The organism is Parafrankia sp. BMG5.11 (genome assembly GCF_004337455.1).
The window spans coordinates 225951-452474 of record NZ_SJXI01000014.1 but is presented as its reverse complement, the minus strand read 5'-3'; the positions used below and the strand labels follow the sequence as shown (position 1 = coordinate 452474).

The following is a 226524-nucleotide window of genomic DNA, read 5'->3' as shown; positions in this document are numbered from 1 at the left end:
GCGCTGCGCGGGCAACCTTGCCGCGGGCGGTGCAGTCGTCGTCGCCAGCGACGGCCAGCCAAGCCTTGGCGGCCACCGAATGGTTGAACAGCGTGCTGGTCCAGGGCGTATTTTCGTGTGTAGGGGTATTGGCAGCCATGATCGTCTCCTTGCAGACGGTTGCTTGGTTAGAGCCGGTGCAGGGGTTGCCGCCCCTGCCCGGTTCGTTGCTACTATTTAATGATAGCGGGAATTGGTTCAATAGCTGATAGCGAAAAAAAACGAGGTAGGGGCCGACCGGAGACCGGGATTGGGCGGAGCATCGGCTTGCGGCTGTATCCTGACCTCGACGCGGATTTGGATCGCTGGATCGCCGAGCAGCCTGAACCCAGACCGTCGAAGCCGGAAGCTATTCGCCGATTGCTGCGCGAAGCGCTGAGAACGAGCAAAACTGGGCGGACCTGATCGAGGTCCGCCCAGCTTGGGTTTTCTAAGTAGTCAGGCGCTCCGGAGTTCCTGAGGGAGCGGCTGGAGTCCGACCGCCCAAGGGTCCATTTCCCAGTGAACCAGCTGCCCATCCACCAAGTTACCCGGATACGTGGTACAATCTCCGTCAGTCAGCAGGCGAAGGCCAGGCACCAGCCGATTTCCCGGCAGAACCGCAGACGGCACAACGTATTCGAAGAGATAGAAACGTGCTGCGGGCGTCCAAAACCGCGGCGTATCGTGCAGATCGAGGTTCTCGACCAATTCCTGGCCTGGCGCGCTGGATACCTCCAGAACCGTGACTCGGTTGATCAAGCCAACCGGGAACCCAACCAAAGCGTCGCTCTCATCAAGGTCAGCAATTGTCTCATTGTCGGAGAGTCCGTCACAAATATCCTCGAGATTAGGATTGTGGCCGATGCAGCCTCCGGGGCAAACGACGATCACCTTGTGTCCACTGTTTCCGACAGCTTCCGTGAACCGATGTCGATGCAGATACGGGAGGGAGAGGGGCGTTGCGTTTGATATTAACGCACGCGCGGTCCGGACCCTGGCTCTGCAGATGCGACGTCTGGGCGGCAAGCTGATCCACCTCTCGTCCGATTTCGTGTTCGACGGCATGCAAAGCCGCGCCTACCGGCCGGATGACGAGTGCCGCCCGCTGTCGGTCTACGGCCACAGCAAGCTCGCCGGCGAACAGATGGCCGGCAGCGATGCGCTCATCGTTCGCACTTCCTGGGTCTATGCCGCCGCCGGGACCAATTTCTTGGATACAATGCTGCGGCTGATGGCGCAGCAGCGAAAGGTGCGCGTGGTAGCCGATCAGATCGGCGCGCCGACGTGGGCGGGCCGCCTGGCGGAGGTGATCTGGCGCCTGGCCGATACGGCTGCGCCGGGCATTTATCATTATGTCGATGCGGGAGCGGCGAGTTGGTACGATTTTGCCGTCGCCATCGCCGAGGAAGCCGGTGCGCTGCGATTGCTGCCGCATCCGGTCAGCGTTGTGCCAATCAGCTCCGCCGATTTCGCGCCGGCGGCAACCAGGCCGCGGTTCTCGTTGCTGGACTCGTCGGGCACCTTGCGGGCGACGCAGCTGGAGCCGGTGCATTGGCGCACGAACCTGCGGGCGGCGTTGCGAGAGCTGGTGGCGATGCGGCGTGTAAACCCTACCGACTGACCAAGGAAGTGTCAGGAAACCGCGGGAGCGGGTAGGGCGGGGCGGCAGGCAGGGCCTTCCTGTCCTTCGCGCCAAGTGGCGTTATCGGGCGAGGCGACGGACAAAATGGGTTCGTTTCGTCAAATTTAGCACCCAGGGCCTCTGAGCTAAAGTCCTGAGTCAGAACAGAGATTTAGACCAATTCAATAGGATGATATAACATCCTATTGTGGATAAATGCTTTATGGGCGGCTTGTACCTGACTAGAATGTCATGACTTGTTCGCCGGATGACCAGCGAGAAACAGACCGAAGCGAATCGTCGCAATGCTCAGCGCAGCACAGGACCCCGTACAGCCAAGGGCAAAGCCGCTAGTTCGCGCAACTCGCTCACTCATGGTGTGCTCAGCGCCAACGCTGTCTCGATCTATGAGAAGCGTGAGATCTACCAGGAATTGCTCGATCAACTTATCGACGAGCACGATGCGCAAACCGCACATGAAATAGCCTTGGTGGAGCGCCTGGCTAACCTGTTCTGGCGCGAACGGCGTTTGGCTGAGGCAGAAAAACACATGCTCACACGCTACTTCGACCAAGCCCACGACGACAAGTCGTACGGGTCGACACAGCGATACATTCCTTTGCAGGACCAGTTTCTTATCGGCCGCTACCAAGGCATGTTGGGGCGGCAGGTTCGCGACACGCTGCGCGATCTTCGCGAGGAGCAGGATCGGCGCATGAAGACAATCGAGCAGGCGGTGGTGGTCACTCGCGACGCAGAGAGATAAGAACCTGATGTGGTTGTGCTGTCGTTCGGGACCGCTAGCCGTGAACTCCGACACCCTATAGCATCACCCGAGTTGCAGATGACCGCCGATTTTTCACGCTATGCGAATTCCTACTCGAGCGCGAAGAGTGGTCTCGGCCAAGTCCTTGGGCTCAGCGATGATCTGCTCCACGTCCACCTTGGCCTTGCAATATTCGTTGCGGCGGCGCTCCTTACCCGCCGCCGGATGCGATCGTGGATCCCCCTTGCTATCGTGACGATACTTGCGGTGGCGAACGAAGTGATCGACTACTATGGTCCCGACCCGTGGAACGATGGGCTATCAGCGCTCGACCTTGCGAATACCATGGTGTGGCCGCTGGTACTGTTTCTCCTAGCTCGTCGCGGCAAGACCGGACCGGTGAAGGTCTGAACTCCTAAGGGTCGTGGATCGTTGATACGGCGATCGCGGCCACTCCGCGTGTGGGGCAAAGACGCGGGGCGAGGCACCCGGCGAGTTTCGGCGGTATCAGGCAAGTGTCGTTGCCGGCTGCTTGGCAGCGCGCTTAAATCGGGTGCGCCGGTCTGTAATCTCAACGTGCGCAAGAGCAGGCTGTACACGCTTGAGATTATCGGAAGCGGCGCGTGCTCAGCCGGCTGACGGCCTCGAGGATACGTCGCAAGAGCTGTCGGAAGACTAGGAACGCCGGAGACGGACGCCGGGCGAGGTGATCGGATCTCCGATGAACTCGATGCCGGCGGCTTCGAGGGCGGCTTTGACCTTGGTAAGAGTGCCACTGCGGGAAGGCGGGATGCCTTCTTCTTCCTCAAACCGTTTAATTGTTGCCCAGCTCACGTGTGCAAATTGCGCGAGTTCTCTTGAGCTCAGGGCAAGCAAAGCTCTTCCGCTCCTGATCTGAGCTCCTGAGATCTCTTGATGTTTCACCTTAGTGAGCTCATAAGCGCAGTATGGACCAGATTGACCACCATAGTTTGAAAATTCTCGAAGAGCTTCTGAGCCGCTGCAAAGGCGCATATTCCGACGTGACACTTCGTGGATACCGGAATGACCTCGTGGTGTTCAAGTCGTGGTGCGCTGAACGGGGCGCCAGCTGGTTGCCCGCAGATCCGGAAACTATCGCTCGGTTTGTGGATGACGAAGCCCCTACGAAGGCTATCGCAACGGTAAAACGGCGCATCTGCGCAATTCAATTTGCTCACCGGATCTTGGACCTGCCGTCGCCGATCAGCCATAGCGAGGTTCACCTGGCGCTCCGCAGGGCATCGCGCGCAAAGCGGCGCCGTCCGCGACAGGCGCTCGGGCTTACCGCCGACATGCTGTCAAAAATTGTCGCAAAATGCCCGGATACCCTGGCTGGCGCGCGCGACGCCGCGCTGTTCAGCGCCGGCTATGACACGCTATGCCGAAGCTCAGAGCTGGTTGCGATGCGGGTCGAGCATCTCTCGCCGGACCTGAGCTCGATCGAAGTGCCTCGCTCGAAGTCGGACCCGTTTGGAAACGGGCGTATCGCCTATTTGTCTCCGGCGACCATCGGTCGACTGGAACACTGGCTCGATCGATCCGGGCTTCACCACGGCCCGCTCTTTCGAGGATTGCATACGGGCAAGGTACCCCAGGGTGCGATGGACACTTCGTCCGTGCGTCGCTTGATCAAGGTCGCGGCTAAGCGAGCGGGGATTCAAAAAGAGGAAATCTCGGCGTTATCGGGACATTCCATGCGGGTCGGTGCCGCGCAAGACATGCTAGTCGCTGGTATTGATTTCCTCGGAATTATGCAGGCGGGCGGCTGGCGGAGCCAGGGTGTCCTTGCGCGCTACGTCGAGCACGCGTCGACGGCGCAGATGCATCATCGCCGGTGGCAGCAGCTTGCCCAGCGGAGAGCCTCAACGGTGTAAGCGGCGGGGGCGTCCCTTGGCTCGGCGTGGCTAAGCGGTGACATTGGTAGTAGCTGTCAGCAATCCAGGACTGCCGTTCGGCGGTATTGCCGGCAAGAATGGTGAGCCGATCTCTGAATTGCTGAACTCCCGCGCAACAGTTCCCACGCAGGTGTCGCTACCCTTAAAAGGGTGACATCTAGATAAGAAAAGCGTCGCGCCTGCGTCGGCTACACGAGCCTAGGTCCGCAGCTGATCTTCGTGGTCGAGATACCACCGATATGTCTTGGCAATACCGTCTTCTAGGCCGATCGTTGCGGTCCAGCCCATACCGGCGAGCCGCGAGACGTCGAGGAGCTTCCGAGCGGTCCCGTCCGGCCGGGACGCGTCAGTCGCGATCTGGCCTTGGTACCCGATAATCCTTGCCACAAGCCGCGCGAGCTCAAGGATCGCAACATCGTCTCCGGTCCCCACGTTGATGTGGCTTTGCATCGGGCGCGTGTTCGCCTCGTAAGTAGCGCGGTCTAGGCCGAGCACGAACAGCGAGGCCGCCGCCATGTCATCGACGTGCAGAAACTCGCGGCGCGGGTTTCCGGTACCCCAGATTACCACTTGCTCGCTTCCCTCAATCTTTGCTTCGTGGAAACGGCGGATAAGGGCAGGGAGGACGTGGCTGTTCTCCGGGTGAAAGTTGTCTCCCGGCCCGTAGAGGTTGGTTGGCATGACCGAGCGGTAGTCGGTGCCGTGTTGGCGGTTGTAGCTCTCGCAGAGTTTGATCCCGGTAATCTTGGCAATCGCGTAGGGCTCGTTGGTCGGTTCGAGCGTTCCAGTCAGCAGCGCGTCTTCACCCATCGGCTGGGCTGCATCCTTGGGATAGATGCACGACGAGCCGAGAAAGAGCAGGCGCGTGACCCCGGCAGCGAACGCCTGGTGGATGACGTTCGCTTCCACCATCAGATTTTGGTAGATGAAGTCGGCCGGAAATGTGTTGTTTGCGTGGATGCCGCCGACCTTGGCAGCTGCGAGGATGACCGCGTCAGGCCGTTCGGTTCGGAAGAAATCACGGACCTCGGACTGGTTCGTGAGGTCGAGTTCCGAGCGGCTCCGCACCACCGTCTCGACGGCCCCGTCGTTCAGGGTTAGATTCTCTAGCTGGCGCATGATGGCGCTGCCGACCATGCCCTGGTGGCCTGCGACGTAGATCTTCACCAGCTAGTTCCTAGTTCTCAATGCTTACGGGGACGTTGAACCCGTTCGCTTTCAAGAATGCGTGCCGCCGCGCGTCTTCGAGGTCTGCGGCGACCATCTCGGCACACATCTCGCGTGCGGTAATTTCCGGCTCCCACCCGAGGCGCTCCCGAGCCTTTGTTGGATCACCCCAAAGTGTTTCGACTTCTGCCGGTCGGAAATAACGTGGGTCTACCCTCACTATGGTATCACCGGGCTGTACGGCCATGGGGATTTCGGAACTCACCTCGTCGACGATGCCGACCTCATCCAAGCCTACCCCCTCGAAGCGCAGCGAGATGCCAAGCTCCTCCGCGGACCACTTGATAAACTCGCGGACCGAGTACTGCTTACCCGTGGCGATCACGAAATCCTCTGGGGCGTCCTGCTGGAGCATCATCCACTGCATCCGGACGTAGTCCTTCGCATGCCCCCAGTCTCTCAGAGCGTCGATGTTGCCCATGAACAGGCAGGGCTCGAGGCCTTGGGTAATATTGGCCAACCCGCGCGTGATCTTCCGGGTCACGAAGGTTTCGCCCCTCCGAGGGCTTTCGTGATTGAAGAGGATGCCATTGCAGGCATAGAGACCGTATGCCTCGCGGTAGTTAATCGTGATCCAGTAGGAATACAGCTTGGCCACGGCATAAGGCGAGCGCGGGTAGAAGGGCGTTGTTTCCTTTTGCTGTGGTTCTTGGACGAGACCGTACAGCTCGGACGTCGACGCTTGATAGAAGCGCGTGGTTTTCTCCAGGCCGAGGAGGCGAATAGCCTCTAGCAGCCTAAGCGTTCCCATCGCGTCAACATCGGCAGTGTACTCAGGAGATTCGAAGCTCACCGCGACGTGAGACTGGGCTCCCAAGTTGTAGATCTCATCCGGGCGAACTTCCTGAATGATGCGCGTGAGATTTGAGCTATCGGTTAGATCACCATAGTGCAGGATGAGCTGAGGGTTTGGCTCGTGCGGATCCTCGTAGATGTGATCGATCCGCTGGGTGTTGAAAGCGGATGCACGACGCTTAATTCCATGCACCTCGTAGCCCTTCTTTAGGAGAAGCTCTGCGAGGTACGAGCCGTCTTGGCCGGTGATACCTGTAACCAGCGCGCGCTTAGTCATTTATGTAAATTCCTTCACAAAGAATTGGCTGATCTTGCTGAGGTTCTTCGCTGCCAGGGTGCCGAAGCCGCCAACTCCATTACGCTTGATAGCACGGTAGTCTTCAAGGCTCTTCCGAATGATTCGCCCCACCGAACGATTGCTCTCGCCTCCAAGACGCATCTTCACCATCACTTCCGGTAGATAGGCCAGCTTGATCCGGCCCTTGGCTAGATAACGGAGCATCGCGTCATAATCAGCTGCGATGCTGAAGGTGGTATCGTAGGTTCCAAGACGTTCAAATATCTCACGCCGGAGGTAGAGTGTTGGATGAGGTGGCATCCAACCGCGGGCGAGCATCTTCGGCATGTAATAGCCGGAATGCCAATGGCGCACGATTTTGTCCGTGTCAGCGCCCGAGACATATTGCAAATCTCCGTATACCCCGTCGACGGTCGAATCCGCGAAAAGAGCTGTTACCCTCTCGAGAATGTGATCATCGGCGAAGTAGTCGTCGGAGTGCATGAGACCGATGACATCGCCGGATGCCCTTGCGATCCCTCTATTGATTGCGTCGTAAATGCCGTTGTCGTGTTCTGAAACTAGGGAAAAGCCAGAACCCATCGACACGATCCGCTCCAGCGTCCCATCTGATGAGCCACCGTCCTGGATGATGTGCTCCACGTCAGGGTAAGTTTGGCCTCGGACACTTTCCATCGCCTGCACAATTGTATTTGCGCGGTTATAAACAGCGGTTACGACAGAGATTCGCAATGAGTCCCCTCCCTAAAAGATACAGTAACCTTCACCGCGGACGTCACAACGACCATGCGCTCGCCACGCCCATCCTTTGCTTGCCGAAATGCACAGGAGGCTTCGAAAGCCGTCATCAGTCTCTGAATACGCGTGCCGTGGCCTTAGCCGCCGCAAATCCTACGCTGAAGTCGGAGCTTTGGGACATTCCATAGTGCTAGACCGACTCGGGATCGGCCCTAGGACGAAGCCTTCTGGCGGCTGCACGGGCTGCAGAGCTACGTTGAACCAGCCTGACAGTAGGTCGTTCACAAGCGACGTAAAAGATGACGCCCCCAACAACACTCGCCGTCAACATTGAGATAAAAGCTAGCTCCTTCAGACCGCCGACCGTCACCTTCGCTACCAACGATATGATAACGAAATGGACTAAATATATCGAATAAGACGCGTCTCCCAGGAACTTCAGCCAGTTCGGCGTCGAAACTCGTCCCGACCGTTCTAGCTCCGCGGCGCCCAGTATTAGCAGCATCGCTCCCGCGCCGCAGATCAAAGACCGAAGGTACCCGACCGGAAGTATCGCAGCAGAAACACCAAAGACCATTAGGCCTGCCGCGAAAATACTTATAGGCCAGGGTACCGATCTACGATCGAGTGTCCACGCCGCCGCCATCCCCATCATAAATAACAAGTTCAATGGAGAGAATACATAATATTCCCAAGGAGAAACAAAGATTAGGAGTGCCCAAGCTACAAGAAGTGCAACTCCCCATCTTTTACTGACGATCGTCACGCCAAAGCACGCATAAAACAGCATCTCATGAAACAAGGTCCAGCCCACAGCTAATATTGAGCTATGCGGGTCGCCGAAAAGAGCAAAAGATTCAATCAAAGATGCTATTTCAGGCACCCCCCCCGATGCTGCCTGCGGGATATAGGTCATTGCGAGAATGACGAAAATCGACGCGATCCAGTAAGGAGGATAAACGCGAGCCATTCTCCGGTAGGCGTAACGGACAAGCGCTTGGGGATGGCCAATATCGTCGCGATGCGCCCATAGTATTATAAATCCACTAAGCACAAAGAAAAACTCGACACCTAAGCTTCCAAACTCAAACACGTTGTTGAATACTGGTTGCCCCCAATACTTAGGGTGAGAAATGGATACCGTGCAGTGGAACAGAACGACTAGAAGCGCGGCAATCGCTCGCCCCGCCTGTAAGGTTGAGAAGCTTCTACGATTTTGGGGAAAGGCTACGTCCATCAATAATTCCGACCAAAGCTAATCATCTCGGCTCATAAACGCGCCCGGACCATAAAAAAGGCGGTTCGACCGCTTGGAGCGGCGTGCCCAAGAAACTCTTGCTCGGATGAAGGCTCGCTCCTAGGAGAGTATTGAATCGCCATGAGACGTCACTAGCGAAACCATAAGGTAGCGAAGCGCACCAGGGCCTTACGCCACGTGCGTCATGCGGGACCCATCCTTTGGAGGTCGCGGATATAGCAAGTTACAATCAAAGATCCTTTTAGTCTAGGCAGCTTAGGCTGCCCGCTTGGCTACATCGAAACCTGTCACACGCTTCAGCGCGTCCTCCGGGGTAACGCCCTCTCTCTGTATTAGACGTCGGACCTCAAGTAGTTTGGCATCAACGAGGAACCTGTACCATAGGCCTTGAAGGAAGTGGAACGCAAGTCCTTCTCGGCCGTCTAAAAACCCCCCGCGCAAGACGTACCGGAAGACAAAGTATATAAAGGCGCGAGCTCCGCCTGGCAGATGTGTATAAATGTTCTCCTTCAGCCATCGCTTTAGACCAGCTTCTCCCCCGGAAAGGCTCGCAACAGTGTCGTGGGGTCGAAACTTGTACTGAAGATTAAGAAGATCGATGACCTCTCTGCTAGCATAGCTGTTGTGCTTATTTGTCCACCAGGTCAGGGAGTTCAGGTTGTCGTCGAGAAGTTCGCCCTTTAGGTGGCGCACCCCCCCTTTAACAATTACGTGCTCGTCCATCCAGCGATCCTCGCAACGGCCCTCATTTCGACGGAAAATGCGAAGTACCTGAACAGGAAATAAGCCTCCGTGGCGGATGACTCGGCCCATGAAGCTCATCCGTCGATTGACGGTGAGCCCGGCAATTTCCGGGCCGAGCTCGGGCAAGGTGGCAACAATTTCAGCCAATAGCTGTTCCGAGACAATCTCGTCGGCGTCCAGACGCAAGATCCATTCGGGAGAAGAGTCTAGCTGATCCAGCGCCCAATTAAATTGAGTTGCGTAGTTCGTCCACTCATTGCGCAGAACTTCCGCGCCATTCTCGACTGCTATTTCGACCGTGCGGTCAGTAGAGCCGGAGTCGACGACAATTATTTTATCAGCGCAAGCCTTAACTGACTCAATGGCACGGGCTATGTGTCGCTCTTCGTCACGCGTAAGGATCAATGCGGTGAGCATTCAATCCACTTTCTTAGCGATCGCGATCATGGATTTAGCCAAGGGAGGGACACGCCCTACGTTGACGAATCGGATCTTTGTGAAACCAGCTTCGCTCAAGAGTTGCCCAAGTGTTCGATGGGACCAGAACTTAATGTGCCCACTATCCCAAAGCGCCGTGAAGTGTGCGTCCATTCTTCCCGAAAGTGCGAGCGCCAGATTCTTGAAATAGCCGTGAAAGGGAGTGGAAATATATGCCTTACCGCCGGGTTCGACGAGATCAAACAACGTAGAAGCGTAGGCCCGTGGGGCATATACGTGCTCGACCACCTCTAAACTTATGACAACGGGGAAGCCCCCGTACTCGGAGGCTAAGTCGTCGTAAGCTGACCCTTGATGGACGTCAATCTGAGGGAACACGCTCCGTGCCGCCGCTATCCCCTCGGGCGACGGGTCGACGCCAGTTACGCTCCATCCGTCATCTGCTAAGATCGCTCCAACACTACCGTTGCCACAGCCCAGGTCGAAGAGCCTCGGCGACAGCGAAGATTGGCACGCCCGCCAAGCATTTAGCTCCCTCCGTAGAACAGGTAAGAGGTAGTCATGGGAGCAGTTGTGAGATCCGTCGGCATAGCGATAGGCTGGCATCGTCTTCGAGTGAGTCATGCATTTATCGTCCTAATTTGACGAGCTGGATTACCGGCAACGATTGTGTGTGCCGGGACATTCTTCATTGCCACGGCACGAGCCCCGACGATCGCACCATCTCCCACATCCACCCCGGGGCCGACGAATGCGTCTGCACATACCCACACATCACTTCCGATCTTCACGGGTGCTTTTACGAGCGGTCGGCTCGGATGAGCTATGTCGTGGGTCCCGGCGCAGAGGTGCGCACCCTGGGAAATGGTAGAGCGCGATCCGATACTGATCTGACCTAACGCATAAAGGATGACTCGGTCGCCAATCGCTGCGTCTTCTGCAATGTCGAGATTCCAAGGAATGGTTATTCGTACCGTAGGAAATACATGAACGCCCCGCGCCACGTTAGCGCCAAAAAGGCGAAGCAGAACTCGCCGCCAGCACCAAAGTGGCCGTGGGCTGAGGCGAAAGAGGGGGGCCACCAATCCCCATAGTACGCGGCCACACTGCTCGCCTAGCGTCCATTTCGTTGCTGCTCGGTTGGCGTGGATATCAAGTAATTTCACTGTGCTTGGTGTCTTCGCTGCCGTTGTAAACTTTGATATTGAGCCTGTTGACTGCCTTAGGCGCTCGGCTTTAGCTAAATTTTGCGATAACATCTCGATAAAGCTGCAGCGTCTTATCGGCGACGGCGCCCCAAGAGTAGTCTCTCAACATCCATGCGCGGCCTCTCTCGCCAAACGCCATGAGTTCGCCGTCAGTTAGGTGCATCGCCTCCTCGAGCGTTTTAACCAAAGGCTCAACTCCGTGCTCGATCCACCAACCGCAATTTTCTCGTGCCAGCCCCGACCATGGGGCTCCATGCGTGCTAATGACGGGAGTTTTCATCATTAAGCTTTCAGCCACAGTCAACGCAAAGTTCTCACCTCGTGATGGAAGTACGAAGAGTCTAGCGGAAGATAGGCACACATCCTTCTCTAAATCAAACACAGCTGGCCTAATTGTAACCCGCTTTATACCCAATTTTGTGGCAAGCGCCTCTAACTCTCTTTTATGATTATTCTCGTCAGGGCCGACTAGATCGAGCGCCCACTCTGGATGCGTGGCTTCTAACTGAGACCATGCATTGATAAGGCGATCGAGACCCTTTTGGGGATGCATCCTGCCAAGTGACAAGACGCGCTTAATGGGTTCTGGCGGGGATACTGGAACTGGCGTTTCATCTACCCCTAAAGGTATGACGACGGTCTCATTAGGTAGCCCGGCCGTTCTGATATCCTGCATCTCGGTCTCGCTCGTAGCGTGAATGGCTGCAGCATTGGCCAAGCTTGCGCTTTGAAAAATTCTCCACGCGGTGCGTTTCTTCCAAGCGCTGAATTTAAGGGCCGCCGGTGCAAGCATGCCGTGCGGTGAGACAACATAAGGCTTGTGAGTTGCTCTATGCCAATTACAAATCGCTAGATTTGGGTACATCCACAGACCGTGTACGTGGACGATATCTGGCTCGAAGGTCGTTAGGCTGGCTGCTAATTCGGGGGAATATCCGAACGATCGTGGTCGTCCGTACACCGGATAAGCCTCTGCAGGGGCGCCCTCCCAAATGTCTTTGTCTCTCTGAATCCACTGGCAAGATTCGGGGCCGAAGACGCGTACTTCGTAGCCACGAGACTGCTGCTCTCGAGACATTCTAGAAACAACGACGCCGACGCCGGCAGCGGATCGGTCCAAGCCCGAGGTGACATGAGCAATTCGGATCACGTTCGAGAGCTCGATGTGCCGTCATATTCAGAAGCCACCCGCGGATCGACCCATGGGGGGGAGGGGGGGGGTGATGTTCCTCGATTGCTAATGATTGCCTCGAGATATGCCGCTCCAGCTCGCGCGCCGAGACACATTGCCCACGTTTGCATGGCTAGCCGGTCCTCGGACCTGATTTTTCCCCTGGCCACTGCGGCACGCAATAGCCCACAGAATCGCGGGAAGTCCGCGACTTGGAAAACGCCTCCTGAACCGCTAGCCAGGACTACCGAACATGATCCACATGCCGAGCTGCAGACTACAGGTGTACCGGCCATAAGAGACTCAGAGACGACGGCTCCCCAGCCATCGTGGCTACTCGGCAGAACAACACAATCAGCTTGTTCCATTTGCGTCCGAATCTGGCTTATAGGCAACACCCCGTGAAACTTTGTGCGCGACGGGAGAAGTCGGTGCGCTAGTTCTCCGAGCTCGCCTCGTAAGGGACCATCGCCGATTATGTGCAACTCGAAGGCGTGATCCGAGAGGCTGCCGAGTGCACGCATAAGAAGATCGACACGCTTCAGAGGAATGAGGGACCCCACATACAGAAAGCGGAAAATCGTACTCCGAGCAGCGTATTTTGAGGCGCTTTGCTCGCCGAGAAAATAGGCAAAAGGAAATATGCTAAGATTGCTTGGCGCTAGTCGACGCAACCATGAGGGTGTCCCGCTCCCAATAGCAAGAACTCCATCTAAGTTGCGGCCTACTCGGCGAATACTGGAGAAATAAAGTAGTTTTCGCAATATTCCCGCTGGCCCGCGTCTATCCACACCCTCCATGATTACGTACTGGCGCTGTAGCGCGCTACTAACCGCAGTCTGCGCATGCCGAATGAGCCCGTTGGACCGTAAGCCCTGCATCAGGTGCACGACACCCTCCGGTGCCTTGCCCACCAGATTCTCAGCATCGCCACGATGCTTAATGAAATGAGTCGAAACATTGCTCAGCGCCGGCGATTCCCAACCCAACGCCATCCGCTCGACGGAGAGCTCCTCTTCAGCCACATAGGTGATACGGTGTCCTCGTTCCGCCAATGCAGCTGCCAGGCATGCCATGTGCGGCGTAATCATCCTCTGCCAAAACCACACGTCTAATGGCATTATTTGTCCGCCGAGTCAGACCGGAGAAATTTGGAGAGCTCGGTGCCGACTGCATTTGATGAGAAGTTGGCTTCTGAGCGTGCCCGGCCCAAGTCTGCGCGGCGGCGTACTTCATCGGGGTTTTCAGACATTTCTTCTAAGATTTCGCACAGCGCTTCGCCACTAAAATGAGTCAAGAACCAAACCATATTTTCGTCGAAAATGTGGACGACATCACTGATCCGGGTCGCAACCAAGGACAGGCCGCGCGATGTTATCTCTACGACTTTGGACGGAAAGGTTGTGCGCGAAATTTCCGAACTAGGACTTTTTAGGGATAGGCTTCCATGACAACTGTCGAGCAAGTCGAGGTACTGAGCTCTTGAAACGGCTGGGTAAACTTCAATACGCACCCTGGGGGACCTTACGTACTCAGACAAGTGCTTAATTCTGTCTAGATCGCCCACTCCAGTAACAACGAAAACAATCTCTCGCAGCGAACTATTTTTCACGCTCATGCTCAGCTGCAGTATTGCGTCGCAAAACACATCAGTGCCCGTTGCCGGACTTAACGTCCCACCGAAATGTACGCGAAGAGCGCCCCCTCGTTGAAGCTGCTGCCATTTATCTAGCCTGCTACTTCGAAGAGCTTCAGTAGTAAAAATACCCTGAACGGCTTTAAAGTTCTTCAATCTGAGCTCTCTGGCGATTTGATTCGAAGCAGTGACTTTGCGAACCGAAGTTAGTCTGTATACAAATTCGAATGAAGCTTTATTTATAGCTCCCCGCAGGCCGCGCTCGTGCATAGTCGGAACATCTTCTATGTCATGGTAAACGGGGACCCGCAGCGCTCGTAAGAGGAGAAGGGCTGGGGCATATTCGATCGCGTGGTTGTACAGCAACACGCGATCGCCGGGGCGCACCGCCCTCCAAACGAAGAAAAAGAGAGATACGCACGTGATCAGTTTTCGCACAAACGGATTGCCGTGGGACGCGAGAAAACAAGCTGGGAAACCATCTTGGCGGCTCACAAATGCGGCCTGATAATTGCTTCGTCGTTTTGGCACTGGCAATGAGATCAATGCCGCGCGGTCACCGCACCTGCGAAGTGCTGACACGACCGCGCTCATTTTGCTGGCCGCCGCTCCGACAAACAGGTCTTGGCCGATCGCGCGCGAATACGCAGGGGTGCAGACCATTCCAACGTATAGGATCCGTCCTCCGCGGCCCCTCATTCTGAAGCGCCACAATCATCAGGGTGGTCAAGGATGCGTACAGTCTTAGCAGGGACACCGGCAAGGAGAGCGTTGGGAGGATAAGTGCCGGCAAGGACGACAGCTCCTGCGGCAACTATGGAGCCGGGTCCGAGCTCGGCGCCTCCTAGTATAAGTGCCCTGGCGCCAACCCAGGTCCCTTCACCGACCGATATCGAGGAGGAATAGCCCTTACCAGCGCGCCGAGAAGAGCTCCCGACCCTGTGAGAGCCGCACTCGAACATCACACCGGGCGCGACATCGCATCGAGCGCCAAGGCGAATAGTACTACCATGCGGGACTATCAACCTGCATCCAATACCGATCCAGGTGTCAGCGCCCACAACAACGTGCCCGCCTCCGAAAATTCTTGCTCCGAGATTAACGCTAACACGCGCGCCAACCTCAGCGCCACAGGTGCGCCACAGAAGGCGCTTTACCGCAAATAGCCGGGTGGGAGGCAGGAGAGACATTAAGAGGTTAGCCAAGTGATTCAAAGATGGACGCATCCGGGCTTCCTCTTACTAAACACTACATACGCGCTCTGTAGAAAGCTGTAAGATGCCTTTCGACAGCCAGCGCTATCATCGACGCGACCATGAACGCACACTCGACAAACTAACACTTCAGAACACACCTGATTGACTTTGAGCTAAACAATAAATCGGACGTTGGATAAACCTAGCTAATAAAATGCTTGGACGAGCGCCATCTATCGAGACCTACTACGCATGAAGTCGCTTCATCCGCCCGTTTAGAAGTTATCGGACCCGAACATGGAGCTCTTTATAGAGCTTTTCACTAAATAACGTAGCTTATCATTCCTACGTTGTCACATGCTCAGCCTGTTTCCGCCTGAACGAGCATCTAACGAGCCCAAACGCCTTGCTCGGCCGACATTGAAGAAAAAGAGGATCACTAACAGCGAGTAACCGAATGCAAACACAACTGGTCGCTGAAGCAGTATCGCCACGACCCCGAGCGAGATAAGATGGCCTTGGGACCGATAAAACCCGCGCCGCGCAATCGAAAAAACTATTACATAATAAGGGAATGCAATAAAGATACCGAGGAAGACAAGTACAGTGAACGGATTCTCTCCCATGCCCCCATACATCTCGATACATTTTCCTGCGATCTTCGAGCACTGCCCGTAAACTCCCCACAAGATCGTGTCTTTATCCAAGTTAGCAAGAGCGTTCATCGTGATTTGCGTCCGGCTGTCCCCTCTTAGTGACCCGTCGACGATCTCAAATCGAGAGAAGAACCTTTCGGAGAAAGCCATAGAGACGCTGTCAACGAAATAGAGGGGTAATGCCATGAAGGCCACCGCCAGCCCGACCCACCCGACTTTCCGACCAACTGCGACCAAATACACTAAACCAAAAACGACGTGAGCTAGAGACTGGGTCACCAGTCCGCCGGCGATCAGAAAAGCGTCGATCTTAGAGGCGCCGAACGTTACATGGCGTAGCGCCACGACCATGCAAATGACGAAGGAGAGAGTACCCGGCTCATCGAAGAGACCCGAAGGCCTGATAAAATTGCCTACAACGGAATTGGTCGCCGTGCCGAGGTATAGATAGGCAGGCCGCCCGGCGGGCCCTTCAAAAGTGTAAAGAGGTCCTAGGCCTGCGGATGCACTTACGAAACCGATCCAAGCCCCAACTACGTTAACTATGCAAAAAATCGTTGCGACGCGGAGAAAAAGCTTGGTGTCTCGATGACGCGCAGCTGTGGCGAGGATCAGAGAGAGCCATAGGTAAATCGGATAAAGCGCTAATGTCATATCTCCCCAGTAAAAGGCAGAGATAACCGCACCTAAAACTGAAGCCACTAGGATCGCCAAAACCTTCTCGGAGAGGGCAACGCGGCGCCAATTTACCAAGACAAAGGCAAGGCACACCAGCAGAAAGAGCACATTTGGCTTAATCGCGATATAGTATGTCGGGAGAGATGTGCACACAATCGAACCGACGAAAAGCAGAATTCCGTTCGTGATGTCGCGCCCTTGCAAAGGTGCCTCATGCAAAGTGTCGTCCATTGCAGCGTCCATTGCACTATTGTATTTCATACGACGGGCTGCGCACCAATTTCTTTAACAAGCGCTTTAAGGTGGTGGGTAGAAATCTGCTAGCAGTATCCTTAGATTGCGCGCACAGTAGGACGAAGCCGTACGACGCTAAGAGACTCAATCTGTCCTCAGAGGCTGGCGAATACCGATACAAATGCCGTTGCAAGGAGCGAAATAGATTCCAGTACGGCATTCCGCTGAGATAGCTGTCGGAAATGCGGGGGCCGTCATGTAGGCGATACTTGAAGTGTACCTGAGGGATGTAAGCCCATGTCCTCACTAACGCGAAATAGCGCATCATAAAATCGACATCCTGCATCCGATCCAAGGCAGTGTTGAACCGCAACGTGGGCGGTAGCGACGATCGTCGGATCAGGACGGCCGAAATTGACGGGCTCTTGAGCCGCGTGATGAATTTCCTGGGACTTAGATCATTTCGATAAACCGCCAGAGGTTTACCAAGCGCATCAACTGTCTGGTAATCGCTAATGCAGCAGTCGGCTCCCGTTCGTTCGAGGCAGGCTATTTCGGCGCGGAGTTTGTTGCGTGAGATGAGATCATCAGAATCAAGGAAAAGCAGGTACGCTCCGGTAGCTAAGTCTAAGCCACGATTTCTCGCCGCACACGCCCCGGCGTTGGTCTGGTGCACAACCCGGATCGTCTTACCCTCGTCCAACGTCTTACCTGCGAGATCTTGGCAAACAACAAGACTGCTGTCTGTGGAGCCATCATCGACCAGTATAATCTCAACATTAGGATAATCCTGATTGAGGCAGCTGGTCACTGTCTCCCGGATCGTCGCTTCCCGGTTGAAGACCGGGATTACAATTGAGCATAACCGCGCGAAGGTAGCTTCGGAGCTGCTATCGGTCTTCATGATCGCGCTATCTGTTCTGTAGTCGGCCTGACGGAAAATACGAAGAACCGGTGATAGGCATTCTCGAAGGGTCGAAACGTACGATCTAACCTCAGCGAACCAGACTTGAGAAATGAATCAATTACGGTGTCCAAGTCGTATCCACGCTTGTTAAGTTCCCAGTAATGTTCACCGTCGAAGTGATGATCAAGTGGCCTTACTTGCGGCCGGCGAAGCAGAACCCTTCGCTCTCCCAACTTTGGCAAGTGCCAGAGATAGCGCCACGTGCGGCTCGCATCCGGTAAGCTTATAACCACATGTTGGCGCGCGACACGCGTTAACTCGCTCAGTGCCGTTAGCGCCACCTCGAAAGGCAAGTGTTCCAAAACCTGAAATGCGCAGGTAAGATCAAAGCTGCAATCTAGAAACGGAAGATCCGTGACGCTTGCCACATGATCGGGCCGCAGTTCCGGATCAAGATCCACAGTTTCGACCGGGATCCCGAGGCAACTTGCCGCTGCCTTGAAGTATCCGGCCCCAGGTCCAACCTCCATTACCTTATTGGGCTTGAGGGCAGCCACCTCATTCAGTTGGTGCCAGACACTGGTCCAGCGCGGTAGCCCCATATATCTCTGAAATTCGTAATGCTCCGCGCCAACCTGTTTTTTCACTTACTTTTCCTTTCGATAGCGCAGTTGGATAGGTACACCCAGAGCACTAGTAGAACGTAGGCTACTGCGCCCGCTGCAGAGAATAAGCCCACCGTCCACCGAGCGCTTCCTATAACCCAAAGGCCGACGTACACTGCGGCAATCTTTGCTGCCGTCCCAAGGATCTCGTAAATCAAAAGGCCACCTTGTAGATTGATGGCGGGAATCAACGCGACAGCAGGCCGGTTGGCTAAGCCCGTCCAAAGCACAGGAACGAGTAGCGCGGCATAAACCCCGGCCTCGGTCCATTCCGGCCCAAGTAAAAGGGCAAAGAACCATGGCCCGAATGCTGCGATTGGTACAAAGAAGGCTGCGCCCAGAGCAAGTAATACAAGGGTTGATCGTAGCAAAAGCCGTGAGGTATTGTCCCCGTCTTGTGCGGCTTGCGTTAGTTTCGGGTAAAGAACAGACTGCACTGCGTTGCCCAACAACATCACGGGCGCGCCGGTGAGCGATAATGCTACAGCGTAATGACCCGCGGCGGCGGGTCCGAAGCTTGACGTCAACGCAATAACGGGCACGGCTTGCGAGACAGCCGAGATGAAGTTCTGAGGGGCGCGGAGAAGCGGGAAGTCTCGGTAGCTCCACACTACATTCTTCAGCTCTCCGACTGTCAACCGAGTTGCCTGTCCTGAACGACGCGTAGTGCGCATGAGAGTGATTGGAGCTACTAGGTAGCTTAGGGCATTGCCTGCGATAAGCGACAGGGTTCCAGGAGCGAGGAATCCTAGAGCAAGCTTAGCTGCCGTTCCTACTCCAGAGGCGACTACTTGAGCGCGAGCATAAACGCCGAATTGCTCCCCTCTTACAAACATATATCCTGCGGACATGTTCATGGTGGTCAGAATGACGAGAGCGGGGATCAACAGCACGAGGGCCTGGAGTTCGGCCAGTCCGAGTTTTCGCATCAGCCACATGTCCTCAACAAACAGCAGCGCCGTTCCGAGGATTGAAAAAGCTATGCTCCCCAAAAGAGCCAACCGAGCGAAGGCTGCCGCGTCACGATCAGTACGCGCGATCACAATCGCGACCGGATATGCCATTGTCGTTAGGGCTGCCATGGGCCCGACAATCGATAATAGTGCACTCTGCTGACCGAAGCTGTCTGGTCCGTACAGTCTAGCTAAAAGCGGAGTGGCTAAGAAGGTCACTATCTGAGCTAGACCAGTTCCGAACATCATCTTTGCGATGTTTCTGACGGACGGTAACCCACTTAGCCTTACGATCATACTGATGCAACTTCGTCACATTGTCGCAAATGGACAACAACGTTGCGCGCCGCGGCTCCGACGCCCATTCCTCGCAAACTCGTCGCTGCTCGGCACAAAAAGACGCGGCGCGCGGTCCCGCGTGAGTTTTACTCGCTCAATCTTATCGAGCGTCATGCAAGCACGACGTTGGTCAACTCTGCCTCGGCAGTGGCGCACGCATTCCGGGTATCTACGATCAAACGCGCATGCTTTGTAATCAAGTTAAAGTTGATGCCGTCATGGTCGGTAGCGATAAGAACGGCGTCGCATGATGTTAATCGATCCGGAGTAAGCTCGATTGACTGACGTCCCGCCAATGAGGGGTGCTCCCTAGTAATAGGGATAGTAGGCACGTGCGGGTCGTGAAATTCCACAGTGCCACCACGACATTCAATTAATTCGATCAACTTGAGAGCGGGGCTCTCACGAATGTCGCTTACATTCTTCTTGTACGCGACTCCGACCAACAAAACCTTCGCCCCATTCAGCCCTTTGCTGAAACGTTCATCCAGCGCGCGTTGAACCTCAGATACCACGCGGAGGGGCATCGAGGTGTTGATCTCGCCTGCGAGCTGGATGAACCGGGTTGATAATCCGAACTCTCTGGCTTTCCAGGTAAGATAAAATGGATCGATGGGAATGCAGTGCCCACCAAGACCGGGACCAGGATAAAATGGCATATAGCCGAAGGGTTTAGTCTTGGCGGCTTCGATGACTTCCCAGATGTTGACGCCCATCTCAGAATAAACGATCTTAAGCTCGTTTACGAGCGCGATATTCACCGCTCGGAAGATGTTTTCGGTGATCTTAACCGCCTCGGCGGTTGCGCTTGAGGAAACGGGTACGACCTGCGTCCCGAAAATTGCATAGGTAGCGGCGGCCAGGTCGCGACTGCTCGGATCATCAGCTCCAACCACCTTCGGAATTGACACCGTCGTATGGCTGGTGTTGCCCGGGTCCTCGCGTTCCGGCGAGAAGGCCAGCCAGAAGTCCTGGCCAGCGCGCCGACCGGCTTTTTCAAGAATGGGTTGAACGAGCTCCCCGGTAGTCCCCGGGTAAGTGGTACTCTCTAGAATAATAAGTTGACCGTCGCGGAGCGATCGCGCGATCGCCTCCGTAGTGCGCTCAACGTAGCTAAGGTCGGGCTCTAGGTGCTTGGTGAGCGGAGTGGGCACACAGATAAGCAGGATATCAGGTTCGCATAGCCGCGCCATGTCACTGGTCGCCGAAAACAGGCCTGGTTCGACAAGGGCGGCAATTCTTTCGGACGGAAACTGCTCGAGGTAGCTGCGGCCATCATTGATCGCACTGATCTTCTCAGCGTCGAGGTCAAAGCCCAGCACTCTTGCCCCTGCCTCACCAAAGGCAAGGCACAGCGGCAAGCCGACATAGCCTAGACCGATGACGCCGATCAGTGCCTGTTTGGCGTCAATTCGGGCTTTGAGATCTTCTGCGCTCAACTTTCAGCTTCCTATATTCCATCGAGCATGCCCGATAACACCGACTGCCGTGCGGCCGCCGATTGCACGAGGCGCGGCAGGGCAGGGGGCACCATCTTGTCCACCACGGCTACCGCACTCCGAGAGAAGCGTGTCTCCCGGAGCGCTGTATACCCCCCAAACCCCGCGTCTTCGCTGAGACGCGTTCTATCCTGCTCTTGCCGCCCGAGAGCTATGCAGCTCTGGCCAGAATCGAGCGGCTCATCTCCACCCGGGTCCCGCGCGCCATCACATCGAGCAGGACCGTAACCCGCTCTTGCGGGCCGGCTGCCTCGAGCACCCCGCACAGGTCAGCGAACGGTCCGGTCATGACCCGCACAGCATCGCCTGCGGTGAGGCCGTCGTCGAAGCTGAGCTCACCGCCGGTATCGCATAGCTGCGCCAGCTGCTCGACTAGCCCCGCCGGCAGCGGAGCAGGGCGCGCTTGCGATCCGAACGATACCAGCCGCGATACGCCGACCGTGCCGTTGATCGAGCGCCACGGATCGCGGTCGAGGTCGAGCCTGGTGAACAGATAGCCGCGGAAAAACGGATCAAGCCGATCCACCGTGTGCCGGCCGATCTTGCGGCGCACCCGCGCGCGCGGGCAAAACGTGACAAAGCGCTGGTTGGCGAGGTGCCGCAGCGCGATGTCCTCGCACTGCGCGCGCGTCTGAACCGCGAACCAGCGGCTTGAGCCGGGCTCCGTCTGGGTGCTGGTAGGCATGCAACGCGACCTCGCTCGCGATCCCACGCAAAACCACTCAGCTTGCGAGAAATCAGAGATGGACCGGCGCCTTACCCGCGAGCTACTTTGGGTGCAAGTAAAGTGCCGCTTAACCGTGCTGCTGGCGGGTATATTACGATGCGACCGCCGTAGCCCGCTGCAAGTTGCACCCTCACCGCGGGTGGCGCGCACTCGCGACACGCGGCATAGGGCATCAGGCGTCGGGTGCAGCGGTAGGAGCGTGGGTGGTCAGAATCAGCAACACTGGCGTCCCTCCCGACCGGCCTCAGCGGCTGCCGAGCAATCCGCTGGGCAGTTCCACAGGCGAAGGAGAGTTACCGGTCCTGGCGTTGTTTGCTGGCGCCATGGTCCTCGGCGGGGCGAGTAACCCGACCTCGTGGGGCGGGATTACCCTGCAGCTGCTCTCGCTTGCTGTCCTCCTAGTTACGGTTATGCGGCGGCCGCGCTCCGTCGGCGAGGTCGGCTTGCCGCTGGCCTGGGCCTGGTTGGGGTCGGGGGTGCTAGCCCTCATCCTCATGCAACTGCTGCCGCTGCCGGCATCGCTGTGGTCAACGCTGCCGGGCCGCGCGATCGCCGTTGAGTCGCTCAAGCTGGCTGATCTGCCGTTGCCCATAATGCCGCTGAGCCTCGTGCCCGCCTCGACGATCGCCGCCGCACTTGCGGGTTTGCCGGTTGCGGTACTTGCGATCCTGCTGACCAGAACGAGCGCGTTCCCGACGAGCAAAATCGCCAAGATGCTGGTGGGGTTTGCGCTCCTTTCGTGGGCTGTAGGTGTCCTTCAGGTCGTCGGCGGGCAGGACTCGGTGCTGTATTTTCATGCCAAGACCGCCCGCGGTCTTGCCGTGGGGTTCTTTGCCAATCCCAATCACCTCGCCACCTTGCTCGTGATGGCGGTGCCGCTCGTCGCTGCGCTGGTGGTCACAGAAGGCGAGAAGCGTGGGCTTGCACGCAAGTCCATGTTCGCAATTGTTATCGCCTATGGCGCGCTGGCGGCTCTGGGCGTCCCGCTCACCGCCTCGGTGGCGGGTATCATCCTGCTCGGCGTGGCGGTCCTTGCCAGCCTGGTCATCATTCCTGCCAGCGGTGGCGCCCGTTCGGGAGCCATGGCTCTCGCGGTGCTGCTGGCAGCGGTCGCGGTGGCGTTCAGCATCGGCGTACTTGGCACGAGTTTTGAGGATGCCCAAGGCAGCCGCCCAGACATCTGGCGCACCACGCTACGGGGAATCGGCCAGTTCTGGCCCGCGGGCAGTGGGCTCGGCACGTTCACGGCAGTGTATCGCACCTTCGAAGATCCCGACGCGCTCGGTACCAAGTTCATCAATCATGCGCACAACGACTACCTGGAGGTGCTGTTCGAAGCTGGCCTCGCAGGAGCGGTTCTCATGGTAGCTGTAGTGGGGTGGTGGGCGGCTCGCTCAGTTCAAGTTTGGCGCGGCGGCACTGAACCAAGCATTTGGCACCGTGCAGCCTCAATCGTCGTGGGCGTGGGGTTGTTGCATAGCCTCGTCGATTATCCTTTGCGCACCCCAGCGGTTCTGATGATCGCATGTTTTTTTGCTGCTGTGCTCGCTGCTCCTCGGCGATCCTAAAACAAAAACCGCTGTGGGACTGCGCGAAAGCTGAACAACCGGCTTCTGCTGTTGGCCGCGGCTACGAGTGTCACTGCAGGAAGGCAGATGCGTCGATCAGCCTCTTCCCGGGCACTCGCATCGAGGCGGAGCTTCTCATTATTGGCTGGACCACCCGCACAAGTCGTCCGGAACGGGGCAAGACTTTTAAAAGGCATCCACTTCGATGCAGTGATTGGTCCGGGACGTACCCAGATGCACGTGAGTAAAAGATACCGCGCGCTACCTGCGACCGAGCTTCATCTTAGGGTGGCTTGACTGTCGCTTCCTTGCAATGCCAACGGACAAGGATCCGTTAGGTTGAGTGATGCGCCGATACTCGGGCGCCCACATTTGCGCAGAGGCTCGATGCGTTTCCTAGCCAATATCTTGTGCTCCGCCGGCTTTCACCGCCCGCGGCGATCGTCGGCGCGCTGGTACGGCGATCAGCTGGGCACAACGTGCAGGCGCTGCAAGACCCCGCTGAGGCGCATTCGACACAACGTGTGGAAACCGGTGTCTGATTTGGTGGACTGAACCGGCCACACATCCGAAATGCTGGTCCCTGCATCCGATCAACTCCATCGACAACTCTTATGACACATCAGCCGTGTAGGAATGGCAGCTCCAGAGTGGTGGAATAGCAGCTTCATGCCAGCGACCTCCGGGCGAACGCATCGAGCGGCTGTCATCGATGCGCTACGCTAAAGGAGACCCCGAACTAGTGGTGAGCCGAACGGCGTGATCCTAACCGGAGCAGGATGTAGCACTCCTGAGCGAATTTCGGACTCATTTGCTCTCGAGTGCCGTTTCGGAATGTGTCGCCAATTGGCCGCATGTCCCCGGCGAGCAATGATAATGCAATTCCCGCGGCAATCTAGGTTTGGCGCCGGACGTCCCGGCGCAGAGGCCAGCAGCGGAAGCGCTGTTGCACGATCAAGCGCGGCTACTCTCGAGCCGCGCCATCAAGGACTTACCTCAATCCTTTTAACCATCAGCGAACGTTCCTGATCGTTAGGCGTCCGGAGCTTCATCAGGCGCAAAACCTGCGTGTCGCAACTGGACGATGGTACAGCAAACGAGCTCTGTGCGACAGCCCACGCCGACCCAGTCCCTTTTGCCGGAAGTTCTATGAGCAGCTGTCCGGAGGAGCAGGTGATCCGCCACGCGAAGACATCGGCTCGTTTGCCCTCACCATGTGCTGACGCTTCGAACGTCAGCACATGGTTGCCGGGAGAAAGCACCAAGGTCTGCTCTGCAGCAACTACAGGCAAGCTGCCAAAGGAGGTAACCTTCAGTGCCCCCAGGCCTGAGTCCCCCTTTTGCAACGTACTTTCGACGTTGGCATCATTTCGAAAGGTCCAGCCAAACGGGGGAGCTCCTGCAAGACCCTGGAAGTCGCCGTCAAACACTGCACGTGTTGGAGATTGGCCGCCTAACAGGTACCAAGCGCGACGCGCTTGGACAAACTGCTCCGCGCGCACGAAGCTCTTTGCGACCAGCGACTGGGCGGTGGCGATGCCGTTAGGTAAGCGGGCGAGATCGGAAGGTGCGAGCAGTTCGAGAATATCCTCACCGCTTAGCCCCGCCTTGGCGGCCTGAGCCGCGGCTGCAAGCACCAAGGGTTGATTTTTGAGATGTTCGCCAAGTTGCTTTCGGGCAAGTTGATCCTGCATCAGATCGACCAGTATTGTGCTTACCGCAGGCACCACATCCGGGCTGAGCTCCGCCAGTATACGTGCGTGCCGCGCAGCATCCTTCACGCGGCGAGTGCGAACTGCGTCCGACAAGAGCCAAAGGCGCGGAGCACGCAATCGAGGATCGAGTGCGAGCGACCGCACCATCATCGCGCGTGCGCGGGCTGGTTCACCGCTTTCCTGTGCGGCCACGCCGAGCGCAAAGAAGCTAGGGGCATTTAACGGCTTGTTTTTCAACTCGACCTGCGCCGCTTCAGCGATGATCGAGAGGTTGGTTGCCGACCGAAGCGGCCAGATACCGGTAACGTCCGCGAAGCTTCGCATGCTCGCGAGGGCCAGCGTGAGCGCAGCCGCTAGCCACAACAGCCTAAGCACGATCAAATAGCTTCTTCCTCCCGAGGCCCCGGACCAATCAACGCGCGCTTCTCCGATTTCAGATCATACTTATACGAATAGCCATAGCCGTAGCCATATCCGTACCCGTGCGTGGTGCCGGCAAACTTCGTCAAAATCGCGCCGACGAGCGACCCACCCCCCGCCACAAGCCGATTTACCGCGTTAGCCGCAGCACGGCGATGTGTCTTACCGGCCTCGACCACCAACACCGTCGCCTGCGAGCAAGCGGAGATTAGCGGAGCATCGGCAAGGCCCAGCACTGGCGGACCATCGATAATTACGACGTCGTAGAGAAGTTCGAGACGCTCAACGATCGACGCAAGCGCCCGGTTCGCAAGAAGGACAGTCGGGTCTGGTGGGGGAGTCCCGGCGTGCAGCAGAAATAGCCCAGGTGTGTCCGTAGGGTTCACTTCTCCAGTCAGCTGCCGGCGTTCGGATAGGACTGCCGTCAGGCCACCATCCGATTTTTTCCCCCTGATGGACGGATTCCGTAAATCTGCATCGATCACGACCACCCGTTTACCGATGCTGATGAAATCAGCGGCAAGAGCGATAACGCTGGTGGTCTTTCCTTCCCCTGGCCGCGCGCTCGTGAAGAGTATGCTCTTCGGGGTCTCGCCCCCAGAAGCAATGAACTGCAACGCGGCTCGCGCCGAGTGGTAAGCCTCCGCTACTGGCGAACGTGGATCGTGGAGCTCCTCGTCGACCTTTTGGCCCTTCTCCAGCTTTGGAATTATTCCCACAGCTGTCAGCCCAAGTGCGCTCCGCACATCATCCGGAGTATTGATTGTGTCGCGCCAGCGGTCGAGACCTATGGCTGCAGCAGTGCCGAGGATGATCCCACCAAGTAGCGCCAGGATCAACGTGCGAGGGATGTTTGGAGCGAACGGGCTGCCCGGAGCTTGCGCGCTGTCGATCAGTGCTAGGCTACTCGACTTCGTGCCTGATGAGTTCTCTTCGCCGAGTTTCGCCAGTAGAGCGTTATAAAGTGACCGGTTTGCCTCCACCGCACGACGCAAGATCGTGTACTTAACTCCTCGATCGTTAAGATTGAGCAACTGCGATTCCAGCTGCTTGATCTTGCTTTGAAGAGCCCGCTCCCGGTTCTGCGCAGAGATAAAATCCGCCCTCAGCGACCCAGATACCGATGACGAGCTGCGGCTGGTCGCCTGGGCAATTTGCCTCTGCAAGCCGGCCAGTTGAGCGCTCAAGGCAACCATCTCCGGTGCGTTAGGCAAATAGCGTTGCAGTTTTTGGTCGTACTCAGCTTGGACCTGCGCTCGCTGCTGTTGTAGAGTTTGAACAGTAGGATCAGCTACTGCTGCCGCATTGGCACTGGCGGAGGACTGTTGGTACCGCTGTTCCGCGACAATCCGCGCGTTTTGAGCATCCGCAAGCTGTTCATTCAACGCGACTAAGTTGGAAGCAACGAGCGTGCCGCCGGCGCTGTCTCCGCTGCTCGCGCCTTCTTCGCTGACGACGTTCACGATGTTAGCTGCGCGGGCGTAGGCGATCAGCTCGCGTTCAGACCTCTCTAGTTCCTGCCGAGTGGTCTCGAGTTGCCGCTGGAGAAACGCGCGAGATCGTGCGGTGCTTTCATACGCCCGCTCGAACGTCGATTCGACTGCTTCGTTGGCGAACGCATTTACGACTTGGGCCGCGACTGCAGGGTTGGGATGAACGTAGGAAATTTCGACGATACGATCGCTCGTCGTGCCCGTCGCCGAAAAGTTTTGCATAAGAGTGCCAGCAACGTCGGACGAGGTAGTCGCCTTGTCGGGTTCGCGCCGCAGAAATGCCTCGCTTCGAGCCAGATTGAGTGCGCGTGCAACCCGCTCCGCCAAGCTGCGGCTTTCCATTAGCCCAATTTGAAGAGCGAGGTAGTCGCGGTCAGGCTGGACGGCTTCCTCTTGTGCGCTTCCCAGATCAACGACACGGGTAGTAGAAGGATTAAGTTCCAGGGTGGCTTGGGCGCGATACAGAGGTGTCTGAGTCGCAACCCACGCTACAGCTGCAATGAAAAGGCTCGCTATGATGCCAAGGAACACCCACCGATGGCGCACAATGGCGTTGAAGACAGACGGGATATCGAGAAGCGATGGCTCGGTGGAATATTCCTGACGATTCCACGCACTGATCGCGTTCGCGTCGGCATACGTGTCCAGTTCGCGCTCATCTGCTGATGAGTTCGCCAAAGCTCTGCCGTACATGTGCGACCCGGTCCATTAACTAAAGAATGGCGCCCCTGTATCAGAAAGCGACCAAGGTCCTAGCAAAAAACCCCGCGTTCACCACAGGTTCGATGTTCCTCGAGTGGCAATCACAGGCGCCCGTGCCCGCTAGAAACCTATGCAAATGCACCGAAATCGGGCACGACAAAGTCGTTGGCGAAGGAGGAAGGTATGTGGGGTACACTCGCGCATCCCTTCTTCCTCAATGCCTCGGGCCGCTTCGGCCCCACGTGGAGCCCACATGTCGAACACAGCGACTCTGCTGACAGGGATGGCCTTCGCCGGTCTGTGGGTTGTGCCATGGCTATCGAAGCTGAAGAGGCCTGTTGGCTCGGATCTTTCGAAATTTAGAGCAGGAGTGCTGGCGATTTACGGTACCCTGTTTCTGGCAGCAGCTTGGAACTGGCGAGTTCCACTTCAGGCGCAAAAAAGCGTCACTCAATTAACTAACGTGTCAGATCCGTCGACGGCGGGGATCGGCTGTCCCGAGATAACTGGTCAGGCTGAGAAGTTCGAAAAAGCCAGCGATGGTACACTCGAGTTCGTCGACGACGGCTCAGTTCTGATTCGGGCTAGCCTCTGGCAGAGCTTAGACACGCAGCAACGGGAACTGTTTACAATACTTGCGGAAAAGCTCGCCGATTGTGCTGGAGCGAAGCCGGGCCAATCCATTGTGAAGGATATCCTCTCCGGTGAGGTGCTGAATGATCAGGCCTCTTAGTCTCGGCGAGTTAGCGAGCACCGTTGCCCACAATGACAGTCTTGAGAGTGCGCAGGACGATAAGCGCGTCTAGCCACCAAGATAAGTATTTGATGTAGTAGAAGTCGTACTGGAGCTTCTCGGTTACTCCTGAGAGGTCATGGACGTGTCCCTGATGGACCTGAGCCCAGCCGGTGATGCCAGGACGTACCATATGTCGGTAGCCGTAAAACGGGATTTCGCCTTCATACCAGTGAGATAGCTCAACTGCCTCGGGTCGAGGGCCAATCCAGCTCATCTCCCCCTTCAGAACATTGAAAATCTGAGGCAACTCATCCACTCGGTAGCGGCGCAGGACAGCGCCCACTCTCGTGATGCGAGGGTCGTTATCGATTGTCTTCGCCGCTTCCCGCGAGCCTTCCAGGTCTTGACCGTGAAACATCGATCGAAATTTGATGACATTGAAAGCTGCACCACGGCGCCCCACTCGCCGCTGTACGAAGAAAACCGGTCCGCGACTGTCGATCTTGATGGCAAGAGCTACGGCACCGAAGAGGATAAGCAAGGGGAATAAGGCGATCAGAGCAGCTAAAAAGTCTACGAATCGCTTAACCTTTGAGTAAATATGGTTTGGATTGACAGAGCCGAAGATGTTTTCGGATAGGTGTTCGACCTCTACCTTGCCTAACAAGGATTCTTGTACTTGCTTTGAGTGAAATACCGGGATGCCTGATAATGCTGCGCGAAGGAGGTATTCCTGCCACGATGCGTCAAGGTCTCGGCGCAAGTCGGCAACCAATACAGGATTGCGGGCGAGATGTTCGAGGGGCGAATGAAGGTCTGCGGACCAGGTCTGCACACGTCCTGCATTGAGCTCGACGTCTGGAAGAGTGTAGATAGCAGGTTGGCAGCGATGACGTCGATAGTACCAGAGGCAAAGCAACAGAGCGACCATAGACGCGAAGCTAAGTGCGAGTAGGGGGCGGCTGTACTCGGCTCGTAAAACTACGATGGCGATAAGGCCGCTGACGTACGGCGCTGCGACTGCCGAGCCAACTTGCCCCATGGATGTGATGCCCGGAAAGGCCCCGAGACGGCGGAAAAGAGCTAACGAGACGAGGCTACACGCTAGTGCGCCGTAGAAAGCGTTCGAAGTAGCTGTAAACTTGGTCGCGTCCCAAAAGCTGTCGTCACCGATGGCAGCTGCCGGCAATAGGGCGCCAAACCCGACGGCCAGACACACTTGAAAACGCAACCGGGCCAGAGGGGGCAATGTAGCGAAGGCGCGCGGGCGCCGAGCCTTCAAAGGCGAGTCGTTTAACGCATTCACGGCGGCGCAACCTCTGAGACAACCTAGGAGGTTGTGAGTATCCTGATGGCAATTTAGCGGTGCCCGTTGCCGCGCATCACCAAAATGCCATCAAGAGCGAGGGCGATTAGCAGATGTGCGAGTTCTCGCAAGCCGCAGCACGCTGGCACGTTGCCGATTTTTTTCATGGGGTTGCGGCGGCGACGCGCATCATCAGGCCATTACGTGGAACGGGCGGTTGGCGCGGCGTTCTTGCCATGGTAATGGATGACGCATGAACTCTAAACTCGCTCTCTGCTGCTTAACGTTAGCTTCAGCCTTCATAATCTCCGGGTGTGCTACGCGGGATTCGTCCGTCCCTTATTCATCAGCCGGATTCGGAGCGCCGGATCAAGTGACAGTCGATACGTCGACTGCTGCTGAAGGACTTGTGCCTTCGGATAAGGTTCGGGTTACGGTCTTTCAGGAGCCCGACGTGTCCGGGGAGTTTGAGGTCAGTTCGGCAGGGACAATCGATTTTCCCATCCTCGGATTGCTAGAGGTGCAGGGGCTCTCGTCCACTCAGGTGTCCGAGCTCATTCGCAGTGGTCTGGCGGCGAGCTATCTGCGCGACCCCAAAGTTCAGGTTGCGATCACCGAAGCTGCTGTGCGGAAAGTCACAGTCGAAGGCGCGGTCGGTCAATCCGGGGTTTACAGCATCGACGGCCCGATCACGTTGATCCAGGCAGTTGCGCTTGCTCGGGGCACAACAACAGAAGCTCAAGACTCCAGGGTTGTAGTTTTTCGTGTAATCGACGGGCAGCGACAAGCCGCAGCATTCGATCTCGATGCTATCCGACGCGCGGAAGCTGATGATCCGCGAATTTATGGCAATGACGTTGTGGTTGTACCAGGATCTAAATCGGCAGCGTTCTGGACTAATTTCCTCCGGGCCGTACCAATCCTTGGTATCTTCCGACCATTCTAAGCCCGCCGTCAAGATCGCCGGGCCGTGTTAGAGTCTTTGTCAAAACATCGCTCTAGCGCGACCTAAGCTGGGCTACGCCTTTTTTTATCAAAGGCGCGCCGCGGTACGTCTGCCAGATCAAAGCCATGCGCTTGTCTCGGCCCGCTCGTTTTCTCAGGAAAAAGAGTCGCAGGAGCGCAAGGAGCAGTTTGCGCTGCAGCGGGATCGGCTCCATCCTTGGTAGCGTAAATCTGGGATAGCGCATCGCCCTAAGCCGGCGGTCGTACTCGGCCCGGCGTGATCGATCGCTGAGGATTTGATATGCTGCATTGGCCTCGCTTGGCGAAGTTCGGCTGCGTCGAGCTAAGCCGTTTCGCGAGCAATCGGGATGAATCTCTCGCATCAACTGCAGATAGGCAGATCTTATGATCTGCTGAGCTGCGCTCTCTTCAACGCCCAACGTTTGATAATGCGTCGCCACCCTCATCGCCCCCTTGGCTAATGCTGACCACTCGTTGTTGGAGATAAACCTCGACGGGGCTCCCTGTCTACCAACCGATTGGAGTGACGGCTGCGCACGTGGTCGAGCAGCGATAATCCGACGAGGTGATAAGAGCCAGCATAAGATCCTAGAGCATCAAGGGTGCCAGAGTGGGGGAAGTGAGAGTGGACTAACTTGTTATGGTTTGTCGACCTGAGGCACCCATAGCCTGGCCGTGTTCAGGTCGGATCATCACAGCGCTTCGACTTAAGCTCAGTAAACCTAAGGCCTGAGCTTGACACCGCCCGCTAATAGCGTCGGCTTAGGCGTCCACATGATCAAGGGGCGCGACTAACCCAGATAGGAGATCGGCAAACGTGCTTTTGCCGGATCCAGAGGGACCAGAAACTCCGACCACCGTTCCAGCTGCGATCCGGCACTGGAAATCGTCAAGCACCGGTCGCTTGCGGTTTGCAAAGGAAATGCCGACGTTTTCGAACGTGAGTTCGCGATCAAAATCGATGGCAGGTGAATTCGCGATCGCTGGCTCGGCCGCTGCAAGAGCCTCCGCCACGGTGGCTCGCAGATTGTCCAGCGCGGGCCGGCAAAAGCGCCAGGCGCGCCAACCCTGCTGCATGTTGCCGATCAGGGGCACGATCCGCGCGAAAATCGCCAGCACCGGGACGAAGACAGCCAGCGGTAGCGACAGGGCTCGCAGTCCAAACCACACGAGTATGGCCAGCAGGGCCGCGGAAATAACCTGCAGGCCAAGGTGCGCCCGGTGGCCCGTAGCAATATAACGCAGCTCGATCTCCTCGATCGAGCGCGCCGTGGCTACGAAATCGCGCGCGAGCGTGTCTTCCGCGCCCGCAATCCGGGCGGCGCGCAGATGCGTCAGGCCGTCAACGACATGGCCCTGCAGCGCCTGATAAGCCGTTGCGAACGGGACACCAAGCGCGTCTGTCCTTCGGCGGAGGGTGAACCACACCCCTGCAGCGACCGCCCCAAACCCCAGAGTGGCTAAGGTGAGCGGCCACGCGAGCCACATCGCCCCTACGAGCAATCCTAGGAGGGTGACCAGCGATGATGCCAGATCAACGGCGCGATTGGCTTCGCGCCCCACCTGCTCGGCCTGGGTCACGATGACCGCGGCATGATCAGCACTGCGCTGGCCGCTAAGCCACCGCCAGTCCGCGGCAATCAGAGCCGCTTGGGCCGTTATACGCAACTGGCGTACCAGGCAGCGACAGCGTGGCCCGGCGCATCAGCAGTGCGTGCGTCAGTACTGCCCGTAAAGCGACGAGCGCGACAAAACCGCCTAGTAGGAGCGCGAGCGGCATGCTTGCGAGCGATGCGCCCCAGTCCCCGGCCCACTCATTGACGAGACCTTGCGAACCTTCTTCGGCGACGATCTGCGTGATCGGGACAAGCATCAGCAGACCGATCCCCTCGGTAAAGCTCGCCAAGATCATCAGAGCACCGATCGAGGCAATGGCTGGCCAGCCCACCGTGCCGATGAGGTACGAAAGCGCATCGGCGTCTCTCGATCGTGTCCCGCTATCCCGCATGCAGTTTGCGGCATAGCGGATGACGTGCGCCAGCGGAACGCCGTCCGAGACAGGATTGATCTGATAGCGCGAACGGGCGGCAACGGCGCCACCCCAGTCACCCCCAATCCCGCGATATGTGTTCCAAACTGAAGATCGCGGTTAGCGCTTATGGCGCTATACCAGTCCCGTATCGCCGGGCAGGTTCGCGCGATTGAGGTTGAACCGCTGTGGCCGGTGTTCATCAGCGGATCTTCTGCACTCGGATGCTGCACGATAAACTGGGATTTGGATAAGGCGCGTAGCAGTCATGCAACTGCCAATTTGGCCGTGAGAGTTTAGCTAGCGGCAGTTTGCTTAATTAGGGTCAAGCTTAGGGCTACCACGAGCGTTGAATTTAAAATGCTTACATTATAAGCATTTACGATGGGGGTTCGAATCCCTCCCGCTCCGCCACGCACCCCCAGCACTAGTCTCTGTTATCAGGGCGTCCGCGCAAAGCCGCGGAAGAGGCGGGTCTGCACAGCGCATTTCGTCAAGCGGGTCAGCGCTGGAGCCGTTCTCCGCAGGCAATTGCGCCGTTCAACTCGCCGCGTCTCTCCTCTGATCGCCAACGGTTCAGTTTCCCTGCAGAACAGGCAAGAACAGGGAAAAAAACGCACGGAAGCGCTCCGTTCTAGACTCAAGAGCCTTGAAAATGGGCCGACGCGACTGCAGTTTAGATGCTGTTTTCAGACACTAAGACGCGGCAGATGCCGTTTCCTGTTTAGAGTGAGGCCAGTCGTAACCTGCTTAAACAAATAAGCCGCTGACTAAATCAGAGGCTTTTGTTCAGCCGTCCCGTAGACTTAGGTGGACTGAAAGTGGCTTATCTGAGAAATCACTATTTCATACGAGTTTCGGGCGGAAAGGCTGCTTTGAGAAAATGAACGCGCTGGATTTTGCGAAGGACGTCTCGAAAATATGTCCGAGGCACCTTTCTTGGACTATAAGCAGTTTAAGCTGTTCGACGGACAAGGCAGCACTGGCTCTCAATGGCATGCCGGAGCTTCAACTGGTGGGCTAAAAGCACTGGGAATGCATGCCAGAATAAAACTGTCCGGGATTCGGCCGCCTGAGAGCGGATAAATCGCAGCGCAATGTGCTCAAAGGCGCCCATTTCTGAACAACTCAAAGCACGGCCTGGGAGCTCTCTATCTTTGTCAGTGCGGCTTTATACCCGCGAGCAGGGCAAGACGAACCGCATCAGCGACCGATTTAGCGCCCAGACTGCGCATGAGGCTACTGCGGTGAATTTCTACGGTTCGAATGCTGATGCCCATTGATTGAGCAGCGCCCTTGTTTGAAAGACCGGCTACAATCCCTTCCAGCAATTCACGTTCGCGACGCGTTAGAGAAGCCACCAATTGCGCCGCCTCAGCTTCTTCCGTATCCGCTGCGGCCATCGCTGGGAGGTTCTGGAACAGCGGTGTCAGCGCACCAATCAGCGCGTCATCGGTGAACGGCTTCTCAAGGAAGTCGGTAGCGCCCATTTTCATAGCGCGTACTGCAACGTCAATCTCCCCGTGTCCGGTAATCATCACGACCGGAAAACGCCGAATCCGGGTACCGATCAGTTCCATCACTTCCAACCCATCATTGCCTGGCATTCTAAGGTCGAGTAGAACACAACCGGGGACGAGATGGTCTAATTCAGCTAAAAAATCCTCGCCGGATGCAAAAGAGCGCGCGGCAAAACCGGCCGATGTCAGAAGAAAATACAGTGCGCGTCGCACCATGCTGTCATCATCAACGATGTAAACTTGTTGGACTGTTAATGAGTCCGCAGACTCTATGTCGTCAGTGACGTGAGCTTCTGTCACCGTCCTGCTAACGCTCGTCATCTAGGCAACCCTTTGTCTTATGCGGTAATGAAAACCGAAACTCAGATCCTGATTGGTCACTTTGCTCCAGCCAAATCCGCCCACCGTGGCTCTCGACGATGGTTCGGCAGATCGCAAGTCCCAGTCCCGTGCCGCCTTCCTTGGTGGAGTCCGTCCAGGTAAAAACGTTTTGAGCGGCTTCGACTGAGAGTCCTTGCCCCTGATCACTCACGGAAACAATCACCGCGTCCACGTCCACCTGGGCGTTGAGCGTAACGGTATTTGCCCGCGCGCCTTTTGCAGCACACGCATTCCTCAACAGGTTGATGACAACCTGCTGGATCTGCACACGATCAGCGATCACGCGGATTTCGTCCGAAATCGCCAACACGATGCTGGATGAATTACATTCACCACGTCTCACGAGACGCGCGGACTCGGCTAGGGCTTCAGTTAGATTGAAACACGTTTGAGAGGTCTCACCGCGCCGGGTCAAATCCCTGATGCTTCGAATAACGTCACCCGCGCGCTGGGCGGCGCCTTCTACCTCACTTAGCACATCTTTGAGATGCTCGAGCGGTGCAGTGCCGGCTTGCAATGATCTAAGACCCGCGCTTGCAAACATGGAGATAGCAGCAAGGGGCTGGTTGAGTTCATGAGCCAGCGTGGCCGCCATCATTCCCATGGTGTTTACACGAGAGACGTGTGCGATTTCTGATCGCAACAGCGCGAGTTGCTGTTCGGCAGTTTTCTCGGCAGTCACGTCTGAGCCTTCGGCAAAGAGACCCGTGACCTTCCCGGTATCATCCCTCACGGGCTGGTATACAAAGTCGATATAGCGGGTTTCGTAGGTTTCCTCACCACCATCAGGAGAAAGGCGAATTGGCATCGCCTCGCCAACGAACGGTTCCCCCGTCCGGTAGACGGTGTCTAGGATAGCTATGAAGCCTTGATCTCGAACTTCCGGAAGTACGTCCGCTACCGTTTGCCCGACGAAGTCAGAGCGCCCGACTAGCCGCTCGTAGGCGGGGTTTGCGAACGTGAAACGGTGTTCCGGCCCCTCGGTCGCCGCGATGAAACCAGGGGCCCGGGCATACAGCTCTTGAAGTTGATTACGCTGTTTAATCAGACGGTCGACCCGTCCGCTTACTTCTATAAACGCTAGCGTGTGATAGCGAACGTCGGCCAACTTATCCCCGATTGGGCTGAAAAACACAGAGGCCAGGTATTCTTCACCATTCGCGCGGCAGCATATCGCTTCGAGGGCTCCGTGCGCATTGCTGTCAAGCCCGGCTGAGATTGCCGACACGTCGCTCGCCCTTCCGCTGTTTCGGAGCAGAATGGAAAGGGGGTGACCCGCCAGTTCGCTAAAGCGATGCCCTGTTAAAGCCAGCAAGCTCTCGTTGGCGAACAGGATTGGGTGGCCGGGGCCCCGATCGGTCAGAACCATCGGCATCTTCATTGACTGAACTGCAGAGGCGAACGGGCCTAAAGTATGACGAAGCTCCTCAAGGCGCTGTCTGGAGGATCCGGGTAGAGCCATCACTTTGGGTGCTTCGTCGTCGATTGCGACATATCCTGCGCACCCCCTGGCAGCAAAGGCGCCCCCTGAGGGCTGTCGTTGGAGCTGGTGTATACTCGCCTTTGATGAAGTGCGCCACCTCGGGGGCGTCCTGACTCAGCGGCGGGACGTGGGAGTTTGACTATCGATTTGGGGCGCCCGCGAGAGTTCAGCCTCGATCAGCCCTCTAGTCATCTTGGCCCTGACGATCGCCGCGATCGGCGTGTCATTGTTGCCGTTCCGATGGCTTGCCTGGTTCGCGCACGGCCCGGAGCGGGTCGCGTCGCGGCTGGACCGGACCAGGCCAACAAGATCGCGCGGGTAATCGAAAGCTGTGCCGCTCGCTCCCCGTTGTGCGCAAAATGCTTCGAACAGGGGCTTGCCGCGGTCTGGCTACTGCGGCGTGCGAAGTATTCGGCGACCGTGCATTACGGTGTGGCCAGAATGGACGACAAGGTCGTTGCCCATGTCTGGGTTCTTTCGGGGGATCAGCCGGTCGTTGGGTGTACCAACCGCCACGCATTCGCGGAACTCGCGCGCTTCCCGACGACGTAATTCCAGACTTCGCCCGGCAGCCTGTCTCAATCGCGCGGTCGCGCTAACCTTGGTGTGGCTTGAAGTTCCCATCAGGCGGGAGCAGTTATTCGCGGTGCTTTCCCAGAAAACCCGTTACGCCATCCGGGCGATGCAGCATCTGACCGATCGGCACGGCCAGGGTCCGGTGCGGCTCAGCGAGATCGCGCAAGCACAAAACATCCCCGCTAATTTCCTGACCACGATCCTGTCAGAACTCTCCCGCCTGGGCATCGTCGCTTCGCAGCGCGGCAAAGACGGGGGCTATTGGCTCGCTGTGTCGCCGATCGACATCACGTATGGCGACTTGATCCGGGTCATGCGCGGTTCGCTCGCGCTGGTCCCTTGCGCCAGCCGGTTCGCGCACGAGAAGTGCCGCAACTGCGTCGAGGAGGGTGACTGCCGCACCCGGGCACTGATGCTCAAGGTGCGCGACCAGACCGCTGAAATTCTCGATGCCATCAGGCTGTCCGACAGGATCGAACCGGTGCCGGCGACCCTGGTGGACGAAGATTAGCTTGCTCCGGCTCATGCCGAATTTCTGCACGTATCGTCGCAAGATTATTGTCAACTAATTCGGTTGAGAATACGGGAGTTGCTTACGCGGCGTACCGCAATCCACGGAGAGACAGCATGGCTGCAGTTCCCGAGCGCTTCGATCCCGCCCTTCTTCCAGAGCATCTGCGCGTCGTGGCCGAGGCGCTCGAGCGGCTCAGCTATGGCGTGGTTCAACTCACCGTGCACGACGGCAAGCTCATGCAAGTGGACGTCACCGAGCGTCGCCGCTTCTTCTGAATCCTGTGCCGCCGACGGGCGGCGATAGACAATCGCACAGGCCAGACCGGACCTCCGGATGCGCCCTAGACAAGAACACCTCGCCGCTTTCGGTGAGGCATCGTTCGGGCCATCATGAGGAACACGATCTTGACAATTCGCAGCCTGTTGCTCGCCGGCGTTGCCGTGAGCATGCTTTCCACTCCGGCATTGGGGCAACAAACAGATGCCGTTGCAGCGACCGATCCGCAGCACGACCTTGCTGCCGCCTCAGGCGACGTCGGAGAGCCGCCATCCTCGGCCGGCACCGGCGCGCGTGACGAAGACGCGATCGTAGTGACCGCGACCCGCCGTTCGCAGCAGGCGCAGGACGTGCCGATTGCCGTTTCCGTCGTGGGCGGGGAGCACATCGACAGCACGGGCAGCTTCAACGTCGGCCGTCTGCAACAACTAACGCCGACCTTGCAATTCTACAGTTCCAATCCGCGCAACACGGCTGTCAACATCCGCGGCATCGGGGTGCCGTTCGGGCTGACCAACGACGGGATCGAGCAGGGCGTCGGCATCTATATCGACGACGTGTACAACTCGCGGGTCGCCTCGGCGACGTTCGACTTTCTCGATGTCGCGCAGATCGAGGTGCTGCGCGGCCCGCAAGGCACGCTCTACGGAAAGAACACCACTGCGGGCGCGATCAACATCACCACGCGCCAGCCCACGTTTGAATTCGAAGGACGCGCCGAGGTGTCGATCGGCAACCGCGGATTCCGGCAGGCGAAGGCAGCGGTCTCCGGTCCGTTGAGTGATACGGTCGCCGCGCGGCTGGCGATCTCGAGCACCGGGCGCGACGGAACAATCTATAACGTGACCTCGCAGCGACCGATCAACGAACAGGACAATCTGGGCCTGCGCGGGCAAATCCTCTGGCAGCCTTCGAGCTCGGTCGACGTGACGCTGGCCGGCGATTACAGCGAGCAGGATCCCGAATGCTGCGGCACGGTGTTCGTGCGGACCGGCGCAACCCAGCGGCCACTCGCGCGGCAGTTTGCCACACTGGCCGCGGCGCAGAACTATGCCCCCGTCAGCACCGATCCGTTTGACCGGCTGACCGACCTCGACGCCAGTCTGAATGCGGGCAACAAGCTTGGCGGCGTGTCGCTCCGCGCAAATTGGGACGTGGGTCCGGGTACGATAACCTCGGTTACGGCCTGGCGGTTCTGGGACTGGAAGCCTGAGAATGATCGGGACTTCACCGGGTTGCCGGTGACGACCGAATCGAACAATCCTTCCCAGCAGGATCAGTGGACGCAGGAATTCCGCTTTGCCGGGACTGTGGGCGATCTTGACTTCGTGCTCGGTGCGTTTGGCTTCAAGCAGAAGGTGCGCACCCAGGGCTTGCAGGAACAGGGCCCGGCGGCCAGCCGCTGGCTATTATCGGGAGCGCTGGCCAATGACCCGACCGTCCTTGATGGCCTGCGGGCGGAAAACGACATCCGGCTCGACAACGTCAGTGCGGCTCTGTTCGGGCGGGCCAGTTGGCATGTCACCGATTCACTGACGATCACGCCCGGCGTTCGGCTGAATTACGACAAGAAGGACGGACTTTACGATTCGGTCGTGACCAACGGCGCTGGCCAACTCGTGACTTTCGCCAGCAATGATCCACGGATCGTGGCGCAGCGCGGCGTGCTCGCGCCGCAGCGGTTCGAAGTTGCTTATCGCGACTGGAACGTTGGTTACGATCTGTCGGTTGCCTACGAACTCAACCCGGATGTGCTGGCGTATGCGACCTATGCGAAAACCTTCAAGTCGGGCGGCGTCAACCTGAACGGCGTTCCAGCGGACGCACAGGGGAACCCCATCCTGGCCGCCGGGACCGTCGATCCCGAAGCGGTCCGCCATTATGAGGCGGGGCTGAAAAGCCAGTTCTGGGACCGGCGGATTACCGCCAACCTTGCCGCGTTCCGCACCGACATCGGCAATTACCAGGCGCTCGTCACCAACGGACAGCTCGGCGTGCTGCGCGGCTATCTTGCCAGCGCGGAGGCGGTGCGCACCCAAGGCGCTGAAATCGACCTGTCGCTGCGGCCCAGCGAGCGGTTCAACCTGTACGTCAACGGCGCTTACACCGACGCGAAGTATCGTAAGTTCATCGATGCGCCTTGTCCGCCGGAGCTGTCCGGCGGCACGGTCGCCGGACCCGGACAGACACTCAGCCAACCCGGCACGCCCGGGGGCATCAGTCCGGCCAACTGCGATATCTCCGGTCAGCGCTTGCCGGGTGTTTCGAAATGGTCCTTCTCATTCGGGGGCGAGGCCAATCTGCCCGCCACGGTGCTGGGTCTGCCGGGCCAGGCTTACCTCGGTTATGACGGGAGCTTTCGAAGCGACTTCTCGTCCAACCCGACGCCGTCCGCCTACACCTGGGTCGACGGATATTCTCTGCACAACTTCCGCTTGGGCTTTCGCAGCGAGGAAGGGTTCAACCTGTTTGGATGGGTCCGCAACGCCTTTGGCGAACGCTATTTCGAACAGCTCCAGGTACCGAGCGGGAACACCGGGCTGATCGTCGGCAACCTGGGCGATCCGCGCACCTACGGCCTTACGATACAGACGCAGTTTTGACCTCTCGAGAGGAGATACGCACGTGCTTGAGTTATCCACCTGGACGCTTGCGGGGCTCTTGCCGTTCATCGCGATCGGCTTTGTCGCCCAGCTCATCGACGGCGCTCTCGGCATGGCGTTCGGGGTCATTTCCCAAACCCTGCTGGTGACGATCGGGGTACCGCCGGCGGCTGCTTCGGCCAGCGTCCATCTGGTCGAGGTGTTCACCACCGGCGCGTCCGGCGCGAGCCATATCTGGCATCGCAATGTGGATTGGGGATTGTTCAAGCGGCTGGTGCCGTTTGGCGTCGCCGGCGGGGTGCTGGGGGCATATCTGTTGTCGAACGTCGACGCGTCTGCGGCCCGGCCGTTCGTGATGGCGTACCTCGCCGCGATCGGGTTTTACCTGCTGTATCGCGCTTTCAGGATGAACCTTGAGCCCGTGTTCGCGGATCCCAAGACGACGCGCCCGCTTGCCTTGGTCGGCGGGTTCCTCGACGCGGCCGGAGGTGGTGGCTGGGGACCCGTGGTGACATCCAACCTGCTGATCCAGGGAGGCGAGCCGCGCCGGATCATCGGCACGGTTAACTCTGCCGAGTTCCTGCTCGCGCTGACGGTATCGATCACCTTCCTGCTGACGATCGGATTGGAAGCGTTCACCATCGCGGCGGTGGGACTGATCCTGGGCGGGGTCGCAGCGGCCCCCTTCGGAGCAATCTTCGCCAAGCGGATCAGGCCGCAGTTGCTGCTGTTCGCGGTGTCGATCGTGCTTATCGCCACCAGTGTCTACAGCATCGCAAAGGCATGGCCCATTTTCTGATGGGGCGGCCACGAATGTCTTTTGACGGCGCAGGCGCAAGTCCGTATCTGCATCGGACCGGGACCAAGCAACCTCCCGGACAGGCCCTGGGCCCAAGCGTTGCCTTCACGTCCCTGCACATGCGGGGTCAGAAGGTATGACGAGCATGGGCACGATAGCGCCGAACCATCCCACCCTGAGAGAGCTTACCCGCGTGTCCGCGCGCATCGGTTGCCTGTCCTTTGGCGGACCAGCGGGACAAATCGCCCTGATGCACCGCGAGATCGTGGAAGAGCGGCAGTGGGTCGACGAGGAAGAGTATCTGCAGGCGCTCAACCTGTGTCACCTGCTCCCCGGGCCGGAAGCGCAGCAACTCGCCACCTGGATCGGCTGGAAGTTCCACGGGTGGAAGGGCGGGGCGATCGCGGGCATCCTGTTCGTGATCCCAGGCGCGCTGGTCATGCTTGCGCTGTCGATCCTCTATGCGCTTGCTGCCGACCTCGATTGGTTCGCCGCGATCTTCCTGGGCATCAAGGCGGCGGTTTTGGCGATCATCGCCCAGGCCCTTCTGCGCATTGCCGGGCGGGCTCTCAAGACGAGGGCGCAGCGTGTCCTCGCGGTGTCTGCGTTCACCGCCCTGTTCCTGTTCAATGCACCGTTCCCCGCAGTGGTGCTGGGCGCCCTGGCGGTGGGTGCGCTGATTGGGCGCTCACGTCCGGATCTTCTGGCGCTCAAGCCCGCACCGTGTTCCGAAACGCCTGAGGCCGCTCCCTGGGGGGCGACGATCAAGGCGGTGCTGGTATGGCTGGCGATCTGGGCGGCGCCCATGGCCGCCGTGTTGGCGTACCTTGGTCCGGACCACGTGATGTGGGACATCGGGGTGTTCTTCTCCAAACTGGCGGTGGTCACGTTCGGCGGCGCTTACGCGGTGTTGGCCTACATGGCGCAGGAGGCGGTGACCGGTCTCGGCTGGCTGAGCGGGGGCGAGATGGCCGACGGGCTGGGGCTTGCCGAGACGACGCCCGGTCCCCTGATCATGGTCACGCAGTTCGTGGGTTTCCTCGCAGCGTTCCGCGCACCCGAACCCTTCAGCCCGATCATGGCGGGAACACTCGCAGCAGGTCTGACCACGTGGGTCACTTTTGCGCCATGCTTCCTGTGGATTTTCGCCATGGCGCCCTGGATGGACCGAATGCAGCGGGCACCGGCGCTGAAAGGAGGGCTTGCCGCGGTCACGGCTGCCGTGGTGGGCGTCATCGCGAACCTTGGCGTGTGGTTCGCCTTGCACGTCATCTTCGCCCGTGTGTTCAGGGTTACCGAGGGACCGCTTCGGATCAACGTTCCGGACCTCACGACGTTCGACTGGCGCGCCTCCCTGCTTGCCATCGGAGCGCTTGTGGTCGTCTTCAGATTCAACTGGAGTATCCCCCAAACCCTGCTCGCAGCGGCGCTGGGCGGAATGTTGCTGTCGGGCACAGTTTTCTAAACACCGGGGACGAAGGGGCAGCGTTGGCGGTCGGGTTAGTCCGAGCATTTCTCTGGCTGGGAGCTGAAAATCCGGGTGCCGCTTCACGCGGGCGCTTTGCTTCCGGCGGAGCCAGAATGGCCTTGATCGGACCGACTGTGTTGTCGATATATAACACATGGAACAGGTTCTTCCCGACGTTCGCGGCCAAAACGATCAAGATGTCGCGGCCGATGGCTCGCTTACCGCGCTGCACACCCATCACCTGAAGGTCCTCCGTCTCCAGACTGCGCTTGCGGTAGCGCCGGCCATCGTCGGAGCAATCGTGCTGGAGACAACGGGTCTATTGCCGCGCGGGGTAGGTCTGATTGGAGTGCTCATGGTGGCGACCGTGCTGATTGCGCGGGTGCCACTCCGACGGTTCCGTGCGACCGGCTACTCGGTCGAGGGCAATCGCCTGCGGATCGTGCGCGGGCTCTGGGTGCGGAGCGACACCACCGTCCCGTTTGGCCGGGTTCAGCATATCGACGTCCGGCAAGGCCCGCTCGAGCGCCTTTTTGGCCTTGCCACGCTGACGGTCCACACCGCGGGGACCCACAACGCCTCGGTCCACCTGCCGGGCCTCGGTCACGACGACGCGGCTGCCATGCGCCAGGCGATCCGCGCGAATATCGAGCGCGAGACGCGGTGACCGGCACAGCCGCCGGATTCGCTGCGCCCCGAAGAACCGCGCCGGTCGGGATCGTACTGTCGGCGATTTCCGGGTTGCGGAATTCGCTCGCCGGCCTCGCGGCGCTCCTGTTCGTCATGCGGGACGAGACGACGATCCTATGGATCGGCATCGCCGCCATTCTCGCGTTGCTGGCTCTGACCATCGGAACAGCCGCTCTCAAATGGCGGCGCCTGACCTTCACGGTCGGGGACGATGACCTGCGGGTGGATAGCGGGCTGCTGTCACGCGCATCCCGGGCAGTTCCTTACACCCGCATTCACGACATCAATCTCGAACAAGGGCCATTGGCGCGGGTGTTGGGCCTGGTGAAGGTCACGTTCGACACGGGCACCGGCGGCCATGAGGATGTGTCGCTTGCCTACCTCAAGGCCGGTGACGGAGAGGCTCTTCGCAAGGTCATCCGCGCGCGCAAGGATCCGCAAGCGCCACCTGGTCCCGTCGGCGGGGCAGCTCCCGCAGCGCCGCCCGAGCATTCCACGGTCCTTTTCACGATGGGCCCGCGCCGGATTCTGATCTTCGGCCTGTTTGAATTCTCGCTGGCGGCCATCGCGGTGCTGTTCGGCGTCACGCAACAGTTCGATTTCCTGCTGCCGTTCGACATGTGGGACTGGCGCGGTTGGCAAGAGCGGGTGGCCGAGGAAAGCGCTTGGTTATCGGGGTTGGGCCGAACGCTTCAGGTGGTCGCCGCGATGCTCGCCCTCCTGTCGCTCGTCATCGTCGGTTTCATGACCGGCCTCACGCGCACGTTGCTGCGTGAGTGGGGTTTTCTACTCGAACACACCGAGCGCGGCTTGCGGCGACGGCGCGGGCTGCTGACGCGGACCGATGTGGTCATGCCAACACACCGGGTGCAGGCCATGCGGCTCAGCACCGGCATCCTGCGCCGCCGGTTCGGGTGGCATGCGCTGACGTTCCTCAGCCTGGCGCAAGATGCTGGCTCCGAGAGCCACGTCGTGGCCCCGTTCGGACGGCTCGAGGAGCTTTGGCGCATCGCCCGGATTGCCGGTTTTACTAAGCCTGATGAAGCGACACGCTGGGAGCATCAGTCTCCACTTTATCGGCGCGACGGCATGGTGCTGGCAGCCGCGCTAGCCCCCGCCGGCATGGCGTGGGCGCTCGCGGTGGGCATCCCGCTTCTGGGTGTGGCAGCGGTCGCCCTTAGCACAGCTCTCTTAGGAGAACGCTGGTTAAGCTGGCGGCACAGCGGTTATGCCATGGACCGGCGCCAGATAATGGCGCGACGAGGCTGGCTCGCGCCCCGACTAACGATCGCACCACGTGCAAAGCTGCAATCGTTTGAATTTCGCCAGGGACCGCTAGGGCGCCTGCACGGTTATGGCACCGTTCACCTGGGTGTAGCCGGGGGGACCATGTCTATCGCGGGCGTCTCCAGGGATCGCGTCGACACTCTGCGACGCGCGGTTCTGGAGAGCGCCGGCGAGAGCGATTTCTCTCAGCTCAATCAAGCATAGCCAACACGGGAGCTCTCACGTCCCACGCGTAGCCGCTCGTTCGTTCCCGATCGAAGACGGGACGCGCGTGTAATGAACCGCGTTTAGCGCGTGCGGCCGTACGATCATCTGACGATACGAGGGACGCCTTTCTGGCCAAGTGCGCAGGTCAGGTTCTCGTTCCACCCGGCCAGCTTCGCAGCCGCATCATACGTCGAGTGCAGAAAATCCAGCAATGCGGCCCCGGGGTTCGGCGCGGAACAAACCACTTCGTAAGGCAAGATGAACTCGCCCAGATCCTGATCGTATCGTGCGCCTCCAGGTTTCACCGGCTGGCCCGAAAAGCCGGCGGGCGAGGGGTAGGCGTAGGAATAGAAGCACGGTTCGTCGATACCTCCCCCGCCGGGCCAGAAGCCGGCGGAGCTGACCTCGTGGCTGTAGGCTTCCTGCGTCACCGTATCGGGTAGGTTGGGTATGCCGCCGGGGTGCAACGGCGCGGCCCGGCCGGAAAAGCGTGTCACGGCCAGATCAAAGCTTCCCCAGAACAAGTGGACCGGGCTGACCTTGCCGAGAAAACCCGTGCGGAATTCGCTGAAGACCGCATCGATCCGCACCAGCGCGCGGTGGAACCTGGAGACCGCCTCGGCATCCCATGGCCTAGCGGCGGTGTCATCGGCGAACGGAATGACCTCCGGCAGTTCATTCGGGCAGCCGTGATACCCGGGCGAGCCGCCAAGTGTGCTGATGGCCGTTTTGAACCTTGAATCGAACTCGGCGACCGTCATGGGCTCCAGCGTAAATGCCCTGCTTTTTCCGGTCGCACAGGAGGCGATGAGCCGCTGGCGCTGAAGATCGAACTGGACGGTAACGCCCGGACCGTCAGCGATCAGCCCGGTCGTCAATCCGTCAGCATTGACGTAGAGGGTCGCGTGCCAGGAATGATTGACCCACGGCGTGTGAGCGAGCCGATACTTGCCGACGATCTGCGCATAAAAGTGCAAAGCTGCACAGGTGTCCTTCCAGGGTTCGAAGGGGAGGGAGGGCCACTCATCGGAGTCGGTCAATGTGCTGCTCTTCGGCTCTTTCCGGTGAATGCGACCACCTTGGCAGCGCTCGCATGAGACGGTGGCCTTCTGGCCGGTAACTTAATGATAGTCCCGGTGCTCGTTCTAACGCGTGCATTCGTGACACACAAAGTCCCGATCAATCCCGCGTCCAGCCAGACAGGAGGGATGCCGCTTGACTTCGTTCTCTCAATAGCATGAATTCGCGACAACGGTGTCCGCGGTTACGTGAGAACGCCGGTAAATGGGAGAGATCGATGACCAAATGGACTCTACGTCACTCGTGCGCCTGTGCGGGGATTTGCATCGCTACGTTGGCGCAGCCGGTACTGGCCCAGGTCGGCACTCAGGACAGCGGTGAAACCCGCCCGGCTGCCACTCCCGAGATTTCGCAGTCCACTCCGGCAAACGATCCGATCACCGAAGAGCAGACGGGTCGCGAGATTGTCGTCACCGGCACGCTGATCCGTGGGTCCAGTGAACAGGCGCCGGTGCCGATCGATGTCATCAGCAGCGAAGAGCTTGCCAAGCAAGGTTCGCCGAGCGTGATCGATCTGCTCAAGAATCTGCCCACATCCAACGGCATCATCGGCGACGCCAACCAGTTCGACGCGCGCGCGCAGGGCAACGAGGGCGTGGCTTCGGTCAACCTGCGCGGCCTCGGTCCGCAGCGCACCCTGGTCCTGTTGAACGGCAAGCGCATCGTCCAGTCGGGCGGCAGCGGCATTCCCATCGTCGACGTCAATCTGATCCCGGCCGCGGCGATTGGCCGGATCGAGGTACTGAAGGACGGCGCTGCCGCTACCTACGGGTCCGATGCAATCGGCGGCGTGGTCAACTTCATCACAAAGACCAATCAGGACGGGTTCCTGGTGTCGGGCGACTATCGTTATATCAAGGGGTCGAAGGGCGACTATGGCGGCGCCATCAGCTACGGCACGGAAGTCGATGGCCTGCGTCTGTTCCTGTCGGCGGGCTACCAGCGCCGTTCGGAGCTGGAGACCAACGACCGCGATTTCGTGATCCAGCCGTACCCGGTGAATCCGCAAGGCGGTTACACCGGCGGTGGCAATCCCGGCAACTTTGACTTCAACAGCACCGGGGTGCCGTTCATCGATCCGGTCAGCGGCCGAAACTTCGGCAATGCGAACTTCATCCGCGACCTGGGTTGCGAGGATCTGGGCGGCTTCCGGAGCCTGCCCGGCTCGTTCACGCCGACGGCAACCCCGACAGGGGTGGTAAATGTACCCACCGACCGCTGCTTCAACCAGTACGGACTGTTCGGCAATCTGGTCGAGCCGGAAGAGCGCTTCCAGATCTTCGCCGATCTGGAATTCGATGTCGGTGAAAGCAGCACGCTGCGCTTCAACGCGCTGTGGGGCCACTCCGAAACCCAGATCACCACTTCGCCGACGTATCTCCCCACGCTGCCGCCATCGGCTTATGCCGCCAACGGCCTGACTGCCGTGCCGGCCGGCACTCTGACGCCTGCCCAGGCCGCCGGTCTCGGTGTATTCGTGATCCCGACCTATGCCCCCGCGTTGCGCGATTATTGCGCCACTTACGGAGCGGCGGCCGGCTGCTTGACCAGTGCCACGGGTGCGCCGCTCGCACCGGCGATCGCGTTTCCGGTGCTGTTCCGCCCGGCGCTGCTCGGCGGAAATCCTCTGGGCCAGAATGATCGCGGCTCCGCAATCTCGCCGCGCAGGTCGGATCAGGTGATGGTCAGCGCGGAATTCCGCACCCGGCTGAGCGATCGCTTCGACCTGACCACCACTGCCACCTACAGCGAATATGACCGCTTCTTCGGCGGTACCGACACCTTCGGCGACCTCTTGCAGAACGCGCTGGCAGGCTTCGGCGGGCCCAATTGCGCCTATGCGTCCGCTCAGTCGCGGGTCGGTCTGACCGCGGCGCAGCAGGCGGCGCTCGCCGGCACTAACGGGTGTACGTTCTTCAATCCGTTCTCGACCGCGGTGCAGGGCAACCCGGTCACCGGGGACGTCAATCCCAACTACGCCGGCGCTCGCCCGACCAACGGGTTGTCCACGACTCCGGGCGCGGGCCTGATCAATGACGTCGCCACGTTCGACAACTTCTTCCAGAGCACCGGCACGCGCGCGGTGACCCGTCTGTTCGTGGCAGATGCGGTTCTGTCGGGGCAGAGCGGCATCACGCTGCCCGGCGGCGAGATCGGGTTCGCGATCGGCGCGCAGTACCGGAAAAACTGGTACAGCCGCGACTACAACGCGGTCAGCAACCTCGACTTTTTCCCTTGCCCGGGCTCGCCGCTCGATCCCAACGCGGTGTGCGCGCAGGAGACCGGAGCCTTGGGCTTCCTTGGCACCAACCGGCCCGGCCGTTCGACCGGCGACGTCAAGGCAGCCTTTGCCGAACTTCAGCTGCCGATCTTCGACCGGCTGCAGCTGCAGTTGGCCGCCCGGTTCGAGGATTACGGCGGCAACGTCGGATCGACCTTCGATCCGCAGGCGCGCGCCAAGTTTGAGCTGACCGATTGGCTGGCCATTCGCGGCGGCATTGGTACCACGTTCCGTGGACCGCCGGCGCAGCAGCTGGGCGGCAACCTCACCTCGCTGCAGATCATCGGTTCGTCGTTCCGCGCGGTCGACGTGGGCGGCAATCCGAACCTGACCCCCGAATCCGCAACCACCTACAACGCAGGCGTGCTGATCGACACTGATCGGTTCAACGCCAGCGTCGATTATTTCCGTTACGATGTGAAGGATCAGATCGAAGGCGAGCCGGTGCAGGGTATCCTTAGTGCCCTGTTCGGAACGACGGGTGCCGACAACTGCAACAACCCTGCCTACGCGGCGTTGCGCGATCGTTTCACCTTCACCGGCCAAGGTTGTGGAATTGGCTTCGTGCAGCGCCTGCGGACGCAGATCGTCAACAGCGCGGGTCTGCGGACCTCGGGCATCGATTTCCAGGCGTCCTACAACCTTCCCTTCGGCGGTGACGGGGCCGTTACCGCGGGCGTCGCAGGCACCTATGTGATCGAATACAAGACCAACGACGTGTTTGTTGAAGGCATCTTGGTGCAGCCAGCTTTCGACGCGGTGGGTCTGCTGAATTATCAAACGACTGCCTATCCCCTGCCTGAGTGGAAGGGCAACGCCTACCTCCAGGGCGACTTCGGCAATCACTCGCTGCGGCTGCAGGTGAACTACATCGACGGTTACACCGACCAACGCGGCGCTTCGATCTTCGGTCCGAATACCGGCGCACTTGCGGGAGCTTCGGTCACCACCGGCAAGGAGATCGGCGCGTTCACCACGGTCGATGCGACATACCGGCTCGTCCTGCCCACTCGGACGACTATCGCGGTGGCCCTGCAGAACATTCTGGACGAGGAACCGCCGTTCGCTCGCCTTGATCAGAACTACGACCCGTTCACCGCGAGCCCGCTCGGCTTCACTGCCAAGATCTCGGTGTCTCAAGGGTTCTAGGTCGTATCCAGTCTGCCTGGTCTCGGCCGATTGGCCAAAGGGGCCAGGTGGTAGGATCCATTGCATACGGAGGGCTCTGCCAATGGCGGGGCCCTCTGCATTTCTGGGGCACCATGGAAACGTAATAGGCGGGTCCGGTTCGGCGAGGCCGGCCACCAGTGAGTGGAATGCGTTAGCCCCGTCCTGTTGGCAAAGCACGTATTGCGACAGATGGGCTTTACCTCTGATGCGAATTCTCAGAGGATGCCGCCAACGACATAAATCTGCGATGCCGGGGCAGGGTCCAATTCACGATCGGCATCGACGGAACTGCTTGGGAAGATAGATGGCCGAAACGACCATAAACGCGCCGGCGAATGCGGTTCCCGCGTCTGAAGGTTTCGGCTCGGCAAGCTATCGCGCTTACGTGCTCAGCGCGTTGCTCATCGTCTACATTTTCAACTTCATCGATCGCACGATCGTCAACATCCTGACTGAACCGATCAAGCTCACCTTCGGTCTGGAAGACTGGCAGATGGGTTTGCTCGGCGGTCCGGCTTTCGCGGTGTTGTACACCTTCATCGGCATCCCGATCGCGCGCGGCGCGGAGCGGTACAATCGCGTGGTCATCATCGCGCTCGCGACCGCCGTCTGGAGCCTGTTCACCGCGCTGTGCGGCTTTGCCATGTCGTTCACGATGTTGTTCCTGTTCAGGGTCGGGGTCAGCATCGGTGAAGCAGGATGCACGCCGCCCGCTCAATCGCTGATCGCGGATTACTTCAAGCCGTCCAGCCGCGCGACCGCCGTGTCGGTCTATGCCCTCGGTGTGCCGCTGGGGGGCATGCTCGCATCCATCTTCGGCGGTCAGCTGGCAGGCCTCGAAGGCGCGCAGTTTGGCGCCTGGATCAATTCGGTCGGCTTGGGATTTCTGTTCGGCGATCTCGATTGGTCGCAGGTGGAAGGCTGGCGCATCGCATTCGTGGTGGTCGGCCTGCCGGGGCTGCTCATATCGCTGATCGTCTGGCGCACCATCAAGGAGCCGCCCCGAGGCTATACCGATCCGGCCGCGCTACAGGGTCTGGAAAAAAGCAGCTTCAAGGACGCCCTGGCCGTTCTCAGCAAGAAGCCTGCTTACCGCCATGTGGTGTTCGGCGCGACGCTCGCCTCGTTCGTGGGGTATGGCGTCGGGCAGTTCACCACGTCGTTCCTGCTCCGCACGCATGGCTTGTCGATCCAGGAAGCGTCTCTGCTCTACGGCATCGTTCTGGGCATCATGGCTGCGATTGGCGTGTTCGCGTCCGGCTGGCTGGCTGACAAAATGGCCAAACGGCATCCCAATTCGCTGTCGTGGCTACCGGCCGTTGGCATGGCTGCTTCGGTCCCGCTTTATGCTTTCGGCTTCCTGATGGAGAACCTGTGGCTGGCGGTCCCGGCGTTGATGATCGCCGCCATGATCCACTATTTCTACCTGGGGCCGATGTATGCGGTATCGGGCGGGGTGGTCGACAGCCGAATGCGCGCCACCTCGGTCGCGATCACGTTGTTCGTGGTGAATTTGCTCGGCTATGGTCTGGGACCGCCGTTGATCGGCGTGTTGTCCACTTTCCTGAAGACGGTGTTCCTCGATGGCGCGGGCCTTGGCCTGACCCTGGAGGCGTGCAAGCCGCTACTTTCCATGTCGGCGGACGCCAAGGCACTGCTCGGCGGGGCGGAGCTGCAAGCGGCCAATGCCTGCGCCAGCGCCGAGGCGCGCGGTTTGCAGTGGTCGATCGTCATCTTCTGTGGCGGTTATGGCTGGGCTGCGCTGCATTACCTCCTCGCGGGTCGCACATTGCAGCGTGACATGGTTGCCTATTCCGCGAGCTGACGTCCTCTAGCGGTACGGCCTTCGGTGGCGAGTTCTCGCCCAGCAGCTGGGGGGTGGGCGAGCGTGGCCGAGGCTGTCCGCTGGTCCTCGTGACGGGGCCAATTCAGCTCACGGCTAGCCGCTCGTTATTGGTGCAAGTACGATCGCGCTGATCTCGATCGCGTCATCGGTGTCCCCGAGTGGCAGAAGGTCCCCCACCTCGGCCCCCAGGATCGCTTGCGCCAACGGTGCCTTGAACGAAATCGTCCCCGACGCCGGGTCGGCTTCATCGTCGCCCACGATCCCGAAGTGTTTTGACCTTCCGTGGATCAGCAGGTGCGCGGTGACGCCGAATTCGACTTTATCACCGCTAGCCGGAGGCTGCACTTCAGCGGTGATTTGCCGCGCTTGCCAATAGCGCAGGTCGCGCTTGATCGCGGCAATCTTCGCGTCTTCGGTCGCGAGCGCGAGCTCTTGCTGAAGACGCCTGACGGTCTCCCCGATCAGCTCAAGACCGCGCGCCGTCACCCAGTTTGGACCGGCCGGGACGGGCAGCTCAAACTTGGGCTCCAGGTGCTCTTCGTCGCTATCCCGGCGGAATGCGACGCTCATGGGACACCGCTTTCCTCGGGTATCCAGGGCGCTGAGCGGACCATGACCGTCTGAAAGAGGGGCGAGGCGATGTGCTCCTCCAACCAGGCGTGCAGATGGTGAAGCGGCTGGCCCAAGAACCACTCGCGGTCGACCGCCGCGAACTGCCGGACGAAGGGCGTGATGGCTGCATCCGCAAGGCCGGGCTCCGGTCCGCACAACTGCCCTGCGGGGGCTAGCCGAGCGTCGAGTTCAAACAGGATATCCATCGCCCAATCACGATGGGGGAGCGGATCGGAATCGTAGCGGTCGGGATATTTGTAGCGATCGAGCGCATGCTTGAACTGGCCGTCGATGCGCGCAATCAGCGCGGCATCGTCGCGTGCAAGCCAACCGGCGGGATCATGTCGCGCCAGCGCCCAGTGCATGATCGACAGGCTCTCGTCGATGACGGTGCCGTCTTCGAGCACGAGCACCGGGACTGTCCCTTTGGGTGATGCAGCCAACATGGCGTCCGGCTTGTGAGCGAGCTTCACTTCGCGGAGTGTGTAGGGCGTCTCGCTGATGGCGAGCGCGAGCCGTGCCCGGATGGCGTAGGGACACCGGCGAAAGCTGTAGAGGATCGGCTCAACCATCGGGGCCTTCGCCCGATTTCCGCAAGACAGCGCCGACGTGGGCCCGTCCCTGTAGGGCCGCCTGCTGTTCCTGCCGATGTCGCTCCCGATAGGACGCCCTTTGCTGCTCGTCCCGTTCATCGTGGCACGCCGGGCAACTCGCTCCCGCTTCGTACAAGGGGGAAGCCAGGTCTTCAGGAGCGACCGGCCGGCGACAGGCGAAGCACAAGCTGTGCGTGCCCGGCGCAAGTCCGTGTCCCACCGCCACTCGCTGATCGAAAACGAAACATTCGCCGTGCCAGCGACTATCCGTTGCCGGGACATGCTCCAGATAGGCGAGGACGCCGCCCTTGAGATGGAAGACCTCGTCGACCCCCTCTCGCTTGAGGAATGCTGACGCCTTTTCGCAGCGGATTCCCCCGGTGCAGAACATGGCCACCCGGGGCCGCTTCCCGGAACCGAGCAGGCGATGCCGTTCATTGCGGAACCACTCGGGGAATTCGCGGAAGGACGAAGTGCCAGGATCGACAGCGCCGGCAAAGGAGCCCACCGCAACTTCGTATGCATTGCGCGTGTCGATGACGATCGTATCGGGATCGTCAATCAGGTCGTTCCAGTCGCCAGGCGCCACATAGGTTCCGGCGCCCCTCACCGGATCGATCCCGGGCTGTCCCATCGTGACGATTTCTGCCTTCAGACGGACCTTCAGACGGTGGAACGGCATGATCGACGCGGCGGAGAATTTGACCTCCATTTCCGCAAAGCCGGGCCAGCTGCGGATGCGACCCAGCACGTGGTCGACGCCTTCCATAGGTCCGGCGATCGTGCCGTTGATTCCCTCGGAAGCCAGGAGCAGCGTGCCCTTTACGCCTTGCGCGCGGCACAGCGTTTCCAGCTCTTCCCGCAGCGCGCTGGACGCATCGAGCCGGGCAAAGCAGTAGAGGGCGGCAACGCGGATCGTGGGGAAGGGCTGTTTCGTATGCACGGCAGTCGGCCCGCTCAACGCTGCTTCTTGGATGGGCTGGCGTTGAAATCCGGATCCTTCTTGTCCACCCAGTCCACGAATTTGCGCATGTTGGGGGCGGCGAGGATCGCGTCCACATCAAGGGCGTGGCGCTGCAGCTCCGAATTGGTGAAGTTGGCGATCAGCGTCTGCTGGCAGATCGGATGCATAGGCACGACTTCGCGCCCGCCCCGGCTCTTGGGCACGGGATGGTGCCAGACGATCGCCTTGCCCAGCGTGCGCCCGCACAGCCAGCACGGTGCGACCGAGGGTACCTGGTCATCCTCCTGTGCGGGGTCCTCATAAGGGCCATGTTTGGGATGCTTGCGGGCCATCTGGGTCGTTCACCGGTCATATTCTGAGGCTTCACCTCGAAGTGAGTTCGAAGCAGCGCGGCTCCTTTATGTACCTGCGGCCCGAAAGTCTGCTTCTAAGGTGGCGTTTCTTACACAAGGCGACATGTCCAAGACGCGTCGCGCGTGGTCCCGGCCCAGTTGGTCACGATAGCAGGGCGGGCAAACCCTGATAGGCGATGGCCACGATTGCGAGCGCCTGCCCCATCCCGGCGATACCGGACACCCAGGTGTCGAACGCGTCGGCGTCCGCTCGCCGTTGTCTGAGCACGTTGATCAAGAGCAACCCGGCCGCTGCGCCACAGGCAATCGTCAGCAACCCGACCAGCCATCGCGCGATTTCGGTCCCGGGGAACACGCTGGCGATGATATACGCGCCGGAGAACTGCGCCGCCCAAAAGAGCGGACCACTCAGCATTCTCACCCACGCTCTCACGCCGCACCGAGCGGGACGATGCGCATCAGAATGGCAGTCGCGGCGCCTTGTGCCGCTGTGTATCCGAGAAAGAGACACACGACATCGAAGGTAGTGTTGGCGGGACGGCTCACCAGGTTGCGGCTCGTGCGTGCCGCGAGGTAACCGGCCATGAGCAGACCGACCGCGATCAGGAACCCCTGGAGGGCCAGGAACGCATGTGAGAACGCACCTTGCGAGGTGAGTTCGGGGTCAAACCCCTGCGCCTGCCAGGTGAACCAGTCGACCGCGAACGCGCCCGTCAGGAACACGGCAGCGAACAGGACGGCGGCGGTGGGGCTCCACAAGGTCGATTTTTCGCGCGGCAGCAACCAGCGCGCAAGGATCAGCAGCAATCCGCCCGCAGCGTACAACGCCGCGATCGGGACTGCCCACCAGCGTTCGGTCGGTGGGGCCCAGAAGCTGGGATGTACGCCGTACACGAACAGGTAGCCGAACACCGCCATCAGGAAGACCATCGCTGCGACCACCAGCACGCAGACGATGGCCCACCAGCCGTGGCTGCTAGGGCCGGTGCGATACGTCGGCAGCATGATACCGGCACCGACATCGACTTCCTTGGTTTCGACCGGCCGATCGGTGTCCCACAGCCAGCGCAGGATCGCGAACGTCGCCAACGGAAGGCAGATGATCGACGGCACGTAGGCCTGAACGGTCAGCAGCAGGAAGAAGCCGGCCGTGAACGCGGCCGCGGCGAGCGGCCAGACCGATGGGCCCATCATGATCTGGAGGTATTGCGGCTCGGCCCGCACGGGGCTCGTGATCAGCGTTTCCCGCAAGCCCGTGACGGAATTGGGGAGGAAGTATCGCCCCTGTTCGACATCGTCGGCGAGGTCGGGATCGTCCCACAGCGGTGTGCGGCTTTTCACCACCGGGATGCTGCGGCTGGAGTAAAGACCCGTCGGCAACCATTCCAGCGTGCCCCCGCCGTACACGTTGCCCACGTCATCTTCGACCGTGAAGCGAAAGTTGCGCGCCAGATCCACCAGGAAGACAGCCACGCCCGCACCCAGGACGAATGCCCCTGCGGTGGAGATGAGGTTGGTCCATTCCCACTCCATGCCCGGCAGATACGTGTAGACGCGGCGCGGCATTCCCATAAGTCCGGTCAGGTGCATCGGCAGAAAAGTGATTTGCATTCCGGCGAACATCAGCCAGAACACCCACTTGCCCAGCCGCTCCGACAGCGCGCGCCGGCTGGTCATCCCGAACCAGTAATAGAATGCCGCGAAGACCGGGAACACCGCCCCGCCGATCAGCACGTAATGCAGGTGCGCGACGATGAAGTGCGTGTCGTGCGCCTGCCAGTCGAAGGGCACCATCGCCACCATCACGCCGGTCAGCCCGCCCATGACGAACGTCACGATCCCGCCCACCAGGAACAGGGTCGGCGTGTTGTGGACGGCCCGGCCGATCGCGAGCGTCGCGATCCAGCTGAATACCTGAATACCGGCCGGCAGGCTGACGGCCATGCTAGCCGCCGAAAAGAAGCCCACGGACAGGCTCGGCATGCCGGTCGCGAACATGTGGTGGGCCCAGACGCCAAAGCTGATGAAGCCCGTGGCCAGCAAGGCGAGCACGATGAGCTGGTATCCCACCAGTTCGGTCTTCGCGAGATTGGCGACCATCATCGAAACCAGCCCCGCCGCAGGCAGGAAGATGATGTACACTTCCGGATGCCCGAAGAACCAGAACAGGTGCTGCCACAGCATCGGATCGCCGCCGCGCGCGGCGTCGAAAAACGGCCAGTTGAGCGCCCGTTCCATTTCCAGCAGCAAGGTGGCCAGGATCACCGCTGGGAAGGCGATCAGGATCATGCCCGCGAACACCAGCATCGCCCAGGCGAACAGCGGCATGCGCGCCAACGTCATCCCCGGCGCCCGGGTCTTGAGCACCCCCACAAGAATCTCGATCGCACCCGCGATCGCCGAGATTTCGATGAAGCCGATGCCCAGCAACCAGAAATCGGCATTGATGCCGGGCGAGTACGTCATGCTGGTGAGCGGGGGGTACATGAACCAGCCGCCGTTCGGCGCCAGTCCGACGAAGATCGAGGCAAAGAAGCACAGCCCGCCGATCAGGTATGCCCAGAAAGCATATGCCGAGAGGCGCGGAAATGGCAGGTCCCGTGCGGCCAGCATCTGCGGCAGCAGCATCACCCCGATCGCTTCCATGATAGGGACAGCGAACAGGAACATCATCACCGTGCCGTGCATGGTGAAGAACTGGTTGTAGGTTTCCTGTGGCAGAATTCCCAGCATCGGCAGCGCGAGTTGTGCGCGCATGACCAGCGCAAGAACGCCGGCCAGCAGAAAGAACAGGAACGCGGCGGCCACATACCACACGCCGACGTAGTTGTTGTTGACGATCGTCAGCCGCGCCCAACCGGTGGGCGCGGCCCAGACTTTTTCCAGCTGCTCCAGCTCGCCTGCGGGACGCGGCCCCGTGGTTGGGAAGCGATCGTACAGCGCCGGGTCGAAGCCAGTTTCGGACTTCACTTCTGCGCTTCCAGATACTGGGCCAGCTCGGTCAGCTGATCGCTCGACAGCATCGTGTAGGGCGGCATGCGGTTGTTAGGCTTGATCGCCTGGCTGTTGCCGATCCAGCCCATCAAGGTTCCGCGGTGGTTTTGCAGGATTCCGGCCCCCACCGATCCCCGCGCGCCCATGTAGGTGAGGTCCGGTCCCGCCAGACCGTTCGCCGCGGTTCCGGCGATCCGATGGCACGCGGCACAACCTGCGTCCTGAAACAGCCTGGCCCCCGGTATTGTCGCGGTTTGTGGCGCGGTCTCGCGCATCCTGCGCGCCTGCATCATCTGCGCGAACCGTTCGGGCGGGTGCGCGATCACGGTGAAGCCCATGAGGGCGTGTGGACCACCGCAGAACTCGGCACATTGTCCGCCGAACGTGCCGGGAGCGTCCGCTTGAATGCGCATCAGGTTGCGCCGGCCGGGGATCATGTCGAGCTTGCCCGACAGTCGCGGCACCCAGAAGCTGTGGATCACGTCGCCGGATTCCAGTTCCAGCACCACCGGTTCCCCGGCGGGGATGTGAAGCTCGTTGGCATCGTGAATGACGGCGTTGCCGCCTTCGTCGAGATAGGCGACCCGCCACCACCACATCTCGCCGGTGATGCGTACGCGCAGCTCATCCCCCCTGATGTCGTCCGACAGATGGCTCGTCAGCGACAAGCCATAGACCAGCAATGCTGTCAGGACGACCAGCGGGAAGGCAATCCCGCCGACCCAGATGACCGACTTGCCGCCCAGTTTTTCCTGGAGGGAGCGGCGACCGAACAACGCCACGTAGAGCGCGGCCAGCACCACGAGCAGGACGACAGCGCCCATGGCGAACAGGATCCAGCTGAGCAGCGTGACCGATCCTGCATACGGACCGGCAGGGTCGAGAATCGGAGGAGGCCAGCCTTCGAACATTCAGCGTTGCCCCTTTTCGTAAAGATACGCAGCCACGTCGCGCGCATCGTCGGCGCTGACGGGCATCGCCGGCATGCCTGATCCTGGTACAAGCGCCGGCGCGTTCTGGATATATGCTGCCAGGAGATCGGGCCGATTGGGGAGCTGTCCCGCGATCAACGCCCGGTTGGCAAGGCCGCCCAATGCGGGTCCGACAGTTCCCTTGGGCCAGTCGACGCCGGGGATCACGTGGCAACTGCCGCAGCCCACGCGCTCTATGACCTGCAAGCCTGCTTGCGCATGGGCGCCTGGCATGGCCTGGCGATCATCTGGCGGAGGTTTGCAACTGACAATCGTCAACGACAGCAGCGCCAGCCGGAACCCCCTGTTGGGCCGGCTGGTTGAGCGGTTGAAATGCTGCGACGCTCGCTGACCCTTTGCCTGACGACCGCGTCGCTGACTGGCTGCACGGCTGCGGATATCACTTCGCTCGATCGATTTGCCGCGACTGGCGAGTTGGTGGCGTTGAGCGGGGCCGGCGCGGGTGCTGCCAATGCGTGCGTCACCTGTCACGGCCTCCAGGGGCAGGGCGACGGGGCGGGCGCTCCCCGACTGGCAGGGCTCGATGCCGGATATCTTGAACGACAATTGGGCGCTTACGCGGAAGGGCAGCGGTACCATCCGCAGATGGCCTGGATCGCCGGGCGGTTGAGCGAGCGCGAACGCGTCTCGGTCTCCATCCATTACGCGAACCTTCCGTTCAATGTGCCCGCGACTGGCACCGCTGGCCCCGAAGGCGCTGCGCTTTATCACCGCGGCGATCCAGCGCGCGGGCTGCCATCGTGCGCCAGCTGCCATGGGTCCGGCGGGGCGGGGATCGGCCCTGCCAACCCGCCACTCGCAGGCCAAAGCGAAGCTTACCTGGGCGAGCAGATGGACCAGTGGCGCACGGGACGTCGGCGCACTGATCCCGGCGCGGTGATGATGCGGATCAGCCAGCTTCTGACTCCCGCCGAGGCCCGGGCGGTGACGGCGTATGCCGCGCGCCTTGACGGTCGTCCTGCCAATCCGGAATCTCCGGCAGCATCCCGCGCAGCACATCGTGCCGATCCCAGAAGTGATGCTTCAGGGCCGCCCCTACATGTGCCGGAATCAGCAAGAGCAGCAGAATGACCGACGCGGTGTGAACGTCTTCCGCAAGGTCGAGGATCACGAACGCGATCCGCGGGTCAAGCGATGCGAACGGGAGCTGCGGCCACGGCACGACGCCGGCGAGATACAGCGGACCGGGCGGGGCGATCGCGGACCACATCATCCAGCCCGACAGCGGCAAGGTAAAAAACGTCAAATAGAACAGCATCGCCGTCACATGCGCGATCTGGGTCTGTACGCCTTGCGTGTCGGCATCGTTGTAGGGATCAGTGATCAGTATGCGCCATCCGATCCTGCCGACAGCAAGCAGCAAAACCGGTAAGCCCGCCGCGCTGTGCACCTGATATGCCGCGACCTTGTCGCCTCCCGGCATCATCCAGTCGGTCCAGAAGCCCCAACCGATCTGGAACAGCACCAGTGCAGCCATGATCCAGTGAAACGCGATCCCGACGGGTGAGTATCGCCCGCGCCGGGTGTAGCTGTTACCCCAGGCGCGAAGGCGATCGATCACGCGGCGATCTCGCGATCTTCGCGCGCCATCCAGCGTCCCGCCACCCACAGCGCGGCCGCAAGATACAGAGCGGCCGAGGGGGCCCACATGATCAGCCCGGCCAATTGCTGATCCTGCAGCGGCGTGTACCCCCAAGACGCGGTGGTGAAATAGTGCGGCGCAAAAAGCGGTCCGCGTGCAAAGGTGATGAGCGCCCCGAGCAGGCCCATCTGCACCGTGCTGACCAGCAACGCCGCGACCGCCGACAGCCCGCCCGCGCGGCGCACTGCACTCCAGAACCCGACAGCCGTGCCCAGCAGGGTCAACTGCATCGCCCAGTATGTCGCGTCACTCGACAACGCCGCTTCATACATCGGCGGAGCGTGCCACAGCCAGAAGGTGAGGGCGTGAACGCCAGTCCAGAACGCCAGGCTGCCGCGCCAGCGCTTGATGCGCACTGGCAAGGCGTACACCAGTAAAGGCGCAACGAGTGCGGTCAGGACCACATGGTGCGTCACGCGAGCAGAGAACAGCGCGGAACTCAGCGCGCAGAACGGCGAGACGAACAGTATCATGGAGAGCGCAATAGCCGTTCCAGCGTGGGCACGCCGGTCGCTCCATCGCCATGTGACGAATGCCGCAAGTGACAAGCCTGCAAGCAGGATCGGATCGAAATTCCAGCGCGCCAGCAACTCGGCCGGCACCGGCGCGGCGCCGCAGTAAGGTGCCCACGCCGGCGCCGCTGAGGCGTTCACAGGTCCGCTGGCGCCGGACGCGCTCCCGATGGACTGGTAGGGGTGACCCGCCACAACGTGTTGGACAGGTCGTCGGCGACGATCAGTGCCCCGCGCGGATCGACGGTAACCCCGACCGGACGCCCGAACGTTTTCCCATCCGCCTGGAAACCGGTCACTACGTCGACTGGCTTTCCGGCTGGGTGTCCGCCGCGAAAGGGAACGAATACGACCTTGTATCCGACCGGGACCTCGCGGTTCCAGCTACCGTGCATCCCGACGAAAGCACCTTCGGCGAAGGGCCCGCCCATCGCTGCGGTCGAGAATGCAAGGCCCAGCGGCGCGGTATGTGACCCCAGACTGTAGTCCGGCCGTACCGTCTTGCCGACCATCTCTTCCTTGAAGGGCTGCACACGCCGATCGGGGTTGCTGCCCCAGTAAGCATAAGGCCACCCGTAAAATGCGCCTTGCCGCACCGACGTAAGGTAGTCGGGCACCAGATTTGCGCCCAGCTCGTCACGTTCGTTCACCACGGCCCACAATTCGCCGATCCCTGGCTGCACCGCCAGCGCGGTCGGGTTCCTGAGGCCGGTCGCAAATCGGCGCGAGGCACCGGTCTCGACGTCCACTTCCCACACCATGGCGCGTTCTTCCTCAACCGCCATGCCACGCTCGCCGATGTTGCTGTTCGACCCGATGCCGACATACAGGAAGCGGCCATCGGCGCTGGCGGCTAGCGCCTTGGTCCAGTGATGGTTGATTTCGGCCGGCAGCTTTGTGAGCAGGACCGGCGCCCGGTCCGCGCGCGTCTGGCCGGGTTGGTAATCGAAATAGACCAGCGCGTCCTGATTGGCGACGAACAACCGGTTGCCGATCAGCGCGAGGCCATATGGGGCATTGAGCTTTTCGGCAAAGACAGTCCGCCCCTCATACACGCCGTCGCCGTCTGCATCGCGCAACAACGTGAGCCGGTCGCCGCCTTTGACCGAACTGGTGCCCTTCTTCTTGATGAAGCCGGCGATCATATCCTTCGGCCGCATGACGGGTGCGTCGCCGCCGCCTTTCCCCTCGGCCACCAGGATGTCGCCATTGGGAAGGACCAGCGACTGACGCGGGATCTTGAGGTCGGTGGCGATTGCAGCGATCTGATACCCTGAAGGCACCACTGGCCTTCGATCGCCCCACCCGGCGGGATCGGCGATGGTCATGCTGGGGAGCAGGCCACGGTTTGCTTCGGGCAGGGTAGGGGTCGCGCCGTACTGGTCGACCTCCTCCTCGCGTCCGCATCCGGACATCAGGGCGAGCGCGGCTGCCGCCAGAAGGATCTTACCGGTCATCGTGCAACCTCCCTTTTCCGCGCGCTGAAGCCAAGCCAAACTGCCGCGCAGGCCAGCAGGAATACCAGAACGGACAGGATCAACCCGGCTGGCATCGTAGCCCAGGCATCCTTCGCGTGAACCAGCGCGTTGATGAACCCAAGGACGAACACACCAACTACCACCGCGACAAAGATCCACGGCCTGCGTCCGGACGAGGCAGGCAGGAGAGCCGAGACGAGCGACCAGGCGAGCGCAAGACCGACGATCACCAGCGCGCCCGCGTTCAGCCAGGAGGCGAAGTTGCTCCATTGGATGTTGAAGGTGTTCGAATAGGCCCAGTCGCTCAGCCATGTCCCCAGAAACAGGGGCAAGCTCGTCGCAAACAGGACCGCAGGTCCCCGGCGGGGCACCCCGTGGCTCAATCGCGTCGTCATGGCAGATCCCCTGTTTATTGGCCCGGACTAAATGTTCGCGTAAGCCTGAGATTGCGCGCATTGGCCTGATAGCGAAGAACGACTGGCGAAAGTCTTCAACGCGCGCGAGCTTGTATGACTAATGCACAAACATCAGTTTTGTTCTCAAACACTGGAGGCCGGCCCGTGGGAGAAGATTAGGGACGGATGATCTGGCGCGATCCAATCCTCGATGGCAGGGATGAATTAGACCCTGGCCGGACCGGTCTTCGTCCCGCTATCGTCAACCGCCTTCTTGCGCTCCGAATATTTCTTAAGCGCGTATCCGCCGGCTGCTGCCGCGATCATTCCCGGGATGCCAAAACGGCGGGCAAGCGCGACGGATGCGATCCCGACCAGCGCCCCGCCGGATTCGTTGGCACCGCGCGTGTGTTTAGCGGCCTTCGCGCCAAGGACGCCGCCAATGATCTTGCCCAACATCAAGTAATCTCCTTTTTCAGAAAGACGCAGACCCGACATGGTTGTTCCGCGCCTGGGGTCGTTGTCGGTGGCTCGCCAAGCCGCTACACCGTCAGCTTCGCGAGTGTCTGGCGGTCGATCTTGCCGGACAGCCCTGGCACCTCATTCAGCTGTCGCAGGCTATCGAAGTGCCCGCGTTCATCGCGATAGCGGACGATCTCAAAGCCGTGCCCCTTCAAGCCGTCGAGACTGTCCAGTTCCTCGCAACTGGCGTGATTGACGTTGAGCATTGTTGCTATTCCTCCGCATCCTCATCCGCATCTTCCACCAGGTCCTCCAGCGACTCGTCGTCGTCCTCCGGGCTCACATACTCAAGCGGGTTGAGGCCGAGTTCGGCGGCGACCTCCAGCTGGGTAGCGACGACGATCACTTCGCTGCCGTCCTCCAGCTCGATCACGGTGGTGCCTTCTTCCTCCCCGGGTGTCAGCTGGACGACTTCGTCGGAATCGATATCGACGTCATCGGCATCGGGTGTTTCAAAGCTTGCTGTCGGCATGGTGACCTCCTGTGATCAAATCTCTGCAACGCAATTCCGGATGTGCGGGGAGGTTCCGCGGTTGTGCCAAGCCGCATAATCCGGGCCCGCGAGGGCGTTTGCCTCGGGTCGGGAGCGACCGCTCTCATCGCATCTTGCGATGCGTCCCCAAGCGCATAGATGGTATGCAAGACCTCTCGGCTGCCCCGCAGTCGCCAACGGCAAGGATTGATCATGCGCGAATATCTGCAGTTCTACATCGGCGGACAGTGGGTCGATCCGGTCTCTCCCAAGACACTCGACGTGATCAACCCGGCGACCGAAGAGGTATGCGGCCATATCTCGATGGGTTCTGCGGAAGATGTCGATCGCGCGGTGAAGGCCGCCCGCAAGGCATCCGAAACCTGGTCGTGCACTTCGCGTGAAGAACGCATCGAGGTGATGGAGCGGATTGTCGCCGAATATAAGAAGCGATACGACGACATGGCCAAGGCGATCACCGAGGAGATGGGCGCGCCATCCTGGCTCGCCCAGCGCGCGCAGGCGGCAATGGGCGTGGGCCATTTGCAGACCGCTATCGAGATCCTGAAGACCTACAAGTTCGAAGAAGATCGCGGCGCTACCCGGCTGGCCAAGGAGCCGATCGGCGTGTGTGGCTTCATCACCCCGTGGAACTGGCCGGTCAACCAGATCGCGACCAAGGTCGCGCCGGCACTGGCGACGGGCTGCACGATGGTGCTCAAACCATCGGAAGTGGCGCCTTACAGCGGCTACATCTGGACCGAGATCCTCGATGCGGCAGGCGTTCCGGCAGGGGTGTTCAACATGGTCAACGGCGATGGCCCTACGGTAGGCGCGGCGATCAGTTCGCATCCCGGGGTCGACATGGTGTCGTTCACCGGTTCCACCCGCGCCGGCATCGAAGTCGCCAAGAACGCTGCGGCGACGGTCAAGCGGGTCCATCAGGAATTGGGCGGCAAGAGCCCGAACATCATTCTTGAGAATGCAGACTATCAGAAGGCAGTGGGCGGCGGCATCGCATCGGTGATGGTCAACTCCGGCCAGTCGTGCAACGCACCCACCCGCATGCTCGTCCCGCACGGCAAGATGGACGAGGCGATCGCGATCGCCAAGGCTACCGTCGAGGCGCATGATGTCGGCGACCCCAATGGCAATGCGAAGATGGGGCCGGTCGTCTCCGAGGTGCAGTTCAACAAGATCCAGAGCCTGATCCAAAAAGGGATCGAGGAGGGCGCGACCCTGGTTGCTGGTGGGCCCGGCCGTCCGGAGAGCCTGGACAAGGGGTATTACGTCAAGCCGACGGTATTCGCCAACGTGACCAACGATATGACCATCGCGCGCGAGGAAATCTTCGGGCCGGTAGTATCGATCGTGGGCTACGAGACCGTGGAGGAAGCCATTCAGGTCGGCAACGATACCGAGTACGGGCTGGCTGCGTACGTGTCCGGCAACGACCCGGACGAAGTGCGGCGGGTGGCGTCCAAGTTGCGGGCGGGTCAGGTGAGCCTGAACGGTGCATCACCAGGCATGATGGACCCCTTTGGCGGCTACAAGATGAGCGGCAACGGACGCGAATGGGGTGATCACGCGTTTGCCGAGTTCCTCGAGACCAAGGCGATCATCGGCTACACCCATCAATAATCGCTTCCAGCCGGGGGCGCGGGTCCTCGCAGAGCCGGAACGGGGTAGCCCGCGCAAGCTTGCCCGCGCGGGCTGCGGCGTTGACGGGGCGGGCGCGTTGTTGCCAAGGCCATCGGCGGACCCGCCCGATCAAGGATACGCTACATGAAAACCCGCGCCGCCGTCGCTTTCGAGGCCAAGCAGCCGCTCGAGATCGTTGAACTCGACCTCGAAGGGCCGAAGGCGGGTGAGGTGCTGGTAGAGATTATGGCGACCGGCATCTGCCACACCGACGCCTACACCCTGGACGGCCTCGACAGCGAAGGGCTGTTCCCGAGCGTGCTGGGGCATGAAGGCGCCGGGATCGTGCGAGAAGTGGGCGCGGGCGTGACCAGCGTGAAGCCCGGCGATCACGTCATTCCGCTCTACACGCCAGAATGCGGCCAGTGCAAAAGCTGCCTCAGCGGCAAGACCAATCTATGCACGGCAATCCGTGCCACCCAGGGCAAGGGGGTGATGCCCGATGGGACCAGCCGGTTCAGCTACAAGGGCGAGACGATCTACCACTACATGGGCTGTTCGACCTTTTCGAACTTCACCGTGCTGCCGGAGATCGCGGTCGCTAAAATCCGTCAGGACGCCCCGTTTCAGTCCAGTTGCTACATCGGATGCGGAGTGACGACCGGCGTGGGCGCAGTAATTAATACGGCAAAGGTTCAGCCGGGTGACAACGTTGCGGTGTTTGGGCTGGGCGGCATCGGGCTCAACGTGATCCAGGGCGCGAAGCTGGCCGGGGCAGGCAGGATCGTCGGCATCGACATCAACCCGGATCGCGAGGAATGGGGCCGCCGGTTCGGGATGACTGACTTCCTGAACACTGCGGGCCTGAGCCGCGATGAGACCATCGCGCAGGTTGCCGCACTGACCGACGGCGGGGCAGACTACAGCTTCGACTGCACCGGCAATACTGAAGTCATGCGCACCGCGCTGGAATGCTGCCACCGCGGCTGGGGCACCAGCATCATCATCGGCGTGGCGGAAGCGGGGAAGGAAATTGCCACCCGGCCGTTCCAGTTGGTCACCGGGCGCAACTGGCGCGGCACGGCTTTCGGCGGTGCCAAGGGCCGCACCGACGTGCCCAATATCGTCGACATGTACATGGACGGCCAGATCGCCATCGACCCGATGATTACCCACGTGCTGACCTTGGATGAGATCAACAAGGGCTTCGACCTGATGCATGCCGGGGAAAGCATCCGCAGCGTGGTGGTGTACTGATGGAGCAGGTGAGCGCCGTTCGCAGCCACGGCGGCACCCAGGGCGTTTACACCCACCATTCACGGGTTACCGGCACACCGATGACGTTCGCCGTGTTCGTGCCCGATCACGCGCCGGGTGAGCGCCTGCCGGTGCTGTGGTACCTGTCGGGGCTTACCTGCACCCACGCCAATGTGATGGAGAAGGGCGAATACCGCGCGGCATGTGCGGAACACAAAGTCATCTTCATCGCGCCCGACACCTCGCCGCGAGGCGAGGATGTGCCCAACGTCGACGAATACGACTTAGGGCAGGGGGCGGGGTTTTATGTCGATGCGACACAGGCGCCATGGTCGGCCAATTTCCGGATGCGCAGCTATATCGAAAACGAGCTGCCAGACCTGATTGCGCGAGAGTTTCCTGCCGCCGACATGACGCGCCAGGGAATCACCGGACATTCAATGGGCGGGCACGGAGCGCTGACAATCGCGCTGCGCAACCCGGGACGATTTCGCTCGGTCAGTGCGTTCGCACCGATCGCTAGCACCCTCAATTGTCCATGGGGCGAAAAGGCGCTGTCCGGCTACCTCGGCCCTGACAGGGATGGATGGCGGGAATACGTTGCCTGCGCCTTGATCGAGGACGGAGGGCGCTTGCCCAGGCTGCTTGTGGACCAGGGCACGGCCGATCCCTTTCTGGCAGAGCAGCTCAGGACCGATCTGCTGCAAAATGCTTGCGATGCGGCGGGAATGACTGCGACCATTCGCCTGCAAGAGGGTTACGATCATTCGTACTTCTTCATCTCGACCTTCATGGCCGAGCATGTGGTCTGGCACGCGGCTAGCCTCCACGGGGCGCCCTAGACACCATCGCGGGGAATTTCGGCTGGCGCTCGCGCCGCTCAGGGAGTCAGCCGGCGATGGGCCCCGTGCTCCGATAGACCCCGGCAAACCGATCGATGGCCGACTGGAGCGACGGCATCGTGCGTCCGCGGTGGCTGGTAAGAGGGCAGAAGCCGGGCCGTTCGGCAATCCACCCGGCTTGCGCAGCCGGAATGGCGGTGATCAGATCCTCGGCGGAGCCCGTCGCCGCAGCCAGGCGCCGCGCGAACTGATACCAGCTGACGCCTTCGTCGTTGGTGAGGTGCCAGATCCCATCTTCGCCATCGATCAGCAGGTCGATCGTCTCGCGGCACAAGTCGGGGACGTAGGTCGGTGATACCACGCAATCGTCGACCGCCTTGAAGCGCTCCCCCCGGCGAAGCATGTCGATGCAATGCACGGCGAAGTTGTAGCGGTCGTGCGGCGAGAAGAAGGCTGCCGTGCGGACAATCAAGGCGCCATCGACCTTGGCCAAGGCGCCTTCCAGCGCAACCTTGCTGGCTCCGTACACGTTGCGCGGCGCCGTCGCGGCGTCTTCCGCATAGGGGGCGCTGGCCGTTCCGTCGAACACCAGGTCGCTGGAGAAGCTGACGCTGGCGATGCCTTCCTTCGCACAGGCTTCCGCCAGCGCGATCGCTCCGGTTGCATTGGCGGCATGGCACGCCTCGCGCTCGGCTTCCGCGTCATCGACCCGCACCCACCCTGCCGCGTTGATGACCGCCCAGGGCTGGTGCCGCTCAATCGCGGAGGCGACGGAGCCCGCGTCGAGCAGATCGAGCTCGTCGCGCGCGGTAATCACCGCGGGCAGGTCGCGGTGATGACACTCGCTCGCAAATGCCCGGCCGAGCGTGCCGGTGGCCCCGGCGATCAAGATCGGCCGGATGGCCGCTTCGCTTGTCTTACGGTGAACCGCCATCGGAGCAGGAGCGGCCGCGCGGGGGAAGGCGAGCCGGATGTCACGCCGCCACCATCCGTTACCGGCGCACTTTGCGGGCAAAGCCCCGCGGGCGCGAATGACATTCGCCAAAGCGGTCTCGCGCGGATGGCCGGAACTGACGTCGAAGGCGCCCGGCTCGTACCGGCCTTGCTTCGTAAGGAGCGTGTCCCAGCCCCGGCTGCCGAACAGCGCCCAGGCGGTCACCGCACGCACATCGACCCCGCGGGCGCGGGCCGCGCGCGCAGCCGCCCAAGCTTCGGCGAGCCACCTGATCTGTTCCTCCCGCGTGCAACCGTTATGCACTTCGGTAAGTGCAAGAGGGCGGCCATAGCGGCTCCACGCCTCGTCGATCGCACCCCGCAACCCCTGCGGGCCGGGGTCGAGCGCGCGGACTGCTTCGACGTCGGCGAACCGGGTCCGGTCGCTCCCGCCGACGGTTTCAGGAGGATAATTATCGGTCCGATGATCAAGCAGGCGGTCACTGGTCAAATAGTGGTTGATGCCGATCACGTCGGGCGGACAGGGATCGGCGTGGATGGCTTCGAGCCGGGCCTGCAGGCCATATCCGCACAGGCGGGGCCACAGCGGGTGATGCGCATCGACCATCCCGCACAGCAGGTCCCAGCTCATCCAGCGCCGCTGGTTGTCGAACGCCGCCTGGTCTCGCACAGCGACGGTCGCGTACGTTCGGCCAAGATCTTCGGTCTGGATCAGACGAGCCGCCGGATTGACCCTTCGGATGGCACGCATAGCCAGGCGGGTGGCATCAATCTGATTGAGCAGAGCTTCCCAGAACGATCGCTCGTCGGTTAGGTGGGGGTACCAGAAGCCGTAAAGGGCTGAGAAGCGCGCGGTGGTGAGCGGCTCATTCACCGGCGTCCAGTCGTCGATCCAGGGGTATCGCTCCACCGTCCGGGCAGCATGATCCGCAAGGCCGGCCGCAAAGGCGGGGTCGAGCAGTGACGTATGCCGTGGGCCGCTGCCATGATGGATAAGCCCGGCGATAATGCCGATGCCGGAGGCGCGGAGCGTGCTTACACCCCGGTCGGTCCAGGTCCAGTCAGGAGGTCGATCCGGCGCAGGAGACACTCGCTCCCACAGGATCGGGAAGCGGACGGCGGACAAGCCCAGCGTGGCCATTAAACCGAAGTCACCATCGCGCGAACCATGCTTGGTCGCGCACAACTGGTCGCCGAAGGCATCGTTAACCCGGTTAACCGTGCACTCGGCGCCGCCCCAGGCTTCGATAATTTCCGTCAGGTTCTCGCTCCGATCGCGTTCCTGAATAACAAATATCAAGTATCTGATTTCGCTGGCATAACCACGGAACCTTGCAGGGAGATAACGGTTCCCTTCACTCAACAGCAAGGATTCGACATGACGGACAAGGCCATGGTTCCGGGTGAGCGGGACGTAATGGGTGGGACGCTGATCTGCTTCAGCCATCTTCGCTGGAATTTCGTTTTCCAACGCCCGCAGCACCTCATGACCCGTCTCGCTCAATTCAACCGGGTGTTTTTCTGGGAAGAGCCGATCGAACGCCACGATGGCGGTGCGCCGGAACTGTCGGTCCAGCTTGATGCTGCGAGCGGCGTTACCGTGATCACGCCGCAATTGCCGGCAGGGTTGAGCGGCGAAGACGCCAACCGGATCCTCGCTGAGCTGCTGGACAATCTCGCCACCGGTCTGACCGGCCGCATGGTCCTGTGGTATTATACTCCCATGATGCTGCCGATCTCGCGGCAGCTCAACGCGGATTGCGTCGTATACGATTGCATGGACGAGCTGGCCAACTTCCGGTTCGCTCCGCCAGAGTTGCTGCCGCTGGAAAGCGAACTGATCGGGCGTGCCGATCTGGTCTTCACCGGCGGATACAGCCTGTACGAGGCCAAGCGGGACCGCCATGCACGGGTGCATCCGTTCCCCTCGAGTGTCGATGGCCCGCATTTCGCGGCTGCGCGTGAGGGCGCGGACGATCCCGCGGATCAGGCCGGCTTCCCGCGGCCGCGCCTCGGCTTCTATGGCGTCATCGACGAGCGGCTCGATCTGGAGCTGCTCTCGACCGTGGCCGATGCACGTCCGGACTGGTCGCTGGTGATGGTCGGGCCGGTGGTAAAGATCAGCGAAGACGACCTGCCGCGCCGCCCCAACATCAATTACCTGGGCGGCAAGGACTACACCGATCTGCCTGCGTATCTCAGCGGCTGGGATGCCGCATTGATGCCGTTTGCCATCAACGACGCCACCAAGTTCATCAGTCCCACCAAGACCCCCGAATACCTCGCTGCGGGCCGTCCGGTGGTGTCCACCCCGATCACCGATGTCGTGCGCCACTATGGCGAGTTGGAAGGCGTGTTCATCGCCGGCGAGGCAGATGCCTTCATCGATGGTTGCGAGAAGGCCCTCGCACTCGGCAAGCAGGGGACCTGGCTCGACGAAGCCGACCGTGCGCTGGCGACGATGGACTGGGATCGCACGGTGACTGCAATGTGGCGCCTCGTGGACGAGCGGGTCGCCGAGAATGCAAAGCAGAGCTCGATCGTTTCGCCCAGGGGACTCGGCCCAGGCGAGGACGGTTACGACGTGCTGATCGTCGGCGCTGGATTCGCTGGCGCGGTGATGGCTGAACGGTTCGCAAGCCAGGAAGGCAAGCGAGTGCTGGTGGTCGACCGGCGACCTCACATCGCGGGCAATGCATACGACAAGCTCGATGATGCCGGGGTGCTGATCCATCAGTACGGGCCGCACATCTTCCACACCAACAGCGCTGAAATCTTCGACTACCTGTCGCAGTTCACCAGCTGGCGGCCGTATGAGCATCGCGTTCTGGCGCAAGTCGATGATCAGCTGGTGCCCATGCCGATCAACCGCACGACGCTCAACATGCTCTACGGGCTCGACCTGAAGAGCGATGTCGATGTCGAGCAGTTCCTCGCTGCCCGCGCGGAGCCGCTCGAGACCATCGAGACCTCGGAAGATGTCGTGGTCGCGGCGGTCGGCCGCGAATTGTATGAGACGTTTTTTCGCGGGTACACACGCAAGCAGTGGGGCCTCGATCCGTCAGAGCTGGACCGCAGCGTGACCGCGCGGGTCCCGACCCGCACCAACACCGATGATCGCTATTTCACCGATCGCTATCAGTTCATGCCCGCGAACGGATATACCGCGATGTTCGAACGGATGCTCGATCATCCCAATATCGATGTGCTGCTGGGGACGGATTACCGCGACATCCGTGACGTTTATCCGCATGCGCACCTCGTCTACACCGGGCCGATCGACGAATTCTTCGACCACCGCTTCGGCAAGCTGCCGTATCGTTCGCTGCGCTTCGAACACCAGACGTTGGAGCAGGAGTGGTACCAGGAGACCGGCACGGTCAACTATCCCGACGAAGCGGTGCCGTTTACCCGCATTTCCGAATACAAGTACCTGACCGGTCAGGATCATCCCTGCACCAGCGTGACCCGCGAATATCCTACGGCAGAGGGCGATCCGTATTACCCGATCCCTCGCCCGGAGAACCAGGAACTGTTCAAGCGTTACGAAGCGTTGGCGCGCGCGCGAACCGATGTGACGTTCGTGGGACGGCTGGCGACGTACCGCTATTACAATATGGACCAGATCGTCGGGCAGGCGCTCGCATCCTTCCGTCGCTGGCAAGCCGCGCACGCGGCGGGCGAACAGCGCGAGTTGATCGCCACCGCCGCCTGATCGTTCCGCTCTCCCGCGTAAATCGCTTGCCATGCCCACCTCCGAACGGCAGGTTGACGCAAACGTAAAGCTGCACGGGAGAGCGGACGATGGCCTTCAAGACGCGGATCACCGAAATGTTCGGGGTCGAAACTCCGATCCTGATGGGCGGCATGACTGGCGTCGGGTACGGAGAGTTGGTCGCGGCGGTTGCCGAGGCGGGTGCGCTGGGTTTCATCACCGCGCACATGTTCCCCTCCGGGACCGCGCTGAAGGAAGAGATCGACAAGGTCCGCGGGCTTACCAGCAAGCCGTTTGGGGTGAACCTCACGCTGCTGCCGTCGATCAACCCAATCCCTTACGATGAGTATCGCGAAGCGATCATCGAAAGCGGCCTGACGATCGTCGAAACCGCGGGCCGGGCGCCCACCGACCACCTTCCTGCCTTCAAGGAGGCCGGCGTGCGCGTCATCCACAAATGCACCAGCGTGCGCCATTCGGAAAGCGCGGTGCGCAAGGGCGTCGACGTGATCAGCATCGACGGTTTCGAATGCGCCGGCCATCCCGGTGAAGATGACGTTGGCCTGGTGGTCCTGCTGCCCGCGACCGTGGATGCACTGCCAGATACGCCCATCGTCGCCAGCGGCGGCATGGCCGATGGGCGGGGCTTGGTCGCCGCGCTCGCGCTGGGGGCGGACGCGGTCAACATGGGCACCCGATTCTGCGCCACGCAGGAAGCCGCGATCCATTCACACGTAAAGCGCAAGATCGTGGAGAACACGGAACTTGATACCGTGCTGGTCGGACGACCTTTCCGCAACACGGCGCGAGTGGCGCGCAACGCAGTTTCGGAAGAAGTGGCCACTATCCAGCGCAACCCCAACACCACGTTCGATGAGGTCAAGCACCTGATGGCCGGCGCGCGGGGCCGCGACCTCGTCTACGGGCAGGGCGACATGGATGGCGGTATCTGGAGCGCTGGACAAAGCCAGGCGCTGATCCACGACGTCCCGACGTGCAAGGAACTGGTCGCCAACATCATGGCCGAGGCCGAAGCGGTGCGCAGCCGGATCGACCGGATCGCTGGCTGACGCACCCGCACGAGGGGCAAGACGGGCACCAGGAGCCTTTCCTTAAGGAATTCGCACGCTATAGGGGCGCCGGTCTGCTGGGGCGTCGCCAAGTGGTAAGGCACCGGTTTTTGGTACCGGCATTCGCAGGTTCGAATCCTGCCGCCCCAGCCATGTTTCTCTCAAGTCCTTGATTTATCAAGATGCGCGTTGAGCGCAAAGGGCTTGGGATGGGGTTTTGATACACAGACCTGATACACAGAGCCCTCCGAGCCGTAGGGCGCCATCGTCGTGAGCGGCGTCCCCAACACGATACGGAAGGCCGGCATCTACCATTTTCGCAGGCGCATCCCTATGTGTCTTGCGGGTACCTTTGGTCGCGCCGAACTTGTGAGAAGTTTGCGCACCAATGACACCCAGCTCGCCCGGAGCAGGTCGCGGCGGCTCTATCTCCAGTCAGAGGCTATTTTCAGCCTTGCACGAGGTGTGCCGATGCTCGACGACCAACAAATCTCGTCTTTGCTCCAGCAGTTTTTCGCTAGCGAACTGAACGCGGAAAACCAGATTCGAATCTCCACTGGCGTTCAGTTCGACGAAACCAATCGCCAAGCGGCGCTTGCCTATTTCGATCGTCTCGGCGTCGAAGTAAGTGGCGCGCTTGCCCGCAATGAGCTCGCGCGCGCTGACCCTTGGGTGGATACGCTGCTTAGTCGGGAATTGTCCGGTCTCACCTTAGACCCGGTCAGCCGCTCCAAACTCCGACAAGGCGTCCTCCGGGCCAGTCTCGAGATCGCCAAAGCGATGCGGAAACGGTTCGAGGGTCAGTTCCATCACGAGCCTGCCGATCCGCTTCTGCAACACACATCCTATTCTGCAACGACCTTGGAAATTGTGCGCCCCAGCACGTCCACATCTGAGGCCGTCAGTCCGCTATTTTCCGAGCGCGCCGAGCAGTATCGCGCCAAGCGCCTGCGCCTTGCCACGTGGGACCCGCAAACGGCGCTTCAAGCGCGCAAGACCTTCGCGTTGTTTGCTGAAGTGTGCGGGGACCGGCCGATCGGCGGATATGTTCGAACCGACGCGGTCAAGTTCAAGGACACCTTGATCGAGTTGCCAGCCGACTACGGTAAGGCGGCAGAGTACCGCGGTTTGCCGCTCGCCGAAATTGTCAAGCGTACCAAAGCGACTTCCAACAAGCGCCTGGCGCCTAGAACGGTCCAACGGCACCTGTCCGCGTTGGCTTCGCTGTGGGGCGACCTCGTAGAAGCAGGTCAGTGCGACACAACGATCTTCGGTAACTTCAAGCTGCCAACAACCAAGCGGGCCAAGGACCAGCGCGATATGTGGTCGAGCGAACAACTTACCCGTCTCTTCGACACACCAGTGTGGCGGGGTTGCGCATCTGCCACCCGGCGGTCGAGGCCTGGGGATGTGATCGTGTGCGACGAGAAATTTTGGCTGCCGTTGATCGCGCTATTCTCCGGAATGCGGCAGGAAGAAATTTGCCAGCTTCATCTAGAGGACATTCGGCAGGTGGACGACGTCTGGGTGTTTGACGTGAACGACACCCCGCCACGCCAGCTTAAGAACCGAAATGCCCGCCGGATCGTGCCGATCCACCAGCGCCTCATTGAGCTGGGCTTGCTCTCATATGTCGAGGAAATGCGGTCGACCTGCACCGCGCGGTTATTCCCGCACCTGGAGCCCGGCGGCGCGGATCGACGTTTCGGCCACAATTTCTCGAAGTGGTTCGCCCGCTATCGCCGTGATGTGGGACTTTACCAAGTCGGCCTCGACTTCCATTCGCTACGCCATAGCGCGACGACTTTCCTGTTTCATGCGGGTGTCGACGCTGTTCTAGTCGATGCGCTTACCGGGCACGAAACAGCGGGCGAAACAGCACGCTACACGAAGAATTTCCAGACAAGCCAGCTGAAGCAAGCCATCGACAGGCTGACCCCGCACGTAGACCTGGGGCATCTGGCAAGGCGAACGTCCGACTGCCCTTCAAGTTAAGCGCCATCGAGCCTCGCTCGCTTCACCACCAAGAGGGCCAAGATCGATGCCGGTCATGTGGGTCGATGGGCCAAGTTGCGCGCTCAGCAGCTACCGCAGCATTGTGGGCAGTATGCTCAAGCAAGAGGCCATCGGCTGGGAAAGCCCGCTCGATTTCTGCCAGGCGCTGAGCGCGACGGTGCAGTTCGTCAGACCTGGCCGCATGTTCTTTCAACTCCCAGGCCGTGAAAAGCCTGGACCATTTACGGTCAGCCCAGGCCGACAGGTGCCCCATCCGATCCGCGGCAGCCGTTCGCTGTTGGCCCTCGTTGATCGATGCTGAAATAGCATACCGTCGAGCCTCCACATGGCCGAGCGGCCCTCGGCGTGACGGCGGAACCTTCAACAGGTCGAGCACGCTCATACCATCAACCCTGACAATCGGGTCGATGCCCCGCCAAAGCTCTCGCATTAGCGTCCAGTGGAGCGGTAGATTTGTGGTCCCTACCACCGCGCTGAGTTGGCGTTCGAGGCGGGCCTTGGGGCCATTGCGCATCTCCCACCGGTCTAGGAAGCTTGTCAGATCGGACAGCAGAGAAGGAGGCAGCGCGAAGACAATCTGCGAAGAGAGCTGCCCACCAAGATTTCTTTCGTGCAGGACAATTCGGTGAAAGTCTGCCCGCGGACCGGCGATCTCGGCATGTCGCTCAAATAGCCGTGCGCGGATCTGGCGAGTGAGACCGGATATAAGTTCGACCGACGCCCGGTCATCACTAGTCAGATGGTCGACGACAAGAGCGGAGTTGAAACCGACCCCGTAAGCTTGGACCATGAACGTCGCCGCTTCGTAAAATTCCTGCGCCTGAGGCAGCGTAAGCCACTCGCCTCGTCGCGAGACGATGCCTTTGTTGTCGCGTGCCCTCCACAAGAGGCGCTTGCTCTTGGTCGGCTGATTAATCGGTCGCTGAGCTGCAGGTGCCAGATCAGCATCAGCTGGCGCACTCGAATATTTAAGCAACAAGCAAAAGCGGATAACGTGTGCCTCGAGCTTGGTGCTCGTCTGCCCAGACCCAACGGTGCTCCAAAACTCGAGACTTTCGTCCAGCAATCCGTCAAGCGTGCGCCCGAGCTCAGCCGCACGGTCGGCAAACTGGGACATAACGAAACGGCACGCATCATCATCAAGAAGATAAGTGAGTTTGTGGCTACCCCGTTGCCCGCGCCCGGTTGCCGTGAATCGCACCGTCAGGTGAGTCAAAACCTGCAGAACTGCGTCTATGGTTTCGGCTGGACCTAGGGTCATTCGCTCCAAGGCAGCGAGCGCCTTTTCGGGCCTCGCGCCAAGGCAGTGTCCGAGAAGAGCGAGAATTCCAGAAGACCGATCGCGCAGCAGTGTATTGCGCACGGTGACAAGAGAAACCCGGTTTGTCGGATCGGCAATTCGCGCTTGGTCGAACCAGCCGGCAAGCGAGCGGTAGCCGCGAGAAAAGGTGGCGATCAGATCGATTGCTTCGGGCTCCGCAGCAACATCCTCCAATTTCGCCAAGTGAGCCAGATAGGCCCGGGCTTGAGCAAAATCGGGCACGGCCAAGGGGAGGTGCCGGGTACGATCGAGAAGCGGACGACTAAGGTCTCGCTCGTCTATTAAGGTGAAGATGCACACCAGCGGCCAGTCGCGTTCTTCGAGAACATCCAATAGCAGATCTTGTGCCGGCGGGGTGAGCGCTTGCGCCTCATCGAACAGCACCACACGGTTCCGTCCGTCAAAGACCACCCCGGTCAGGTAGTCGCGAACCAGATCGTCGATGAAATCTTTTCTGCCGCGCGATGGGCATCTGATGCGTTCAAAGTCGGCTAGCTTGTTGGCGCGAAAAGCTAAACACGCCGAACACGCGTTGCAGGCTGATCCGGCGTCGGTGGGATTATGGCAGACACTGCCTTGCGCATAAATCAGGCCAAGGGTCGACTTGCCGGTGCCACTTTCTCCACTGAGTGTAATATGGCCAGGCCGTTTCGACAGCACGTCCTTTCGAAGTTGGGACGTGATGAGGTCGACGCCAAATGCCTGATCGAAGGTCAACGGGCGCGCGCGGTTGCTTAGCTGATCGGTCATGTTGCGATTCCATCGCGCCCGGAAGCCACTCCTGTGTGCGCGGGCTCAATTGGCATTGGCATCATTTCTGCTCGGCCAACCAGGTCAACGGGCCCGCGCGCTGGCGTTGGCGGCGAGGCGTTCTGGCGTACCCTTGACTGAACGGTTCGCGCTAATGAAGTGGGTGATCTGACAGCAGTCACGCTCGACCGAAAGTGTAATGCCAGCCGGCAGGAATTTGAGGTAAGCAGTTGCAGCGTTGCTCGCGCAGGCGAGCCGCAACACGCTGCTGCTAACTGCCAAGGGCGTTACCTCCGACGGCACTTCGTCAATACGGTTGAGGGCGACGGCTGCTCGCCCGTGGTCGCCGCCGGGGGCCATTGCGAAGATGTCCAAATGCATCCCTTCATCCTGCTCCACCAGGCCAAGGTAGATATGATTGGGACTTTCCTTTTTTTCCCTCGGATGCACGACACTCACGAAGTTGACTGCTGTGTGCAAATCGAAAAGGGACACCGTGCAGTCCGCAGTCACAGGGGGCAGCTGATCCAGCGCGGCCTTCGTCACCGGAAACGGCTGGCTTGCCAGGCGCGTGCTGGCAGTGAGCAGCCCGTCGTTGACGAAGAGTTTGTCGTCCGCACACCAGGCTGTGAAATCGTCGATACGCCGGAGCAAGGCGATGATCGCGCGTACATCCCCGACCGGCAGATCGAAATTGAGGCCGTCAAGAAGGCCGGATTCGTGAAAGCTAAACGCGCCAGCATTGCCCCCGCCGCATGCGTGACCGTTGGCGATACTAATGACCGACCAACGGTCATCTCCTCGCGCCAAGCCCGAATAGGTGCTGGCAGAGACGATCGCCTCGCCCACCTCGCTGGCGATAACCGAAGAGAGATGCTGTGCCGCTTCGGGCGGTGCTGGCATCACCTCAGGGGTTGGCTGCAGCTTACTCGGCAATTCAGCGAGATACGTGTCGAACGCGATGCGAAAACTAGTTCCGTCTGGGGCCAGAGATAGCGTTACGGGCCGGTCGACGCGGTCAAACTTGGGTGCCCGCGGTAGCGCCCACTTCTCCTTTCCGGCGTCGTCACGACGCGGACGAACCGAGAACGTCTTTGTTGCCGTGGCGTAAGGCTCATGAGAGAACATGCCGTAAGATTGGCGGTTGAACAGCGCTTCTAGCTGCGCCGAGGCGACCGCGATGGTACGCGGCACCTCGAGTTCAGCCAAGGCAGCCACGGGCAGCTTCAACTCGCATGCTGTTCCTCCCTTGATATTGCTGAAGCGCATTCCGCCCCGTTCGAAGGTGATGAGAATTTTATGCAACTCAGACCCGCCGTTTCCGCTGGTTAGCGTCGGCCGATCGGAAGGCGGCAAGAATGTGGCCGCCACTGCGCCCACTAAGTCTCCAGCCCGCACCGTGAAGCAAAGCGAATGGTTATCGCTGTCGTCGGTGCTGGTTGTTGCATAGGGCAAGGGCATGTCGCAGGCGCCCTGGACGCCGGCATCAGGTTGGGTTGCGTGCGCGGCGTTGATTTGATCGAGCCCAGCGCGCGCCCGCGCGACTGCCGCCAGGTCGTCTTCGCTCAGGGCAGCAACGTTTGGGATGATATCATCTTGTGGTGTAAACTCGTTCGGATCGAGGTCCATATTTCTGCTCCTTCAGATTACCGCACCCGAGATAATGCAGGGTTACCTCGCTTTGAAGGGAGCGTAGACGATTGAGCAATTCGTCGATCATTTTGTCGCTCAGACCGCGCTACCGCGATGCGTTGCGCAGCTACGCCGCGAAGGCAAAAATGGGAGAGGCAGAAGCAGCGTCGCAGTTGCTGGCCGCCAGCCTGGAACCGCTTCTGACTAGCGCGCAGATGTCGCAATCGCAGGCCGAACGGGAGCTCTTAAAAATTGCCGCCCGCCTTGCCGAGGCAAAGGCCGCGACGCCGCCGTGGGATGAGCACCTGACCCTTAACGTTTTCGCCCGCATCGAACGCGATCACCTAGATCTCTACCGAGCCGCGGCCGGTGACGGTGATCGTAGCGCGCTAAACCGCCGGCTTGGGCGACGGATCAAGGATGCAGCTGGCGCCCAAGTGAAGAGGGAACGGGGTCGAACAATCACGAAGCACGCACCTGTAGGCAGCCAATCGCTGGTGAAGGTTTACACGTTACTCGCGCAACCAAACCAACTTTCCTAAACTTCGTCATCAAGTTTTCTGCGAGGCGCGCTCGCCATTCGCACAAGTGCGGGGCGGCAAGCCCGGCAGCATGGTGTTGGCCCGCACGTCATATCGAGTGCTCGATGAGGTGCGGGAATTAACTTTCCTGCATCGAGGCCCCAACTTTCACGACTAGCCGCCGATTTGGCGAGCCAAAACGCTCTGGAAGTTACATGCTGGTAGACGATCGTGTGGCGTATTTACGCTCACAACTGGTGCGCCAGATTGTTTATATGGGCCTGGGCCTATCCCCCTCCATCCTCCTACACCTTACCTTACCTTACCTTATCCCTTATCCCTTATCCCATCCTTCCCTAATCTCTGACCATTATTCTCTATTCCCTATCTCCTATTTTCCTTTCCCTAATTCCTACTTCCTCCGATTACCTTCAACACGACCTCACTCACCCTTTGATCTCCGACCTATCAGATTGTGATTGGTACTCTTCTCCCCAATTCGAACGAATTCTCGAGACCGGCTCTCACCTGAGAGCGCAGCATCGAGGATTTCTTCATGGCCCCCGACGGCAACAGCCCTCTCACGCAGCTTCCTCTCATTCCCGCCGCGGTGCTTCGTCAGCACCGCGTCCTGGAACGCAATGATACTCGCTTCCGCGCCTGCGCGCGGCTGCTCCAGGCGCTGTGGCGCGAGACGCAAGAACTGCCGATCGGCCAGTTCGAGCCACCCAGCCGTCGCCCCCGCCGAATCGGCTCGCTCATCAACAATGCCGCCGCCGAGGCCGGTCGCAATTTCCTGAGCCCAGCCGTAGCCCATCTCGCTCATCGCGAGGTGGCTTGGCAGGAGCGAGGGGCGCTGATCGACCGCCGCCGCCTCTTCAGCAATCTGCTTTCAAGCCAGCCGCTGTGCTTCAATTTATTTGCGCCGCTGAGATTGAACTCTGACCTCGCCGGGAAGGTCGTGCGCAGCGTCATTCCTGGCATCGACCTCGCCCGCGTCCTTCATGTTTGGTTCGAGCACAGCCCCGGGCGACGCGACCAAGCCTATACCGACGATCGCACGGCGTTCGACGTTGCCATCATCTACGAGCGCGGCGACGGCGGCCGCTGCTTCCTCGGCATCGAAATGAAGTACTCGGAAACGGGCACCGAGGCCGCGCCCGGCGACCTGGCCGCGCGTTACGGCGAACTCGCCGACGCCTCGGGGCTGTTCAAGACACCCTCCTCACCGAGCCTGCGCCGCCCGCCATTTCAGCAGCTGTTCCGCGAGCACCTGCTCGCCTTCGCCGCATTGCAGACCGGCGAATACGCCGAGGCTCGGTTCATCCAAATCGCCCCGCGGCACAATCATCAGGTTCAGCAGAATGCTGCCCGTTACGCTGCACAGCTGAGCGACCCCGCCGGCGGCTCGGTTCCTTTCATCGTGCTCGAGCTAGAGCAGGTCATCGAAGCGATCGGCTGGGCGGGTGAGCTCGACTACGCTTACGCTCTCCACGACCGCTACGTGAATTTCTGGAAGCTTGAACCTCTCGTCGACGAAGCTCTGCGGGCGAAGGCCGGCACTTGGACTATTCGTCCGCCGCGCCCCGTCCAGCCGCTCAGCCTGCTCGCCAAAGCCGCCTAGCCGCAGTTCGTCGGGAGAGGCGCATCATGCGCAGCAATGATTTGTTCGAGCGCATCACGCGCCAGATCGCCGACGCCATCGCCGCCGGTGCCGGGGCATTTGAAATGCCCTGGCATCGGTGGAGCGAAGGGTTGGCCGAGCCCGTCAACGCCATCACCGGCCGGCCTTATCGCGGGGTCAACACGATCCTGTTGTGGGCAGCTGCGGAGCACGCAGGCTATTCGTCCGGCCGCTGGGCGACCTATCGTCAGTGGAGTGAAGCCGGAGCTCAGGTGCGCAAGGGCGAGAAGTCGACTGCCATCTTGTTCTGGAAGCCCGCCCACGCCGGCGATCTCGGCCACGAAGATGATGATCAAGGTGGTCCCGATGATCGGCATCACCGCAGCTTCATCGCCAAGGTCTACTGCGTGTTCAATGCCGATCAGGTTGATGGCGCACCGCAAGCGCCGTTGCCGACGCCGTTATCAGATGACGAGCGCATTGCTGCAGCCGAATCCTTCTTCGCCAATGTCGGCGCCACCGTTCATCATCTGGGGGACCGGGCGTTCTATCGCCCGAGCACTGATGAGATCCACATGCCTCGGTTCGAGCAGTTTCGCGATGCGGCGGCGTACTACTCAACCTTAGGACACGAGCACGTTCATTGGACGGGAGCCAATCATCGCCTCGATCGAGATCTCAAGAACCGATTTGGCAGCGAGGCTTATGCGTTCGAAGAACTGATTGCTGAACTTGGGGCCGCCTTCCTCGCAGCTCGGCTTGGGCTGTCCGTAGAGCGGCGGCCCGATCATGCAGCCTACATCGCCGGCTGGCTAAAAGTGCTTGGGCAGGACCCGCGCGCGATCCTCACTGCTTCCTCCAAAGCGCATCAGGCACTCGACTACCTAGAGAGCCTTCAGCCGGCCGAAGGCGACGGCGTGATCCCCCAGGCTGTCGACCACGCCGCTGCCAAAGCCCCGCGAGTTTCCGATGTCGCACACGCCTAAGCCGATCCGCACTACCGCCAAGATTCATGCGCTTACGCACGTGGGCGAGGTCCGCACTCGCAACGAAGATGCGATTGCCCTCTCGGTGGCCGAGGACTTGGTCACCGCCTGGACCGGTGAGATCCCCTTAAACGGCGGCTGGGCCTTGCTTGCTGATGGTATGGGCGGCCATGTAGCTGGCGAGGTCGCAAGCACGCTTGCGATTGCTGTGCTTCGTCCGTTGGTCTCTGAACTGCAATCCGACGACCAGGTCCTTCGTGCGATCGAGGAGGCGAACAGGGGCCTCTACATGGCCATGGAGCTGAAGCGTGAACTGCGCGGCATGGGCACGACCATCGTGGGCGTAGTCCTTCAGGATACGCACGCGCTTGTCTTCAATGTGGGCGACAGCCGCGCCTACCTTTACGCTGATGGCGAGCTTCGTCAGCTCACCATTGACCACGCCATTGAAGGCCAGCTGATCCAGTGCTTGGGGGGCTCGCAGGAGCGGCAGCCTTTGGAGCCGCACGTTACCCGAGTTCAGATACCGACGAGCGGAATTCTCTTACTATGCACTGATGGTCTGTCCGATATGCTCGACGATGTAGCCGTAGCCGCCCTTCTGTCCCCTAAGCCGGCTAACCCCGCCACGATCCTAGTCCGCGCGGCGATCGAGGCCGGCGGCTTTGACAACGTTTCCGTCGTCGCAATCTCGATTTGACCATGCGTCGTCGTCAGCAAAAGACCGCTACTGCGCCGATAGCGGAATGGCCGTTGCGGTCCCTTTACGCTGCGCCCGTGATATGCGAGCAAGCGCAAACCAGAAGACTGGCGGGTCGTCCTATCTCAAGAGAGGACGTAGTCATGAAGTATGCACTCTGGAGCGCCGCACTGGTGCTGGCGGCATCCGGCACTCCGGTAAGGGCCGACGTTGTCAGCGATTGGGCCGAATTGCAGACGATTGCCGCTGAAGCTGAGTCTGATTCTACGGCCCCGTTCGATCCGTCGAAGATTTCGGCATATGGACGCCTGGCCCTGGCCATGTTCGAGGCGGCCAACGCAGCTGATCCGGCTTATAGATCCTACCTCGGCCTCAAACCCGCTTCCCAAAGCGCTTCGGTTGACGCCGCTGTTGCGACGGCCGCGCACGCCGTGCTGACGACGACCTATGCGGGTCAGAAGAAGTCCCTCGACGACGCGCTCATCCTTGCGCTGGCAGGTATCGCCGATGGTAAGCGCAAGACCGATGGCGTTGCCCTCGGCAAGCAGGCCGCAAAAGCTGCACTGGCACGAGGCGGGTGGGACGAAAAGGCGACGATGTCGCACTATCGCCCAACCGGACCGGCGGGGAAGTGGGCGCCAAGCAATGTGCCTTTTCCGCCCGAGATGTCAGCCGCTAAGCCTTGGTTCCTAACACGACCCGACCAGTTTCGCATCGCCGAACCGCCTGCGCTGACGAGCGTCGAGTGGGCGGCATCATTCAACGAGGTCAAGAAGCTGGGCGCGCGGGAAAGCAAGGCACGAAGCCCAGCCGAGACTCTCAAGGCCAAGTTCTGGGCGTTTTACGAGCTCGACCCGGTGCTGCGGCAAATCGCCAGCCAACCAGGCCGCAGCGTGGTGCGCAATGCGCGTATGTATGCATTGTTGGCAATGGCGGCCGAGGACATGGACATTGTCATGACCGAGGGAAAGCTCCACCACATGTTCTGGCGCCCGATCAATGCGATCCGCACCGCTGATAGCGATGGCAATGACGCGACGGAAGTAGATGCGGGCTGGGTGCCGCTGCTCAACACTCCTAACCAGCCCGAGTATCCGTGCGGTCACTGCATGTTCGCCAACGTCGCCGCAACAGTGCTAGCCGCCGAGGGTCCGCCCCCGTCGGGCGGCTATGCCTTCACCTCCGAGCGGATGCCCGGCATCCGCGTCACCGTGCCCGACATGGAGACATATGCCCGCGAGGTGTCACAGTCACGCATCCTAGCGGGAGTACACTTCCGTATGACGAACGATATCAGCGACGATCTTGGCCAACGGCTCGCCGAGAATGCCCTGACCAGCTTTGCTCCGCCATTGTAGTGGACGGTAGGATTATCAGACGCACTCTGAACAGATAAGGGCGCACGAGACTGTCGATTGTCCGCTTTCCGCCCATTCAGACCGTCGCGCAGCTTGTGGCCAAGCTTAGAAGCAGACTGCCAGCAAACGACCCCATTGCGGACTAGCGCTCAGTACATCCAGACAGGACAGATCGACGCAAGACGCGCAACGGCTTCCTTCACGAACACCCAATAATCACACGTTGCAGGGTTCGGGTTGCCCCAGATGCACAGGCTGGAAGTGAAACCACTTCCTGATCCAGGCCGGATGGAGCCACTCTTCTATGTCTTGCGCAAGGGTTTCTGAATCTTGGTTGTGATATGTCTTACCATTCATTTCGAAAGTCACCGACGCTTCGGGGTTCTGCTCGAGCCATGACAGCAGGTCGTAATAGACAATTCCCAGCTTCGAGCCCTCGATAACAGCCACGTCGTCAAGATAGCGAAACGGCCGGTAATCTGACGTGAAAACTAGGTGATTGCTGTCACCTGCCTCTAGCCGGAGGTTGGCGAACATGTTGACGGTCTGAGCCGTTTTGAGACCCGCGTAGGGCAGGCTGCAGTTGATGAAGAACAGGACGCCCACGACCATCCCGATTGAGAGCGTCTGCCATCTGGCGACATAGACTTCCGGCGTGCCACCATAGCGCAGGGTCGCCCAGCAGAACGGCAGTACGAGCGGAAATGCCATCAGCGAGGCAACAGTGTAGTTTCCGACGAAGGCGAAGGCTGCCAGCCAGAGAATAAAACTTAGGGCCAGCAACTTATAAATGGGCTCCGCCAGCTTCCGCCTGACGAGCAAAATGAATCGCGATCCGATAATCGCGCGAGCCGCTTTTTCATTGAGAAAGAGTGTATGGAGGGACAGCGCCAGCATCGTGAACGAAATGTACATGGCATATCCGCTGAGGCTCAGCAGTAGGTGGAACGCAATGCCGGCGGATATGCCTACATGGCGGAAGCGCCGGATCAGCAGGGCAAGGACGATCACGCCTTCGACGACAAAGGTGCCATAAACCGCCAAATTTTCGATCACCGGGCCCTCGATCAGCGATAGAGGGCGCGGCAGCAACTGCCACAAGGCTGTGGCGCAACTGGTTGTTGGGTTCAGAAAGTCGGTGTTGATCTTGTGGAAGATGCCAAAGAAATACATCACAAGCAGGGCCGCGCATCCAGCCGGAGCGAACCGTTCGAAGATCAGCGATATGCGGTCGTTGCGGGCCATCGCCATGAAGAACGACAGCCAGTAGCCAGCAATGCTGCCGAGCGCACGATGGTGTGGTTAGAGTGCGAGGGAGCCTGCACGATCGTACTGATCGTGCTGACCAGCATCAGGGCGAAAAGCACGCGCGCAGATGAAGGCCGGAAAAACATGAGCAGCGCTGCGCCCAGCACTAGGATCATGTCCCAAGAAGGAGGGAAGCGCTGGTACTCGAAGGCGTAATTGAAGAAATGGAAAACGGAAAAAAGGCCGAAGAAGGTCGCGAATATCTCGCGTCTCGCTAGTGATGGGTCAATCCCGTCCTCGATCATCCGGCGGTTCATCAGGAACAGCACCAGCCAGCGCCCGGACCGGAGAAGCGGATAGAGAATGCGCGCTACTGAGGGTTTGGAGAACGCAGCGCGATTGATCCTGTTGAGTGCGTCGGACGGCGTGCTGAGTGGGGCGAGATAGGCAACCGCGTCACTCCCCGCGTATCTCCGGCCCCCGTCCTCCACGACCATTCCCTCATCAAGCTCGAAACCAAGCTCCTCGAGCTCTGCCCTGGCTGCCTCGTCTTTTCGCAGGTCAACAAGTTGCACTTGGCCAGTTTTGCTCAGGCGCAGCATCTTCACATATCTCGAGCAGAACGGGCATTCGCCGTCATAGAATATCCGAAGCATCGCGGACTTATTCTAGCATTCGGTCGGGTTTGCAATTGCCCCCGCCCTCATGTTGCAGTCTGGAACGTCCTGCCGGGTAAGGCACGAGGGGGCTGATCGCGTAGCGGCAGCTTTCCACCCAATATCAGACGTAGACGACCGGCGCTGCCGCGCCTGCTAACGGACCGACCGCTTCGCACCCGCGCTCTCGAAAACCGGACCAGCCGCATACGACTCCAATGCGACGTTGCGATGCACTAAGCCTCATAGCCTTCCCCGGGCTGCCCAGGTTGCATGTGATGATGCGCCCAGCAAAACGCCGCCAGTCTTAGGACTAGCGGCGCCGTGCTTCTCGGTAGAGGATAGGCTAGGCGAAGCGAACCCGGGTTTGGCCCTGCTTCTGACCGCGGCGACGCCGCATGCCGAAGCCAACCGCGCCGAATCCGAACAGCATCATGGCCCAAGTGGCGGGCTCCGGAACAGCCCCAACAGCTGTCTCCTCAAAACCGGGGCGAATCTGCCGGATGTCCGTAGCTGAACCAGTGAAGCTGATCGATGCGATCGACTGAGCCGCATCGGTCGACGCGAACACGAAGTTCGAGCCCGATTTACCGTCAGAAGAGTATGAGAAAGAGCAATCGCCGAAGTTATCGCAGGCGTTGATCGTAAAGGGTGAGTCAGCACCGTTCAGGTTGAACTCGATGAAGTCAAAGTACTGTCCCACTGTCGACGGCTTAATGACCACTGAAGTGAGATCGCCCCCCTCTGCCTCCACACGGGCCTGACCCTTTGCCGGGGCAAAGAGCGTCTGCCCCGTGGTAGAGGAGAAGAGAAGCGAGTACCCGTCCTGAGTTTCCCCAGTCACGGTCCCGGCCGGCCCGGTTTGCTCAACGTCTTGGAACAAGACGTTGTCACCTTGGCCATCCTGCTGGTTGGCTGTAATCGTGATCGTAGCAGAAGCAGGCGAGCTGGCTACAGCGAGGGCCGCAGCGATAGGCAGCGCGGCAAGATAGAACTTGATCATGATCGGGAAGCTCCGAGTCGGATTACGTAATCCCTATCCTTACGGAAAAGTTAACGGTAGCTAGAGTCCTTTCTCGGCACAATTATCAGAGTGTCCCAAGTTAGGGCAATTTCATAGGAAAGGCACCCGCCGCGATGGGTCACGAGGCCCAGATCGCGGCTTTTCCAGAAGCGGCAGTTAGTCCGAGGTTAGTTGAGGTAGAGAATCGCCCCCAATGTCCGCCTTCCACCCACTCTGAGCCATTCCCGCCGCTATTAACGCAGCCTAGAAGTAGACCAGCCGCAAACGACCCCGCAGCGGACATTGCGATTGTGAAGGCGCTCTGATGTGAGTTACCACCCTTTAGGGTGAAGCACTGGTCTTTCGGAGGGCTTGCTATGCAGATCGGGCGGGGGTCGGGCTCAAAGGCGATCGAAATTCCTTTGCTTTTAATTGTACCCATGCTTGTCGCGTATGTCGTGGCCCTGGAGCTGAGCCGGGACACTCTCGATATCGTGGTCGAAGACAAGAACGTCGTCATGGGAAGCGAGGATTCGTCTGACCCAACGAGCAAATGGCTAGTCTACACATCCAACGAGGTTTTCTCAGTCGCTGGGGACTGGACCCGAGGTGAGTTCTACGCAGGAGAGCGCTTCGCTGAGCTTAAGCCTGGTAATGGTTATCGCGTGCAGGTGGCAGGCTGGCGAGTTCCGCCGATCAACTGGTATCGAAAGATTGTGCGCATCGAACCGCACGCAAGTGGTGGAAACTAGAACCCTCGATGGAGATCCGACTCAAAGGTCCTGTCACAGCTGCTCTCGTGATGCTTACCGCCCATGAGGTCGCTTACCTTACGACATACGAGACCGTCACGATCGCGGTTGCCGGAAAGAGCACGATATTCAAAGACGGCAATCCAAAGCTTTTGGATGGCTTCAACCCCATCAATTGGCAGGTTCACACGGCAAACGAGACGTTTCGTGTTAGCCCGGACTGGCGGCGCGGCGAATTCGCTGCTGCCGAGCGCTACCATGCCCTGAGGCCCGGCCAAACCTATCGCGTGAACGTGGCCGGATGGTCGCTCCCGTTCATCAACTGGCACAGAAACATAGTTCATATCGAAAGCTGAAAAGGCGGCGTCGGACACGATTATCGTTTATTCGGAATCCAACCCTCGAAAGCGGAACAGCCGGTTTCCACTAAAAATAGGATGTAGAAGGTGATCTTGCTCACTCTAGACGCCGACATCAGCTGAGCCCGCACACATACCGTCCGGCTCATAACCGGAAGTGTTTCGGACGTAGGGAAAAGGCATAGCGGGCGCGACAGACTCTTCGACCTGGCCTCTCGCGTCTCCTCAATCCGACACGAGGTAGGGGCTCGAATAGAGGTTGGTTACTGTACGAGAGGGCCATCGATGGGATAGACAGGAAACCCGGACAAAACGTTTCGAATGGCCGCGTACCCTTCGTTGACCATGCGACGGTGATCGCAGCTTGAAAAACTCCCGCCGGAGCGGGAGCAAAGTGCTTCGAGGAAAATTATCAGGATGGAGGGATCGCCATCTGACATGCAGTTAACGAAGGTTAACTATATGCGTTCCGGCCCTCCACAAGGGTGGTCGCGTGCCATGCAGTTCACGCTGGATCGTCGGCTCTAAACACCACCTCGCAACCGTCATCCATCGACATCGTCATTGCGAACACAATCTGATTGTCGCGCTTGAGAGCGTATCCTCTCCGCACCGGACGATGGCTCCCCGCTACCTCGCTTCCATTGCTGTCGAGCACGACGAAGTAGCCGGGCTCGTCCCGCCGGTAAGATATCACAGCCAATCCCCTTCGCCGGGTTGGAGCTTCGAACGTACAGCGACACGTAGCCAAAAGGTAAACCCTAATCGACGTTAATGTGGCACCCGGCAGCAAAGGGGAGGGTTGATGGAAATCAGAGCAACGCTGATACCCAGGGCTGGTGACGGCGATACTCCCCACGAAGCCATAGCAACAGAATCTAATCGCCGTCGGAATGGCCGGCGCACGCTTACCTTCGCTGCGGATCTTTCTACCTTATCAGGCAACGAAACTCGGGTCACGATCCGCGACATCTCGTCCGGTGGCCTGCTTATCGAGGCTGACAATGGCGCGCTGGCGACAGATGACCTTATCACGTTGGACCTGCCTGGGGCAGGCCTTGTCGCGGCGCGAGTGATTTGGCGAAGCGGGGAGGTTCTATGGATGTGAATTCTGAGAAACAGTGCCCGTTATCGCCGTGAGCGCGTCCCTGCTGAAGGCCCCACCTTCACTCCCTGTCAATGTGGACGTGCGGATCGAGGTGCCTCCTGTAAGTGGAAGAAGCGGCTTCGAACCAGAGCTGACCCTCTTTACCATCACCTAGCCTCATGCCGCTGCAAACTTCGCGTTGCGACTTGAACAGGCTCGTGGCTCACAGAGCTAGAAGTTCTTTATATCGACCGGCGCTGATCTGGTACTTGTGTCGCTTTCTTTTCAAGCGCGCTGCCTTAGACCAAGCAGTGTAAGCTACTCAGCCGCGAATGCCCCACCTTCAACGGATTACTATCGGTCGTCACCCAACGCCGTGCTACCTACCTTGGGTGCGGTATAGCTCGAACCAGCCGCCACGACAGGTTCAGTACAGCCCAGAGTCTGCCGCTGATTCTACCCATCCATCAACGCACGAGAAGAAGCGCCGTCCGGCCTTTCTCGGTGAGCGTACGCTTGTTCTCGCTTCGCTCGACAAGGCCCTTACAATGAAGGTCTTGCCACATGTTGACGTCAATGTCCGAGCCCTTGGACAAGCGCCCCAAGGCGTTCTGTTCGGCTTGAGTTAGATCGCTGGTACCCATAACCGCAGCATGACACCTTTCGTCCCGGCACACCACGGGCGCCCGAAATCAGGAACGACGCATGAGCCACGCCGAAATCGACCAAACTGCGGTCGAAGACCCGTTCTCGTTTACCCTTGACCAGTATGGGCGCATTTGGCTCCACACCAAGCTCGAAGGCATCGAGGTGGCCATTGACTTGGCCGAGAAGGACGTCGCCTTCGACATCATGGCGGATAAGAGTGCGGCTTCGAGTATCGTGGCCGGCAGGAACACGGAGAAGCGGACAACGACGATCAGCTACGCTCTTGAGGAGAGGCTGAATGGTTGATCTGGTTCGATTACCATCCGAAAGAGGCACCAGTCCTTCAGACTTGTTCATGGAGCTTTGTGGCGGATGACGCTTTTTGTCGCACCGCAGATCGCGCACTCACCGAGTTTCTGTTCGAATTCGGAACTTCCGGCTAACTCCCGCGACTTGCGGTTCGCTTGCTGTCGGCTGCTCAGCTCTAGCTTGTTCGCTATGCAGTCATCGCAGATTGCGTTCGGTCGGAGCCGCTCAACTAGAGAGCGCACTCGTTCAAAGATTACGCGGTCCATTCTAGGTGCTGCTGTTCATCGGCTATGCGTTTGGATGGTTGAGCAAAGTGCCTCGCGATAAGCTTCTGCAACTTTTTGCGCGCTGCGAGTGGGCGCTGGGAGGCGTGCAGCTTTTACGATGCGCCGCTCTTTGCTAGACCTTGGCAAGCCAAGCGCATCCATCAACTGCTGCAGCTCACCAGAACAAGAGTTTCGCATTCGGCCTAAACTGGGGATGAGCTTCAAATCCTGATGCGACAAGCCGAAGGCCAGTAGCTCACGATAGGCTACACGCTCGGTCAAGCCTTCTATCAGGCGATATCCCAGGTGCCTCTCCATGGTGTTGAGGTCTCGTTCTGCAGACGCAATCAGCCGCTGTTCGCAGCGACGCACGCGGTTCTTTGCGATCACCCAGTCGAAAGCGTTGAGGCCCCTAACTAGCCGTTCAGCCCGAAGTGCAACCACGACCTGAGCGAAGGGGCTCGCTTGGCGTAGCTCGCCGGTGACTGGGTTGATGGAGCCAAGCGCATCGCGGTCTGCCGGCGAGCAGTTGGTAGGGGTGATCACGGTATGCGCCAAAGCGATTGTCCGACGTGCTATCGGCGAATCATGGCCGGGGAGGTCGATCAAGACGAAGTCGCAGTCGCGACCGAGACGGTCAATTTCCTGAAGCAGAAGCGATACGCTCTGTTTCTCCAGCACAACGTGCTCAGGACGCGGCAGATCGACTTTGAGCGTTCTCGTCGTCCCGTCGCGAGCTTCTAGGATTCGATGCAGGGTCTGCTGACGCCGATCGCAATCGATTGTGAGTACCCGGAAGCCCTGATGAGTTAGTGCAACGGCGCAATGGAATGCCAGCGTAGACTTGCCTACTCCGCCTTTCTCATTGGCGAATGCAATAACGTGTGCATTCGGCAGGCGCCGATTGAGCAAGTCGTGCACAACCACCGAAGGGTGTTCGTCGCGAACGAATTCTGCAATCCGGGAAGGTTCTGCGCCCGAACTCACGAGGGGATGCAGATCGTTGTCGATGTCCGACTCGCCTCATTGCAGATGCCTCTCAATGCAGAGTAACCTAAATATAGATGTCGTCCAATCCTGCGCTCATCCGAACCTGCGATCTGGAGCCGCGGTAGAGCCCCAAGCCACTTAGCTAGCGAAAGTGGTAAAGCCCGGCGCTGCTGAACCGGCACTCTGGGATGCAATCTCGTCTAAATCGAGCCGTACCACGTAGGAGGGCGACTGGCGGGCAGCGCACCCAGCAGCGCAGAACGCTAGCGCGGTGAGTAGCAAGGTGCGGAACACGGACACGAGCTTGTCGTAGCAGCGCCCCGCAAACAAAATGTGAAGAACCCGACTATCAAGGGAAGCCGCTTAGAGCCCGCTCGTCAGGGAGTTAACTCAGCCCTTGTCGCCCAAGTTGACAGCTGATTCCGCCATCGAGCTGCTCGAATTTCGTCGTATCCAGTCGAGCGCTACTTAGCCTCAGAGTGATGAACCTTACAGCCGGCTTGGCAAACTGCCGCTTCGAGTTGAGCCGTAAGCCTCGGCGCTTCGATCCAAATCTTGCGATGCAGGTCGCGAGCTTTAGCTCCCGGGATGGCTCGGGAGCTTAGCAGCTCCTCGATAGTTCGCTGCGGCCCAGTGATCTGAACGTTCATCGGCAGGTGTCGATGGCGGAGATGATCGGAGGATTAAGTGGCGTGCCGTCAACTAAGACATCCGCACAAATTGCCTTTCCCGACATGTTAGCACTGGCATTGTTCCAGGCCGTGCAGCGCTGACCAGAAGCTTCGTCCACAACAGAACGTAATTCTAACTCGATCACTTCCACCGCAAACCTCCAGCGCCAGCAACGCGGCAAGGATAGATGTGAACGATGTGATAGATTAAGCGAAGCTTGTGCTCTCAGCGTCCTGTAAGCGGTGCCAGTCCTCAGCTGGCTAATCGATAGGTGCATCGGCTTAGATCTGTCAGCTGGATGAAGGTCGTGCTCAGAAAGCATTAGCAATAGGGCTGCTAATTGGCTCTGGCTGGCTTTTACATCATTAGGAGCCAGCCGGCCGCTCTTGCGAGTTGAGGAAGCCCGGCAAGGGCGGCCGTAATCACTGCACAAACCGGCCGGGCGCAGGGGACTCGGAACCCGCGCACCGGCCGGGAGCCAGACCGCTGTGAGGAAGCCCGAACTCCCATCCCATATAGTATGATAGTCTGAAACTTCTATGGCCGTGAGGATGCCGCCGGAGTCGTCCGGCGGCATCTTCATTGATAAAGTGCCATCAGGCGAAGTTGTAGCGCACCCGGACCTTTTCCTTGCTCCGACGACGGCGCATTCCGAAGCCGACGGCACCGAAGCCAAATAGCATCATAGCCCAGGTTGCAGGCTCAGGAACAGCGCCGGGAGTGGCGGCCGAGACACCACCGACCCTAACTTGGCTGATTGAGCTGATACGGGTGCCCGGAGCAGCAGTAATCTGTATCGAGCTGATCGGCGTTGAAGCATCGGCCAAGAAGCCAAAAAAGTTCTGACCTGAGATGCCGACCGTAGGCATGATGCTCTCAATGATCATGTTCGCCGAGTCGAGTGCTGACAGCGTCACCAGGCCGCCTACACTTGCCAGGATGTTAAACTCAGCCGACGTGAACGTCCCGCCATTCTCCAAGCTGAAGGTGAGCTCGCCCAGCCCATCTTCAGCCCCGGCGCCAGTGGGTTCAATACGGGCCTGACCCTGAGGAGGGGCGGCAAGATTGTCGGTCGAGCTATCGAACAACACCTTGCTGTCTGTCTGATTGGTAGTGCCGCGAAGCACATTATCTCCAGGGGCGAGATCTGTGTCGAGCTGCACGTTTTCCTCTGGTTGTACGAAGCTTGGATCTGCCTTGATCTCAACAGCGGCATTTGCCGCGTTGGCAAAGCACAGGGATGCCACGCTCGCGGCTAATAATGATAGCTTTTGCATATGTTGGACTCTCACAGCTGATAGCCGCATGAAGGAGAACGCGGCACGATGGTTAACTAGAGGCTAACCCTTAGGTTCCATTGGTAATCAACATAATGCGCTGCAGCCCGAGGGTGCTCGGACCCGCGGTCGAAGCTTTGATACTCGCTGTGAATTAGGGCTTCGCTCTGCAGAGGGTCCAGTCCCACCTGATCGCCACCATCAAGTTGCCGACGGATGCTCCTGAAGACAGATTTCAAGCTCTGCGATCAGCCGCTCTAACTGGGCTAGATCGCGGACCCTGCCTCTGCGGAGTACCACCCGGGCATGGGTCAGGAGGGCTCCCCAGAACTGAATAGTTTCCCGGTGCACCGGGTGGCCCCGCAATCGGGTGGCTCTCGCGATCGCCGCGTGCAGGTTTTTAGCCAGACTGCCATCCAGGATCATTAGCTCTGCCTGCTCCATCTCAGATCAAATCAGCCCTCAAGCTGTAGCCGTGACACAACCGCGGTCTTCCCTGCTCGGTCATCAGGTGACGCTTGAGCGATCTCTGTTTCTTGCTGTCTTCGAGGCGAACGAGATGGTTGCTTTTGTCCGAAGCGCAGATGCTCACCGCCGGCTGCGGAGTTGGGGGGCACTTGAGAGACGTCCTGTCCCAAAGCCGTCAGAGTGTTGAAGATGCTTTTAATAAGCTCCGGTACTCAGCCGAGGCCTACCCGGTTGTTGGTGGCAGTACTGAAGTGACTTCCGCCGTCCGGTAATCAACTCGGCACGGCTTCCCTGTTCTACCGATCCATGATTCAACGTTCAGACCTGTACCATCAGCTGAGGTGAACAGAGTTCAAACCCCCGCGCGGTTTCAACCACTGCCCCAGTTTGCGAACTACCTCGAAACAACGAAAAGACGACTAGAAAAAGTCACTGAGAAATGGCTCAACACCCCGGGCTTGCAGGTGAATTCATCAGGAAATCTGCGGAGCTGGCCATGTCTGACCTATCTGAACACGTTGACGCCCATCGGTCGATCCGCCTTTCCAAATCGAAGATCGCGGCCTTTCAGCACTGTCCGCGAAGGTTGTGGCTCCAAGTTCATCGACGTCACCTTGCTCAGTTCGATGAGCAAACGCTCGCGCTATTCACCTGCGGCCACCAGGTGGGCGAACTTGCTCGGCTGCGTTACCGCAACGGCATTCTTGTAACTGAAGATCATCGAAACGTGGTTGGCGCCTTGGTCCGTACCAAGCAGTTGCTCGATGCTCAAAATCATCGTCCTATTTTCGAAGCGGCTTTCGAGCGGGATGGTGTCATCGTTCGCGCGGATGTCCTTGAGCCTGACGGGTGGGGCGGGTGGCGGCTGATCGAAGTGAAGAACGCCGACCGGGTGAAGCCGTACCAGCTTCACGACCTGGCAACGCAAGCATGGGTGATCCGCGGTTCGGATGTTTGTATTTCGACGCTGACGCTGCGCCATTTAGCGCGGCGTATGCGTGCAGCCTCGCTCGTACGATCGCCGGTGCGGTTCGTGGACGCCGATGTGACCGCCGAGGTCGCGGCCATTGTTCCGAGACGAGAAGAGCTGGTTTCGCGCGCTCGCGCGGTGCTCGCTCAGCCCGAGCCTGCTGTTGCACCCGGCGGGCATTGCGACCGCCCCACCTGCGAGTTTCGCACACACTGCTTATCAGTGGCTGCAGCTCAATCGAACACCGAGCCCCGCTAACGACCCAGCCGGCTCCCGATGGGGCCGCGCACGTCGCCGTTGACTATCTTCCAAATACTCGAGGGATACGCGCCCCTTAGCGCAGGCCTGGAGACGCTAATCGATCGAAACGCTTTCGCGAAGGTCGAGTGCCAATACCCGCACAATGGTGGTGGCGAGGTCAGCTACGAAGCTGCCGACGTAGATATCGACCAAGCATTGGGAAGCTACAACCTAGACCCGCCACAGGTCGTTCTCGTCTTTAGTAAGCGCTTCTGATGATACGGGAGGACCGGCTATCATAGACGGCGTTCGATTCCAAAGAGGTCTCGACAAGAGGCTCGCGGCCTTAAGGCGAGCAGCAGATGGCAAAGTGCGCGCCCTAGAGCGTCGGCAAGGGCGACCTGAGACACCCGCGAAGTTACAGATGTAGCTTGCTTAGCAATCAGCCTAGCTCCCGCTCAGACAAAGCTGCTTCTTTTGAAGCCGGCGCTCGACCTGCCAGCCTACTTGCTCATCTTCACAGCAGCACCCTTGACGAGGCCGCGTTCCTCAAGCTCCCCCGCTTCCGCCTGAGATGGCGGTCAACGGGGCGCGCATGTGGAGAGTGTGCTGCGGGGTCAGTGCCCCTTCGACATCTAAACAGATTCTTTATAAATTCGCCTATAAGGCAGGTCTCATAGAACTTTCTGGTCGCATCCAATCGCTGATAGGAACCGGGATGCTAGACAGCAGAAACCGCAAAGAGAGGCGGCGCTCGCCTCGGCTGGACACCAGCATTGATGCTGTAGCTAAGACCAGCCAAGGCGCCCGTCACGCTGTCCGTCTGATGGATCTGTCGGCCGGAGGTTGCGCCGTCACAGCATTGCACCAGCCGCTCAAGATTGGGCTGACGTACGGGTTGAAGATCGACGGTCTTGAAACGCTCGGTGCCGTTGCGTCGTGGTCGGCCGGTCAAGTATCAGGCCTTGAGTTCGTTCAGTCACTACATCCAGCTGTCGCCGACCATCTCGTGCGACTTAATCCTCCGTTAGAAGAGGACTGAGACCACTAAGCGTCTTCTGCTCATCAAACGTCCCTGCAGAGTCCGGCGCCGCTCGTCCTATGGCAGTCGGCATTTGGCTATGAAGAGCGCCGTGGTTGTTCCAACCCATTGTCGGACGCTGCTTCTTGTAACTTCTACCCGCAAGCGATCAACTCGTTTTCTCTACAGGCGAGGCGCCGTTGATCCGCAGCTGCCTCCCTGAGGGGTTAGACCAGAAGCTCTGGCAGATTATGATTCTGATGGCTCCGCCCACCAGGGGGCACTGTGACGTTTTTATTTGGGACACCGCTCACCACAAAAGACTCCACCGTTAGCTTCAGATGGTTTACATATCCTTACGCAGCCCGAGTCGTTCGAAAGTTATGTTCGTCGACCCCCAGGCGAGACCGCAGCATAAGCGGCGCAAACTTGGTCGCACCCGAGTTGAACATAAAACGTCAGGATCTGTGATATGAGGTACGCGACTTTGGCGCTGGCATGCGGCGCATCTGCTATATTCTGCACTCCCGCTCAGGCGGCTGTCACTTTGGAACCCTACACCATCGAGGAAGGGTCTTTCGGCACCGGACTTGGGGTCCACTCCACGGGCGACCAGGAAGACACGACTGTCAACGGTGTTGTCAACCAGGAGGGCTCCGCAGTTACATTTGTTTCTGCAGATGTCCTGGAGATCACGGGCAAGGGACAGGCCGTTATCAGCCCCCTCGATGGTACAATGAATGATCTAACGGTTATTTTTGCGAACCCTTGGGATAAGATCACTTTTAGTTTCGACGCAGATACTGACGGGACGTTTGAGCTGTTCGTAAACGAAGGCCTGACTAATTCCTTTGATTTCGGCACCTGTAGCATCTGCAACATCACTGCATCGGGCCAAAATAAGTTCACCGTCAGCGGTGGTGGTATCACCACGCTCGGTTTCACCTTTGCGCCTGGTGTGGGCACCGCCAGGCAGTTCCGGGTGGATGAAGTCAGCGCCGGACCGGGCGCCGTTCCCGAGCCTGCGACTTGGGCAATGATGCTTTTTGGCTTTGGCGCTGTCGGTTTTGGCATGCGTCGTCGCCGCAGCAGAGATTACTCTCAGGCGCGCGTGCGTTACGCTTTCTGAAGTTAAGCGATGGATGCAAGGCGCCGCTCGTCAAAACACGGGCGGCGTTTTGCTGTGCGGCTTCTTGCCGACTGCTTTGCTTTGGACCAATTGTCGCGAGCAAGAGACGCGCGATCGACGATGCCCTGAGCTTCAATTGCTGAGTGTTAAAGCCCTCAATCGCGGCAGGGCGATCATGGTGGAGCGCATATGATGACTGAGCAAGATTACCTCGGCTCGAAGCTCTATCTGCTCCGTCGCGAGAGCAAGCTCACTCTCGCCGAATTAGGGAAACGGGTTGGTGTGAGTAAGCCTACAATTTGGGCATGGGAGAACTGCAAGGCTTACCCCCGCAAAGAGCGTATACCGGCCATAGCCCAAGCTCTCGGCATTTCTGAGAATGAACTGATCTTGCCCCGCGTTAGAGCCGAACCGTTCGCGCTATCCGAAGCGCTTTCTGATGAGATCGCCCGCAGCAGAGCAAGAATCGCGGCACTAGCAGGCATCACCAGCCAGAAGGTGCTTATCGCGATCACGTTCTAGATCTTGCATCAGACAGCGCTCGAGAACCTGGAACCAACGTCTACTTCCACCCGCTTGCAGACCCTCGCTCATCTCCACGCAGGCGCGAACGGCCGGAATGATAACCGCGCCTTGCACGTGACACTTTAGCTCATGCCGCTCGATGACGACGATAGGGGCGCTTGGGCTTACGTCCATCCTCGCGAGATGGAGAGATACGTCGAAAGCCGGATCTGCAGTTCCCATGCTAGGCTGCGGCCGCAGATGACCGACGCGTATCGATCATTACGGGCTTTCTGCTCATCAGATCAGAAGGCCGGAACTCCGCGGCCCGCGCCGTCCCTGCCTGCCTGTCACTGGCCAGGGACGTAGTGTCAGTTCATAGATTGCGACAGATTCAAGTGCACGTGAGCAGGCGCCGTTATCAGAAATTAGCAAGGCGATACGAGGGCAGAGGTTCGACTTCCCATGCATCAGCTAGCAGTACAAGGTCACCTGGCGCTAAGCATCTGGTGCACTCACATCAGAGCGAGCGCAATTCCGCCAAAGCCGATCGCAATCCCATACGGAAGCGAGTCCGTTTTCTTGGTAGAGTCTTTTGAGAGTCGACGGCCTGCTAATCTGCGGTAGGTGAACCAGACAACTACCAAGACTAAGCCGCTAAGGGTTACCGCCACTAACAGTTGAATTGCCTCACCCATAGCAAACCAAGCTGCAACAGCGGCATAAAATTTGGCGTCGCCTCCGCCGAACACCCGTAAGCTGAAGAGTATCATGCCTCCAATTAATGCGATCACCATGTGCATCGCATGACTGACAAAGTTATCTGGAATTATCCAGAACGACATCGCGAGACCTGTGACTGCTGTCACTATACACAGCCAGTTCGGTATTGTTCTATAGCGATAATCGCACCAGGCGGCTACGCAGGCGAATATACCGAGCACAGCAAATGGCACCAGAGATTCCGGTGACGCTAATGGCGGTACCTGATCAAACATCTTGAGCACCCCTCCCGCATTAGACGTAAGCGTTGTCTGCAACGCTCATTGAAGCGCCCTAGTTGCGAACGCGCTGACGAAAGGTGATGTTGACGCGCTCTGATAGTACCAAGTAGGGAATCCACACAAAAGCGCTAATCGCCACTTTTTGAAGATTGCCTTCAATCAGTGTCTGCAAAGCGGACGCGACTTCTGGCGGGGTGCCTGGCAGCGCGGCGAACTGCTGCGCTATAGCTAGCTGCATGACTACGTCAGCAATCCACGCAAACAGGAGCATCCGCGGGAAAAGCGGCACCGAACGGATCGCCATGACAAAACAGATCATGTAGAAAAAGTTCATCACGACAACGTCAGCTGTCATCGCCCACATCAGGACGTGAGCCCAGTCAGGAGCCCCAGGCGCGATGGCAGGAACGGCAAGCATGAATTCCAGGCTGCGGAACGGCACGTTCAGCAACAGGCCGACCAGCAGAGAGGCCATGAAGCCAACCGGACCGAACGCAGGGTTCTGCCTCGCAGAAAGCGTGTCGAGCTGGCGCCAAGAGCCGTAGCGGCACAGGCGGACGATTGGCTGCGCGGACAGCAATCCCTTAGGGAAGCTGCCTGCGGCAACACGGTACCCCGCAACGGGCGAGAAGGCGATCAGTAGGTACGGCAGCAACGGGACTAGACCAGCGGCGAAGCTTGTGACCGGTACCGGTGCAATCGCCACCTTGGCCAAACCAAGCATGAGGATGAGTGCGATCCAGGCGACAATCAGCCCCTCCATCCGGGTATCGAGGAACACAACCAATGAGCGGCTGCGTTCTCGAAGCTGGCAAGAAGCCATGCTGAATAGCTCTTTGAGCCTGTGGTCGCTGGGGAATGGAAGGGTAGAGGACTTCATGTCCCTCTTAATCCGCGCTTTTGGTTAAGTTTCCCTAAACTAGGAAACACACCCGGCCGAACAGCACGTCATCGAGGTCTGAGACAGCTAGATCTTAGGGTAGCAGGCCTCCGAAGATATCGGAACGGATGTAAATTCCAATCCGCTGATCAACTCGTAAGTGCCAGCTCCTTGCACGCGATTTCCGCACGCTACGCCCGAGGTTGGGGTAAAGCTCATCCCCGTCAGCGCCGGGCCATTGTAAAAACCTTTCGCGTAAGCATCAATACCGCCAGGCGTACAGGCGCCCCCGACGTCTACAGATAAGCAGCGTGCTGCCCGCTCTGCCGCGTAATGCATCTGTGTAACGGCGGACATCATGATAGAGCCGTTGATAGTTGCGAAAATCAGACCCAAAAAGATCGGGACCACCAGAGCAAATTCAGCTGCCGCCGCTGCTGTCTCGTCACAGCAAAAACGCGCGAATGAGGAAATGTCATGAGGCATCATGCAAGTCGAAGCCAAGCTGTTCGGGTAATTCTCTTAGGCAAGAATGCCGCGACCGAAGCACCAGGGAAGACAGGGCTGAACGGGTAGCTTGCCTCAACAGCGATATAGTTGCCGGGGCTAGCCGTGCTGCCGGTGACTACCGCTGAACAATTCGCCGGAACCGTCGCGCCAATCGCCGCGACTTGAGTGAGTACCCCCCCAGATGTAGTGCAGTAAAATGCCTCAGCGGGTGTGCCAAGAGACACGTTGGAGCCAAGCGAGGTAGATTGTGCTGCAGCGAGCATAGTTGCAGTGAGCGCCGGACAGTTCGCGCCCTGTGTCGCGGGAAGCTCCGCGTCGGTGTCGCACAAAACGCGCGCCGCTCCGACGGCCTCCTGAGCGGCAAGATCCACTTGCATCTTGCTATACAAATACACGCTCAAATCTACCACGTTGAGCAGGATAAAAGCGAACGCAGGCAAGATCAGCGCCAATTCAGCAGCTGCGGCGCCGCTTTTGTCGCGCAGGAACTTTAGCAAGGTCACAGGACTAGTTTCTCGCGCACCGCAAGCGCAGGGCCGACTGGTACAGTCGGCGGGGTGATACCCGCCGCGGCACAGCCAGTGACGTCACCAATGATCTTCCCAGTTCCGTCAATCCGTACAGTATCCGCAACGAGTATCTGACAATAAGAACCATCATCAGCCTTGTCGACGATCCCGCTGAATGTCACGTTTGCGTTGGGAAGGTAAATGGCTCCAGTAATTTTCCAAGCAGGTTTGTTGCCTGTGTAAGTGAAGCCAACATTGGTGTTCCCGAGACGGGGGTCCTGATAGACCGCGACACCCTTGAATGGGTCGGCGCTGCCCGTTGGGGCCTCGATCTCCATCACGCCGGAACCCGAACCCGTCCCGAAGTCAACAGGATAGTGATGATAGGTGCTATCGGTTGTGCCAGAAAAAATGACAGTAGCCGTCGCCCCTGCGGCCGTCTTCACAGTGTGTCGATTAAGATCGAGGCGGCCATTGTATATCACTAGCTTGGTAGCGTTTCCTGTCAGCGTCACATCGCCTTTGAGCTGGATATCGCCACAAAGCTTGATTTCTCCGCTCATCTCGCCGTCAATTTGGACCACGTCCTCTTCGCCTAGTCGTGGATAATTTCTGCAGGTGTTCGGCGGGATGCTGGAAACCATTCCAGCATAGGGGTCAGCGGGTAATCCTGTCTGTCCCGAGAGGTTTATACCTCCCTGAGGGTTGGCGCATGGACCAGTCACAGTCCCACCTGCGACGGCGTAATCGGCGAGCAGCCCATTGCCCGCGCAAACCATATTTCCATTCGAAAGCGCTGCGCAACCATCAAGGTTTGCCTGGGGGGTGCCGTTCGTATCGAGAAGATTGAACGTCCACACACACACCGCGTTAGTCGGCGCGCCGCCGCCGCCACTTGAGCCTGCAGCGATAGCCACAGCGCGGGCCACAATTGATTGACTCGTCTGCCCCGGCGCGCCGAATCCGATAACGCGAGAAAACGAGAGTGGGAATGTCGTACCCACAATGGCTTCATAGCAGATCGATCCGGCAGCTACCCCGGGAGGGCACGAGGTGAGCGCCGAAGTGACGGATGCGCTGTTTACACCATCGACGAAGCCGAATTGCCTGGCCGCTGCTCTTGCTTCGTTCGAGGACAGACTCCCAGTTGTGGCGGTACCGCTGTTAACGGTTGCCGCCGCGAGAGCGGCGCTGTCTGCCGCATTCTGCGCAGAGCGCTGCAGATACTGCCAACTACCAAGCTCGATTGCGTAAGCGATGCTGCCTACCACAGGCACCATCAGGATCGCCGTCATCGGAGCGATCGCAGCACGGTTGCAATAGAACCATGACAAAAGCATGCGTAGCAAGCCACTGGCTGCTGCGGACTTGGCCCCGTCAATTGTCAGGTAATTTTGCACACTAAGCCCCCGCATTATTTGTCAGCTGAACCCTGCCTCTAATATCCAGGCCCTCACTAAAACTTTGATGCAAGGTTGCAGCAAGGCTGGCAAGCTGGGTCGGGATGTATAATGCGACTCGACCTAATCTCGTTCTGGCTAGAAAAGCATTCGGTTCATCAGATTGCAACCATTTGTCTGATGCCCGGGAGATGTGTGCCGTTATGAGAAGGGTCACCGGCATTGTTTGCTCTGTTGGCGATAAGCCGCGACATCGCTGTTGTGGGGGCAACGAGCGCAGAAGCTTTTTTGGGGCCGGCCAGGCGACAGAGGTACACAGTTCGAGCAATAAGGGATTGATAGGCCTACATTAGTCTACCCTAGACACTTATAAGTTGACCGTTAGGCTGTTCTGACCGATCTTGAATCAGCCTTGTTCTGGCGTCTGCGCATCCAGCCGCGCCAGTCGAGTCGAGCTACGAGAGTATATTTTCGATCCGACCAGTTCGGACGTGAGCTTGGTGGCCGAAGTGGCCGCCACAATTGCCGGGGGGCACATGCGGGGGCAAAAACTAATCTTACTTGGTGTCGCGCTGGCGATCGGCTTGGTGGCTGTGATCCTGGCTAATGCTTACTTCGGCGGCGTCCAAGATCAGCAGGAGCGCGTTGCAGAGCAGCAGCGATTGTCACCCATCGTTGTAGCCAGCCAAGAATTGGCGTTCGGCACTCCGCTGGGTGAGCAGAATCTACGGATAGTGAACTGGCCGGCAAGCTCCGTTCCAGCTGGGTCTTTTGCTTCCGTCGCAGAGGCCGCGCGTGGTGGGCGAGTAGCCCTACGTCCGATCGTCGTTGGAGAGCCTGTGCTTGCCTCCAAGATTTCCGGTGCTGATGGTCGCGCAACTCTCTCCGCCAATCTTCCCGTGGGTAAGCTGGCCTACTCGGTACCGATTACTGATGTCGCCGGCGTAGGTGGATTTATTCGTCCAGGCGACGTGGTCGATGTGCTGCTGACCCGGCAGATTCCGGGTGAGGGTGCTACAGCCAACGACAAGATGACGGATGTCATTATGGAGGCTGCGCCGGTGCTTGGCATCGACCAGGTTGCCGATGAGAAAAACACAAACCCGACAGTGGGCAAGACCGCCACATTGCAGGTGGACGCTTATGGTGCGCAAAAGCTGGCGCTGGGTATTCAGCTCGGCACCATCAGCCTGGCCTTGCGCAACGTCGCCGATCCTGCGGTCGGAGCCAATGCGACGGTGCTGCCGCAAAACTTGTCTGCGAGTGGCCGGTCTCTGCGCATCGGAGCGCGTACTGCCGCGCAGCCCCCAGCAGCGCCTGCTCCCAACGTGGTCCCGCAGCGCTCGGCCGCAATGACAGCTCCGCGTGCTACGCCGCAGCCCCGTCCCAGTGGTCCGACGATGACGGTCGTCCGTGGCAGCCAGCCGAGTGAATATGAGGTGCAACGTGGCTTTTAACTTGTTCCGAAGCACCGCTCTGGCGCTCGCGCTCGTCGCGGGCTCCTTCGAATCGGCGGTCTTAGCACAGGCTCCCGCGCTGCATGCCGGCTCGTTGGACGTGCCGCTCAACAAGAGCCAAGTCGTCACCGCTGACCGGCCGATTGCCAGAGCAATGGTTGGAAATGCAGACGTTGCCGATGTGTTGCCGATCACGGATCGCTCGATTTACGTACTTGGCAAGAAGATGGGCACTACAAGCCTCACGCTCTATGACAGTGCTGGCCGAGTGATGAGCATCATGGATATTGCGGTGGGCCCTGATGTGATCGCTTTGGAGGACCAGCTTCGGCGCGTAGTGCCGAATGAGCTGATCGAAGCGCGCATCTCGAACAAATCCATTGTGCTGACTGGTATGGTCAACAGCGCCGGCGCCGCCGACCGGGCCAACCAACTCGCGCGCGCCTTCATCGACGAGGAAAGCGGCGGGAGTGTCATCAATCTGATCTCGATGGGCTCGAGCCAGCAGGTTATGCTAGAGGTGCGCTTTGCCGAGGTGAGCCGGGACAGCGGGAAAGATTTAGGTGTTCGTCTCTCCGGACGCTCGCGTAACGGAACCTTCGACGGAATAACCGGAACGGGATCAGGTTTTCAGCCTACGATACCCGGGACCGTCGAAACCACGGTCGACAGCAACGGCAACGTATCCGTTAAGGAGAGTGGGGCGGTCCCCGCGTTCTTGTCGACGACACCCATTGCCAACATGTTTGGCATCCTGCGCAAGACCTTCGGACTCGGAAGTCTAGATATAACGGCGCAAATCAATGCGCTCGAGTCGCGCGGCTTAGCTAAAACATTGGCGCAGCCTACCCTGGTGGCACTGTCAGGCGAGCGAGCCTCGTTCTTAGCGGGGGGAGAGTTCCCTGTGCCCGTAAACCAGACGAGCGGCGAGGGCGGAGCGATCACTGTAGAGTTCAAGCCATTCGGCGTGAGCCTTGCGTTCACGCCGACGGTGCTTGGCGACAAGACTATCAGTTTGATCGTGGAGCCTGAGGTAAGTGCGATCGACCAGAACGCATCGCTGCGCATCGGCGATCTGGTCATTCCGGGGCTGCGCACGCGGCGCGCTAATACAACGCTGGAGCTACGCGACGGAGAGAGCTTCGCAATCGCCGGGCTGTTGTCGAAAGACTTCGAAACGACGGTCGAGCAAGTCCCTCTGTTGGGATCACTTCCCATCATAGGTGCGCTGTTCCGTTCCAGTAGTTTTCGCAAGGGCGAGACCGAATTGCTGATTGTCGTGACGCCGCACCTCGTTCAGCCGCTCCGACCTGAGCAAGTTCGCCTGCCGACTGACCGCGTCCAAGACCCACGTGAAAGTGACACATTCCTGTTTGGACAGCCTTACCGACCAGTTCCCGTCGAACCGGCGCAACCTGCGGCAACGAGCCTGACACCGGAGGAACTGATGATGGCTGAGCCCGCGGCCACGCAGCCCACAACAACTAGCGAGGATGGCTATGCCTACTAAGATCTTTGCGGCGGCCAGCTTCGCACTTGCGCTGTCTGCCTGCACGCACGGGCAGTCTGATGGACTGCCGTACCTGGGCGGCCAAGATAATTTTGGTGAAGCCAATCGCCAGACCATGGCGGCGCAGATTATCGATCCGGCGCCGGTCTATACCTCGGCTATACCCGAGACCCACGCAGAGCACGCTGCACAAGCGGTAGAGCGTTATCGCACTGACCAGGTTAAGCAGCCCGACAGAGTGCGGACCAGCGATGCTGGCGTGCCTGAGAGCAGCCGGGAGCCTGGCTGAGTCCGCGTGATGGGCAGCTATGAGATCTTGACGAACGCTATGGACATCCGGCCTCTGCATAATACCGACCGCATCCTCGTTGTGGCCTCGCCAGCTTACATCGAGGGGTTATCTAACGAATCAAGCATGCAGTTGTTACCTGGCCTGAAGCTTGCTCCACATGCGCCCGGCGAGGAGATCTCGGCTGACTTGTTCGTGGATGCCACGTTGCTAGTGATCGAGGTGGACCCATACGATCGCACTTCGGTTGCTCGCATCGGTGTCATCAGAGAACAACGTCCGGAGCTTCCTTTGGTGGCAGCGATTCAAGGGGCCAGCGTTCCACTTGTCCGAACTCTGGTGCGCCAAGGCGTTACCGACGTCGTATCCCTCCCGTTCGATCTTACGGAACTACTGCAAGTTTCGGTTGATGCGGCTACCGCACTCAGTTCAGCACCCGCGGCAAGCACAGAGCTGGCGCCCCTGATTGTGGTCGCTCGATCGATCGGTGGCTGCGGTGCGACTTCGATCGCTACGCACCTCGCTGCTGACCTCAACACCAATGACGCGCGTGGTCGCGGAACAATCATCGTGGATCTTGACCTGCAGTTCGGCAGCGTCGCAGACTATCTAGGCGTCGCCCCGCGCGGGAATGTGGCCGACCTCCTCGGAGTTCACGAGCGACTTGACGACGAGTTACTTCGCTCCGTCACTGCAGAAACCGCCAGGGGACTATCAGTCATTGCGGCGCCGGACTCGATCATGCCTCTGGAGTCGGTTGATACAGATGACCTGCTGCGCGTGATCCGCCTGCTGCGGCAACAGTACGCCAATGTTGTCTTGGATCTGCCGGCCAACTGGACGAGTTGGACCTTATCAGCCTCGCTCGCTGCCGACACGGTCGTGTTGGTCGTTGAACTCAGCATCGCGAGCCTGCGGCAAGCTAAGCGACGCCTCGAACTGTTCCGCTCAGTCGGAATCGACGATAGCAAAGTAGCGATCGTCGTGAACCGAGTGGAGAAGCGCCTGTTTCGAACGATCAGTTTAACTGACGTGGCGGAGACACTAGGGCACCCGGTGCTGGGCAGCATCGCGCTCGAGACACCAGTAGTGAATACTGCGCAGAACCAGGGCATGTTGGTCGGTGAAGTACAACGAAAGAGCCGGTTCGTTAGCGACATCGAGCATATTGGCGCGCAGCTTCGCAGCGGCTGGCGCGCTGGAGGACGATAGCGATGTGGCAGGTCCGCCGAACACAGCCAGAACCCGCGTCGGTTGAGAAAGCCACGCCCCATTCTGAGGCGGCGCCTGTTGTGGCAGCGCCGCAGTCGCCTGGGCAATTTGAAGTTTCAGACAAGATACTGTCTCTCAAGGTCCTTATTCACCAGCAGTTGCTCGATCGGATCAACTTGTCCTTGCTTGAGAAAATGCCTCGCGAGCAAATTTTCAAGGAAGTCACCGACATCGTCGGCGAGTTGCTCGAGCAGCGCGGCGAACTGCTGAACAGGAGCGAACGCTCTGCGTTGTCCAATGATGTACTCGATGAGCTGCTCGGACTGGGGCCACTCGAGCCTCTGCTGAAAGACGAGACGATCAACGACATTCTGGTGAATGGTTTCCAGACGGTGTTCGTCGAACGTTTCGGAGTGCTCGAGCGAGTGGGCACACGGTTCCAGGATGAGAAGCATCTGCTGCGGATTATTCAGAAGATCGTGAGTGCTGTCGGCCGCCGAGTAGACGAGTCATCCCCCTTTGTTGACGCCCGGCTTGCTGACGGCTCTCGTGTAAACGCGATCGTTGCGCCACTGGCGATCGACGGGTCGCTGCTGTCGATCCGCAAGTTTTCAAAAAAACCCATCAGCATGGACCGAATGATCGAGCTCGGCTCCATGCCGCCGGAGATGTCTGAGGTTCTACAAGGCATAGTAGGCGGCAGGCGCAACTTGATCATCTCGGGCGGCACCGGTTCGGGCAAGACCACCATGCTCAACGCGCTTTCAACCTTCATCGATCATCGCGAACGCATAGTAACGATCGAAGACTCAGCTGAACTTCAACTTCAGCAGGAGCACGTTGCCCGGTTGGAAACCCGGCCGATGAACATGGAGGGCAAAGGGGAAGTTACTCAGCGCGAACTGGTCAAGAACGCCCTTCGCATGCGGCCTGACCGTATCATCCTGGGAGAGTGCCGAGGCGGCGAAGCGTTCGACATGCTGCAGGCTATGAACACCGGCCACGACGGTTCCATGACGACTGTCCACGCCAATACTCCGCGTGATGCTTTGTCTCGCATTGAACAGATGGTCGGGATGAGTGGGCTTGACGTGTCTGCCCGTTCCGCCCGCTCGCAAATTGCTTCAGCTATCAACGTCGTTGTTCAGATTGGCCGCCTCAGCGACGGTAAACGAAAAGTGCTGTCTCTTAGTGAGCTGACCGGCATGGAAGGCGAAACGATCACCATGCAGGAGATCTTCCGCTTCAAGATGACTGGACGGAACGATGCTGGCGATGTTCTCGGCCACTTCGAGGCGACTGGTATTCGTCCTAAGTTTGCAGCTGAGCTCGCTGCGTATGGGATCAATTTAGACCCGGCGCTATTTCGGCCACAATCTCGGTTCGACACGCAGTGACCGAATTGCTGGTCAGACTTACCGTCTTAGTTGCGATTTTCGCGTCTGTCTTTCTTTTGTCGCAGCTGGTTCTTAGCACCGTCCTGAATCGCAGATCAGAACGCACCGCCGTTAACAGGCGGCTGACATTGCTACGGTCCGGTCTTGGCCGAGAAGAGGTCTCCAGCAGCTTGCTGAAGAACCTTCCGCCTGAACTGCCGAATGACGCGGGTTTACTGACGCGGGCACGCATTGCGTTCATCCGCATGGTCATGATGTCCGCCTTGCCAGTTCAAGCGCGCAGGCTTTCCGTCGGCATGGTCGTGGCAACGGGTACCGTCGCCACATTGATCCTGTTGCTAGCTTGGGGGGCTGGATACACGATCACAGTCGGCGCAATTCTGCTGGTCGTCGTGACTTCAGTTGCCCTGTCCATTGGACTGCCGATCATGATCATCAGTCGCATTGCGCGGCGCCGGCGAAAGAAGATGGAAGAGCAGTTTCCGGTTGCGTTGGACATCTTCACTCGTTCTCTGCGCGCCGGGCATCCAGTCGCTTCAGCGATTTTTCTCATCACTGAAGAAATGGAAGATCCGATCGGGAGCGAGTTTGGCCTAGTGTCAGACGAAGTTTCCTATGGTGCTGAGCTGACCGATGCGCTGGCCGACATGGCTGAACGCTGGGACTTGGACGACATGCGCATGTTCGTCGTTTCTATTTCCGTACAAAGTGAGACTGGCGGCAATCTAGCAGAGATTCTCCAAAACTTATCTTCGGTTATTAGGGCTCGGGCTAGCATGTACATGAAAGTTCGTGCGCTCAGTTCCGAAGGCAGGATGAGCGCGTGGATGCTGACAGCCTTGCCAGTATTGACCTTGCTGAGCATGCTGGCAGTCAACCCCGGCTTCTACTTCGATGTCGCGCAAGATCGAATCTTTGTCATCGGTTTTAGTTCGCTCATCGTCCTTTACGCAATCGGCGTTGTGATCATACGCAAGATCGTGGACCTGAAGGTCTGACATGGTCGAGTTTCTAGCTTCGAATTCTCTCGCTCGCATTCTTGTGCTCGCGACCCTCTTCGCCTTGATCGTAGGGGTCGCCATGCTGCTGATGGGCGCTATATCCAGGCGAGCCGTGGTCAAGTCTGACTTGCGAACTCTCGTCGAAGCGCGTGGACCCAGCGGTACCGCTGGGTTGCGTAAGCGGCAGGATGACGCTTGGAGCCGGCTCGTCGATAGGATTGAGCGCGCAGGGCTCACGCTGGAGGATACAAAGTCCGATCGCCTGCGCGACAAGCTAGTCGCAGCCGGGTACGACTCCCCGGCAGCCCCGCGGGTTTACACCCTGATCCGCCTCGTCCTCGTCATAGCGTTACCTACCGCTTACGTCGGTCTTAGCCTGTTGGGTGGAGCAGAGCTATCGTTCTTCAAGCTCTACCTGTTCGGGTCCATCGCCGCACTGGTGGGGCTTTACGCACCGGCACTCTGGTTGCGAGCTAAAGCTGATAGGCGCACAGAAGCGATTATAAATGGGTTTCCGGATAGCTTGGATCTCATGCTGGTGTGTGTCGAAGCGGGTCTGGGCCTTGAGGCTGCACTAGACAGAGTAGGCCGCGAAATGGCCTCGTCGCACCCGCTTATCTCAAAGCTGCTCACTACTGTCACGCTACAACTGCGGGCTGGGGCTTCGCGTGAAACCGCACTGCGCAAGATGGCTGCGGCCGCCAGGGTTGAAGAGATCAGCTCGTTTGCGACCTTACTGATCCAATCGGATAAACTGGGGACCAGCATCGCCCAGACCTTGCGGGTTTATTCGGCTGAAATGCGAGAGCGTCGTCGCATGCGAGCCGAAGAGAAGGCTCATCGCATTCCGGTACTCATCTCGATCCCGCTCGTCACCTGTATGTTACCTGTGATGATCGGTGTGCTGATGCTGCCGGCAGCCATCCGCGTGGTTCGCCAATTGCTTCCTGCTATGGGTGGAGAATAGATCATGCTGAAGCCGGCTTTGCTAATGGTATCAGTCCCCGCGCTTGCCTTAGCCTTGAGTGGATGTGCTTCGCTGTTCGGAAGCGGCAGAGTGGGACCGATCGCACAATCGCCTGAGAAGATGGCAGTCACACTAGCGCTCGAAAGCACGGAAAATACTGATGTTGGCCGCGCGCACCTAGCCGCAGGAAATCCCGGCCTCGCGATAGAGGCGTTTCAAAAAGCAATGGGGAACGGCGAGCCCGTCGCCGCCGCCACTAACGGCATGGCAGTAGCTTACGCGCGTATCGGAAGACCTGATCTGGCGCTGCGGTTTTTTCGGCAGGCAAGCGCCGCGGAGCCCGAGAATCCCAAGTATGCAGCGAATATGATGAAACTGCTCAGCTCTCCTGCAGCACCCGTCCAAGCGTTGCCATTGGATCGGCCAGCAGCCGTCGCAGCTGAGGGGCAGCAGGGTTCACTTGCTCAGAGCTCGGCGAACCTAGAGGGGAGGTCAGGCGCGCTGCAACGTGTCTCGCGAGTTGAGGTGAAGATTGTTACCCTGCCTCCGCAGCCAGCTCCGGTGGTCCAAAGAGCAGCGGTTGATATGCGCGCGTTTCGCCCCCTAGTGCGTCTGTCCATCGGGAAGGGTGATGTCCCTGCTGCGAAATCGTTCGTGAGGATAACTCTTCCCCCGCCAACACCGTCTGATGGACCTATCCTGAAGCCAGGGCCAAGGGCTGGGGCGTAAGCGCGCCGCTCGTCGCGACAAGGTCAGCGCAAAACCACCGTTCGAATGATCCGCTATGGAATGCCTGTGCAGTTCGACCAGGCAAGCACTATGCACTTGGCTACTGGAGGCCAAAATGCGCCGAAGGATCGATCGCTCTTCCGTCTCTGCGGATTTCGTAGTGCAAATGAGGGCCGGTAGAGTTCCCGGTTGATCCGACGTAGCCGATCACTTCGCCCCGACGGACTTGTTGGCCTTGCGCCACGTTAAGCCGGGACAGATGAGCATAGCGCGTTTGCAGCCCGCCTGTATGGCTAACTGCAACGAGCAGGCCGTACCCGCCGCTCCATCCAGATGCGTCCACAATACCGTCAGACGTCGCGAATACGGGGGTCCCGGAAGGGGCCGCAAGATCCATGCCGCTGTGTGGCATCATTGCGCCCGACAGGGGGTGGCGCCTCCATCCGAATGAGCTGGTCACCGTCATCCCGGCAAGCGGCCGTTGCTGAGACATGCTCGAGGCAATGCCTGACGCGCCACGCGAGCTTGTAAAACGGGGCTGCGGGAGAGCACGGGAGAAAACCGCATCAGCCGGGAGCTTACGAGACGACACCACTAATGTGCTGCCGCTGCCCGCTGCTTCAGACCGGACAAAGTAGACCGCAGTTCCAACATGATCGGCAGCACGGCTCACGCTGATGCGAGCGCCTCCGTCTCGATCGCTTTCTTTCGCCGGATCGAATATCGGCACAAGCCCGCTTGACGATTTCGGCATAGTGCTGGCTTCGTCGGCCAGTGCCGGAGCGGCCGCGACGCTCAACAGCAATGCTGAAAGGGCATCGGCCCAACGACTCTTAAGCATGACACCCCCCCTAGGCGTATGTACCGGCAGATCTGGCTGAACGCCAATGGTTTTGCGGATCAGTGCTAGGCGACGAGAAGCGATCTCAAGTTCAGAGGAGGGGCTGGTGACCTAAGCTCAGCGCCGCACCTCCTCAGGCTGGAATACTCGTGCTTAGAACCTGTCCTGCTGCTTCGCTCCGATCGATTGCGGCACACAGCCACTAATTCGCCGGTCGGTGTCGGAGCATTACAATCGGCTAAGGCAAGTTTAGTGAATTCTCCGTAGTGGATTATCACGTCAGCAGATCGGCGACGAAAGGACGTTCTGATGGGAACAGGAGAGGGCTCTTCGATATGCTTTGTCGTTAAGGCTGAAGATGTCCAAGCCTTGAACTGGATTGACCCTGGCTATCCGCGGCCAGTCAAGCTGGAGTGGATCAACCGAGCTACCGACCAGCTGCTTCGGCCGACAACAGTGAACATGTTGCTGAGGACCCTGTTCCACAACGTTGACACTCCCAGCGTCGTGAGGCTGCATCGATCATCAGGTCTACGTGTTCTGTTCCGCTCGGAGAGGGACCGAAACAGATTCGCCAAGATGTTTTCCGCGGCGTTGGCCGAAGATCTCGCAGGACGCTGCCACCGCGTGGTGGCCACATTCAAAGATTCGCGAGTGGCCCAGCAGGCCGTGTTAGCCCTGAAAGCGGCCGGAGTTCCCAATGAAGCGATCTCATTTTTGGGACGGCTCAATGCTTTCACAAATCTCGAACACGACCGGCCCGCGGGCCACACTAGTGCGGAAGTCGCAGGGCGAACGCTCGGTGGAGGCTTGCTGGGTGCATTCGTAGGAGCCGCTGTGTTATCGATACCAGGCATCGGCCCACTCGCAATTGGCGGCGCCATCGCCGCATCCACATTGTCAACGGCAGCCACGATCGGCGGCGTCGTGGGGGCCACAGCTGGTGCAATCACCAAGATGCTGAAAGATCATGACGTAGACGGCGTCACTGCGAAGTATTATGAAAATCAAATTAAGCAAGGAGACGTATTACTGTTGGTCGACACTCATGCGATCCAAGGTAGTGGGACTGATATCCTGCAGATCCTTCGCTCACTTGGAGCTCATGCTCAGTTTATCAATCAAGGCCGTGCTATTGGTTCACTCGTAGCGCCTCAACCTGCGCCTTCATGAAGTTCGATCATTCTCAGCAACGACGAGACCGCCAGCCACCAGTGATGGGCGACACGCAATTCCCGTCGCTGGCAGCAACAGCGGGTTAAGCGGCGGGTACTGAGGAGTAAGTCGGTCGCGCAGCAACGACGCTACACGCGGTGACACGCGAGAAAAGCTCACTCAACCGACGCTGATCAGACCGGTCCAGGTTCGGATCGAGTGATCCTAAGCTTCTCTGCCATAGTCTCGCCAGAGGTCGCTATCACATGATCGATCCCTTGTATGGTGATCGCCATGGTCCCCTGCTCCGTAGTTTCCACGAAGCCCTTCGCTTTGAGATACCAAAGATGGAACGCGAAAAGCTCTTCGGTGCAGTTCAACGGTTCTTGTAAGGACAATGGTGCGACGCCGGGATCATTCGCGCGCTCTCTTCGCCGCTTGTACAGGTGACGAAGAATAGTTTCGTGCGCTTGCCGATCTTCCAGGGGAGCTTCCTGATCCTGCTGCGCCCCACGATTATGTTCGTAGCGATAACGCGCGCCGCTGGCAGTCTTTGTCGCGTGGAGGAAATCGTACTCGGCTCGCCTGTCGTGATCCCGAAGAGCACGATAAGCTGATATCACCTCGTTCAACTTCTCGACGTCTGCCGTCTCAGCATGATCTGGATGAAACTGTTTCGCTAGGTCGCGGTAAGCGCGTTCTAAGTCCCGCGCGTCGCAGTCAGGGGTGACCTGAAGAATGTGATAATAGTCGATGAAAGTTCCGTCATTCACCAGCATTGCTTTGCCCCAATTGAGCCTGACGATCGCAGCGCGACCACGTTCTGCCCTACGTACGCTTCGTCTGTGAGTTCAATCCAGCCCTCGAAGTCGCTAGCAAACTCCGTCACGCCAAACGTAAGGGTACTGCGCCCTTTGTATGTCGCTTCCGTTCAGGTGCACCTTGGGGCTATCTCCAGCCTAGACCCCAGCGGGACAAAGTCAGAGCAACTCTGTTCAAAACAAGTTAGGAGAGAAGGCCACAACGCTTAAAAGCGCATACATCCTGGATCATTTGAAAATGTATCAGCAGAGGTGACACGCGCCGATCACTCCGCTTCCCACAGACGTTGTATGCTCAAGGGAACAGGGCAATCAGAAGAATAGGGTTTCGATCTGACCTGAACAGGAACTTCTGAGTCAAATACTGCACCTTACCCGACTGCCGTCCAAAAGGACGAAGACAGAAGAGACTCTCCTGTGCAATCATGTAACCGCGTGCAGGTAGAAGCCAACGAGAACGCCTGCCGAGGTGACGCTTACACAAAGCCAGTGCCACGAGAGCGGATACGCTGCGTCAGTGTGTTGAAGGATTGGTCTCATCTTTCACGCTTGAAGGAAACCCCGCAGTGCACCTAAGCACACTGCGGGGCTTCCGTTACTTAGACGTCAATGCTGGATTAGGTAGTCTTCGGCTGGCCCTTGGCGATCTCAGTGGTCGCGTTAGTAATCGCCCCGGTAATTGCAGTACCAAGGGCAATAGCAGCGACGGCAATGCCAGCACCGACAACGGCGAGGATCAGGGCGTACTCGGCAGCAGCAGCGCCGGACTCGTCACGAATGAAGCTGTTCAGAAACTTGGTCATGGTCAATTCCTACAAAGTGATGCGCCTAATGAGGCGCTAGTTATACATGGCCGTTAGGCCCCGGTATCTATTCCCGGTTTAGCACCACCTGATGCGGGACTTGGCGTTACCTGAGTAACGACTTTCACCCCCCTGTTGGCGATGAGCAATAATCGTATTTTAACTCCTCGCGGTCAATGAGCAGCATTCCCAAACTAACTAACTCGAAAAAACAATAAGTTAGGCGTGAGAAATATTGCTGGGAATGGTTAATTGCCACGGATGTTGGGTGTGTTGCCGGAACTCGACCCTAGTCAAACGACGATTCGAGTCGCCGTGCCGGAGCTAGCTGGCCATTGATATGGTCACTTTCGCGGTCGGATTATAATAGGCTTCGAATTAGACCCCTCGTGCCCGACATGTGAGTGGGAGGCGTGAGATCGAGCTCCCCGCATAGCTGATATCTATGGTTGGTCAGCCCACGGTAATGAGTAGTTAACCATTCGCCGTCAGCTTGAGCGAGCTTTGGGGGGAACTTGGCGATGCGTGTGCTGCTGATCGAAGACGAACCGACCACGGCCAGGGCAATTGAATTGATGCTGATGGCGGAAGGACTCAACGTCTATCAAACTGACTTGGGCGAGGAGGGTTTGGACCTCGGCAAGCTTTATGACTACGATCTGATCCTGCTAGATCTCAACCTTCCCGACATGCACGGATATGAAGTGCTCAAGAAGCTGCGCGTCGCAAAAGTGCAAACGCCGGTTCTGATCCTTTCGGGGAATGCTGACATGGACTCGAAGATCCTCAGCTTCGGCTTCGGAGCTGACGACTACGTGACCAAGCCGTTCCACCGGGAAGAGCTGGTCGCCCGCATCCGGGCAGTTGTGCGTCGCTCGAAAGGACATTCGCAATCGGTCATTCGCACCGGCAGACTTGCGGTGAACCTGGACGCTAAAGCGGTTGAGGTCGACGGCGCGCGGGTTCACCTCACAGCTAAGGAATACGCCATCATCGAGCTGCTCTCGCTAAGGAAGGGCGCCACGCTGACCAAAGAGATGTTTCTCAATCACCTCTATGGCGGAATGGACGAGCCTGAGGCGAAAATCATCGATGTTTTCATTTGCAAGCTGCGCAAGAAGCTCACCCACGCATGCAGCGGCGTCAGCTACATCGAGACGGTTTGGGGGCGGGGTTACGTGCTTCGGGAACCGGACGCGATGGCAACTGCCGCTTAGCTCGCCTTTCGGTCAGCGAAGCCGTTGGCAGGATAGAAACGGCCCACTGAAAGCCGGCTAGTTGACTTCAGGCCGGTTCGCCGAGTTGCAAGGGGTCTCGTGAGGCTTCTACAATCGGTATGGATCAGTGACGCGTTCGGACGAGTGTCGGGACTCTGTCGGCCCGCTTTCGCAAGTTGGCCGTCTTTTCGTGCGTCCTGCATACAGCCTTCAACTAGCGCGGCGCTGACCTCATTCGTCTTCTGCGCGTCCATCGTGAAAACGAATTGCCCGCTCAGGGGCGTTTGCGCCTCGTTCGCTTCCAGGCTTCGCAACCAGAAGTCTGACGATTGGTGAGCAACGGCCATCGACAGGCTGTCGGTGAGACGCGCAAGCTAGAGCAGCAACCTCCATGCTGCGAAAACAAGAGCGATCCAGATTGATGCGCTCAGGATGATAGCGATCAACAGACTCTGACCTATTGTTAGATCCCTTTGCATCTTGCCCTCCCAAGCAACGACCCAGGATGATGCTACTCGAACTTCCGATCCAGCCAAGAAGATTTGCATGATCCGGTAGCGATCGCTGCGCAGCCCATCAATCGACCGCAACCCTCTTCATCAGGGCAGTCAGTGTACAGCGGGGGGAAGTGTCCCCGAAGAACGGGCTCGTTCGCACGATCGAAAGCTAGGTTATTGCTACAACAATTGTCCAATACGGTGCCCCGCGACCAACCGGCACGAGGTCCGCATTCGAGTCCTTCGGCGAGTGACAGCTAGGCGCGTTCCAAGGACCGCAAGCACCAATTGTCACAAGCCGAAAAGCGACCCTCCGCCGCTCACCTTTTCGACACAGCGGTTTGATACACAGAAATGTATCAAAAGCCCGGGCGGTCTGGCATAAGGTGTTGAATTGGCTTGGGACGTGAAACTGGGAAGGGGCTCCTGCCGCCCCAGCCAGTCAGACCTAATCGCCGGCTTACCCGCCTGCGGATCGCTCGCTCTGGCAACGCGCGGGTTTTGCGCCGCGTGGCCCGACCTCGCGCAGGCGTTACTCCTTGCGGTCGGTTTTCCAGATAATCCGGTCCAGCAGCGACGGTTCGAGGGCATCAAAATCGCTCGCCGCGTGCCGTTCGGGCATCGCCGCGGTGTTCACCAGACGGCCCCGCCGGGCGGCGGGGCGGGCGTCGATGGCGCGCACCCAGCGCGCGACGTTGGCGTATTCGTGCATCGACAGGAAGGTCGCGGCGTCATTGTAGGCATCGCCGCGAATGATGGCGCCCATCCAGCCCCAGGCCGCCACATCGGCGATCGAATAGTCCTTGCCGCCCAGATACTCCGCCTCGCCCAACCGGTTGTCGGCGACCGAGAAAATGCGCTTGGCCTCCATTGCATAGCGGTTGATCGCGTATTCGAACTTGGCCGGGGCGTAGGCATAGAAATGACCGAAGCCGCCGCCGAGGAAAGGCGCCGTGCCCATTTGCCACATCAGCCAACTCAGCACTTCTGCGCGCGCGGGGTTCGCGCGGGGCAGCAGGAAATCGAACTTTTCCGCCAGATGCACCAGGATCGCGCCGCTTTCGAACACACGGAACGGCTCCGGCCCGCTCCGATCCTCAAGTGCCGGAATCTTGCTGTTGGGGTTGAGCGCGGTGAAGCCGCTGCCGAACTGGTCGCCGTCACGAATGTTGACCATCCACGCATCGTATTCCGCATCGCTGAAGCCGGCGGCTAGCAACTCCTCCAGCATGACGGTGACCTTCTGCCCGTTGGGCGTGCCAAGCGAATAAAGCTGGAACGGATGCTCGCCGACCGGCAGTTCCCGGTCGTGGCGCGGCCCCGCGGTCGGTCGGTTGATGCCCGCGAACACCCCGCCGTTTTCACTATCGTAAGTCCACACTGCAGGCGGGGTGTAGGTATCGTGGGCCATCGCGCGCTCCTGTTGGTAACGCGCCGAAGATGCGTACTCGTTCACATAAGCGCAAGAACGCGGAACCGGTCAGCCACGGTGCACGTTGGGCGGAGCAATGGCGTCTTCCCTGCAATATGTCGAAGACTCCGGCGCGGGGATTACCCGGAAGAAGGTCGCGCATGGATGGGCGTACTACGATCCGGATGGCTCCCGCATCACTGACCGCGACGAGATCGAGCGACTTAATAAGATCGCTCTGCCACCGGCATACACCGATGCCTGGTACTGCCCTGACGACTGCGGTCACCTGCTGGCTACCGGCATCGACGCCAGGGGGCGCAAGCAGTACCGCTACAACCCGGAATTCCGCGCGCAGCAGGAAGCCGAGAAGTTCGACGGCACTGCACAGTTCGGCCGTCTGCTGCCCAAGGTGCGCAGGCGCGTGGACAAGGATCTCGCCCGGCGAAAGTTGACCCGCGACCGCGCGGTGGCCAGCGTGGTCCGTCTGCTTGACCTGGGCGCGATCCGCGTCGGTAATGCGAGTTACGCCAAGGCGAACAAGAGCTTCGGCGCGACCACGCTGCTGCGCCGCCACGCAAAGCTGTCGGGCGCGAACCTGAAGCTCCGCTTCAAGGCCAAGAGCGGGGTGCTGCGCGAAACGAGCGTGTCGGACAAAAGCCTCGCCCGGTTCGTCCGCGCGGTTCAGGATTTGCCGGGGCAGCACCTGTTCCAGTGGGTCGATGATGAGGGTGAGGCGCACAACGTCGGGTCGACCGATGTGAATGCGTATCTGTGCGATGCGATGGGCGAACACTTCACCGCCAAGAACTTCCGCACCTGGCACGCCAGCGTGCTGGCCTTCCGGCTGCTGGCAGAAGCGGAGCGCCCGTTGACGATCAAGCAGTTGACCACCGAGGTGGCCGAACACCTTGGCAATACCCCTGCGATGGCGCGCAAGAGCTACATCCATCCCGCGGTCATCGCGTTGGTGGACAAGCAGCTCAAATGGCGCGCCAGGCTCAAGCTGCCGCGCTCCACCAAGTGGCTGAGCGGCGAAGAGCGCGGCCTGATCAAGTTGCTTGAGAGTGGTCCCAAGGCGGCCAAGCTGCTGTCCGCAACTTGATCTGCATTCAGTTTGGAACGGGCGGTTCGCGCAGACGGTTTAGCGACGATGACAGGAACAAAGACCGCCGAAACGCTGGAGGGCGCTCTACCCGAAGCGCTGGACCGCCATGCCTGCAAGCTGCTCGACAAGGCACATGAGCGCGAAAAAATGCTCGCAACGGCGGAAAGCTGTACCGGAGGGCTGCTTGCCGCCTTGCTGACCGATGTGCGCGGGCGGGGGCACGTGTTCGAGCGCGGCTTCGTCACGTATTCGGAAGAAGCGAAAAGCGACTTGCTCGGCATTCCGCTGGAAACGATCAAGCAGCACAATGCCGTCAGCCGCACCGTGGCCCTCGCCATGGCGAAAGGCGCGCTCGATCGCTCCCGAGCCGACATGGCGCTGTCGATCACCGGCTTCGCCGGTCCGGGCGGGGACGACGACGAGGAGGGGCTGGTACACTTCGCCTGCGCCCGCCGCGATGGGACCACCTGTCACCGGGAGGAGCACTTCGGGGCGATCGGCCGTGCCGGCGTGCGGCTCGCTGCGCTTGAAGTCGCGCTCCAGATGCTGGAAGAAGCACTCGACACATGACCGAGACCCGCGACCACCCGTTCTATTCACTTCATTCGCACGGGCTGGTCCGCGTCGCTGCCAGCACGCCCAAGGTGCGCACTGCGGACGTGGCCTTCAACTGCCAGGCGATCCTGGATGAGGCGCGGCGGGCGCATGATGCGCATGTCGACCTGCTGATCTACCCGGAACTGTGCCTGTCGTCCTACGCGCTGGACGATTTGCACATGCAGCTCGCGCTGCTCGATGCGGTCGAGGTACGGGTGGCGGAGGTGGTCGCCGCCAGCGTCGATCTGGTCCCCGTGCTGGTGATCGGTGCGCCGCTGCGCCACAACGGCCGCATCTACAACTGCGCACTGGCGATCCACCGCGGTCGGCTGCTGGGCGTGGTGCCCAAAAGCTATCTGCCCAACTATCGCGAATTCTACGAAAAGCGCTGGTTCGCCAACGGACGCCAGATCGCCGGCCTGGAGATCGCGGTGAACGGTGAGAGCGTGCCCTTCGGCACCGACCTCATCTTCGCGGCGGACAATCTGCCGGGTTTCAAGCTGGCCATCGAGATCTGCGAGGATTTCTGGGCGCCGATCCCGCCATCCACCTATGCCGCGATGGCTGGCGCAACCATCCTGGCCAACCTTTCCGCCTCCAACATCGTCATCGGCAAAAGTGACGAGCGCCACATGCTGTGCCGTTCGCAAAGCGCGCGCGCCGTTTCGGCCTATATCTACTCCGCCACGGGTCACGGGGAGAGCACGACCGACATGGCGTGGGATGGCCAGGGCATGATCTATGAACTGGGCGACTTGATGGGCGAGAGCGAGCGCTTTTCGCTCGAGCCTGAACTCTGCATCGCCGACATCGATTGCGAGCGCATCCTGGCGGACCGGATGCGGATGCAGACCTGGAACGACGCATGCGAGGCTGAGGGGCGTCCGGAGGACATCTACCGCACGGTGCTGTTCGAACACCAGCCGGCGGGCGGCGATCTCGACTTGATCCGACCGGTCCGGCGCTTTCCGTTCGTGCCCAACCGGATCGAGAGCCTCGACGCGGATTGCTTCGAAGCGTTCAACATCCAGGTCGATGGCCTGATGCGCCGCTTCCAGTCGACCCGCGGGGATTCGATGGTCATCGGCGTATCGGGCGGGCTTGATTCCACCCATGCGCTGATCGTCGCCGCCAAGGTGTGCGACCGGCTGGGTCTGCCGCGCACGACGATCCGTGGTTACACCATGCCGGGCTTCGGCACTTCAGAGGGCACAAAGACCAACGCCTGGAAGCTGATGAACGCGCTTGGCATCACTGCCGAGGAGATCGACATCAAACCGGCCGCGCAAGAGATGCTCGCCGCTATCGGCCACCCCTTCGGACGCGGCGAGCCGGTTTACGACGTCACGTTCGAAAACGTGCAGGCGGGTCTGAGGACCGACTATCTGTTCCGCCTGGCGGGTCATCACAACGGGTTCGTCATCGGCACCGGCGACATGAGCGAGCTGGCGCTGGGCTGGTGCACTTACGGCGTGGGCGACCAGATGAGTCACTACGGCGTGAACTCCGGCGTGCCCAAGACCTTGATCCAATACCTCATCCGCTGGGCCGCGCGCACCAATCAGTTCGATCCCGCGACCGACGCGGTGCTCGACGCGATCGTGGGGCAGGAGATCAGCCCCGAACTCATCCCAGCCGGCGAAGACGGCGAGATGCAGAGCACCGAGGACAAGATCGGTCCGTACGAGCTCAACGACTTCTTCATGCATCACATCATCCGCTTTGGGCAGCGGCCCAGCAAGGTCGCATTCCTTGCCTGGCACGCCTGGCGCGATGCGCAGAGCGGTCGCTGGCCGGCCGAGTTTCCCGAACACCTGAAGAATGCCTATGACCTCGCGACGATCGCGCGCTGGTTGGAGAGCTTCTGCAAGCGCTTCTTCGGCTTCGCCCAGTTCAAGCGCAGCGCCATGCCCAATGGCCCGAAGGTCAGTGCTGGCGGAGCGCTCAGCCCGCGCGGTGATTGGCGGGCGCCGTCCGATGCGGTTGCCGACGTGTGGGTGGAAGAACTGCGAGCAGGCCTGCCGCCACTTGGATGACCGGCACAAAGCGCAGCGCGCCGCGTTTAAGTTTCAACTAGCGACGGACACCTGCACTTCATGGCCACGATCACGGGACTTGCGACCGCAGTCCCTCACCTCGATTTCGAGCAGGATTATCGCCGCTGGGCGTTGGCGCGCTTGGGAGACAGCCGTGAGGCGAAGCTGTACGACCGGATGGCGGCACGGTCCGGCATCGAACATCGCTGGTCAGTGCTGACGGAGGACGATGCGCGGCTCGATCAGGGCGTCGGCTTTTATGGCGGAGCGTCTCCGTCGACCTCTGCCCGGATGGAGATTTATGCGCGCGAAGCGCCGGAGCTGGCCTTGAAAGCGATAGCCGCGCTGCCGGACCTCGGCGAACCGACGCACATCGTGGTTGCCAGTTGCACCGGCTTCGTCGCGCCTGGCATCGATCAGATCATCGCGCGCCGGCTGGGCCTGACCGATCAGGTGGAACGGGTGCTGATCGGTTTCATGGGCTGCTATGCCGCGGTCACCGCGCTGCGAACCGCGCGGCACATCGTCCGCTCCCAACCCGAAGCGCGCGTGCTGGTGGTGACGGTGGAGTTGTCGAGCCTGCACCACCAGGAAGAGATGGATCTCGAACCCCTGCTGATGGGCGCCCAGTTCGGTGACGGCGCCGCCGCGGCGATCGTCACGCGCGACGGGGCCGGGCTGGGACTGGGCGAAGGCATCTCGGCAGCGCTGGAGGACAGCGAGGAACTGATCACCTGGCGCATCGGCGACACGGGCTTCCACATGCGACTGTCGGGGGAAGTGCCCGGGCGGATCGCCGCCGCGCTCGCCAACCCTGAGGTGCAAGAGCGGATCACCGGCGGTGCCGTGCCGCACGAGATCGAGGGCTGGGCGGTTCACGCGGGCGGCCGGTCGATCCTGGACGCGGTGGAAAAGGGCCTGCACCTGCCCGCCACCGCGCTCGACGAATCCCGCGAAGTGCTGCGGATGTGCGGCAATATGAGTTCCTCCACCCTGATGTTCGCGCTCGGCAAGATCATGCGCCGCCGCCCTGTGAGCGGAGTGGCGCTGGCCTTCGGCCCCGGTCTCGCGATGGAGGGCTTCCGCTTCGGCTGGCGCGATGCTGGCTCTGCTTGAGTGCTGAGCGAACGGTCCTCTCGCGAAGAGCTGATGGACGACCCCGCCCTGGACGCGGGCACCTACACCCGGGTGTTGCATGATCTGGCGCGCGTCAACACGGTCACCCTTGCGCGGCGTCCGACGCTGGCCTTCCTGAAGCGCGCCATCGGCACGCACAAAAGGTTCAACCTGCTCGATGTCGGCTTCGGTGATGGCGACATGCTGCGCAGGATCGCGAAATGGGCGAAACGGCGCGGCATCGAAGCGCGGTTGACCGGGGTCGATCTCAATTCCCGCAGCGTCGCCGCGGCGCGCGACGTTACCCCGGCCGAGCTTGGAATCGATTATCGCACCGGCGATTTTGCCGAGCTGGCGGACGAAGGGTGGGATTGCGTTATCTCCAGCCTGGTCGCCCATCACATGACCCGCGAGCAACTGATCGCGTTCCTGCGGTTCATGGAGCGGGAAGCGCGGGCCGGGTGGCTGGTCAACGACCTGCACCGCCACGGCTTTGCCTATGCCGGCTGGCCGCTGCTCGCGGGCGTGATGCGGTGGCACCCGATCGTGCGGCATGACGGCCATCTGTCGATCGCCCGGTCTTACCGGCCTGCCGAGTGGACCCCGCTTCTGGCGGAAGCCGGCGTGCAAGGGGCGCGGGTGTTCCGCCAGTTTCCGTTTCGCCTGTGCGTGGAGAAAGTGCGCTGATGCCGCCGCTGGTCTTGGGTGCGGGGCCCGCCGGCAGCATCGCGGCAATCGTGTTGGCGAGGGCTGGCGCGGAGCCGGTGCTGATGGACCGCGACGCACAGGTGGGGGACGCGCTGTGCGGCGGGTTCCTGTCGTGGCGGAGTGCCGCCCGGCTGCGGGCGATCGGGGCCGATCCGGCGGAGCTTGGCGGCCACGCGGTCGACGCCTTGGCGCTGATCGTCGGGAGGCACGAGGCTGTCGCGCGTCTCCCGGCGGCCGGGTTCGGGTTGTCGCGCCGGGCGCTCGATACGGCTCTGCGCGCTCGGGCGGTGGCAGATGGGGCGCGGCTGGTGATCGAGCGGGCGCGCGCGGTCCGGCCCGGCGCGATCGAGGGCGACAGCCGCGAGTGGCCATCCGAGGCGATTTTCCTGGCGACCGGCAAGCACGACGTGCGCGGCGAACCGCGACCACGCACCGCGAGCGACCCCGCGCTCGGGCTGCGCATACGCCTGCCGGCCCAGGCTGGGCTGCACGCCATGTTGCGCGGGCGGATCGAGCTGCACCTGTTCGATGGCGGCTATGCCGGGATCGTTCTGCAGGAGGATGGCTCCGCGAACGTGTGCCTCGCCCTGCGCAAATCGCGGCTGGCGGCGGCGGGCGGCGATCCCCGCGCGCTGCTTGATCACCTCGCCGGCGCGCACCCGCGCTTCGCTGAGCGGATGGCGTTTGCCGGCACGGACTTGCCCATCGATACCGTCGGCTCGGTGCCTTACGGGTGGATTGCGCGGGATTCGGAGCGCGGTCTGTTTCGCCTGGGAGATCAGGCGGCGGTAATCCCGTCGCTGGCGGGAGAGGGCATGGCGATTGCGATGACCAGCGGCGAGCTGGCCGCGAAGGCATGGCTGGCGGGACACAGCGCGCCCGGCTTCCAGCGGCGCTTCGCCCGCCGAGCGTGGCGCCCGGTCAGGACCGCCCAGCTCGTATGGGAAACCGCCGAACGCCCGCGCGGTGCGCGGCTGCTGGCGGCGCTGGCAGGCAGGGCGCCAGTGCTGGCGCGCGCCGCCATGGCGCTGACCCGGATCTAGAGCGCGACCACCCAGCCGTGCGGATCGGGTTGCTCGCCGCGCTGGATGCCGACCAGCCGCTCACGCAGCCGCGTCGTCAGCTGGCCGGGACCGCCTGACCCGATGGTGAATTCAAAGTCCGGCGCGGCGACCTTGCCGACCGGGGTCACCACCGCCGCGGTGCCGCACGCCATCGTCTCCACCAGACGGCCGGATGCCGCGTCGGCCCGCCACTGGTCAATCGCATAGCGTTCCTCGCGGATAGTCAGCCCCTCGTCGCGCAGCAGCTGGATCAGGCTGTCGCGGGTGACGCCGGGCAGGATCGTGCCGCCGAGCGGGGGGGTGATCACGCTGCCATCGTCGAACACGAAGAACAGGTTCATGCCGCCCAGTTCCTCGATCCAGCGGCGTTCCACCGCGTCGAGGAACACCACCTGGTCGTGCCCCTTGGCAATCGCCTCCGCCTGCGGAACCAGGCTCGCCGCATAATTGCCGCCGGTCTTGGCCGCGCCGGTGCCGCCGGGGGCGGCGCGGACATAGTCCTGGCTGACCCAGATCGACACCGCCGGCGCGCCCGACTTGAAGTAATTGCCGACCGGGCTGGCGATCACCAGAAACTTGTATTCGCGCGCGGGCCGCACACCCAGGAATGCCTCCGACGCGAACATGAAGGGGCGCAAGTAGAGCGAGCCGCCGTCGACGGTGGGAAACCAGTCGCGATCCTTCAGCACCAATTCGCGGCAGGCGGCGATGAACAGGTCTTCGGGCAAGCGCGGCATCGCCAGCCGATCCGCCGACTGGTTGAGCCGGGCGGCGTTCACCTCGGGACGGAACATCGCCAGGCTGCCATCGGGGTGGCGGTAGGCTTTCAACCCTTCGAAGATTTCCTGTGCGTAATGCAGCACCGCGCACGCGGGATCGATGATCAGCGGCTCGCGCGGGCCGATCCGCGGCGAGTGCCAGCCTTTCTCGGCATGGTAATCGATCGTGACCATGTGGTCGGTGAACACCGAGCCGAAGCCGGGGTCGGCAATGGCCTGGGCGCGAGTTTCGCCGGGGACGGGAGCGGGGTGGGGCAGGTGCGCGAAATCCATGCGCGGCGGTTAGTAGCGCAGCAGCATGGGCGCAAGATCAGCCGTCCCGGCGCGCCCCGTATGGTACAAATGAGAAGGGCGGCTCCTGCCAAGCAAGAACCGCCCTTCGCATGGTCAGCGGCCAGTGCGGCCGCCCACGAAGCCTCTATCGGCGAAGAAGACTACCGATAATGCTCCGCGAGGGTCGACACCGACCTCCCTGCTGAACCATGAGACATCGGTCACCTCCTTTCGCGCTGGATAGCCAGACCCCTGTTTCACCTGGGGCCGAGAGCCGCGTGTATCGCTGGCCTCAAGGCGCAATGTGAGTCGAACAGCCGGCGAACACAAGACTTGTAATGGAGTTTTTCACTGTCAGGATCGGTGGTTCGCGCTCCGGTCCCGCACAACGCGCTGGCGCCTGGCTGATCGGCCGGGTTGCACGGCGCACGGAAGCTTGCGAGACCTTCGGCAATGAGCAGGGAAGAACGCTTTTTCGCGGCGGTGGCCGCGCGCCAGGTGGTGCGAGCTTCCGTGCGCGCCATCGTCATTTCCGATCGCGGATATCTCGTCCAGCGTCTAACCGATGGGCCGAACGCGCACTATGCCTTCATCGGCGGTGAGTACGAACTGGGGGACAGCTTCCAGGCGCGCTTGCGGGCCGAGTTCGAGGAAGAGACGAGCGCGCGGGTCGTTTCCGCGCACTATCGGTTCGTCGTCGAAAACCGCTTCCGGTCCGGGTCTCACGAGGTGCAGACGCTCGAACACTATTTCGAAGTCACGCTCGATCGGGAACAGGTCTCCAGCCGGGAGGAGCACCTTGAACAGGTGTGGCTCTCGCCCGGCCAATTCTTCACGGCAGACGTGAAACCCGCCATCGTTCGCGATGCGCTGCGAACCGCGACGTGGCGCGATGTGCGCCATCTGGCGGTCACCGGCTAGCGCGGCGTCCCGCCAGGGGTCCAGTGTCGCGCGGTTAGCGGCAGTCTTCGATCACTCGCGTGACTTCCGGCCAGCTCGGCAGATAGAGCGGGGGTGCGCCGGCCACCTCGATCGCGAACCGGCCTTTCGAGAGCGCCATCGAATCGAGCAGCGGATCGCTGGCGGCCAGCACCACGCGCATCGCGCCGTTCACGGGGGAACCGGCCAGCGCGCGGTTGTCGAATTCGGTGCGCACGGTGACTGGCGCTGATGCAGCGAAGTTGCCGGCGCGGATCAGTTCCACCGATCGGGACGCAGGCACGCAGCGCATCGCGAAGCGCGGCTCGCTGGCGGCTTCGCCGAAGCGCGCCTCGCTGCCGCCGCTGACGGGACTGTAGCGCCAGTCGCCCGGGGTCTGCGGCGCGTCGATCCAGTTGGTGAACGCGGGCGCGGGCAACGGGGCCGGTGTAGGCCGGGCGACGGGCTGCTGCACCGGAGGCGTGGGCGTGGGCGCGGGCCTGGGCGCCACGCACGCCGCGGTGCCCAGAAGTAGCGCAATGGTGATCGAGCGGCGAAACTGCATGATTTCTCCCTGTTCCCGCGGAGTTCAACGCACGCTAGGCGATGCGGTGCCAATGGGAAAGAAGCGCCTCGACCAGTTGCTCGTGGACCGCGGGCTGGCGGAAAGCCGCACGCGCGCGCAGGCGCTGGTCATGGCGAGCCTCGTGTTCTCGGGCGAAACCAAGCTGTCCAAGAGCGGTCAATCGCTGGCGGAGGACGCCGCGATCGAGGTGCGCGGGCGCGACCACCCGTGGGTTTCGCGCGGCGGGATCAAGCTGGCCCACGCGCTGGACGTGTTCGCGCTCGATCCGGCTGGGGCCACCGCGATGGATATCGGCAGCTCGACCGGCGGATTCACCGACGTTCTGCTGCAACGCGGGGCGGTGCGGGTGTTCGCGGTCGATTCGGGCACCAACCAGCTCGCCTGGAAACTGCGGCAGGACCCCCGCGTGGCGGTGCTGGAACAGACCAGTGCGCGCATCCTGACGGCCGAGCAGATCGACGCGCAGTGCGGCTGGGTGGTGTGCGACGCCTCGTTCATCGGTCTCGCGAAGGTGCTCGAGCGGCCGCTGTCGCTCGCCGCGCCCGACTGCCGGCTGGTCGCGCTGATCAAGCCGCAGTTCGAGGTGGGGCGCGAGGAAGTGGGCAAGGGCGGGGTGGTGCGCGCGGCTGAACTGCATGCGCGGGTGTGCGGCGAGGTCCGCGAATGGCTCACCGCCGGCGGCTGGACGGTGGACGGTCTCACCACCAGCCCGATCACCGGGCCCGAAGGCAACGTCGAGTTCCTGGTGGCCGCGCGCCGGGGCCACGTTGCGCCCGCCGCCGCGCTCGGCCAAGACGAAGCAAGCGTCGCGACCCAGGGCGAATCAGGGGAAGTGGAATGACCGGACTGGCATCGAGGCGACAACTGCGCGCGAGCCTGATGCGTTGGGCGCTGTTCACCGTGCCGCTGGTGCTGCTGCTCGGGTTCCTGTCCGGCCGCGTCGGCAGCAGCGCCGACAGCCCGTGGTTCCAGGCGCTCGCCAAGCCTGACATCTTCCCGCCGCCGATGTGGTTCGGGATCGTGTGGACGATCCTGTACGTCATGATGGGGCTGGCGCTGGCGATCGTCTGCGCCGCGTGGGGCGCGCGCGGGCGGACAGCCGCGATCATCGCATTCGCGGTGCAGTTGGCGGTGAACCTCGCGTGGTCGCCGGTGTTCTTCGGGATGCAGCAGATCAGCACGGCGCTGATCGTGATCGCGGTGCTCGATGTGCTGGTGATCGTCACCATCGTGCTGTTCTGGCGCGTGCGGCGAAGCGCGGCGCTGCTGCTGCTGCCGTATCTGGCGTGGATCGCGTTCGCGACCTTGCTCAATTACGAGTTCCTGCGCACCAATCCCGAAGGCGGGCCGGGGCAGGAGAGCGGGGCGGCGCAGCGGTACGAGATCTGACGCGCCGGAATCCCACTTGCGGGGCGCCGGGGCAGCGACCACATAGCGCCTTATGCAAAGCGAAAACCATCTGATCTCCGACTTCGTCAAGCTGGCCAACGCTGCCGCCGGGACCGCCGCGGGCATGGCGCGCGAAGCGCGCGAAGGCGCGCGGGAACGGGTGCGCGAGGCGGTCGGCGGACTGGACTTCGTGTCCCGCGAGGAATTCGACGCGGTCAAGGACATGGCCGCCCGCGCGCGCGAGGAAAACGAACGGCTGTCGGACCGGATCGCCGCACTCGAAGCCAGGCTGGCGGCGGGCGGGAACGCTGGTTCCTGATCAAGGTTTAGGTGGAAAGGATCGTTCCACCATCTTCACTCAGCTTAACCCGCCGCTCCCCTTGCACGTCCTCGACAAGGGCGACGGCCTCGCCATCGGTCTGATCGACTACGGTCCTGAGCATAATCTGCTGTGGATCACCGCGATCGACGCGACCGGCGAAATCTGGTGCGCACCCAATCCGCAAGTTCGCGTGCAGGCCAACTGGAGCATGGGCCGCGCCCGCAGCGGCACCGTCGCCGCTTCCCGCGAGCGGATCGCGGCGAAGGCCGGATCCGGAGTGGCATGCGAAGATTGCGCCGACATGGTGGCGCCGGTCGCCGCCTAGCTCTCCCGCCGCACCCCGCCGCTCGCCACGCGCCAGATGGCGGCCTGGTCGATGATCGGGTCGAAGGGCGCGGTTTCGGTCCCGGTGAACCACACTTGCGTGCCGCTTCCCGCCAGCCGATCGAACAGCGCCGCGCGCCGGACGGGATCGAGATGCGCGGCCACTTCATCGAGCAGCAGCACCCCCGTGCGGCCGCGCGCCGCCAGTTCCGCGTGCGCCAGCGTGATCGCTATCAGCATCGCCTTCTGCTCGCCGGTCGAGCAGCGCTCCGCCGGTTGCTCCTTGCCGGCCATCGTGATGTCCAGATCGTCACGGTGCGGACCTTCGAGCGTCCGCCCCGCCGCCCGGTCGCGCGCGCGCGCGGCACGCCAGGCTTCGGCACTCGCGGCTCCGCCTGACCGGTAGGCGAGCTCGGGCAGCGCGAACGGCGCGCGGGGCAGGGTGGCCAGCGCGGCGGTGAGGGCCTCTACCAGCGCGGCCCGTCCGGTTGCCAGAGCCGAGCCGGCTTCCGCCATCTGGCCCTCGATCCCGTCGAGCCACAGCGGGTCGGGAGTCGCCTCGCCCGCCAGCAGCCGGTTGCGTTCGCGTAACGCGGCTTCAAAGCGCGCGGCGTTGCGGGCGTGACTGGCGTCGAGCGCCACCGCCAGCCGATCGAGCCACCGCCGCCGGCCCCCCGCGCTGCCGGTGAACAGCCCGTCCATCGACGGTGTGAGCCATGACAGCGCGAGCCATTCGCCCAGCGCGACCGCGCTCGCCTCCGCGCCGTTGATCCGCACCAGCCGGCGGGTGGGCCGGACCGGATCGATCAGGGTGCCAAGGCGCACTTCGTCCGTGCCCAGCGACGCGCCGACCGCAAATCCACCGTCCTCTGCGGCGGAGGCTATCTCGGTGAGAGCCGCGCGGCGCAAGCCCCGTCCGGGGGCGAGCAGCGAGAGCGCTTCGAGCACGTTGGTCTTGCCGGCGCCGTTTTCGCCCACCAGCAGATTGAAGCCGCGCGCACCCTCAAGCGTGGTTTCGCGATGGTTGCGAAAGCGGGACAGGGAGATGCGGTCAAGGGCCATCGTAAGTGCCTCGGTTAGCGGTGCGGCACCGCTGCCGCCAGCCGCCATTTCGCCGATACCAACTGTTGGTAAAATTTCCCGATGATGAGCGCGACGTTAATCGCGCAGACATCGGACCGAGACCGAAAATGGCGGAATTCTGCGGTTTCGCGAATTGGCACGCTGCTTGCGAAGTATGCGGCATCCACCGGATGATCCGATGGAACGCTTGGACAAGGAAATCAGGAAATGCCCGTACTCAACAACAAGCTCGGTGCCGCTCTCATGTCAGCCGCTTTCACCCTCGTGATGCTGTCGATGGCAATCGCTCCCGCAAACGGTGGTGCGCTGCTCCCGGGCGTCATGGCATGAGCGCCATCGACCGCCAGCGCCCCGCTGTGACCCCCGTGCCATCGGGGTTCGGCCTCGACCGCGCCAATGGCAAGATCTTCGGAGTGTGTTCCGGGATCGGCCGCCACTTCGGGATCGATCCCATGATCGTCCGCGCCGTGTTCGCCATCGGCACGATCATCGGTCTTGGATCGTTTGTCCTGATCTATCTGGCGATCGCATTGATCGCTGACTGAGGAGGGCGCGGGGGTATTCCGCGCCCTTTCTCATGCCGCCTCACATCGCGCTGATGCCGCCGTCGAGCTTTAGCTCCGCCCCGGTCATGAAGCTGCTTTCGTCGCTGGCGAGGAACAGCACGCCATCGGCGATCTCCCGGGGTTCCCCGACCCGCTTGAGCGGAATCTGGCGAGCCAGCTTGTCCATGATAACGCTTTTCTCGCGGCCCGAGTTCGCGACCATCCCGTCGAGGATCGGCGTGTCGACGAACGTCGGGTGGACCGAGTTGCAGCGGATATTCCACCCCATCTTGCCGCAATAGAGCGCGACCGATTTCGACAGCATCCACACCGCCGCCTTGCTGGCGTTGTAGCCCGGCATCGTGTCGCTCGCGATCAGGCCGGCGATCGAACTGATGTTGATGATCGACCCGGGCTGGTTGTCCTTCATCAGCGGCAGGGCCTTCTGGCAGCCCAGGAACACGCTTTCGACGTTGATCGCGAAACCGCGGCGCCATTCTTCGAGCGTGCAGGTCTCGATGTTGCCGCGCACGCCGACACCCGCATTGTTCACCAGCACCGACAGTCCGCCGAGCTTGTCCCGCGCCATCTCGATCGCGGCGTTCCACTGATCTTCGCTCGTGACATCGTGCTGCATGGCGAAGGCGGTGCCCGCGCCGTGCGCATCGTTGATCGCGGCGGCGGTCGCTTCCGCCCCGGCGCCGTTGACGTCGGTGCACAGCACCCGCGCGCCTTCGCGTGCGAGCACCTGGCAGTGCGCCGCGCCCAATCCTTGCGCCGCGCCCGTCACCAGCGCCAGCTTGCCCGCTACCCGTCCACTCATAGTCACCCTCTCCCGATGATCGATGCTCCCAAGAGGAGCAGCAGCTTGGCGTCGATCCCGACACCCGCCTGGCGCCGTTCTTCGACGAACGCGGGCACTTCGTCCAGCGGCACGCGGTAGACGGTGATGTCCTCGCTGTCCGTCCCGCCGCCGTCGCCGACTTTCGTAAGGCCGGTGGCGCGGAACAGGTGGAAGCTTTCTGACAACATCCCGGGCGAGGAAAAGAACTGGCCGCAGTCGTCCATGCGGCCGGCGCGGTAGCCGGTTTCCTCCTCCAGTTCCCGGCGCGCGGCGGTTTCGGCCTCCTCGTCCGCATCGTCGGCGTCGCCGACAAGGCCGGCCGGCAGCTCGAGCGAACGGATGCCCATCGGCACACGGAACTGCTCGACCAGCAGCACGTGCCCCTGATCGATCGCCACAATCAGCGCCGCACGAATGCCGCGCGCCCGGCTGACGTACTCCCACCGCCCGCGCTTTCGCGCGACGATGAAGCGGCCTTCCCACACGACCTCCTCCGGCGCCTCCGCATCGGGCGGCAGGTTGGGCTGGTCGCTGGACATCACACCTCGATCAGGCGGTCGGGAAGCTCGTTGCTATCATCCTCGGCGCGCGGGAAGTGCTCGGACAGAACGGCGCCGACATCGGCGATGCCTGCGCTGAGCCCGTCCGCGATGCGGCCTTCACGGATGTGCACCAGCATGTCGGCCATCGCCTCGCCCCAGACCTCCGCCGAAACCTGCGTGGCGATCGCGGCGTCCGCGACGATCTCGGCCCGGTGTTCGCGCATGGACAGGTAGATCAGCACGCCCGTGCGGCCGTGCGTGCGCCGCTCCGCCCCGACCTTGAAGTGACGCACCGCCGCGTCGCGCACCCGCCCCTGCTTGATGGGGGCGGGGATCAGCGCGAACTTGAGCGGCCGCCACAGCTGGATCAGCCAGGTGCCCGCGAACTTCACGACGAACCCGGCGAGCGCCAATGAGAGAATTTCGCGCGTGGTCCATTCGTGGTTCCACCCGCCGAATAGCCATTCGACAAGGCGCAAGTAGAAGTCGGGCATCAGCGTGAATGCGGCCAACGCGAGCGTGCCGACCAGCACGGACCAGGCGAGCTGGATGTCGCTGTAGCCATCGGACTGATCGGCCAGCACGGTGACGATCTCGCCTGCACTCTCCAGTTCAGCCGCGGCGACTGCGGCCGAGACTTGCGCATGCTCGGCATCGTTCAGATAAGCCATCGTCAGCCCCCGCTACCAGCCACCGGATGCGCCGCCGCCGCCGAAGCTGCCGCCGCCACCCCCGAAACCGCCGCCGCCGAAACCGCCGCCGCCAAAGCCGCCGCCTCCACCACCGCCTGAGCGAGCGGCCGCGCTGAGCGCTTCCCACAGGATGATATTGCCCACTGCGCCGCCCATGCCGCCACGCTCGCGATAGCGCCGGCCTTTACGCCCGCCGCGCATCATCGGCAGGATGACGAAGAACAGCAGGAACCCGCCCCAGATCAGCAGGCCGAACGGGAACCCGCCTTCGCCACCCGATCGCACGCGTGTCTCTGCGGCCTGCGCCACCTTGGCCGCTTCTTCGGCCGGCAGCTCGAGCTGTTGGATGATCTGGTCGGTACCCGCGACGACACCGCCGGGCATGTCTCCCGCCCGGAACTTTGGCAGGATGGTGTTCTGCACGATCAGCGTGGAATAGCCGTCGGTCAGGACAGGCTCCAGGCCATAGCCGACCTCGATCCGCACCTTGCGGTCGTTCGGGGCGACCAGCAGGATCACCCCATCGTTGCGCTGTTCGTCGCCGATGCCCCACTTGCGCCCGAGCTGGTAACCGTAATCGGCGATGTCATAGCCCTGCAGACTCGGCACCGTGGCGACGACGAACTGGCGCTGGTTGCGCTGTTCGAAGGCGGTCAGCTTGCTGTCGAGCTGCGCCTCGACCGCGGGCGGGAGGATGTTGGCCGCATCGACCACCCGCCCGGTGAGAGCGGGAAACTCCTGCGCCGCGACTGGCGACGCGAGGAGCGCCGCCAGCCAGGCGAAGACCAGCGCGAGTGAGCGCGCCAAGGCTTACTGGTTCGCGGCCGAAGCGGTCGGCGCCGGCGCGTTGTCATTGGCGCCGGTCGCCCGCGTGGCCGAACCGGAGGGCGTCATGTCGAGCGTGGGCGCCACTTCGGCACCAGCGGTGACCGCCTTGTACGGCACGATCGGCTTCGCGCCGTAGATCACGTTGGCGCCGATCGCGCTGGGGAACGTGCGGATCTCGGTGTTATAGTCGCGCACCGCCTCGTTGTAGTCGCGGATCGAGATGCGGACCTTGTTCTCGACCCCTTCGAGCTGGCCCTGCAGCATCTGGTAATTGGTGATGGACTTGAGGTCGGGATACGCTTCGAAGTTCGCGAGCAGGCGGCCAAGGCCCGAGCTCAGCTGGTTCTGCGCCGCCTGGTATTCCGCCATCTTGGCGGGATCGGTCAGGTCGTCGGCGTTGATCTGGACGCTCGTCGCCTTCGCGCGGGCCTCGATCACGTCGGTGAGGATGCCGCGCTCCTGCTCTGCCGCGCCCTTGGCGACTTCGGCGAGATTGGGAACGAGATTGGCACGTTCCTGGAACGCTGCCTCGACATCGGCCCAGCGCGCCTTCGCGGTTTCTTCCTTGGTGGGGATCGAGTTGATGCCGCAGGCGGAAAGGCCGATCGCGGCCATCGCGACCACGACGGTGCGGCGGAGAGTGGTGAAGGTCATTGCGTCGAGCATCCTATGCAAGCAGCTGTCAACACGGCGCGAAAGGCGCGCCCGGCCTGTATTGCGGTTCTAGCACACCGGCCGGCGCGTTCAAGCGGCCCACCGCTTGCTACTCAAGAAAATCGGGGGCACATCTCACGCTGACATAACCGGGCAGGAGGTGGATTGTGTTCACAGAGTTCAAGGAATTCATCAACCGCGGCAACGTGCTTGATCTGGCGGTGGCGGTGATCATCGGCGCGGCCTTCGGCAAGATCGTCACGTCGCTCACCGACAGCGTCATCATGCCGGTGATCGGCTGGCTGTTCGGCAACACCGATTTTTCAAGCTATTTCATTCGTCTGGGGCCGATACCTGAGACGTACAATGGTTCGCTGACGAACTATGCCGCGCTCAAGGAAGCGGGCGTGCCGATGATCGGTTATGGCGACCTCGTGACCCAGGTGGTCAACTTCCTGATCGTGGCCTGGGTCATCTTCCTGGTCGTGAAGGCCGCCAACAAGGTCAATCGCCGTCCGGACGAAACGCCAGCGGGGCCGAGCGAGATCGAGCTGCTGGCGGAAATCCGCGATGAGCTGCGGCGGCGCGTCTAGTCACTTCACATTCAGCGAAGGGCGACTATATCCGTCGGTGCCGGTCCAAGGGAAACCGAAGGCCGGATATGGCGATAAATTGCGGTGTGCAATAGATACAGCGGACCCGGGGGCAGTACCCGGCGGCTCCACCACCTCCTCTGGCGTTGCAGGGGAAATGACGGGGCCGAACTAGGATCGACGTGTATTGAAAAGCATCGTTTTTGCTCGGGCTGAGTAACCCGTTCAAGGCTCAAAACCCACAAGTGCCAACGACAACGAAGCACTTGCTCTCGCTGCGTAATTCTAGGGGCTAACGCCCTGAAGTTACAAGGCTTTGAGCACGGTTCGGACCGAACCGGGTAACAGAATCGGAAACCGGGGGCCCGGGGCGGGCCTAGCAACAGAACCGCCCCACCTTCTCTACATCGCTGGCGCCTTAGAAGGGTGGCCGATCCAACGGCCTGAGTTCGCGTACTCCGCCTTGATCCCGCTCGTCTGCGGCAGGTTTTCCGCTTTGAATGCGGCGTCCCCGCCGCGCGCCTGCACGGCCGCGCTGTAAGCGGGGGGCGGGGGCGGGACATACGCTGCCGACTGCGCCGCCGCCTTGCGTTTCGCCGCCTCGTACGCCTGCGCCAGCAGGACGGGATCGGGCGCGGAGTCGGGGGTCAAGGCCTCGCTGCGCGGGTGCGGCGCAGCCATTGGCTCCCCGCCGCGGTAGCGCGCGGCGAAGGCTTCGGAGCGTCCGGCGAGCCCGCGCCACTTGTAGAACGTATGCAGCCCGATCGTCCCGACGTTCTGCAGGCTGGAGGCCCAGTATGGCAGCACGTACGTCGCGTGATAATGCGTGGCCAGGCCGATCGGCCGGTACACGTATCCCGCCAGCGATGCAGCGGCGACCGAGCGGGCGCGCGCCCATGTCGTCCGGGACGGAACCCGTGCCAGCGAGCCATCGCAGGTGAAGCTGAACTGGCACCCGGTGCGCCGCTCGCTGCCCTGGAATACCACCCCGCATACGCTGTTGGGATAGCTGGGATGCGCCACGCGGTTGAGGATCACTTGCGCCACCGCGCGCTGCCCCTCGGTCGGCTCGTTTGCCGCTTCGTAGTACAGCGCCAGCGTCATGCACTGTAGCGCGCGCGCCTTGTCGAGCCCGCTGCCGATCGCGGTGAACGCGCGGGCCGGGGCACCGGCTAGTGGCTCGTCCGCGTCGGAGTGCGCCCCGGTGTCGAGCGGCGGCGGCAAGTCGTCAGTGAGCGCCAGATCGTCCGACGGGGCCGCCGGCACATCCATCAGGTAGAAGAACGCCGACCCGGGAAAGCTTTCGCCCGGTGTCTCGAACGGCATCACGCGCGCCGCCGCCGGGCTGCCGGCATCGTCGAAAGCGCCCCATTCACCGGGCGCGGCCATCGCCGGCACGGCGATCGCCGCGGCGAGCGTGAGCAGCCGCCGCCCCCGGTGTGGACCGTCCAGCGTCAGCAGCGCACGCAGCCGGTCGATCGGCCGGGGAGGCCGCGGGCGGCGGGGCAGGCGAGGTGATGCGGGCAACATGGCTCCTTGGACAGCAAGTGCGCCTACGTCCGCACACCGGTTGGCGCGAGCGCGGTGACTGGCAGTGTCCCTTGGCGGAACAGCCCGCAGGGAATGGTTACCTCGCATGCCTCACCACCGGTTAACTTGCCTCAGGCCGCGCTGCCGCCTATGGGCGCCGCGACGTCATGGGTGCTCGCGAAAGCGGGCCTAAGAGGGAAGGGGGTGCGATGCCCCCGCTGCCCCCGCAACTGTGACCGGGGAGGCTGCCCCCAGATGCCACTGGGACACCGGGAAGGCGGGGGCAAGCTGGTAATCCGGGAGCCAGGAGACCTGCCGGTGATGGTCGTTCGAGCCGGCGGGCGGGGTGTACCGAAGGCAAGCGCAGGGGGGGCAGTTGCGGCCCGGCCTTCGTCATGAGCGACTTCGCACATGACAGGAGGATCAATGCCCAAGTATCTGTTTTTGCTTAGTGTCGCGGCGTGCGCTTCGTCTGCCGCGGCGCAGATTCCCGACACCGGGATCACCGTCACCGCGACCGGTACCCGCAGCGAGGTGGAAGTGTCCGGCCAGCCGGTCACCGTGATCGGGGAGGCGGAGATCGACGCGGTCCAGGGGGCCGACATCGCCCGGGTCCTGCGCCGCGCGCCGGGCGTCACCATCACCCGCAACGGCCCGCCGGGCGCCTTCACCGGCGTGCGCGTGCGCGGCGCGGCGGCCGAGCAGTTGCTGGTGCTTATCGACGGGGTCCGGGTCGCCGATCCGGCCGCGCCCGGCGGCGGGTTCGACTTCGGAAACCTGGCGGCGGGCGAGGTCGAGAAGCTTGACCTGCTGCGCGGCTCCAATTCCACCATCTGGGGATCGGATGCGATCGGCGGGGTGCTGCTCGTCACGACCCGCAACCGCCGCGGATTGACCGCCAGTGGCGAATACGGCGCGGACGACAGTAGCTATCTCACCGCCAGCGGCGGCGTGGGGAGCGACGCGTTCTTCCTCGGCGGATCGGCCGGGTGGCAGCGGACCGATGGCTTCTCGGCAGCGGCATCCGGCAGCGAGGCCGATGGGTCCGAACAGTGGTCCGGCAACCTGCGCGCCCGCGCCTACCTGTCGCCCGCGCTCGAACTGTTCGCGCTGGGGCGATATGTCGAAGGCGATCTCGATCTCGACGGATATCCGGCGCCCAGCTTCACCTTTGCCGACACCGACGAGCGCCAGCACACCCGGCAGTACACCGGTGCGGGCGGCGCGATCTACGACAGCGGGCCGCTGTACCTGCGCGGGGCTTACTCGTTCGCCGACACCGAGCGCGCGACGTTCGACACGCAGGACAGCGCCGCTCCCAACTACACCACCGATGGCCATTCGCAGCGGGTGGACCTGCGCGGGGAGTGGCGCCCGATCGGCCCGCTGATCGTGAACTTCGGCGGGGAGAGTGAGTGGACCCGCTTCGCCACCTCGTTCGACGCGGTGGAGCGGACCAGCATCTGGGGCGCTTACGCGCAAGCAGGAATCGAGTTGGGCAAGCTCGCCGCCCACGCCGGGCTGCGCCACGACCGCCACGCGCGGTTCGGCGGCGAGACCAGCATGGGAGCCGACGCCAGCTACGAAGTCGCACCAGACCTGCGGGTGCGCGCATCGTATGGCGAAGGGTTCAAGGCGCCGACGCTGTTCCAGCTGCTGAGCGACTACGGCAACGCCGCGCTCCAGCCCGAACGCAGCCGCAGTTTCGATGTCGGCCTCGCCTGGCGGACCCGGGCCGCGCCCACCTGGGGTGCGGTGACGCTGTACCGGCGCGACAGCAGCGACCTGATCGACTTCGTTTCCTGCTTCGGCGTGAGCGGCGGCATCTGCACCGGTCGCCCGTTCGGCACGTACGACAACGTCAGCCGCGCCCGCGCGCAAGGGTTCGAGGTCGAGTTCGGTCTTGCGCCGAGCGAACGGCTGCGGACCAGCGTCGCGTACAGCTATCTCGATGCGGAGGACCGCGCGACCGGCAACCGGCTCGCGCGCCGGCCGCGCCATGCGCTGACCGCGACCGCCGACTGGAGCGCGCCGTTCGGGCTCACGCTTGGCGGCGACGTCCGCCTGGTCGGCGACAGCTTCGACGATGCCGGCAACTTCACCGCGCTTGACGGTTATGTGCTGACCGACGTGCGCGCCAGTGTCCCGCTCGGCGACACGTTCGAGCTGTTCGGCCGCATCGAGAACCTGTTCGATGCGCGTTACACCGAAGTCGCCGGATACGGCACGCGCGGGCGGGCGGCGTTCGTGGGGGCGCGGGTCCGGCTGTGAGGGCCATGCTGGCCGCGCTGGCGCTGCTGGCGGGGTGCGCTGCGCCGCGGGCGGCCGCGCCCCCGGCCGCAGCGCCGCCCGCCCACCCGACGATCGTCAGCCTCAACCCGTGCACCGACGCGATCCTTGCCGAGGTCGCCGACCCCGCGCAGATCCTGGCGGTGAGCCATTACAGCCACGATCCGCGCGGCACGTCGATGGATCTGGCGCTGGCAAAGCGGTTCCGCGCAACCGGCGGGACCGTGGAGGAAGTGCTGGCGCTGAACCCGGACATGGTCGTCGGCACCACCTTCATGGACCCGGCGACACGCGGCGCACTGGCCGACCTCGACCTGCGGGTCGAGACGGTCGGGATCGCCTCGACCGTGGCTGACAGCCTTACGCAGGTTCGCCAACTGGCCGCGCTGGCCGGGCATCCCGAACGGGGCGAGGCGCTGGTCGCGCGGATCGAGGCGGCCCTGGCAGCCGCCCGTCCGTCCGGCGCGCCGATGCCTGCGATACTGTGGCAGCCGGGCGGCATCGTGCCGGGCGACGGCGCGCTGGTGAGCGAACTGATGCGCCGCACCGGCTTTGCCAACCACGCCGCGGCGCGCGGACTGGGGCAAGCCGATTACCTGTCGCTCGAGCGCCTGCTGAGCGATCCGCCGCGCGTGCTGCTGGTAGCGGGCAGCGAGCGCGGTCAGCACCACCCCGCGCTCCGGCACGTGCCGCAGTTGCAGCGCGCCGCGTTCGATCCGGCGCTGCTCTATTGCGGCGGGCCGACGATCATCCGGGCGGCGGGACGGCTGGCCCAGATCAGGGAAGGGCTGTCGTGACGCGCGCTGCCGTCATCCTCCTCGCCCTGATCGCGCTGGCCTTCCCGCTGTCGCTGCTGGCGGGGCGGGTGTGGGTCGATCCGTGGAGCACGCCCAACGCCGCCGCGATCCTGGCCGAACTGCGCCTGCCGCGCAGTCTCCTGGCGCTGATCATCGGGGGCGGGCTAGGGGCAAGCGGCGCCGCCATGCAGGGATACTTGCGCAACCCGCTCGCCGATCCGGGGCTGTTCGGGATCGCGCCGGGTGCGGCGCTGGGGGCGGTCGCCAGCCTGTGGTTCGGGTTCGCCGCCGCGCCCTACTTGCTGCCGGTCTTCGCGCTGGCGGGAGCAGCCGGCGCGATGGCGCTGCTGTCGCTGATCGCGGGGCGCACCCTCAGCGGGACAGGGGGCATCGCCCTGTTCACGCTGGCGGGCATGATGATCGCCAGCCTGGCGGGCGCGCTGACCAGCTTTGCCATCAGCCTTGCGCCCAATGCCTTTGCGATGAGCGAGATCGTTACCTGGCTGATGGGCGCGCTGACCGACCGGTCGTGGCGCGAGGTGTGGATTGCCCTCCCGCTGACGCTCGCCGGGATCGGCTGCCTGGCGATGGCCGCGCGCGATCTCGATGCGCTGGTGCTGGGGGACGGCGCGGCGCGCAGCCTGGGCATGGAGCCGCGCCGGATGCAGGGCTGGCTGATCGCGGGCGTGGGCCTGACGGTGGGCAGCGGGGTCGCGGTCGCCGGGATCGTCGGCTTCGTCGGGCTGATCGTGCCGCACCTCGTGCGCCCGTTGACCGACCGCCGGCCATCGTCGGTGATGCTGCCGAGCGCGCTCGCCGGCGCGTTGCTGGTGCTGGTGGCGGACTGCGTGTGCCGGGTGCTGCCGCTGGTGACGGAGCTGCGCCTCGGCATCGCGCTCAGCCTGGTGGGCGCGCCGTTCTTCCTGTGGTTGCTGCTGCGGATGCGCCTGGGCCGGCCAGGGGGGCTGGCATGATCCTGCGCGCGAACGATGTCTCGCTGGAAGGCCGACTCAATTCCCTATCTCTGGCGCTGGAGCCGGGGCGGATCACCGCGATCTGCGGCCCCAACGGCGCGGGCAAGTCGAGCCTGCTGCAGTGCCTTGCAGGATTGCTCCGCCCCGACACCGGATCGGTGGCTCTGGACGGTGCGGAGTTGCAGGAGGTGCATCCGCGCGAACGGGCGAAAGCGATCGGTTACCTGCCGCAGGACGGCGAAGTGGCATGGGATGTGGCCGTACGCACCCTGGTCGCACTGGGGCGCCTGCCGCACCGCGATAGGGGCACCGCGCAAGTGGACGGCGCTCTCGCCGCGCTGGACCTGATCGCGCTGGCGGATCGTCCGGTGTCGCGCCTGTCGGGCGGCGAGAAGGCGCGGGTGCTGCTGGCGCGTGTGCTGGCGGGGGCGCCGCGCTGGATCCTAGCCGACGAACCGCTCGCCGCGCTCGATCTCGCACATCAACTCAGCCTGCTGGCGCACCTTCGGCACGCGGCCGATGCCGGCGTTGGCGTGGTGCTGGTGCTGCACGACCTGGCGCTGGCGATGAACCATGCGGACCGCGTGGTGGTGCTGGACCGCGGTACGAAAGCGGCCGACAGCGCTCCCGAAGAAGCGCTGTCGGCCGCGATCATCCAGCAAGTCTGGGGCGTTCCCGCGCGCTGGCTGGGAGAGCCGGGCGCGCGGGCACTGGTGGCGGGACGCCCTCCCGCTTAGCCGGTCTCGTCACCGCTGCTCGGGATCGTGCTCGTTCCCGAGCCAGTGCCGCCGGTCAGGCCGAGCGCTTCGAGCATCGGCTGCACGTTGGGTTCGCGCCCGGTGAACGCCCGGTACATCTCGAAGTAGTCCTGCGTGCCGCCCTGGCTCAGCACCGTGCGGCGGAAGTGATCGCCGTTCTGCCGGGTCAGGCCGCCGTTCTCCATGAACCACTTGCGGCTGTCGCGGTCGAGCATCTGGGTCCACAGGTACGAATAGTACCCCGCCGAATAGCCCGCCGGATCGGAGAAGATGTGCCGGAAGTAGCTCGTCCGGTACCGGGGCGGCACCAGGTCCACCGCGAGGCCGAGTTCGCTGAGCGCGTTGTTCTCGAACGTGTTCACCGCCGCCGGGGTGTTGATCGCCGCCGCCTGCGCGGGGGTCAGCGCGTGCCACTTCATGTCGAGCAGCGCGGCTTCCACCACTTCGCCGAACTGGTAGCCCTGGTCGTACTTCGACGCCGCTTCCATCTTGGCGATCAGTTCCTGCGGGATCGGGGCGCCGGTCTGGTAATGCTTGGCGTAGTTGGCCAGCACTTCGGGGTGGCTGGCCCACATCTCGTGGACCTGGCTCGGGTATTCGACGAAGTCGCGCGCGGTCGCGGTGCCCGACAGGCTTTCGTATTTCTGGTTCGCGAAGAACCCGTGCAGCGCGTGGCCGAATTCGTGGAACGTCGTTTCCACCCAGTCGAAGCTGACGAGCTGCGGCTGGCCCTCGGGCGCCTTGGGGATGTTGAGCACGTTGTAGATCACCGGCTTGGTGCCGTTGAGCTTGGACTGCTCGACGAAGTTGCTCATCCACGCGCCGCCGCGCTTGTTGTCGCGCTGGAACGGGTCGAAGTAGAAGATGCCCAGCTGGCTGCCGTCGGCTTCGAACACGTCGTACACCCACACGTCGGGGTTGTAGACGGGCAGGTCGGTCCGCTGCTTGAAGCTGAGGCCGTAGAGCCGGTTCGACATGAAGAACACGCCGTCTTCCAGCACGCGGCGCAATTCGAAATACGGCTTCACCGCGTCTTCGTCGATCGCGTACTTCTTGGCCTTGAGCTTGTCGGCGTACATCGCCCAGTCCCACGGCTTGACGGTGAAGTTCTGGCCGCTGGCCTTGATCTCCGCATTCAGCGCGGCGGCGTCGCGCCGCTGGGTCGCCTCGAGCGCGGGGACCATCTGCTGCATGAAATCGAGCGCGGTCTTGGGATTCTTCGCCATGCGATCGTACATCTGGTACGTCGCCCAATCGGGCGCGCCGAACAGCGCGGCCTTCTGCGCGCGGAGCTGGACGATCTCGGCCACCAGCGCGCGGGTGTCGTTCTCGCCGCCCGTCTCGGCGCGGTTCCAGCTCGCGTTGAACAGCGCTTCGCGCGTAGCGCGATCGGTCAGCGTCGCGAGCGCTGGCTGCTGGGTGGTGTTCTGCAGGGTGATGACCTGCGCACCCGGCGCCCCGCGCTCGGTCGCCGCCTTCTTCGCGGCCGCGATGTCGGCATCGGACAGGCCGGCGAGCTTGGCTTCCTCGGTGATGACGAGCGCTGCGTCCTTGGTCGCCTGGGTCAGCCGCTGGCCGAACGTGGTGGTCGCGGCCGACAGACGGGTGTTGATGTCCTTGACCTGTTCCTTTTGCGCCGCGGTCAGCTGCGCGCCGGCGTGGACCATGCCTTCATACGTGTCTTCGAGCAGCTTGGCGTCCTCGGTGTCGAGGTTCAGCGCAGCGCGCCCGTCATACACCGCCTTGACCCGCTGGAAGAGCGCAGGGTTCAGGCTAATCGCATCGTAATGCTGGGTCAGCTTGGGGCTGATCTCGGCGTCGATCGCGTCCAGCGTGTCGTTGGTGTTGGCCCCGGTCAACGTGCCGAACACCCGGCCCACCCGGCCCAGCATCGCGCCCGATTGCTCCAGCGCGACGATCGTGTTTTCGAAGGTGGGCGCGGCGCGGTTGTTCACGATCGCCTGGATCTCGGCATCGTGGATCGCCATCGCCTGTTCGTAAGCAGGACGGAAGTCGCCGTCGGAAATCTTGCTGAAGTCAGGCGCGCGCAGCGGCAGCGTGCTGTCGGCGGCGAAGTAACCGGTCGCCTGCGGCAGGGCGACGGCGGGGCCGTCCATCGTGGTATTCTGCATCGTGCTGCATCCTGCGAGCAGCGAGCCGACAGCCGCTGCGACGAAAAGCCTGGTCATCTTCAAGTGAAATTCTCCCTGGGAACACGCAGGCCCGCGCGAGGCGGGTTGCGCTGTCAGCAACTACGCTTGAGCCGCGGATTGGTTGCCGCTGCAACCACTATGGCCGCAGCGGATATTGCACGACCGGCTCGTAGTGCGATCCCCCGGTGCCAAGGGTGCTCTCGACCAGTTGGAATGCGTCCACCGGCCATTCAGGCGTGCGGAGCGGTCCCGCCTGCGCCAGCCACGCGCCGGTCGGCCCGGCGGCGCCGCTCAGCCGGGCGAGCGTGACGTGGGCGGCGAACTTGCGTCCTTCGGGTGGCAGCCCGGCGCGCTGGCAGGCGCGTTCGACTTTCGCTTGCAGCGCGGCAAGATCGGGCGAGGGGGCGACCCCCGCCCATAGCGTGTGCGGCCGGCCCTTGCGCGCGAATTGACCCGTTCCGCTCAGCTTCAGCGCGAACGGGGCGGCGCGCACCCGGCCAAGCTCGGCGGCGAGGTCTTCCGCGTCAGGCGGCGGTATGTCGCCCACGAAACGCAGGGTCAGGTGCAACTGGTCGTCGCTCTGCCACCGCGCGCCCTCCACGCCGCCCATTAAATCGAACAGCGCGTCACGCACGGGTTCCGGCGGCCGCAGGGCGACGAACAGACGAGGCATGGCGCAGCTCCAGTCGGCGGCCGCGGTGGGTGCCCGCGGCCGCTGCGACCGTCTTTACCAGATCCGCGCGCGCTGTTCAGGCGGGATGTAGTTCTTGTCGCCCGGCTCCACGTCGAACGCCGCGTACCATGCATCCACGTTGCGCAGCGGGCCGATGGTGCGGAACCGTTCTGGGCTGTGCGGATCGGTGGTGACCTGGCTGCGCAGATCGTCCTCGCGCGCCTTGGACCGCCACACCTGCGCATAGGCGAGGAAAAACCGCTGGTCGCCAGTCAGCCCGTCGATCACCGGCGCTTCCTTGCCGCCCAATGACTTGTGATAGGCATCGTAGGCCACGAGCACGCCGGCGAGATCGGCGATGTTCTCGCCCATCGTCAGTTCCGGGTTCACGAACGCGCCCGGCACGGCTTCGTATTTCGCGTACTGATCGCCGAAGACCTTGGCCTCTTTCTCGAACCGCGCGGCGTCCTGCGGAGTCCACCAGTCGCGCACCGCGCCGTTGGCGTCGATCTTGCGGCCCTGGTCATCGAACCCGTGGCTGATCTCGTGACCGATCACGACGCCGATCGCGCCATAATTGACCGCCGGATCGGCGTAAGGATCGAAGAACGGCGGCTGCAGGATTCCGGCCGGAAACACCATCTTGTTCTCCAGCCCGCCGTTGTAGGCGTTCACCGTCTGCGGGTTCATGACCCACTTCTTCTTGTCGACCGGCTTGCCAAGATCGCTCATCGCATAGTCGGCGTTGAACTTGGTCGCGTTCCTGACGTTGTCGTACAGGCTGGTGGGCGACACCTGGAGCCCGTCGAAGTTGCGGAATTCGTCGGGATTGCCGACCATGACCTGCATCTTCTCCAGCTTCTCCAGCGCGGCATCCTTGGTGGCGGAGCCCATCCAGTCGTTGCCGCGGATGCGGTCCGCCATCGCCAGCTTCAGGTTACGGACCAGCTCCTCCATCCGGGTCTTGGCGACCGCGGGGAAGTATTCGGCCACGTATGCCGCTCCCACCAGCTCGCCCAGCGAGGTGTTGACGTTGGTGATCGCCCGCTTCCACCGCGGCTGCTGTTCGCTGACACCCGACAGCGTGCTGGTGAAGGCAAAGCGGCTGTCGACCATCTGCTTGTTCAGATAGGGCGAGGCCTGGTGCGCGACGTGGAACTGCTCCCACAGCTTCAGCGTGTCGAGATCGGTGCTGGCGTACAGCTCCGCCAGCGCCTTGATCGCGGTGTTCTCGTTGACGATGATCCGGTCCTGCGGCGGGATGCCCGCGCCCTGGAAATAAGCGTTCCAGTCGATCCCCGGTGCGTACGCGGCCAGCTGCGCGCTCGACATGGGGTTGTTGATCTTGCCGATGTCGCGCCGGTCGGCGATCGGCCACGAAAGCTGCGCCACGTACGTCTCGAACGCCAGCACCTCCTGCGCCGAGACGGCGGGATTGGCCACGCCGATGGCGCGGAAGGTCCGCTCGATATAGTCCTGGTACGCGGCGCGCTGCTTGGCGAACTGCGGGTTGAAGTAGTAATCGCGCTCCGGCAGTCCCAGCCCGCTCTGGCCGAACCACAGCACGTTCATTTCGGGATTGCCGGTGTCGGCATAGGGCCCGCCGCCGAACAGGGTGGTCCCGAACTTGTCGTAGGTTGAGCCCATGAAGCGGGCGAATTCCGTCTTGTCACCGATGGCGCGGACGCGGGCGATGTCCTGCATCAACGGGGCGACACCGGCGCGCTCCACCGCGGCCTCGTCCAGAAACGTGCGGTAGAGCATCCCGTACTTGGTCTGCGCGGCGGATTGCGCGGTGACGAGATCGCGCACCTGTTCCTGCGAGCGTTCGCCCAGGTCGACGAACGATCCGGTGGAAGCCCGGTCCGCCGGGATATCGGTCCGGTCGATCCACGCGCCGCTGGCGTAGCGTTCGAAATCGTCGCCCGGCCTGGCGCTGAGATCGCGCGTGGTGAGGTCGAGCCCGTAATCGCCGATCGCCGCCTGTCCGGTGACGACGATCTGTTCGTTGTCAGCAGCGCTGGTGTTCTGCGCCAGCGCCGGCGCGGCGGCGAGCGACAGGCCGAGCGCCGTGGCGGTGGCTAGCATGGATTTGAAGCTGGTCATGTGATCCGGTCCCCTGGGTATCGACACGTGGTTGGCGCCGCGCATGCGGCCGCGCAAGTAATTGGTGGTGAAACCGGTTCGGCGGCCCGGGCGAGGGCTGGTCGACCAGCGGGCCAGCTCACCCGACGAACGCGGGCGCCCATGCTGCGGCCCGAGCCGGCGGCGCCAGACGTTGCATTCCGGACCCCGACCCCCACATCGCACGTTCGGCGGGGGAGGGCGTCCCGCGCATCTCTTGACACTCGCGAACGAAACCGGAACACGCTACCCCTATGTCTCTCACTCAGATCAGCGTGCGTGGCGCCCGCGAACATAATCTCAAGGGCATCGACATCGATCTGCCGCGCGATGCGCTGATCGTCATCACCGGGTTGTCCGGCTCCGGCAAGTCGAGCCTCGCGTTCGACACGATCTATGCCGAAGGGCAGCGGCGCTATGTCGAGAGCTTGAGCGCCTACGCGCGCCAGTTTCTTGAGATGATGCAGAAGCCCGATGTCGAGCATATTGACGGCCTCAGCCCCGCCATCTCGATCGAGCAGAAGACCACGTCGCGCAACCCGCGCTCGACCGTGGCGACAGTGACCGAAATCTACGATTACATGCGCCTGCTGTGGGCGCGGGTCGGGGTGCCATATTCGCCCGCCACCGGCTTGCCGATCGAGGCGCAGACGGTGTCCAACATGGTCGACCGGGTGATGACCCTGCCCGAAGGCACGCGCGCCTATCTGCTCGCGCCCGTGGTGCGCGGCCGCAAGGGCGAATACCGCAAGGAACTGATCGAGTGGCAGAAGGCCGGCTACACCCGCGTGCGCATCGACGGCGAGATGTACGAGATCGGCGAGGCGCCGGCGCTCGACAAGAAGTTCAAGCACGACATCGAAGTGGTGGTCGATCGTCTCGCCGTGCGCGAGGGGATCGAAACGCGGCTGGCCGACAGTTTCGAACAGGCGCTGAAGCTGGCCGAAGGGCTGGTCTATTTCGACCTGGCGGACGGCGTGGTCCCGGGGCGCGAGGCCGAGGGCGAGGCGGGCGGCGCGATGAAGGGGGCGGGACTCCCCGCCAACCGGATCGTGTTCTCCGAAAAGTTCGCCTGCCCGGTCAGCGGCTTCACCATCGAGGAGGTCGAGCCGCGGCTGTTCTCGTTCAACGCCCCGCAGGGCGCGTGCCCGGCGTGCGATGGCCTGGGCGAAAAGCTGCTGTTCGACCCGCAGCTGGTAGTGCCGAACGAGCACCTCAGCCTGAAGCAGGGCGCGGTGGTGCCGTGGGCCAAGTCCAACCCGCCGAGCCCGTACTACATGCAGGTGCTGAGTAGCCTGGCAAAGGAGTTCGGCTTCGACCTCACCACCCCGTGGGAGGCGCTGGGGGAGGACAACCAGACCGTCATCCTCCACGGCACCAAGGGCAAGGCCGTGCCGCTCACCTTCAAGGACGGGCGCAAGGAATACACCGTGCGCAAGGCGTTCGAGGGGGTGATCGGCAACCTCAACCGCCGGATGCTGCAGACCGAAAGCGCGTGGATGCGCGAGGAGCTGGGCAAGTACCAGACCGCTCAGGCGTGCGAGACCTGCCTCGGCAAGCGGCTCAACGACAAGGCATTGAGCGTCAAGATCGCCGGGACCGACATCGCCACCCCCACGCAGATGAGCGTGACGATGGCCAAGGACTGGTTCCTCGCCCTGCCGGACCAGCTGACTGACACCCAGAACCAGATCGCCCGCGCGATCCTGAAGGAGATCAACGAGCGGCTGGGCTTCCTCGACAACGTCGGGCTCGACTACCTCAACCTCGATCGCACCAGCGGCACGCTGTCGGGCGGGGAGAGCCAGCGCATCCGCTTGGCGTCCCAGATCGGCAGCGGACTATCGGGCGTGCTCTACGTGCTCGACGAACCCTCGATCGGCCTCCACCAGAAGGACAACGACCGCCTGCTGCTCACGCTCAAGCGGCTGCGCGACCTCGGCAACACGGTGATCGTGGTCGAGCACGACGAGGACGCGATCCGCACCGCCGACCATGTGGTCGATCTGGGCCCCGGCGCAGGCGTGCACGGGGGCGAGATCGTCGCGCAGGGCACGCTGAAGCAGGTGCTCAAGGCGAAGAACAGCCTCACGGCTGACTACCTCACCGGCCGCCGCCAGATCGCGATCCCGGCCCAGCGCCGCCCCGGCAACGGCCAGCACATCACCGTCCACGGCGCGCGGGCGAACAACCTGCGCAATGTCACCGCCAGCATCCCGCTCGGCACGTTCACCTGCATCACCGGGGTCAGCGGATCGGGCAAGTCGAGCTTCACCATCGACACGCTCTATGCCGCCGCCGCGCGCACGCTGAACGGCGCGCGGGTGATCGCGGGCGCGCACGACCAGGTGACGGGGTTCGAATACTGCGACAAGGTGATCGAGATCGACCAGTCGCCGATCGGCCGCACCCCGCGCTCCAACCCGGCGACCTACACCGGCGCCTTCACCCAGATCCGCGACTGGTTTGCAGGGTTACCCGAAAGCGCCGCGCGCGGGTACAAGGCGGGTCGCTTCAGCTTCAACGTCAAGGGCGGCCGGTGCGAGGCGTGCCAGGGCGACGGGCTGATCAAGATCGAGATGCACTTCCTGCCCGACGTCTACGTCACCTGCGAGGAATGCCACGGCAAGCGCTACAACCGCGAAACGCTGGAGGTGAAGTTCAAGGGCCTCTCCATCGCCGACGTGCTCGACATGACGATCGAGGACGCGGAGGAGTTCTTCAAGGCCGTCCCCCCGATCCGGGACAAGATGCACATGCTGAACGAAGTCGGCCTCGGCTACGTCAAGGTCGGCCAGCAGGCGACCACGCTGTCGGGCGGCGAGGCGCAGCGGGTGAAGCTGGCCAAGGAACTCAGCCGCCGCTCCACCGGGCAGACGCTCTACATCCTCGACGAACCGACCACCGGCCTGCATTTCGAGGACGTGCGCAAGCTACTCGAAGTGCTCCAGCGCCTGGTCGACCAGGGCAACAGCGTGGTGGTGATCGAACACAACCTCGACGTGATCAAGACCGCCGACTGGATCGTCGACCTCGGCCCCGAAGGCGGCGTGCGCGGCGGGGAGATCGTGGCGGAAGGCACGCCGGAGGACGTGGCGAAGGAGCCACGAAGTTACACAGGGCACTACCTGCGGCCGATGTTGGAGAAGGCGGGGGGGGCTGCGCGAGCGAATGAGTGAGGGGGTGGGGTGAGCGTAGAGAAGTCTCGACGGTCGACGAAGCGGTCGCGACGGAAGGACTCGAAAAGGGCGGAAGACGGTGCGAGGCATCGTCCGCCGCGCGAAGAAGCAGTCGTATTGGATGATCTTAGACGCTTATCACAAAGCCCTGGTTTCGTTCATGCTTTGGCGACTCTAACTTTCCAAAGCAATGTGATTACTGCTGTTGATGATTTTACAGTCGATGATTTTCTGAAAATCTACAGCCCAGATCGATTAATCCGTAACGAAACTAACTTGCTGATCGGCCTGATGTTATCCGGCGCGGTTGACCCAACCCTTCAAGATCCATCCGTCACCACCGCTTATGTCGACGACGCGATCGCGCTCTTAGAGGAATTGCATCAGGCCATAATTGCTCAAGGGCATGAAGTGTTCTTTGGGGCGCTTCAAGCCCATCGAGCGGGAGACGAGAAAGCTAATCCTCTCCGTAGCGGCGTCCTCCTCAGAGAGGGTATTTTCTACGGTGGTGAATCAGCATTTCCATTCCAATATGAGGCGCTCGCTCGAGAACGATATGCCCCTGACGCAGCTTGGCTTCAGAAAAATATGGGTTTCGACATTGGTGAGGCGGCCGATGTGCTGACCGCCATCCGAAAGATTGGCTCAGACAAGTTTCAGACGCATCAGCGGACACTTAGGCAGCAGGGACCTACAGAATGGACTTGGCTGCCGATCTTTGGCTTTTCGATAGATGAGATAATCAATCTCGTACCGCTGAGCCGTGCAAAGGTGGAAAAGATCGTCGAGGCGTTCACCATCACGGAGCTAGACCCTGAGCTTAAAATCTCAAGAGTTGGCTCTTACAATAAGGCAGCTACGCACCCACTAACGCGGCTCAAAAATGGCGCGCTACTTTCCTTTCTCGAGTATGGAGCAATGGCGGCCTTATACGAAAATCCGTTTTATTGGATTTCCAAAGATAAACGGTACTTAGGGGAGCATTCTCAGACCCGAGGCCATTTCGCCGAGAGATTTGTCGAGCTTACGTTCTGTAAGGTGTTTCCAACCGACTTTGTATACAGAAATGTGGTTTTTAAGAACGATGCGGGAAATGCCATTGGCGAAGCCGATGTCATCCTATTCTATGGATATCGCGCATTCATCGTTCAAGCGAAGTCTAAGAGGCTAACCCTCGCGTCATGGGAAGGCGACGATCAGGCGATCGCTCAAGATTTTCAAAAGGCGGTTCAGGAAGCTTACGATCAGGCTGTAGACTGCGCAACCTTTCTCAGGGATGGAGTGAAAGCTTTCGTCGATGACGTCGAGATCGACATTGCCAAGCATGGCAACGTACGGGAGTACTTTCCTATTTGTATCACTAGTGAACACTACCGGCGCTTGCAAATCAAAGTACTACAAGTCTCAACCTCCGGGAGGAGAAAAAGCTAAATTTACCTCTAGTTACAGACGTTTTTACACTCGACGTAATGGCGGAAATGTTATCAACGCCATTGTATTTTACGGACTACCTCGTGAAGCGTGCCAAATCGATGGGGATTTTGCAGGTTTCACATGAGTTGGTTGCTCTCTCTTCCTACATCAAAATGAACCTGCATGTCGAAGAGAATCACTTTGTAGCTTTGGCTGACGACTTCATGGTCGAGCTGGATTTAGCTATGGCTGTCCGTCGCATTGGAATCCCTGGTCAGGCGACGCCCCAAGGACAACTTACGCGATTTGAGGGCACTCCGACGGGAAACCTGCTCGACTACATCAATAAGTCAAACCGTCCTGACGTACATCGATTAGGGGAGATTTTTCTTTCTATGGACGGCGAGGCCGCTAATGTTCTCAACCGAGGCCTCCGCAAGATAATGAGTATGACCCTAGCTGATAGTAAGCATCATGATTTCTCGATCGCTCTGAAGGGCGGCGGGGGGATTTCGGTCCATTGCAATCTCGAAACCCGGGAGAATGCTCGGACCACTCTTCTGAATCATTGCGAAATGCGTAAGTATGCTCTCAAGGTCGACCGCTGGTACGGGATCACTATCGATCCGCATGGTTCCCCTGTCATGATGACTGGCTTAGAATTCCCATGGGTCATCGATGCTGCACTGGAAAGACAGGTAGCGCCCTATCGCCAACGGAACCTCGAAAGATCGCCTTTCTTGAAACGGAAGGTTGGACGCAACGATGCTTGTCCTTGTGGGAGCGGGAGGAAATTCAAAAGGTGTTGTTTGAATTAGTTGGCTCTCACCGAGGAACCCGGATAGCTCCTCGCGAGCGCAGGGCTACTGCGCCAGCTACTCCTCGCGGTTGTGTTCAAACCCCCGCGTCCCCGCAAACGCCGGCAGCCAGTCCTCTCGCCGCACGGTCCAGCTTTCGTAGGTCGGGGTGAAGCGGCTCGGTTCGTCGAGGGTGCCGAGGTGGACTTCGATCTCGTCGTCCCAGCGGGCGAACACCGATCCGCCGCAGGTGGGGCAGAAGTGGCGATGCTTCCAGTGGCGGGTCTCGCCGGTCACGCGCACCGCTTCTGCCCGAAGATCGCCGCGGCGTGGAACACCGCGCTCCCCGCGCAAACCGCTGTCCTACAGGCCCCCGCATGCCATAGATGGTGCGATTCGCATGGCCTTTCGAGTGAAGGCGCCTCAACCCTTGAAGGATGCGGATCGATGACCCCTGCCTCTCTGCCCGCCGTGATCGACCAGCCGGGCGCCGCGCCGCCGCCGGTCCAGCGGAGCTTCCCCCGGCCGCTGCAGACCGCTTTCCTCCACGCGCTGGCGGACAGCGGCAGCGTGCGCGCGGCGGCGCGCGGGGTGGGGGTGTGCTATCGCACCGCCTACCGCGCGCGGCGCAGCGATCCGGTGTTCCGGCGGTTGTGGGACGGCGCGCTGCTCGCCGCGCGGCCGCAGGCGGAAGAGGTGCTCGCGACCCGCGCGATCGACGGGGTGGAGGAGGAGGTGTGGTATCACGGCGAGGTCGTCGCCACCCGCCGCCGCTATGACGCGCGGCTGCTGCTCGCGCACCTCGGCCGGCTCGACAAGCTGGCGGACGATGCCGATGCGGCGGCCCTGGCAGGCGACTTCGACGACGCGCTGGACCGCTTCGCCAGCGGCGAACCAGCGGCGCACGGGGAGGGGGCAGGTTCCTCGCCAGAACAGTGTGACACGTGTGACACTTCGGGCGACGCGGAGGCCGCTCCGCCCCCGGCTCCGCCCGCCGCGCCGTCTTCCGGAGCAGAGCTGCAATGGTGCGAGCATACCGGCACGATGGTGCCGCGGGTCGATCGCCTGCTCAACGCGATGGACGCCGCCCGCCCCGCCGGTGCGCGCCTGCCTGGCGAGATCTACGGCTATCCCTCGGGCGCGGTGGAGGCCGAGCAGATGGCCGCGTTCGAGGCGCAGGTGGCGCGGTGGTGGCTGGTCGTCCCGCCCGGCGAGCACGACGACCCGGAGGAGTGGACCTTTACCGAGGAGCTGACGCCCTGGGAGCCGCTGGCCGGGGCCGGGTGACCCGCCCCGCGGCCTAGCGCCCGAACTTGCGCTGCGTCTTGCCGTAGCGGGTCTTGCGGGTGCCGGGCTTGCCTTCGTTGCTGCGGCCCACCACCGGCGCGGTCGGCTGGGTGCCATCGGGCAAGCCCAGCTCGTCCGCCTCCAGCCGGCGGATCTCGTCGCGCAGGCGGCCCGCGGTCTCGAACTCCAGGTCGGCGGCGGCGGCGCGCATCCGTTTTTCGAGGTCCTGGATGTAGGCGCGCAGGTTGTGCCCGACGAGGTTGTTGCGCTCGTCATCGCCGGTGCCGATGACCACGCTGTCCTGGCTCGCGGTGTGGGCGACGATGTCCTGGATGTCGCGGCGGATGGTGGTGGGGGTGATGCCGTGTTCGGCGTTGTATTCCTGCTGCCGGGCGCGGCGGCGGTCGGTCTCCGCCATCGCCCGCTCCATGCTGCCGGTGATCCGGTCGGCGTAGAGGATGACCTTGCTGTCCACGTTGCGCGCCGCGCGGCCGATGGTCTGGATGAGGCTGGTTTCGGAGCGGAGGAAGCCTTCCTTGTCGGCGTCGAGGATGCAGACCAGCCCGCACTCGGGGATGTCGAGCCCCTCGCGCAGCAGGTTGATGCCGATGAGGACGTCGTACACGCCCAGCCGCAGGTCGCGGATCAGCTCGATCCGTTCCAGCGTCTCTACGTCGGAGTGCATGTAGCGGACGCGAACGCCCTGCTCGTGCATAAACTCGGTCAGGTCCTCCGCCATCCGCTTGGTCAGCGTGGTGACCAGGGTGCGGAAGCCCTGCTTGGCGGTTGCCTTGCATTCGGCGATGCAGTCCTGGACCTGGTCCTCGATCGGGCGGATTTCGACCGGGGGATCGATCAGGCCGGTGGGGCGAATGACCTGTTCGGCGAACACGCCGCCGGTCTGCTCCATCTCCCAGTTTCCGGGCGTGGCGCTAACCGCGAACGTCTGCGGGCGCATCGCGTCCCATTCGTTGAAGCGCAACGGGCGGTTGTCGATGCAGCTGGGCAGGCGGAAGCCGTATTCGGCCAGCGTCAGCTTGCGGCGGTGGTCGCCCTTGGCCATCGCGCCGATCTGGGGAACGGTCTGGTGGCTTTCGTCGACGAACAGCAGGGCGTTGTCGGGCAGGTATTCGAACAGCGTCGGCGGCGGCTCGCCGGGCAGGCGGCCGGTGAGGAAGCGGCTGTAGTTCTCGATGCCGGCGCAGCTTCCGGTGGCGGCGATCATCTCGAGGTCGAAATTGGTCCGCTGCTCCAGCCGCTGCGCTTCCAGCAGGCGGCCCTCGGCGTGGAGCTCCTTAAGGCGTTCCTCCAGCTCGAACTTGATGGCGGCGCTGGCCTGCTTCATCGTCGGGCCGGGGGTGACGTAGTGCGAGTTGGCGTAGACCCGCACGCTGGAGAGGCTGGCGCCCTTGGTGCCGGTGAGCGGATCGAACTCGCTGATCTCCTCGATCTCGTCACCGAAGAAGCTGACGCGCCAGGCCATGTCCTCGTAGTGCGAAGGAAAGATCTCCAGGCTGTCGCCGCGCACGCGGAAGTTGCCGCGCTGGAAGGCGGCATCGTTGCGCTTGTACTGGAGGGCAACGAGCTTGCGGATGATCTCGCGCTGGTCGGCGCTGGCGCCCTTCTTGAGATCGAAGATCATCGCCGAGTACGTCTCGACCGATCCGATGCCGTAGAGGCACGAGACCGAGGCAACGATGATCACGTCATCGCGCTCCAGCAGGGCGCGGGTGGCCGAGTGGCGCATCCGGTCGATCGCCTCGTTCACCGAGCTTTCCTTCTCGATGTAAGTGTCCGACCGGGGTACGTAAGCTTCGGGCTGGTAGTAGTCGTAGTAGCTGACGAAATACTCGACCGCGTTGTTGGGAAAGAAGCTTTTGAACTCGCCGTAGAGCTGGGCGGCGAGGATCTTGTTCGGCGCGAGGATCAGGGCGGGGCGCTGCAGCTCTTCGATGACCTTGGCCATCGTGAATGTCTTGCCCGACCCGGTCACGCCCAGCAGAACCTGGGTCTGGTCGCCGTCCCGCGCCGAGGCGGTCAGCTCCGCGATCGCGGTCGGCTGATCGCCGGCGGGTTGATACTCGCTGATCAACTCGAACCGCCGGCCGCCCATCGACTTCTCGGGCCGGGCGGGCTTGTGCGGTACGAATTTGTCGGAGGTGTCGGGCTCCTCGAGCCCGCGGCGGATGACGAGTTCGGCCATGCCGCGCGATATGGGGAACGAAACGGGCACGGGCAAGTGATTGCGCTTTCCGGCGTCCTGCCGCAGTCTCGCGATGAATCCCGTCGTTCTCTGGAGCCCTTGATGAAGAAGCATTCTCTCGTTGCCGCCGCCTGCCTGGCGTTCGGGGTTGCCGGCTGCGGGAACGAGGCGGACGAACCACCGCAGCCGAAGAGCGCCGCCGCGGTGCTGTCGGAGGCTGGCAAGCTGGAGAAGCCGGAGCCGGGACAGTATCAGACCACGGTCAAACTGCTGGAATTCTCCGTACCCGGACTTCCGCAGAGCCAGGCCGAAAAGCTGAAATCGATGATGGGCAGCAACATCGGCGATCAAAGCTCGACCTACTGCCTGACCGCCGAAGACGCAGAGAAGGGCTTTGAGGACATGATCCGTAAGTTGAGCGAGGGGCAGGGCGGCCTCACCTGCGAATTCGCCCGCTTCGATGTCAACGGCGGCAAGATCGGTGCGGAAATGACCTGCAAGGGTGCACAGGGCATGCAGTCGGCGATGACGTTGGAGGGCACCGCCACCGCGCAGAGCACCTCGATGCGAATGGCCATGACCCAGTCGGCGGCCATGTTGCCGGGCGGTGAGGTGAAGATGGATCTGCAGCTGGATTCCCGCCGCATCGGGGAGTGTCCCTCCGCTCGATGAAACCCCTGCGGACCGCCAGCGTTGATCGACCGAGAAATGAAAGGATGCGGTGCGTGGCCTCACGGTTCGATTACCAGATGCTGGGGGGGCAGTTCGCGGGCGCGCGGGGCGCCTTGCGGCATCGCATCGCGCTCGCGCGGGAAGATTGTCCCGAAGGCGTCGGCGGACCGCCGCTGAGGCGATTGGTGGGGGAGCTCGAGTGGTTGGTGGAACCGGCCCGCCGAGCGTTCCGCCGGTATGAACCGGCGGCCGCGCGTCGTCCGCGCACTGTCATGCTGCTACCCGGGTTTGCCACGCATCCGGTGCGCATGCGCTACATGGCGCGGCGGCTTGAGGCGGCGGGGCACCGGGTGAAGCGCTGGGGCCTGGGCTTCAACTGGGGTCCGACCGAAGGCAACATCGCCTCGCTCGAAACGCGCCTCGAAGATCTTGCGGCCCGCCATGGAGAGCCCGTCGCGCTGGTCGGCTGGAGCCTGGGCGGGTTGTTTGCGCGCGAGCTCGCGAAGCGGCGGCCGGGCGAGGTTGCCAAGGTGGTGACGATGGGCTCCCCGTTTTCGTGGAGCCCGCGGGCGAACAATGTCTGGCGGGCGTACCATCTGGTCACCGGCCACCGGGTCGAGGAACCGCCGGTCGCGGTGGAGCTGTCTGCCAAGCCGCCCGTGGAGACGGTCGCGCTGTGGAGCCCGCGCGATGGCATCGTCCATCCGCGCGCGGCCTGCGGTGCACCGGGAGAACGTGACCGGGCGGTGGCGGTGCGCTGCACGCACATGGGCTTTGCCTATGATCCGCGCGCCATCGATGCCGTGCTCCGCGAGCTCGACCGGTAAGCGCCTCGATGTCGAAATACTTGCTGCGCTTGCGCCGCGCTGCGTTAATGACGCGCTGCAACAAGTCACCCGGAGGCAGATGAACGGCGCGGACGCACCTTTCGACGAGATGCGCGAACCCACGGGAGAGGTGCGACCGGCGTATGCCGCGTACGGCCGGTGGCTCGACGAGCAGAATCCCGGCTGGCTGAAGCGCAAGCACCTCGAAGCCGAAGGCGTGTTCCGTCGCACCGGGATCACGTTTAACGTGTATGGCGAGGATGCGGCCGAAGAGCGCCTGATCCCGTTCGACATGGTCCCGCGCATCGTATCCGCTAGCGAATGGCGCCGGCTGAGCCGCGGCATCGAGCAGCGCGTCCGCGCGCTCAATGCCTTCATCCACGATCTCTATCACCGGCAGGAGATCATCCGGGCCGGGCGCGTCCCGGAGCGGCTGTTCCGCGACAACGCGGCATGGCTGCCCAACATGGTCGGGTTCACCCCTCCGGGCGGGGTCTACACCCACATCGTGGGGATCGACCTGGTGCGCACCGGGCCGGACGACTTCTTCGTGCTGGAAGACAACGCCCGGACCCCCAGCGGCGTGTCGTACATGCTGGAGAACCGCGAAACGATGATGGCGATGTTCCCTGACCTTTTCACCCGCGTCGGGGTGGAAACGGTCAGCGACTATCCCACGCGGCTCGCCCGCAGCCTCGCCGCGTGCGCGCCGCCGGCTACCACGGGCAAGCCGGTGGTCGCGGTGCTGACACCGGGGATCTACAATTCGGCTTACTACGAGCACGCGTTTCTCGCCGATCAGATGGGCGCCGAACTGGTGGAAGGCAGCGACCTGCGCGTGGTGGGCGGCCGGGTCGCAATGCGCACGACCGGCGGGTACCAACCGATCGACGTGCTCTATCGCCGGGTCGATGATGAATATCTCGACGCGCTGACCTTCAATCCTGACAGCGTGCTGGGCGTGCCGGGCATCATGGACGTCTATCGCGCCGGGGGGATCACTATCGCCAACGCGCCGGGCACCGGGGTGGCGGACGACAAGGCGGTGTATTCGTTCATGCCGGAGATCGTCGAGTTCTACACCGGCGAGAAGCCGCTGTTGCCCAATGTCGAAACGTTCCGCTGCGCCGATCCGGACAGCCTGAAATACGTGCTCGATAACCTCGCCCAACTCGTGGTGAAGGAAGTCCACGGGTCTGGCGGCTACGGCATGCTGGTGGGCCCGGCGGCAAGCCGGCGCGAACTCGCGGCCTTCCGGCGCAAGCTGATCGCGCGGCCGGAGAACTACATCGCGCAGCCAACCCTGGCGCTGTCCACCTGCCCGGTGTTCACCCGCAAGGGACTGGCCCCGCGCCACGTCGACCTCAGGCCGTATGTGCTGGTCTCGCCCAACACGATCGACATCACGCCGGGCGGGCTCACCCGCGTGGCGCTGAAGCCGGGCAGCCTGGTGGTCAATTCCTCGCAGGGCGGAGGAACGAAGGACACCTGGGTGCTGAAGGACTGATATGCGAGCCTCCGCCCCATGCTAGGCCGTACCGCGCACCGGCTGTTCTGGATGTTCCGCTATCTCGAGCGGGCGGAGAACACCGCCCGCCTGCTGGATGCGGGCCTGCGCATGGCCCTGACGCGCGACCTGATCTCTGCCGAGGAAGAATGGCGCTCGGTCATCCATGCCGCGGGTCACAGCAGTGCCTACGGCAAGAAGCACGGCACTTATACGGGCATTCAAGTGTGGAATTACATCCTGCGCGACAAGGACAATGCAGGCAGCGTGCTGGCGATGATGCGCGAAGTGCGCACCAACGCGCGCGGTGTCCGCAATGCCATCAGCGGGGAACTGTGGGGCGTGGTCAACGAAAGCTGGATGGCGCTGGACGACAAGTTGTCACGCCCGGTCACCCAGGGGAACGTGGGCGAGATCATTTCCATGGTTCGCCGAACCGGGACCCTGGCTCATGGCGCGATGGCCAATTCGATGCTGCGCGATGCGGGCTACGACTTCGCGCGCGCAGGCACGCTGGTGGAACGGGCGGATAACACCGCGCGCATCCTCGACATGAAATACTACCTGCTGCTGCCGTCACTCAGTTATGTCGGCACCACGGTGGACAGTGGGCAGTGGGACCAGATCCTGCGCTCGGTCGCGGGGGACCGGGCCTATCGCTGGCTTAACGCGGGGCAGACCGATCCGCGCGGCATCGTGCAGTTTCTGGTGCTCGACGAACGGTTTCCGCGCAGCTTGGCCTACAGCCACTCCCAACTGCGTGAGAACCTCGCATCACTGGCGCGGATTCACGGCGGGGAGGGGCAGAGCAACGTCCTGATCGAACGCTCGGCCGGAGAGCTGGCGAGGTTGCGGATCGGCGAAGTGTTTGAGACTGGCCTGCACGAATTCCTGGGTGAATTCGAACGGTGCAATGCCGCGATTGCCCGGACCATCGCTGAAGATTACCGGTTCCTGGCCTAGGGAGGGAATACAGCCTGATGCGCCTCTCGATCAGCCACACCACGCGGTATCGGTTCGACCAGCCGGTTTCGCACGCGCTCCAGCGGCTCCGCCTGACCCCGAAGGCAACCCAGGGCCAGACGATCCACGACTGGCAGATGGATTTCACCAACGCGGCGCAGGAACTGGAGTACGAGGACCAGCATCACAACCATGTGACGCTCGTCGCGCTGGAACCCGGTGCGACGGAGGTGGTGATCACCTGCCACGGTGTCGTGGAAACCAACGACAAGGCCGGGATCATCGGACGCCATGCCGGGCACCTGCCGTTGTGGAGCTTCGTCGGCCAGACCGATCTGACCCGGGCGGGGCCGCGCCTGCGCTACCTTGTGCGGGGGCTTGAAGCACCAGATCGCAGCCGGCTCGATTTTCTCCACGCGCTGTCGGACGAGATCCGCCGGCAAGTTGTCTATGCGACCGGCACCACCGGCGTCCGAACGACGGCCGAGCAGGCGCTGGAGGCCGCGACCGGCGTGTGCCAGGATCACAGCCATATCTTCATTGCCGCCGCTCGGATGACCGGAATTCCGGCGCGCTATGTCTCAGGCTATTTGATGATGAACGACCGCGTCGACCAGGAGGCGACCCATGCCTGGGCGGAGGCGCACGTCGACGGCCTGGGCTGGGTGGGCTTCGATGTCTCCAACGGCATCAGCCCGGATACCCGTTATGTGCGCGTGGCCACGGGACGCGACTATCGCGATGCGGCGCCGATAACCGGCATCAGCTATGGCGCCGCGACAGAGGACCTCAACGTGGTCGTGGCGGTTGAACAGCAGCAACAGCAGCAGTGAGGCGCCAACGGGAAAAGCGGGCCCGGTGGGCGGCTGATTGGGGAGCTAGATGACGTATTGCGTGGGAATGGTGCTCGACAAGGGGCTGGTGATGATGAGCGACACCCGCACCAATTCGGGTGTCGACAACATCTCGGTGTTTCGCAAGATGATCAGCTGGCAGGTCGCCGGCGAACGGATCATCACGGTAATGACCGCGGGGAACTTGGCGACGACCCAGGCTGTGATCAGCCAGCTGGAAGAACGTGACAAGCAACCGGGCGAACGGCACAACACCGTCTTCGAGGCCAAGACGATGTTCCAGGTCGCGACCGAGATCGGCCGGCTCCTGCGCAAGACGATCGAGGAGCGGCAGGGGGCGAACGGCGTGGCAGGGCAGGGCCGCTTCACCGGCTCGATCATCGTGGCGGGCCAGATCAAGGGGATGGAGCCGCGCCTGTTCCTGATCTACCCCGAAGGCAATTTCATCGAGGCGAGCTGGGACACGCCCTTCTTTCAGATCGGGGAAACCAAGTACGGCCGTCCGATCCTGATCCGTGCGTATGACCGGGAGATGAGCTTCGAGGACGCGGTCAAGCTGCTGTTGGTGAGCTTCGACTCCACGCTCAAGGCGAACCTGTCGGTCGGATTGCCGCTCGACCTGATGGTGATCGAAAGGGATGCCTTTGCCGCCACGCACGAGCGGCGGATCACGCATGACGATCCATACTATCACGCGATAGCGAACGGGTGGGGAGAAGCCTTGAAAGACGCCTTCACCGGGCTGCCCGATTACAGCTTCTTCACGCCTGACCAAGCAGGCGGTTGACGCTTACACGCCGAGGTCATGAATAAAAATACCCCGAAATGGAGGTAAAGCGTTGAGAGCGCTGGCTGAGGCCATCAGGACTTATCCCTAGCCGGGAGCACCTAGTTCCGCTCCAATGTCGAAGAACCTGCGATAGGCCGGCGCGGGTATTCACGGCACCTGACGTGCCATGAACGAACGGCACATCATCCACTTCGTCGAACCCGATACGCGGCTTCGCGCCGATCTTGCCCGGGTCACATTTGCCGCCGGCCATCACGCAGAAGTCTATGCCGCCTTGGCGGAACTGGCGGACCATCCCCCGCAGCGCGGCATCATTGTCCTGCGGGACGATGCCGACGCCAGCACGGTCCGTGAACGGCTCGACCTGCTGGCGGGACGCGGGTTGTGGCTGCCAGCCGTGGTGATGGGTGTGCAGCCCACGACCGACCGGATCGTCGCCGCGATCAAGGCGGGCGCGCTCGACTATCTGCCGCTGCCCCTTGTGCCCGCCCGTCTCGAGGCGATGCTGGCGAATATAGGCGACGAAGCCCACGCGCATGCCGAGGCCCGCCGCCGGATGGTCGAAGCGCGCAGCCGTATCGGCAGTCTGTCGGCGCGGGAGCGCGAGGTGCTGGACTGGTTGACCCGGGGAAGCAGCAACAAGACGATCGCGCGGGAACTGGCGATCAGCCCCCGTACGGTCAAAATCCACCGCGCCAACATGATGCACAAGCTGGGCGCCGCGCATCCGGCTGATGCGGTGCGCTTGCAGATCGAAGCGCGGCTGAGCGAGGATCGGCAACGCGCCAGTTAGCGGCAGAACCCGCCCTGCCGACCGCTCTCGACATGGAAGTGGTCCCTGTGTGCGGCGTTGTAATCCGGGCCGAGCACAGTGCCGAAGCGCTTGCAGGCGCTCAGGTGGACGAGCCGAAGGAACCGCTGCCTCGCCACATCGCCGCCGCTCCAATCGTCCAGCACGCTGATGCGGCGACCGTCGGCCAGCACGAATGCCGAAACGTCGATCGCGTTGGCGGTCGCGTGCGCCGATCGCCGACCGCTGCCGGCGACATCGCGGCAGGAATAGCTGCCGAAGGTTTCGATCCGCGCGAGCGGGCTGCCGAGAACCTGGCGCGCTGCCCGGTCCACTCCAAAGCGGGCCCAGGCAGCGGTGGTCTCCGCCAAGGGGCAGCTGACCGGACCCAGATTGGTCAGCCGAAACTCGCCGACGTCACCGTGGACGGCGCTCAGATTGACAGTGCTCAGGGTGGAACAGCCCGCGCCATAGTATCGATCAGCCACCGGCGAAACGTTCGCACCCCTGGCTCCCAGATCGGCGAGGCATTGCCGCTGTTCGCCGCTCACAGCGACAGGGCGCGGCGCCTGAGTCGGGGGCCTGGCGGGCGCGCGGCCGTCGGGCACCAGGCTGCCGCAGCCGGACAGCGCGAAGGCGAGGACAAGGACGGCGAGGCGCTTCATGAGCGGCAAACTCACCCCGAGATGGTTAACGGCGCCCTAATGGATTGTTACCGTGCTCTCGGCTGAAGGCGCCGGCCCGGCGCGGCTGACCACCACGATCGCCAGCCACGACGCGACGAAGCCAGGGAGGATCTCATATACTCCCGGCCCGCCGAAGAACGCCTGATCCCACCCGAGCGCGATCCATGCGACGACCACCACGGCGCCCGTGACCAGTCCGGCTACCGCCCCGGAGCCGGTCATCCGCCGCCAGGTCAGCGCCAGTACGATCATCGGCCCAAAAGCCGCGCCGAAGCCGGCCCAGGCATGCGCCACCAGGCCCAGCACCTGGCTATCGGGATCGGCGGCGATCGCGATACCCATCAGGGCCACCACGAGAACGCTTAGCCGGCCCACCGTGACCGCTTCCCGCTCGCTCGCCTGCTTGCGCAGGAACAGGCGATAGAAATCCTCGGTCAGCGAACTCGACGAGACCAGCAGCTGCGAGCTGATCGTGCTCATGATCGCGGCCAGCAGCGCGGCATAAAGGAACCCGGTCACAAGCGGATGGAACAACAGGTTCGCGAGCAGAATGAAGATCGTCTCGGGATCGTCCAGCACCAATCCGTTGCGGTTCACATAGGCGCGGCCGGCAAGCCCGATGCCGATCGCCCCCAGCAGGCACACGCCCATCCACACCATGCCGATATTGCGGGCGGTCGGCACCTCGTTGACCGAGCGGATCGCCATGAAGCGCACGATGATGTGCGGCTGGCCAAAGTAGCCCAGTCCCCAGGTCACCGCCGAAAGCCAGCCGACCGCGGTGAGACCATGCGTCAGGCTGAGAAAGCCTTCCTGCGGCACCGCGGCGATCGATCCGCCGGCGCTTCCGCCGGGGCCGAACATGACCACCAGCGGCATCAGCACCAGCGCCAGGAACATGATGCATCCCTGCACGAAGTCGGTCAGGCTGACCGCGAGGAATCCCCCGATCATCGTATAGGCCAGGACGACTACGGTAGTGATCCACACCCCCGTCATGTAATCACCGCCGAATGCAGTGGCGAACAGCTTGCCGCCCCCGACCATGCCGGCAGCGGTATAGACAGTGAAGAACAGCACCACGATGATGGCGCTGGTCAGCCGCAGCGCCACCGCCTTGTCGGGAAAGCGGTTGCCGAGGAATTCGGGGATGGTCAGCGCATCACCCAGTTCCTCGGTCTGCCGGCGCAGACGCGGGGCGACCACGATCCAGTTCACCAGCGCGCCGACGAACAGGCCCGCGGCGATCCACGCTTCCACCAGTCCGCTCGCGTAGAGCGCGCCGGGCAGTCCTAGAAGCAGCCAGCCTGACATGTCCGATGCGCCTGCGGACAGCGCGGTGACCGAAGGTGACAGGTTGCGCCCGGCCAGCAGGTACCCCTCGCTGTCACTACTTGTCTTGCGCCAGGCGTACACGCCGATCGCGAGCATCAGGATGAAGTAAACCACCAGGGAGATGAGGACGCCGGTCTGCATGATCAGGGTGCTAACAGCCACGGGTTCCGATGGCTACGCCGGGCACGAGACCGCTGGCACGTTGGCATAATGCTGCAGAGCGCGAGCGCGCGGAGTGTTGCTGCACCTCCACACTGTGGCGCAATCGCTGCGGGCGCTGGAACGCCTGCGCCTAACAGCGGTTTTCGCGCTGATACGTCGGCCACGTATTGGCGGTCGCGCCCCCCATACATGCCAATGGATACACCATGTTCCGCACACTAGCTTCAACCTCGGCGCTCGCCGTTGCCGTGGCGTTCGCCCAACCCGCGCTGGCGCAGGATGCCGGGCCTTACTTCAATGGACCGTACGTTTCGGTCGCGGGTGGACTGGATACACAAGCCAGCGATTCGCGGCGTCTGCGGTTCGACACTGACCTTGATGGCACGTATGGCGATGTCGTCCGCACCGCGGCGGGCGCGAATGCTTTCGGACCCGGTTTCTGCAGCGGCACTGCCGTGGGTTCGACCGCGGCGGCCGGCTGCTCCAGCGACGATGACGAGATCGGCTATGCCGTCCGGGCCGGCTTCGATTTCCGGCAGCCTGACAGTCCGCTGGTCGCCGGGCTTCTGGTCGAGGCGAGCGGTTCGAACGCGGTGGATTACTCCAGCGGGTTCAGCACCACCCCCGCCAGCTATACCTTCTCGCGCGAACTCGATTACTCCATCGCACTGCGCAGCCGGGCGGGCATCTCGCCGGGTGACGGCCGGGGGCTGTTCTACATCACCGGCGGCGTGGCCTATGCCCGCATCAATCACGACTTCGTGACGACCAACACGGCCAACTCGTTCACCGTGGTCAACGACGACGACATGCGCTTTGGCGTGCAGGCCGGTGCCGGGGCGGAACTGATGATCACGCCGAGCATCGGGATCGGGCTGGAGTACCTCTACTCGCGCTACGATGACGACAAGGCATACGTCGCTGTTGGCAAGGGTACGGCAGGCGCAACCAACCCGTTCCTGCTGGTCAATTCCACCGGAACCAACCTGCGCCCTTCACGGACGGACCTCGACCTGCAGTCGTTCCGCGGCACCGTGAGCTTCCACTTTTAAGCGGCAGAAACCACCCGAATGCAGCAGGGGCGCCCTCACGGGCGCCCCTTTTGCGTTTGGAAGTCTGCGTGTAGGCCTGGCGCGCGTCGGCAAGGCAACGCAGGCTGCGGCCTAGCTGCCGGAGCGGCGGGCCTTCTTCCGCTCATGCGGGTCCAGGAAAGCCTTCCGCAGCCGGATGCTCTTGGGCGTCACCTCGACCATTTCGTCGTCGTCGATGTAGGCGATCGCTTGTTCCAGCGTCATCACGCGCGGCGGAGTGAGGCGGATCGCATCGTCCTTGCCCGTCGAGCGGAAGTTGGTCAGCTGCTTGGACTTCATCGGGTTGACCTCGAGGTCTTCCGGCTTGGCGTTCTCGCCGATGATCATCCCTTCGTAGATCTTCTCCTGCGGCCGCACGAACAGCTGCCCGCGTTCCTCGAGCATGTTGAGCGCGTAGCCGACCGCCTCGCCGGTGCCGTTGGAGATCAGCACGCCGACCGGGCGCCCTTCGATCTGGCCCTTGTGGGGGCCGTACTTCTCGAACAGGCGGTTCATGATCCCGGTGCCGCGCGTGTCGGACAGGAATTCGCCGTGATAGCCGATCAGTCCGCGGCTCGGAGCGGAGAAGGTGATGCGGGTCTTGCCGCCGCCGCTCGGGCGCATGTCGATCATTTCGCCCTTGCGGATGGCCATCTTCTCCACGACCGTGCCCGAATGCTCGTCATCGACGTCGATGACGACCGTTTCGTACGGCTCGGTGCGGTTGCCGTTCTCGTCTTCACGGTAGAGCACGCGCGGGCGGCTGATGCCGAGTTCGAAGCCTTCGCGGCGCATCGTCTCGATCACCACGCCCAGCTGAAGCTCGCCGCGGCCGGCGACCTCGAACGCGTCCTTGTCGGCGCTTTCGGTGACGCGGATGGCGACGTTGCTTTCCGCTTCGCGCTCCAGCCGGTCACGGATCATGCGGCTGGTGACCTTGGTTCCCTCACGCCCGGCGAAGGGGCTGTCGTTGACGGCGAAGCGCATCGACAGGGTGGGCGGGTCGATCGGTTGTGCGTGAAGCGGCTCGCTGACCGAAGGATCGGCGATGGTGTTGGACACGGTCGCCACGGCCAGGCCCGCGATCGAGATGATGTCGCCGGCACGGGCCTCGTCGACCGGCACGCGGTCGAGTCCGCGATAAGCCAGCAGCTTGCTGGCACGGCCCGTTTCGATCACCTTGCCGCTGCTGTCGAGGGCGTGGATCGGCGAGTTGATCTTGACCGTGCCCGATTGAACCTTGCCCGTCAGGATGCGGCCAAGGAAGTTGTCGCGGTCCAGCAAGGTCACCAGGAACTTGAACGGTCCGTCGAAGTCGGCCTGCGGGGCGGGGACGTGGCTGACGATCTTTTCGAACAGCGGCGTCAAATTGCCCTCGCGCCGATCGGGATCCTCGCTGGCATAGCCGTTGCGGCCCGAAGCGTAGAGCACGGGAAAATCGAGCTGCTCGTCAGAGGCGTCGAGGCTGACGAACAGATCGAACACCTCGTCCAGCACTTCCTGGATGCGCTGGTCGGGGCGATCCACCTTGTTCACCACGACGATCGGCCGCAGGCCCAGCGCCAGCGCCTTGCCGGTGACGAACTTCGTCTGCGGCATCGCGCCTTCGGAACTGTCGACCAGCAGGATCACCCCGTCGACCATCGACAGGATCCGCTCGACCTCGGCCCCGAAATCGGCGTGGCCCGGCGTATCGACGATGTTGATGCGGATATGCTCGTCGGAGCCTTCCGGCGCCCATTCGACCGAGGTCGGCTTCGCCAGGATCGTGATCCCGCGTTCCTTCTCGAGGTCGTTGGAGTCCATCGCCCGCTCTTCAACGCGCTGGTTATCGCGGAAGGTGCCGGACTGGCGGAACAGCTGGTCGACGAGCGTGGTCTTGCCATGATCGACGTGGGCGATGATCGCCACGTTGCGAAGGTTCATTTTCGATGTCTCTTGGTCGTAGGGCAGGGGAACGGCTCCCCGCAAAGTGGCGCGCCCCTAGCCGAGCGGGCGGCGGAAGACAACCGCGTGTGCGTGCGTGTGTCGCGCGCGCCACAGTTCGGACGAGCAACCTATCTTGTCCGACGAGCGTGCTTGCGCGGTGCAAACTGCCGGCTATTGACTCCCCTGTCAGCTAAGGGTCGCCGCACCGCGCGAATGGTTCGCGCGTGATAAGCGTCGCCCACATCGGACGAGGACCTTTCGTAACATGATCAAGACTGCTTCCGGATTTGCCGGCCGGGCCCGCTTTACCCTGCTCGCCGGTGCTGCCGTGCTCGTCGCGCCGGGCGTCGCCCATGCGCAGGATACGACCGCGCAGGACGTTCAGGAGCAAGTCGACGCCGACGGCGACAACTACCCGGTGGCTGAGGACACCAGCTCCGGCAACGTCATCGTCGTGACCGCTTCGAAGCGCGAACAGACCCTGCAGGAAACGCCGATCTCGGTCACCGTCACGACGGGCGAGACGCTTGAGCGCGCGCAGATCCGTGACGTGCTCGACCTGCAGACGGTCAATCCGTCGCTGCGGGTCAGCCAGCTGCAGAACTCGTCGTCTTCGACATTCATCATCCGCGGCTTCGGCAATGGTGACAACAACTTCGGCATCGAGCCGTCGGTTGGCGTGTTCATCGACGGCGTGTTCCGCTCGCGCTCGGCCTCGTCGCTCAACGACCTGTCCAATGTCCAGCGCATCGAAGTGCTGAACGGCCCGCAGTCGACCCTGTTCGGCAAGAACGCCTCGGCCGGCGTCATCTCGGTCATCACTCGCGAACCGCAGTTCGAGTTCGGCGGTTCGATCGAGGCGACTTACGGCAACTACGATGCCATGACCCTGAAGGGTGACGTTACCGGGCCGATCACCGAGACGATCGCGTTCTCGCTCGACGCCAGCTACAATCGCCGCGACGGCTATGGGCGGATCGTCAACCTCGACAAGGACATTTCCGATCGCAACCGCTGGACCGCGCGCGGCCAGTTGCTGATCGAGCCGAATTCCGACCTCAAGATCCGCGCGATGGCCGATTACTCCCAGATCGACGAAGTGTGCTGTGTCGTCAGCACGCTGGTCGCGGGCCCCTCGGCTCCGGCGATCTTCGGGGTCGGCGGTGCGCTGAGCACCGACTTCTTCAGCTACGACACGTACTTGAACAAGGAGCCGATCAACAAGGTCGACAACTACGGCGGGTCGGTCCAGGCCGACTACGATCTGGGCGCGATCTCGCTGACCTCGATCACCGCCTATCGCGAGCTCAAGAACTTCGTCGACCAGGACGTCGATTTCACGAGCGCCGACATCGTCAGCGAAATGCGCGATCAGCGGGTCAAGACGTTCACGCAGGAATTCCGCATCGCGTCGGACTTCGACGGACCGCTGAACTTCCTGCTCGGCGGCTTCTACTTCGACGAAAAGGTCACCCAGGACAGCGCGCTGACCACCGGTGCGGCCTCGCGCTCGTTCTTCACTCTACTGGGCCGTGCGGCGACGCAGAACCCGGCCTTCACCTTCAACCAGATCGAAGCGGCGGTGGGCCAGCCGCAGAACAGCTTCTTCTCCGCCGGTCCGCTGACGGCAGAAAGCTATTCGCTCGATAACCGGGCAGTCTCGGTCTTCGGCACGGTCGATTTCGAACCGGTCGACGGGCTCGTGTTCACGGGCGGCTTCAACTACACCGACGACAAGAAGGACTTCGCCCTTAGCGGTCAGGCGTTCGACGAACTGTCCAACCTCAACCTCGTCGACACGTTCATCACGGGTGCGACTGGCGGCGCGGTGAGGAGCCGGGCGCAGTTCCTGGCGCTGCCTTCGGCAACGCAAGCGGCCCTGCGCGCGGCGGCGCTGAATCCGGCCGTCAATCCGTTGCTGGGTCTGGCGCCGTTCCAGTTCCAGCCGCCGTTCCTGGCCATTCCGAACGCGGTCGAGGATGGCCGTACCCACGACAGCGACCTCAGCTACCTGCTGCGGGTGGCGTACAACGTGTCTGACCAGATCAACGTTTACGCGAGCTATGCGACGGGTTTCAAGGCCAGTTCGGTCAACCTGTCACGCGATTCGCGGCCGCTGTTCGGGGACTTCATCCCGGGTCCGGGGCGTTCCTCGTTCCTCGCCCCGTCTTCGCCGATCACCGACGCCGGTCTGGGCGTGGCGAACCTCACCACCGGTTCGCGCTTTGCTGGCCCTGAGGATGCCGAGGTCTATGAGATCGGCCTGAAGGCGCAGTTCCCTGGGCTCGACTTCAACCTCGCGCTGTTCGACCAGACCATTAAGGGCTTCCAGAGCTTCGTGTTCACCGGCACCGGCTTCCAGCTGAACAACGCTGGTCAGCAGTCGGTGCGGGGCTTCGAGTTCAGCTCGACCATCACCCCGGTCCGGCCGCTCGTGTTCACGTTCGCCGCGACGTACCTCGATGCGGTGTATGACAGCTTCGTGGATAGCCCGGTGGGCGACCTGTCGGGACTGCGTCCGGGCGGAATCCCTGAATGGAACCTCGCTACCTCGGCCACTTATGCGCATGAATTCGGCGCGAGCGGCAACCGTCTGATCAGCCGGATCGATTACAGCCACGAAAGCAACACCGCGATCAACAACGGCCTGCCGACGTTCGGTCCGAACAGCTTCCGGCGCGAAGTGAACCTGGTGAACGCGTCGATGACGCTGGCGCTCAACAACGGGCTGGAAATCGGTGCATTTGCCCGCAACCTGCTCGACGATCGCTACATCGTGACGGTGTTCGACGGCGTGGCCCAGGCGGGCACCGTTTCGGGCTACCCCAACACGCCGCGCACCTATGGCGCACTGGCGCGGTTCAAGTTCTGATCACGCGCATGCGCGCGTTTTCTTTGACGCAAGGAAGGGCCCCGTTCGCGGGGCCCTTTTTTGTTGCGCGCCGATAGCTCTTATGTTCCCCTCCCCGACGGGGAAACAACAGAGGGGACAGTTTCCATGGATTGGATGATACTGCCGTTTAAGCGTTACGCCGAATTCTCGGGCCGCTCGCGCCGCATGGAATACTGGATGTTCGCGCTGCTCAACGTGATCGTCGTGACGGTGCTGATGTTCGTCATCTTCGGAGCGGGCGGAGCCGCCGGCTTGATGGCGCCGGGCGCCAGTGGCGAACTGGGCGCGGGGTTCGGCGCGCTGTTTGGCGGTGTGGGTTTGCTGATGCTGCTGTACGCGGCAATCGTGTTGGTCCCCAGCATCGCCGTGACCGTGCGCCGGTTGCACGATCGCGACATGAGCGGGTGGTGGTATCTTGGCGCGATCATCGGGGGCATGATCCCGGTCGTGGGATTTCTGGTTTCAATCGCGTTCCTGGTGCTGATGGCGCTGCCGGGCACCCCCGGTCCGAACCGCTTCGGCCCCGATCCCAAGGGCGTGGGCGAAGCCGAAACGTTCGCCTGATCTGCGCGGCAGGCGCTGCGGGCTTAAAGCGCCCGCAGCGCCTGTGCCGGCTTCGCGCGGAGCAGCGGCAAGGCGCCCGCGAGCGCGAACAGGATAACCAGCGCGAGGCCTGCGCCAAGCACGCCGAACACCGCCGACCACGCGGGCAGCCAGTCGAATTCGAACAACTGGGTCACCACCGCCCACGCGGCGACGAGCCCGAGCGCGAGGGACACCAGCGCCAGCAGCGCGGCGAGGGCGCCATACTCCGCCAGCGCCAGTAACAAGACCTGACGCCTGCTGGCGCCGAGTACGCGCAGGATCACGGTATCGTAAGTGCGCTGCGCCCGCGCCGCGGCGATCGCTCCCAGCAGCACGGCCAAGCCCGCCAGAACCGCCACGGAAGCGGCGGCCAGGGTGGCCAACCCCACTTGGGTTAGCAGTTCGCGCGCCTGGACCAGCACCGGCCCTGTCTCGATCACGCTGGATGATGGAAACGCGCGCACGAGGTCGCGCAATAGCGCCCCTTTCGCGTTATCATCCGGCAGTTCGATGGTCGCCGCGACGTTGTGGGGCGCGTCGCGCAGCGTGTTGGGGCTGAACACCAGCACATAGTTGAAGCCCATGGTCTGCCAGTCGATCCGCCGCAGGGACGCGATCCGTGCACTGCGCTCGGTTCCCAGGATGCCGATCGTCAGGTAGTCGCCCACCTCGACACCGATCGCCTGCGCCAGATCCTCGTCGATCGACACCAGCGGCTCGCCGGCATGGTTCTCAGACCACCATTCCCCCTGCGTGACCCTATTTCCGGGGGGCACCTCATCCGCGTAGGTCAGCCCCCGCTCACCGCGGAGTGCCCAAGCGTCCTCCGGCAAATTCTCTCCCAGACTGGCGACGCGGGTCATCGCGTCCTTGGGGCCATAAGCCAGGATCGCGCCGCGCAGCGCTGGCACCGTTTGCACCGCAGAGCCGGGCGCGACGCGGTCCACCAGCCCGGTGAATGTCCCCACCTGATCCTTTGGCACGTCGAGCACGAAATAGTCAGGCGCGCGCTCAGGCACGCGCTGGGCGATCGTGCCGTCGATGCTGGTTTGGACCGCGGCGAGCAGCACGAACGCCGACAGGCCAAAGCCGAGGGCCGTCACCAGCGTCCCGGTCGCCGCGCCTGGGCGGTGCAAGTTGGCCAGCGCGGCGCGCCACAGCGGATCGCGCGGGCGCGGCAGGCGGGCAGCGACCAGCCGGATACCCCACCCAAGCGCCGCGAGCAGGACAAGCGCTGCCGCCGCCCCGCCCAGAAATCCCGCGGTCATCAATGGTTGGCGGGCGGTCGCCAGCGCGAGAGCGGCAATCGCGGCCAAACCGGCGGCGACCACCGCGATCGCGATCCGGTCCCGTCCCAACGGAGATACGCGCTCGCGCATCAGGGCCATGGCCGGGAAACGCCGCGCGCGCAGCAGCGGCGGCGCGGCAAAGACGAGCGCCACGAGCAGGCCATACGCCAGTGCGCTCAACAGCGCCGCGGGCGCGAACACGATGCCGGTGCCAATCGGCAGCAGTCCGGCAAGCGCGCGTGCGATCACCGGCGTGAGCGCGACCCCGGCAAGAATCCCCGCGATGCTGCCCACCAGCGCGGCGGCGCCGATTTCCATGGCGTAGATGCGGGCGATGTCGCCGCTGGTGGCGCCAAGCACCTTCAGCGTGGCGATGTTCTGGCGCCGGGCGTCAAGGTATGACGACACGCCCCCGCCGATGCCGATCCCCGCGATCACCAACGCGGCGAGCCCCACCAGAGTCAGGAACTCCCCCATGCGGCCCACGAAGCGGTCCACGCCGGGCGCGCCCCTGTCGCGTGTGCGGATCTCGAACCCGGCGGCGGGAAAGCGCGCCTTCAACTCGGCTTCGACCGCTTGCGGATCGCCCGGCAGCGTGAAGGCGACGTTGGTCTTGGAGCGGTACATCGCGCCCGGCGCGGTGAGCCCTGCGGCCGCGGGCACATCGGCGCGCACGATTATCGTCGGGCCAAGCTGGAATCCCTCGCCCAGTCGATCCGGTTCCTGGTCGAGTAGCCCGCCGACCCGCAACCGGGCCGAACCGATCGTCAGCGTGTCTCCCGGTTTCACGCCCAGCCGGTCTGCGGCACCGGGAGCAACCCAGGCGGCGCCGGCGGGCGGGGCACCGACCGTCTGGCCATCCAGCAGCGTCGCACGGCCATACAGCGGCCAGCGGTCGTCCACCGCTTTCAACTCGACGGGCGCTGCGGCATCCGCGGAACTCGCCATAGCCTGCATCCGCAACCCTTGCGACACGGTGCCGAGCGCGCGCAACGCGGCGAGTTCAGGCGGCGTAGGCGCGCGCTGCCACAACGCGACCTGCACGTCCGCGCCCAGGAATTCTCGGCCACGCTCGCTCAGCTGGCGTTCGATCGTGCTTGTCAAAGTGCCGATCGCCGCGAGCGCGCCGGTTCCGAGGAACAGGCACACCAGCAGCAGGCGCAGTCCGTGGAAGCGCGCGGAGAGGTCACGCCGCGCAATGCGCCAGGCGATCGCCCAGGTCATGGAACGCACCTTGGGTCCCGCATCACGGTCGCACGTCGCTCGCGATCCGGCCATCGGCCAGCGTGATCACTCGCTGGCAGCGGGCCGCGAGTTCCACGTCGTGGGTGATCACCAGCAGGGTGGCGCCGGTTTCGGCCCGACGGGAGAGGAGGAGGTCAACGATCGTCTGACCAGTCGCCGCATCCAGGTTGCCGGTCGGTTCGTCGGCGAAGATCAGCGGGGGCCGGGGCGCGGTCGCCCGTGCGATCGCGACCCGCTGCTGTTCCCCACCAGAGAGCTGGGTCGGATAGTGGTCGAGCCGATGGCCCAGGCCCACCGCAGACAATTCCGCGCGTGCCCGTTCCTGCGCATCGGCCATGCCGGCCAGTTCCATCGGGGTGGCGACGTTCTCCTCCGCCGTCATGGTGGGCAGCAAGTGAAACGCTTGCAGCACAATGCCGATGCGGCCGCGCCGCGCGCGGGCGAGGGCGTCCTCGTCCATCTGCGCAAAGTCCGCCCCGGCCACGCTGAGCGTCCCGCCGCTCGCCCGCTCGAGCCCCGTGAGCACCGCCATCAGACTTGACTTGCCGGAGCCCGATGGCCCGAGCAGGGCGACCACCTCGCCCGCGCCGATATCGAGGTCGATACCGCGCAACACGTCGACCGGGGCCGACGCGGAACCGTAGGTGAGGGAAAGATTGCGGGCACAAATTGCCGGATGAGCACTTGTCACCCACGCTCGATGGCATAGCTGGTCGATGGCGGCAATCGTGCCGCGGGAGAGTGGGCGATGCAGGTCAGCGGTTGGTCGATTATTGCAGTGGCTCTGGCAGTCACGGCCTGTGGATCGGAAGCGCCCACGCCGCAGGCCGCGCCCCAGGCGTCGGCGCCGGCCGTTGAGGCCACGGGCCCTCTGGTCGACGTGCTCGCTTTCGGCGATTCGCTGTTCGCCGGGTACGGCCTGGCCTCACCCGACCAGAGCTATCCGGCACAGCTCGAGCGAGCGCTGCGGCAGGAAGGGCGGAACGTGCGGATCGCCAACGCCGGCGTCTCAGGCGATACCACCGCCACCGGCCGCCAGCGGCTGGCCTTTACGCTCGACAGTCGGCCCGCCAAGCCCGATCTCGTTCTGCTGGAATTGGGCGGCAACGATCTGTTGCGCGGGCTTCCGCCCGAGCAGACCCGCGCCAATCTCGATGCGATGCTGACCGAGCTGGGCAGGCGGGACATCCCGGTGGTCCTGATGAGCCTGCAGGCGCCTCCCAACTACGGCACCGCCTTCCAGCAGCAGTTCGATGCGATCTATCCTGCGCTGGCCGCCAAGCACGGCGCGGCGCTGGTCCCCTTCGTCACCGCGCAGGTGTTCACCAATCCCCGGATGATCCAGCCCGATCATGTGCATCCCACCGCGGAGGGCGTGGCGGCGCTGGTGCAGGCGACTGGCGATGCAGTCGCGCAAGCTATTCCGCCTGAACCCGGCGCGACGGACTGAATGCATCTGGCGTTCGCCGCCATCGTGGTCGCCGCCCGGCCTCACGGCGAGACTGCGGCCATTGTCCGGGTGTTGAGCGAGCAATATGGACTGGTGGCTGGATACGTGGCCGGCGCGCGCGGACGCCATCTGCGTCCCGTGCTGATTCCCGGAAACCGGGTGGCGGCCGAATTGTCCGCTCGCAGCGACAGCCAGTTGCCCTTCCTGAAGCTGGAATTGGTCGAGAGCCGTGGCCCCTGGCTCAGCGAACCGCTGGCGGCAGGGGCGATCGCGTGGGTGACCACGCTGACTGCCGCGGTCCTGCCGGAACGAAATGCTTATCAGAATATATACAACGGGTTAAGCGCCACTCTTGACGCGATCTGTCATGCGCCGTCCGCTCGGGGTTGGTTGCGCGCCGTGATCGCGTTCGAGGCGCTGGTCCTGCGTGAACTGGGTTATGGCGGTACGGCGCCCCCCGCCGAAGCCGATCTTGAGGCGCTGCTGCAAATGTTTGCCCGGCGCGGGGTTCCGCTGGAGCGCTACCTGCTTGCCGACCGGAAAGGCGATGCTATGGCCGCGCGCGCCATGCTGGGCGAGCGACTGGAGAAGCTGAAGCCATGAAAGTCGCGCTGCTGCCAGGCGACGGGGTGGGTCCCGAAGTGGTGCACGAAGCTGTCCGCGTGCTCGAAGCGCTCGATCTGCCCGGCCTCACGCTGCTGGAAGGCGATGTCGGCGGTGCGGCGTACCGGCGTCACGGCCACCCGCTGCCCCCCGAAACGCTGGGCGTGGCGCGCGCGGCCGATGCCGTCTTGTTCGGCGCGGTCGGCGACCCAGGATGCGACACGCTGGAGCGACACTTGCGCCCGGAGCAGGCGATCCTGGGGCTCCGCAGCGAGCTTGGCCTGTTCGCCAACCTGCGTCCCGCGGCGATGATCCCGGGGCTGGAAGCGATGAGCGCGCTGCGGCCGGAGATCGCCGCGCGCATCGATCTGTTGATCGTGCGCGAGCTTAACGGGGACGTCTACTTCGGCGAAAAGGCCATCGATGTGCTGCCGGACGGCCGCCGCCGTGGCCGCGACCTGATGAGCTATGCCGAGGACGAGGTGCGCCGCATCGCTCACGTGGCATTCCGTGCCGCGCAAGGGCGCCGGCGCCGGCTGTGTTCGGTGGACAAGGCGAACGTGCTGGAGACCAGCCAGTTATGGCGCGACGTGGTGATCGAGGTCGCGGCTGAATATCCCGACGTCTCGCTCGAGCACATGTATGTCGACAACGCCGCCATGCAGTTGGTGCGCGATCCGGGCCGGTTCGATGTGATCGTCACCGGTAATCTGTTCGGCGATATCCTGTCTGACCAGGCGAGCATGTGCGTCGGCTCGATCGGGCTGCTGCCAAGCGCCGCGCTCGGGGAACGGGAAACGGAGCACGGCACGTTCGGGCTGTATGAACCGATTCACGGTAGCGCACCGGACATCGCAGGGCAGGGGATCGCGAACCCGGTCGCCATGATCCTGTCCGCCGCGATGATGTTGCGCCATTCGCTGGGAGCGCCCGAACAAGCCGAACGGGTGGAGAAAGCCGTCGCGCGGACGCTGGCCGATGGGGTGCGCGCGCGCGACCTTGGGGGCAGTGCCGGCACCGAGGACGTGGGCGACGCGGTCATCCGCCGGCTCTAGGTCATGCTCGAACTCGCGATCATCCTTCCCACGCTCAACGAGCGGGACAATCTTGCGCCGCTACTGGTGCGGATCGAAAACGCGCTTGGGGCGACAGGGTGGGAAGTCATCGTGGTGGACGACAACAGCCCCGACGGCACCGCCGACGCTGCGCGCGCACTCGCCATGTCGGATGGCCGCGTGCGCGCCATCCAGCGGTTCGGCCGGCGGGGCCTTGCCAGCGCAGCGATCGAAGGAATGTGCGCGACCGCGGCGCCATTCGTCGCGGTGATGGATGCCGACCACCAGCACGATCCCGCGCTCCTGCCGCAGATGCTGGCAGCCGTGCGCGAAAGTGCCTGCGACATCGCGGTCGCCAGCCGGTTCGTCGCCGGGGGCAATGCGGACGGCCTGTCGAGTGCGACGCGGGAAAAGGGTTCGCGCCTGGCCAACCGGCTGGCACGCAAGGTCACGGGCATCGAACTGACCGATCCGATGAGCGGTTATTTCCTGACCCGTTCGGACGCGGTGCGGGCGGCGGCGCCGCGCCTTTCCGGCATCGGCTTCAAGATCCTGCTCGATCTGCTCGCCACCTCCAATCCCCCGCTGCGGGTCAAGGAGTTTCCCTTGCAGTTCGCCGAGCGGCGCGCTGGCGAGAGCAAGCTCGACAACGCGGTGGCGTTCGAATTCCTGGTGGGGCTGTACGACCGCTCGCTGGGGCGCTTTGTGCCTTCGCGTTTCGCGCTGTTCGGAAGCGTTGGCGCTTTGGGCGTGGCCGTCCACATGACGGCGCTGACGCTGCTGTACCGCGTCAGTGGCGAGGGCTTCGCTCTGGCGACGGTCATCGCGACCTTCGCGGCGATGAGCTTCAACTTCTGGCTCAACAACTTCCTCACCTATCGCGACCAGCGCCTGCGCGGGGCGGTGGCGATCGCCCGGGGCTGGCTTGGCTTTTGCCTCACGTGCGCGGTCGGTGCGCTGGCCAACGTCGCCACGGCGACCCTGTTGCAGGGTCGGGGTTTCCACTGGGTGCTTGCCGCCCTGGCGGGGATCGTGATCGGTTCAGTATGGAACTATGCGCTGTCGAGCCGCTTCGTCTGGGGCAAATACTAGCGCCAGCTAGACAGCCACATCCAGTGTTCGAACGCGCGCGGTCCATCGAGCGGCGCGGCATCCAGTATGGGGAAGAACCAGGCGAACATCGCTGCCGATCCTGCCAGCACGATCCAGGCGAGCCACCCCCAGCCGCGCACACGCAGCGCGTCGAGCGCCAGCGCCAGCGCCGCAAGCAGCGCCATGCTGGGCAGCAAATAGTGATAGTAGAACTGGATGGGCTTGGCCGCGACGATCCAGAAGCCAAGACTGGCGGCATAGATCAGGGCCACGGCGGCGGCATCGGCGCGCTTTCGCGCAGCGCCGGCCCAGGCGCACCAGATAACCGCCGGCAGCCCCAGCAGCATCGTCAGCGGATTGCCGATCAGCAGCACCCCGCGCTGGGCCCCGTCGGAAGGCTGGTAGAAGTACCAGATCGCCCGGCGGTTGATGATCCAGTCGGTCCAGATGCTCTGGTACGGATGCGGCTTGACGACGCTCTCCTGCATTCGCAGCATCATCTCGTGTAGGCCGATGAAGCCCAGCTTGCCGACCTCGACCGGCTCGATCAGGTAGGCCGGAAGGTAGGTGGCGGCATAGACGACCAGCGGGACCAGTCCCAGCCACAGCGCCGCCTCGGCCAAGCGGATGCCCGGCACGGGCGCCCCGCGGCGCCCGAAAATTCCGCGCCAGCCGCAAGCGTGCAGGCGGACCGCCAGAAACGCGATACCGGGTAGCGGCGCCAGCGGAATCGCATTCCATTTGGCGCCCAGCGCCAGGCCCAGCGCCACGCCCGCGATGGCAAGGCTGCGGCGGCCATGCTCGGGCTCGCGCACCGCGGCGGCGCACTGCCAGACGGCGACCGCCAGCAGCGCGATCATGAACCCGTCGAGCATCGCGATGCGGGCGTGCACGAACAGGATGAACCCGGTCGCCAGGAGTACGCCGTACGCCAGCGTCGCGAACCTGCTGAGCGAGGCGAACCACAGCGCGCGCATGCTGGCGAACAGGCTCAGCGCTCCGGCAAGAGCGCTGGGAAGGCGCCAAGCCCAGGGATGATCGCCGAACAGCGCGATCCCGGCAGCCAGCAGTTCCTTGCCGAACATCGGGTGCTCGCGATTGAGCCAGTCGCTTCCGGCGATCAGCGCGCGGGCTGCGGGGAGGTAGTGGATCTCGTCGAAGTACGGCTTGGACGGCAGGCCCAGGCGCACGCACACGAGCGCCAGGAAGGCGACCGAAAGTGCGGCGCACCAGGCAATCGGATCGCGCGGACGGTGCGGGGAAGACACGGGCATAGAGGCCCGCCCTAGCCTCGGCCGCAGGCCAGGGGAAGTCAGGGCGGGGCAGGGCGCTGATACCCGTTTCGGTGCATTTTCTGCTTGGAACCACACGTAATTTGCGCGATTATGGCGTCACCCACCCAAGTGACGGAGGGGATATTCGATGTTGTTTCGCAAGCTCCCGATCGCACTGGCCGCTGCCAGCATGCTGGTCGCGCCGGTCGCTGCCCAGGCCGCTCCGGTCGCTCGTTCGGCGCAGCCGACCGCAGGCGAAAATGATCTCGCTGGCAGCTTCCTGTGGATCGCGCTCGCCATCGCTGCCGTGATCGGTCTGATCCTCGTGCTGGATGACGACGACGATTCGGTCAGCGCCTGATTTTTCCGAATTCAAGCTTTAAACGGGCCCCTTCGCGGGGCCCGTTTTCGTTTGCGCGCAGCATTGCCGGTTGAAGCCGGGCGGCTTGGGCCTCTAGAGCGCGCATCGCGATGAAGAAAACTACCGGAATGGACCGCTCGATCACCACACGGTGGCGCCCTGCAACGCAGGCAATCCGCGGGGGCACCTGGCGATCCGAACACGGGGAGACCAGCGAGGCGCTGTTCGTCACCTCGGGCTACACTTACGACGACGCCGAGACGGTGGCCGCGCGGTTCAGCGGGGAGGCCACCGGCATGACCTACTCCCGCCTCCAGAACCCGACCGTGGCGATGCTGGAAGAGCGGATCGCCCTGATGGAGGGCGCCGAGGCGTGCCGCACCCAGGCAAGCGGCATGGCCGCCATGACTGCGGCGTTGCTGTGCCAGCTTTCGGCGGGCGACCACGTCGTCGCAGCGCGCGCGGCGTTCGGCAGTTGCCGCTGGCTGGTCGATCACCTCTGTCCCCGCTTCGGCATCGAGACGACCGTGATCGACAGCGGGAACGACGCGGAGTGGGAGCGGGCCATTCGCCCTAACACCAAGGTGTTCTTCTTCGAAACGCCTGCCAACCCGACCCTCGACGTGGTCGACATCGAGCATGTGTGCCGCGTCGCCAAGTCGCACGGCATCGTCACGGTGGTGGACAACGCGTTCGCCTCTCCCGCCTTGCAGCGCCCGCTGGAGATGGGCGCGGACGTGGTCGCCTATTCCGCGACCAAACTGATGGACGGGCAGGGCCGGGTGCTCGCCGGCGCCGTGTGCGGTTCGCAGCAGTTCATCGACGAGGTGCTGCTGCCGTTCCAGCGCAACACCGGGCCCAATCTTTCGCCATTCAACGCCTGGGTGGTGCACAAGGGGCTGGAGACGCTGGACCTGCGCGCACGGGCGCAGAGCGCCTCCGCCGTTGAGCTCGGCAAGTTTGTCGAAGCCCGTCTCGGCCGCAAGGGCGGGCGCATGCTTCATCCCGGATTGCCGAGCCACCCGCGCCACGACCTCGCCATACGCCAGATGCCGAACGGCACCGGTCCGATCTTTGCGTTCGACCTGCCCGGCGGGCGGGAACAGGCGTTCGCGCTGCTCAACGCGCTGGAACTGATCGATATCTCCAACAACATCGGCGATGCGCGCACTCTGCTGTGCCACCCGGCCAGCACCACGCACGCCAACATGGGTCCCGAAGCCCGCAGCGAGATGGGGGTGACCGAAGGCCTGCTCCGCATCAACGTGGGGCTGGAGGACATCGCCGACCTGACCGAAGATATCGACCGGGCAATGTCCGCGGCGGGTCTGTAGCGGGCACGCCCCCTTGCACCAGGCGGCTCGAACGCTACGTTCGCAGGTGAAATGAAACAGCTGTTCCAACATGCCGCGATTACCGATGGGATCACCGTGCGGGTGGCCGTCAATTTTCTGCCCGAGCAATCCCGCCCGCAGGACGGCAAGTGGTTCTGGGTCTATCATATCCGGATCGAGAATGGTCGCGCCGAGCGGGTCCAGTTGCTCAGCCGTCACTGGCGCATCACCGATGCGCGCGGCATGGTGAACATCGTCGACGGCGAAGGCGTGGTGGGCGAAAAGCCGATCCTGGAGCCTGAGCAGAGCCACGATTACGTGTCCGGCTGTCCGCTGACCACTCCGCACGGCACGATGGAGGGCTTCTACACCTTCCAGCGTGCAAGCGGGCCACCGCTGGAGGTGCGGATCCCGTTCTTCCCCCTCGCAGCCCCGGCCGAGGCGGGGTGATGCTGGTTTACCCGCTACCGTTCGCGCGCCTGCCGCGCTAAGGCCCGCCCTCGATGAAGCGCACGCACCTGCCCCTGAACGCCCTGCGCGTGTTCGACGCCGCCGCGCGGCACTTGTCGTTTACCCGCGCCGCGGACGAACTGGCGGTGACGCCCGCCGCGGTCGGCCAGCAAATCCGCGCGCTGGAGGATCACCTCGGCACGGTGCTGTTTCGCCGCACGAGCAAGGGGCTGGAACTGACCGATGAGGCCAACGCGGGGCTGGACGCCTTGCGCGAAGGGTTCCTGAAGTTCGAGGAAGCCGTCCAGGCCATGCAGGCCGGCCAGGCGAGCGACCGTTATACCATCGCCGCTCCGCGCGAATTCTACGCCCAGTGGCTCAGCCATCGTCTGGCGGCTTTCCGTGAACAGAACCCCGGCATCCGCCTGCAGCTGATTGCCGATGAAAACGCGGACTTTACCGAGACCAATCTCGATGTGGCCATCCGGCTGGTGGACGGTCCGGGCGAGCTGGAAGGGATCGAGCTGGCCCCGGCCCGGCGGGTGGTGGTCGCCGCCCCAGGTGCGCCCGATCAGTGGATCGCCTGGCCTGGCGCGGCACTGCCTTCGGGAGAGGAAGGCATGGTCCTGGTCGCCAATCCGGGTCAGGCGCTGTCGAGCGCCATCGCCGGGCTGGGCAAGGCCATGCTGCCCGCGCTGCTGGTGGAGGAAGCCGTGACCGCCGGCCGGCTTTCAGTCCTCGAAGGCCCCGATGAAGGACGCCGCGCATACTGGCTGGTAGCGCCGCTGCCCCAGTGGCGGCAGAAGAAGGTGAAAACGCTTGTCGCGTTTCTCACTCACGAACGCGGCGCCGAACAGCCGCAGGGCTAAGCCGTCCGCCGGAGGGCGGGCCTCGGACAAAGTTGGTCAGTGATCACCGTCGCGCAAGCGAACCTGCCCGGTCCGCATGGCGCTCCTGCGCCCCCATTTCCTGCCCTCGGAAACCGACCGACAAACTTGATGTTGGAACGGTTCGGGCGGGGTGGCGTTTGGAAATCCGGACGAGAGGCGTTGCGTAGCGACGAACGTGCAATTCGCTTAATCGTAAAGGGACTGAACATGAAAAAGACAATGGTTTTGCTTGCTGCCGCCGCGCTGCCGCTGGGCGCCTGCACCTCGTACGGAAACGATGACACCCTCGCCAGCGCCGGAACCGGTGCTGCCATCGGCGCTGCCGCGGGTGCTGGCGTTTCCGCCATCGCCGGGACCGACCTGCTGACCAGCGCCGTCATCGGCGCCGCCGCCGGCGGACTTGGCGGGGCCATCTGGGCGGACCGCGATCGCGATGGCCGTGCAGATGGCTATGTCTATCAGGGCCAGTACTACCAGGGCACTCCGACGACCTATCAGGCCGGCATGGGCGACCGCACCTACTGCGCCGAACGGCGCAGCGTCGCTGGCACCGCGCTTCGGACCGGTGCAGCGGGCGCGGCTGTGGGCGCGGGCGCTGGTGCGCTGATCGGCGGCCTCGGCGTGCTCGAAGGCGCGGCGATCGGCGCTGCCGTCGGCGGCCTCGGCGGCGCGATCTGGGCTGACCAGGACCGTGACGGCTGCGTGGACGGTTACGTCCGTGAAGGCCAGTACTACTCGGGCGAGCCGATGCAGCAGCCGGTAAGCACCGGCTACACCGGCGAACGGGGCTAATCGTCCCATGACCAGCATCGCACGGGCCATTGCCGCCCGAACCAATCGCGCGATGCTGACCGTAGGTGTGGGTGCGCTGATCGCAATCGGCGCACCCATCCCGGCGGCTGCAGCACCCTTCGCCGCGCCCGCGAGCGCGGAGCTTCGGAGCGAAGTCAAGCAGCGCGCCGGTGACCTGCGCCGCTTCTACGCGGCGCGAGATTATCGTCCGTTGTGGCTGTCGCCATCTGGCCAGGCCAGTTCCGCTGTCGATCGCCTGCTCGAACGGCTGGAGACCGCGCAGTTCGACGCGCTGGACAAGCGGACGCTGAAGAACCTTCGCACCGGCTCCCTGCGCCGCGACCTTGACCGCGCCGCGGGCGGCAAGCCCGAAGCGATTGCGCGCGCGGATGTCGAACTGTCACAGATGTTCGCGACCTATGCCCGGGCCATGCGCGGAGCGCCGCGCGGACGGATGTTGTACGAAAGCGCGGCGCTCGCGCCAGTCATGCCGACCGCTGAATCGGTGCTGACGTCCGCCGCCAAATCACCTTCGCTCGATGAGCACATCACGCAGATGGCGTGGATGCATCCGTTCTATGCGGAGTTGCGGGACGCGCTCATCAGTCCGGGGTTTTCGCCTAACAAGCGCCAGGTCATCTGGGAGAACCTCAGCAGGGTTCGCGCGCTGCCGGCGATCCCGGCCGAACGGTATGTACTGGTCGACGCAGCAAGCGCGCGGCTGTGGATGTATGAGAACGGCAAGCCGGTCGATTCGATGAAAGTCGTGGTCGGGAAGCCGGAATCGGAAACGCCGGCGATGGCCGGGTTTATCCGGTACGCTATCGTCAATCCCTACTGGAACGTCCCGCCCGACCTTGTGCAGAACACGATCGCCAAGGGCGTGCTGTCGGGTGGCACCAAGTACCTCACGCAGCGCGGTTACGAAGTGCTGGCGAATTACGATGCGAACGCCAAGCCGATCGATCCCAAGAAGGTGGACTGGCAGGCCGTTGCCGCGGGTGCGCCGCCCCCTCACGTCCGTCAGAAGCCGGGCGGGAGCAACTTCATGGGCAAGGTGAAGTACGAATTCCCCAATGCGCAGGGCATTTATCTTCACGACACGCCCGATCGCGCGCTGCTCAAGCTTGACGATCGCCAGCTCAGCAACGGCTGCGTGCGTCTCGAAGATGCCGACCGGCTCGGCCGGTGGCTGCTGGGCGGGAAGTCGGTCAGCAAGACAGGGAACCGGCCCGAGCAGCGGATCGACCTGCCGACTGTGGTGCCGGTTTATATAACCTATCTTACCGCGGCACCCGATGCGAAGGGCACGATCGCCTTTCGTGACGATGTGTACGGACGCGATAGCGCGCCGCAATTCGCCGCCCTCGAAGGCGTCAGCGGCGCCGGCGCGTACCCCAGGTAAAGCTCGTCTGCAGGGTGCTGTCGATCGGTTGACCCGCCGCATCGGTGGCGGGACGGAAGCGGAAGCGCTGGGTGAACAGCCGACAGGTGAGACCGTCGAGCAGTTCCGCTCCGCTTGACCGGACAACTTCGCAGCGGTCCACGCTCCCATCGGTGCGAACGCGAAAGCTGATCGCCACGGTGCCGGCGAGCCCCGCCTGTTCGGCCGCTCTCGGATAGTCGCTGTCGCGCAAGGCACCGGCGATCCGCTGCGCTGGCGTTCCGCTGCCGCCGCCGCCGCCTTCTCCAGTGCCGCTGCCGCCCGCGCCGGAGCCGCTGCCCTGCGTGCCGGATCCGCCATCGACGTCCCGCCCGTCGCCCGCAACGGGCGCGGCGGGAGCGACTGCTAGCGGAATTGCCGCCGACGGCGCTTCGCGGGGCAGCGCGTCCCCCGTCTGCCCCTCGGGAGCGGGCGCGGCGTCCGCCGTCCGCTGCGGTTCGCTGCGCTCCACGGGCGGGGGCGGGGGCGGGGGCGGTTCGTCCAAAGCGACGGTCACGGCCAGCGACTGCGTGGGTTCCACCGGCGAAGGGTCGAACGACAACCCCCACGCCAGACCCGCGATGACGAGCGCGTGCACGGCAACGGTCGCGGCAGCCGCCCCGATCCGCCGTTTGCTTTCGCCATCGTGAATTGCATACATGACTTGGTTGGAACGCGGACTCCGTAATTCGGCTCCGACAGCCGTGTCCCCAGGTCGATCAGGTTTGCGCGCAAGGCAGCGGCGGAACGCAGATTGACTGCTGCGGCCAAAGCGTCTAGTGGCGCGCCCATCCAAGGCCGGCTGCTGGCTCGCCTCGGTCAGATAGAGCTGAACATTGGCAGTTGAGTTCCGGGGCCTAGCGCTGCGTGCGCGAAGGCTCTTTTCTATTGGAGCGGTTCCTGATGGAACGCTCTCGGGGCGGCTGTCAAAGTAACCCGGTGTCCGTGACCCGGGTGGAGTGTTTCAGGCTCGTGGCAGATATGCTGAACCCGGACATCGTCCAGGGCGGCGGTTGCGCGATCCTTTCCCTTCACCCTGGCGTGTGGCGCCTCCATACGGTGAAGAGAGAAAGTCTTAATGCCGACGATCAACCAGCTGGTCCGCAAGGGCCGCGAACCGCAGAAGGCCAAGTCCAAGGTCCCTGCGATGGAAGCGAACCCGCAGAAGCGCGGCGTTTGCACCCGCGTCTATACGACGACCCCGAAGAAGCCGAACTCGGCGCTGCGCAAGGTTGCCAAGGTGCGCCTGACCAACCAGCGCGAGGTCATCACCTACATCCCGGGTGAAGGGCACAACCTGCAGGAGCACTCGGTGGTGCTGATCCGCGGCGGCCGCGTGCGCGACCTTCCCGGCGTGCGGTACCACGTGCTGCGCGGCGTGCTCGACACCCAGGGCGTCAAGGACCGCAAGCAGAGCCGCTCGAAGTACGGCGCCAAGCGTCCGAAGTAAGGTTTCAACGCGGCGCTAGCCTGGCTCCAGCCCGCTCCTCCACCTGGCTAACCTATCGAGGTAGCATCTGGGTGGCCGGTGCGGGAGCGGGCCGAGCCGCAAGCCCTGACGGAGGTCAGGGTGCACTCCGAAGGAGTTACAAAAGATGTCACGTCGTCGTCGTCCCGAGAAGCGGGAAATCCTGCCTGATCCCAAGTTCGGTGATCAGATCCTGTCGAAGTTCATGAACAACCTCATGTACGACGGTAAGAAGTCGGTTGCCGAAAGCATCGTCTATGGCGCGCTCGAAACCGTCGAGACCCGTGCCAAGGCCGATCCCATCGGGCTGTTCCACACCGCGCTCCAGAACGTCGCCCCCCAGATCGAGGTCCGTTCGCGGCGCGTCGGCGGTGCGACCTACCAGGTGCCGGTCGAGGTTCGTCCCGAGCGTGCCCAGGCGCTCGCCATCCGCTGGCTCATCACCGCCGCTCGCGGCCGTGCGGAGACCACCATGTCGGCGCGCCTCTCGGGCGAGTTGATGGATGCCGCCAACAACCGCGGCAACGCGGTCAAGAAGCGCGAAGACACGCACCGCATGGCGGACGCCAACCGCGCCTTCTCGCACTACCGCTGGTAACCTGGCGCTGGTAACAGCCGGCGACTTAAAATCGTCGCTGGCAAACCCTACATGGGGGCTGGCTCACACCTGGTGAGCCGCCCCCGCTACCCCCGAGGAACTCCCAATGGCCCGCGAATACCCGCTGGAGCGCTACCGCAATATCGGCATCATGGCGCACATCGATGCCGGCAAGACCACCACGACCGAGCGTATCCTTTACTACACCGGCAAGTCCTACAAGATCGGCGAAGTCCACGACGGCGCCGCGACGATGGACTGGATGGAGCAGGAGCAGGAACGCGGGATCACCATCACCTCGGCCGCCACGACGACGTTCTGGCAGGCTGAAGACGGTCAGGGGCCCAAACACCGCATCAACATCATCGACACCCCCGGGCACGTCGACTTCACCATCGAAGTCGAGCGCTCGCTGCGCGTGCTCGACGGCGCGGTCGCGGTGTTCGACGGCGTTGCCGGCGTGGAGCCGCAGTCGGAGACCGTGTGGCGCCAGGCCGACAAGTACGGCGTGCCGCGGATGTGCTTCATCAACAAGCTCGACCGGACAGGCGCCGATTTCTATTACTGCGTGCAGTCCATCATCGACCGCCTCGGCGCCAAGCCGCTGGTCCTCTATCTGCCGATCGGCGCCGAGAGCCAGCTCAAGGGCGTGGTGGATCTCGTCAACAATCGCGGCATCGTCTGGAAGGACGAGGCGCTGGGTGCAGAGTTCGAATACGTCGCGATCCCCGAGGACATGGCAGACAAGGCGGCGGACTACCGCAGCCAGCTGATCGAGCTCGTCGTCGAGCAGGACGATGACGTCATGGAGCAGTACCTCGAAGGCAACGAGCCCGACGTGGCGACCCTCAAGCGGCTGATCCGCAAGGGCACCATGGCGCGCAGCTTCGTGCCCGTGACCTGCGGTTCGGCGTTCAAGAACAAGGGCGTGCAGCCCCTGCTCGACGCCGTGGTCGACTACATGCCGAGCCCGCTCGACGTGCCCGCGATCAAGGGCGTGCTGCCCGACAGCGACGAAGAAGCTGAGCGTGCGTCCAGCGACGACGCGCCGTTCGCGGCGCTGGCGTTCAAGATCATGAACGACCCGTTCGTCGGCAGCCTGACCTTCACCCGCATCTATTCGGGCAAGCTGGTCAAGGGCCAGGTCCTGAACAGCGTGAAGGACAAGAAGGAAAAGATCGGCCGCATGTTGCTGATGCACTCCAACAACCGGGAGGACATCGATGAGGCGTTCGCGGGCGACATCGTCGCGCTCGCCGGCATGAAGGACACGACCACGGGCGACACCCTGTGCGACATGGCCAACCCGATCATCCTCGAGCGGATGGAATTCCCCGAACCCGTCATCGAACTGTCGGTGGAACCCAAGACCAAGGCCGACCAGGAAAAGATGGGCGTCGCGCTCAATCGCCTGGCGCAGGAAGACCCGAGCTTCCGTGTGTCGACCGACCACGAAAGCGGCCAGACGATCATCAAGGGGATGGGCGAGCTCCACCTCGACATCATCGTCGACCGCATGAAGCGCGAGTTCAAGGTCGAGGCCAACGTCGGTGCGCCGCAGGTGGCGTACCGCGAATACCTCGCCAAGCCGGTCGAGGTCGATTACACTCACAAGAAGCAGTCGGGTGGTTCGGGTCAGTTCGGCCGGGTCAAGGTCAAGGTCACTCCGGGTGAACGCGGCCAGGGCGTTGTCTTCGAAGACAACATCAAGGGCGGCAACATCCCCAAGGAGTTCATCCCGGCGATCGAAAAGGGTTTCCGCGAGCAGGCTTCGAGTGGTTACCTGGTGGGCTTTCCGATCATCGACTTCTCGATCGAGCTCTATGACGGTGCGTACCACGACGTCGACTCGAGCGCGATCGCGTTCGAAATCGCCGGCCGGGGCGCCATGCGCGAAGTGGCGAGCAAGTCGGGCATCAAGCTGCTCGAGCCGATCATGAAGGTGGAAGTCGTGACTCCCGAGGATTACCTCGGTGACGTGATCGGCGACATCAACAGCCGGCGCGGGCAGATCCAGGGCACCGACACGCGGGGCAATGCCCAGGCGGTCGAGGCGATGGTGCCGCTCGCCAACATGTTCGGTTACGTGAATGAGCTGCGCTCGTTCACGCAGGGCCGGGCACAGTACTCGATGCAGTTCTCGCACTACGACGAAGTGCCGGCCAACGTGGCGGCGGAAGTCAAGGAGAAGCTTGCCTAAGAAAGGGTGAGCGTCTAGGGGCGGCACCCGATTCACCGGGTGCCGCAGCCTGCTTGGTGAAATTCATTTTCAGACAGAGGTTAAGGTCAAAATGGCTAAGGAAAAATTCCAGCGGAACAAGCCGCACTGCAACATCGGCACCATCGGTCACGTTGACCACGGCAAGACCACGCTGACCGCCGCGATCACCAAGGTCATGGCCGAAGTGTACGGCGGCACCGCGGTGGACTTCGCGAACATCGACAAGGCGCCTGAAGAGCGTGAGCGCGGCATCACCATCTCGACCGCGCACGTCGAGTATGAGTCGGACGCACGCCACTACGCGCACGTCGATTGCCCGGGCCACGCCGACTACGTGAAGAACATGATCACCGGTGCTGCCCAGATGGACGGCGCGATCCTGGTCGTGAACGCTGCCGACGGCCCGATGCCCCAGACCCGCGAGCACATCCTGCTCGCCCGTCAGGTCGGCGTGCCGGCGCTGGTCGTGTACATGAACAAGGTCGATCAGGTCGATGACGAGGAAATCCTCGAGCTCGTCGAACTGGAAGTGCGCGAGCTGCTGAGCTCGTACGACTTCGACGGTGACAACATTCCGATCATCAAGGGTTCGGCTCTGGCCGCTCTCGAAGGCCGCGATGACAACATCGGCAAGGATTCGGTCGTTGCGCTGATCAAGGCGGTCGACGAATTCATCCCGCAGCCCGACCGTCCGGTCGACAAGCCCTTCCTGATGCCGATCGAAGACGTGTTCTCGATCTCTGGCCGCGGCACCGTGGTGACCGGCCGCATCGAGACCGGCATCGTCAACGTGGGCGACGAAGTCGAGATCGTCGGCATCAAGGACCTCAAGAAGACGACCGTCACCGGCGTCGAGATGTTCCGCAAGCTGCTCGATCGCGGCGAGGCCGGCGACAACGTCGGTGCGCTGATCCGCGGCGTGGCGCGTGAGGAGGTCGAGCGCGGCCAGGTTCTCGCCAAGCCGGGTTCGGTCAAGCCGCACACCGATTTCGAAGCCGAAGTCTACGTGCTGTCGAAGGACGAAGGTGGGCGTCACACGCCGTTCTTCGCCAACTACCGCCCGCAGTTCTACTTCCGCACCACCGACGTGACCGGTGAAGTCGTCCTCCCCGAGGGCACCGAGATGGTCATGCCGGGCGACAACGTCACGATCGGCGTCAAGCTGATCGCGCCGATCGCCATGGACGAAGGCCTGCGCTTCGCCATCCGCGAAGGCGGCCGGACCGTTGGCTCGGGCGTCGTTTCGAAGATCACCAAGTAAGCTTGGCGATCTGCTCAGGTTCAGGCCCGGCGCTCTTCGGAGCGTCGGGCCTTTGCCGTTCTGGGGTCGCGAAGCCAGGTTGAACCTTTTGTGCGCCGAGTAAGCGTTTCTTCCACAAACAGGGTTGTCAGCCGGAGTCGCTATCCGTATAGGCCCGCCACCGGCAGGGGATTCTTCTCTTGCTCACGAAATTCAGGGAAGGCCGCCCGTTCCGGGAAACCGGATGAAGCGGGGCGCGCCTTTCTTTTTTGCGGGTTGCAAGCGGTAACGTCGGCGGCACGCTCAGGCTCTTTCGCATCGGTAGGGACATGGAAGCTCAGAATATCCGCATTCGCCTGAAGGCGTTCGATCACCGCGTGCTTGACCAGGCAACTGGCGAGATCGCTGAGACCGCCCGTCGTACGGGTGCGCTGATCCGGGGTCCCATTCCCATGCCGACGCGCAACGAGAAGTTCACCGTTCTTCGCGGCCCGCACATCGACAAGAAGTCGCGCGAGCAGTTCGAAGTCCGCACCTACAAGCGGTTGCTCGACATCGTGCAACCGAACGCCCAGACCGTGGACGCGCTGATGAAGCTCGACCTTGCGGCCGGCGTGAACGTCGAGATCAAGCTGGCTTGATTTCATCGCGGAGCTCCGGCTTCGCGGACTAGGGATACCTCCGGCCACGCCCTCGGGCACAGGGCCGGGTAAGCGTCCCCCGTCTCGCTTCCCTCGGGAAGCACTTTGGCCCGGACGGGGCGATGCATGATTTCCAGGGCCGAGCACGCACTCCGGATGGTCTGGAGTGCCTCTGTAAGGAGAACGGATCATGCGCTCAGGCGTGATCGCTAAGAAAGTCGGGATGACCCGCCTGTTCCAGGAAGACGGCCGCCACGTGCCCGTCACCGTCCTGGCGCTTGAAGATTGCCAGGTCGTATCGCACCGCACCGCTGATCGTGACGGCTACTACGCCGTTCAGCTGGGCGCGGGCGAGGCCAAGCAGAAGAACGTCAACAAGCCGCAGCGCGAGGCGTTTGCCAAGGCCGAGGTCGGCCTGAAGATGCGCGTCGCCGAGTTCCGGGTTTCGGGCGAGGATGCCCTGATCCCGGTCGGCTCGACGATTTCGGCCGAGCACTTCATTGCCGGACAGAAGGTCGACATCACCGGCCACACGCAGGGCAAGGGCTTTGCCGGTGCGATGAAGCGCTGGGGCTTCGGCGGCATGCGCGCGACGCACGGCGTCTCGATCAGCCACCGTGCACACGGTTCGACCGGTCAGCGTCAGGATCCGGGCAAAGTCTTCAAGAACAAGAAGATGGCCGGCCACATGGGCGACCGCCAGCGTACTCAGCAGAACCTCGAGGTCGTCCGTACGGACGCTGCCCGCGGGTTGATCTTCGTGAAGGGTTCCGTCCCTGGCACCAAGAACAGCTGGATGCTGGTCCGCGATGCGGTGAAGCTGACCGCGCCCGAAGGACTTCCGTTCCCCGGCGCCGTGCTCGACCGCAACGCCGCTCCTCAGCACGAGGAAGCGCCTGCCGGTCTGGTTGAAGCGGCTGCCGAGCACGAAGTGCACGATCAGGTCAGCCCCGAGCTGCAGGAGCAGCTTGCTGCCGAGCAGCAGGCAGGCGCGGGTGACGATGTCACTCCTGCCGTCGGCGACGCAACTTCCGAGAGCGGCAACGCCTCGGACGACAACAAGGAGGGCTGATCCGTGAAGGTTACGGTCCAAAATCTCGATGGCGGCGCGGCCGGCGATCTCGAGCTGAACGATGCAGTGTTCGGCGTCGAGCCGCGGCAGGATATCCTGCACCGCGTCATCACGTGGCAGCTGTGGAATCGGCGCGCGACTGCGCGTCCGACCCGCGAACGCAGCGAAGTTTCGCGCACTGGCAAGAAGTTCGGCCGTCAGAAGGGTGGCGGCACCGCCCGTCACGGCGATCGCGCAGCCCCGGTGTTCATCGGCGGTGGCAAGGCGCACGGTGCCCGCAAGCGGGATTTCAATATCTCGCTGAACAAGAAGATCCGCGCGCTGGGCCTGCGCATGGCGCTGTCGAGCAAGGTCGAGAACGGCCTGGTCGTGGTCGACAACCTGGAACTGGCTGAGGCCAAGACCAAGGCGCTCAAAGGTCAGTTCGACAAGAACGGCTGGAGCGGCAAGGTGCTGGTGATCGACGGCGACGCCGGTGAAAGCTCGTTCGCTCGCGCCGCGGGCAACCTGCCGGGCGTGAACATTCTGCCGGCCGTGGGCGCGAACGTCTACGACATCCTGAAGCACGACACGCTGGTCCTCACCCGGTCGGCTGTCGAAAAGCTGGAGGCGCGTTTCAATGGCTAAGCAGCAGAAGCAGATCGATGCGCGTCACTATGACGTCATCCTCGCCCCTCACATCACCGAGAAGAGCACGTTGCTGTCGGAGCACAACGGCGTGGTCTTCAAGGTCGCCAACGACGCCACCAAGCCGCAGATCAAGGAAGCGGTCGAGGCTCTGTTCGGCGTCAAGGTGCTGGGCGTGAACACCATCGTTGCCAAGGGCAAGACCAAGCGCTGGAAGGGCAAGCCCTACAGCCGCACGGACATGAAGAAGGCGATCGTGACCCTGGCTGACGGCGACTCCATCGACGTCACCAGCGGGATCTGAGGGCAGGAACATGGCACTTAAGAACTACAAGCCGACCAGCCCGGCCCGTCGCGGCCTGATCCTGGTCGACAAGTCTTCCCTGTGGAAGGGCAAGCCGGTCAAGGCGCTGGTCGAAGGCAAGCGCAAGACCGGTGGCCGCAATAACAAGGGTCACGTGACCAGCCGCGGCATCGCGGGCGGCCATAAGCAGAAGTACCGCTACGTCGACTTCAAGCGGCGCAAATGGGACATGCCGGCCACCGTCGAGCGGCTTGAGTACGATCCCAACCGCACCGCATTTATCGCGCTGGTGAAGTATGAGGACGGCGAACTGGCCTACATCCTCGCGCCGCAGCGGCTCGCCGTCGGCGACAGCGTCGTCGCAGGCGAGAAGACTGACACGAAGCCGGGCAACGCGATGTTGCTGGGCACCATGCCGGTCGGCACCATCTGCCACAACGTGGAGATGAAGCCGGGCAAGGGTGGCCAGATCGCCCGTTCGGCCGGCACGTATGTGCAGGTCGTCGGCCGTGACCGCGGGATGGTGATCGTCCGTCTCAACAGCGGCGAGCAGCGCTACCTGCGCAGCGATTGCATGGGTACGGTTGGCGCGGTCTCGAACCCCGACAACCAGAACCAGAACTTCGCCAAGGCGGGTCGCAGCCGCTGGATGGGCAAGCGCCCGCTGACTCGCGGCGTTGCCAAGAACCCGGTCGACCACCCGCATGGTGGTGGTGAGGGCCGGACCTCGGGCGGCCGTCACCCGGTCACGCCGTGGGGCAAGCCGACCAAGGGTGCGCGCACCCGCCACAACAAGGCGACGGACAAGATGATCATCCGTTCGCGTCACGCCAAGAAGAAGAGGTAATCGAGATGGCTCGTTCCGTCTGGAAAGGTCCGTTCGTCGACCTCCACCTGCTGAAGAAGGCCGAGGACGCGCAGGAAAAGAATGCGCGCGGTGCGATCAAGACCTGGTCGCGTCGTTCGACGATCCTGCCGCAGTTCGTCGGTCTGACGTTCAGCGTCTACAACGGCCAGAAGTTCATTCCGGTCTCCGTCAACGAAGACATGGTCGGCCACAAGCTCGGTGAGTTCTCGCCCACGCGAAGCTTCCCCGGCCACGCCGCCGACAAGAAGGGCAAGCGCTGATGGGCAAGCAGAAAGCCCCCCGCCGCGTGGGCGACAACGAGGCTCTGGCCGTCGGCACGACGATCCGTGGCTCGGCGCAGAAGCTGAACCTGGTCGCCGCGCTGATCCGTGGCCGCAAGGCCGAGGACGCGTTGAACATCCTGACCTTCTCCAAGAAGGCGATGGCACGCGACGCATCCAAGGTGCTCGCTAGCGCCATCGCCAACGCCGAGAACAACCACAACCTCGATGTCGACGCGCTCGTTGTCGCCGAGGCGTCGGTCGGCAAGTCCGTTACCATGAAGCGCTTCCACACGCGTGGACGGGGCAAGAGCACCCGCATCCTGAAGCCGTTCAGCCGGCTGCGCATCGTGGTCCGTGAAAGCGAGGAGGCCTGATCCATGGGTCATAAATCGAACCCCGTCGGCCTGCGCCTGCAGATCAACCGCACCTGGGACAGCCGCTGGTACGCCGAAGGGCGCGACTATGCCAAGCTGCTCAGCGAGGACATCGAGATCCGCAAGTACATCGTCGACAGCCTGCCGCAGGCCGCGATCAGCAAGGTCGTGATCGAGCGTCCGGCCAAGCTGTGCCGCGTGTCGATCTATGCTGCCCGCCCCGGTGTGATCATCGGCAAGAAGGGCGCGGACATCGAGAAGCTGCGGGCGAAGCTCGCGACGATGACCAAGAGCGACGTGAAGCTCAACATCGTTGAGATCCGCAAGCCGGAGATCGACGCCAAGCTCGTGGCTCAGGGCATCGCCGACCAGCTGATCCGCCGGGTGGCGTTCCGCCGGGCGATGAAGCGCGCGATGCAGTCGGCCATGCGTCTTGGTGCCGAGGGCATCAAGGTGATGTGCGGCGGCCGTCTTGGCGGTGCCGAGATCGCCCGTGTCGAGCAGTACCGCGAAGGCCGCGTTCCGCTGCACACGCTCCGCGCCAACGTCGATTATGCCGATGCCGAAGCGCTGACCGCTTACGGAATCATCGGCATCAAGGTGTGGATCTTCAAGGGTGAGATCCTCGGCCACGATCCGACCGCCCAGGACCGCCTGATGATGGAGGCCCAGACTTCGGGCGTCCGTCCGGCCTCCGACCGGCGCTAAGGTAGAGCAAGAACCATGCTGCAACCGAAAAAGACCAAGTTCCGCAAGGCCTTCAAGGGCCGGATCAAGGGTGACGCCAAGGGCGGCACGAGCCTGAACTTCGGCTCGTACGGCCTCAAGGCGCTCGAGCCCGAGCGGGTCACCGCTCGCCAGATCGAGGCTGCCCGCCGAGCGATCACGCGCCACATCAAGCGCCAGGGGCGTTTGTGGATCCGCGTTTTCCCTGACGTGCCGGTCTCGAAGAAGCCTGCCGAGGTCCGGCAGGGCAAGGGCAAGGGTTCGGTCGAATACTGGGCCGCTCGCGTGAAGCCGGGCCGTGTGCTGTTCGAACTGGACGGCGTCCCCGGTCCGCTCGCTGCCGAGGCGTTCAGCCGCGCGGCGATGAAGCTGCCGATCAAGACCAAGGTTATCGCTCGTCTGGGCGACACCACCCACCTGGGAGCCGAATGATGGCCAAGAAACCCGCCGCCGCTGCCGGCAGCAAGGTCGAGGACATGCGCACCAAGACCGACGACCAGCTTTATGAGCAGCTCGTCGATCTGAAGCGCGAAGCCTTTAACCTGCGCTTCCAGTCTGCGACCAACCAGCTGGAGCGTCCCGCGCGCATCCGCGAAGTGCGCCGCGACATCGCGCGCATCAAGACGCTCCAGAACGAGCGGTCTGCCAAGCTCGACCGCGGGCAGGGCGAGACCACTCGCTCGGCCGAAGCTTAAGGAGGGCCCGATGCCCAAGCGTATCCTCACCGGGACTGTCGTTTCCGACAAGACCGACAAGACCGTGACCGTGCTGGTCGAGCGCAAGGTGAAGCACCCGCTTTACGGCAAGATCATCCGTCGTTCGAAGAAGTACCATGCTCACGATGAGGGCAACGAGTACCATCCGGGCGACGTCGTACGGATCGAAGAGACCCGTCCGATTTCGAAGACCAAGACCTGGGCCGTAAAGGACCGGGTCATCGCGGGTGGTGTGCAGGCGGTGGAAGCCGACCTCGACGTCGCCGAAGCCGGCAACTGAGCCGAATTTTTTAGGAACTGCCGGACTGGTTCCGGCAAGCCGAACGAGAAGGAACCGGATCGATGATCCAGATGCAATCCACGCTCGACGTCGCTGACAACAGCGGCGCCAAGCGCGTCCAGTGCATCAAGGTGCTGGGCGGATCGAAGCGCCGCACCGCTGGCGTGGGCGACGTGATCGTTGTCTCCGTCAAGGAAGCGCAGCCGCGCACCCGCGTGAAGAAGGGCGACGTTCACCGCGCTGTGATCGTGCGCACCCGCAAGGACGTGCGCCGCACCGACGGCAGCGTGATCCGCTTCGACAGCAATGCCGCGGTGCTCGTGAACAAGAACGAGGAGCCGATCGGCACGCGTATCTTCGGACCGGTGGTCCGCGAGCTGCGCGGCCGCGGCTTCATGAAGATCATCAGTCTTGCGCCGGAGGTGCTCTAATGGCTTCCGCTAAGATCAAGAAAGGCGACCAGGTCGTCGTGCTTTCGGGCAAGGACAAGGGCCTCACCGGCACCGTCCAGGCCGTGATGCCGAAGGACAGCAAGGTTGTCGTCGACGGCGTCAACGTGTCTGCCCGTCACCGCAAGCCGAGCCAGCAGAACCCCCAGGGTGGTATCGATCGCAATCCTGCGCCGATGCATATCTCCAAGGTCGCACTGGCCGATCCGAAGGACGGCAAGCCGACCCGCGTCCGCTTCGAAACGAAGGACGGGCGCAAGGTCCGCGTTGCCGTCAAGTCCGGGGAGACCATCGATGGTTGATACCTACACCCCGCGTCTGAAGGCCAAGTACGAAGCCGAGATCGCCAAGGCGATGACGGACAAGTTCGGCTACAAGAACGCGATGGAAGTGCCCAAGCTCGAGAAGATCGTGCTGAACATGGGCGTGGGCGAAGCGAGCCAGGACAAGAAGAAAGTCCAGACCGCCGCCGAGGAAATGGCCCTGATCGCCGGCCAGAAGCCGGTCATCACCAAGGCCAAGAAGTCGATCGCGCAGTTCAAACTGCGTGAGGGCATGCCTATCGGGGCGAAGGTCACTCTTCGCCGCGAGCGGATGTATGAATTCCTCGACCGCCTCGTCACCGTGGCCATGCCGCGCATCCGCGACTTTCGCGGGCTGAACCCGAAGAGCTTCGACGGGCGCGGCAACTATGCGATGGGCCTGAAAGAGCAGATCATCTTCCCGGAAATCTCGTACGACCGTATCGAGAAGGTCCGGGGCATGGATATCATCGTCACCACCACGGCGAAGACCGATGACGAGGCGCGCGAGTTGCTGCGCCTGTTCGGTTTCCCGTTCCCGCGCGAAGAAGCCGCTGCTGAAGAGCAGCAGGCTGCCGCGTGACCCTGATCTAAGGAAGAGAGCTTAAGTCCATGGCGAAACTGAGTTCCATCAACAAGAACGAGCGGCGCAAGAAGCTCGTGAAGAAGTATGCCGGCAAGTACGCGCGGCTGAAGGCGATTGCCGATGACCAGTCGCTCGACGACGGGGAGCGCCTCATGGCTCGCCTGAAGCTGGCGGAAATCCCGCGCAACGCAAACCCCACCCGGGTGCGCAACCGTTGTTCCACGACCGGGCGTCCTCGCGGCGTCTATCGCAAGTTCGGCCTCAACCGCATCGAACTGCGCGACCTCGGCAACAAGGGCCTGATTCCAGGTCTGACCAAGTCGAGCTGGTGAGGATCTAGAAGATGGCTATGACCGATCCCCTGGGTGACATGCTCACCCGCATCCGCAACGGCCAGCAGGCGAAGAAGGACTCAGTCCTGACACCTGCCAGCAAACTGCGTGCGAACGTTCTCGAGGTGCTTCGGCGCGAAGGCTACATCCGTGGCTTCAGCGAGGACGCGTCGGGCGCGCACCCCGCGCTGCGGATCGAACTGAAGTATTTTGAAGGCGAGCCCGCGATCAAGCACGTGGCCCGCGTCTCCAAGCCCGGCCGCCGCGTCTATTCCGGTTCCAAGGAACTGCCGACGATCCGCAACGGCCTTGGCATCACCATCGTCTCGACGCCGCGCGGCGTGCTCTCGGATGCCGAAGCACGCACGCAGAACGTCGGCGGCGAAGTGCTGGCGGAGGTATTCTGATGAGCCGCATCGGTAAGAAGCCGGTAGCGATCCCCAGCGGGGTCACTGCCGACATCAATGAGGGCACGCTGTCGGTGAAGGGTCCTAAGGGGACCCTGTCGATGGGTATGTCCGATCTGATCGACTACCAGGTCGAAGACGGTGCGATTTCGGTCAAGCCGGCGAACGACACCAAGGCGGCGCGTGCCTTCTGGGGCATGCAGCGCACACTGGTGTCGAACCTGGTCGAAGGCGTGTCGAACGGCTTCACGAAGACGCTCGACATCAAGGGCGTGGGTTATCGCGCCGCAGCGCAGGGCAAGAAGCTCAAGCTGCAGCTCGGCTACAGCCACGATGTCGATCTCGATGTGCCGGAAGGTCTCGAGGTGAAGACGCCGGACCAGACCACGGTCGAGGTATCGGGCATCGATAAGCAGGCTGTCGGTCAGTTTGCCGCGGAAATCCGCCGCTGGCGCAAGCCGGAGCCCTACAAGGGCAAGGGCATCGCCTATCGGGGCGAGTACATCTTCCGCAAGGAAGGGAAGAAGAAGTAAGATGGCCAAGCTTTCCCTCTTCGCGCGCCGCCGTCGCCGCGTGCGTACCGCGATCAAGTCGCGCGCCGGCGATCGGCCGCGTCTGTCGATCCACCGCACTGGTCGCCACATTTACGCGCAGATCATCGACGACAAGCAGGGCCGCACGCTGGCCGCTGCAAGCACGCTGGGCGTTCAGACCAGCGGCGCGAACGTCGATGCTGCCGTGCAGGTTGGCAAGACCATCGCCGAAGCCGCCAAGAATGCCGGCGTGAGCACGGTCGTGTTCGACCGCGGCGGGTTCCTTTTCCATGGCCGCGTGAAAGCGCTCGCCGACGCCGCCCGCGAAGGCGGGCTGGAGTTCTGATGATGGCTGACGAAAACAACAACGAAGCAACCGGCACTGCCGAAACGCAGAACGCGGTCGTCAATGAGCAGCCGGCAATCGCCGATACTCCGTCGGAGGCTGCTGCGACGCAGAGCGCCGACCAGGGCGCGCACGAGCAACCGCGTTCGCGCGGCGGTCGCGGCGGCGGTGACCGTGGCGGCAACCGCGGTGGCCAGGGCGGTCCGGGCGGCCGTGGCGGTCAGCGCGGAGGTCGTCGTGACGATCGCCGTGGTGGACGCGAAGAAGAAGACGACGGCATCATCGAGAAGCTGGTCCACATCAATCGCGTCTCCAAGACGGTGAAGGGCGGCAAGCGCTTCGGTTTCGCCGCGCTGGTCGTGGTGGGTGACGGTTCGGGCCGCGTTGGCTTCGGTCATGGCAAGGCACGCGAAGTGCCGGAAGCCATCACCAAGGCGACCGCTTCGGCGAAGAAGAAGATGATCCGCGTGCCGCTGAAGGAAGGCCGTACGCTGCATCACGACGGCAAGGGCCGTTTCGGTGCTGGCAAGGTCAACGTCCGCAGCGCGCCTGCCGGTACCGGCATCATCGCCGGTGGCCCGATGCGCGCCGTGTTCGAAAGCCTGGGCGTGGCCGACGTGGTGACCAAGTCGGTCGGCACTTCCAACCCCTACAACATGATCCGCGCCACGTTCGACGCGTTGCAGGACCAGACTTCGCCGAAGTCGGTTGCCCAGCGTCGCGGCAAGAAAGTCGCCGACCTGCTGGGTCGCGGCGGCGCGAGCGAGGCCGAGGCGGAAGCCGACGCCGCGGCGATGGTGGAGTAAGCCAATGGCAACTATCAAGCTCAAGCAGATCGGCAGCCCGATCCGCCGTCCCGAAAGCCAGAAGAAGATCCTGATCGGTCTGGGCCTGGGCAAGATGCACCGCGTGGTGGAGGTCGAAGATTCGGCCGAAGTCCGCGGCGCGATTGCCAAGCTGCCCCACATGGTCGAGATCGTCGACTGATCATCCGTCCTTCTCGTCAGCGACGAGACGGCTAGCGCGACAAAAGCGAAAGCGAGTGCATTGACATGAAACTGAATGAAATCCGCGACAACGAAGGCGCCCGTCACCGCAAGATGCGGGTTGGCCGGGGCATCGGTTCGGGCAAGGGCAAGACCGCCGGCCGTGGCCAGAAGGGTGCCAAGGCGCGCTCGGGCGTTAGCGTCAACGGGTTCGAAGGCGGCCAGATGCCACTTCACATGCGGATCCCGAAGCGCGGTTTCAACGCGCTGAACCCCAAGGATCACGCAGAGGTCAACCTCGGCATGGTGCAGAAGTTCATCGATGCCGGAAAGCTCGATGCCAGCGGCACCATCGATCACGATGCGCTGAAGGCTGCCGGTCTTGGCCGGAACGCCAAGCACGGCTTGCGCCTGCTCGGCAAGGGTGAGCTGACCGCCAAGGTCAGCTTCCGTGTCGCCGGTGCCAGCAAGGGCGCGATCGAGGCGGTCGAGAAGGCCGGGGGCTCGGTCGAGGTGATCGAGAAGGGTCAGCCCGAGCACGAAAAGAAGGCTGCTCGCGCAGCGGCCAACAAGGCTGCCAAAGCCAAGTAAGCGAACAAGTGAGGCGCAGGGTTCGACATCGGACCCTGCGCTTCCTATGTAGCCTCCCATGCCGGGAGGGACCGGCGTCTCAGAGGATCTTCGGGTAATCCCATGGCATCACGCGCCGACAACATCGCCAGCTCCCTGAGCCTGGCGAATTTCTCTAAGGCTACCGAGCTCAAGAACCGTATCTGGTTCACGGTCGGCGCCTTGATCGTATTCCGCTTCCTGAGCTTCGTGCCGCTGCCGGGCGTCAACCCGCTGGTGCTCGAGCAACTCTATGCGCAGACGCAGGGCGGTATTCTCGATCTGTTCAACACTTTTTCGGGCGGCAGCCTCGAGCGCATGAGCCTCATCGCGCTCGGCATCATGCCGTACATCACGGCCTCGATCGTGATCCAGCTGGCAGCCTCGCTCCACCCCGCACTTGCGGCGCTGAAGAAGGAAGGCGCAAGCGGCCGGCAGAAGCTCAATCAGTACACGCGTTACGGCACGGTGTTCCTGTGCGCGGTCCAGGGTTGGTTCCTGGCATCGGGCCTTGAAGCGTATGGTGCTTCAAGTGGCTTGCAGGCGGTGATCTTCCCGGGTCTGACCTTCCGCATCACCGCGGTGATCAGCTTGGTCGGAGGGTCGATGTTCCTGTTGTGGCTGGGTGAGCAGATCACCAGCCGCGGCATCGGGAACGGCGTGTCACTGATCATCATGGCGGGTATTGTCGCCCAGTTCCCGAGCTTCATCGCCAACATGTTCGAGGGCGGCCGTTCGGGTTCCATCAGCCCTTTCGTGATCGTTGCGTTCATCGCGATGATTGTCGGCCTGATCATCTTTATCGCGTTCATGGAGCGGGCCCAGCGCCAACTGCTGATCCAGTATCCGAAGCGAGCTAGCCAGCGCGGCATGATGCAGGCCGACCGCAGCCACCTGCCGCTCAAGCTCAACACGGCGGGCGTCATTCCGCCGATTTTCGCCAGTTCGCTGTTGCTGCTGCCGCTGACGATCACGCAGTTCGCCGGGCAGTCCATCGATCCAGAGGGGTCCGCCGGGGGCGTGATCAACACGCTCAATTTCTACCTGCAGCACGGGCAGCCGCTGTATCTGGCGCTCTACGCCATCGGCATCGTGTTCTTCTGTTTCTTCTACACCGCGGTGGTCTTCAACCCCGAGGAGACCGCGGACAACCTGAAGAAGAACGGCGGGTTCATTCCGGGCATTCGGCCCGGCAAGCGGACGCAGGACTACCTGGATTATGTGCTCACCCGGATCACGGTGATCGGTGCGGCGTATCTGACCTTGGTCTGCGTCCTTCCCGAATACATGATCGCGCAGACTGGCATCCCGCTGTTCCTGGGCGGTACCAGCCTCCTGATCGTCGTGAACGTGACTGTGGATACCATCAGCCAGATCCAGTCTCACCTGCTGGCGCATCAGTACGGTGATCTGATCAAGAAGGCGAAATTGAAGGGCCGTCTTCGCTAAGGCGCCGATCGGGGTATAGGGGACGCGCGTGAACATCATCCTTCTCGGACCGCCCGGTGCAGGCAAGGGCACGCAAGCGCAGCGGCTGGTCGAACGCCGTGGCATGCGCCAGCTGTCCACCGGCGATATGCTGCGGGCGGCGGTGAAGGCCGGCACTCCGGTGGGCCTGGAAGCCAAGGCGGTGATGGAACGTGGCGAACTCGTTTCGGACGAGATCGTTTCCCGCCTTATCGATGCGGAACTCACCGCGATGGGCGCGGACACCGGCGCTATCTTTGACGGCTATCCGCGCACCGAAGCGCAGGCCCAGGCGCTTGATGAAATCCTGGCCGCGCATGGCCGCAAGCTTGATTACGTGATCGAGCTGGATGTGAACGAAGATGCGCTGGTCGAGCGGATCACGGGGCGCTTCACCTGCGCCAACTGCGGCGAAGGCTACAACGACGACTACAAGCGCCCAGCTCAACTCGGGGTCTGCGATCGCTGCGGATCGACCGAGTTCAAGCGCCGGCCAGACGACAACGAACAGACCGTCCGCACCCGCATGGCAGAATATCGCGCGAAGACCGCGCCGATCCTGCCGATCTACGAAGCGCGCGGCATCGTTCACCAGATCAACGGAATGGCCGAGATCGACCAGGTCACGCAGGCGATCGAGACGATTCTCGCAGGATAACCCTTTCGCTCCCTGATCCTCATGGCATAATGCGGGGCAGGGGGATTGTGGCCTTGAACAGTATTGCGCTCCGCGTGGGCATTATTGCCGGCGTGCTGATCATGCCGGGGGCACCGGCACGTGGCGAAGTCGCGGAATCCTCGCCCACTCATTTCGTCACCCGCGCCACCGTTACGGTGAAGGCCGTGCCCAAGGCGGCGTGGCTGGCGCTGACCGATCCGGCAGGATGGTGGGACGATGAGCACACCTGGTCAGGGTCGGCGGCCAACCTGTCGCTCGTGCCCCAAGGGGGCGGCTGCTTCTGCGAACGGATTCCGGAAAAAGACGGAGCAGCCGACGTCGGCCTCGCAGGAAGCGCCCAGCATATGACCGTGGTCATGGCAGAGCCGATGAAGGTCCTTCGCATGCGCGGCGCACTCGGTCCGCTGCAGAGCGAGCCGGTGGATGGCGTCCTGTCAATCACGCTCCAGCCCGCCAATGGTGGCGGCACCAAGCTGGTTTGGGAGTACGCGGTGGGCGGGCATCTGCGCTATCCCGTCGCGACGATCTCCAATGCGGTCGATGCGGTCATGAGCCAGCAGATCGACAGACTTGCGGACAAGCTCGGTCGCGAGGCGCCGTTGGAGAACTCCCCCGCCGATAAAGAGAATCCGCCTGGCGCACGGAAAGGCGACAAGGACACGCAGCCGGGCGGGCTTTGACCCAACCGACAGGTGGTGTAAAACAGCGCCGGCGATGCAAAGCGCGTGTCCTGCCGCTATCGCCGCGGCCCACCGCGTGTGAGGCATTGACCCTGCGGCAGAATCGCACTAAGCGGCCCCCTCATTCGACAACAGCGGATAGTCCGGCAGGCGATTGCGATAGTGCACGCCATCCGGGCTTTTTGCCGTAAGGCAATCCCGATGCGGTCGAGTGAAGCGATGAGATAGAGGCCGCGCGCCGCGTCAAGCCTCTGTGGAGCATGGAGAAAAAAGTGGCTCGTATTGCCGGGGTAAACCTCCCCACCAACAAGCGCGTGATTATCGCGCTCACCTACATCCACGGGATTGGCCCGACCACCGCGGTCAAGATCGCCGACAAGCTTGGCATCGATCACAGCCGGCGCGTGTCTGACCTGTCGGACGCCGAAGTGCTGCAGATCCGCGAGACGATCGACGCCGATTATGCCGTCGAAGGTGACCTGCGCCGCGAGACGGCGATGAACATCAAGCGTCTGATGGACCTCGCCAGCTATCGCGGTCTGCGTCACCGCAAGGGTCTGCCGGTCCGCGGTCAGCGCACTCACACCAACGCCCGTACCCGCAAGGGCAAGGCCAAGCCGATCGCCGGCAAGAAGAAGTAAGCCGCGCGGCCCGGCCCCGTTGTTCGGGGTGGCCGCCGCTGCTCTCTTGGATTTAGGACAGGAATTCCCACATGGCTCGTGAACCTCAGCGCATCCGCAGGCGGGAGCGCAAGAACATCACCAGCGGCGTCGCGCACGTGAACGCCAGCTTCAACAACACGATGATCACCATCACCGACGCACAAGGCAATGCGATCAGCTGGTCTTCGGCCGGCATGATGGGCTTCAAGGGTAGCCGCAAGTCGACTCCCTACGCGGCCCAGGTCGCGGCTGACGATGCCGGCAAGAAAGCTGCCGAGCACGGTGTCCGCACCCTCGAGGTCGAGGTCAAGGGTCCCGGCTCGGGACGCGAAAGCGCACTGCGCGCGTTGCAGGCGGTCGGGTTCACGATCACCTCGATCCGTGACGTGACGCCGATCCCGCACAACGGCGTTCGCCCGTCGAAGCGCCGCCGCGTCTGATCTTACCTGCCCAGCGGCGGGGTAGTTCCCGCCGCTGACCTGGGGATCGGACGCTCACGCAGCGCCGGTCCCACACGCATTTGAACCCCAGGGGATATCCATGGCCGTCAACACCAAGAACTGGCAGGAACTCAAGAAGCCCAACAATCTCGAAGTGAAGGACGCTGCCAAGGGCCGCCGCGCGACCTTCGTCGCCGAACCGCTCGAGCGCGGCTATGGCCTCACTCTCGGCAATGCTCTGCGCCGTGTGCTTCTATCGAGCCTTCAGGGCGCCGCGATCACATCGATCAAGATCGAGAACGTGCTCCACGAATTCTCCAGCCTCGCCGGCGTGCGCGAGGATGTGACCGACATCGTCCTCAATGTGAAGCAGATTGCGCTCAAGATGGAAGGCGAGGGGCCCAAGCGGCTCCAGCTCGCCGCCACCGGTCCGGGCGAAGTGACCGCGGGTGACATCGCGGTATCGGGCGATATCGAGGTGATGAACAAGAACCTCGTTATCTGCCACCTTGACGAGGGCGCCAACCTCAACATGGAGCTGACCGCCGACACCGGTAAGGGCTATGTGCCAGCCGTCGGCAACCGCCCGGTCGACGCGCCGATCGGCCTGATCCCGGTGGACTCTTTGTATTCGCCTGTTCGCCAGGTGAGCTACAAGGTCGAGAACGCCCGCGTCGGGCAGGAGCTCGATTTCGACAAGCTCAGCCTGACGGTCGAGACCGACGGCACCGTGACCCCCGAGGACGCGGTGGCCTATGCCGCGCGCATCCTGCAGGACCAGCTGGCGCTGTTCGTCCACTTCGAGGACGGCATTCCGCAGGCGAGCTCGCCGATGATCGGCATGGCCGCCCAGCCGGAAGAGAGCGATGCCAACCAGCTCAACCGTTACCTTCTCAAGAAGGTCGACGAGCTGGAGCTGTCGGTGCGTTCGGCCAATTGCCTCAAGAACGACAACATCATCTACATCGGCGATCTAGTCCAGAAGACCGAGGCCGAGATGCTCCGCACACCGAACTTCGGCCGCAAGAGCCTGAACGAGATCAAGGAAGTCTTGAGCTCGATGGGCCTGCGCCTCGGCATGGACATCCCTGGCTGGCCGCCGGAAAACATCGAGGAAATGGCCAAGAAGCTCGAGCAGGAACTGCTCGGCTGATCAGCCGAACTGGGCATGGGCCGGACCCCTTCTTCCGGCCTGCATCGGGGTACCAGTGGGAACCCGTCAAGGCTCGACTTTGATGGAAACCGCTATCCGGCCCCCCTACGAACGGAGTACATTACATGCGTCACGGACATTCAGGCCGTAAGCTGCAGCGCAAGAGCGGCCACCGCGCCGCCCTGCTGCGCAACCTCGCTGCCGCGCTGATCAAGCATGAGCAGATCCTCACCACCACGCCGAAGGCGAAGGAACTGCGTCCTTACGTCGAGAAACTGATCACGCTCGCCAAGCGCGGCGGTCTGTCGAACCGGCGCCTTGCGATCAGCCGCCTGGGCGATGACGTGCAGCTCAAGAAGCTGTTCGATGTTCTTGCCGAGCGCTACGCCGGGCGCGACGGCGGCTACACCCGCGTGATCAAGGCCGGTCTGCGCGCCAGCGATGCGGCGCCGATGGCGGTGATCGAACTGGTCGACCGTGATGTGACGGCCAAGGGCCAGGATTCGGGTCCGGTGCAGAATGCCGATGAGGACGAGCTGGAAGCAGCCTGATCCTCGTCGTCAGTTCGGAAAAAAGGGGCCGGGGGGAAACCTCCGGCCTTTTTTTGGTCTTCAAGCTAAGGAGCCGCTGACTTGATCGCGGTTCACATTCGCTACGTGTTGGCTGAACAAAAGCTGTCGCGCCAATTCAGGCTCATCTCACGGCGACTCGCTTAGAAAAGGTTCACAAGGCGAAGGGAAGGTCCTTTGCCAACACGTGAGGTGAGCCATGAAGACCATTTCAAAAGCCCTCGTCGGAACCGTCGCGGCTGGCGCGATGGCTCTGTCGGCAACCCCCGCCGCGGCGCGCGACCGTAACAACGACGGCATCGACGCAGGCGATATCATCGCCGGTGCGCTGGTGATCGGCGGCATCGCCGCTGTCGCCAGCTCGATCGGCCGCGATCGCGGCTATAACGGTACGTACGGCGCTCCCTACTACGGCGACCGCTATGACAATCGTTATGGCTACAACAACGCCGGCAACTCCCGCCAGGCTGTCGAGCAGTGCGTCTATGCCGCGCAGCGCGGCGCCTATGGCGCACGGGTGACCGACATCCGCAACGTCGATCGTAAGCGCGATGGCTATCGCGTGCGCGGGACGGTTGTCGTGAACGAGCGCGGTGGCGGCTGGGGCCGCGACTACAACTATCGCTATGCGGGCCGTAATTACGACCAGGGCAGGTTCACCTGCGATGTTCGCTACGGCCGGGTGGTCGATCTCGACTATAGCGGGCTACGCGGCGGATACCGCTACTAGGCAACCAGCTCACTGGGAGCGCACCGGGCGGTTCAGGCTTTCGCAAGTCTGGACCGCCTAGCTTTGCCACCGTACCGTTCGTGCAGCGGGGCGATGTTCTTCAAAGGATCTGCGATCATGTTCTTTCGTATCGCCTCTGTTGCGGCGCTGGCTGCATCCGTTTCGATGATCGCCGCCCCGGTGGGAGCGACTTCGCTGCCGAAGCCGTCGTCTTCCGCAGCGGTCCACGGCGGAGGATTCGATGCGGATTCGGTCAACGCCGATGCACATCGGCGATGGCGGCACCGCGACCGGGTTGATGCCGGAGACGTGATCGCGGGTGTCGCGGTCATCGGGGTGATCGCCGCCATTGCCGGTGCGGCAAACCAGTCCAGCCGCAACAGCGATTACAGGTATCCGCAGCGTTATCCGTATCGCGATCGCGCGCCCAACTATCGCACGGACGGCGCCGGTTATCGCTACGGCGAAAGTGGCGGGCTCGATCGCGCGGCTGATATGTGCGCCCGAGAGGTTGAGCGGAGCGGTCCGGTGGACGCGGTCGAGTCCGTGAACCGCACCGGTTCCGGCTGGCAAGTATCGGGCCGCCTGCGGGATGGCGCGCGGTTCAACTGCTCGATCGGAAACGATGGCCGGATCGAAGGCGTCAACATCGATCGCTATGGTTCAGCGAACGGCGGCCAGTGGGATGACGAGCGCTATACCGCCGCACGCCGGGCGCAGGGTGATCCCGGTGTCGAGTATCCGGGCGGTCCAATCGGCAACGAGGCAAGCGACGATCGCTACGATGCCGGCCAGGTGCCCGACTACCCGGGCTGACCGCTAGGGTTCGCGGTACGCGGGGAGAGCGAGACGAAAGCCGATCGCCGCCCCGCGCAAAGCGAACCCTGCCGTCCACGCGACGGCCCAGGTGATACCTTCGGGCACTTGAAGAAGCGTACCGACCACGGTCAATGCCGCGGCGAGGGCGGCCGCGGTGACGTAAAGTTCGGGCCGCATGATGATCGACGGTTCTCCCGCGATAACGTCCCGCGCTACACCGCCGATGCACCCGGTCACCACGCCGAGCACCGCGGCAGGCACCGGGGCCACGCCATAGCCTATCGCTTTTGCGGCACCCAGCACGGAGAAGGCGGCGAGCCCGGCGGCATCGGCCCATTCGAGCAGTTCCCCCTCCCACCACCGCCGCGGTGTGAACCAGGCGATCAGGGCGGTGGCGAAGATGACTGGCGCCACCCATGGGTCGCGAAGCCAGAACGCGGGTGCGCCCAGGAGCATGTCGCGCAGCGATCCTCCGCCCACTCCCGTCACCAGGGCGAAGAACGCCATGGTCACGAACGTCTGCCGAAGCCGTGCCGCCAGGAGCGCGCCGGTCAAAGCGAACACCGCAACGCCCGCGAGGTCGAGAATCGGCGGCAGGACCTGCGGGGTCATATGCCCACGCGCGCGCGCCGCCGCCGAAACAGCAGCACGGTCCCCAGCAATGCTCCGATCAACGCAATGAGGGCGAATACGACCACGAACGGGTTGTGGGCATCCTCACGCGTCTGCAGGTCCATGATGTGCAATCCCCACATGACGTCATAGAACCGCCACCACCGCGTGCGCACGGCTTCGATCTCGCCGCTACCGCGATTGATGTAGACGTGAGTGCCGTCAACCAGCGAGACCTGCCAGGTCGCGACGGGCTTGCGAAGCTCGAGCGGGGGGTTGCGAGCCGAAAAGGCGCGCACGGCGTCCACCTGGTCGCCTCCCCTGATGTCGCTGGCAGCTATCGCGCGCGCTTCGGCAACGTCGACGTTCAGCGGCGCGCCGGTGCCGATGGCATAGCGCTGCAGTGATCCATCGGCGCGCGTGACCAGTGTCACCGGTCGCCCTCGCTGAACGAGGCTGCGTATTTCGACGACTTGTGGATTGCCCGGCAGCGGCTGGGGTGGGAGCTTGATCCGCAAGTGCTCGCCGCGCACCTCCTCGATCGGGCGCGCGACCATCGCGATACCGCTCAGCATCCACAGCAGCAACGGCACGGCGATCAGCCAGCCGAGCCAGATGTGCCACCGCGCGAACCGCGCCATCCAGCGGGATGCCACCATCAGGCGCCGAGCAGATCGCCGATTGCGCCGGCCGCCGCGATGCAGTCCAGATCGCTCCATTCGGCGCCCATCACCTGCATTCCGCAGGGCAGACCGCCGCTTTCGCCGACCGGAACGACCGTCGAGGGGAGGTTGGGGAACGTCGCGAGCCCCGCCCAGGCGAGCGCATCGGCAAATGCGCTGTCCTTGCCGTTGATTGCGATCCGCCGTGCGCCGATCGGCGTGTCGTCATGAGGGTAGGCGACGAAGGGCAGGGGCGGGGCGAGCACGAAGTCATATTCCGCGAATAGTTCGGCCCATGCATATTGGTTGCGCGCCTGGGTATCGAGCAACAGGTAGTAATCAGCCAGGCTGATCGTCTGGCCGCCCGGCCCGGGTTGCCCGCGCGCCATCGCGGCGTTGAGCAGGCGCATGTAGTTGGCGTGCTGTTCGGCGAGATCGGGCAGCAGCTCGCTCGACCGGTCGATCCGCGCCCCGGCACGCTCGACCTCGGTCAGCGCGGCTTCGATCGGATCGCGGACCGAGGCGTCGATCTCGCTGGCAGGATGGTCGAGCACCGCCAGGAAGCGCATGTCGCTCAAGCCTTTCTCTCGCCGTGGCAGGGGACGTTCTGCAGTCACTTCCAGCAACAGCGCCAGGTCGTCGGCGGAACGCGCCAATGGCCCGGTGACCGATAACGGACCATCGTGCATGTCCTGCCCGCCCGCCACCGGGTGTCCGTGGCCCCGACGACTGACCAGCCCGAATGTGGTCTTGTGTCCGAAGATGCCATTGAAGTGCGCGGGATTGCGGATCGAACTGCCGATGTCGCTGCCGTATTCGGCCGGCACCATTCCGGTCGCCACGGCAACCGCCGAACCGCCAGAGGATCCTCCGGCAACCCGGCTGTGATCGTGCGGGTTGTTGGTGCGCCCGTAAACCGGGTTGTTGCTTTGCAGATCGGCCAGGTCGGGCGGCACGTTGGTCTTGCCCAGGATGATCGCGCCGGCGTCTTTAAGCAGCGTGACGACGCGCGCGTCGCGGCGCGCGAGCTGATCCTTGAACTGCAGATGCCCCCAGGTGGTCGGCAACCCGGCGACCTCGAAGCTTTCCTTCACCGTCATGGGCACGCCGAACAGCGGCCGATCCTCGTGAGCCTGGCCGTCCATTGCGCTGGCGGTCCGTCGCGCCCGGTCGAAATCGCGTACGACCACGGCGTTGAGCGGGCCATCCAGCGCTTCGATGCGGGCAATGGCGGCGTCGACCGCCTCCAGCGGCGACAGCGCGCCTGAACGGATTTGGGCCGCGATCTCGATCGCACCCGGCTCACTGGTCAGCTTCGGAATCATACGCTCTCCCTCATGGGCATGGGATGCGCGCGCGACGCCGCTGCGTCAAATATGGATCGGCTTCCCTTGAACGCCCATGGCCGCTTCCTTGATCGCCTCGGCGTGCGTGGGGTGCGCGTGGCAGGTATATGCGATATCTTCGCTGGTGGCACCGAACTCCATCGCGATGGCCGCTTCGGCGATCATCGTGCCGGCAACGCTGGCGATGCACCAGATGCCGAGCACCCGATCCGTCGCCGCATCGGCGATGACTTTGACGAAGCCATCAGGTTCGTGATTGGTCTTCGCGCGGCTGTTGGCCAGCATCGGGAACTTGCCGATCTTGACTTCACCCTGTTCGCGCGCCTGCTCTTCGGTCAGGCCCACCCCAGCGATTTCTGGCCAGGTATAGACCACGCCCGGAATGACCGCGTGGTTCACGATGCCGGTCTGACCGGCGACGTTCTCCGCGCAGGCGATGCCTTCATCTTCTGCCTTATGCGCCAGCATCGGGCCGGGGATGACGTCACCAATCGCCCACACCCCGTCGACCGACGTGCGGAAGTCGTGATCGGTTTCGATCTGCCCGCGCTGGTTCAGTTCCAGCCCGATCTTGTCGAGGCCAAGTCCATCGACATTCGGCCGGCGTCCGATGGAAACCAGCACGCAGTCGGCATCCAGCGTCGTCGCTTCGCCACCTGCGGCCGGTTCCATGGTCAGCGTGGCGCGCTCGCCATCGACTGACAGACCGGTGACCTTGGTGGACAGCATCAGTTGCATGCCCTGCTTCTTGAAAATCTTGGCCGCTTCCTTGCGGATGTCCATGTCCATGCCGGGGAGCAGCTGGTCGAGGAATTCGACCACGATCACCTCCGAACCGAGCCGACGCCACACCGACCCCAGTTCCAGCCCGATCACGCCGCCGCCGATCACGACCATCTTCTCGGGCACCTTGCGCAGTTCAAGCGCGCCGGTGCTATCGACCACGACCTGCTTGTCGTTATCGATCTCCACCCCCTTGAGCGGAGTCACGGTCGATCCGGTGGCGATGATCACGTCTTTCGCGGTGACGGTTTCTTCGCCCACCTGTACGGTATGCGCGTCGACAAAAGTGGCCCGGCCCTTTTTCCAGTCGACCTTGTTCTTCTTGAACAGAAACTCGATGCCGCCGGTCAGTTGCTTCACCGCGTCGCGCCGCTGCGCATGCATGGTCTCAAGGTCGAGCTTGGGCTCCACCACGATACCCAGCTTGGCCATGGTGCCGTTCTTCGCCGCGTCGAAATACTCGCTGGCGTGCAGCATCGCCTTCGACGGGATGCAGCCGACGTTGAGGCAGGTCCCGCCGAGCGTATCGCGGCTTTCCGCACACGCCGTCTTCAGGCCAAGCTGGGCTGCTCGAATGGCGGCGACGTACCCGCCGGGCCCGGCGCCGATGACGAGGACATCATAGTCGTAAGTGTGGTCAGCCACTGGCTTCCTCCGTGAGCGCCGCGTCACCTTGGGGACGGGTGCGGGCGGCGCAATCATTGACGATCGTCTCGATCCGTTCGCGGTTGATCTCGCCTGGCGTCAGACGGCCGTCCGCCACAAATGTCTCGGCTGCGCATTGGCAGACTTCGGCAATGCGTCCGGCCACGATGCCCGCACCGCCGGCAACTTGCTCGCACTGCGCCGCCACCAAGTTGCGTGCTTCGCCCTGGACGGCGTCGCCGGCAATCTGGGTCGCGGCGTCGCAGCCGGCGAGTGCAACCGCGGCCGAACCGATGAGCAGCAGACGGACTGGTAGAGCGCGGCGCTTGCTCATCACAGGTCGATCAGCATCCGCATCGGATCTTCGATCGCTTCCTTGATGGTCTTCAACGCCGTGACGGCCTCGCGACCATCGATCAGGCGGTGGTCGTAGGATAGCGCGATGTACATCATCGGCCTGATCACGATCTGTCCGTCGCGCACGACAGGGCGATCTTCGATCCGGTGCAGACCGAGCACCGCGCTTTGCGGTGGGTTGATGATCGGGGTGGACATCAGTCCACCGAACACCCCGCCGTTGGATATGGTGAAGGTGCCGCCCTTCATGTCGTCCATTGTCAGCGTGCCGTCCTTGGCCCGCTTGCCGAAGTCGGCGATGTCCTTCTCGATCTGCGCGAACGACTTGCTGTCGGCATCGCGCACCACCGGCACCACGAGCCCATTGGGCGCGCTGACCGCGACCGAGATGTCGACGTAATCGAAGTAGACGATCTCTTCGCCGTCGATCTGGGCGTTGACGCTGGGAATGTCCTTCAGAGCCAGGCATGCCGCCTTCGCGAAAAACGACATGAAGCCCAACTTGATGTCGTGCTTCTTGGCGAAGGTGTCCTTGAACTTCTCGCGCGCTTCCATGACCGCCGTCATGTCGACATCGTTGAAAGTCGTCAGCAGCGCAGCGGTGTCCTGCGCGCTCTTGAGACGCCGGGCAATCGTCTGACGCATGCGGGTCATCTTGACCCGCTCTTCACGACGGTCGCCCGATGAAGCGGACGACGGCGATGCCGGTGCCGCGCTCGGCGCGGGGGCGCTGTCAGGCTTCTTCGAACTCGCCGCGGCGATCACGTCTTCCTTGGTCAGCCGGCCATCCTTGCCGCTGCCCTTGATCTGCGTCGGATCAACGCCGTGCTCCAGCACCGCGCGGCGCACCGCGGGGGAGAGCGTTTGCGTGGCTTCGGGATCAGCGGCCTTGGCTTGCACGGGAGCGGTGGCCGGCGTGGTCACCGACGCCGGCGCGTTGACTGCCTGCTCAGCGGGCTGCGGCTCTTCGCGCACGCTTACCTGCGTGCTTTCGCCCGCGGCGACGTCATCCTCGATCGTCGCGATCACCGCGCCGACCTCGACCGTCGCGCCCACTTCGACGGCGTGCGCGCCCATCACGCCCGCAACGGGGCTTGGCACTTCGATGGCGACCTTGTCGGTTTCCAGGCTGGCGATCGGTTCATCGACCTTCACCGGATCGCCCGGCTGCTTGAGCCATTCGCCAATGGTTGCTTCGGTGACCGACTCGCCCAGCGTGGGGACTTTGACTTCTTGGGACATCTGTTTTCCTCAGGCGAGCTTCTTGCCGGCGGCGGTCTTGGGTGCGATCGGATCGTCAGCGGGCAGGCCCAGCGCCTCGGCGACCAGCGCAGCCTGCTGACGCTCGTGGCGCTTGGCGAACCCGGTGGCAGGGCTGGCCGCCGCCGTCCGCCCGGCATAGCGCGGCCGCATGCCGGTGTGCCCGGCCTGTTGCAGGGCCGCTTCGATCTGGCTCTCCACGAAGAACCACGCGCCGTTGTTCTTCGGTTCTTCCTGGCACCACACCACTTCTTCAAGGCCGGTCATGCGCTGCAGACGCACCGCCAGCGGCTCGCCCGGGAAGGGATAAAGCTGCTCGATCCGCACGATCGACACATCGTCGATGCCGGCTTCGTCGCGCCGCGCCATCAGGTCGTACGCCACCTTGCCGCTGCACAACACCAGGCGCCGGACCTTGCCATCGGCGATGTCCAGCCGGTCCGACAGGATGCGCTTGAAGTGGCTTTCCGAGACGAACTCGTCCGCGCCGCTTCGCGCCATCGGGTGACGCAGCAGCGACTTCGGCGTCATGATCACCAGCGGCTTGCGGAACGGGCGCAGCATCTGCCGGCGGAGGACGTGAAAGTAATTCGCTGGCGAGGTGATGTTGCAGACCTGGAGGTTGTCGTCCGCGCATAGCTGCAGGAACCGTTCCAGCCGGGCGCTGGAATGCTCCGGCCCCTGGCCTTCGTAGCCATGCGGCAGCAGCAGGACGAGGCCGTTGGCCCGCAGCCACTTCGCTTCGCCCGCCGCGATGAACTGGTCGATGATGATCTGCGCGCCGTTCGCGAAGTCGCCGAACTGCGCTTCCCACAGCACGAGGCTCTTGGGATCGGCCATGGCGAACCCGTATTCGAAGCCGAGCACGCCATATTCGGACAGCGGACTGTCATAGACCTCGAACTTGCCGTGCGGCAGTTGGCACAGCGGGATGTATTTGTGTTCGTCCTTCTGGTCGATCCAGACCGCGTGGCGCTGGCTGAACGTGCCGCGCCCTGAATCCTGGCCCGACAAGCGCACACCATGCCCTTCGGTCACCAGGCTGCCGAACGCGAGCGCTTCCGCCGTCGCCCAGTCGAACCCGCCGCCGTTGGCGAACATCTGCCGCTTGGCCTCGAGCACCCGTTCGAGCGTCTTGTGGATGGTCAGCCCTTCGGGGACCGTCGTCAGTGTGCGGCCGAGGCTGTCGAACAGCTTCTTGGGGATCGCAGTGTCGACGTTTCGGCGCGCTTCTTCGGAATCGCTCGGCTTGCTGAGGCCGGCCCAGCGACCGCCGAACCAGTCGGCTTCGTTGGCGCGATAGTCGGCGGCGCCGGCGAATTCCTCTTCGAGGTGTGCGTTGAATTCGGCCGCCATGGCATCGGCATCGCCCGGCTTGGTGACCCCTTCGCGCTGCAACCGCTCATCATAGAGCGTGCTGACCTTGGGGTGCTGCTTGATCGCCGCATACATCAGCGGCTGGGTGAAGCTCGGCTCGTCGCCCTCGTTGTGGCCGAAGCGGCGGTAGCACCACATGTCGATCACGATGTCGCGCTTGAAGCATTGCCGGAACTCGATCGCCAGCTTGCATGCAAAGGTCACCGCTTCGGGATCGTCACCGTTGACGTGCAGGATCGGCGCCTGGACGCCCTTCGCGACGTCGGACGGGTAGGGCGAGGAGCGCGCGAACTGCGGGCTGGTGGTGAAGCCGATCTGGTTGTTGATGACGAAGTGGATGCAGCCGCCGATGTTGTAGCCGCGCACGCCGGAGAACCCGAGGCATTCCCAAACGATGCCTTGGCCGGCAAACGCCGCATCGCCGTGAATCAGCACCGGCAGGACCTGCTCGTGCTTTTCCAGATCACCGCGAACAGCCTGCTGCGCGCGCGTCTTGCCAAGCACGACCGGATCGACCGCTTCGAGATGGCTGGGGTTGGGGACCAGGCTCATGTGCACCTTGATCCCGTCGAACTCGCGGTCGGTGCTGGTGCCGAGATGGTACTTCACGTCGCCGGATCCGCCGACATCCTCCGGGTTCGCGCTGCCCCCGGAGAATTCGTGAAAGATCACGCGGTATGGCTTGGCCATCACGTTCGCGAGAACATTCAGCCGCCCGCGATGCGCCATGCCGTAGACGATCTCGCGCACGCCCTGCTGGCCGCCGTACTTGATCACGCCTTCCAGCGCGGGGATCATGCTTTCGCCGCCGTCGAGGCCAAAGCGCTTGGTGCCGACGTATTTCTTGCCGAGGAACGCCTCGTACTGCTCGCCGCGGATCACCGCCGACAGGATCGCGCGCTTGCCTTCCGGGGTGAAGGTGATGACCTTGTCCGGGCCTTCGATCCGGTCCTGGATGAAGCGGCGCTCCTCCACGTCGGCGATGTGCATGTACTCGAAGCCGACATGCCCGCAGTAGTTCTTGCGCAGGATGCGCACGAGTTCCGACATGGTCGTCCATTCGAGACCCAGCGTGCCGCCGAGGTAGAGCGGCCGTTCGAGCGCGGCGCCGGTGAATCCATGGTACTCAGGCGTGAGATCGGCCGGCAGGTCACGGTGGCTGAGGTGGAGCGGATCGAGCTCTGCCGCGAGGTGCCCGCGAACCCGGTAGGTGCGCACCAGCAGCATCGCACGGATCGAGTCTCCGGCAGCCTGCTCCACCGCCTGGTCGTCCAGCACCTTGCCGGCCTTCGCCGCCGCGGCCTTTACGGCCAGCGTCATCGCCGTGGGATCGAGCGCCTGGGTGAGTTCGTCCTCACTCTCGCCGCCGACCAACGGCCAGCGCGCGTTGGCCCACGACGGGCCGGGCTGCGGCCCGGACTCGTCCGGCGCCGGCGAGAAATCGTGTGCTTCGTTACCCATCGGGTTTGCCTACCTTCGGTAAGGTAATGCCCCAGCCGGCCCGCCGCTCCCGGGGAGGAGACGCGTGGAGCCTGCCGTCAGGCGAGTTCCTTCAACAGCGCGTCGAGGGTGGTGCCCAGTTCGGACGGAGAGGGCGAAACGCGCACCCCGGCGGCTTCCATAGCCGCGATTTTGTCTTCCGCGCCGCCTTTGCCGCCCGACACGATCGCGCCGGCGTGGCCCATGCGGCGGCCCGGAGGCGCGGTGCGCCCGGCGATGAACCCGACCACCGGCTTGCGCCGGCCGCTCTTGGCCTCGTCGGCCAGGAACTGGGCGGCCTCTTCCTCGGCGCTGCCGCCGATCTCGCCGATCATGACGATCGACTTGGTCTCGTCGTCAGCCAGGAACAGTTCGAGCACGTCGATGAAGTTGGTGCCGTTGACGGGGTCGCCGCCGATGCCCACCGCAGTGGTCTGGCCAAGCCCGACCTGCGTGGTCTGGTGCACCGCCTCGTAGGTGAGCGTGCCCGAACGGCTGACGATTCCGACCGAACCCTTGCTGAAGATGGAACCGGGCATGATGCCGATCTTGCACTCTCCGGGGGTGAGCACGCCGGGGCAGTTGGGCCCGATCAAGCGGCTCTTCGACCCCGTCAGGGCGCGCTTCACGCGTACCATGTCGAGCACCGGGATGCCTTCGGTGATGCACACGATCAGCTCGACCTCGGCATCGATCGCCTCGAGGATCGAATCCGCGGCAAACGGCGGCGGCACATAGATGCAGCTGGCGGTGGCGCCGGTCGCCTGCTTGGCATCGCGCACGGTGTCATAGACCGGCAGCCCGATGTGCGTGGTCCCGCCTTTGCCCGGGGTGACTCCGGCGACCATCTGGGTGCCGTAATCGAGCGCCTGCTGCGTGTGGAAGGTGCCGGTTTCGCCGGTCATGCCTTGCGTGATGACCTTCGTATTGCGATCGACCAGAATGCTCATGCGAGGTCTCCATCAAGGTTCTTGCAGGCAGTGAGCAGTTCCTCGACCGCGTCAGTCGAGACCTTGAGGTTGCTCTTCTCCTCGTCCGACAGCTTGATCTCGACGATCTCCTCGATCCCGCCGGCGCCGATCACCGCCGGGACACCGACGTAGAGGCCGTTGAGGTCATACTTGCCATCGACGTAAGCCGCGACCGGCAGGATACGCTTCTGGTCGTACAGGTACGCCTCGGCCATCGCGATGCCGCTGGTGGCCGGCGCGTAATAGGCGCTGCCGCTCTTCAACAGGGCGACGATCTCGCCGCCTCCGCCGCGGGTGCGCTTGACGATCTCGTCCAGCTTTTCCTTCGACGACTTGCCCATCGCGACAAGGTCATCGACCGGGATGCCGCTGATGGTCGTGTAGCTGGTGACCGGCACCATGGTATCGCCGTGGCCGCCCAGCACAAACGCGTTCACGTCGCGCACCGAGACGCCGAATTCCCATGCTAGGAACGTGGCGAAGCGCGCGCTGTCGAGCACGCCGGCCATGCCGACGACCTTGTTGTGCGGCAGGCCGGAAAACTCGCGCAGCGCCCAGACCATCGCGTCGAGCGGGTTGGTGATGCAGATCACGAACGCGTCAGGCGCGTTGTTCTTGATGCCCTCGCCGACCGCCTTCATCACCTTGAGGTTGATGCCGAGGAGATCGTCGCGGCTCATGCCCGGCTTGCGCGCGACACCGGCGGTCACGATGATCACGTCGGCCCCGGCGATGTCGGCATAGTCGTTGGTGCCGGTGATCTTCGCGTCGAAGCCCTCGATCGGACCGCACTGGCTGAGGTCGAGCGCCTTGCCCTGCGGAATACCCTCAGCGATGTCGAACAGGACGATGTCGCCCAGTTCCTTCTTCGCGGCGAGGTGAGCGAGAGTGCCGCCGATCATCCCGGCGCCGATGAGCGCGATCTTCTTGCGAGCCATCTAGGAACAAATCCTTCCGTCGCGCGGGATCGGCCGTCAAAGGCGAAAGCCCGTCCCGCGGGCAGGGGTCGCCTGAATTCGAGGCGGACGTAGGCGCGGGGTGTCGCCAATGCAACCGGCAATGGCAGGCAGACCAGCAGTTATCTTTGCAAGTGGTTCGCAGTTGCAAGAACGGTTCAGCCCGCCGCGCGGAGCCCCGCGGTTTCGCGTTCTTGCGCCAGCAGCATGGCAGCCAGATAATCGGGCACCGCGCGGCTGAAATAGTACCCTTGTCCCAGAGTACATCCGCTCGCCTTGACGGTTCCCACCTGGTCCACGGTCTCGATTCCTTCCGCCACGATCTCCATGCCAAGCTGCGTCCCCATTTCCGCCACCGCACGGATGATCGCCTGGCTCTTGCGGCCGACGTTCGGTCCCGAGACAAAGCTGCGATCGATCTTGATCTTGCTGAACGGAAACTTGTTGATCGAGCCGAGGGACGAGTAACCCGTCCCAAAATCATCGAGCGCGAACTGTACCCCGGCAGCGGACAAGTCGTTGATGAAGTTGGCCGTCGCGAAATCGTCGTCGAGGAACAGTCGCTCGGTCACCTCGAGTTCGAGCCGTGACGGGTCAAGGCCAGCTTCACGCAGAGCGGACAGGATCCCGAGTGCCGCGCCAGGCGCCTTGATCTGCAACGGCGAAAGGTTGACCGCGACGGTGATGTCCTCGGGCCAGTGAACCGCGGCCCGCGCCGCCTGCGCGGTGATCCAGTTGCCGAGCGTGACGATGACGCCGGTCTCTTCGGCGACGGGGATGAATTCGTCGGGCTTCAATTCACCCTTTACCGGATGGAACCAGCGAACCAGCGCCTCGAACGTACGGATGCGGCCGCTTTCAAGGTCGATGATCGGCTGGAAGAAGATCGATAGCTCGTCCCGCTGGATGGCCGCGCGCAATTCCGCCTCGATCTCCCGCCGGCGCACCAGGTTGCGGCTCATCGACTTTTCGAAAAAGCGGCTATGGTTCTTGCCGCCGACCTTGGCGTGGTACAGCGCGAGGTCCGCCGCCTGCATCAGGCTGTCGAGGTCCACCGCATCTTCCGGCAGGATCGCGATGCCCATCGAGCAGGGGACCTCCAGCCGCTCATCGTCGATCCGCATCGGGCGGGTCACGTTGTCCAGCACCTGCGAGGCCAGACGTTCACACGCATGGCGATCGTCTACCGGGCACATGACGATGAATTCATCGCCGCCGAAACGGGCGATTGTGGCGCCAGCAGGCGCGCTCTCGCGCAGCCGGTTGGCGACTTCGCTCAGGACTTGGTCGCCCACCGGGTGACCCAGCAGATCGTTGACTTCCTTGAAGCGATCGAGGTCCAGCCAGAACAACGCGAGCGCTCCCACGTCACTCAGCGTGGGCATCCGTTCGGCCATCGCGTGATTGAGGCCGGCGCGGTTGGCAAGACCGGTGACGACATCGGTCCGGGCAAGCACCTGCATCCGCTCAGCCAGATGGGCACTGGTTTCGGCCGCGCCGATCGCACTGCGCAAGGTCTGGAACAGGTTATGCACGATCGACCACATCGTCCCCACCAGCAGCAGCACGATGATCGCCATCGCCAGGTATGCCAGCGTGCCAACCCACAGCGCCGCCAGTACCAGAGGCAGCGCGGTGAGCGACAGTTGCGACAGGGCGATCGCCGGTCGTCCGGCGTTGCGGGCACAGACGCCCACGCTGTAACCGATGGCGTTCACCAGCATCAGTGCCTGCACGCCGGGTTCGGTGCCCAGAACGATCGCGAGGCCGGTGAAGCTGCCCAGCACAGTGGCGTACGCGGCGGCCCCGATGGCATAGCGGTGCTCGAGCTTGCTGGTGCTCACCCGATCGTCTGGCGGCAGGCGCAAAACCAGCCAGACGCGCGACATGGCGATGAAGCTCAAGACCATGCAGCCGATGTAGAGCCACACCTCCTGGCTGACCGAAGCGGCGACGCAGGTTGAGATTACCGCAATTAAGGTGCCAACGGCCGCCGTGATCGGTTGGGCATAGAGTTTCCGGACCAGCGTGCGACGGACCTGATCGTCGAGCGCATCGCCGCGATCGAACCACTGTGCGATGAACCGCATCCACCCGACCGCCACGTTCGACCCCATGGCAATGCGTTAGCCGGAACTTCTCACCACGTGGTTAATGCAGGGCTTACGTACGCCCCGTGGAATAGTGGTTGGCAAGTTCGGCGCCGAGCCGCTTGTCGAGTGTGCGGCAGATGGCGGCCCAGCGGTCGCCCGCGGGATGGTCACCGATCTGCCGGGCCCGCTCGGCGTGAGCGTAAGCCGCCTGCGCGGCGCCCAGGCCATGGACGGCGAAGTGGCGCAGCGCGGCGTGCAACACCTCCTGCTGCCCGGCGTCAGCGTCATGCGTATCGTTCGCCGCTGACGGGACGGCGCGGCGCGCCAGGACCCGCGCCACGGGCGAGGCGGCGACAGAGCGAGCGGCGGCGAAGAAGACGGACATGAAGCGATCCTGCGGTTAGTCAGCCGCGCCGCTAGCAGGCCGCTCCTAATGCTTGGTTCGGTGAGAAGGTTACGAGGATGTTGACCAGAGGCACGCTCAGGTCGCGGCGTGCTCAGCCTCGCGCTTTTCCTTCTCGAACCGCAGACAATCGAAAATCTTCGCGCCGGCGAGGAACACCGACCCGGTCGCGGCCAGAAACAGCATCTTGCCGCCCCAACCGGGAAACTGCGTCAGGTAGGCCGATCCCCGCTCGATCGCGCCCAAGGCGAGGGCGTAGATGATCAGACAAGCCTCGAACCGAGTCTTGATCACGAACAGGCGTTTGATCTTCTGCAGCATCGCGTTTTGCACACTCTAACAATGCGGAACCAACCCATCCGTGCCCCGGCCGGTTGGTCGCACCCGCAAGGGTCATGGTTCGCAGAATGTAAACGCGCGCAAGCGCTCGTCCAGCGCGTTAACCCAGTTCGTGCAGGTCCAGCGCATCCAGGAGTGCATAACGCGCGGCGATAACGTCGGCTGCAAGCGCTTCGTTGCCGATGTCCGCCGGATCGATCTGCTCGGGCCAGCTGCGCGCGATTACGCCTTCGATCAACGCGGCCTTCGCCTCGTTCAAAAGGAAACGCGGATCGACAACGGCGGGGTCGGCCACGACGCGCAGGCGCAGGCAGGCCGGCCCGCCGCCGTTCGCCATGGACTGGCGCACGTCCACGGGCAGCACGCGGCGGATCGGACCATTCCCGTCGGTCATTCGCGCAAGCCATGCGGAGACGGCTGCGCTCTCGATACATTCCATGGGAACGATGAGGCCGGTCTCGCCGTCGGGCAAGGTAACCAGTTGAGCGTTGAACAGGTAGGTCCGCACCGCTTCCGCGAGCGAAACGGCGGACGATGGCACCTCGACGAGTTCCAGTTGGGGAAATGCCTCGCGGATTGCCAGATATGCCCGGTCGGGTTCGGCAAACGCTTCGGCGTGAGTGAACAGCACCCGTGCATTGGCGACCGCGACCACATCGTTGTGGAACGCGCCCGCGGCGATGGCGGCAGGATTCTGCTCGATGAACAGCGTGCGCCGCGGGTCCAGGCCATGCAGCCGCGCCACCGCCCGGCTCGCCTGCTCGTGCTGGCGCGCGGGGAAGGGGCCACCAGCTCGCCCGTAGACGAAGATCTCCACCCCCGCTTGCGCGTGACCATCGCACAAGCGCATGTGATTGGCGGCGCCCTCATCGCCAAAGCTCGGCGGAATGGGTGGGTGCAGGATGAAATGGGCCGGATCGGCAAACGCGAGCGCCAGCTGGCGCGCCGTGTCCGGCCATTCCTGCGCCCGGTGCGGCATGGTCACCAGGTTCGCAGGCGTCAGGTGGCAGCGCTGGTCGGCTGTGTCAGGTGCCGGGCTGACCGTCGCAGCATTGGCTGTCCACATCGCGGATGCGGACCACGCGGCAGCGGTGAGGCCGCGCGCCGTAGCGGGTTCCGCGCCGAGCCGGGCGAGGTATTCGCCGTTCGGGCGAGGGAGGGGGAGCAGGAACCCTTGTGCCAGTCCCAGCGCAAGGTTGTGCCGCATCTTGGCGAGCCCCTGCAGCGCCGCGGCGCGGGGGTGGCTGACGTCGCCCGAATGCGCCGTCGCCGCCAGATTGCCAAGGCTGAGCCCGGCGTAGTTGTGGCTGGGCCCCACGATCCCGTCAAAGTTGATCTCGGTCAGTCGCATGATTTCGGCCCTATCTCAGGACGCTCCACACCTCGTCCCCTTCGCCGACACCGAGCAAGGCCGCTGACAGGCGATCGATCTCGATGGTCCCGTCAGGGTGCAGATCGCGCATGCCGAACGCAGCGCGAAAGGTGCCGAGGGTGCCGGTCGCGAGGATCGCCCGCTCTCCGATATCGAGGTTGGCATTGATCACCTTGCCCGGACGGGCGTCGCGCACCGACCGAACTTCATTTGTGCGGGCGGTCATCGTGGGGCCGCCGTCAAAGATGTCGACGTATCCATCCGCGCGAAAGCCTTCTCCTTCCAGCATCCGCATGGCGGCGCGCCCGCTGGGGTGCGGCACGCCGATCGCTGTGCGCGCGTCCTCGTCAAGCATCGCGACATAAACCGGATGCTTGGGCATCAGGTCGGCGATGAACTGATTACCGTTGATGGCGTTGAAGTAGTCCGCTTCCTGGAACGTCATCCCGAAAAACCGGCCCGCCACCCCGTCCCAGAAAGGCGAGCCGCCGCGCTCATCGATGATCCCGCGCAGTTCGGCCAAAATGCGATCGGCAAACCTTTCGCGGTGCATCGCGATGAACAGGTACCGGCTGCGGGCGAGCAGCAGGCCGAACCCTCCGGCGCGCTGGCTGGGATGGAGGAACAGCCCGCCGACCTCGCTCGATCCCTCAAGATCGGTCACCAGGCTCAACAGGTCGGCGCGGACGGTGCGCTGCAGTTCCTGCGAATGCTGGGTCAGCGTGTTCAGGCGATAGGAATAGAACGGCCAGCGCTGCCCGACCTGGGTCATCAACTGGCACGTGCCGCGCACATCGCCGGTGTCGCTGTCTTCCAGCACCAGCACGAACTGTTCGTCGGCCAGCGTGTCTTCGCCGCGCTGGAACGCAGCCTCGGTCCGCTCGAGCTTGTCGGAAAGCGCCTTGCGGTCGGGCGGCAGATTGGTGAACCCGCCGCCGGTCAGCTTGGCCATCTCGTACATCGGTTCAAGATCGCCGGGATGCGCCGCGCGCAGTCTGAAGGTCAACGCAGGTCTCCTGAAGCCAGGCGGCTCAGTACCAGTGCCGAGAGCGCCGCCCGCTCTGCCAGGCTGGACACGATCATGAATTCGTCAGGCGAATGGATCGCGCCGCCACGCACGCCCATCGTATCGACCACCGGCACGCCGCAGGCCGCGATGTTGTTGCCATCGCAAACACCGCCCGATGATTGCCAGCCGATCGGTTGCCCCAGTTCCGCACCGCACTCGCGGACCAGGTTGAATAACTTGTGCGCCTGGGAGCTGACGGGTTTGGGCGGACGGGTGATCCCGCCATGGAGCGCCAGCGTCACCTCGTGCCGGGTCTTCACATCATCCAGCAACGCATTGAGTTCCTGACCGAAAAGCTCTGCCGACTCCGTAGTCTTGGGCCGGATGTTGAACCGCAGGACCGCGTGATCCGGCACCACGTTGTTCGCCGATCCGCCCTCAATCCGGGCAGGGTTCACCGACAGTTCGCCATGGCCCAGCGCCTTCAAGCGCACCGCGAGATCGGCCGCCGCGACAATGGCGTTGCGGCCCTCGTGCGGGTTGCGCCCGGCATGGGCCGATTTGCCGGTCACCACGATGCTGAAATTCCCGCTCCCGCCTCGATCGTAGGCGAGGGTGCCGTCGGGCAGGGCTGATGGCTCATACGTCAAAGCGGCATGCTTGCCCCGTGCGAGTTCGGCGATCAGCGCGGACGAGGACAGCGAACCGGTCTCCTCATCCGAATTGATCATGACGTCATAACCGATCGCCTGCGCGCCGTCGGTGCGCTCAAATGCTTGCAGGGCATGCAGAATAACCGCGATGCCGCCTTTCATGTCCGCCAGCCCGGGGCCATTCACGGTGTCGTTATCGACATCCCGCTGCTGCTGGAACGGGTGATCCGGGGGAAACACAGTGTCCATGTGGCCCGTCAGCAGGACGCGGCGGTCCGCGTCAGGCCGGACCCGCGCCACGAGGTGCCGCCCGTGCGATTTCTGCATCTCGTCACCCGCCGCATCGACGACCGTCACTGGTGCCGGCTCCATCAGGGCGACCTCTCCGGGCAGCGACGCGAAGGCATCGGCAAGGACCAGCGCCTGTTGCGCCAGCCCTTCAAGATTAGCGGTGCCGGTGTTGATCGCACTCCAGGCCCGCGCCTGGGTCAGCATCTCTGACGCATCGAAGGCGCCGGCGAAGTGTTCGGCCAATTGTTTCATCTGCAACCGCTCCTAGCGAGGTCGGCGCCGCCGTCCAACCCGGGCGATGTTGCATTGCGCTGCGTGCTTGGCCATAGGCGCCGCTCGCTTCCTCCCCGGACGACAGATTACGAATAGCACGCACGCGATTCTTGCGTGCGTCCTTCTGACAGGTGAGGGTGACGTGGGCGACTTCCAGAACAAGGCCGGATTGCAGATCGACGCGGCTCTGGCGAGCTTTGTCGATGAGGAGGTGCTCGGTCCGCTCGGCCTCGCGCCATCCACGTTCTGGACCGGTTTTGCCGACTTGCTGGACCGGTTCGTGCCGCGCAATCGCGCCCTGCTCGATAAGCGGGAGCAGTTGCAGCGACAAATCGACGAATGGCATCTCACACGGCGGGGGCAGCCGCATGACGCGGAAGGGTATTGCCGCTTCCTGGAAGAGATCGGCTACCTTGTTCCGGAGCCTGACGAATTCGTCATCGGCACTCAAAACGTCGATCCGGAAATCGCGACGATGGCAGGTCCGCAACTGGTGGTGCCGGTGCTTAACGCCCGCTTCCTGCTCAATGCCGCCAATGCCCGCTGGGGCAGCCTGTACGACGCGCTTTACGGCACCGACGCGCTGGATGCGCCTCCGGCACGCCCGGGCGGCTACGACCGTCAGCGGGGCAGCGCCGTGATCGCGCGGGCGCGCCCCTTTCTCGACGAGGCGCTGCCGCTGACCGCAGGCAAGAGCTGGAGCGGTCTCCATTCACCCGAAGATATCACGTTGGCGGATCCACAGCAGTACGTGGGAGAGACCGCGCGGGGCCGGATGTTCGTCAACAACGGGCTGCACATCGAAGTGGTCTTCGATCCCGATGGGGAAGTGGGCCGCGACGACCCGGCAGGAATTGCGGATGTCGTGCTGGAAAGCGCGCTCACGGCAATCGTCGACCTTGAGGATTCGGTCGCGGCCGTGGATGCCGCAGACAAGCTCGCCGCGTATCGCAACTGGCTGGGCGTGATACGCGGCGATCTGGAGGAAAGTTTCGCCAAGGGTGGGCGGCAGCTGACTCGCCGTCTGGCCGACGATGTGCGCGTTGGCGACCGGGTGCTCCCGGGCCGCAGTCTGCTTTTCGTGCGCAATGTCGGCCATCTGATGACCAACCCGGCCATCCGCCTCACCGACGGTGCCGAGATACCCGAGGGGATCATGGATGCCGTGTTCACCAGCGCGATCGGTGCTCACGACATCAGTGGGCTGGGCAAATGGACCAACAGCCGGGCCGGCAGCATCTATATTGTCAAACCCAAGCAGCACGGCCCGGAAGAGTGCTCGTTTACCAACGACTTGTTCGATGCGGTTGAGGACTTGCTGCAACTGCCCAGGCACACCGTCAAGGTCGGGATCATGGACGAGGAGCGGCGCACCAGCGCGAATCTCGCCGCCTGCATCCAGGCCGTGAAGGACCGTATCGTGTTCATCAATACCGGGTTCCTCGACCGAACCGGGGACGAGATCCACACTTCGATGCAAGCCGGGCCGATGATCCGCAAGGCAGAGATGAAGTCCAGCACGTGGCTCGCGGCGTACGAAGCACGCAATGTAGCGATCGGGCTGCGCCATGGCCTGTCGGGTAAGGCGCAGATCGGCAAGGGCATGTGGGCCGCGCCGGACATGATGCGCGACATGGTGGAACAGAAGATCGGCCACCTTCGTGCAGGCGCCAACACCGCATGGGTACCGTCGCCAACGGCCGCTACGTTGCACGCGCTGCATTATCACCAGGTTGACGTATTCGCCCGGCAGAAAGAGCTTGGCGAGGCACCGGGTCTCGACAAGCTACTGCAGATCCCGCTCGCTCAAGGCACGAACTGGTCGGAAGACGAGATACGGGAAGAGCTCGACAACAACGCGCAAGGTCTGTTGGGCTATGTCGTCAGGTGGATCGACGCGGGCGTGGGGTGCTCGAAAGTGCCGGACGTCCACGACGTGGGTTTGATGGAAGACCGCGCGACGTTGCGCATCAGCTCGCAGCACTTGGCCAACTGGTTGCTCCACGGCATTTGTACTCGCGAGCAGGTGATGGACAGTCTGCGCCGGATGGCCGCCAAGGTGGACGCGCAGAATGCTGGCGATCCTGCGTATGTGCCGCTTGCCGAAAATGAGGACGGTCCCGCTTTCCGCGCCGCGCTCGATCTCGTCTTCAAGGGTGTCGAACAGCCGAGCGGCTATACCGAACCATTACTGCACGAATGGCGGCGGAAAGCGAAAGGCTGACGATCGGCAGTCGCGCAGCGATTATTAGCCCTCGATGCGTCCCGCCGCCAACGCACGCGCAATTTCGATGTACTCCGCTACACTCAAGGTCTCCGCCCGGCGCTGCGGATCGACCCCGACCGCCGCGAGAGCATCAAGGGCGCCGGGAACGCCTTTGAGGCTTTGGCGGAGCATCTTGCGGCGCTGGCCGAACGCGGCCTCGGTTATCCGTTCGAGCAGCCGGGCCGGCACGGCTTCGGGCATTCTCGCAGGTTCGATATGAACGACCGCGCTCATCACTTTGGGCGGCGGGGTGAACGCGCTCCGATTAACCTTCATCGCCAGCTTCGCGGCCGAGCGCCACTGCGTGTAAACGGCCAGGCGGCCATAGGGATCGGTGCCAGCCTCAGCGATGATCCGTTGCGCGACTTCGAGCTGGAACATCAGGGTCAAACTGGTCCACTGCGGCGGCCACTGCTCACCACCAAGCCAGCGCACCAGCAACGCCGTGCCGACATTGTACGGCAGGTTGGCCACGACCGCGAAGGGTTCGCCCATCAGGCCATCATGATCCAGCTTGAGCGCGTCGCCTTCGATGACCCGGAACTGCCCGGGATACGCGGCTTCCAGCTCCGCTAGCGCGGGCAGGCAGCGGGGGTCCATCTCGATCGCGGTCACCCGCGCTCCGGCTCGCAGCAGCGACCGCGTCAGCCCGCCCGGTCCGGGGCCGATCTCGAGAACCGCCTTGCCGCTGAGATTGCCCGGAATGGCAGCGATCCGGTTGAGCAGTTGCTCGTCGAACAGGAAATTCTGTCCCAGCGCCTTCGACGCGCTCAGGCCATGACGGGCGATGACTTCGCGAAGCGGAGGAAGATCAGCCATGCAGCGCCCGTCTGCTCGCGCAACCGGCGGCCATGCGCATCGCGGCGACCGTCGCGCCGGCGCTGGCGCGACCGGTGCCAGCGATAGCGAAGGCGGTCCCATGATCCGGACTGGTGCGGATGATCGGCAGGCCGAGGGTGACGTTGACGCCCTCGTCGAAATCCAGGGCTTTCAGCGGGATCAGCGCCTGGTCATGGTACATGCACAGCGCCACGTCGTAGTTCCCACGGGCATGCGGCGCGAACAGGGCGTCTGCGGGGTGTGGGCCAGTGGCATCGATCCCGCTGGCCCGCAGACTAGCGATCGCCGGCGCGATAATCTGCTGCTCCTCGGAACCCATTTGACCGTCCTCGCCTGCGTGGGGGTTGAGCCCCGCCACGGCGATCCGCGGTGCGGCGATGCCAAAATCCTGTTGCAGGGCACGATGCGCGACCCGCGCCCGGCGCTGGATGAGCGCTACGGTGATGGCGCGTGGCACATCGGTCAGCGCCATGTGCACCGTTAGCGGGACTGTCCGGAGTTGCGGTCCCGCAAGCATCATCACGGCATCCTGAGCGGCGATCCCGCACGCGTGGGCGACGTATTCGGTTTGGCCGGGGAAGCCGAATCCAACGGCGGCGAGCCGCGCTTTGGCCACCGGCCCGGTCACCAGAGCAGCAGCCTCACTGGCAACCGCCAGTGCGGTCGCCTGTTCGAGCGACGCGAGAGCCAGCCGGGCGCCGTCCTCGTCCGGATGGCCGGGGCGGTAGGGGCCATCGAGAGCGCCCAGCACCGGAAGCGAGCGACTAAATACCTCGCGCGCGTCCTCAAGCGTTTCAACCTGTTCGATCGATAGCGACATACCGCGCAGTTTGGCTGCAGCTGCCAACAGGCGTGCTCCGCCGGCGACAGCGAACGGCGGCAGCGCGTTGCGCTCCCGCGTGAGCCACGCCGCCGCGATCAGTTCGGGACCCACGCCCGCCGGATCGCCGAGCGAGACGATCAGCGGCTTGGATGGCTGCGTCAGTTGTATTCGATCACCGCGTCGTTGCGCAGATCGCGCAAGTAACGTTGGGCGCGCTTGTTGATGCGATCGTCCTCAAGCTGGGCCATCAGGTCTTCGAAGCTTGGTGCCCCGGCATCCTGCGGATCATCGCGGCCGCACAGCATCAAAACGCTGACGCCATCTTGCGCGGATCCGAACGGGGGGGTCGTCTGACCGATCTGCAGGTCCGCGAGAAGAGGCTGCAATTGCTCCGGCAGCGAACGCAGGACGATCCCGTCATTCGAAGTAACCGTAGCGCCGATGGCAGCCGCCCCGCTATCCGCATCGCCGCAGCCCTTCATCGCCTGAACCGCCTTGTTGAAGCTTTCGAGCCGCGCACGCGCGTCTGGTTCAGTGATGCCGGCGGGGAACGCGAGCGAGATTTGCTTGAGGCTCAACACCGCATCTCGCGCGTCGGAAGTCAGGATCGCCTTCTTGTCGATCAACGCAAGGATCGAGAAACCGCCCGAGTTCTCAATCGGACCAACCAACTGTCCCGGCTGCATGGCGCGCGCAGCAACCGCCAGTTCGCTCGGCAGGCGTTCGAGCCGCACGAAGCCTAGGTCACCGCCGGCTGCGGCAGTCGACGATTCAGAGAACTGGCGTGCGTATCCCTGGAAGCTTCCGCCTTGCCTCAGCTGCTCGATGATCTTGTCCATATTGGCGAGAACCTGGTCCCGGGTCTCCGGCGTCGCGGCCAGCCAGATTTCGCCCAGGCGATACTCTTCGGTCCCGCGGCTTGCCTCGAGCCGCGTGAGCATCTCGTTCACCTCTTCGGCCGACACGTTCACGAACGGCGCGATGTTCCGCCGCAGCAGTCGCTGCCACGCGGACTCGCCGAGGATCTGACGCTTGAGCGAAGCGGGTGACGAGCCGATCTTTGCCAGATAGGCATCCATCGCCTCGACGTTTTGCCCAAAGTTCTGGGCCGCCACGCGCGCGTACACCTGGTCGAC

At 62.5% G+C, this 226524-nt stretch carries 225 protein-coding genes, 1 tRNA gene, 3 pseudogenes and 1 riboswitch (2 of these 230 running past the window's edge); of the genes and pseudogenes, 126 read left to right on the top strand and 103 right to left on the bottom strand.

Annotated elements, in window-relative coordinates:
• Positions 1 to 139, bottom strand: the beginning of a protein-coding gene (locus tag E0504_RS10830) for a hypothetical protein (RefSeq protein WP_131623851.1). It extends 518 nt beyond the left edge of the window; 139 of the gene's 657 nt are visible here — the first part of the coding sequence; its start codon is at positions 137 to 139; the stop codon falls past the left edge of the window.
• 338 nt (positions 140 to 477) lie between these two features.
• On the bottom strand, positions 478 to 912 hold the full coding sequence (locus tag E0504_RS10825) for a hypothetical protein (protein WP_131623849.1): 435 nt from the start codon (positions 910 to 912) through the stop codon (positions 478 to 480).
• Between E0504_RS10825 and rfbD the strand changes: the two genes are divergently transcribed.
• The 3 genes from rfbD (at position 884) to E0504_RS10810 (ending at position 2819) form a co-directional block, all read left to right on the top strand.
• Positions 884 to 1642 (top strand): dTDP-4-dehydrorhamnose reductase, encoded by a 759-nt coding sequence (gene rfbD, locus E0504_RS10820; RefSeq protein ID WP_131623847.1) that lies wholly within the window; start codon positions 884 to 886, stop codon positions 1640 to 1642. The two genes, E0504_RS10825 and rfbD, sit on opposite strands and share 29 nt — an antisense overlap.
• A gap of 268 nt (positions 1643 to 1910) precedes the next feature.
• Positions 1911 to 2408, top strand: coding sequence for a hypothetical protein (locus E0504_RS10815; protein ID WP_131623845.1), 498 nt, complete (start codon positions 1911 to 1913; stop codon positions 2406 to 2408).
• Positions 2409 to 2486: 78 nt separating this feature from the next.
• Positions 2487 to 2819, top strand: coding sequence for a hypothetical protein (locus E0504_RS10810; protein WP_131623843.1), 333 nt, complete (start codon positions 2487 to 2489; stop codon positions 2817 to 2819).
• Positions 2820 to 3083: 264 nt separating this feature from the next.
• On the opposite strand, the gene E0504_RS10805 is transcribed toward E0504_RS10810, so the two are convergent.
• Positions 3084 to 3332, bottom strand: a complete 249-nt coding sequence (locus E0504_RS10805) for a hypothetical protein (RefSeq protein ID WP_207912457.1) — start codon at positions 3330 to 3332, stop codon at positions 3084 to 3086.
• A 23-nt stretch (positions 3333 to 3355) separates the two neighbouring features.
• Here E0504_RS10805 and E0504_RS10800 point away from each other — a divergent pair, with 23 nt between their 5' ends.
• Positions 3356 to 4303 (top strand): tyrosine-type recombinase/integrase, encoded by a 948-nt coding sequence (locus tag E0504_RS10800; protein WP_131623841.1) that lies wholly within the window; start codon positions 3356 to 3358, stop codon positions 4301 to 4303.
• A gap of 219 nt (positions 4304 to 4522) precedes the next feature.
• Here the strand turns inward: E0504_RS10800 and E0504_RS10795 are convergent, their stop codons facing one another.
• From E0504_RS10795 to E0504_RS10715, 17 genes are all read right to left on the bottom strand, one after another.
• Positions 4523 to 5494 carry a GDP-L-fucose synthase family protein gene (locus E0504_RS10795; RefSeq protein WP_373693890.1) on the bottom strand — a complete coding sequence of 324 codons (972 nt, stop codon included), beginning with the start codon at positions 5492 to 5494 and terminating at the stop codon, positions 4523 to 4525.
• A gap of 7 nt (positions 5495 to 5501) precedes the next feature.
• A complete protein-coding gene (gene gmd / locus E0504_RS10790) occupies positions 5502 to 6623 on the bottom strand; it encodes a GDP-mannose 4,6-dehydratase (RefSeq protein ID WP_131623838.1) in 1122 nt (373 codons plus the stop codon).
• Positions 6624 to 7376 (bottom strand): glycosyltransferase family 2 protein, encoded by a 753-nt coding sequence (locus tag E0504_RS10785; RefSeq protein ID WP_131623836.1) that lies wholly within the window; start codon positions 7374 to 7376, stop codon positions 6624 to 6626.
• Between the two features lie 196 nt (positions 7377 to 7572).
• Positions 7573 to 8619 (bottom strand): acyltransferase, encoded by a 1047-nt coding sequence (locus tag E0504_RS10780; RefSeq protein ID WP_131623834.1) that lies wholly within the window; start codon positions 8617 to 8619, stop codon positions 7573 to 7575.
• A 276-nt stretch (positions 8620 to 8895) separates the two neighbouring features.
• Positions 8896 to 9801 carry a glycosyltransferase family 2 protein gene (locus E0504_RS10775; RefSeq protein WP_131623832.1) on the bottom strand — a complete coding sequence of 302 codons (906 nt, stop codon included), beginning with the start codon at positions 9799 to 9801 and terminating at the stop codon, positions 8896 to 8898.
• Positions 9802 to 10446 (bottom strand): class I SAM-dependent methyltransferase, encoded by a 645-nt coding sequence (locus tag E0504_RS10770; RefSeq protein ID WP_207912456.1) that lies wholly within the window; start codon positions 10444 to 10446, stop codon positions 9802 to 9804. It abuts the gene before it with no gap.
• Positions 10443 to 11081 carry an acetyltransferase gene (locus E0504_RS54140; RefSeq protein WP_131623830.1) on the bottom strand — a complete coding sequence of 213 codons (639 nt, stop codon included), beginning with the start codon at positions 11079 to 11081 and terminating at the stop codon, positions 10443 to 10445. Before E0504_RS54140 ends, E0504_RS10770 begins: the two co-directional genes overlap by 4 nt.
• Positions 11059 to 12180: a glycosyltransferase gene (locus E0504_RS10760; RefSeq protein WP_131623829.1), complete on the bottom strand. Its 1122-nt coding sequence runs from the start codon at positions 12178 to 12180 to the stop codon at positions 11059 to 11061. Before E0504_RS10760 ends, E0504_RS54140 begins: the two co-directional genes overlap by 23 nt.
• A complete protein-coding gene (locus tag E0504_RS54135; RefSeq protein WP_373693889.1) occupies positions 12177 to 13001 on the bottom strand; it encodes a glycosyltransferase in 825 nt (274 codons plus the stop codon). Before E0504_RS54135 ends, E0504_RS10760 begins: the two co-directional genes overlap by 4 nt.
• A gap of 320 nt (positions 13002 to 13321) precedes the next feature.
• Entirely contained in the window at positions 13322 to 14419 is a 1098-nt protein-coding gene (locus E0504_RS10750) for a hypothetical protein (protein WP_131623825.1), read from the bottom strand.
• A gap of 113 nt (positions 14420 to 14532) precedes the next feature.
• A complete protein-coding gene (locus tag E0504_RS54130) occupies positions 14533 to 14799 on the bottom strand; it encodes a hypothetical protein (RefSeq protein ID WP_373693888.1) in 267 nt (88 codons plus the stop codon).
• Between the two features lie 587 nt (positions 14800 to 15386).
• Positions 15387 to 16598 (bottom strand): hypothetical protein, encoded by a 1212-nt coding sequence (locus E0504_RS10740; protein ID WP_131623822.1) that lies wholly within the window; start codon positions 16596 to 16598, stop codon positions 15387 to 15389.
• A gap of 16 nt (positions 16599 to 16614) precedes the next feature.
• Positions 16615 to 17505, bottom strand: a complete 891-nt coding sequence (locus E0504_RS10735) for a glycosyltransferase family 2 protein (RefSeq protein WP_131623820.1) — start codon at positions 17503 to 17505, stop codon at positions 16615 to 16617.
• Positions 17502 to 18155, bottom strand: a complete 654-nt coding sequence (locus E0504_RS10730; RefSeq protein ID WP_207912455.1) for a methyltransferase domain-containing protein — start codon at positions 18153 to 18155, stop codon at positions 17502 to 17504. The genes E0504_RS10735 and E0504_RS10730 overlap by 4 nt, the downstream gene beginning before the upstream one ends.
• Positions 18152 to 19423, bottom strand: a complete 1272-nt coding sequence (locus E0504_RS10725; RefSeq protein ID WP_131623818.1) for a lipopolysaccharide biosynthesis protein — start codon at positions 19421 to 19423, stop codon at positions 18152 to 18154. The genes E0504_RS10730 and E0504_RS10725 overlap by 4 nt, the downstream gene beginning before the upstream one ends.
• A gap of 152 nt (positions 19424 to 19575) precedes the next feature.
• A complete protein-coding gene (locus tag E0504_RS10720; protein ID WP_131623816.1) occupies positions 19576 to 20904 on the bottom strand; it encodes a nucleotide sugar dehydrogenase in 1329 nt (442 codons plus the stop codon).
• Between the two features lie 211 nt (positions 20905 to 21115).
• Entirely contained in the window at positions 21116 to 21649 is a 534-nt protein-coding gene (locus tag E0504_RS10715) for a transcription termination/antitermination protein NusG (protein ID WP_131623814.1), read from the bottom strand.
• 245 nt (positions 21650 to 21894) lie between these two features.
• Between E0504_RS10715 and E0504_RS10710 the strand changes: the two genes are divergently transcribed.
• Positions 21895 to 23259: an O-antigen ligase gene (locus E0504_RS10710; RefSeq protein WP_131623812.1), complete on the top strand. Its 1365-nt coding sequence runs from the start codon at positions 21895 to 21897 to the stop codon at positions 23257 to 23259.
• A 983-nt stretch (positions 23260 to 24242) separates the two neighbouring features.
• On the opposite strand, the gene E0504_RS10705 is transcribed toward E0504_RS10710, so the two are convergent.
• Both E0504_RS10705 and E0504_RS10700 read right to left on the bottom strand, forming a co-directional pair.
• On the bottom strand, positions 24243 to 25349 hold the full coding sequence (locus tag E0504_RS10705; protein WP_207912454.1) for a hypothetical protein: 1107 nt from the start codon (positions 25347 to 25349) through the stop codon (positions 24243 to 24245).
• Positions 25350 to 25351: 2 nt separating this feature from the next.
• On the bottom strand, positions 25352 to 27580 hold the full coding sequence (locus E0504_RS10700) for a polysaccharide biosynthesis tyrosine autokinase (RefSeq protein ID WP_131623809.1): 2229 nt from the start codon (positions 27578 to 27580) through the stop codon (positions 25352 to 25354).
• A gap of 262 nt (positions 27581 to 27842) precedes the next feature.
• Here E0504_RS10700 and E0504_RS10695 point away from each other — a divergent pair, with 262 nt between their 5' ends.
• On the top strand, positions 27843 to 28322 hold the full coding sequence (locus E0504_RS10695; RefSeq protein ID WP_131623807.1) for a hypothetical protein: 480 nt from the start codon (positions 27843 to 27845) through the stop codon (positions 28320 to 28322).
• A 10-nt stretch (positions 28323 to 28332) separates the two neighbouring features.
• Here E0504_RS10695 and E0504_RS10690 read toward each other — a convergent pair whose 3' ends face one another.
• Positions 28333 to 29631, bottom strand: a complete 1299-nt coding sequence (locus tag E0504_RS10690) for a sugar transferase (RefSeq protein WP_131623805.1) — start codon at positions 29629 to 29631, stop codon at positions 28333 to 28335.
• Between the two features lie 253 nt (positions 29632 to 29884).
• On the opposite strand from E0504_RS10690, the gene E0504_RS10685 reads away from it, so the two are divergent.
• Positions 29885 to 30577, top strand: coding sequence for a polysaccharide biosynthesis/export family protein (locus tag E0504_RS10685; protein WP_131623803.1), 693 nt, complete (start codon positions 29885 to 29887; stop codon positions 30575 to 30577).
• A 52-nt stretch (positions 30578 to 30629) separates the two neighbouring features.
• Here E0504_RS10685 and E0504_RS54125 read toward each other — a convergent pair whose 3' ends face one another.
• From E0504_RS54125 to E0504_RS10660, 5 genes are all read right to left on the bottom strand, one after another.
• A complete protein-coding gene (locus E0504_RS54125; RefSeq protein WP_131623801.1) occupies positions 30630 to 31043 on the bottom strand; it encodes a J domain-containing protein in 414 nt (137 codons plus the stop codon).
• A 316-nt stretch (positions 31044 to 31359) separates the two neighbouring features.
• Positions 31360 to 32178 (bottom strand): ATP-binding cassette domain-containing protein, encoded by an 819-nt coding sequence (locus E0504_RS10675; protein WP_131623799.1) that lies wholly within the window; start codon positions 32176 to 32178, stop codon positions 31360 to 31362.
• Positions 32179 to 32212: 34 nt separating this feature from the next.
• Complete coding sequence (locus E0504_RS10670; RefSeq protein ID WP_131623797.1) at positions 32213 to 32509, bottom strand: hypothetical protein; 297 nt, start codon at positions 32507 to 32509, stop codon at positions 32213 to 32215.
• Between the two features lie 1277 nt (positions 32510 to 33786).
• The gene (locus tag E0504_RS10665; protein WP_131623795.1) at positions 33787 to 34467 is read right to left on the bottom strand and encodes a response regulator transcription factor; all 681 of its coding nucleotides are present in this window, start codon (positions 34465 to 34467) and stop codon (positions 33787 to 33789) included.
• The gene (locus E0504_RS10660) at positions 34454 to 35896 is read right to left on the bottom strand and encodes an ATP-binding protein (protein WP_165938472.1); all 1443 of its coding nucleotides are present in this window, start codon (positions 35894 to 35896) and stop codon (positions 34454 to 34456) included. Before E0504_RS10660 ends, E0504_RS10665 begins: the two co-directional genes overlap by 14 nt.
• 354 nt (positions 35897 to 36250) lie before the next feature.
• On the opposite strand from E0504_RS10660, the gene E0504_RS54120 reads away from it, so the two are divergent.
• The 8 genes from E0504_RS54120 to E0504_RS10620 all read left to right on the top strand — a co-directional run bounded on the left by E0504_RS54120 (position 36251) and on the right by E0504_RS10620 (position 44427).
• A complete protein-coding gene (locus E0504_RS54120) occupies positions 36251 to 36562 on the top strand; it encodes a lasso peptide biosynthesis B2 protein (RefSeq protein WP_373693887.1) in 312 nt (103 codons plus the stop codon).
• A gap of 94 nt (positions 36563 to 36656) precedes the next feature.
• On the top strand, positions 36657 to 37097 hold the full coding sequence (locus E0504_RS10650; protein ID WP_131623789.1) for an Rrf2 family transcriptional regulator: 441 nt from the start codon (positions 36657 to 36659) through the stop codon (positions 37095 to 37097).
• Between the two features lie 116 nt (positions 37098 to 37213).
• Positions 37214 to 37375: a YezD family protein gene (locus E0504_RS10645; protein ID WP_131623787.1), complete on the top strand. Its 162-nt coding sequence runs from the start codon at positions 37214 to 37216 to the stop codon at positions 37373 to 37375.
• A gap of 129 nt (positions 37376 to 37504) precedes the next feature.
• The gene (locus E0504_RS10640) at positions 37505 to 39979 is read left to right on the top strand and encodes a TonB-dependent receptor (protein WP_207912453.1); all 2475 of its coding nucleotides are present in this window, start codon (positions 37505 to 37507) and stop codon (positions 39977 to 39979) included.
• A 22-nt stretch (positions 39980 to 40001) separates the two neighbouring features.
• The gene (locus E0504_RS10635) at positions 40002 to 40778 is read left to right on the top strand and encodes a sulfite exporter TauE/SafE family protein (protein ID WP_131623785.1); all 777 of its coding nucleotides are present in this window, start codon (positions 40002 to 40004) and stop codon (positions 40776 to 40778) included.
• A gap of 145 nt (positions 40779 to 40923) precedes the next feature.
• Entirely contained in the window at positions 40924 to 42243 is a 1320-nt protein-coding gene (chrA, locus tag E0504_RS10630; protein ID WP_131623783.1) for a chromate efflux transporter, read from the top strand.
• Between the two features lie 157 nt (positions 42244 to 42400).
• Positions 42401 to 42913: a PH domain-containing protein gene (locus E0504_RS10625; RefSeq protein WP_131623781.1), complete on the top strand. Its 513-nt coding sequence runs from the start codon at positions 42401 to 42403 to the stop codon at positions 42911 to 42913.
• Positions 42910 to 44427: a PH domain-containing protein gene (locus E0504_RS10620; RefSeq protein ID WP_131623779.1), complete on the top strand. Its 1518-nt coding sequence runs from the start codon at positions 42910 to 42912 to the stop codon at positions 44425 to 44427. Before E0504_RS10625 ends, E0504_RS10620 begins: the two co-directional genes overlap by 4 nt.
• A gap of 104 nt (positions 44428 to 44531) precedes the next feature.
• On the opposite strand, the gene E0504_RS10615 is transcribed toward E0504_RS10620, so the two are convergent.
• Positions 44532 to 45470 (bottom strand): DUF5996 family protein, encoded by a 939-nt coding sequence (locus E0504_RS10615; protein ID WP_131623777.1) that lies wholly within the window; start codon positions 45468 to 45470, stop codon positions 44532 to 44534.
• 257 nt (positions 45471 to 45727) lie between these two features.
• Here E0504_RS10615 and E0504_RS10610 point away from each other — a divergent pair, with 257 nt between their 5' ends.
• On the top strand, positions 45728 to 48940 hold the full coding sequence (locus E0504_RS10610; RefSeq protein WP_165938470.1) for a TonB-dependent receptor domain-containing protein: 3213 nt from the start codon (positions 45728 to 45730) through the stop codon (positions 48938 to 48940).
• Positions 48941 to 49265: 325 nt separating this feature from the next.
• Positions 49266 to 50786 carry an MFS transporter gene (locus E0504_RS10605; protein WP_131623773.1) on the top strand — a complete coding sequence of 507 codons (1521 nt, stop codon included), beginning with the start codon at positions 49266 to 49268 and terminating at the stop codon, positions 50784 to 50786.
• 114 nt (positions 50787 to 50900) lie between these two features.
• Here E0504_RS10605 and E0504_RS10600 read toward each other — a convergent pair whose 3' ends face one another.
• The 8 genes from E0504_RS10600 to E0504_RS54115 form a co-directional block, all read right to left on the bottom strand.
• Positions 50901 to 51377, bottom strand: coding sequence for a GreA/GreB family elongation factor (locus tag E0504_RS10600; RefSeq protein ID WP_131623772.1), 477 nt, complete (start codon positions 51375 to 51377; stop codon positions 50901 to 50903).
• The gene (locus tag E0504_RS10595) at positions 51374 to 51991 is read right to left on the bottom strand and encodes a glutathione S-transferase (RefSeq protein ID WP_131623770.1); all 618 of its coding nucleotides are present in this window, start codon (positions 51989 to 51991) and stop codon (positions 51374 to 51376) included. The genes E0504_RS10600 and E0504_RS10595 overlap by 4 nt, the downstream gene beginning before the upstream one ends.
• On the bottom strand, positions 51984 to 52973 hold the full coding sequence (locus tag E0504_RS10590) for a rhodanese-related sulfurtransferase (RefSeq protein ID WP_207912452.1): 990 nt from the start codon (positions 52971 to 52973) through the stop codon (positions 51984 to 51986). Before E0504_RS10590 ends, E0504_RS10595 begins: the two co-directional genes overlap by 8 nt.
• Positions 52970 to 53308 carry a hypothetical protein gene (locus E0504_RS10585; RefSeq protein ID WP_131623767.1) on the bottom strand — a complete coding sequence of 113 codons (339 nt, stop codon included), beginning with the start codon at positions 53306 to 53308 and terminating at the stop codon, positions 52970 to 52972. Before E0504_RS10585 ends, E0504_RS10590 begins: the two co-directional genes overlap by 4 nt.
• Before the next feature lie 163 nt (positions 53309 to 53471).
• Positions 53472 to 53744, bottom strand: a complete 273-nt coding sequence (locus E0504_RS10580) for a hypothetical protein (RefSeq protein WP_131623765.1) — start codon at positions 53742 to 53744, stop codon at positions 53472 to 53474.
• Between the two features lie 14 nt (positions 53745 to 53758).
• On the bottom strand, positions 53759 to 56299 hold the full coding sequence (locus E0504_RS10575) for a cbb3-type cytochrome c oxidase subunit I (RefSeq protein WP_131623763.1): 2541 nt from the start codon (positions 56297 to 56299) through the stop codon (positions 53759 to 53761).
• Positions 56296 to 57234, bottom strand: a complete 939-nt coding sequence (gene coxB, locus E0504_RS10570; RefSeq protein WP_131623761.1) for a cytochrome c oxidase subunit II — start codon at positions 57232 to 57234, stop codon at positions 56296 to 56298. Before coxB ends, E0504_RS10575 begins: the two co-directional genes overlap by 4 nt.
• On the bottom strand, positions 57235 to 57573 hold the full coding sequence (locus E0504_RS54115) for a c-type cytochrome (protein ID WP_207912451.1): 339 nt from the start codon (positions 57571 to 57573) through the stop codon (positions 57235 to 57237).
• Between the two features lie 54 nt (positions 57574 to 57627).
• Between E0504_RS54115 and E0504_RS54110 the strand changes: the two are divergent.
• Positions 57628 to 58227, top strand: a pseudogene (locus tag E0504_RS54110) (cytochrome c); the annotation flags it as partial.
• On the opposite strand, the gene E0504_RS52025 reads toward E0504_RS54110, so the two are convergent.
• From E0504_RS52025 to E0504_RS10525, 7 genes are all read right to left on the bottom strand, one after another.
• Positions 58205 to 58876 carry a cytochrome b gene (locus E0504_RS52025; RefSeq protein ID WP_131623759.1) on the bottom strand — a complete coding sequence of 224 codons (672 nt, stop codon included), beginning with the start codon at positions 58874 to 58876 and terminating at the stop codon, positions 58205 to 58207. The pseudogene E0504_RS54110 and the gene E0504_RS52025 sit on opposite strands and share 23 nt — an antisense overlap.
• Positions 58873 to 59559 carry a cytochrome c oxidase assembly protein gene (locus tag E0504_RS10550; protein WP_207912449.1) on the bottom strand — a complete coding sequence of 229 codons (687 nt, stop codon included), beginning with the start codon at positions 59557 to 59559 and terminating at the stop codon, positions 58873 to 58875. Before E0504_RS10550 ends, E0504_RS52025 begins: the two co-directional genes overlap by 4 nt.
• A 47-nt stretch (positions 59560 to 59606) precedes the next feature.
• Positions 59607 to 60926, bottom strand: coding sequence for a sorbosone dehydrogenase family protein (locus tag E0504_RS10545; RefSeq protein ID WP_131623755.1), 1320 nt, complete (start codon positions 60924 to 60926; stop codon positions 59607 to 59609).
• On the bottom strand, positions 60923 to 61342 hold the full coding sequence (locus tag E0504_RS10540) for a DUF2231 domain-containing protein (RefSeq protein WP_131623753.1): 420 nt from the start codon (positions 61340 to 61342) through the stop codon (positions 60923 to 60925). The genes E0504_RS10545 and E0504_RS10540 overlap by 4 nt, the downstream gene beginning before the upstream one ends.
• Positions 61343 to 61567: 225 nt before the next feature.
• Entirely contained in the window at positions 61568 to 61801 is a 234-nt protein-coding gene (locus E0504_RS10535) for a hypothetical protein (protein ID WP_131623751.1), read from the bottom strand.
• 83 nt (positions 61802 to 61884) lie between these two features.
• Positions 61885 to 62070: a helix-hairpin-helix domain-containing protein gene (locus tag E0504_RS10530; RefSeq protein WP_131623749.1), complete on the bottom strand. Its 186-nt coding sequence runs from the start codon at positions 62068 to 62070 to the stop codon at positions 61885 to 61887.
• A gap of 5 nt (positions 62071 to 62075) precedes the next feature.
• Positions 62076 to 62336, bottom strand: coding sequence for a hypothetical protein (locus tag E0504_RS10525; protein WP_131623748.1), 261 nt, complete (start codon positions 62334 to 62336; stop codon positions 62076 to 62078).
• A 213-nt stretch (positions 62337 to 62549) separates the two neighbouring features.
• Here E0504_RS10525 and E0504_RS10520 point away from each other — a divergent pair, with 213 nt between their 5' ends.
• The 3 genes from E0504_RS10520 to fghA all read left to right on the top strand — a co-directional run bounded on the left by E0504_RS10520 (position 62550) and on the right by fghA (position 66076).
• Positions 62550 to 63977 (top strand): aldehyde dehydrogenase family protein, encoded by a 1428-nt coding sequence (locus E0504_RS10520; protein WP_131623746.1) that lies wholly within the window; start codon positions 62550 to 62552, stop codon positions 63975 to 63977.
• A gap of 144 nt (positions 63978 to 64121) precedes the next feature.
• Positions 64122 to 65234 carry an S-(hydroxymethyl)glutathione dehydrogenase/class III alcohol dehydrogenase gene (locus E0504_RS10515; protein WP_131623744.1) on the top strand — a complete coding sequence of 371 codons (1113 nt, stop codon included), beginning with the start codon at positions 64122 to 64124 and terminating at the stop codon, positions 65232 to 65234.
• A complete protein-coding gene (gene fghA / locus E0504_RS10510) occupies positions 65234 to 66076 on the top strand; it encodes an S-formylglutathione hydrolase (RefSeq protein WP_131623742.1) in 843 nt (280 codons plus the stop codon). The genes E0504_RS10515 and fghA overlap by 1 nt, the downstream gene beginning before the upstream one ends.
• 46 nt (positions 66077 to 66122) lie before the next feature.
• Here the strand turns inward: fghA and E0504_RS10505 are convergent, their stop codons facing one another.
• Positions 66123 to 68399 carry a family 1 glycosylhydrolase gene (locus E0504_RS10505; protein WP_207912448.1) on the bottom strand — a complete coding sequence of 759 codons (2277 nt, stop codon included), beginning with the start codon at positions 68397 to 68399 and terminating at the stop codon, positions 66123 to 66125.
• 117 nt (positions 68400 to 68516) lie between these two features.
• On the opposite strand from E0504_RS10505, the gene glf reads away from it, so the two are divergent.
• The 5 genes and pseudogenes from glf to E0504_RS10485 all read left to right on the top strand — a co-directional run bounded on the left by glf (position 68517) and on the right by E0504_RS10485 (position 73810).
• Positions 68517 to 70745, top strand: a complete 2229-nt coding sequence (gene glf, locus E0504_RS10500; protein ID WP_131623955.1) for a UDP-galactopyranose mutase — start codon at positions 68517 to 68519, stop codon at positions 70743 to 70745.
• Positions 70746 to 70834: 89 nt separating this feature from the next.
• Complete coding sequence (locus tag E0504_RS10495; RefSeq protein ID WP_131623740.1) at positions 70835 to 71815, top strand: nitronate monooxygenase family protein; 981 nt, start codon at positions 70835 to 70837, stop codon at positions 71813 to 71815.
• A gap of 78 nt (positions 71816 to 71893) precedes the next feature.
• Positions 71894 to 71968, top strand: a tRNA-Gln gene (locus tag E0504_RS10490).
• 117 nt (positions 71969 to 72085) lie between these two features.
• Positions 72086 to 72265: pseudogene (locus E0504_RS54105) on the top strand (DUF6538 domain-containing protein); the annotation flags it as partial.
• Between the two features lie 21 nt (positions 72266 to 72286).
• Complete coding sequence (locus tag E0504_RS10485; RefSeq protein ID WP_165938467.1) at positions 72287 to 73810, top strand: site-specific integrase; 1524 nt, start codon at positions 72287 to 72289, stop codon at positions 73808 to 73810.
• Positions 73811 to 73832: 22 nt separating this feature from the next.
• Here the strand turns inward: E0504_RS10485 and E0504_RS10480 are convergent, their stop codons facing one another.
• Positions 73833 to 75902 carry a hypothetical protein gene (locus E0504_RS10480; RefSeq protein WP_131623736.1) on the bottom strand — a complete coding sequence of 690 codons (2070 nt, stop codon included), beginning with the start codon at positions 75900 to 75902 and terminating at the stop codon, positions 73833 to 73835.
• A gap of 84 nt (positions 75903 to 75986) precedes the next feature.
• Positions 75987 to 77531 carry a hypothetical protein gene (locus E0504_RS10475; RefSeq protein WP_131623734.1) on the bottom strand — a complete coding sequence of 515 codons (1545 nt, stop codon included), beginning with the start codon at positions 77529 to 77531 and terminating at the stop codon, positions 75987 to 75989.
• Positions 77532 to 77602: 71 nt separating this feature from the next.
• On the opposite strand from E0504_RS10475, the gene E0504_RS10470 reads away from it, so the two are divergent.
• From E0504_RS10470 to E0504_RS10450, 5 genes are all read left to right on the top strand, one after another.
• Positions 77603 to 78076, top strand: coding sequence for a hypothetical protein (locus E0504_RS10470; protein ID WP_131623732.1), 474 nt, complete (start codon positions 77603 to 77605; stop codon positions 78074 to 78076).
• Positions 78077 to 78611: 535 nt separating this feature from the next.
• Positions 78612 to 79679: a hypothetical protein gene (locus E0504_RS10465; protein ID WP_131623730.1), complete on the top strand. Its 1068-nt coding sequence runs from the start codon at positions 78612 to 78614 to the stop codon at positions 79677 to 79679.
• Between the two features lie 26 nt (positions 79680 to 79705).
• Positions 79706 to 80665 (top strand): ArdC family protein, encoded by a 960-nt coding sequence (locus tag E0504_RS10460; protein WP_131623728.1) that lies wholly within the window; start codon positions 79706 to 79708, stop codon positions 80663 to 80665.
• A complete protein-coding gene (locus tag E0504_RS10455; protein WP_131623726.1) occupies positions 80649 to 81365 on the top strand; it encodes a PP2C family serine/threonine-protein phosphatase in 717 nt (238 codons plus the stop codon). Before E0504_RS10460 ends, E0504_RS10455 begins: the two co-directional genes overlap by 17 nt.
• Before the next feature lie 143 nt (positions 81366 to 81508).
• Positions 81509 to 82723: a vanadium-dependent haloperoxidase gene (locus E0504_RS10450; RefSeq protein WP_131623724.1), complete on the top strand. Its 1215-nt coding sequence runs from the start codon at positions 81509 to 81511 to the stop codon at positions 82721 to 82723.
• A 216-nt stretch (positions 82724 to 82939) separates the two neighbouring features.
• On the opposite strand, the gene E0504_RS10445 is transcribed toward E0504_RS10450, so the two are convergent.
• From E0504_RS10445 to E0504_RS10435, 3 genes are all read right to left on the bottom strand, one after another.
• Positions 82940 to 83968 (bottom strand): hypothetical protein, encoded by a 1029-nt coding sequence (locus E0504_RS10445; RefSeq protein WP_131623722.1) that lies wholly within the window; start codon positions 83966 to 83968, stop codon positions 82940 to 82942.
• Positions 83941 to 84627 carry a thiol-disulfide oxidoreductase DCC family protein gene (locus E0504_RS10440; RefSeq protein WP_131623720.1) on the bottom strand — a complete coding sequence of 229 codons (687 nt, stop codon included), beginning with the start codon at positions 84625 to 84627 and terminating at the stop codon, positions 83941 to 83943. The genes E0504_RS10445 and E0504_RS10440 overlap by 28 nt, the downstream gene beginning before the upstream one ends.
• 346 nt (positions 84628 to 84973) lie before the next feature.
• Entirely contained in the window at positions 84974 to 85630 is a 657-nt protein-coding gene (locus E0504_RS10435; protein ID WP_131623718.1) for a PEPxxWA-CTERM sorting domain-containing protein, read from the bottom strand.
• 377 nt (positions 85631 to 86007) lie between these two features.
• On the opposite strand from E0504_RS10435, the gene E0504_RS10430 reads away from it, so the two are divergent.
• The 4 genes from E0504_RS10430 to E0504_RS10415 all read left to right on the top strand — a co-directional run bounded on the left by E0504_RS10430 (position 86008) and on the right by E0504_RS10415 (position 88782).
• A complete protein-coding gene (locus E0504_RS10430; protein WP_131623716.1) occupies positions 86008 to 86382 on the top strand; it encodes a hypothetical protein in 375 nt (124 codons plus the stop codon).
• Between the two features lie 8 nt (positions 86383 to 86390).
• Positions 86391 to 86738 carry a hypothetical protein gene (locus tag E0504_RS10425; protein WP_131623714.1) on the top strand — a complete coding sequence of 116 codons (348 nt, stop codon included), beginning with the start codon at positions 86391 to 86393 and terminating at the stop codon, positions 86736 to 86738.
• An 808-nt stretch (positions 86739 to 87546) separates the two neighbouring features.
• Positions 87547 to 87849 carry a PilZ domain-containing protein gene (locus E0504_RS10420; RefSeq protein ID WP_131623712.1) on the top strand — a complete coding sequence of 101 codons (303 nt, stop codon included), beginning with the start codon at positions 87547 to 87549 and terminating at the stop codon, positions 87847 to 87849.
• 684 nt (positions 87850 to 88533) lie between these two features.
• On the top strand, positions 88534 to 88782 hold the full coding sequence (locus tag E0504_RS10415) for a hypothetical protein (RefSeq protein ID WP_131623710.1): 249 nt from the start codon (positions 88534 to 88536) through the stop codon (positions 88780 to 88782).
• A gap of 284 nt (positions 88783 to 89066) precedes the next feature.
• Here the strand turns inward: E0504_RS10415 and E0504_RS10405 are convergent, their stop codons facing one another.
• From E0504_RS10405 to E0504_RS54100, 4 genes and pseudogenes are all read right to left on the bottom strand, one after another.
• Complete coding sequence (locus E0504_RS10405) at positions 89067 to 90038, bottom strand: division plane positioning ATPase MipZ (RefSeq protein WP_165938466.1); 972 nt, start codon at positions 90036 to 90038, stop codon at positions 89067 to 89069.
• A gap of 649 nt (positions 90039 to 90687) precedes the next feature.
• Positions 90688 to 90864, bottom strand: coding sequence for a hypothetical protein (locus tag E0504_RS50315; RefSeq protein WP_165938465.1), 177 nt, complete (start codon positions 90862 to 90864; stop codon positions 90688 to 90690).
• A gap of 445 nt (positions 90865 to 91309) precedes the next feature.
• On the bottom strand, positions 91310 to 91990 hold the full coding sequence (locus tag E0504_RS51265) for a PEPxxWA-CTERM sorting domain-containing protein (protein WP_207912446.1): 681 nt from the start codon (positions 91988 to 91990) through the stop codon (positions 91310 to 91312).
• 445 nt (positions 91991 to 92435) lie between these two features.
• Positions 92436 to 92588 (bottom strand): annotated as a pseudogene (locus E0504_RS54100) (hypothetical protein); the annotation flags it as partial.
• Between the two features lie 366 nt (positions 92589 to 92954).
• Here E0504_RS54100 and E0504_RS10390 point away from each other — a divergent pair.
• From E0504_RS10390 to E0504_RS10375, 4 genes are all read left to right on the top strand, one after another.
• Positions 92955 to 93686: a hypothetical protein gene (locus tag E0504_RS10390; RefSeq protein WP_131623702.1), complete on the top strand. Its 732-nt coding sequence runs from the start codon at positions 92955 to 92957 to the stop codon at positions 93684 to 93686.
• A 556-nt stretch (positions 93687 to 94242) separates the two neighbouring features.
• Complete coding sequence (locus E0504_RS54095) at positions 94243 to 94710, top strand: PilZ domain-containing protein (RefSeq protein ID WP_131623700.1); 468 nt, start codon at positions 94243 to 94245, stop codon at positions 94708 to 94710.
• Between the two features lie 451 nt (positions 94711 to 95161).
• Positions 95162 to 95818, top strand: a complete 657-nt coding sequence (locus E0504_RS10380; protein ID WP_131623698.1) for a PEPxxWA-CTERM sorting domain-containing protein — start codon at positions 95162 to 95164, stop codon at positions 95816 to 95818.
• A gap of 189 nt (positions 95819 to 96007) precedes the next feature.
• Positions 96008 to 96340 (top strand): helix-turn-helix domain-containing protein, encoded by a 333-nt coding sequence (locus tag E0504_RS10375; RefSeq protein ID WP_131623696.1) that lies wholly within the window; start codon positions 96008 to 96010, stop codon positions 96338 to 96340.
• 497 nt (positions 96341 to 96837) lie between these two features.
• Here E0504_RS10375 and E0504_RS10370 read toward each other — a convergent pair whose 3' ends face one another.
• From E0504_RS10370 to E0504_RS10350, 5 genes are all read right to left on the bottom strand, one after another.
• Positions 96838 to 97320 carry a prepilin peptidase gene (locus E0504_RS10370; RefSeq protein WP_243657480.1) on the bottom strand — a complete coding sequence of 161 codons (483 nt, stop codon included), beginning with the start codon at positions 97318 to 97320 and terminating at the stop codon, positions 96838 to 96840.
• 58 nt (positions 97321 to 97378) lie between these two features.
• Entirely contained in the window at positions 97379 to 98206 is an 828-nt protein-coding gene (locus E0504_RS10365; RefSeq protein WP_131623692.1) for a DUF2569 family protein, read from the bottom strand.
• An 87-nt stretch (positions 98207 to 98293) separates the two neighbouring features.
• A complete protein-coding gene (locus E0504_RS10360; protein WP_131623690.1) occupies positions 98294 to 98695 on the bottom strand; it encodes a TadE/TadG family type IV pilus assembly protein in 402 nt (133 codons plus the stop codon).
• A complete protein-coding gene (locus tag E0504_RS10355; RefSeq protein ID WP_165938464.1) occupies positions 98692 to 99219 on the bottom strand; it encodes a TadE/TadG family type IV pilus assembly protein in 528 nt (175 codons plus the stop codon). Before E0504_RS10355 ends, E0504_RS10360 begins: the two co-directional genes overlap by 4 nt.
• The gene (locus E0504_RS10350; RefSeq protein ID WP_165938463.1) at positions 99216 to 100625 is read right to left on the bottom strand and encodes a pilus assembly protein TadG-related protein; all 1410 of its coding nucleotides are present in this window, start codon (positions 100623 to 100625) and stop codon (positions 99216 to 99218) included. Before E0504_RS10350 ends, E0504_RS10355 begins: the two co-directional genes overlap by 4 nt.
• Before the next feature lie 491 nt (positions 100626 to 101116).
• Between E0504_RS10350 and cpaB the strand changes: the two genes are divergently transcribed.
• The 8 genes from cpaB to E0504_RS54090 are packed head-to-tail and all read left to right on the top strand — an operon-like array spanning position 101117 to position 109187.
• Positions 101117 to 102082 (top strand): Flp pilus assembly protein CpaB, encoded by a 966-nt coding sequence (gene cpaB, locus E0504_RS10345; protein WP_207912445.1) that lies wholly within the window; start codon positions 101117 to 101119, stop codon positions 102080 to 102082.
• Positions 102072 to 103592: a type II and III secretion system protein family protein gene (locus tag E0504_RS10340; protein ID WP_207912444.1), complete on the top strand. Its 1521-nt coding sequence runs from the start codon at positions 102072 to 102074 to the stop codon at positions 103590 to 103592. Before cpaB ends, E0504_RS10340 begins: the two co-directional genes overlap by 11 nt.
• Positions 103582 to 103881 carry a hypothetical protein gene (locus E0504_RS10335; protein ID WP_131623682.1) on the top strand — a complete coding sequence of 100 codons (300 nt, stop codon included), beginning with the start codon at positions 103582 to 103584 and terminating at the stop codon, positions 103879 to 103881. Before E0504_RS10340 ends, E0504_RS10335 begins: the two co-directional genes overlap by 11 nt.
• Positions 103882 to 103890: 9 nt before the next feature.
• Entirely contained in the window at positions 103891 to 105093 is a 1203-nt protein-coding gene (locus E0504_RS10330) for a CpaE family protein (RefSeq protein ID WP_373693886.1), read from the top strand.
• Positions 105094 to 105095: 2 nt separating this feature from the next.
• Positions 105096 to 106490 carry a CpaF family protein gene (locus E0504_RS10325; RefSeq protein ID WP_131623678.1) on the top strand — a complete coding sequence of 465 codons (1395 nt, stop codon included), beginning with the start codon at positions 105096 to 105098 and terminating at the stop codon, positions 106488 to 106490.
• On the top strand, positions 106487 to 107488 hold the full coding sequence (locus E0504_RS10320) for a type II secretion system F family protein (protein ID WP_131623676.1): 1002 nt from the start codon (positions 106487 to 106489) through the stop codon (positions 107486 to 107488). The genes E0504_RS10325 and E0504_RS10320 overlap by 4 nt, the downstream gene beginning before the upstream one ends.
• Position 107489: 1 nt before the next feature.
• Positions 107490 to 108458: a type II secretion system F family protein gene (locus E0504_RS10315; protein ID WP_131623674.1), complete on the top strand. Its 969-nt coding sequence runs from the start codon at positions 107490 to 107492 to the stop codon at positions 108456 to 108458.
• A gap of 3 nt (positions 108459 to 108461) precedes the next feature.
• Positions 108462 to 109187, top strand: a complete 726-nt coding sequence (locus tag E0504_RS54090) for a tetratricopeptide repeat protein (RefSeq protein ID WP_373693880.1) — start codon at positions 108462 to 108464, stop codon at positions 109185 to 109187.
• Between the two features lie 100 nt (positions 109188 to 109287).
• Here the strand turns inward: E0504_RS54090 and E0504_RS54085 are convergent, their stop codons facing one another.
• Positions 109288 to 109584, bottom strand: a complete 297-nt coding sequence (locus E0504_RS54085; protein ID WP_373693885.1) for a M23 family metallopeptidase — start codon at positions 109582 to 109584, stop codon at positions 109288 to 109290.
• 753 nt (positions 109585 to 110337) lie between these two features.
• On the opposite strand from E0504_RS54085, the gene E0504_RS10305 reads away from it, so the two are divergent.
• Positions 110338 to 111201 (top strand): hypothetical protein, encoded by an 864-nt coding sequence (locus tag E0504_RS10305; RefSeq protein WP_131623670.1) that lies wholly within the window; start codon positions 110338 to 110340, stop codon positions 111199 to 111201.
• Positions 111202 to 111377: 176 nt separating this feature from the next.
• Here the strand turns inward: E0504_RS10305 and E0504_RS10300 are convergent, their stop codons facing one another.
• Together E0504_RS10300 and E0504_RS10295 are read right to left on the bottom strand one after the other, a co-directional pair.
• Entirely contained in the window at positions 111378 to 111956 is a 579-nt protein-coding gene (locus tag E0504_RS10300; protein ID WP_207912443.1) for a J domain-containing protein, read from the bottom strand.
• A gap of 665 nt (positions 111957 to 112621) precedes the next feature.
• On the bottom strand, positions 112622 to 112807 hold the full coding sequence (locus E0504_RS10295; RefSeq protein WP_131623666.1) for a Flp family type IVb pilin: 186 nt from the start codon (positions 112805 to 112807) through the stop codon (positions 112622 to 112624).
• 521 nt (positions 112808 to 113328) lie between these two features.
• On the opposite strand from E0504_RS10295, the gene ctrA reads away from it, so the two are divergent.
• Positions 113329 to 114024: a response regulator transcription factor CtrA gene (ctrA, locus tag E0504_RS10290; protein ID WP_131623664.1), complete on the top strand. Its 696-nt coding sequence runs from the start codon at positions 113329 to 113331 to the stop codon at positions 114022 to 114024.
• A gap of 1029 nt (positions 114025 to 115053) precedes the next feature.
• Here the strand turns inward: ctrA and yghU are convergent.
• Positions 115054 to 115932 (bottom strand): glutathione-dependent disulfide-bond oxidoreductase, encoded by an 879-nt coding sequence (gene yghU, locus E0504_RS10285; protein WP_131623662.1) that lies wholly within the window; start codon positions 115930 to 115932, stop codon positions 115054 to 115056.
• Positions 115933 to 116029: 97 nt separating this feature from the next.
• Between yghU and E0504_RS10280 the strand changes: the two genes are divergently transcribed.
• From E0504_RS10280 to E0504_RS10255, 6 genes are read left to right on the top strand one after another with little or no spacing between them, the layout of a single operon-like run.
• Complete coding sequence (locus E0504_RS10280; RefSeq protein ID WP_131623660.1) at positions 116030 to 117037, top strand: DNA topoisomerase IB; 1008 nt, start codon at positions 116030 to 116032, stop codon at positions 117035 to 117037.
• Between the two features lie 48 nt (positions 117038 to 117085).
• Positions 117086 to 117610 carry a CinA family protein gene (locus tag E0504_RS10275; RefSeq protein ID WP_131623658.1) on the top strand — a complete coding sequence of 175 codons (525 nt, stop codon included), beginning with the start codon at positions 117086 to 117088 and terminating at the stop codon, positions 117608 to 117610.
• On the top strand, positions 117607 to 119673 hold the full coding sequence (locus E0504_RS10270; RefSeq protein WP_131623656.1) for an NAD(+) synthase: 2067 nt from the start codon (positions 117607 to 117609) through the stop codon (positions 119671 to 119673). The genes E0504_RS10275 and E0504_RS10270 overlap by 4 nt, the downstream gene beginning before the upstream one ends.
• A gap of 60 nt (positions 119674 to 119733) precedes the next feature.
• A complete protein-coding gene (locus E0504_RS10265; protein ID WP_131623654.1) occupies positions 119734 to 120789 on the top strand; it encodes a type III polyketide synthase in 1056 nt (351 codons plus the stop codon).
• A 33-nt stretch (positions 120790 to 120822) separates the two neighbouring features.
• Positions 120823 to 121476, top strand: a complete 654-nt coding sequence (locus E0504_RS10260; protein WP_131623652.1) for a methyltransferase domain-containing protein — start codon at positions 120823 to 120825, stop codon at positions 121474 to 121476.
• Positions 121476 to 122540, top strand: coding sequence for an NAD(P)/FAD-dependent oxidoreductase (locus tag E0504_RS10255; RefSeq protein WP_131623650.1), 1065 nt, complete (start codon positions 121476 to 121478; stop codon positions 122538 to 122540). Before E0504_RS10260 ends, E0504_RS10255 begins: the two co-directional genes overlap by 1 nt.
• Here E0504_RS10255 and E0504_RS10250 read toward each other — a convergent pair.
• Positions 122537 to 123613, bottom strand: a complete 1077-nt coding sequence (locus tag E0504_RS10250) for a branched-chain amino acid aminotransferase (protein WP_131623648.1) — start codon at positions 123611 to 123613, stop codon at positions 122537 to 122539. The two genes, E0504_RS10255 and E0504_RS10250, sit on opposite strands and share 4 nt — an antisense overlap.
• A 453-nt stretch (positions 123614 to 124066) precedes the next feature.
• Between E0504_RS10250 and E0504_RS10245 the strand changes: the two genes are divergently transcribed.
• A complete protein-coding gene (locus E0504_RS10245) occupies positions 124067 to 124534 on the top strand; it encodes an NUDIX domain-containing protein (RefSeq protein ID WP_131623646.1) in 468 nt (155 codons plus the stop codon).
• A gap of 34 nt (positions 124535 to 124568) precedes the next feature.
• On the opposite strand, the gene E0504_RS10240 is transcribed toward E0504_RS10245, so the two are convergent.
• Positions 124569 to 125096 (bottom strand): hypothetical protein, encoded by a 528-nt coding sequence (locus E0504_RS10240; RefSeq protein WP_131623644.1) that lies wholly within the window; start codon positions 125094 to 125096, stop codon positions 124569 to 124571.
• 52 nt (positions 125097 to 125148) lie between these two features.
• Here E0504_RS10240 and E0504_RS10235 point away from each other — a divergent pair, with 52 nt between their 5' ends.
• The 4 genes from E0504_RS10235 (at position 125149) to E0504_RS10220 (ending at position 127153) form a co-directional block, all read left to right on the top strand.
• A complete protein-coding gene (locus E0504_RS10235) occupies positions 125149 to 125958 on the top strand; it encodes a TlyA family RNA methyltransferase (RefSeq protein WP_131623643.1) in 810 nt (269 codons plus the stop codon).
• Complete coding sequence (locus E0504_RS10230) at positions 125955 to 126506, top strand: TspO/MBR family protein (protein WP_131623641.1); 552 nt, start codon at positions 125955 to 125957, stop codon at positions 126504 to 126506. Before E0504_RS10235 ends, E0504_RS10230 begins: the two co-directional genes overlap by 4 nt.
• 52 nt (positions 126507 to 126558) lie before the next feature.
• Positions 126559 to 126825 (top strand): accessory factor UbiK family protein, encoded by a 267-nt coding sequence (locus E0504_RS10225; protein ID WP_131623639.1) that lies wholly within the window; start codon positions 126559 to 126561, stop codon positions 126823 to 126825.
• 61 nt (positions 126826 to 126886) lie between these two features.
• Complete coding sequence (locus E0504_RS10220; protein WP_207912442.1) at positions 126887 to 127153, top strand: hypothetical protein; 267 nt, start codon at positions 126887 to 126889, stop codon at positions 127151 to 127153.
• On the opposite strand, the gene recF is transcribed toward E0504_RS10220, so the two are convergent.
• Positions 127150 to 128214, bottom strand: a complete 1065-nt coding sequence (recF, locus tag E0504_RS10215) for a DNA replication/repair protein RecF (protein WP_131623635.1) — start codon at positions 128212 to 128214, stop codon at positions 127150 to 127152. The two genes, E0504_RS10220 and recF, sit on opposite strands and share 4 nt — an antisense overlap.
• A 14-nt stretch (positions 128215 to 128228) precedes the next feature.
• Positions 128229 to 128402 (bottom strand): hypothetical protein, encoded by a 174-nt coding sequence (locus tag E0504_RS50310; RefSeq protein WP_165938462.1) that lies wholly within the window; start codon positions 128400 to 128402, stop codon positions 128229 to 128231.
• A 40-nt stretch (positions 128403 to 128442) separates the two neighbouring features.
• On the opposite strand from E0504_RS50310, the gene E0504_RS53420 reads away from it, so the two are divergent.
• Together E0504_RS53420 and E0504_RS10210 are read left to right on the top strand one after the other, a co-directional pair.
• A complete protein-coding gene (locus E0504_RS53420; protein ID WP_282595924.1) occupies positions 128443 to 128565 on the top strand; it encodes a hypothetical protein in 123 nt (40 codons plus the stop codon).
• Positions 128562 to 128780: a PspC domain-containing protein gene (locus E0504_RS10210; RefSeq protein WP_131623633.1), complete on the top strand. Its 219-nt coding sequence runs from the start codon at positions 128562 to 128564 to the stop codon at positions 128778 to 128780. Before E0504_RS53420 ends, E0504_RS10210 begins: the two co-directional genes overlap by 4 nt.
• 40 nt (positions 128781 to 128820) lie before the next feature.
• On the opposite strand, the gene E0504_RS10205 is transcribed toward E0504_RS10210, so the two are convergent.
• The 5 genes from E0504_RS10205 to E0504_RS10185 are packed head-to-tail and all read right to left on the bottom strand — an operon-like array spanning position 128821 to position 132340.
• On the bottom strand, positions 128821 to 129603 hold the full coding sequence (locus E0504_RS10205; RefSeq protein WP_131623631.1) for an SDR family oxidoreductase: 783 nt from the start codon (positions 129601 to 129603) through the stop codon (positions 128821 to 128823).
• A gap of 2 nt (positions 129604 to 129605) precedes the next feature.
• Positions 129606 to 130163 (bottom strand): NUDIX hydrolase, encoded by a 558-nt coding sequence (locus E0504_RS10200; protein ID WP_131623629.1) that lies wholly within the window; start codon positions 130161 to 130163, stop codon positions 129606 to 129608.
• Positions 130163 to 130837, bottom strand: a complete 675-nt coding sequence (locus E0504_RS10195) for a TPM domain-containing protein (protein WP_131623627.1) — start codon at positions 130835 to 130837, stop codon at positions 130163 to 130165. The genes E0504_RS10200 and E0504_RS10195 overlap by 1 nt, the downstream gene beginning before the upstream one ends.
• 12 nt (positions 130838 to 130849) lie before the next feature.
• Positions 130850 to 131665 (bottom strand): YgcG family protein, encoded by an 816-nt coding sequence (locus E0504_RS10190; RefSeq protein ID WP_131623625.1) that lies wholly within the window; start codon positions 131663 to 131665, stop codon positions 130850 to 130852.
• A 3-nt stretch (positions 131666 to 131668) separates the two neighbouring features.
• A complete protein-coding gene (locus E0504_RS10185) occupies positions 131669 to 132340 on the bottom strand; it encodes a LemA family protein (protein WP_131623623.1) in 672 nt (223 codons plus the stop codon).
• A 167-nt stretch (positions 132341 to 132507) separates the two neighbouring features.
• On the opposite strand from E0504_RS10185, the gene mscL reads away from it, so the two are divergent.
• Positions 132508 to 132933, top strand: a complete 426-nt coding sequence (gene mscL / locus E0504_RS10180) for a large conductance mechanosensitive channel protein MscL (protein WP_131623621.1) — start codon at positions 132508 to 132510, stop codon at positions 132931 to 132933.
• A 402-nt stretch (positions 132934 to 133335) separates the two neighbouring features.
• Here the strand turns inward: mscL and E0504_RS10175 are convergent, their stop codons facing one another.
• Positions 133336 to 134460 carry a cell wall hydrolase gene (locus tag E0504_RS10175; protein ID WP_207912440.1) on the bottom strand — a complete coding sequence of 375 codons (1125 nt, stop codon included), beginning with the start codon at positions 134458 to 134460 and terminating at the stop codon, positions 133336 to 133338.
• Between the two features lie 155 nt (positions 134461 to 134615).
• Positions 134616 to 134798, top strand: a riboswitch (cobalamin riboswitch).
• A gap of 91 nt (positions 134799 to 134889) precedes the next feature.
• Between E0504_RS10175 and E0504_RS10170 the strand changes: the two genes are divergently transcribed.
• The 4 genes from E0504_RS10170 to E0504_RS10155 are packed head-to-tail and all read left to right on the top strand — an operon-like array spanning position 134890 to position 139260.
• Complete coding sequence (locus E0504_RS10170) at positions 134890 to 136734, top strand: TonB-dependent siderophore receptor (RefSeq protein ID WP_131623619.1); 1845 nt, start codon at positions 134890 to 134892, stop codon at positions 136732 to 136734.
• Between the two features lie 5 nt (positions 136735 to 136739).
• Complete coding sequence (locus E0504_RS10165) at positions 136740 to 137549, top strand: ABC transporter substrate-binding protein (RefSeq protein WP_131623617.1); 810 nt, start codon at positions 136740 to 136742, stop codon at positions 137547 to 137549.
• Entirely contained in the window at positions 137546 to 138523 is a 978-nt protein-coding gene (locus E0504_RS10160; RefSeq protein WP_131623615.1) for an iron ABC transporter permease, read from the top strand. Before E0504_RS10165 ends, E0504_RS10160 begins: the two co-directional genes overlap by 4 nt.
• Positions 138520 to 139260: an ABC transporter ATP-binding protein gene (locus E0504_RS10155; protein ID WP_131623613.1), complete on the top strand. Its 741-nt coding sequence runs from the start codon at positions 138520 to 138522 to the stop codon at positions 139258 to 139260. Before E0504_RS10160 ends, E0504_RS10155 begins: the two co-directional genes overlap by 4 nt.
• Here the strand turns inward: E0504_RS10155 and E0504_RS10150 are convergent.
• From E0504_RS10150 to E0504_RS10140, 3 genes are all read right to left on the bottom strand, one after another.
• The gene (locus E0504_RS10150; protein ID WP_207912439.1) at positions 139257 to 141470 is read right to left on the bottom strand and encodes a M3 family metallopeptidase; all 2214 of its coding nucleotides are present in this window, start codon (positions 141468 to 141470) and stop codon (positions 139257 to 139259) included. The genes E0504_RS10155 and E0504_RS10150 overlap by 4 nt on opposite strands.
• Positions 141471 to 141570: 100 nt before the next feature.
• Positions 141571 to 142107, bottom strand: a complete 537-nt coding sequence (gene thpR, locus E0504_RS10145; protein ID WP_131623611.1) for an RNA 2',3'-cyclic phosphodiesterase — start codon at positions 142105 to 142107, stop codon at positions 141571 to 141573.
• Positions 142108 to 142161: 54 nt separating this feature from the next.
• Positions 142162 to 144258, bottom strand: a complete 2097-nt coding sequence (locus tag E0504_RS10140; RefSeq protein ID WP_207912438.1) for a M13 family metallopeptidase — start codon at positions 144256 to 144258, stop codon at positions 142162 to 142164.
• A 227-nt stretch (positions 144259 to 144485) separates the two neighbouring features.
• Between E0504_RS10140 and uvrA the strand changes: the two genes are divergently transcribed.
• The 3 genes from uvrA to E0504_RS10125 all read left to right on the top strand — a co-directional run bounded on the left by uvrA (position 144486) and on the right by E0504_RS10125 (position 149641).
• A complete protein-coding gene (gene uvrA, locus E0504_RS10135; RefSeq protein WP_131623609.1) occupies positions 144486 to 147410 on the top strand; it encodes an excinuclease ABC subunit UvrA in 2925 nt (974 codons plus the stop codon).
• Between the two features lie 9 nt (positions 147411 to 147419).
• Complete coding sequence (locus tag E0504_RS10130) at positions 147420 to 148841, top strand: NERD domain-containing protein (protein ID WP_131623607.1); 1422 nt, start codon at positions 147420 to 147422, stop codon at positions 148839 to 148841.
• Between the two features lie 83 nt (positions 148842 to 148924).
• Positions 148925 to 149641: a YecA family protein gene (locus E0504_RS10125; protein WP_165938461.1), complete on the top strand. Its 717-nt coding sequence runs from the start codon at positions 148925 to 148927 to the stop codon at positions 149639 to 149641.
• 57 nt (positions 149642 to 149698) lie between these two features.
• On the opposite strand, the gene E0504_RS51260 is transcribed toward E0504_RS10125, so the two are convergent.
• Positions 149699 to 149917 carry a GFA family protein gene (locus tag E0504_RS51260; RefSeq protein WP_207912437.1) on the bottom strand — a complete coding sequence of 73 codons (219 nt, stop codon included), beginning with the start codon at positions 149915 to 149917 and terminating at the stop codon, positions 149699 to 149701.
• A gap of 150 nt (positions 149918 to 150067) precedes the next feature.
• On the opposite strand from E0504_RS51260, the gene E0504_RS10115 reads away from it, so the two are divergent.
• Positions 150068 to 150907: a hypothetical protein gene (locus E0504_RS10115; protein WP_131623603.1), complete on the top strand. Its 840-nt coding sequence runs from the start codon at positions 150068 to 150070 to the stop codon at positions 150905 to 150907.
• A gap of 13 nt (positions 150908 to 150920) precedes the next feature.
• On the opposite strand, the gene uvrB is transcribed toward E0504_RS10115, so the two are convergent.
• Positions 150921 to 153110 carry an excinuclease ABC subunit UvrB gene (uvrB, locus tag E0504_RS10110; protein WP_131623945.1) on the bottom strand — a complete coding sequence of 730 codons (2190 nt, stop codon included), beginning with the start codon at positions 153108 to 153110 and terminating at the stop codon, positions 150921 to 150923.
• Positions 153111 to 153212: 102 nt separating this feature from the next.
• On the opposite strand from uvrB, the gene E0504_RS10105 reads away from it, so the two are divergent.
• From E0504_RS10105 to E0504_RS10075, 7 genes are all read left to right on the top strand, one after another.
• Positions 153213 to 153782, top strand: a complete 570-nt coding sequence (locus E0504_RS10105) for a DUF3617 domain-containing protein (protein ID WP_131623601.1) — start codon at positions 153213 to 153215, stop codon at positions 153780 to 153782.
• Positions 153783 to 153859: 77 nt separating this feature from the next.
• Positions 153860 to 154609 carry a triacylglycerol lipase gene (locus E0504_RS10100; protein ID WP_131623944.1) on the top strand — a complete coding sequence of 250 codons (750 nt, stop codon included), beginning with the start codon at positions 153860 to 153862 and terminating at the stop codon, positions 154607 to 154609.
• A 79-nt stretch (positions 154610 to 154688) separates the two neighbouring features.
• Positions 154689 to 156116: a circularly permuted type 2 ATP-grasp protein gene (locus tag E0504_RS10095; protein WP_131623599.1), complete on the top strand. Its 1428-nt coding sequence runs from the start codon at positions 154689 to 154691 to the stop codon at positions 156114 to 156116.
• Between the two features lie 18 nt (positions 156117 to 156134).
• Positions 156135 to 157079 carry an alpha-E domain-containing protein gene (locus E0504_RS10090; protein ID WP_131623597.1) on the top strand — a complete coding sequence of 315 codons (945 nt, stop codon included), beginning with the start codon at positions 156135 to 156137 and terminating at the stop codon, positions 157077 to 157079.
• Between the two features lie 17 nt (positions 157080 to 157096).
• Positions 157097 to 157912: a transglutaminase family protein gene (locus tag E0504_RS10085; protein WP_131623595.1), complete on the top strand. Its 816-nt coding sequence runs from the start codon at positions 157097 to 157099 to the stop codon at positions 157910 to 157912.
• 49 nt (positions 157913 to 157961) lie between these two features.
• Positions 157962 to 158720 (top strand): proteasome-type protease, encoded by a 759-nt coding sequence (locus E0504_RS10080; protein WP_131623589.1) that lies wholly within the window; start codon positions 157962 to 157964, stop codon positions 158718 to 158720.
• Between the two features lie 169 nt (positions 158721 to 158889).
• Positions 158890 to 159516: a response regulator transcription factor gene (locus E0504_RS10075; protein ID WP_131623587.1), complete on the top strand. Its 627-nt coding sequence runs from the start codon at positions 158890 to 158892 to the stop codon at positions 159514 to 159516.
• Here the strand turns inward: E0504_RS10075 and E0504_RS10070 are convergent.
• Both E0504_RS10070 and putP read right to left on the bottom strand, forming a co-directional pair.
• Positions 159513 to 160178: an extensin family protein gene (locus E0504_RS10070; RefSeq protein WP_131623942.1), complete on the bottom strand. Its 666-nt coding sequence runs from the start codon at positions 160176 to 160178 to the stop codon at positions 159513 to 159515. The genes E0504_RS10075 and E0504_RS10070 overlap by 4 nt on opposite strands.
• Before the next feature lie 36 nt (positions 160179 to 160214).
• A complete protein-coding gene (gene putP, locus E0504_RS10065) occupies positions 160215 to 161675 on the bottom strand; it encodes a sodium/proline symporter PutP (protein ID WP_131623585.1) in 1461 nt (486 codons plus the stop codon).
• A gap of 227 nt (positions 161676 to 161902) precedes the next feature.
• On the opposite strand from putP, the gene E0504_RS10060 reads away from it, so the two are divergent.
• On the top strand, positions 161903 to 162748 hold the full coding sequence (locus E0504_RS10060; protein ID WP_131623583.1) for an outer membrane protein: 846 nt from the start codon (positions 161903 to 161905) through the stop codon (positions 162746 to 162748).
• 111 nt (positions 162749 to 162859) lie between these two features.
• On the opposite strand, the gene typA is transcribed toward E0504_RS10060, so the two are convergent.
• On the bottom strand, positions 162860 to 164692 hold the full coding sequence (gene typA, locus E0504_RS10055; RefSeq protein WP_131623581.1) for a translational GTPase TypA: 1833 nt from the start codon (positions 164690 to 164692) through the stop codon (positions 162860 to 162862).
• Positions 164693 to 164960: 268 nt separating this feature from the next.
• On the opposite strand from typA, the gene E0504_RS10050 reads away from it, so the two are divergent.
• Together E0504_RS10050 and E0504_RS10045 are read left to right on the top strand one after the other, a co-directional pair.
• Complete coding sequence (locus tag E0504_RS10050) at positions 164961 to 167567, top strand: TonB-dependent receptor (protein ID WP_131623579.1); 2607 nt, start codon at positions 164961 to 164963, stop codon at positions 167565 to 167567.
• Between the two features lie 126 nt (positions 167568 to 167693).
• Complete coding sequence (locus E0504_RS10045) at positions 167694 to 168152, top strand: DUF805 domain-containing protein (RefSeq protein ID WP_131623577.1); 459 nt, start codon at positions 167694 to 167696, stop codon at positions 168150 to 168152.
• A gap of 23 nt (positions 168153 to 168175) precedes the next feature.
• Here the strand turns inward: E0504_RS10045 and E0504_RS10040 are convergent, their stop codons facing one another.
• Positions 168176 to 170686, bottom strand: a complete 2511-nt coding sequence (locus tag E0504_RS10040) for an ABC transporter permease (protein ID WP_131623575.1) — start codon at positions 170684 to 170686, stop codon at positions 168176 to 168178.
• Positions 170687 to 170708: 22 nt separating this feature from the next.
• Positions 170709 to 171398, bottom strand: coding sequence for an ABC transporter ATP-binding protein (locus E0504_RS10035; protein ID WP_131623573.1), 690 nt, complete (start codon positions 171396 to 171398; stop codon positions 170709 to 170711).
• A 57-nt stretch (positions 171399 to 171455) separates the two neighbouring features.
• Between E0504_RS10035 and E0504_RS10030 the strand changes: the two genes are divergently transcribed.
• The 4 genes from E0504_RS10030 to E0504_RS10015 are packed head-to-tail and all read left to right on the top strand — an operon-like array spanning position 171456 to position 174907.
• Positions 171456 to 172157 carry an arylesterase gene (locus E0504_RS10030; RefSeq protein ID WP_131623571.1) on the top strand — a complete coding sequence of 234 codons (702 nt, stop codon included), beginning with the start codon at positions 171456 to 171458 and terminating at the stop codon, positions 172155 to 172157.
• Positions 172158 to 172760, top strand: a complete 603-nt coding sequence (locus E0504_RS10025; protein ID WP_131623569.1) for a DNA repair protein RecO — start codon at positions 172158 to 172160, stop codon at positions 172758 to 172760.
• A complete protein-coding gene (gene leuB / locus E0504_RS10020) occupies positions 172757 to 173815 on the top strand; it encodes a 3-isopropylmalate dehydrogenase (protein ID WP_131623567.1) in 1059 nt (352 codons plus the stop codon). The genes E0504_RS10025 and leuB overlap by 4 nt, the downstream gene beginning before the upstream one ends.
• Positions 173816 to 173818: 3 nt before the next feature.
• Positions 173819 to 174907 (top strand): glycosyltransferase family 2 protein, encoded by a 1089-nt coding sequence (locus E0504_RS10015; RefSeq protein WP_131623565.1) that lies wholly within the window; start codon positions 173819 to 173821, stop codon positions 174905 to 174907.
• Here the strand turns inward: E0504_RS10015 and E0504_RS10010 are convergent.
• Positions 174904 to 176181 (bottom strand): glycosyltransferase family 39 protein, encoded by a 1278-nt coding sequence (locus E0504_RS10010; RefSeq protein ID WP_131623563.1) that lies wholly within the window; start codon positions 176179 to 176181, stop codon positions 174904 to 174906. The genes E0504_RS10015 and E0504_RS10010 overlap by 4 nt on opposite strands.
• A gap of 148 nt (positions 176182 to 176329) precedes the next feature.
• Between E0504_RS10010 and E0504_RS10005 the strand changes: the two genes are divergently transcribed.
• From E0504_RS10005 to E0504_RS09980, 6 genes are all read left to right on the top strand, one after another.
• Positions 176330 to 176542: a hypothetical protein gene (locus E0504_RS10005; RefSeq protein WP_131623561.1), complete on the top strand. Its 213-nt coding sequence runs from the start codon at positions 176330 to 176332 to the stop codon at positions 176540 to 176542.
• A gap of 110 nt (positions 176543 to 176652) precedes the next feature.
• The gene (locus E0504_RS10000; protein WP_131623559.1) at positions 176653 to 177876 is read left to right on the top strand and encodes a PLP-dependent aspartate aminotransferase family protein; all 1224 of its coding nucleotides are present in this window, start codon (positions 176653 to 176655) and stop codon (positions 177874 to 177876) included.
• Between the two features lie 51 nt (positions 177877 to 177927).
• Complete coding sequence (gene apaG, locus E0504_RS09995) at positions 177928 to 178326, top strand: Co2+/Mg2+ efflux protein ApaG (protein ID WP_131623557.1); 399 nt, start codon at positions 177928 to 177930, stop codon at positions 178324 to 178326.
• A gap of 53 nt (positions 178327 to 178379) precedes the next feature.
• Positions 178380 to 179195, top strand: a complete 816-nt coding sequence (locus E0504_RS09990) for a LysR family transcriptional regulator (RefSeq protein WP_131623555.1) — start codon at positions 178380 to 178382, stop codon at positions 179193 to 179195.
• Between the two features lie 180 nt (positions 179196 to 179375).
• Positions 179376 to 180008: a hypothetical protein gene (locus E0504_RS51255; protein ID WP_207912432.1), complete on the top strand. Its 633-nt coding sequence runs from the start codon at positions 179376 to 179378 to the stop codon at positions 180006 to 180008.
• Between the two features lie 7 nt (positions 180009 to 180015).
• Positions 180016 to 181413 carry a L,D-transpeptidase family protein gene (locus E0504_RS09980; protein ID WP_131623553.1) on the top strand — a complete coding sequence of 466 codons (1398 nt, stop codon included), beginning with the start codon at positions 180016 to 180018 and terminating at the stop codon, positions 181411 to 181413.
• On the opposite strand, the gene E0504_RS09975 is transcribed toward E0504_RS09980, so the two are convergent.
• The gene (locus E0504_RS09975; RefSeq protein WP_131623551.1) at positions 181385 to 182092 is read right to left on the bottom strand and encodes an energy transducer TonB; all 708 of its coding nucleotides are present in this window, start codon (positions 182090 to 182092) and stop codon (positions 181385 to 181387) included. The genes E0504_RS09980 and E0504_RS09975 overlap by 29 nt on opposite strands.
• 417 nt (positions 182093 to 182509) lie before the next feature.
• On the opposite strand from E0504_RS09975, the gene rpsL reads away from it, so the two are divergent.
• The 34 genes from rpsL to E0504_RS09805 all read left to right on the top strand — a co-directional run bounded on the left by rpsL (position 182510) and on the right by E0504_RS09805 (position 204575).
• The gene (gene rpsL, locus E0504_RS09970) at positions 182510 to 182881 is read left to right on the top strand and encodes a 30S ribosomal protein S12 (RefSeq protein ID WP_126175288.1); all 372 of its coding nucleotides are present in this window, start codon (positions 182510 to 182512) and stop codon (positions 182879 to 182881) included.
• 145 nt (positions 182882 to 183026) lie between these two features.
• A complete protein-coding gene (rpsG, locus tag E0504_RS09965) occupies positions 183027 to 183497 on the top strand; it encodes a 30S ribosomal protein S7 (RefSeq protein ID WP_131623549.1) in 471 nt (156 codons plus the stop codon).
• Positions 183498 to 183603: 106 nt separating this feature from the next.
• On the top strand, positions 183604 to 185697 hold the full coding sequence (fusA, locus tag E0504_RS09960; RefSeq protein WP_131623547.1) for an elongation factor G: 2094 nt from the start codon (positions 183604 to 183606) through the stop codon (positions 185695 to 185697).
• Positions 185698 to 185788: 91 nt separating this feature from the next.
• Positions 185789 to 186979 carry an elongation factor Tu gene (gene tuf, locus E0504_RS09955; RefSeq protein ID WP_131623545.1) on the top strand — a complete coding sequence of 397 codons (1191 nt, stop codon included), beginning with the start codon at positions 185789 to 185791 and terminating at the stop codon, positions 186977 to 186979.
• Positions 186980 to 187287: 308 nt separating this feature from the next.
• The gene (rpsJ, locus tag E0504_RS09950) at positions 187288 to 187599 is read left to right on the top strand and encodes a 30S ribosomal protein S10 (protein WP_131623543.1); all 312 of its coding nucleotides are present in this window, start codon (positions 187288 to 187290) and stop codon (positions 187597 to 187599) included.
• Between the two features lie 190 nt (positions 187600 to 187789).
• On the top strand, positions 187790 to 188671 hold the full coding sequence (gene rplC, locus E0504_RS09945; protein ID WP_131623541.1) for a 50S ribosomal protein L3: 882 nt from the start codon (positions 187790 to 187792) through the stop codon (positions 188669 to 188671).
• A gap of 3 nt (positions 188672 to 188674) precedes the next feature.
• Complete coding sequence (gene rplD, locus E0504_RS09940; RefSeq protein ID WP_131623539.1) at positions 188675 to 189298, top strand: 50S ribosomal protein L4; 624 nt, start codon at positions 188675 to 188677, stop codon at positions 189296 to 189298.
• A complete protein-coding gene (locus tag E0504_RS09935) occupies positions 189291 to 189602 on the top strand; it encodes a 50S ribosomal protein L23 (RefSeq protein WP_131623537.1) in 312 nt (103 codons plus the stop codon). Before rplD ends, E0504_RS09935 begins: the two co-directional genes overlap by 8 nt.
• Before the next feature lie 10 nt (positions 189603 to 189612).
• The gene (gene rplB, locus E0504_RS09930; RefSeq protein WP_131623536.1) at positions 189613 to 190449 is read left to right on the top strand and encodes a 50S ribosomal protein L2; all 837 of its coding nucleotides are present in this window, start codon (positions 189613 to 189615) and stop codon (positions 190447 to 190449) included.
• Between the two features lie 5 nt (positions 190450 to 190454).
• Complete coding sequence (gene rpsS / locus E0504_RS09925) at positions 190455 to 190730, top strand: 30S ribosomal protein S19 (RefSeq protein WP_131623534.1); 276 nt, start codon at positions 190455 to 190457, stop codon at positions 190728 to 190730.
• Positions 190730 to 191107 carry a 50S ribosomal protein L22 gene (rplV, locus tag E0504_RS09920; protein WP_131623532.1) on the top strand — a complete coding sequence of 126 codons (378 nt, stop codon included), beginning with the start codon at positions 190730 to 190732 and terminating at the stop codon, positions 191105 to 191107. Before rpsS ends, rplV begins: the two co-directional genes overlap by 1 nt.
• A 3-nt stretch (positions 191108 to 191110) precedes the next feature.
• Complete coding sequence (gene rpsC, locus E0504_RS09915; protein ID WP_131623530.1) at positions 191111 to 191815, top strand: 30S ribosomal protein S3; 705 nt, start codon at positions 191111 to 191113, stop codon at positions 191813 to 191815.
• Positions 191816 to 191830: 15 nt separating this feature from the next.
• The gene (rplP, locus tag E0504_RS09910) at positions 191831 to 192265 is read left to right on the top strand and encodes a 50S ribosomal protein L16 (protein ID WP_131623528.1); all 435 of its coding nucleotides are present in this window, start codon (positions 191831 to 191833) and stop codon (positions 192263 to 192265) included.
• Positions 192265 to 192528: a 50S ribosomal protein L29 gene (gene rpmC, locus E0504_RS09905; protein WP_131623940.1), complete on the top strand. Its 264-nt coding sequence runs from the start codon at positions 192265 to 192267 to the stop codon at positions 192526 to 192528. Before rplP ends, rpmC begins: the two co-directional genes overlap by 1 nt.
• A gap of 10 nt (positions 192529 to 192538) precedes the next feature.
• Positions 192539 to 192829 (top strand): 30S ribosomal protein S17, encoded by a 291-nt coding sequence (gene rpsQ, locus E0504_RS09900; RefSeq protein ID WP_131623526.1) that lies wholly within the window; start codon positions 192539 to 192541, stop codon positions 192827 to 192829.
• A gap of 62 nt (positions 192830 to 192891) precedes the next feature.
• Complete coding sequence (gene rplN / locus E0504_RS09895; protein ID WP_131623524.1) at positions 192892 to 193260, top strand: 50S ribosomal protein L14; 369 nt, start codon at positions 192892 to 192894, stop codon at positions 193258 to 193260.
• Complete coding sequence (rplX, locus tag E0504_RS09890; RefSeq protein ID WP_131623522.1) at positions 193260 to 193580, top strand: 50S ribosomal protein L24; 321 nt, start codon at positions 193260 to 193262, stop codon at positions 193578 to 193580. Before rplN ends, rplX begins: the two co-directional genes overlap by 1 nt.
• A complete protein-coding gene (rplE, locus tag E0504_RS09885) occupies positions 193573 to 194163 on the top strand; it encodes a 50S ribosomal protein L5 (RefSeq protein ID WP_131623520.1) in 591 nt (196 codons plus the stop codon). The genes rplX and rplE overlap by 8 nt, the downstream gene beginning before the upstream one ends.
• A gap of 29 nt (positions 194164 to 194192) precedes the next feature.
• Complete coding sequence (gene rpsN, locus E0504_RS09880; protein WP_131623518.1) at positions 194193 to 194498, top strand: 30S ribosomal protein S14; 306 nt, start codon at positions 194193 to 194195, stop codon at positions 194496 to 194498.
• 11 nt (positions 194499 to 194509) lie between these two features.
• Positions 194510 to 194905, top strand: a complete 396-nt coding sequence (rpsH, locus tag E0504_RS09875; protein WP_131623516.1) for a 30S ribosomal protein S8 — start codon at positions 194510 to 194512, stop codon at positions 194903 to 194905.
• On the top strand, positions 194905 to 195438 hold the full coding sequence (rplF, locus tag E0504_RS09870; RefSeq protein ID WP_131623514.1) for a 50S ribosomal protein L6: 534 nt from the start codon (positions 194905 to 194907) through the stop codon (positions 195436 to 195438). Before rpsH ends, rplF begins: the two co-directional genes overlap by 1 nt.
• A 1-nt stretch (position 195439) precedes the next feature.
• Entirely contained in the window at positions 195440 to 195784 is a 345-nt protein-coding gene (gene rplR / locus E0504_RS09865) for a 50S ribosomal protein L18 (protein WP_131623512.1), read from the top strand.
• Between the two features lie 2 nt (positions 195785 to 195786).
• On the top strand, positions 195787 to 196590 hold the full coding sequence (rpsE, locus tag E0504_RS09860; RefSeq protein ID WP_207912462.1) for a 30S ribosomal protein S5: 804 nt from the start codon (positions 195787 to 195789) through the stop codon (positions 196588 to 196590).
• 4 nt (positions 196591 to 196594) lie between these two features.
• On the top strand, positions 196595 to 196771 hold the full coding sequence (rpmD, locus tag E0504_RS09855) for a 50S ribosomal protein L30 (protein ID WP_131623510.1): 177 nt from the start codon (positions 196595 to 196597) through the stop codon (positions 196769 to 196771).
• A gap of 65 nt (positions 196772 to 196836) precedes the next feature.
• Complete coding sequence (gene rplO / locus E0504_RS09850) at positions 196837 to 197361, top strand: 50S ribosomal protein L15 (RefSeq protein WP_131623508.1); 525 nt, start codon at positions 196837 to 196839, stop codon at positions 197359 to 197361.
• Between the two features lie 102 nt (positions 197362 to 197463).
• Complete coding sequence (secY, locus tag E0504_RS09845) at positions 197464 to 198828, top strand: preprotein translocase subunit SecY (RefSeq protein WP_131623506.1); 1365 nt, start codon at positions 197464 to 197466, stop codon at positions 198826 to 198828.
• A 28-nt stretch (positions 198829 to 198856) separates the two neighbouring features.
• Positions 198857 to 199504, top strand: a complete 648-nt coding sequence (locus tag E0504_RS09840; RefSeq protein ID WP_131623504.1) for an adenylate kinase — start codon at positions 198857 to 198859, stop codon at positions 199502 to 199504.
• Between the two features lie 53 nt (positions 199505 to 199557).
• The gene (locus E0504_RS09835; protein ID WP_207912431.1) at positions 199558 to 200205 is read left to right on the top strand and encodes an SRPBCC family protein; all 648 of its coding nucleotides are present in this window, start codon (positions 199558 to 199560) and stop codon (positions 200203 to 200205) included.
• Between the two features lie 272 nt (positions 200206 to 200477).
• Positions 200478 to 200846, top strand: a complete 369-nt coding sequence (rpsM, locus tag E0504_RS09830) for a 30S ribosomal protein S13 (protein ID WP_131623502.1) — start codon at positions 200478 to 200480, stop codon at positions 200844 to 200846.
• A 71-nt stretch (positions 200847 to 200917) separates the two neighbouring features.
• A complete protein-coding gene (gene rpsK / locus E0504_RS09825; protein ID WP_021689122.1) occupies positions 200918 to 201307 on the top strand; it encodes a 30S ribosomal protein S11 in 390 nt (129 codons plus the stop codon).
• 100 nt (positions 201308 to 201407) lie between these two features.
• Positions 201408 to 202460 (top strand): DNA-directed RNA polymerase subunit alpha, encoded by a 1053-nt coding sequence (locus E0504_RS09820; RefSeq protein ID WP_131623500.1) that lies wholly within the window; start codon positions 201408 to 201410, stop codon positions 202458 to 202460.
• A 125-nt stretch (positions 202461 to 202585) separates the two neighbouring features.
• Positions 202586 to 203011, top strand: coding sequence for a 50S ribosomal protein L17 (gene rplQ / locus E0504_RS09815; RefSeq protein ID WP_131623498.1), 426 nt, complete (start codon positions 202586 to 202588; stop codon positions 203009 to 203011).
• Between the two features lie 217 nt (positions 203012 to 203228).
• Entirely contained in the window at positions 203229 to 203759 is a 531-nt protein-coding gene (locus E0504_RS09810; protein ID WP_131623496.1) for a hypothetical protein, read from the top strand.
• Between the two features lie 117 nt (positions 203760 to 203876).
• Positions 203877 to 204575, top strand: a complete 699-nt coding sequence (locus tag E0504_RS09805; protein WP_131623494.1) for a hypothetical protein — start codon at positions 203877 to 203879, stop codon at positions 204573 to 204575.
• A gap of 3 nt (positions 204576 to 204578) precedes the next feature.
• On the opposite strand, the gene E0504_RS09800 is transcribed toward E0504_RS09805, so the two are convergent.
• The 15 genes from E0504_RS09800 to E0504_RS09730 all read right to left on the bottom strand — a co-directional run bounded on the left by E0504_RS09800 (position 204579) and on the right by E0504_RS09730 (position 221438).
• Positions 204579 to 205190: a trimeric intracellular cation channel family protein gene (locus tag E0504_RS09800; RefSeq protein WP_131623492.1), complete on the bottom strand. Its 612-nt coding sequence runs from the start codon at positions 205188 to 205190 to the stop codon at positions 204579 to 204581.
• Positions 205187 to 205831, bottom strand: a complete 645-nt coding sequence (locus E0504_RS09795; RefSeq protein WP_207912430.1) for a PepSY domain-containing protein — start codon at positions 205829 to 205831, stop codon at positions 205187 to 205189. The genes E0504_RS09800 and E0504_RS09795 overlap by 4 nt, the downstream gene beginning before the upstream one ends.
• 17 nt (positions 205832 to 205848) lie before the next feature.
• A complete protein-coding gene (locus E0504_RS09790; protein WP_131623488.1) occupies positions 205849 to 207177 on the bottom strand; it encodes an amidase family protein in 1329 nt (442 codons plus the stop codon).
• Between the two features lie 45 nt (positions 207178 to 207222).
• A complete protein-coding gene (gene lpdA / locus E0504_RS09785; RefSeq protein WP_131623486.1) occupies positions 207223 to 208626 on the bottom strand; it encodes a dihydrolipoyl dehydrogenase in 1404 nt (467 codons plus the stop codon).
• On the bottom strand, positions 208619 to 208960 hold the full coding sequence (locus E0504_RS09780) for a hypothetical protein (RefSeq protein WP_131623484.1): 342 nt from the start codon (positions 208958 to 208960) through the stop codon (positions 208619 to 208621). Before E0504_RS09780 ends, lpdA begins: the two co-directional genes overlap by 8 nt.
• On the bottom strand, positions 208960 to 210225 hold the full coding sequence (gene odhB / locus E0504_RS09775) for a 2-oxoglutarate dehydrogenase complex dihydrolipoyllysine-residue succinyltransferase (protein WP_131623482.1): 1266 nt from the start codon (positions 210223 to 210225) through the stop codon (positions 208960 to 208962). The genes E0504_RS09780 and odhB overlap by 1 nt, the downstream gene beginning before the upstream one ends.
• 9 nt (positions 210226 to 210234) lie before the next feature.
• A complete protein-coding gene (locus tag E0504_RS09770; RefSeq protein WP_131623480.1) occupies positions 210235 to 213081 on the bottom strand; it encodes a 2-oxoglutarate dehydrogenase E1 component in 2847 nt (948 codons plus the stop codon).
• 77 nt (positions 213082 to 213158) lie between these two features.
• Positions 213159 to 214049 (bottom strand): succinate--CoA ligase subunit alpha, encoded by an 891-nt coding sequence (gene sucD, locus E0504_RS09765; protein ID WP_131623478.1) that lies wholly within the window; start codon positions 214047 to 214049, stop codon positions 213159 to 213161.
• On the bottom strand, positions 214046 to 215008 hold the full coding sequence (gene mdh / locus E0504_RS09760; RefSeq protein ID WP_131623476.1) for a malate dehydrogenase: 963 nt from the start codon (positions 215006 to 215008) through the stop codon (positions 214046 to 214048). The genes sucD and mdh overlap by 4 nt, the downstream gene beginning before the upstream one ends.
• Positions 215009 to 215184: 176 nt before the next feature.
• Positions 215185 to 217116: a bifunctional diguanylate cyclase/phosphodiesterase gene (locus E0504_RS09755; protein WP_131623473.1), complete on the bottom strand. Its 1932-nt coding sequence runs from the start codon at positions 217114 to 217116 to the stop codon at positions 215185 to 215187.
• A gap of 73 nt (positions 217117 to 217189) precedes the next feature.
• A complete protein-coding gene (locus E0504_RS09750; RefSeq protein WP_131623471.1) occupies positions 217190 to 217504 on the bottom strand; it encodes a hypothetical protein in 315 nt (104 codons plus the stop codon).
• A 96-nt stretch (positions 217505 to 217600) separates the two neighbouring features.
• On the bottom strand, positions 217601 to 217843 hold the full coding sequence (locus E0504_RS09745) for a hypothetical protein (protein ID WP_131623469.1): 243 nt from the start codon (positions 217841 to 217843) through the stop codon (positions 217601 to 217603).
• Positions 217844 to 217961: 118 nt separating this feature from the next.
• Positions 217962 to 219212 (bottom strand): N-succinylarginine dihydrolase, encoded by a 1251-nt coding sequence (locus E0504_RS09740; protein ID WP_131623467.1) that lies wholly within the window; start codon positions 219210 to 219212, stop codon positions 217962 to 217964.
• 10 nt (positions 219213 to 219222) lie between these two features.
• Positions 219223 to 220239 (bottom strand): arginine N-succinyltransferase, encoded by a 1017-nt coding sequence (locus tag E0504_RS09735; RefSeq protein ID WP_131623465.1) that lies wholly within the window; start codon positions 220237 to 220239, stop codon positions 219223 to 219225.
• Positions 220236 to 221438: a hydrolase gene (locus E0504_RS09730; RefSeq protein ID WP_207912429.1), complete on the bottom strand. Its 1203-nt coding sequence runs from the start codon at positions 221436 to 221438 to the stop codon at positions 220236 to 220238. The genes E0504_RS09735 and E0504_RS09730 overlap by 4 nt, the downstream gene beginning before the upstream one ends.
• A gap of 163 nt (positions 221439 to 221601) precedes the next feature.
• On the opposite strand from E0504_RS09730, the gene E0504_RS09725 reads away from it, so the two are divergent.
• Entirely contained in the window at positions 221602 to 223683 is a 2082-nt protein-coding gene (locus E0504_RS09725; RefSeq protein WP_243657470.1) for a malate synthase G, read from the top strand.
• Positions 223684 to 223707: 24 nt separating this feature from the next.
• Here the strand turns inward: E0504_RS09725 and rsmA are convergent, their stop codons facing one another.
• The 3 genes in view from rsmA to E0504_RS09710 are tightly spaced (at most 47 nt apart) and all read right to left on the bottom strand, a layout consistent with a single transcriptional unit that may run on beyond the window.
• A complete protein-coding gene (gene rsmA, locus E0504_RS09720; RefSeq protein WP_131623461.1) occupies positions 223708 to 224544 on the bottom strand; it encodes a 16S rRNA (adenine(1518)-N(6)/adenine(1519)-N(6))-dimethyltransferase RsmA in 837 nt (278 codons plus the stop codon).
• The gene (gene pdxA, locus E0504_RS09715; protein WP_243657469.1) at positions 224537 to 225499 is read right to left on the bottom strand and encodes a 4-hydroxythreonine-4-phosphate dehydrogenase PdxA; all 963 of its coding nucleotides are present in this window, start codon (positions 225497 to 225499) and stop codon (positions 224537 to 224539) included. Before pdxA ends, rsmA begins: the two co-directional genes overlap by 8 nt.
• Positions 225500 to 225546: 47 nt before the next feature.
• Positions 225547 to 226524: the 3' portion of a peptidylprolyl isomerase gene (locus tag E0504_RS09710; protein ID WP_207912428.1), read on the bottom strand. 375 nt of this gene lie beyond the right edge of the window; 978 of the gene's 1353 nt are visible here — the last part of the coding sequence; its start codon lies beyond the right edge, outside the window; the stop codon is at positions 225547 to 225549.

What these genes read in the sequence shown, in the direction of transcription:
- rplF (WP_131623514.1), top strand. Translation starts at nt 194,905, where the DNA reads ATGAGCCGCATCGGTAAGAAGCCGGTAGCGATCCCCAGCGGGGTCACT.
- E0504_RS10535 (WP_131623751.1), bottom strand. Translation starts at nt 61,801, where the DNA reads ATGTTGGGCAAGATCATTGGCGGCGTCCTTGGCGCGAAGGCCGCTAAA.
- E0504_RS09755 (WP_131623473.1), bottom strand. Translation starts at nt 217,116, where the DNA reads ATGCGGTTCATCGCACAGTGGTTCGATCGCGGCGATGCGCTCGACGAT.
- E0504_RS10280 (WP_131623660.1), top strand. Translation starts at nt 116,030, where the DNA reads ATGGCGTCTTCCCTGCAATATGTCGAAGACTCCGGCGCGGGGATTACC.
- rpsQ (WP_131623526.1), top strand. Translation starts at nt 192,539, where the DNA reads ATGCCCAAGCGTATCCTCACCGGGACTGTCGTTTCCGACAAGACCGAC.
- E0504_RS10140 (WP_207912438.1), bottom strand. Translation starts at nt 144,258, where the DNA reads ATGCGCGGCGCCAACCACGTGTCGATACCCAGGGGACCGGATCACATG.
- glf (WP_131623955.1), top strand. Translation starts at nt 68,517, where the DNA reads ATGACCCGTCTCGCTCAATTCAACCGGGTGTTTTTCTGGGAAGAGCCG.
- rpmC (WP_131623940.1), top strand. Translation starts at nt 192,265, where the DNA reads ATGGCCAAGAAACCCGCCGCCGCTGCCGGCAGCAAGGTCGAGGACATG.
- E0504_RS10095 (WP_131623599.1), top strand. Translation starts at nt 154,689, where the DNA reads ATGAACGGCGCGGACGCACCTTTCGACGAGATGCGCGAACCCACGGGA.
- E0504_RS10685 (WP_131623803.1), top strand. Translation starts at nt 29,885, where the DNA reads ATGAACTCTAAACTCGCTCTCTGCTGCTTAACGTTAGCTTCAGCCTTC.
- odhB (WP_131623482.1), bottom strand. Translation starts at nt 210,225, where the DNA reads ATGTCCCAAGAAGTCAAAGTCCCCACGCTGGGCGAGTCGGTCACCGAA.
- E0504_RS10245 (WP_131623646.1), top strand. Translation starts at nt 124,067, where the DNA reads ATGAGCAGGGAAGAACGCTTTTTCGCGGCGGTGGCCGCGCGCCAGGTG.
- E0504_RS10445 (WP_131623722.1), bottom strand. Translation starts at nt 83,968, where the DNA reads ATGGCCCGCAACGACCGCATATCGCTGATCTTCGAACGGTTCGCTCCG.
- rplR (WP_131623512.1), top strand. Translation starts at nt 195,440, where the DNA reads ATGGCCAAGCTTTCCCTCTTCGCGCGCCGCCGTCGCCGCGTGCGTACC.
- E0504_RS10770 (WP_207912456.1), bottom strand. Translation starts at nt 10,446, where the DNA reads ATGACTCACTCGAAGACGATGCCAGCCTATCGCTATGCCGACGGATCT.
- E0504_RS10540 (WP_131623753.1), bottom strand. Translation starts at nt 61,342, where the DNA reads ATGACGACGCGATTGAGCCACGGGGTGCCCCGCCGGGGACCTGCGGTC.
- E0504_RS10420 (WP_131623712.1), top strand. Translation starts at nt 87,547, where the DNA reads ATGGAAATCAGAGCAACGCTGATACCCAGGGCTGGTGACGGCGATACT.
- E0504_RS10295 (WP_131623666.1), bottom strand. Translation starts at nt 112,807, where the DNA reads ATGACCAAGTTTCTGAACAGCTTCATTCGTGACGAGTCCGGCGCTGCT.
- E0504_RS10780 (WP_131623834.1), bottom strand. Translation starts at nt 8,619, where the DNA reads ATGGACGTAGCCTTTCCCCAAAATCGTAGAAGCTTCTCAACCTTACAG.
- E0504_RS10525 (WP_131623748.1), bottom strand. Translation starts at nt 62,336, where the DNA reads ATGCCGACAGCAAGCTTTGAAACACCCGATGCCGATGACGTCGATATC.
- rplV (WP_131623532.1), top strand. Translation starts at nt 190,730, where the DNA reads ATGGGCAAGCAGAAAGCCCCCCGCCGCGTGGGCGACAACGAGGCTCTG.
- E0504_RS10165 (WP_131623617.1), top strand. Translation starts at nt 136,740, where the DNA reads ATGCTGGCCGCGCTGGCGCTGCTGGCGGGGTGCGCTGCGCCGCGGGCG.
- E0504_RS10625 (WP_131623781.1), top strand. Translation starts at nt 42,401, where the DNA reads ATGGAACAGGTTCTTCCCGACGTTCGCGGCCAAAACGATCAAGATGTC.
- E0504_RS09745 (WP_131623469.1), bottom strand. Translation starts at nt 217,843, where the DNA reads ATGCTGCAGAAGATCAAACGCCTGTTCGTGATCAAGACTCGGTTCGAG.
- E0504_RS09810 (WP_131623496.1), top strand. Translation starts at nt 203,229, where the DNA reads ATGAAGACCATTTCAAAAGCCCTCGTCGGAACCGTCGCGGCTGGCGCG.
- E0504_RS10085 (WP_131623595.1), top strand. Translation starts at nt 157,097, where the DNA reads ATGCGCCTCTCGATCAGCCACACCACGCGGTATCGGTTCGACCAGCCG.
- E0504_RS10155 (WP_131623613.1), top strand. Translation starts at nt 138,520, where the DNA reads ATGATCCTGCGCGCGAACGATGTCTCGCTGGAAGGCCGACTCAATTCC.
- secY (WP_131623506.1), top strand. Translation starts at nt 197,464, where the DNA reads ATGGCATCACGCGCCGACAACATCGCCAGCTCCCTGAGCCTGGCGAAT.
- E0504_RS10090 (WP_131623597.1), top strand. Translation starts at nt 156,135, where the DNA reads ATGCTAGGCCGTACCGCGCACCGGCTGTTCTGGATGTTCCGCTATCTC.
- E0504_RS09780 (WP_131623484.1), bottom strand. Translation starts at nt 208,960, where the DNA reads ATGAGCAAGCGCCGCGCTCTACCAGTCCGTCTGCTGCTCATCGGTTCG.
- E0504_RS10365 (WP_131623692.1), bottom strand. Translation starts at nt 98,206, where the DNA reads ATGAAGTCCTCTACCCTTCCATTCCCCAGCGACCACAGGCTCAAAGAG.
- E0504_RS10480 (WP_131623736.1), bottom strand. Translation starts at nt 75,902, where the DNA reads ATGACCGATCAGCTAAGCAACCGCGCGCGCCCGTTGACCTTCGATCAG.
- E0504_RS10700 (WP_131623809.1), bottom strand. Translation starts at nt 27,580, where the DNA reads ATGTACGGCAGAGCTTTGGCGAACTCATCAGCAGATGAGCGCGAACTG.
- E0504_RS10390 (WP_131623702.1), top strand. Translation starts at nt 92,955, where the DNA reads ATGTCTGACCTATCTGAACACGTTGACGCCCATCGGTCGATCCGCCTT.
- E0504_RS51265 (WP_207912446.1), bottom strand. Translation starts at nt 91,990, where the DNA reads ATGCAAAAGCTATCATTATTAGCCGCGAGCGTGGCATCCCTGTGCTTT.
- E0504_RS10315 (WP_131623674.1), top strand. Translation starts at nt 107,490, where the DNA reads ATGGTCGAGTTTCTAGCTTCGAATTCTCTCGCTCGCATTCTTGTGCTC.
- E0504_RS09805 (WP_131623494.1), top strand. Translation starts at nt 203,877, where the DNA reads ATGTTCTTTCGTATCGCCTCTGTTGCGGCGCTGGCTGCATCCGTTTCG.
- uvrA (WP_131623609.1), top strand. Translation starts at nt 144,486, where the DNA reads ATGTCTCTCACTCAGATCAGCGTGCGTGGCGCCCGCGAACATAATCTC.
- chrA (WP_131623783.1), top strand. Translation starts at nt 40,924, where the DNA reads ATGGGCACGATAGCGCCGAACCATCCCACCCTGAGAGAGCTTACCCGC.
- E0504_RS10585 (WP_131623767.1), bottom strand. Translation starts at nt 53,308, where the DNA reads ATGGCCCGCAAGCATCCCAAACATGGCCCTTATGAGGACCCCGCACAG.
- rpsE (WP_207912462.1), top strand. Translation starts at nt 195,787, where the DNA reads ATGGCTGACGAAAACAACAACGAAGCAACCGGCACTGCCGAAACGCAG.
- rpsK (WP_021689122.1), top strand. Translation starts at nt 200,918, where the DNA reads ATGGCTCGTGAACCTCAGCGCATCCGCAGGCGGGAGCGCAAGAACATC.
- E0504_RS10005 (WP_131623561.1), top strand. Translation starts at nt 176,330, where the DNA reads ATGTTGTTTCGCAAGCTCCCGATCGCACTGGCCGCTGCCAGCATGCTG.
- rpsH (WP_131623516.1), top strand. Translation starts at nt 194,510, where the DNA reads ATGGCTATGACCGATCCCCTGGGTGACATGCTCACCCGCATCCGCAAC.
- E0504_RS10775 (WP_131623832.1), bottom strand. Translation starts at nt 9,801, where the DNA reads ATGCTCACCGCATTGATCCTTACGCGTGACGAAGAGCGACACATAGCC.
- E0504_RS09975 (WP_131623551.1), bottom strand. Translation starts at nt 182,092, where the DNA reads ATGTATGCAATTCACGATGGCGAAAGCAAACGGCGGATCGGGGCGGCT.
- E0504_RS10270 (WP_131623656.1), top strand. Translation starts at nt 117,607, where the DNA reads ATGACCGAGACCCGCGACCACCCGTTCTATTCACTTCATTCGCACGGG.
- E0504_RS10060 (WP_131623583.1), top strand. Translation starts at nt 161,903, where the DNA reads ATGTTCCGCACACTAGCTTCAACCTCGGCGCTCGCCGTTGCCGTGGCG.
- E0504_RS10275 (WP_131623658.1), top strand. Translation starts at nt 117,086, where the DNA reads ATGACAGGAACAAAGACCGCCGAAACGCTGGAGGGCGCTCTACCCGAA.
- E0504_RS10105 (WP_131623601.1), top strand. Translation starts at nt 153,213, where the DNA reads ATGAAGAAGCATTCTCTCGTTGCCGCCGCCTGCCTGGCGTTCGGGGTT.
- E0504_RS09795 (WP_207912430.1), bottom strand. Translation starts at nt 205,831, where the DNA reads ATGGCGCGGTTCGCGCGGTGGCACATCTGGCTCGGCTGGCTGATCGCC.
- typA (WP_131623581.1), bottom strand. Translation starts at nt 164,692, where the DNA reads ATGAACCTTCGCAACGTGGCGATCATCGCCCACGTCGATCATGGCAAG.
- E0504_RS09740 (WP_131623467.1), bottom strand. Translation starts at nt 219,212, where the DNA reads ATGCGACTGACCGAGATCAACTTTGACGGGATCGTGGGGCCCAGCCAC.
- rpsN (WP_131623518.1), top strand. Translation starts at nt 194,193, where the DNA reads ATGGCGAAACTGAGTTCCATCAACAAGAACGAGCGGCGCAAGAAGCTC.
- E0504_RS10240 (WP_131623644.1), bottom strand. Translation starts at nt 125,096, where the DNA reads ATGCAGTTTCGCCGCTCGATCACCATTGCGCTACTTCTGGGCACCGCG.
- E0504_RS54130 (WP_373693888.1), bottom strand. Translation starts at nt 14,799, where the DNA reads ATGTTCGAGTGCGGCTCTCACAGGGTCGGGAGCTCTTCTCGGCGCGCT.
- E0504_RS10195 (WP_131623627.1), bottom strand. Translation starts at nt 130,837, where the DNA reads ATGGCTTATCTGAACGATGCCGAGCATGCGCAAGTCTCGGCCGCAGTC.
- E0504_RS10235 (WP_131623643.1), top strand. Translation starts at nt 125,149, where the DNA reads ATGGGAAAGAAGCGCCTCGACCAGTTGCTCGTGGACCGCGGGCTGGCG.
- E0504_RS09790 (WP_131623488.1), bottom strand. Translation starts at nt 207,177, where the DNA reads ATGATTCCGAAGCTGACCAGTGAGCCGGGTGCGATCGAGATCGCGGCC.
- E0504_RS54140 (WP_131623830.1), bottom strand. Translation starts at nt 11,081, where the DNA reads ATGTTATCGCAAAATTTAGCTAAAGCCGAGCGCCTAAGGCAGTCAACA.
- E0504_RS10210 (WP_131623633.1), top strand. Translation starts at nt 128,562, where the DNA reads ATGAGCGCCATCGACCGCCAGCGCCCCGCTGTGACCCCCGTGCCATCG.
- tuf (WP_131623545.1), top strand. Translation starts at nt 185,789, where the DNA reads ATGGCTAAGGAAAAATTCCAGCGGAACAAGCCGCACTGCAACATCGGC.
- E0504_RS09770 (WP_131623480.1), bottom strand. Translation starts at nt 213,081, where the DNA reads ATGGGTAACGAAGCACACGATTTCTCGCCGGCGCCGGACGAGTCCGGG.
- E0504_RS10185 (WP_131623623.1), bottom strand. Translation starts at nt 132,340, where the DNA reads ATGACCTTCACCACTCTCCGCCGCACCGTCGTGGTCGCGATGGCCGCG.
- E0504_RS10045 (WP_131623577.1), top strand. Translation starts at nt 167,694, where the DNA reads ATGGATTGGATGATACTGCCGTTTAAGCGTTACGCCGAATTCTCGGGC.
- ctrA (WP_131623664.1), top strand. Translation starts at nt 113,329, where the DNA reads ATGCGTGTGCTGCTGATCGAAGACGAACCGACCACGGCCAGGGCAATT.
- E0504_RS10430 (WP_131623716.1), top strand. Translation starts at nt 86,008, where the DNA reads ATGCAGATCGGGCGGGGGTCGGGCTCAAAGGCGATCGAAATTCCTTTG.
- E0504_RS10580 (WP_131623765.1), bottom strand. Translation starts at nt 53,744, where the DNA reads ATGCTGAGTGGTCCGCTCTTTTGGGCGGCGCAGTTCTCCGGCGCGTAT.
- E0504_RS10370 (WP_243657480.1), bottom strand. Translation starts at nt 97,320, where the DNA reads ATGTTTGATCAGGTACCGCCATTAGCGTCACCGGAATCTCTGGTGCCA.
- E0504_RS10460 (WP_131623728.1), top strand. Translation starts at nt 79,706, where the DNA reads ATGCGCAGCAATGATTTGTTCGAGCGCATCACGCGCCAGATCGCCGAC.
- E0504_RS10455 (WP_131623726.1), top strand. Translation starts at nt 80,649, where the DNA reads ATGTCGCACACGCCTAAGCCGATCCGCACTACCGCCAAGATTCATGCG.
- rplP (WP_131623528.1), top strand. Translation starts at nt 191,831, where the DNA reads ATGCTGCAACCGAAAAAGACCAAGTTCCGCAAGGCCTTCAAGGGCCGG.
- E0504_RS10810 (WP_131623843.1), top strand. Translation starts at nt 2,487, where the DNA reads ATGACCGCCGATTTTTCACGCTATGCGAATTCCTACTCGAGCGCGAAG.
- rpsJ (WP_131623543.1), top strand. Translation starts at nt 187,288, where the DNA reads ATGGAAGCTCAGAATATCCGCATTCGCCTGAAGGCGTTCGATCACCGC.
- E0504_RS09990 (WP_131623555.1), top strand. Translation starts at nt 178,380, where the DNA reads ATGAAGCGCACGCACCTGCCCCTGAACGCCCTGCGCGTGTTCGACGCC.
- E0504_RS10605 (WP_131623773.1), top strand. Translation starts at nt 49,266, where the DNA reads ATGGCCGAAACGACCATAAACGCGCCGGCGAATGCGGTTCCCGCGTCT.
- E0504_RS10725 (WP_131623818.1), bottom strand. Translation starts at nt 19,423, where the DNA reads ATGATCGTAAGGCTAAGTGGGTTACCGTCCGTCAGAAACATCGCAAAG.
- putP (WP_131623585.1), bottom strand. Translation starts at nt 161,675, where the DNA reads ATGCAGACCGGCGTCCTCATCTCCCTGGTGGTTTACTTCATCCTGATG.
- coxB (WP_131623761.1), bottom strand. Translation starts at nt 57,234, where the DNA reads ATGTTCGAAGGCTGGCCTCCTCCGATTCTCGACCCTGCCGGTCCGTAT.
- E0504_RS10740 (WP_131623822.1), bottom strand. Translation starts at nt 16,598, where the DNA reads ATGGACGACACTTTGCATGAGGCACCTTTGCAAGGGCGCGACATCACG.
- E0504_RS10530 (WP_131623749.1), bottom strand. Translation starts at nt 62,070, where the DNA reads ATGCTCAACGTCAATCACGCCAGTTGCGAGGAACTGGACAGTCTCGAC.
- E0504_RS10040 (WP_131623575.1), bottom strand. Translation starts at nt 170,686, where the DNA reads ATGACCTGGGCGATCGCCTGGCGCATTGCGCGGCGTGACCTCTCCGCG.
- E0504_RS10335 (WP_131623682.1), top strand. Translation starts at nt 103,582, where the DNA reads ATGCCTACTAAGATCTTTGCGGCGGCCAGCTTCGCACTTGCGCTGTCT.
- E0504_RS10375 (WP_131623696.1), top strand. Translation starts at nt 96,008, where the DNA reads ATGATGACTGAGCAAGATTACCTCGGCTCGAAGCTCTATCTGCTCCGT.
- E0504_RS09935 (WP_131623537.1), top strand. Translation starts at nt 189,291, where the DNA reads ATGGCTAAGCAGCAGAAGCAGATCGATGCGCGTCACTATGACGTCATC.
- E0504_RS10250 (WP_131623648.1), bottom strand. Translation starts at nt 123,613, where the DNA reads ATGGATTTCGCGCACCTGCCCCACCCCGCTCCCGTCCCCGGCGAAACT.
- E0504_RS54125 (WP_131623801.1), bottom strand. Translation starts at nt 31,043, where the DNA reads ATGAGGGTGGCGACGCATTATCAAACGTTGGGCGTTGAAGAGAGCGCA.
- E0504_RS10030 (WP_131623571.1), top strand. Translation starts at nt 171,456, where the DNA reads ATGCAGGTCAGCGGTTGGTCGATTATTGCAGTGGCTCTGGCAGTCACG.
- E0504_RS10000 (WP_131623559.1), top strand. Translation starts at nt 176,653, where the DNA reads ATGAAGAAAACTACCGGAATGGACCGCTCGATCACCACACGGTGGCGC.
- E0504_RS10265 (WP_131623654.1), top strand. Translation starts at nt 119,734, where the DNA reads ATGGCCACGATCACGGGACTTGCGACCGCAGTCCCTCACCTCGATTTC.
- uvrB (WP_131623945.1), bottom strand. Translation starts at nt 153,110, where the DNA reads ATGGCCGAACTCGTCATCCGCCGCGGGCTCGAGGAGCCCGACACCTCC.
- rplX (WP_131623522.1), top strand. Translation starts at nt 193,260, where the DNA reads ATGGCTTCCGCTAAGATCAAGAAAGGCGACCAGGTCGTCGTGCTTTCG.
- E0504_RS10610 (WP_165938470.1), top strand. Translation starts at nt 45,728, where the DNA reads ATGACCAAATGGACTCTACGTCACTCGTGCGCCTGTGCGGGGATTTGC.
- E0504_RS10495 (WP_131623740.1), top strand. Translation starts at nt 70,835, where the DNA reads ATGGCCTTCAAGACGCGGATCACCGAAATGTTCGGGGTCGAAACTCCG.
- E0504_RS10415 (WP_131623710.1), top strand. Translation starts at nt 88,534, where the DNA reads ATGAGCCACGCCGAAATCGACCAAACTGCGGTCGAAGACCCGTTCTCG.
- E0504_RS10050 (WP_131623579.1), top strand. Translation starts at nt 164,961, where the DNA reads ATGATCAAGACTGCTTCCGGATTTGCCGGCCGGGCCCGCTTTACCCTG.
- rplB (WP_131623536.1), top strand. Translation starts at nt 189,613, where the DNA reads ATGGCACTTAAGAACTACAAGCCGACCAGCCCGGCCCGTCGCGGCCTG.
- E0504_RS10225 (WP_131623639.1), top strand. Translation starts at nt 126,559, where the DNA reads ATGCAAAGCGAAAACCATCTGATCTCCGACTTCGTCAAGCTGGCCAAC.
- E0504_RS10695 (WP_131623807.1), top strand. Translation starts at nt 27,843, where the DNA reads ATGTCGAACACAGCGACTCTGCTGACAGGGATGGCCTTCGCCGGTCTG.
- E0504_RS10660 (WP_165938472.1), bottom strand. Translation starts at nt 35,896, where the DNA reads ATGGTTCTGACCGATCGGGGCCCCGGCCACCCAATCCTGTTCGCCAAC.
- E0504_RS53420 (WP_282595924.1), top strand. Translation starts at nt 128,443, where the DNA reads ATGCCCGTACTCAACAACAAGCTCGGTGCCGCTCTCATGTCAGCCGCT.
- E0504_RS10380 (WP_131623698.1), top strand. Translation starts at nt 95,162, where the DNA reads ATGAGGTACGCGACTTTGGCGCTGGCATGCGGCGCATCTGCTATATTC.
- E0504_RS10485 (WP_165938467.1), top strand. Translation starts at nt 72,287, where the DNA reads ATGCTCGACGACCAACAAATCTCGTCTTTGCTCCAGCAGTTTTTCGCT.
- E0504_RS10010 (WP_131623563.1), bottom strand. Translation starts at nt 176,181, where the DNA reads ATGCCCGTGTCTTCCCCGCACCGTCCGCGCGATCCGATTGCCTGGTGC.
- E0504_RS10475 (WP_131623734.1), bottom strand. Translation starts at nt 77,531, where the DNA reads ATGGACCTCGATCCGAACGAGTTTACACCACAAGATGATATCATCCCA.
- E0504_RS54135 (WP_373693889.1), bottom strand. Translation starts at nt 13,001, where the DNA reads ATGGAGGGTGTGGATAGACGCGGGCCAGCGGGAATATTGCGAAAACTA.
- E0504_RS54120 (WP_373693887.1), top strand. Translation starts at nt 36,251, where the DNA reads ATGGCTTGCCTGGTTCGCGCACGGCCCGGAGCGGGTCGCGTCGCGGCT.
- E0504_RS09980 (WP_131623553.1), top strand. Translation starts at nt 180,016, where the DNA reads ATGACCAGCATCGCACGGGCCATTGCCGCCCGAACCAATCGCGCGATG.
- E0504_RS10325 (WP_131623678.1), top strand. Translation starts at nt 105,096, where the DNA reads ATGTGGCAGGTCCGCCGAACACAGCCAGAACCCGCGTCGGTTGAGAAA.
- E0504_RS10025 (WP_131623569.1), top strand. Translation starts at nt 172,158, where the DNA reads ATGCATCTGGCGTTCGCCGCCATCGTGGTCGCCGCCCGGCCTCACGGC.
- apaG (WP_131623557.1), top strand. Translation starts at nt 177,928, where the DNA reads ATGAAACAGCTGTTCCAACATGCCGCGATTACCGATGGGATCACCGTG.
- E0504_RS10255 (WP_131623650.1), top strand. Translation starts at nt 121,476, where the DNA reads ATGCCGCCGCTGGTCTTGGGTGCGGGGCCCGCCGGCAGCATCGCGGCA.
- E0504_RS10465 (WP_131623730.1), top strand. Translation starts at nt 78,612, where the DNA reads ATGGCCCCCGACGGCAACAGCCCTCTCACGCAGCTTCCTCTCATTCCC.
- E0504_RS10670 (WP_131623797.1), bottom strand. Translation starts at nt 32,509, where the DNA reads ATGATCTTGGCGAGCTTTACCGAGGGGATCGGTCTGCTGATGCTTGTC.
- E0504_RS09730 (WP_207912429.1), bottom strand. Translation starts at nt 221,438, where the DNA reads ATGAAACAATTGGCCGAACACTTCGCCGGCGCCTTCGATGCGTCAGAG.
- E0504_RS10150 (WP_207912439.1), bottom strand. Translation starts at nt 141,470, where the DNA reads ATGACCAGGCTTTTCGTCGCAGCGGCTGTCGGCTCGCTGCTCGCAGGA.
- E0504_RS09750 (WP_131623471.1), bottom strand. Translation starts at nt 217,504, where the DNA reads ATGTCCGTCTTCTTCGCCGCCGCTCGCTCTGTCGCCGCCTCGCCCGTG.
- gmd (WP_131623838.1), bottom strand. Translation starts at nt 6,623, where the DNA reads ATGACTAAGCGCGCGCTGGTTACAGGTATCACCGGCCAAGACGGCTCG.
- E0504_RS10100 (WP_131623944.1), top strand. Translation starts at nt 153,860, where the DNA reads ATGCTGGGGGGGCAGTTCGCGGGCGCGCGGGGCGCCTTGCGGCATCGC.
- E0504_RS10330 (WP_373693886.1), top strand. Translation starts at nt 103,891, where the DNA reads ATGGGCAGCTATGAGATCTTGACGAACGCTATGGACATCCGGCCTCTG.
- E0504_RS10815 (WP_131623845.1), top strand. Translation starts at nt 1,911, where the DNA reads ATGACCAGCGAGAAACAGACCGAAGCGAATCGTCGCAATGCTCAGCGC.
- fusA (WP_131623547.1), top strand. Translation starts at nt 183,604, where the DNA reads ATGGCCCGCGAATACCCGCTGGAGCGCTACCGCAATATCGGCATCATG.
- rpsL (WP_126175288.1), top strand. Translation starts at nt 182,510, where the DNA reads ATGCCGACGATCAACCAGCTGGTCCGCAAGGGCCGCGAACCGCAGAAG.
- E0504_RS10425 (WP_131623714.1), top strand. Translation starts at nt 86,391, where the DNA reads ATGGAGATCCGACTCAAAGGTCCTGTCACAGCTGCTCTCGTGATGCTT.
- E0504_RS10645 (WP_131623787.1), top strand. Translation starts at nt 37,214, where the DNA reads ATGGCTGCAGTTCCCGAGCGCTTCGATCCCGCCCTTCTTCCAGAGCAT.
- rpmD (WP_131623510.1), top strand. Translation starts at nt 196,595, where the DNA reads ATGGCAACTATCAAGCTCAAGCAGATCGGCAGCCCGATCCGCCGTCCC.
- rplE (WP_131623520.1), top strand. Translation starts at nt 193,573, where the DNA reads ATGGTTGATACCTACACCCCGCGTCTGAAGGCCAAGTACGAAGCCGAG.
- E0504_RS10735 (WP_131623820.1), bottom strand. Translation starts at nt 17,505, where the DNA reads ATGAAGACCGATAGCAGCTCCGAAGCTACCTTCGCGCGGTTATGCTCA.
- E0504_RS10170 (WP_131623619.1), top strand. Translation starts at nt 134,890, where the DNA reads ATGCCCAAGTATCTGTTTTTGCTTAGTGTCGCGGCGTGCGCTTCGTCT.
- E0504_RS10015 (WP_131623565.1), top strand. Translation starts at nt 173,819, where the DNA reads ATGCTCGAACTCGCGATCATCCTTCCCACGCTCAACGAGCGGGACAAT.
- E0504_RS10435 (WP_131623718.1), bottom strand. Translation starts at nt 85,630, where the DNA reads ATGATCAAGTTCTATCTTGCCGCGCTGCCTATCGCTGCGGCCCTCGCT.
- yghU (WP_131623662.1), bottom strand. Translation starts at nt 115,932, where the DNA reads ATGGCCCACGATACCTACACCCCGCCTGCAGTGTGGACTTACGATAGT.
- rpsG (WP_131623549.1), top strand. Translation starts at nt 183,027, where the DNA reads ATGTCACGTCGTCGTCGTCCCGAGAAGCGGGAAATCCTGCCTGATCCC.
- fghA (WP_131623742.1), top strand. Translation starts at nt 65,234, where the DNA reads ATGGAGCAGGTGAGCGCCGTTCGCAGCCACGGCGGCACCCAGGGCGTT.
- E0504_RS54085 (WP_373693885.1), bottom strand. Translation starts at nt 109,584, where the DNA reads ATGGATCTTGCGGCCCCTTCCGGGACCCCCGTATTCGCGACGTCTGAC.
- rplC (WP_131623541.1), top strand. Translation starts at nt 187,790, where the DNA reads ATGCGCTCAGGCGTGATCGCTAAGAAAGTCGGGATGACCCGCCTGTTC.
- E0504_RS10075 (WP_131623587.1), top strand. Translation starts at nt 158,890, where the DNA reads ATGAACGAACGGCACATCATCCACTTCGTCGAACCCGATACGCGGCTT.
- rfbD (WP_131623847.1), top strand. Translation starts at nt 884, where the DNA reads ATGCAGCCTCCGGGGCAAACGACGATCACCTTGTGTCCACTGTTTCCG.
- E0504_RS10080 (WP_131623589.1), top strand. Translation starts at nt 157,962, where the DNA reads ATGACGTATTGCGTGGGAATGGTGCTCGACAAGGGGCTGGTGATGATG.
- E0504_RS09820 (WP_131623500.1), top strand. Translation starts at nt 201,408, where the DNA reads ATGGCCGTCAACACCAAGAACTGGCAGGAACTCAAGAAGCCCAACAAT.
- E0504_RS10515 (WP_131623744.1), top strand. Translation starts at nt 64,122, where the DNA reads ATGAAAACCCGCGCCGCCGTCGCTTTCGAGGCCAAGCAGCCGCTCGAG.
- E0504_RS10230 (WP_131623641.1), top strand. Translation starts at nt 125,955, where the DNA reads ATGACCGGACTGGCATCGAGGCGACAACTGCGCGCGAGCCTGATGCGT.
- E0504_RS10115 (WP_131623603.1), top strand. Translation starts at nt 150,068, where the DNA reads ATGACCCCTGCCTCTCTGCCCGCCGTGATCGACCAGCCGGGCGCCGCG.
- E0504_RS10600 (WP_131623772.1), bottom strand. Translation starts at nt 51,377, where the DNA reads ATGAGCGTCGCATTCCGCCGGGATAGCGACGAAGAGCACCTGGAGCCC.
- E0504_RS10520 (WP_131623746.1), top strand. Translation starts at nt 62,550, where the DNA reads ATGCGCGAATATCTGCAGTTCTACATCGGCGGACAGTGGGTCGATCCG.
- recF (WP_131623635.1), bottom strand. Translation starts at nt 128,214, where the DNA reads ATGGCCCTTGACCGCATCTCCCTGTCCCGCTTTCGCAACCATCGCGAA.
- E0504_RS10070 (WP_131623942.1), bottom strand. Translation starts at nt 160,178, where the DNA reads ATGAAGCGCCTCGCCGTCCTTGTCCTCGCCTTCGCGCTGTCCGGCTGC.
- E0504_RS54095 (WP_131623700.1), top strand. Translation starts at nt 94,243, where the DNA reads ATGGCGGTCAACGGGGCGCGCATGTGGAGAGTGTGCTGCGGGGTCAGT.
- rplN (WP_131623524.1), top strand. Translation starts at nt 192,892, where the DNA reads ATGATCCAGATGCAATCCACGCTCGACGTCGCTGACAACAGCGGCGCC.
- E0504_RS10440 (WP_131623720.1), bottom strand. Translation starts at nt 84,627, where the DNA reads ATGCTTCGGATATTCTATGACGGCGAATGCCCGTTCTGCTCGAGATAT.
- E0504_RS10305 (WP_131623670.1), top strand. Translation starts at nt 110,338, where the DNA reads ATGGGAACAGGAGAGGGCTCTTCGATATGCTTTGTCGTTAAGGCTGAA.
- E0504_RS10545 (WP_131623755.1), bottom strand. Translation starts at nt 60,926, where the DNA reads ATGACCGGTAAGATCCTTCTGGCGGCAGCCGCGCTCGCCCTGATGTCC.
- E0504_RS10200 (WP_131623629.1), bottom strand. Translation starts at nt 130,163, where the DNA reads ATGTCCAGCGACCAGCCCAACCTGCCGCCCGATGCGGAGGCGCCGGAG.
- rsmA (WP_131623461.1), bottom strand. Translation starts at nt 224,544, where the DNA reads ATGGCTGATCTTCCTCCGCTTCGCGAAGTCATCGCCCGTCATGGCCTG.
- mdh (WP_131623476.1), bottom strand. Translation starts at nt 215,008, where the DNA reads ATGGCTCGCAAGAAGATCGCGCTCATCGGCGCCGGGATGATCGGCGGC.
- E0504_RS10800 (WP_131623841.1), top strand. Translation starts at nt 3,356, where the DNA reads ATGGACCAGATTGACCACCATAGTTTGAAAATTCTCGAAGAGCTTCTG.
- sucD (WP_131623478.1), bottom strand. Translation starts at nt 214,049, where the DNA reads ATGAGCATTCTGGTCGATCGCAATACGAAGGTCATCACGCAAGGCATG.
- E0504_RS10715 (WP_131623814.1), bottom strand. Translation starts at nt 21,649, where the DNA reads ATGCCTACCAGCACCCAGACGGAGCCCGGCTCAAGCCGCTGGTTCGCG.
- rpsC (WP_131623530.1), top strand. Translation starts at nt 191,111, where the DNA reads ATGGGTCATAAATCGAACCCCGTCGGCCTGCGCCTGCAGATCAACCGC.
- E0504_RS10260 (WP_131623652.1), top strand. Translation starts at nt 120,823, where the DNA reads ATGGACGACCCCGCCCTGGACGCGGGCACCTACACCCGGGTGTTGCAT.
- leuB (WP_131623567.1), top strand. Translation starts at nt 172,757, where the DNA reads ATGAAAGTCGCGCTGCTGCCAGGCGACGGGGTGGGTCCCGAAGTGGTG.
- thpR (WP_131623611.1), bottom strand. Translation starts at nt 142,107, where the DNA reads ATGCCTCGTCTGTTCGTCGCCCTGCGGCCGCCGGAACCCGTGCGTGAC.
- E0504_RS54090 (WP_373693880.1), top strand. Translation starts at nt 108,462, where the DNA reads ATGCTGAAGCCGGCTTTGCTAATGGTATCAGTCCCCGCGCTTGCCTTA.
- E0504_RS10665 (WP_131623795.1), bottom strand. Translation starts at nt 34,467, where the DNA reads ATGACGAGCGTTAGCAGGACGGTGACAGAAGCTCACGTCACTGACGAC.
- E0504_RS09800 (WP_131623492.1), bottom strand. Translation starts at nt 205,190, where the DNA reads ATGACCCCGCAGGTCCTGCCGCCGATTCTCGACCTCGCGGGCGTTGCG.
- E0504_RS10360 (WP_131623690.1), bottom strand. Translation starts at nt 98,695, where the DNA reads ATGATGCCTCATGACATTTCCTCATTCGCGCGTTTTTGCTGTGACGAG.
- E0504_RS10595 (WP_131623770.1), bottom strand. Translation starts at nt 51,991, where the DNA reads ATGGTTGAGCCGATCCTCTACAGCTTTCGCCGGTGTCCCTACGCCATC.
- rplO (WP_131623508.1), top strand. Translation starts at nt 196,837, where the DNA reads ATGAAACTGAATGAAATCCGCGACAACGAAGGCGCCCGTCACCGCAAG.
- E0504_RS10205 (WP_131623631.1), bottom strand. Translation starts at nt 129,603, where the DNA reads ATGAGTGGACGGGTAGCGGGCAAGCTGGCGCTGGTGACGGGCGCGGCG.
- rplQ (WP_131623498.1), top strand. Translation starts at nt 202,586, where the DNA reads ATGCGTCACGGACATTCAGGCCGTAAGCTGCAGCGCAAGAGCGGCCAC.
- E0504_RS10450 (WP_131623724.1), top strand. Translation starts at nt 81,509, where the DNA reads ATGAAGTATGCACTCTGGAGCGCCGCACTGGTGCTGGCGGCATCCGGC.
- rpsS (WP_131623534.1), top strand. Translation starts at nt 190,455, where the DNA reads ATGGCTCGTTCCGTCTGGAAAGGTCCGTTCGTCGACCTCCACCTGCTG.